The 225298-nt window shown below is 66.1% G+C and carries 205 protein-coding genes and 2 tRNA genes (1 of these 207 running past the window's edge); 89 read left to right on the forward strand and 118 right to left on the reverse strand.

Features of this window, described 5'->3' with window-relative positions:
• From mnmG to ACQR0Z_RS00545, 4 genes are all read left to right on the forward strand, one after another.
• A protein-coding gene (gene mnmG, locus ACQR0Z_RS00530; RefSeq protein ID WP_434917992.1) for a tRNA uridine-5-carboxymethylaminomethyl(34) synthesis enzyme MnmG crosses the window boundary here: on the forward strand, positions 1–930 show its end. Its footprint begins 945 nt before the window's first position; only the last 930 of its 1875 coding nucleotides appear in the window; the start codon falls outside the window, past its left edge; it ends in the stop codon at positions 928–930.
• Between the two features lie 10 nt (positions 931–940).
• A complete protein-coding gene (gene rsmG, locus ACQR0Z_RS00535; RefSeq protein ID WP_434857952.1) occupies positions 941–1609 on the forward strand; it encodes a 16S rRNA (guanine(527)-N(7))-methyltransferase RsmG in 669 nt (222 codons plus the stop codon).
• A 30-nt stretch (positions 1610–1639) separates the two neighbouring features.
• Entirely contained in the window at positions 1640–2491 is an 852-nt protein-coding gene (locus ACQR0Z_RS00540) for a ParA family protein (protein WP_434877771.1), read from the forward strand.
• Between the two features lie 161 nt (positions 2492–2652).
• Positions 2653–3549, forward strand: coding sequence for a ParB/RepB/Spo0J family partition protein (locus ACQR0Z_RS00545; protein WP_434857953.1), 897 nt, complete (start codon positions 2653–2655; stop codon positions 3547–3549).
• A 490-nt stretch (positions 3550–4039) separates the two neighbouring features.
• On the opposite strand, the gene holA is transcribed toward ACQR0Z_RS00545, so the two are convergent.
• From holA to leuS, 3 genes are read right to left on the reverse strand one after another with little or no spacing between them, the layout of a single operon-like run.
• Positions 4040–5068, reverse strand: coding sequence for a DNA polymerase III subunit delta (gene holA, locus ACQR0Z_RS00550; protein ID WP_434857954.1), 1029 nt, complete (start codon positions 5066–5068; stop codon positions 4040–4042).
• Positions 5069–5086: 18 nt separating this feature from the next.
• Positions 5087–5638 (reverse strand): LPS assembly lipoprotein LptE, encoded by a 552-nt coding sequence (lptE, locus tag ACQR0Z_RS00555; protein ID WP_434857955.1) that lies wholly within the window; start codon positions 5636–5638, stop codon positions 5087–5089.
• On the reverse strand, positions 5625–8249 hold the full coding sequence (gene leuS / locus ACQR0Z_RS00560; protein ID WP_434917351.1) for a leucine--tRNA ligase: 2625 nt from the start codon (positions 8247–8249) through the stop codon (positions 5625–5627). The genes lptE and leuS overlap by 14 nt, the downstream gene beginning before the upstream one ends.
• 324 nt (positions 8250–8573) lie before the next feature.
• On the opposite strand from leuS, the gene ACQR0Z_RS00565 reads away from it, so the two are divergent.
• Positions 8574–9560: a GGDEF domain-containing protein gene (locus tag ACQR0Z_RS00565; RefSeq protein WP_434858291.1), complete on the forward strand. Its 987-nt coding sequence runs from the start codon at positions 8574–8576 to the stop codon at positions 9558–9560.
• Between the two features lie 32 nt (positions 9561–9592).
• Here ACQR0Z_RS00565 and ACQR0Z_RS00570 read toward each other — a convergent pair whose 3' ends face one another.
• Entirely contained in the window at positions 9593–11290 is a 1698-nt protein-coding gene (locus ACQR0Z_RS00570; protein WP_434857957.1) for a sensor domain-containing diguanylate cyclase, read from the reverse strand.
• Between the two features lie 116 nt (positions 11291–11406).
• Here ACQR0Z_RS00570 and ACQR0Z_RS00575 point away from each other — a divergent pair, with 116 nt between their 5' ends.
• Positions 11407–12093 carry a YggS family pyridoxal phosphate-dependent enzyme gene (locus tag ACQR0Z_RS00575; protein WP_434917352.1) on the forward strand — a complete coding sequence of 229 codons (687 nt, stop codon included), beginning with the start codon at positions 11407–11409 and terminating at the stop codon, positions 12091–12093.
• A 23-nt stretch (positions 12094–12116) separates the two neighbouring features.
• Here ACQR0Z_RS00575 and ACQR0Z_RS00580 read toward each other — a convergent pair whose 3' ends face one another.
• Positions 12117–12902, reverse strand: coding sequence for a 2-keto-4-pentenoate hydratase (locus ACQR0Z_RS00580; protein WP_434917353.1), 786 nt, complete (start codon positions 12900–12902; stop codon positions 12117–12119).
• Positions 12903–12930: 28 nt separating this feature from the next.
• The gene (locus ACQR0Z_RS00585) at positions 12931–13452 is read right to left on the reverse strand and encodes a L,D-transpeptidase family protein (protein WP_434917354.1); all 522 of its coding nucleotides are present in this window, start codon (positions 13450–13452) and stop codon (positions 12931–12933) included.
• Between the two features lie 274 nt (positions 13453–13726).
• Here ACQR0Z_RS00585 and ACQR0Z_RS00590 point away from each other — a divergent pair, with 274 nt between their 5' ends.
• Both ACQR0Z_RS00590 and ACQR0Z_RS00595 read left to right on the forward strand, forming a co-directional pair.
• Complete coding sequence (locus tag ACQR0Z_RS00590) at positions 13727–14413, forward strand: response regulator transcription factor (RefSeq protein WP_006612692.1); 687 nt, start codon at positions 13727–13729, stop codon at positions 14411–14413.
• Positions 14414–14479: 66 nt separating this feature from the next.
• The gene (locus ACQR0Z_RS00595) at positions 14480–14923 is read left to right on the forward strand and encodes a cyclic nucleotide-binding domain-containing protein (RefSeq protein ID WP_434857961.1); all 444 of its coding nucleotides are present in this window, start codon (positions 14480–14482) and stop codon (positions 14921–14923) included.
• A gap of 221 nt (positions 14924–15144) precedes the next feature.
• Here the strand turns inward: ACQR0Z_RS00595 and ACQR0Z_RS00600 are convergent, their stop codons facing one another.
• The 4 genes from ACQR0Z_RS00600 to rsmI form a co-directional block, all read right to left on the reverse strand.
• Positions 15145–15960, reverse strand: coding sequence for an exodeoxyribonuclease III (locus ACQR0Z_RS00600; RefSeq protein WP_434917355.1), 816 nt, complete (start codon positions 15958–15960; stop codon positions 15145–15147).
• Positions 15961–16070: 110 nt separating this feature from the next.
• Positions 16071–17012 (reverse strand): glutathione synthase, encoded by a 942-nt coding sequence (gshB, locus tag ACQR0Z_RS00605; RefSeq protein WP_434857963.1) that lies wholly within the window; start codon positions 17010–17012, stop codon positions 16071–16073.
• Between the two features lie 48 nt (positions 17013–17060).
• Positions 17061–17480, reverse strand: coding sequence for a YraN family protein (locus tag ACQR0Z_RS00610; RefSeq protein ID WP_434857964.1), 420 nt, complete (start codon positions 17478–17480; stop codon positions 17061–17063).
• Positions 17467–18414 (reverse strand): 16S rRNA (cytidine(1402)-2'-O)-methyltransferase, encoded by a 948-nt coding sequence (gene rsmI / locus ACQR0Z_RS00615; RefSeq protein WP_434917356.1) that lies wholly within the window; start codon positions 18412–18414, stop codon positions 17467–17469. The genes ACQR0Z_RS00610 and rsmI overlap by 14 nt, the downstream gene beginning before the upstream one ends.
• Before the next feature lie 296 nt (positions 18415–18710).
• On the opposite strand from rsmI, the gene ACQR0Z_RS00620 reads away from it, so the two are divergent.
• On the forward strand, positions 18711–19910 hold the full coding sequence (locus tag ACQR0Z_RS00620) for a penicillin-binding protein activator (protein WP_434857966.1): 1200 nt from the start codon (positions 18711–18713) through the stop codon (positions 19908–19910).
• Between the two features lie 12 nt (positions 19911–19922).
• Here the strand turns inward: ACQR0Z_RS00620 and hemW are convergent, their stop codons facing one another.
• Genes hemW through rph form a run of 3 tightly spaced genes read right to left on the reverse strand, consistent with a single transcriptional unit; the run spans position 19923 to position 22421 of the window.
• Positions 19923–21080, reverse strand: a complete 1158-nt coding sequence (hemW, locus tag ACQR0Z_RS00625) for a radical SAM family heme chaperone HemW (RefSeq protein WP_434917357.1) — start codon at positions 21078–21080, stop codon at positions 19923–19925.
• Complete coding sequence (gene rdgB / locus ACQR0Z_RS00630) at positions 21067–21711, reverse strand: RdgB/HAM1 family non-canonical purine NTP pyrophosphatase (RefSeq protein WP_434877783.1); 645 nt, start codon at positions 21709–21711, stop codon at positions 21067–21069. Before rdgB ends, hemW begins: the two co-directional genes overlap by 14 nt.
• Positions 21708–22421: a ribonuclease PH gene (gene rph, locus ACQR0Z_RS00635; RefSeq protein WP_434857969.1), complete on the reverse strand. Its 714-nt coding sequence runs from the start codon at positions 22419–22421 to the stop codon at positions 21708–21710. The genes rdgB and rph overlap by 4 nt, the downstream gene beginning before the upstream one ends.
• 164 nt (positions 22422–22585) lie before the next feature.
• Here rph and hrcA point away from each other — a divergent pair, with 164 nt between their 5' ends.
• Positions 22586–23674: a heat-inducible transcriptional repressor HrcA gene (hrcA, locus tag ACQR0Z_RS00640; RefSeq protein WP_434857970.1), complete on the forward strand. Its 1089-nt coding sequence runs from the start codon at positions 22586–22588 to the stop codon at positions 23672–23674.
• 131 nt (positions 23675–23805) lie between these two features.
• Entirely contained in the window at positions 23806–24426 is a 621-nt protein-coding gene (gene grpE, locus ACQR0Z_RS00645; protein WP_434877784.1) for a nucleotide exchange factor GrpE, read from the forward strand.
• A 110-nt stretch (positions 24427–24536) separates the two neighbouring features.
• On the opposite strand, the gene ACQR0Z_RS00650 is transcribed toward grpE, so the two are convergent.
• Entirely contained in the window at positions 24537–25472 is a 936-nt protein-coding gene (locus tag ACQR0Z_RS00650) for a hypothetical protein (RefSeq protein ID WP_434857972.1), read from the reverse strand.
• Between the two features lie 516 nt (positions 25473–25988).
• Between ACQR0Z_RS00650 and dnaK the strand changes: the two genes are divergently transcribed.
• The 8 genes from dnaK to ACQR0Z_RS00690 all read left to right on the forward strand — a co-directional run bounded on the left by dnaK (position 25989) and on the right by ACQR0Z_RS00690 (position 33231).
• The gene (dnaK, locus tag ACQR0Z_RS00655; protein ID WP_012040546.1) at positions 25989–27884 is read left to right on the forward strand and encodes a molecular chaperone DnaK; all 1896 of its coding nucleotides are present in this window, start codon (positions 25989–25991) and stop codon (positions 27882–27884) included.
• Between the two features lie 143 nt (positions 27885–28027).
• Positions 28028–29158 carry a molecular chaperone DnaJ gene (gene dnaJ, locus ACQR0Z_RS00660; protein ID WP_434857973.1) on the forward strand — a complete coding sequence of 377 codons (1131 nt, stop codon included), beginning with the start codon at positions 28028–28030 and terminating at the stop codon, positions 29156–29158.
• A 223-nt stretch (positions 29159–29381) separates the two neighbouring features.
• Positions 29382–29984, forward strand: coding sequence for a class I SAM-dependent methyltransferase (locus ACQR0Z_RS00665; protein WP_434857974.1), 603 nt, complete (start codon positions 29382–29384; stop codon positions 29982–29984).
• Between the two features lie 45 nt (positions 29985–30029).
• Positions 30030–30608: an NADPH-dependent FMN reductase gene (locus tag ACQR0Z_RS00670; RefSeq protein WP_434917358.1), complete on the forward strand. Its 579-nt coding sequence runs from the start codon at positions 30030–30032 to the stop codon at positions 30606–30608.
• Positions 30609–30614: 6 nt separating this feature from the next.
• Positions 30615–31346: an orotidine-5'-phosphate decarboxylase gene (gene pyrF / locus ACQR0Z_RS00675; protein ID WP_434917359.1), complete on the forward strand. Its 732-nt coding sequence runs from the start codon at positions 30615–30617 to the stop codon at positions 31344–31346.
• 33 nt (positions 31347–31379) lie between these two features.
• Complete coding sequence (locus ACQR0Z_RS00680; protein ID WP_434917360.1) at positions 31380–31682, forward strand: DUF1330 domain-containing protein; 303 nt, start codon at positions 31380–31382, stop codon at positions 31680–31682.
• Between the two features lie 82 nt (positions 31683–31764).
• Positions 31765–32583: a 4-hydroxy-tetrahydrodipicolinate reductase gene (gene dapB, locus ACQR0Z_RS00685; protein WP_434877787.1), complete on the forward strand. Its 819-nt coding sequence runs from the start codon at positions 31765–31767 to the stop codon at positions 32581–32583.
• A 24-nt stretch (positions 32584–32607) separates the two neighbouring features.
• Entirely contained in the window at positions 32608–33231 is a 624-nt protein-coding gene (locus ACQR0Z_RS00690; protein ID WP_009031322.1) for a 2,3-bisphosphoglycerate-dependent phosphoglycerate mutase, read from the forward strand.
• Positions 33232–34667: 1436 nt separating this feature from the next.
• Here the strand turns inward: ACQR0Z_RS00690 and ACQR0Z_RS00695 are convergent.
• The 3 genes from ACQR0Z_RS00695 to ACQR0Z_RS00705 form a co-directional block, all read right to left on the reverse strand.
• Positions 34668–35456 carry a hypothetical protein gene (locus ACQR0Z_RS00695; RefSeq protein ID WP_434917361.1) on the reverse strand — a complete coding sequence of 263 codons (789 nt, stop codon included), beginning with the start codon at positions 35454–35456 and terminating at the stop codon, positions 34668–34670.
• A 280-nt stretch (positions 35457–35736) separates the two neighbouring features.
• Entirely contained in the window at positions 35737–36636 is a 900-nt protein-coding gene (locus ACQR0Z_RS00700; protein ID WP_434917362.1) for a methylated-DNA--[protein]-cysteine S-methyltransferase, read from the reverse strand.
• Positions 36637–37279: 643 nt separating this feature from the next.
• Positions 37280–37813: a DUF2244 domain-containing protein gene (locus ACQR0Z_RS00705; protein ID WP_434917363.1), complete on the reverse strand. Its 534-nt coding sequence runs from the start codon at positions 37811–37813 to the stop codon at positions 37280–37282.
• A gap of 22 nt (positions 37814–37835) precedes the next feature.
• On the opposite strand from ACQR0Z_RS00705, the gene nth reads away from it, so the two are divergent.
• From nth to ACQR0Z_RS00725, 4 genes are all read left to right on the forward strand, one after another.
• Positions 37836–38669 carry an endonuclease III gene (gene nth, locus ACQR0Z_RS00710; protein ID WP_434877790.1) on the forward strand — a complete coding sequence of 278 codons (834 nt, stop codon included), beginning with the start codon at positions 37836–37838 and terminating at the stop codon, positions 38667–38669.
• 568 nt (positions 38670–39237) lie between these two features.
• A complete protein-coding gene (locus ACQR0Z_RS00715) occupies positions 39238–40290 on the forward strand; it encodes a type III polyketide synthase (RefSeq protein ID WP_434917364.1) in 1053 nt (350 codons plus the stop codon).
• A complete protein-coding gene (locus ACQR0Z_RS00720) occupies positions 40287–40808 on the forward strand; it encodes an isoprenylcysteine carboxyl methyltransferase family protein (protein ID WP_434857986.1) in 522 nt (173 codons plus the stop codon). Before ACQR0Z_RS00715 ends, ACQR0Z_RS00720 begins: the two co-directional genes overlap by 4 nt.
• Entirely contained in the window at positions 40805–42427 is a 1623-nt protein-coding gene (locus ACQR0Z_RS00725) for an MDR family MFS transporter (protein ID WP_434917365.1), read from the forward strand. Before ACQR0Z_RS00720 ends, ACQR0Z_RS00725 begins: the two co-directional genes overlap by 4 nt.
• Here ACQR0Z_RS00725 and ACQR0Z_RS00730 read toward each other — a convergent pair.
• Both ACQR0Z_RS00730 and ACQR0Z_RS00735 read right to left on the reverse strand, forming a co-directional pair.
• Positions 42365–43117 carry a sulfate transporter family protein gene (locus tag ACQR0Z_RS00730; RefSeq protein ID WP_434917366.1) on the reverse strand — a complete coding sequence of 251 codons (753 nt, stop codon included), beginning with the start codon at positions 43115–43117 and terminating at the stop codon, positions 42365–42367. The genes ACQR0Z_RS00725 and ACQR0Z_RS00730 overlap by 63 nt on opposite strands.
• A gap of 205 nt (positions 43118–43322) precedes the next feature.
• Positions 43323–45788, reverse strand: coding sequence for a heavy metal translocating P-type ATPase (locus tag ACQR0Z_RS00735; RefSeq protein WP_434917993.1), 2466 nt, complete (start codon positions 45786–45788; stop codon positions 43323–43325).
• Between the two features lie 271 nt (positions 45789–46059).
• On the opposite strand from ACQR0Z_RS00735, the gene ACQR0Z_RS00740 reads away from it, so the two are divergent.
• Complete coding sequence (locus ACQR0Z_RS00740) at positions 46060–46335, forward strand: metal-sensitive transcriptional regulator (RefSeq protein WP_006613634.1); 276 nt, start codon at positions 46060–46062, stop codon at positions 46333–46335.
• Between the two features lie 279 nt (positions 46336–46614).
• On the opposite strand, the gene ACQR0Z_RS00745 is transcribed toward ACQR0Z_RS00740, so the two are convergent.
• Positions 46615–47595, reverse strand: a complete 981-nt coding sequence (locus ACQR0Z_RS00745) for a YiiX/YebB-like N1pC/P60 family cysteine hydrolase (RefSeq protein ID WP_434917367.1) — start codon at positions 47593–47595, stop codon at positions 46615–46617.
• Between the two features lie 190 nt (positions 47596–47785).
• On the opposite strand from ACQR0Z_RS00745, the gene ACQR0Z_RS00750 reads away from it, so the two are divergent.
• A complete protein-coding gene (locus ACQR0Z_RS00750) occupies positions 47786–49195 on the forward strand; it encodes a flavin monoamine oxidase family protein (RefSeq protein ID WP_434917368.1) in 1410 nt (469 codons plus the stop codon).
• Between the two features lie 210 nt (positions 49196–49405).
• On the opposite strand, the gene ACQR0Z_RS00755 is transcribed toward ACQR0Z_RS00750, so the two are convergent.
• The 7 genes from ACQR0Z_RS00755 to rpmI form a co-directional block, all read right to left on the reverse strand.
• On the reverse strand, positions 49406–50350 hold the full coding sequence (locus tag ACQR0Z_RS00755; RefSeq protein ID WP_434917369.1) for an MBL fold metallo-hydrolase: 945 nt from the start codon (positions 50348–50350) through the stop codon (positions 49406–49408).
• A gap of 32 nt (positions 50351–50382) precedes the next feature.
• On the reverse strand, positions 50383–51159 hold the full coding sequence (locus ACQR0Z_RS00760; RefSeq protein ID WP_434917370.1) for a sulfite exporter TauE/SafE family protein: 777 nt from the start codon (positions 51157–51159) through the stop codon (positions 50383–50385).
• Positions 51156–53564, reverse strand: a complete 2409-nt coding sequence (gene pheT / locus ACQR0Z_RS00765; RefSeq protein ID WP_434917371.1) for a phenylalanine--tRNA ligase subunit beta — start codon at positions 53562–53564, stop codon at positions 51156–51158. Before pheT ends, ACQR0Z_RS00760 begins: the two co-directional genes overlap by 4 nt.
• Before the next feature lie 18 nt (positions 53565–53582).
• Positions 53583–54002 carry an endonuclease domain-containing protein gene (locus tag ACQR0Z_RS00770; RefSeq protein WP_434917372.1) on the reverse strand — a complete coding sequence of 140 codons (420 nt, stop codon included), beginning with the start codon at positions 54000–54002 and terminating at the stop codon, positions 53583–53585.
• Positions 54003–54094: 92 nt separating this feature from the next.
• Positions 54095–55177, reverse strand: a complete 1083-nt coding sequence (gene pheS, locus ACQR0Z_RS00775) for a phenylalanine--tRNA ligase subunit alpha (RefSeq protein WP_434917373.1) — start codon at positions 55175–55177, stop codon at positions 54095–54097.
• Positions 55178–55321: 144 nt separating this feature from the next.
• The gene (rplT, locus tag ACQR0Z_RS00780) at positions 55322–55681 is read right to left on the reverse strand and encodes a 50S ribosomal protein L20 (protein ID WP_006612326.1); all 360 of its coding nucleotides are present in this window, start codon (positions 55679–55681) and stop codon (positions 55322–55324) included.
• Between the two features lie 71 nt (positions 55682–55752).
• Entirely contained in the window at positions 55753–55953 is a 201-nt protein-coding gene (gene rpmI, locus ACQR0Z_RS00785; protein WP_006612327.1) for a 50S ribosomal protein L35, read from the reverse strand.
• A gap of 262 nt (positions 55954–56215) precedes the next feature.
• Between rpmI and ACQR0Z_RS00790 the strand changes: the two genes are divergently transcribed.
• Positions 56216–56584, forward strand: a complete 369-nt coding sequence (locus ACQR0Z_RS00790) for a hypothetical protein (protein WP_434857997.1) — start codon at positions 56216–56218, stop codon at positions 56582–56584.
• Between the two features lie 92 nt (positions 56585–56676).
• Here ACQR0Z_RS00790 and infC read toward each other — a convergent pair whose 3' ends face one another.
• Positions 56677–57216 (reverse strand): translation initiation factor IF-3, encoded by a 540-nt coding sequence (gene infC, locus ACQR0Z_RS00795; protein WP_085963464.1) that lies wholly within the window; start codon positions 57214–57216, stop codon positions 56677–56679.
• A gap of 323 nt (positions 57217–57539) precedes the next feature.
• Here infC and ACQR0Z_RS00800 point away from each other — a divergent pair, with 323 nt between their 5' ends.
• Positions 57540–58325: an alpha/beta hydrolase gene (locus ACQR0Z_RS00800; RefSeq protein ID WP_434917374.1), complete on the forward strand. Its 786-nt coding sequence runs from the start codon at positions 57540–57542 to the stop codon at positions 58323–58325.
• Between the two features lie 11 nt (positions 58326–58336).
• Here the strand turns inward: ACQR0Z_RS00800 and queG are convergent, their stop codons facing one another.
• Positions 58337–59515: a tRNA epoxyqueuosine(34) reductase QueG gene (gene queG / locus ACQR0Z_RS00805; protein WP_434917994.1), complete on the reverse strand. Its 1179-nt coding sequence runs from the start codon at positions 59513–59515 to the stop codon at positions 58337–58339.
• Positions 59464–60156: a glutathione S-transferase family protein gene (locus tag ACQR0Z_RS00810; RefSeq protein WP_434857999.1), complete on the reverse strand. Its 693-nt coding sequence runs from the start codon at positions 60154–60156 to the stop codon at positions 59464–59466. The genes queG and ACQR0Z_RS00810 overlap by 52 nt, the downstream gene beginning before the upstream one ends.
• Before the next feature lie 350 nt (positions 60157–60506).
• On the opposite strand from ACQR0Z_RS00810, the gene ACQR0Z_RS00815 reads away from it, so the two are divergent.
• On the forward strand, positions 60507–61313 hold the full coding sequence (locus tag ACQR0Z_RS00815) for an undecaprenyl-diphosphate phosphatase (RefSeq protein WP_434858000.1): 807 nt from the start codon (positions 60507–60509) through the stop codon (positions 61311–61313).
• Between the two features lie 154 nt (positions 61314–61467).
• Here ACQR0Z_RS00815 and ACQR0Z_RS00820 read toward each other — a convergent pair whose 3' ends face one another.
• Positions 61468–62436 (reverse strand): complex I NDUFA9 subunit family protein, encoded by a 969-nt coding sequence (locus ACQR0Z_RS00820; protein ID WP_434917375.1) that lies wholly within the window; start codon positions 62434–62436, stop codon positions 61468–61470.
• Between the two features lie 225 nt (positions 62437–62661).
• On the opposite strand from ACQR0Z_RS00820, the gene ACQR0Z_RS00825 reads away from it, so the two are divergent.
• Positions 62662–62748 (forward strand) — tRNA-Leu (locus tag ACQR0Z_RS00825).
• Between the two features lie 1338 nt (positions 62749–64086).
• Here the strand turns inward: ACQR0Z_RS00825 and ACQR0Z_RS00830 are convergent.
• Together ACQR0Z_RS00830 and ACQR0Z_RS00835 are read right to left on the reverse strand one after the other, a co-directional pair.
• Complete coding sequence (locus ACQR0Z_RS00830) at positions 64087–65181, reverse strand: NAD(P)-dependent oxidoreductase (RefSeq protein WP_434917376.1); 1095 nt, start codon at positions 65179–65181, stop codon at positions 64087–64089.
• 29 nt (positions 65182–65210) lie between these two features.
• Positions 65211–65597: a hypothetical protein gene (locus ACQR0Z_RS00835; protein WP_434917377.1), complete on the reverse strand. Its 387-nt coding sequence runs from the start codon at positions 65595–65597 to the stop codon at positions 65211–65213.
• Positions 65598–65801: 204 nt separating this feature from the next.
• Here ACQR0Z_RS00835 and ACQR0Z_RS00840 point away from each other — a divergent pair, with 204 nt between their 5' ends.
• Positions 65802–66176 carry a hypothetical protein gene (locus ACQR0Z_RS00840; RefSeq protein WP_434917378.1) on the forward strand — a complete coding sequence of 125 codons (375 nt, stop codon included), beginning with the start codon at positions 65802–65804 and terminating at the stop codon, positions 66174–66176.
• A 435-nt stretch (positions 66177–66611) separates the two neighbouring features.
• On the opposite strand, the gene ACQR0Z_RS00845 is transcribed toward ACQR0Z_RS00840, so the two are convergent.
• The 3 genes from ACQR0Z_RS00845 to ACQR0Z_RS00855 form a co-directional block, all read right to left on the reverse strand.
• Positions 66612–67904 carry a TRAP transporter large permease gene (locus ACQR0Z_RS00845; protein ID WP_434917379.1) on the reverse strand — a complete coding sequence of 431 codons (1293 nt, stop codon included), beginning with the start codon at positions 67902–67904 and terminating at the stop codon, positions 66612–66614.
• Entirely contained in the window at positions 67895–68440 is a 546-nt protein-coding gene (locus tag ACQR0Z_RS00850; RefSeq protein WP_009026326.1) for a TRAP transporter small permease, read from the reverse strand. The genes ACQR0Z_RS00845 and ACQR0Z_RS00850 overlap by 10 nt, the downstream gene beginning before the upstream one ends.
• A 118-nt stretch (positions 68441–68558) precedes the next feature.
• Positions 68559–69530 (reverse strand): TRAP transporter substrate-binding protein, encoded by a 972-nt coding sequence (locus ACQR0Z_RS00855; protein ID WP_434917380.1) that lies wholly within the window; start codon positions 69528–69530, stop codon positions 68559–68561.
• Between the two features lie 465 nt (positions 69531–69995).
• On the opposite strand from ACQR0Z_RS00855, the gene ACQR0Z_RS00860 reads away from it, so the two are divergent.
• The 7 genes from ACQR0Z_RS00860 to ptsN all read left to right on the forward strand — a co-directional run bounded on the left by ACQR0Z_RS00860 (position 69996) and on the right by ptsN (position 76892).
• Entirely contained in the window at positions 69996–70610 is a 615-nt protein-coding gene (locus tag ACQR0Z_RS00860) for a ribonuclease D (RefSeq protein WP_434917381.1), read from the forward strand.
• A 151-nt stretch (positions 70611–70761) separates the two neighbouring features.
• The gene (lptC, locus tag ACQR0Z_RS00865) at positions 70762–71463 is read left to right on the forward strand and encodes an LPS export ABC transporter periplasmic protein LptC (protein ID WP_434858011.1); all 702 of its coding nucleotides are present in this window, start codon (positions 70762–70764) and stop codon (positions 71461–71463) included.
• 4 nt (positions 71464–71467) lie between these two features.
• On the forward strand, positions 71468–72160 hold the full coding sequence (locus ACQR0Z_RS00870) for an LptA/OstA family protein (protein WP_434917382.1): 693 nt from the start codon (positions 71468–71470) through the stop codon (positions 72158–72160).
• A gap of 389 nt (positions 72161–72549) precedes the next feature.
• Positions 72550–73584 carry an LPS export ABC transporter ATP-binding protein gene (gene lptB / locus ACQR0Z_RS00875; protein WP_434917383.1) on the forward strand — a complete coding sequence of 345 codons (1035 nt, stop codon included), beginning with the start codon at positions 72550–72552 and terminating at the stop codon, positions 73582–73584.
• A 224-nt stretch (positions 73585–73808) separates the two neighbouring features.
• The gene (rpoN, locus tag ACQR0Z_RS00880; protein ID WP_434917384.1) at positions 73809–75446 is read left to right on the forward strand and encodes an RNA polymerase factor sigma-54; all 1638 of its coding nucleotides are present in this window, start codon (positions 73809–73811) and stop codon (positions 75444–75446) included.
• A 72-nt stretch (positions 75447–75518) separates the two neighbouring features.
• Entirely contained in the window at positions 75519–76121 is a 603-nt protein-coding gene (hpf, locus tag ACQR0Z_RS00885) for a ribosome hibernation-promoting factor, HPF/YfiA family (RefSeq protein WP_434876324.1), read from the forward strand.
• Between the two features lie 309 nt (positions 76122–76430).
• Entirely contained in the window at positions 76431–76892 is a 462-nt protein-coding gene (ptsN, locus tag ACQR0Z_RS00890; protein ID WP_011923380.1) for a PTS IIA-like nitrogen regulatory protein PtsN, read from the forward strand.
• Positions 76893–76894: 2 nt separating this feature from the next.
• Here the strand turns inward: ptsN and ACQR0Z_RS00895 are convergent, their stop codons facing one another.
• The 10 genes from ACQR0Z_RS00895 to ACQR0Z_RS00940 form a co-directional block, all read right to left on the reverse strand.
• On the reverse strand, positions 76895–77857 hold the full coding sequence (locus ACQR0Z_RS00895) for a sulfotransferase domain-containing protein (RefSeq protein ID WP_434917385.1): 963 nt from the start codon (positions 77855–77857) through the stop codon (positions 76895–76897).
• A 164-nt stretch (positions 77858–78021) separates the two neighbouring features.
• On the reverse strand, positions 78022–78555 hold the full coding sequence (locus ACQR0Z_RS00900; RefSeq protein ID WP_434876322.1) for a GNAT family N-acetyltransferase: 534 nt from the start codon (positions 78553–78555) through the stop codon (positions 78022–78024).
• Positions 78556–78692: 137 nt separating this feature from the next.
• Complete coding sequence (locus tag ACQR0Z_RS00905) at positions 78693–78953, reverse strand: DUF1150 family protein (RefSeq protein WP_434858018.1); 261 nt, start codon at positions 78951–78953, stop codon at positions 78693–78695.
• 58 nt (positions 78954–79011) lie between these two features.
• Entirely contained in the window at positions 79012–79437 is a 426-nt protein-coding gene (locus ACQR0Z_RS00910; RefSeq protein WP_006613108.1) for an Hsp20 family protein, read from the reverse strand.
• A gap of 134 nt (positions 79438–79571) precedes the next feature.
• Positions 79572–80651, reverse strand: coding sequence for a sn-glycerol-3-phosphate import ATP-binding protein UgpC (locus tag ACQR0Z_RS00915; RefSeq protein ID WP_434876321.1), 1080 nt, complete (start codon positions 80649–80651; stop codon positions 79572–79574).
• Between the two features lie 113 nt (positions 80652–80764).
• On the reverse strand, positions 80765–81613 hold the full coding sequence (gene ugpE, locus ACQR0Z_RS00920) for a sn-glycerol-3-phosphate ABC transporter permease UgpE (RefSeq protein ID WP_434876320.1): 849 nt from the start codon (positions 81611–81613) through the stop codon (positions 80765–80767).
• Positions 81613–82494, reverse strand: coding sequence for a sn-glycerol-3-phosphate ABC transporter permease UgpA (gene ugpA, locus ACQR0Z_RS00925; RefSeq protein ID WP_434858021.1), 882 nt, complete (start codon positions 82492–82494; stop codon positions 81613–81615). The genes ugpE and ugpA overlap by 1 nt, the downstream gene beginning before the upstream one ends.
• 85 nt (positions 82495–82579) lie before the next feature.
• Positions 82580–83896 (reverse strand): sn-glycerol-3-phosphate ABC transporter substrate-binding protein UgpB, encoded by a 1317-nt coding sequence (gene ugpB, locus ACQR0Z_RS00930; RefSeq protein ID WP_434858022.1) that lies wholly within the window; start codon positions 83894–83896, stop codon positions 82580–82582.
• Between the two features lie 191 nt (positions 83897–84087).
• On the reverse strand, positions 84088–85290 hold the full coding sequence (locus tag ACQR0Z_RS00935; protein WP_434917386.1) for a CaiB/BaiF CoA transferase family protein: 1203 nt from the start codon (positions 85288–85290) through the stop codon (positions 84088–84090).
• 142 nt (positions 85291–85432) lie between these two features.
• Positions 85433–85858, reverse strand: a complete 426-nt coding sequence (locus ACQR0Z_RS00940; protein ID WP_006613114.1) for an organic hydroperoxide resistance protein — start codon at positions 85856–85858, stop codon at positions 85433–85435.
• 174 nt (positions 85859–86032) lie between these two features.
• Between ACQR0Z_RS00940 and ACQR0Z_RS00945 the strand changes: the two genes are divergently transcribed.
• On the forward strand, positions 86033–86491 hold the full coding sequence (locus ACQR0Z_RS00945) for a MarR family winged helix-turn-helix transcriptional regulator (protein ID WP_434917387.1): 459 nt from the start codon (positions 86033–86035) through the stop codon (positions 86489–86491).
• Between the two features lie 4 nt (positions 86492–86495).
• Here ACQR0Z_RS00945 and ACQR0Z_RS00950 read toward each other — a convergent pair whose 3' ends face one another.
• The 3 genes from ACQR0Z_RS00950 to ACQR0Z_RS00960 all read right to left on the reverse strand — a co-directional run bounded on the left by ACQR0Z_RS00950 (position 86496) and on the right by ACQR0Z_RS00960 (position 87532).
• Positions 86496–86747 (reverse strand): GIY-YIG nuclease family protein, encoded by a 252-nt coding sequence (locus ACQR0Z_RS00950; protein ID WP_434858026.1) that lies wholly within the window; start codon positions 86745–86747, stop codon positions 86496–86498.
• A gap of 220 nt (positions 86748–86967) precedes the next feature.
• A tRNA-Ala gene (locus ACQR0Z_RS00955) sits at positions 86968–87043 on the reverse strand.
• Between the two features lie 81 nt (positions 87044–87124).
• A complete protein-coding gene (locus ACQR0Z_RS00960) occupies positions 87125–87532 on the reverse strand; it encodes a TIGR02300 family protein (protein WP_434858027.1) in 408 nt (135 codons plus the stop codon).
• A gap of 149 nt (positions 87533–87681) precedes the next feature.
• On the opposite strand from ACQR0Z_RS00960, the gene aroA reads away from it, so the two are divergent.
• From aroA to ACQR0Z_RS01030, 14 genes are all read left to right on the forward strand, one after another.
• Positions 87682–89019: a 3-phosphoshikimate 1-carboxyvinyltransferase gene (gene aroA, locus ACQR0Z_RS00965; protein ID WP_434917388.1), complete on the forward strand. Its 1338-nt coding sequence runs from the start codon at positions 87682–87684 to the stop codon at positions 89017–89019.
• A 9-nt stretch (positions 89020–89028) separates the two neighbouring features.
• Positions 89029–89634 carry a hypothetical protein gene (locus ACQR0Z_RS00970; RefSeq protein WP_434917389.1) on the forward strand — a complete coding sequence of 202 codons (606 nt, stop codon included), beginning with the start codon at positions 89029–89031 and terminating at the stop codon, positions 89632–89634.
• The gene (locus tag ACQR0Z_RS00975; protein ID WP_434858030.1) at positions 89612–90022 is read left to right on the forward strand and encodes a hypothetical protein; all 411 of its coding nucleotides are present in this window, start codon (positions 89612–89614) and stop codon (positions 90020–90022) included. The genes ACQR0Z_RS00970 and ACQR0Z_RS00975 overlap by 23 nt, the downstream gene beginning before the upstream one ends.
• Positions 90019–90657, forward strand: a complete 639-nt coding sequence (gene cmk, locus ACQR0Z_RS00980) for a (d)CMP kinase (RefSeq protein WP_434858031.1) — start codon at positions 90019–90021, stop codon at positions 90655–90657. Before ACQR0Z_RS00975 ends, cmk begins: the two co-directional genes overlap by 4 nt.
• Positions 90658–90907: 250 nt before the next feature.
• Positions 90908–92617, forward strand: a complete 1710-nt coding sequence (rpsA, locus tag ACQR0Z_RS00985) for a 30S ribosomal protein S1 (RefSeq protein WP_434858032.1) — start codon at positions 90908–90910, stop codon at positions 92615–92617.
• A 423-nt stretch (positions 92618–93040) separates the two neighbouring features.
• Complete coding sequence (gene sppA / locus ACQR0Z_RS00990) at positions 93041–94021, forward strand: signal peptide peptidase SppA (RefSeq protein WP_434876315.1); 981 nt, start codon at positions 93041–93043, stop codon at positions 94019–94021.
• Between the two features lie 169 nt (positions 94022–94190).
• Positions 94191–94514, forward strand: coding sequence for an integration host factor subunit beta (locus tag ACQR0Z_RS00995; protein WP_434858034.1), 324 nt, complete (start codon positions 94191–94193; stop codon positions 94512–94514).
• A 79-nt stretch (positions 94515–94593) separates the two neighbouring features.
• On the forward strand, positions 94594–94986 hold the full coding sequence (locus tag ACQR0Z_RS01000; protein WP_434917390.1) for a lipopolysaccharide assembly protein LapA domain-containing protein: 393 nt from the start codon (positions 94594–94596) through the stop codon (positions 94984–94986).
• Between the two features lie 75 nt (positions 94987–95061).
• Entirely contained in the window at positions 95062–95721 is a 660-nt protein-coding gene (locus ACQR0Z_RS01005; RefSeq protein ID WP_434917391.1) for a phosphoribosylanthranilate isomerase, read from the forward strand.
• Positions 95718–96941: a tryptophan synthase subunit beta gene (gene trpB, locus ACQR0Z_RS01010; protein WP_434917392.1), complete on the forward strand. Its 1224-nt coding sequence runs from the start codon at positions 95718–95720 to the stop codon at positions 96939–96941. The genes ACQR0Z_RS01005 and trpB overlap by 4 nt, the downstream gene beginning before the upstream one ends.
• Positions 96938–97774 (forward strand): tryptophan synthase subunit alpha, encoded by an 837-nt coding sequence (gene trpA / locus ACQR0Z_RS01015; protein ID WP_434917393.1) that lies wholly within the window; start codon positions 96938–96940, stop codon positions 97772–97774. The genes trpB and trpA overlap by 4 nt, the downstream gene beginning before the upstream one ends.
• A 94-nt stretch (positions 97775–97868) precedes the next feature.
• Entirely contained in the window at positions 97869–98807 is a 939-nt protein-coding gene (accD, locus tag ACQR0Z_RS01020) for an acetyl-CoA carboxylase, carboxyltransferase subunit beta (protein WP_434917394.1), read from the forward strand.
• A complete protein-coding gene (locus tag ACQR0Z_RS01025; protein ID WP_434917395.1) occupies positions 98804–100141 on the forward strand; it encodes a bifunctional folylpolyglutamate synthase/dihydrofolate synthase in 1338 nt (445 codons plus the stop codon). The genes accD and ACQR0Z_RS01025 overlap by 4 nt, the downstream gene beginning before the upstream one ends.
• A gap of 12 nt (positions 100142–100153) precedes the next feature.
• The gene (locus ACQR0Z_RS01030) at positions 100154–100894 is read left to right on the forward strand and encodes a metallophosphoesterase family protein (protein WP_434917396.1); all 741 of its coding nucleotides are present in this window, start codon (positions 100154–100156) and stop codon (positions 100892–100894) included.
• On the opposite strand, the gene ACQR0Z_RS01035 is transcribed toward ACQR0Z_RS01030, so the two are convergent.
• From ACQR0Z_RS01035 to ubiE, 12 genes are all read right to left on the reverse strand, one after another.
• Entirely contained in the window at positions 100895–101908 is a 1014-nt protein-coding gene (locus ACQR0Z_RS01035) for an ATP-dependent DNA ligase (protein WP_434917995.1), read from the reverse strand. It lies immediately after the preceding gene.
• Positions 101909–102049: 141 nt separating this feature from the next.
• Positions 102050–102373: a thioredoxin gene (gene trxA / locus ACQR0Z_RS01040; RefSeq protein WP_006611141.1), complete on the reverse strand. Its 324-nt coding sequence runs from the start codon at positions 102371–102373 to the stop codon at positions 102050–102052.
• A 99-nt stretch (positions 102374–102472) separates the two neighbouring features.
• Complete coding sequence (gene addA / locus ACQR0Z_RS01045) at positions 102473–105946, reverse strand: double-strand break repair helicase AddA (RefSeq protein WP_434917397.1); 3474 nt, start codon at positions 105944–105946, stop codon at positions 102473–102475.
• Positions 105940–109086, reverse strand: a complete 3147-nt coding sequence (addB, locus tag ACQR0Z_RS01050; protein WP_434917398.1) for a double-strand break repair protein AddB — start codon at positions 109084–109086, stop codon at positions 105940–105942. The genes addA and addB overlap by 7 nt, the downstream gene beginning before the upstream one ends.
• A gap of 417 nt (positions 109087–109503) precedes the next feature.
• Entirely contained in the window at positions 109504–110226 is a 723-nt protein-coding gene (locus ACQR0Z_RS01055; protein WP_434876306.1) for a nucleotidyltransferase family protein, read from the reverse strand.
• Positions 110227–110383: 157 nt separating this feature from the next.
• Entirely contained in the window at positions 110384–110689 is a 306-nt protein-coding gene (locus tag ACQR0Z_RS01060) for a PilZ domain-containing protein (protein ID WP_315716899.1), read from the reverse strand.
• A 344-nt stretch (positions 110690–111033) separates the two neighbouring features.
• Positions 111034–112563 carry a tRNA (adenosine(37)-N6)-threonylcarbamoyltransferase complex ATPase subunit type 1 TsaE gene (tsaE, locus tag ACQR0Z_RS01065; protein ID WP_434917399.1) on the reverse strand — a complete coding sequence of 510 codons (1530 nt, stop codon included), beginning with the start codon at positions 112561–112563 and terminating at the stop codon, positions 111034–111036.
• Positions 112560–115067, reverse strand: coding sequence for a PAS-domain containing protein (locus ACQR0Z_RS01070; protein ID WP_434917400.1), 2508 nt, complete (start codon positions 115065–115067; stop codon positions 112560–112562). The genes tsaE and ACQR0Z_RS01070 overlap by 4 nt, the downstream gene beginning before the upstream one ends.
• Positions 115068–115260: 193 nt before the next feature.
• The gene (gene dut / locus ACQR0Z_RS01075; RefSeq protein WP_434917401.1) at positions 115261–115719 is read right to left on the reverse strand and encodes a dUTP diphosphatase; all 459 of its coding nucleotides are present in this window, start codon (positions 115717–115719) and stop codon (positions 115261–115263) included.
• Positions 115716–117137 (reverse strand): bifunctional phosphopantothenoylcysteine decarboxylase/phosphopantothenate--cysteine ligase CoaBC, encoded by a 1422-nt coding sequence (coaBC, locus tag ACQR0Z_RS01080; RefSeq protein ID WP_434917402.1) that lies wholly within the window; start codon positions 117135–117137, stop codon positions 115716–115718. The genes dut and coaBC overlap by 4 nt, the downstream gene beginning before the upstream one ends.
• A gap of 302 nt (positions 117138–117439) precedes the next feature.
• Positions 117440–119014, reverse strand: coding sequence for a 2-polyprenylphenol 6-hydroxylase (ubiB, locus tag ACQR0Z_RS01085; RefSeq protein WP_434917403.1), 1575 nt, complete (start codon positions 119012–119014; stop codon positions 117440–117442).
• Positions 119011–119772: a bifunctional demethylmenaquinone methyltransferase/2-methoxy-6-polyprenyl-1,4-benzoquinol methylase UbiE gene (gene ubiE, locus ACQR0Z_RS01090; RefSeq protein ID WP_434917404.1), complete on the reverse strand. Its 762-nt coding sequence runs from the start codon at positions 119770–119772 to the stop codon at positions 119011–119013. Before ubiE ends, ubiB begins: the two co-directional genes overlap by 4 nt.
• Before the next feature lie 106 nt (positions 119773–119878).
• On the opposite strand from ubiE, the gene mutM reads away from it, so the two are divergent.
• Together mutM and ACQR0Z_RS01100 are read left to right on the forward strand one after the other, a co-directional pair.
• Entirely contained in the window at positions 119879–120760 is an 882-nt protein-coding gene (gene mutM / locus ACQR0Z_RS01095) for a bifunctional DNA-formamidopyrimidine glycosylase/DNA-(apurinic or apyrimidinic site) lyase (RefSeq protein WP_434917405.1), read from the forward strand.
• A gap of 62 nt (positions 120761–120822) precedes the next feature.
• Entirely contained in the window at positions 120823–121305 is a 483-nt protein-coding gene (locus tag ACQR0Z_RS01100; RefSeq protein WP_434917406.1) for a cyclic nucleotide-binding domain-containing protein, read from the forward strand.
• 22 nt (positions 121306–121327) lie between these two features.
• Here the strand turns inward: ACQR0Z_RS01100 and ACQR0Z_RS01105 are convergent, their stop codons facing one another.
• The 4 genes from ACQR0Z_RS01105 to ACQR0Z_RS01120 form a co-directional block, all read right to left on the reverse strand.
• Positions 121328–122068: an AAA family ATPase gene (locus ACQR0Z_RS01105; protein ID WP_434917996.1), complete on the reverse strand. Its 741-nt coding sequence runs from the start codon at positions 122066–122068 to the stop codon at positions 121328–121330.
• Positions 122069–122417: 349 nt separating this feature from the next.
• Positions 122418–123221, reverse strand: a complete 804-nt coding sequence (locus ACQR0Z_RS01110) for an AAA family ATPase (protein WP_434917407.1) — start codon at positions 123219–123221, stop codon at positions 122418–122420.
• A gap of 424 nt (positions 123222–123645) precedes the next feature.
• On the reverse strand, positions 123646–124434 hold the full coding sequence (locus ACQR0Z_RS01115) for a pentapeptide repeat-containing protein (RefSeq protein WP_434917408.1): 789 nt from the start codon (positions 124432–124434) through the stop codon (positions 123646–123648).
• A 32-nt stretch (positions 124435–124466) separates the two neighbouring features.
• Entirely contained in the window at positions 124467–125822 is a 1356-nt protein-coding gene (locus ACQR0Z_RS01120; RefSeq protein ID WP_434917409.1) for a serine protease, read from the reverse strand.
• A 142-nt stretch (positions 125823–125964) separates the two neighbouring features.
• Here ACQR0Z_RS01120 and ACQR0Z_RS01125 point away from each other — a divergent pair, with 142 nt between their 5' ends.
• Positions 125965–126768 (forward strand): HesA/MoeB/ThiF family protein, encoded by an 804-nt coding sequence (locus tag ACQR0Z_RS01125; RefSeq protein WP_434858056.1) that lies wholly within the window; start codon positions 125965–125967, stop codon positions 126766–126768.
• Positions 126769–126971: 203 nt separating this feature from the next.
• On the opposite strand, the gene ACQR0Z_RS01130 is transcribed toward ACQR0Z_RS01125, so the two are convergent.
• Positions 126972–127973, reverse strand: coding sequence for a 2-hydroxyacid dehydrogenase (locus ACQR0Z_RS01130; RefSeq protein ID WP_434858057.1), 1002 nt, complete (start codon positions 127971–127973; stop codon positions 126972–126974).
• A 344-nt stretch (positions 127974–128317) separates the two neighbouring features.
• On the opposite strand from ACQR0Z_RS01130, the gene ACQR0Z_RS01135 reads away from it, so the two are divergent.
• Entirely contained in the window at positions 128318–128866 is a 549-nt protein-coding gene (locus ACQR0Z_RS01135; RefSeq protein WP_434858058.1) for an SH3 domain-containing protein, read from the forward strand.
• 99 nt (positions 128867–128965) lie between these two features.
• On the opposite strand, the gene irrA is transcribed toward ACQR0Z_RS01135, so the two are convergent.
• Positions 128966–129439 (reverse strand): iron response transcriptional regulator IrrA, encoded by a 474-nt coding sequence (gene irrA, locus ACQR0Z_RS01140; protein WP_434858294.1) that lies wholly within the window; start codon positions 129437–129439, stop codon positions 128966–128968.
• A 449-nt stretch (positions 129440–129888) separates the two neighbouring features.
• Here irrA and fabA point away from each other — a divergent pair, with 449 nt between their 5' ends.
• The 4 genes from fabA to ACQR0Z_RS01160 all read left to right on the forward strand — a co-directional run bounded on the left by fabA (position 129889) and on the right by ACQR0Z_RS01160 (position 134876).
• Positions 129889–130410 carry a 3-hydroxyacyl-[acyl-carrier-protein] dehydratase FabA gene (gene fabA, locus ACQR0Z_RS01145; RefSeq protein ID WP_434858059.1) on the forward strand — a complete coding sequence of 174 codons (522 nt, stop codon included), beginning with the start codon at positions 129889–129891 and terminating at the stop codon, positions 130408–130410.
• Between the two features lie 76 nt (positions 130411–130486).
• A complete protein-coding gene (fabB, locus tag ACQR0Z_RS01150) occupies positions 130487–131710 on the forward strand; it encodes a beta-ketoacyl-ACP synthase I (RefSeq protein WP_434858060.1) in 1224 nt (407 codons plus the stop codon).
• Between the two features lie 150 nt (positions 131711–131860).
• Positions 131861–132661: an enoyl-ACP reductase FabI gene (gene fabI, locus ACQR0Z_RS01155; RefSeq protein WP_434858061.1), complete on the forward strand. Its 801-nt coding sequence runs from the start codon at positions 131861–131863 to the stop codon at positions 132659–132661.
• Between the two features lie 232 nt (positions 132662–132893).
• The gene (locus tag ACQR0Z_RS01160; protein ID WP_434917410.1) at positions 132894–134876 is read left to right on the forward strand and encodes an autotransporter outer membrane beta-barrel domain-containing protein; all 1983 of its coding nucleotides are present in this window, start codon (positions 132894–132896) and stop codon (positions 134874–134876) included.
• A gap of 39 nt (positions 134877–134915) precedes the next feature.
• Here ACQR0Z_RS01160 and ACQR0Z_RS01165 read toward each other — a convergent pair whose 3' ends face one another.
• The 10 genes from ACQR0Z_RS01165 to rimP form a co-directional block, all read right to left on the reverse strand.
• Complete coding sequence (locus ACQR0Z_RS01165) at positions 134916–135749, reverse strand: hypothetical protein (RefSeq protein WP_434917411.1); 834 nt, start codon at positions 135747–135749, stop codon at positions 134916–134918.
• A 135-nt stretch (positions 135750–135884) separates the two neighbouring features.
• Entirely contained in the window at positions 135885–136334 is a 450-nt protein-coding gene (locus ACQR0Z_RS01170) for a GNAT family N-acetyltransferase (protein WP_434917412.1), read from the reverse strand.
• A 207-nt stretch (positions 136335–136541) separates the two neighbouring features.
• Positions 136542–138698, reverse strand: a complete 2157-nt coding sequence (gene pnp, locus ACQR0Z_RS01175) for a polyribonucleotide nucleotidyltransferase (RefSeq protein ID WP_434858065.1) — start codon at positions 138696–138698, stop codon at positions 136542–136544.
• 364 nt (positions 138699–139062) lie between these two features.
• Positions 139063–139332 (reverse strand): 30S ribosomal protein S15, encoded by a 270-nt coding sequence (gene rpsO / locus ACQR0Z_RS01180; RefSeq protein ID WP_006608909.1) that lies wholly within the window; start codon positions 139330–139332, stop codon positions 139063–139065.
• 2 nt (positions 139333–139334) lie between these two features.
• Positions 139335–140435 carry a tRNA pseudouridine(55) synthase TruB gene (gene truB, locus ACQR0Z_RS01185; protein ID WP_434917413.1) on the reverse strand — a complete coding sequence of 367 codons (1101 nt, stop codon included), beginning with the start codon at positions 140433–140435 and terminating at the stop codon, positions 139335–139337.
• Positions 140435–140854 (reverse strand): 30S ribosome-binding factor RbfA, encoded by a 420-nt coding sequence (rbfA, locus tag ACQR0Z_RS01190; RefSeq protein ID WP_434917414.1) that lies wholly within the window; start codon positions 140852–140854, stop codon positions 140435–140437. The genes truB and rbfA overlap by 1 nt, the downstream gene beginning before the upstream one ends.
• A gap of 164 nt (positions 140855–141018) precedes the next feature.
• Complete coding sequence (gene infB / locus ACQR0Z_RS01195) at positions 141019–143796, reverse strand: translation initiation factor IF-2 (RefSeq protein ID WP_434917415.1); 2778 nt, start codon at positions 143794–143796, stop codon at positions 141019–141021.
• 69 nt (positions 143797–143865) lie between these two features.
• On the reverse strand, positions 143866–144579 hold the full coding sequence (locus ACQR0Z_RS01200) for an RNA-binding protein (protein WP_434876288.1): 714 nt from the start codon (positions 144577–144579) through the stop codon (positions 143866–143868).
• Between the two features lie 69 nt (positions 144580–144648).
• Complete coding sequence (gene nusA / locus ACQR0Z_RS01205; protein ID WP_434917416.1) at positions 144649–146262, reverse strand: transcription termination factor NusA; 1614 nt, start codon at positions 146260–146262, stop codon at positions 144649–144651.
• 14 nt (positions 146263–146276) lie between these two features.
• Positions 146277–147050, reverse strand: coding sequence for a ribosome maturation factor RimP (rimP, locus tag ACQR0Z_RS01210; RefSeq protein ID WP_434917997.1), 774 nt, complete (start codon positions 147048–147050; stop codon positions 146277–146279).
• Between the two features lie 336 nt (positions 147051–147386).
• Here rimP and ACQR0Z_RS01215 point away from each other — a divergent pair, with 336 nt between their 5' ends.
• Complete coding sequence (locus tag ACQR0Z_RS01215) at positions 147387–147773, forward strand: DUF2336 domain-containing protein (RefSeq protein WP_434858071.1); 387 nt, start codon at positions 147387–147389, stop codon at positions 147771–147773.
• Between the two features lie 6 nt (positions 147774–147779).
• Here the strand turns inward: ACQR0Z_RS01215 and trmB are convergent, their stop codons facing one another.
• From trmB to tsaB, 12 genes are all read right to left on the reverse strand, one after another.
• Positions 147780–148514, reverse strand: coding sequence for a tRNA (guanosine(46)-N7)-methyltransferase TrmB (gene trmB / locus ACQR0Z_RS01220; protein WP_434876287.1), 735 nt, complete (start codon positions 148512–148514; stop codon positions 147780–147782).
• Positions 148511–149641 (reverse strand): M20 family metallopeptidase, encoded by a 1131-nt coding sequence (locus tag ACQR0Z_RS01225; RefSeq protein ID WP_434917417.1) that lies wholly within the window; start codon positions 149639–149641, stop codon positions 148511–148513. Before ACQR0Z_RS01225 ends, trmB begins: the two co-directional genes overlap by 4 nt.
• A 311-nt stretch (positions 149642–149952) precedes the next feature.
• Positions 149953–150369 (reverse strand): helix-turn-helix domain-containing protein, encoded by a 417-nt coding sequence (locus ACQR0Z_RS01230; protein WP_006615449.1) that lies wholly within the window; start codon positions 150367–150369, stop codon positions 149953–149955.
• 234 nt (positions 150370–150603) lie between these two features.
• On the reverse strand, positions 150604–152214 hold the full coding sequence (gene lnt / locus ACQR0Z_RS01235) for an apolipoprotein N-acyltransferase (protein ID WP_434917418.1): 1611 nt from the start codon (positions 152212–152214) through the stop codon (positions 150604–150606).
• A complete protein-coding gene (locus ACQR0Z_RS01240) occupies positions 152211–153371 on the reverse strand; it encodes a hemolysin family protein (protein WP_434917419.1) in 1161 nt (386 codons plus the stop codon). Before ACQR0Z_RS01240 ends, lnt begins: the two co-directional genes overlap by 4 nt.
• 2 nt (positions 153372–153373) lie before the next feature.
• On the reverse strand, positions 153374–153883 hold the full coding sequence (gene ybeY, locus ACQR0Z_RS01245) for an rRNA maturation RNase YbeY (RefSeq protein WP_434858076.1): 510 nt from the start codon (positions 153881–153883) through the stop codon (positions 153374–153376).
• Positions 153884–153944: 61 nt separating this feature from the next.
• On the reverse strand, positions 153945–154922 hold the full coding sequence (locus tag ACQR0Z_RS01250; protein WP_434858077.1) for a PhoH family protein: 978 nt from the start codon (positions 154920–154922) through the stop codon (positions 153945–153947).
• Between the two features lie 64 nt (positions 154923–154986).
• Positions 154987–156387, reverse strand: coding sequence for a tRNA (N6-isopentenyl adenosine(37)-C2)-methylthiotransferase MiaB (gene miaB, locus ACQR0Z_RS01255; RefSeq protein WP_434917420.1), 1401 nt, complete (start codon positions 156385–156387; stop codon positions 154987–154989).
• Between the two features lie 56 nt (positions 156388–156443).
• Positions 156444–157163: an HAD family hydrolase gene (locus ACQR0Z_RS01260; protein ID WP_434917421.1), complete on the reverse strand. Its 720-nt coding sequence runs from the start codon at positions 157161–157163 to the stop codon at positions 156444–156446.
• Positions 157156–157608: a Fur family transcriptional regulator gene (locus ACQR0Z_RS01265; protein ID WP_434858080.1), complete on the reverse strand. Its 453-nt coding sequence runs from the start codon at positions 157606–157608 to the stop codon at positions 157156–157158. Before ACQR0Z_RS01265 ends, ACQR0Z_RS01260 begins: the two co-directional genes overlap by 8 nt.
• A 43-nt stretch (positions 157609–157651) precedes the next feature.
• Positions 157652–158134 carry a ribosomal protein S18-alanine N-acetyltransferase gene (gene rimI, locus ACQR0Z_RS01270; RefSeq protein ID WP_434858081.1) on the reverse strand — a complete coding sequence of 161 codons (483 nt, stop codon included), beginning with the start codon at positions 158132–158134 and terminating at the stop codon, positions 157652–157654.
• Entirely contained in the window at positions 158131–158832 is a 702-nt protein-coding gene (tsaB, locus tag ACQR0Z_RS01275; RefSeq protein ID WP_434917422.1) for a tRNA (adenosine(37)-N6)-threonylcarbamoyltransferase complex dimerization subunit type 1 TsaB, read from the reverse strand. Before tsaB ends, rimI begins: the two co-directional genes overlap by 4 nt.
• 251 nt (positions 158833–159083) lie before the next feature.
• Here tsaB and ACQR0Z_RS01280 point away from each other — a divergent pair, with 251 nt between their 5' ends.
• Positions 159084–160766, forward strand: coding sequence for a methyl-accepting chemotaxis protein (locus ACQR0Z_RS01280; RefSeq protein WP_434917423.1), 1683 nt, complete (start codon positions 159084–159086; stop codon positions 160764–160766).
• Between the two features lie 85 nt (positions 160767–160851).
• Here the strand turns inward: ACQR0Z_RS01280 and ACQR0Z_RS01285 are convergent, their stop codons facing one another.
• The 4 genes from ACQR0Z_RS01285 to murJ all read right to left on the reverse strand — a co-directional run bounded on the left by ACQR0Z_RS01285 (position 160852) and on the right by murJ (position 164897).
• Positions 160852–161421 (reverse strand): NifU family protein, encoded by a 570-nt coding sequence (locus ACQR0Z_RS01285; protein ID WP_434917424.1) that lies wholly within the window; start codon positions 161419–161421, stop codon positions 160852–160854.
• 108 nt (positions 161422–161529) lie between these two features.
• Positions 161530–162024, reverse strand: a complete 495-nt coding sequence (locus tag ACQR0Z_RS01290; RefSeq protein ID WP_434858085.1) for a universal stress protein — start codon at positions 162022–162024, stop codon at positions 161530–161532.
• A 212-nt stretch (positions 162025–162236) separates the two neighbouring features.
• A complete protein-coding gene (trpS, locus tag ACQR0Z_RS01295; protein WP_434858086.1) occupies positions 162237–163289 on the reverse strand; it encodes a tryptophan--tRNA ligase in 1053 nt (350 codons plus the stop codon).
• 48 nt (positions 163290–163337) lie between these two features.
• Positions 163338–164897, reverse strand: coding sequence for a murein biosynthesis integral membrane protein MurJ (murJ, locus tag ACQR0Z_RS01300; RefSeq protein WP_434917998.1), 1560 nt, complete (start codon positions 164895–164897; stop codon positions 163338–163340).
• A 69-nt stretch (positions 164898–164966) separates the two neighbouring features.
• On the opposite strand from murJ, the gene ACQR0Z_RS01305 reads away from it, so the two are divergent.
• Positions 164967–165968, forward strand: a complete 1002-nt coding sequence (locus ACQR0Z_RS01305) for an adenosine kinase (protein WP_434917425.1) — start codon at positions 164967–164969, stop codon at positions 165966–165968.
• 302 nt (positions 165969–166270) lie between these two features.
• Here ACQR0Z_RS01305 and ACQR0Z_RS01310 read toward each other — a convergent pair whose 3' ends face one another.
• A complete protein-coding gene (locus ACQR0Z_RS01310; protein WP_434917426.1) occupies positions 166271–167464 on the reverse strand; it encodes a serine hydrolase domain-containing protein in 1194 nt (397 codons plus the stop codon).
• A 343-nt stretch (positions 167465–167807) separates the two neighbouring features.
• On the opposite strand from ACQR0Z_RS01310, the gene ACQR0Z_RS01315 reads away from it, so the two are divergent.
• Together ACQR0Z_RS01315 and ACQR0Z_RS01320 are read left to right on the forward strand one after the other, a co-directional pair.
• Positions 167808–168128 carry a hypothetical protein gene (locus tag ACQR0Z_RS01315; RefSeq protein WP_434858090.1) on the forward strand — a complete coding sequence of 107 codons (321 nt, stop codon included), beginning with the start codon at positions 167808–167810 and terminating at the stop codon, positions 168126–168128.
• 166 nt (positions 168129–168294) lie between these two features.
• A complete protein-coding gene (locus ACQR0Z_RS01320; protein WP_434858091.1) occupies positions 168295–169785 on the forward strand; it encodes an NAD-dependent succinate-semialdehyde dehydrogenase in 1491 nt (496 codons plus the stop codon).
• A gap of 22 nt (positions 169786–169807) precedes the next feature.
• Here the strand turns inward: ACQR0Z_RS01320 and ACQR0Z_RS01325 are convergent, their stop codons facing one another.
• Both ACQR0Z_RS01325 and ACQR0Z_RS01330 read right to left on the reverse strand, forming a co-directional pair.
• Positions 169808–170410 carry a hypothetical protein gene (locus tag ACQR0Z_RS01325; RefSeq protein ID WP_434858092.1) on the reverse strand — a complete coding sequence of 201 codons (603 nt, stop codon included), beginning with the start codon at positions 170408–170410 and terminating at the stop codon, positions 169808–169810.
• A 135-nt stretch (positions 170411–170545) separates the two neighbouring features.
• On the reverse strand, positions 170546–172747 hold the full coding sequence (locus tag ACQR0Z_RS01330) for an SLC26A/SulP transporter family protein (protein ID WP_434917427.1): 2202 nt from the start codon (positions 172745–172747) through the stop codon (positions 170546–170548).
• A gap of 159 nt (positions 172748–172906) precedes the next feature.
• Between ACQR0Z_RS01330 and ACQR0Z_RS01335 the strand changes: the two genes are divergently transcribed.
• Entirely contained in the window at positions 172907–173599 is a 693-nt protein-coding gene (locus ACQR0Z_RS01335; protein WP_434917428.1) for a phytanoyl-CoA dioxygenase family protein, read from the forward strand.
• A 199-nt stretch (positions 173600–173798) separates the two neighbouring features.
• On the opposite strand, the gene ACQR0Z_RS01340 is transcribed toward ACQR0Z_RS01335, so the two are convergent.
• Together ACQR0Z_RS01340 and ACQR0Z_RS01345 are read right to left on the reverse strand one after the other, a co-directional pair.
• Positions 173799–175445 (reverse strand): peptidoglycan-binding protein, encoded by a 1647-nt coding sequence (locus tag ACQR0Z_RS01340; RefSeq protein WP_434917429.1) that lies wholly within the window; start codon positions 175443–175445, stop codon positions 173799–173801.
• 170 nt (positions 175446–175615) lie between these two features.
• Positions 175616–176704, reverse strand: coding sequence for a mandelate racemase/muconate lactonizing enzyme family protein (locus ACQR0Z_RS01345; RefSeq protein WP_434917430.1), 1089 nt, complete (start codon positions 176702–176704; stop codon positions 175616–175618).
• Positions 176705–176835: 131 nt separating this feature from the next.
• Between ACQR0Z_RS01345 and ACQR0Z_RS01350 the strand changes: the two genes are divergently transcribed.
• From ACQR0Z_RS01350 to ACQR0Z_RS01360, 3 genes are all read left to right on the forward strand, one after another.
• Positions 176836–177699 carry an ornithine carbamoyltransferase gene (locus tag ACQR0Z_RS01350; protein ID WP_434917431.1) on the forward strand — a complete coding sequence of 288 codons (864 nt, stop codon included), beginning with the start codon at positions 176836–176838 and terminating at the stop codon, positions 177697–177699.
• A gap of 80 nt (positions 177700–177779) precedes the next feature.
• Positions 177780–178442: an HAD hydrolase-like protein gene (locus tag ACQR0Z_RS01355; protein ID WP_434917432.1), complete on the forward strand. Its 663-nt coding sequence runs from the start codon at positions 177780–177782 to the stop codon at positions 178440–178442.
• Between the two features lie 101 nt (positions 178443–178543).
• Entirely contained in the window at positions 178544–179221 is a 678-nt protein-coding gene (locus ACQR0Z_RS01360; RefSeq protein WP_434917433.1) for a nitroreductase, read from the forward strand.
• A 156-nt stretch (positions 179222–179377) separates the two neighbouring features.
• Here the strand turns inward: ACQR0Z_RS01360 and ACQR0Z_RS01365 are convergent, their stop codons facing one another.
• Entirely contained in the window at positions 179378–180082 is a 705-nt protein-coding gene (locus ACQR0Z_RS01365) for an alpha/beta fold hydrolase (RefSeq protein ID WP_434917434.1), read from the reverse strand.
• Between the two features lie 72 nt (positions 180083–180154).
• Complete coding sequence (locus tag ACQR0Z_RS01370) at positions 180155–180634, reverse strand: Lrp/AsnC family transcriptional regulator (RefSeq protein ID WP_434858101.1); 480 nt, start codon at positions 180632–180634, stop codon at positions 180155–180157.
• Here ACQR0Z_RS01370 and ACQR0Z_RS01375 point away from each other — a divergent pair.
• Complete coding sequence (locus tag ACQR0Z_RS01375) at positions 180602–181159, forward strand: nuclear transport factor 2 family protein (protein WP_434858102.1); 558 nt, start codon at positions 180602–180604, stop codon at positions 181157–181159. The genes ACQR0Z_RS01370 and ACQR0Z_RS01375 overlap by 33 nt on opposite strands.
• Positions 181160–181958: 799 nt before the next feature.
• On the opposite strand, the gene ACQR0Z_RS01380 is transcribed toward ACQR0Z_RS01375, so the two are convergent.
• Complete coding sequence (locus ACQR0Z_RS01380; protein ID WP_434917435.1) at positions 181959–182873, reverse strand: phosphoribosylaminoimidazolesuccinocarboxamide synthase; 915 nt, start codon at positions 182871–182873, stop codon at positions 181959–181961.
• A gap of 39 nt (positions 182874–182912) precedes the next feature.
• Complete coding sequence (locus ACQR0Z_RS01385; RefSeq protein WP_434917436.1) at positions 182913–183830, reverse strand: pirin family protein; 918 nt, start codon at positions 183828–183830, stop codon at positions 182913–182915.
• 140 nt (positions 183831–183970) lie between these two features.
• Between ACQR0Z_RS01385 and ACQR0Z_RS01390 the strand changes: the two genes are divergently transcribed.
• Positions 183971–185035 (forward strand): helix-turn-helix domain-containing protein, encoded by a 1065-nt coding sequence (locus ACQR0Z_RS01390; RefSeq protein WP_434917999.1) that lies wholly within the window; start codon positions 183971–183973, stop codon positions 185033–185035.
• 141 nt (positions 185036–185176) lie between these two features.
• Positions 185177–186583 (forward strand): serine hydrolase domain-containing protein, encoded by a 1407-nt coding sequence (locus ACQR0Z_RS01395; protein WP_434917437.1) that lies wholly within the window; start codon positions 185177–185179, stop codon positions 186581–186583.
• A gap of 8 nt (positions 186584–186591) precedes the next feature.
• On the opposite strand, the gene ACQR0Z_RS01400 is transcribed toward ACQR0Z_RS01395, so the two are convergent.
• A complete protein-coding gene (locus ACQR0Z_RS01400; protein ID WP_434917438.1) occupies positions 186592–187959 on the reverse strand; it encodes an MmgE/PrpD family protein in 1368 nt (455 codons plus the stop codon).
• 120 nt (positions 187960–188079) lie between these two features.
• Between ACQR0Z_RS01400 and ACQR0Z_RS01405 the strand changes: the two genes are divergently transcribed.
• The gene (locus ACQR0Z_RS01405) at positions 188080–189222 is read left to right on the forward strand and encodes an FUSC family protein (RefSeq protein WP_434917439.1); all 1143 of its coding nucleotides are present in this window, start codon (positions 188080–188082) and stop codon (positions 189220–189222) included.
• Positions 189223–189224: 2 nt separating this feature from the next.
• Here ACQR0Z_RS01405 and ACQR0Z_RS01410 read toward each other — a convergent pair whose 3' ends face one another.
• From ACQR0Z_RS01410 to dnaA, 9 genes are all read right to left on the reverse strand, one after another.
• Positions 189225–190610, reverse strand: a complete 1386-nt coding sequence (locus tag ACQR0Z_RS01410) for an MATE family efflux transporter (protein ID WP_434917440.1) — start codon at positions 190608–190610, stop codon at positions 189225–189227.
• Positions 190611–191335: 725 nt separating this feature from the next.
• A complete protein-coding gene (locus ACQR0Z_RS01415) occupies positions 191336–191815 on the reverse strand; it encodes a DUF2867 domain-containing protein (RefSeq protein WP_434917441.1) in 480 nt (159 codons plus the stop codon).
• A gap of 410 nt (positions 191816–192225) precedes the next feature.
• On the reverse strand, positions 192226–193521 hold the full coding sequence (murA, locus tag ACQR0Z_RS01420) for a UDP-N-acetylglucosamine 1-carboxyvinyltransferase (RefSeq protein WP_172110530.1): 1296 nt from the start codon (positions 193519–193521) through the stop codon (positions 192226–192228).
• A 102-nt stretch (positions 193522–193623) separates the two neighbouring features.
• A complete protein-coding gene (locus tag ACQR0Z_RS01425) occupies positions 193624–193899 on the reverse strand; it encodes a FitA-like ribbon-helix-helix domain-containing protein (RefSeq protein ID WP_434858116.1) in 276 nt (91 codons plus the stop codon).
• Positions 193900–193988: 89 nt separating this feature from the next.
• Positions 193989–196427: a DNA topoisomerase (ATP-hydrolyzing) subunit B gene (gene gyrB, locus ACQR0Z_RS01430; protein ID WP_434917442.1), complete on the reverse strand. Its 2439-nt coding sequence runs from the start codon at positions 196425–196427 to the stop codon at positions 193989–193991.
• Positions 196428–196756: 329 nt separating this feature from the next.
• On the reverse strand, positions 196757–198922 hold the full coding sequence (locus ACQR0Z_RS01435; RefSeq protein ID WP_434917443.1) for a hypothetical protein: 2166 nt from the start codon (positions 198920–198922) through the stop codon (positions 196757–196759).
• Between the two features lie 119 nt (positions 198923–199041).
• Positions 199042–200178 (reverse strand): DNA replication/repair protein RecF, encoded by a 1137-nt coding sequence (gene recF, locus ACQR0Z_RS01440; RefSeq protein WP_434917444.1) that lies wholly within the window; start codon positions 200176–200178, stop codon positions 199042–199044.
• A gap of 225 nt (positions 200179–200403) precedes the next feature.
• Positions 200404–201522 carry a DNA polymerase III subunit beta gene (gene dnaN / locus ACQR0Z_RS01445; RefSeq protein ID WP_434858121.1) on the reverse strand — a complete coding sequence of 373 codons (1119 nt, stop codon included), beginning with the start codon at positions 201520–201522 and terminating at the stop codon, positions 200404–200406.
• A 322-nt stretch (positions 201523–201844) separates the two neighbouring features.
• Entirely contained in the window at positions 201845–203281 is a 1437-nt protein-coding gene (gene dnaA / locus ACQR0Z_RS01450) for a chromosomal replication initiator protein DnaA (RefSeq protein WP_434858122.1), read from the reverse strand.
• A 157-nt stretch (positions 203282–203438) separates the two neighbouring features.
• Here dnaA and ACQR0Z_RS01455 point away from each other — a divergent pair, with 157 nt between their 5' ends.
• Complete coding sequence (locus ACQR0Z_RS01455; RefSeq protein ID WP_434876256.1) at positions 203439–203579, forward strand: hypothetical protein; 141 nt, start codon at positions 203439–203441, stop codon at positions 203577–203579.
• Positions 203580–204633: 1054 nt separating this feature from the next.
• On the opposite strand, the gene rpsT is transcribed toward ACQR0Z_RS01455, so the two are convergent.
• Positions 204634–204903, reverse strand: coding sequence for a 30S ribosomal protein S20 (rpsT, locus tag ACQR0Z_RS01460; protein ID WP_434858297.1), 270 nt, complete (start codon positions 204901–204903; stop codon positions 204634–204636).
• Positions 204904–205266: 363 nt separating this feature from the next.
• On the opposite strand from rpsT, the gene ACQR0Z_RS01465 reads away from it, so the two are divergent.
• The 3 genes from ACQR0Z_RS01465 to ACQR0Z_RS01475 all read left to right on the forward strand — a co-directional run bounded on the left by ACQR0Z_RS01465 (position 205267) and on the right by ACQR0Z_RS01475 (position 207260).
• Positions 205267–205584, forward strand: a complete 318-nt coding sequence (locus ACQR0Z_RS01465) for a hypothetical protein (protein WP_434858123.1) — start codon at positions 205267–205269, stop codon at positions 205582–205584.
• Between the two features lie 123 nt (positions 205585–205707).
• A complete protein-coding gene (msrA, locus tag ACQR0Z_RS01470) occupies positions 205708–206364 on the forward strand; it encodes a peptide-methionine (S)-S-oxide reductase MsrA (RefSeq protein ID WP_434917445.1) in 657 nt (218 codons plus the stop codon).
• A 179-nt stretch (positions 206365–206543) separates the two neighbouring features.
• Positions 206544–207260, forward strand: coding sequence for a polysaccharide biosynthesis/export family protein (locus ACQR0Z_RS01475; RefSeq protein ID WP_434858125.1), 717 nt, complete (start codon positions 206544–206546; stop codon positions 207258–207260).
• Positions 207261–207414: 154 nt separating this feature from the next.
• Here the strand turns inward: ACQR0Z_RS01475 and ACQR0Z_RS01480 are convergent, their stop codons facing one another.
• Positions 207415–208086 carry a dienelactone hydrolase family protein gene (locus ACQR0Z_RS01480; protein ID WP_434876255.1) on the reverse strand — a complete coding sequence of 224 codons (672 nt, stop codon included), beginning with the start codon at positions 208084–208086 and terminating at the stop codon, positions 207415–207417.
• Between the two features lie 54 nt (positions 208087–208140).
• Positions 208141–208446: a hypothetical protein gene (locus tag ACQR0Z_RS01485; RefSeq protein ID WP_434876340.1), complete on the reverse strand. Its 306-nt coding sequence runs from the start codon at positions 208444–208446 to the stop codon at positions 208141–208143.
• A 321-nt stretch (positions 208447–208767) separates the two neighbouring features.
• Here ACQR0Z_RS01485 and ACQR0Z_RS01490 point away from each other — a divergent pair, with 321 nt between their 5' ends.
• From ACQR0Z_RS01490 to ACQR0Z_RS01505, 4 genes are all read left to right on the forward strand, one after another.
• Positions 208768–209256 (forward strand): (2Fe-2S)-binding protein, encoded by a 489-nt coding sequence (locus ACQR0Z_RS01490; protein WP_006610320.1) that lies wholly within the window; start codon positions 208768–208770, stop codon positions 209254–209256.
• The gene (locus ACQR0Z_RS01495) at positions 209253–211547 is read left to right on the forward strand and encodes a molybdopterin cofactor-binding domain-containing protein (protein ID WP_434917446.1); all 2295 of its coding nucleotides are present in this window, start codon (positions 209253–209255) and stop codon (positions 211545–211547) included. The genes ACQR0Z_RS01490 and ACQR0Z_RS01495 overlap by 4 nt, the downstream gene beginning before the upstream one ends.
• Before the next feature lie 210 nt (positions 211548–211757).
• Positions 211758–212867 (forward strand): HD-GYP domain-containing protein, encoded by a 1110-nt coding sequence (locus ACQR0Z_RS01500; RefSeq protein ID WP_434858129.1) that lies wholly within the window; start codon positions 211758–211760, stop codon positions 212865–212867.
• An 83-nt stretch (positions 212868–212950) separates the two neighbouring features.
• On the forward strand, positions 212951–214252 hold the full coding sequence (locus ACQR0Z_RS01505; RefSeq protein WP_434876253.1) for a cytochrome P450: 1302 nt from the start codon (positions 212951–212953) through the stop codon (positions 214250–214252).
• Positions 214253–214279: 27 nt separating this feature from the next.
• On the opposite strand, the gene ACQR0Z_RS01510 is transcribed toward ACQR0Z_RS01505, so the two are convergent.
• The gene (locus tag ACQR0Z_RS01510; RefSeq protein ID WP_434876252.1) at positions 214280–215854 is read right to left on the reverse strand and encodes an AMP-binding protein; all 1575 of its coding nucleotides are present in this window, start codon (positions 215852–215854) and stop codon (positions 214280–214282) included.
• Positions 215855–216008: 154 nt separating this feature from the next.
• Between ACQR0Z_RS01510 and ACQR0Z_RS01515 the strand changes: the two genes are divergently transcribed.
• Positions 216009–216833 carry an RnfABCDGE type electron transport complex subunit D gene (locus ACQR0Z_RS01515; RefSeq protein ID WP_434917447.1) on the forward strand — a complete coding sequence of 275 codons (825 nt, stop codon included), beginning with the start codon at positions 216009–216011 and terminating at the stop codon, positions 216831–216833.
• Complete coding sequence (locus ACQR0Z_RS01520) at positions 216830–218161, forward strand: DUF2330 domain-containing protein (RefSeq protein WP_434917448.1); 1332 nt, start codon at positions 216830–216832, stop codon at positions 218159–218161. The genes ACQR0Z_RS01515 and ACQR0Z_RS01520 overlap by 4 nt, the downstream gene beginning before the upstream one ends.
• Before the next feature lie 7 nt (positions 218162–218168).
• Here the strand turns inward: ACQR0Z_RS01520 and ACQR0Z_RS01525 are convergent, their stop codons facing one another.
• Complete coding sequence (locus ACQR0Z_RS01525) at positions 218169–218579, reverse strand: VOC family protein (RefSeq protein WP_434858134.1); 411 nt, start codon at positions 218577–218579, stop codon at positions 218169–218171.
• Between the two features lie 108 nt (positions 218580–218687).
• Between ACQR0Z_RS01525 and ACQR0Z_RS01530 the strand changes: the two genes are divergently transcribed.
• From ACQR0Z_RS01530 to ACQR0Z_RS01555, 6 genes are all read left to right on the forward strand, one after another.
• Positions 218688–219662 (forward strand): Bug family tripartite tricarboxylate transporter substrate binding protein, encoded by a 975-nt coding sequence (locus tag ACQR0Z_RS01530; RefSeq protein ID WP_434858135.1) that lies wholly within the window; start codon positions 218688–218690, stop codon positions 219660–219662.
• A 137-nt stretch (positions 219663–219799) separates the two neighbouring features.
• Positions 219800–220099 (forward strand): DUF3551 domain-containing protein, encoded by a 300-nt coding sequence (locus ACQR0Z_RS01535; RefSeq protein WP_434858136.1) that lies wholly within the window; start codon positions 219800–219802, stop codon positions 220097–220099.
• A 136-nt stretch (positions 220100–220235) separates the two neighbouring features.
• Positions 220236–220853 carry a hypothetical protein gene (locus ACQR0Z_RS01540; RefSeq protein ID WP_434858137.1) on the forward strand — a complete coding sequence of 206 codons (618 nt, stop codon included), beginning with the start codon at positions 220236–220238 and terminating at the stop codon, positions 220851–220853.
• Complete coding sequence (locus ACQR0Z_RS01545) at positions 220840–221220, forward strand: winged helix-turn-helix domain-containing protein (protein WP_434858138.1); 381 nt, start codon at positions 220840–220842, stop codon at positions 221218–221220. The genes ACQR0Z_RS01540 and ACQR0Z_RS01545 overlap by 14 nt, the downstream gene beginning before the upstream one ends.
• A 36-nt stretch (positions 221221–221256) precedes the next feature.
• Complete coding sequence (locus tag ACQR0Z_RS01550; RefSeq protein WP_434876250.1) at positions 221257–222000, forward strand: di-trans,poly-cis-decaprenylcistransferase; 744 nt, start codon at positions 221257–221259, stop codon at positions 221998–222000.
• A 93-nt stretch (positions 222001–222093) separates the two neighbouring features.
• Entirely contained in the window at positions 222094–224040 is a 1947-nt protein-coding gene (locus tag ACQR0Z_RS01555) for a tetratricopeptide repeat protein (RefSeq protein ID WP_434917449.1), read from the forward strand.
• A gap of 6 nt (positions 224041–224046) precedes the next feature.
• On the opposite strand, the gene ACQR0Z_RS01560 is transcribed toward ACQR0Z_RS01555, so the two are convergent.
• Positions 224047–225222: a helix-turn-helix transcriptional regulator gene (locus ACQR0Z_RS01560; protein ID WP_434917450.1), complete on the reverse strand. Its 1176-nt coding sequence runs from the start codon at positions 225220–225222 to the stop codon at positions 224047–224049.
• Positions 225223–225298: the final 76 nt, after the last annotated feature.

Raw genomic sequence — 225298 nt, forward strand, 5'->3', positions numbered from 1 at the left:
CTGCCCGAGGAGGTTCAGCTCGCGCTGCTGCCGACCATTCCGGGCCTCGAACGAGTCCGGATGATCCGGCCGGGCTATGCGATCGAGTACGACCACGTTGATCCCCGCGAGCTCGAGCCGACGCTGCAGACTAAGCGGATGCGAGGGTTGTTTCTGGCAGGCCAGATCAACGGTACGACGGGATATGAAGAGGCAGCCGCGCAGGGGCTGGTGGCCGGGCTGAATGCCGCGTTGGCGGCGGGAGGCGGGGAGCCGATCGTGTTCGACCGGGCAGACGGTTATCTCGGCGTGATGATCGATGATCTCGTGACCCGCGGGATTACAGAACCGTACCGGATGTTCACCTCCCGCGCCGAGTATCGGCTGACCTTGCGTGCGGACAATGCCGACCAGCGGCTGACTGACAAGGGTATCGCCCTGGGCTGTGTCGGGACCCATCGCGCACGTTTCCATCGTGCCAAGATGGATGCGCTTGAAGCGGCGCGTGGGCTGGCCCGGTCGCTGTCGATCACGCCGAATGAAGCAGCCAAGCATGGGCTGACGCTGAACCGGGACGGCCAGCGCCGTTCGGCGTTCGAGCTGATGGCCTATCCGGAGATCAGCTTCGCCGAAGTGCGGGCGATCTGGCCGGAGCTGGGTACGATCGACGCGACCATCGCTACGCATCTCGAGATCGATGCCAAATACGATGTCTACGTCCGCCGCCAGAGCGATGACGTCGATGCCTTCCGGCGCGATGAGGGTCTCGTGCTAGGAGACATCGACTACGCCGTGGTCCCCGGTCTGTCGAATGAGGCGAGGGCGAAGCTGACCGCGACGAAGCCGTGGACGATCGGGCAGGCGGGCCGGATCGACGGCATGACACCTGCGGCGCTCGGTATCCTCGCAGCCTACCTCCGCCGTGAGGCGCGACGTCACAAGGCGGGCTGAGGCGTTTCACGTGAAACGGACATCGATGACGGTCGCTCCAAACATCGTCGAGGCCGACAAGGCAGCGGCGCTCGCGCTCACGCCCGTTTCACGTGAAACAGAGCAGCGCCTGGACCGCTATGTCGCGCTGCTGTTGGAGTGGCAGGCCAAGACCAACCTGGTCGCGCCGTCGACGCTGGCGCATCTCTGGACGCGACACATTTCGGATTCACTGCAGCTCCTCGATCTCGCGCCCGACGCCAAGATCTGGGTCGATCTCGGCAGCGGAGGCGGCTTCCCCGGCGTCGTTCTCGCTTGCGCCCTGGCTGAGCGGCCGGGCGCGCAGGTGCATCTGGTCGAGCGCATCGCCAAGAAGGCGGCGTTCTTGCGCGAAGCAATTCGCGTCACCGGCGCACCTGGGATCGTGCATTTGTCAGAGATCGGGGATATCGTGGAGAAGTGGAGCGGGCGAGTCGATTGCGTGACCGCACGCGCGCTGGCTCCGCTACACCAACTCATCGGCTTTGCGGAGCCCCTGGTGAAAAAAGGCGCGAAAGCGCTGTTTCTCAAGGGTCAAGATGTAGATGCGGAATTGACCGAATCTACCAAGTATTGGAAAATTGAGCCGAAACTTCATTCCAGCCGGACGGGCGGGCAGGGCTGGATCGTCGCAATCGATTGCATCGAGCGACAAGGCTGAACTCCCGCACAACAACCATGGCGATCGCGCATGTCCGTAATTGATCAAATTTATCAAGAAGATAGAGCCCCTCACCCGGACGGGCATCCGCGCATCCTGGCGCTCGCCAACCAGAAGGGCGGGGTCGGCAAGACCACGACCGCGATCAACCTCGGCACCGCGCTGGCTGCGATCGGCGAGCGCGTGCTGATCGTCGATCTCGATCCGCAGGGCAACGCCTCGACCGGCCTCGGCATCGATCGCGGCAGCCGCAACTGCTCGACCTATGACGTCCTGATCGGCGAGGCCTCGCTGCGCGACGCCGTGGTCGCGACCGCCGTGCCGCGGCTGCACATTGCCTCCTCGACGATGGACTTGTCCGGCCTTGAGCTCGAGCTCGGCAACAGCGCCAACCGCGCCTTCCGCCTGCGTGACGCGATCGCCGGGCTCAACAACAACGTCTCGCCGGAGAGCGACTACACCTACGTGCTGGTCGATTGCCCGCCGTCGCTGAACCTGCTCACCGTCAACGCGATGGCCGCGTCGGACGCGATCCTGGTGCCGCTGCAGTGCGAGTTCTTCGCGCTCGAAGGTCTGTCGCAACTCTTGCAGACCGTGGAACAGGTGCGTTCGACCCTGAATCCGAACCTGTCGATCCACGGCATCGTGCTGACCATGTTCGACTCGCGCAACAATCTGTCCAACCAGGTCGTCGCCGACGTGCGCCAGTTCATGGGGTCCAAGGTCTACAACACGATGATCCCGCGCAACGTGCGCATCTCGGAAGCGCCGTCCTACGGCAAGCCGGTGCTGGTCTATGACCTCAAGTGCGTCGGCAGCGAAGCCTATCTGAAGCTCGCGACCGAGGTCATCCAGCGCGAGCGCGATCTGCGCGCCAACTGATCAGTTGCCATGTCTCCGGCTGACCTCGCGTCAGCCGGTCTTCATTCAAGGATCACGGCGACTTCCGGCGGCGGAATTCGCGATCCCTTTATATTGCGCCGAAGCTGCGGATCGGCAGCAGGCCGCGAGCGGAGCTTGATGTGAATCCAAAGGAGAAGGCGATGGCGGACGAGTCGCGATCGCGGTTGGGCCGGGGTCTTGCAAGTCTGATCGGTGACGTCGGCCGCGAGGCGGGCGCGCCGCCGGAGCGTCCGCGCAATCAGCGCAAGGTGCCGATCGAGTTTCTCAAGCCGAACCCGCGCAACCCGCGCAAGACGTTCTCCGACGGTGAGCTCGCCGAACTCTCGGCTTCGATCAAGCAGCACGGCGTGATCCAGCCGATCGTGGTGCGGCCGATCAAGGGCCAGCAGGACCGCTACGAGATCATCGCCGGCGAGCGGCGCTGGCGAGCCTCGCAGGCGGCCGGCCTGCACGAGGTTCCGATCGTCCCGGTCGATGTCAGCGACAGCGATGCGCTGGAACTCGCGATCATCGAGAACGTGCAGCGCGAGGACTTGAACCCGATGGAGGAGGCGCAGGGCTATCACGCGCTCGCCAACGAGTTCAAACGCAACCAGGAAGAGATCGCCAAGATCGTCGGCAAGAGCCGCAGCCACGTCGCCAACATGATGCGGCTGACCAAGCTGCCGGCCGAGGTGCAGGGCTTCATCGCGACCGGCGAGATCTCCGCCGGCCATGCGCGCGCGCTGATCAACCTGCCCGATCCGCTGAGCGCGGCGAAGAAGATCATCGCGGAAGGGCTGAACGTCCGGCAGACCGAGGCGCTGGCCCATGAGGAGGGCGTGCCGGAACGCAAGCCGCAGAAGCCGCGCAGCAGCGGCGGTGGTGAAGCGCCGGAGAAGAAGGACGCCGACACGCTGGCCCTGGAGAAGCGCGTCGGCGACGCGCTCGGCCTCACCCTCTCGATCAGCCACCGCGATCCCGGCGGCACTGTGCAGATCACCTACCGCAGCCTCGAGCAGCTTGACGAGGTGATGCGCAGGTTGGAGCAGGGTTAGGTGTGAGGTCAGTGGCGCTGCGCGCGCTGCCGTAGCCGCGCCTAGCACCTGCGTCATCCCCTGTTAGTTTGTTGCTCCACTCTCACCTCTCGTCATGGCCGGGCTTGACCCGGCCATCCATTTTTGAGGCGACCTCGACGAAGAGGATGGATGCCCGGGTCAAGCCCGGGCATGACGAGCAAATAGCGGGGAAGAGCTACTCAACTAACGACAACGTGTGCGAACGTCTGTCCTGGTCGCGACTGTTGAAGGTGAGCCTCGCTCTCTCCTCCGTCATTCCGGGGCGTGCGCAGCACGAGCCCGGAATCCATTTTTCGGCGGATGCTGTGGCCCGATGGATTCCGGGCTCGTCGCGCTGGCGCGCGTCGCCCCGGAATGACGCCGGAGAATGCGGTGCGGTCTCGGGCTCACAGGGACTGAGTCGTCCACGTCGCGCGTCAACGAGCCGATGTCTTCGACACCGCTGCCGCCTGAGCCCCGTTCTGAATCATTACCCCTTGCGCCGCGCCGCCACCGCGATCGACAGCAGCGTCCGCTGCGCGATCGCCGCCGCCAATCCCGGCTGCTTGCGCATGTCGAGCGCGGCCGTCGCGAGCTGGTCGATGATCGGCAGCAGACGGGCAGGGGAGAAGTTGCGCAGCGCGGTTTCCGCACTCGGCTTGCGCGAGAAGTGCAGCCGCGGGAAGCCGCCTTCCAGAATGCTGGAGATCGATGCGCCCGAGGCCACGGCCAGGGCTGATTTGTGCAGCCATGCAGCATGCCGCTGCGCCGCGGAGATGATGACCCCGGGATAGGTGCCGGCGATCATCGCCTTGCCGAACTCGGTCTCGACCACATCGGGCTTGCCGCCGAAGGCGCCGTCGACGATCGGGTCGAGCTTCATCTCCGAGGCGTCGGCGACCACGGCCATGACGTGGTCGAGCGTCACCTCGCCTTCGCCATGCGCGAACAAGGTCAGCTTGCGCACTTCGTTGCGGGACGCCTGGCGGTCGCCGCCGAGCAGCGCCATCAGATAGGCGCGCGCGTCCTGCGAAATGCGCAAGCTCGCGATGCGCAACTCGTCATCGATCAGCTTGGCGAGATCACGCTCGGTGTCCGGATAGCAGCCGATCGCCACCGCACTCGCGGCCTTTTCGCAAATCTTGCGCAAGGGCGAATCCGGCCGGATGTCGCCGGCCTCGATGACGATACGGCAGTCGCGCACGCTCATCTGCGTGAGCGTCTCGACCCCGCTGGCAAAGGTCCGCGAGCCGGCCCGCACCCGAATGGCGCGGCGGCCGCCGAACAGCGGCACGGTCATGGCCTCGTCGACCAGCCGCGACGGCTCGGCGGCGAGCTCATCGCCGTCGAGCCGGACCACGGAAAACGGATCGTCGGGATTGTCGACGGCGGAGGCGATCAGCGCCTCGGCCCGCTCGCGGACCAGGCCGGCATCCGGGCCATACAGCAGGATCAGCGGACGGGCCGCGTCCGGTCTGGCGAGGAAGGCGTCGATGTCTCGTCCGCGCAGCGCGACCACGGCGGTGTCAGCCGTGCGTCAGGTGCCCGCGGTGAAGAAGGCCGCGAGCCGGGTCTTGATGTTCTCGGCAATCTGCTCGGCCGCCCGGTCCTCGGCGTCGTTGAACGCGCGCTGGCGGGCGAAGCGCTGGTAAGAGCCGGGGATGTCGTAGGACGTCCGGGCGAAGGTCGTTCCGGTCATCACCGACTTGTTGGTGGCGAGATCGACCAGATTGTACTGCGCGTCGATGCCGACATTTTCCGTGGTTGGCAGGCCGGTCGTCTGCGACACGATCAGCGACGACCGGCTGGTCTGGAACTTCAGCACCAGCTTGTGCGTCGGCGCCGTCCCCGTGGCAGTGCCATAGAGCTTGAAGGCAAGCGCGTTGCGGATGCCCACGCCGATGCGCGCCTCGGGCGAGGCGTTCGGCTTGTCGACCGGCGGCAGCTCGATGCCCATCAGCTTGTCGCGCAAGGCAGGGGTGCCGTCGGCATGCTCGGCATACATCGGCTGGAAGCAGCCAGCCGTCAGCCCAGCCAACGCGGCCACGGCGAGAAGGCGTGCAGCGATCCGAAACCTAGCCGACGACATTCACGATCCTCTTGGGAACAATGATCACCTTGCGGACGGGCTTGCCATCCAGCGCGAGTTTTACTGCATCAAGGGCCAAAACGGCAGACTCAATTTCCGGATTCTGCGCGTTGCTGGCGACTGTGACTTCTCCGCGCTTCTTGCCGTTGACCTGCACGACCAGGGTCATGCTGTCCTCAACCAGCAAATCTCGTTCGATTTGCGGCCAGGAGGCCTCCGAGATCAGCCCTTTCTGGCCCAGCACCTGCCAGCATTCCTCGGCCAGATGCGGCATCATCGGCGAGAACAGCTGCACCAGGATGCCCGCCGCCTCGCGAATCGCGAACGCCAGGTCCGGCGCCGGCTTGGCCGGCTTCGCCAGCACGTCGGCCAGCGCATTGGCGAATTCGCGGATATGCGCCAGGCAGACATTGAAGTGCAGCCGCTCGATGCCGCCGGTCACCTTGTCCAGCGCGCCATGCGCGGCCTTGCGCAGCGCCAGCGCGTCGGGGCCAAAGGTCGCCGGACGGGAGGAGAGGGCCTCCGCCGCGGCCGCAACCGATTCGTTGACCAGCCGCCACAGGCGCTGGACGAAACGCGCCGCGCCCTGAACGCGCTCGTCGCTCCAGATCACGTCGCGATCCGGCGGCGAGTCCGACAGCATGAACCAGCGGGCGACGTCGGCGCCGTAGCTCTCGATGATGTCGTCGGGGTCGACGGTGTTCTTCTTCGACTTCGACATCTTCTCGATCGGGCCGATCGTGATGTCTTCGCCGGTCGCAGTCAGCACCGCGCGGCGGCCATTGCCGCCGATCTCGATCTTGACGTCGGCCGGGTTGACGAAGGTACCGTCGGCCTTCTGGTAGGTCTCGTGCACCACCATGCCCTGGGTGAACATGCCGGCGAACGGCTCGTCCATCGCGACATGGCCGGTCGCCTTCATCGCGCGGGTGAAGAAGCGGCTGTACAGCAGATGCAGGATCGCGTGCTCGACGCCGCCGATATACTGGTCGACCGGCATCATCCGGTTGGCGACCTCAGGCGTCGTCGGCGCGCTCTCGTTCCACGGATCGGTGAAGCGCGCGAAGTACCAGGACGAATCCACGAAGGTGTCCATGGTGTCGGTTTCGCGCGTGGCCTTGCCGCCGCATGTCGGACAGGTGACGTGTTTCCAGGTCGGATGATGATCCAGCGCGTTGCCCGGCTTGTCGAAGGTGACGTCATCCGGCAGCACCACGGGCAGGTCCTTGGCCGGCACAGGCACGACATCGCATTTGGCGCAGTGGATCACCGGGATCGGACAGCCCCAATAGCGCTGCCGCGAGATGCCCCAGTCGCGCAGGCGGAAATTGACCTGGCGCTCGCCGACGGCGGCACCGCCGCGCTGTTCGGTCTCCAGCCGCTTGGCGACCTCATCCTTGGCCTGCGCGATCGTCATGCCGTCGAGGAAGCGCGAATTGATCAGGCGGCCGTCACCGTCGAAAGCGGTGTCGGTGATGACGAAGCTCGCGGGGTCCTGTCCTTCCGGGCAGACCACCGGCGTGTTGCCGAGGCCGTATTTGTTGACGAAGTCGAGGTCGCGCTGGTCATGCGCCGGGCAGCCGAAGATGGCGCCGGTGCCGTACTCCATCAGCACGAAATTCGCGACATAGACCGGCAAGGTCCAGCTCGGGTCGAACGGATGCACCGCGCGGATGCCGGTGTCGAAGCCCTGCTTCTCGGCGGTGTCGATCGCCTCCTGCGCGGTACCGATGCGCTTGATCTCGGCGATGAACGCGGCGAGCTCGGGGTTCTTGGCGGCGGCCGCTTGCGCCAGCGGATGGTCCGCCGAGATCGCCATGAACTTGGCGCCGAACAGTGTGTCCGGCCGCGTCGTGAAGATCTTCAGCTCGGTCTCGCCGGCGGGCGTGGTCGCGGCATCCAGCGCGAAGCGGATCAGCAGACCCTCGGAGCGGCCGATCCAGTTCCGCTGCATCAGCCGCACCTTGTCCGGCCAGCGGTCCAGCCCGTCGAGCGCGTCCAGCAGCTCCTGCGAGTACTTGGTGATCTTGAACACCCACTGGTTCATCTCACGCTGTTCGACCACCGCACCGGAACGCCAGCCGCGGCCGTCGATCACCTGCTCGTTGGCGAGCACGGTCATGTCGACCGGATCCCAGTTCACCTTGCGCTTCTCGCGCTCGACCAGCCCCGCCTGCATGAAGTCGAGGAACATCTTCTGCTGGTGCTTGTAGTAGGACGGATCGCAGGTCGCGAACTCGCGGGCCCAGTCGAGCGACAGGCCGATCGAGCGCAGCTGCTTCTTCATCGCCGCGATGTTGTCGTAGGTCCACGCCTTCGGCGCGACCTTGCGCTCGATCGCGGCGTTCTCCGCCGGCAGGCCGAACGCGTCCCAGCCCATCGGATGCAGCACGTTGAAGCCCTTGGCGCGCATGAAGCGCGCCAGCACGTCGCCTAGCGTATAATTACGGACATGGCCGATATGGATGCGTCCCGACGGGTAGGGAAACATCTCGAGTACGTAGTATTTCGGACGCGGATCTTCGTTCTTGGTGGCGAAAATCGCCTTCTCGTCCCACTGGCGCTGCCAGCGCGGCTCGGCTTCACGGGCGTTGTAGCGTTCGGTTGTCATGAAAATCGCTTGTAATTTTCGAGGATTCGCGTCGTTTTCGACGGCGGACTAGGCCACAAAAGCAGCACGCGGGTCAATGGGGCGGCAGATGATGATACCATTCCGTGCAGCTGCTAACTGGCGCTAATCGCAAGTTATTTTGCAGGCTCCGGCCGCACTGTCGGAGGTGGGATTGAGGCACGGTTAAGACTTGAATGGGAGACTGAGTGCATATTCAAGTCCTCAGCCCGCATCCTTGGATCACTCCGCATCGTGTCCGGCGCTACGTTCGACGAGCTCGACTTCGAGTATGCGACGACAGTCGCAGAGAAGGCCATGCGTTCCATGGCCCAGCAGCGCGTACCCCCCACGCCGAACAACTTCCATCTGTGGTTCAAGTACTCGCTGGGGTCGGCGTCGGACCTGAAGCGAGCCGTCGACATTCTCGTCAGCAACAAGCGCAAGTTCGACAAGACGACCAATCAGGCGCTGTTCGATACCTATATCGGTCAGCAGGGAACGGAAGCGGCCGTCGTCCACAAAGTCTCGCAGCAGTTGCATGGCGTCATGGATTCCGCCAAGCAGTATCTGACCGCCGCCATCGCCGACAACCGCACGCACATGGCGGCGATCGATGGCGTCGCCGAGCAGAACGAGCAGGGCGTCGATCCGAAGATCCTGATCGAGAGTCTGGTGAGCGAGCTGGCGCAGGCCACCGCGCGCGCGGCGAAGCTGGAAGCGAACTTCGCCGAAAAGTCGCGTGAGCTCGACACCATCAGGGACTCGCTCAACAAATCGGAGCAGCGCGCGCGCACGGACACCCTCACGGGTCTGCCGAACCGCCGCGCGCTCGAAGAGTTCTTCCGCCATGCGCAGATCGAGGCGATGGAGCGCGACGAGCCGCTCGCCATTCTCCTGATCGATGTCGATCACTTCAAGCGGTTCAACGACAGTTACGGTCACGGCGTCGGCGACCAGGTGCTGCGGCTCGTGGCCAAGGCGTTGCGCGAGCGCGTCCGCGACAACGATCTGCCGGCGCGCTACGGCGGCGAGGAACTGATCGCGGTGCTGCCGCAGACCGATCTCGAGGGTTGCACGGCCATCGCCGAACGCATCCGCCGCACGATCGCCGATTGCCAGTTCACACGGCGCTCGACCGGCGAAGTGCTGCCGCAGATCACGGTGTCGATCGGCGTCGGTCAATTCCAGTTCGGCGAGTCGATGGCTGATCTGATCGATCGCTGCGATCGTGCGCTGTATCTCGCCAAGAAGCTCGGCCGCAATCGCGTCGTCACCGAGCTCGAGCTCGACCGCAAACTGGCCGTCGGCTGATCAGCTCGAGCTGATCGGTTCAAGGCTGCGGCTCAGCCGGTGCGCGCCACGTCCCTGCTCGCATTTGCGACGTCGCCAAAGCCGTGTCCGACGACCGTGTTGCGTCCGCGATGCTTGGCGGCATACAGCGCGGCATCAGCCGCCTCGATCAGATCCGCAGGAGTCAGCGAATCATTGGGCAGTGTGCACGCCACGCCCACGCTGACCGTGACACAACGATGCGCCGACGTTGCGTGCGGCAGTTCGAGCTCCAGCACGGCGGCGCGCACCCGCTCGCCGATTTCGAGCGCCTGCCTCGCGTTCATTCCCGGCAGCAGCAGGCAGAATTCCTCGCCGCCATAGCGGCCGGCAAAGGCCATGGTCGAGCCCGCGATCTCCGCCAGCGTCTCGCCCAGCCGTGACAGGCAGGCGTCGCCTTCGGGATGACCGTAGGTATCGTTGTAGAGCTTGAAATGATCGACATCGATCATCAGCAACGACAGCTCTCTGCCGGTCTGCTGCGCCCGCGCCCATTCGATATCGATGCGGTTCTGGAAGCCGCGCCGGTTGGCGAGCCCTGACAGCATGTCGATCGACGCCATCACCGTCAGCCGGTCGTTGGCGGCGACCAGCTCACGCTCGCGCTGGCCCAGCTTCGCCGCCATCGCATTGAACGATCTTGCCAGCGGCACGAATTCCGAAGGGAGATTCTTGGTGGCGACGCGCGCCGACCAGTGACCCAGGCCGAAGCGCTTGGCCGTCGCGGCGAGCATGTTGACCGGCTTGACGATCAGCTTTTCGGCGGCGATCAGCGCGCCGAGCAGCACGATCAGGCACACCAGGCCGGCCTGCACATAGGCATTGTGGATCTCGCGGTCGATCGCCGCGGTGACGCGGGTCTCGTCGATGCTGACGATCAGGCGCGAGCCGGTATCGGCGATGCGGGTGAAGGTGATGGCGCGCTTCGATCCATCCGCTGCCGTGAAGCTCAACGTCTCGGTCGGCTTGCTGGAGCTCAGGGCGGTCTCCGTCACCGCCGACAACAGCGGCACGCTGTCGAGCGGCCGGCCGATCAGTTCCGCATACCCGGCCGGCGCGGCCAGCACGGTTCCCTCGCTGTCGATCAGCACCGCGGTGATGCCGGGACGGTTGCCAAGATTGCTCATGATCTTGGACATCCATTCCAGGTTCACGCTCGCGAGCATGACGGCGTCGGGCTCGCCGGTGAACGCGGCGACCGGATAGGCGGCCATCACGATCGGCACATGCGTCGGCTTCGACAGCAAATAGTCGGAGAAGACGAAGTCGCGCGCTTCCTGGGCGCCGCGGAAATAGGGCCGGTCGCTGAAATCCAGCCCCACATACTGATTGTTGGTCGAGCACTGGATGCGGCCGTCGCGGCCGGCGATCATCAGCGTGCGGATCCAGGGCAAGGTCGCCGGCAGGCTGGCCCGCATCATGTCGCAGCTGCGGCTGATGCCGGCCGCGGACGCGCGGACATAGGCGGTCGACTTCAGCACCGTCTCGACCGACATGATGACCTCGCGCTGCATGTCGGCGCTTTGCCGGGCGAGCGCAAAGAATTCCTCGGATGCGAGCGCGATCTGGCGGGTCCGGGCGCCTTCCAGGGATCGGGCGCGTTCCAGCATCAGCGGCGCGACCAGAATCAGGGCGAGCAGCGCCAGCCGGGCGCGAATCCCCATCAGCCGGTTCAGCTTCACTCTATTGCGATTGAAGCGGATGCTTGGCATTTCTTCCCCCTACCCCCGGCTGTGCAGGGTAAGGAGAAGGGCTCAAGAACCCTTTCTCGAACTCCGTAAAATTGCAGCTAAACCCGTAAATCTACCGGACCCGCGGACCCCCGATCGTGACCGACGCCCCCAACGCCTTGCCTTCGTCATCACAGACCGCGCTCGCCGCCGTCGAGCAGCAGATCCAGCGCGCCTGCGGCGACGCCCAGCGCGCGCGTGCCTCGGTGACCCTGATCGCGGTGTCGAAGACGTTCGCGGCCGAGGCGATCGAGCCGGTGATCACGGCCGGGCAGCGCGTGTTCGGAGAGAACCGGGTTCAGGAGGCCAAGGGCAAGTGGCCGGCGCTGATGACTGCGCATCCCGGCCTGTCGCTGCACCTGATCGGGCCGTTGCAGTCCAACAAGGCAAAGGAGGCGGTGGCGCTGTTCGACGCCATTCACTCCGTGGATCGGCCGAGTCTCTGCACGGCGCTGGCCAAGGAAATCGCGGCTCAGGGCCGGCATCCCCAGCTCTTCGTCCAGATCAACACCGGCGAGGAGCCGCAGAAGGCCGGCATCGCGCCCGGCGACGCCGACGCCTTCCTCGCGGCCTGTCGCAAGGATTACGGGCTGGAGATTTCCGGCCTGATGTGCATTCCGCCGGTCGACCAGGCGCCGGGACCGCATTTCGCGCTAACCGCCAAGATTGCCGCCCGCAACGGCCTGTCGAATCTTTCGATGGGCATGAGCGCCGATTTCGCCACCGCGATCCAGTTCGGCGCCACCCATGTGCGCGTCGGCTCGGCGATCTTCGGGCACCGCTGACGGTGCATCAATGTCAGGCTCGGTTATTCGAAACTGACGGACACCCGCCCGAGGTCGCCGAAATCCGCTTCCATCACGTCCCCCGACCCGATCGGCAGCGGCGGATGGCAGGTGCCGGTGGTGACCACCTGCCCTGCCCGCGCGGTGATGCCGAGCTGGCGCAGCTCGTTGACCAGCCAGGCCAGCGCGATCCGGGGATCGCCGAGCACGTTGCGGCCATGGCCGGTGAAGGTGTCGCCGCGCAGCGTGATGCGCGGCCGCTCGTCCACGAGGTCGCGGCCGCGCCAGTCGGCTGATGTCGGCGCTCCCAGCACGAACAGATGGGCGCAGGCGTTGTCGGCGATCAGCTGCGCCTCCCCTGCGCTGACGAAATCAGCGAATCGCGAATCCGGAATCTCGATCGCGGGGTGCAGCGTGTCGACGGCCGCGAGCACCTCGGCGACATCATAAGGTGTCGGTCGTGGCGGCAGATCCCGTCCCAGGCGAAACGCGAATTCCGGCTCCGCGACCCGCATCTCGTTGCCTGCCATGGAGGCGGTGCCGCCGACCGGCAGAACCGTCTCGGCCAGGATGCGGCCGGCCATCGGACCGGCGACATTGATATGGCGCTGTCCCGCTTCGCTGGTGGCCGCGATCTTCCAGCCGAACAGCGGCTGGCGCGATTGGCGCTCGATCTCGGCCTGGATGGCGTAGCCCTCGGCACGGTCGTGGGGACGAAGATCCGGCGGCAATGCCGCCAGCTTGCGGCCTGATGTCCAGTGGTCGTTCAGAATGCCGGAAGCGCCGGCAAGCCTGTCCGCTGCGCGCATGATGTCCTCCCCGTCGCTGTCTCTTCTTTTATTGAATGACGATCCTGGTGCGCGGACCGATCCTTTGCAACAGCTGCAGCATCGCCGGACGGGTCATCGCCACGCAGCCGGCTGTGGGCCCGAAATTCGGCCGTGCGAGGTGCAGGAACACCGCGCTGCCCCGCCCCGCAATCCGCGGACGGGTGTTGTGGTCGATCTCGATGATGAAATCGTACAAATGGTCCTGCCGCGCGAGGCGGTCTCCGGGCTGGTCTCCGCACAGCTTCACCGGCTGGTTATAGTGCCGGTCGGCGGGGTCCTCGCACCAGGCGTCCTCGGGTCCGATCAGCCGGACCGGCAGAAAGGTCCGCGGGCGGGCATGCCGGTCCGCCCGCCACCAGAGACGGCGGGGGTAGAATGTGCCGCGCGGGGTGCCGCCATCGCCCTCGCGCTTGTTGGCGAGGACGCCGCCGCGGCCGAGCGCCACCGGAATGATATGGCCCCAGATTGTCAGCCAGCCGCGCTGGCGGGAGCCCGCGCCAGTCCGAATCGACACATGGGCTGCTGGCATGCCACGCGGCGAATCTGCTAATGTCATGAAACAACGTGCCTTTTCATTGCCATGCATTGCCCGTGAATTGCCTTATTGTCGGCAAATGGTCCGCTCCGCGAGTCGAACAGGACATTCATCTCATTCCCTGCCCAATTCTGGAGTACAGTGCTGGGCGCTTGTGAATCGATAACAGCCCCCTACTTCAAGACGGAACAGGGCTGATGAGCCTGTTTGCCCACCGTTGAAGGCGCCACCCACCTGATCCCGCCGGCGCCACCTAGAGGATTGTACAATGGCCAATGCCCGCAAGATCCTGATCGTGGATGACGACACCGATCTGCGCGACACCCTGATGGAGCAGCTCTCGCTGCATGATGAATTCGAGGCTCAGGCCGTCGATACCGGCGCCAAGGGTGCCAGCGCCGCAAAGGCCAATTCTCCCGATCTGGTGCTGATGGATGTCGGCCTGCCCGACACCGACGGCCGCGAGGTGGTGCGCAGCTTGCGAAAAGGCGGCTTCAAGGCCCCGATCATCATGCTGACCGGCCATGACACCGATTCGGATACGATCCTCGGGCTCGAGTCCGGCGCCAATGACTACGTCGCCAAGCCGTTCCGCTTCGCCGTGCTGCTCGCCCGCATCCGCGCCCAGCTTCGCCAGCACGAGGCCAGCGAGGACGCGGTGTTCTCGGTCGGCCCCTACAGCTTCCGCCCGGGCTCGAAGATGCTGACCGGCGCCAACGCCCGGAAGGTCCGCCTGACGGAAAAGGAAACCGCGATCCTGCGCTTCCTGTACCGCGCCGGCCAGCAGCCGGTGTCGCGCGAGACCCTGCTGCAGGAGGTCTGGGGCTACAATTCCGGCGTCACCACCCACACGCTGGAAACGCATATTTACCGTCTGCGGCAGAAGATCGAGAAAGATGCCGCGAATCCCGAGATTCTCGTCACCGAGGCCGGTGGATACAAGTTGGTACCGTGATAGGTTCGGGGATGGCGGTTTCGCCATTTATGTTATTGGTTCCATTCCGCCTTCCCCGGGCCCTCGATGTCGATCGAAGACGATATTGCGCTATTGGAGCGCGTCCCAACCTTGCGCCTTTTGGGAAGCGACTCACTGCGCATGATCGCGATCGGCTCCGAGCAGCGTAACGTCCAGAGCGGCGAAACGCTGTTCCGCGAGGGCGACACCGCCGATTGCGGCTATGTTGTCCAGCGCGGCGCGCTGCGCATCAATGACGAAGCCGGTGCCGAGATCGTCGCCACGCCGACGATGCTGATCGGCGAACTCGCGTTGCTGGTCGAGATGCGGCGCCCGGCCACCGCGACCGCCTTGGAATATTCGACCGTGGTGCGCATCTCGCGCAGCCTGTTCCAGCGCGTGCTCGAAAGCGATGCGATGGCGGCCCGGCGGCTGCGCGACGAGTTCGCCCACCGCGCCAGCCGGATCGCCAACGACATCATGATGGCCGGCGCGAAGCTGATGTCGTGAGCGCACGGCCGAGAGAGCGGTTGCACATCTGATCCCCCGTCATTCCGGGGCAAGGCCGCAGGCCTTGAACCCGGAATCCCGAGCTTGTCTTGCGCCCGTTTCAACAAGCTCGAGATTCCGGGTTCAATCGCCAAAGCGCCGTCGCTTTGCGACTGCGCCTTGTCGATTGCCCCGTAATGACGGCGAAGGCGCCACGAGTCAGCTCACACCGAAGCGGCTAACTACACGTCCATCGTCACCGTCACCGGCACATGGTCCGATGGCCGCTCCCAGCTCCGCGCATCGCGCAGGATCTTGAAGTCGCTGACGCGGTCCTTCAGCGCCCGCGATACCCAGATGTGGTCGAGCCGTCGGCCGCGGTCGCCGACGGTCCAGTCGGCGGCGCGGTAGCTCCACCACGTGTAGACCTTCTCCGACATCGGGATGCGCTCGCGCGCGACGTCGATCCATTCGCCATGGCTCTGCGCCGCCAGCAGCTTCTCGGTCTCGATCGGCGTATGTGAGACCACCTTCAGGAGTTGCTTGTGCGACCACACGTCGTGCTCATGCGGCGCGACGTTGAGATCGCCGACCAGGATGTGGCGGTCGTCGCCGCGCGGATGCAGCGGCTCGCACGCCTTCATCTCGTCGAGGAATTGCAGCTTGTGCTCGAATTTAGGATTGAGCGCGGGATCGGGAATGTCGCCGCCGGCCGGCACGTAGAAATTATGCAGCACCAGCCGCTGCGCGAGCTGCGCCTTCTCGCCGAACGCCACGCTGATGTGACGCGAATCCACCTTGTCGCAGAACGTCCGGACGTTCGTCGTCTCGAAAGGCCATTTCGAGATCACGGCGACGCCGTGATAGCCCTTCTGCCCGTTCAGCGCGATGTGCTCATAGCCGAGCCGCTTGAAGCGCTTCAGCGGGAAGGCATCATCGATGCACTTGGTCTCCTGCAGGCACAGCACATCGGGCCGGACCTGCTTGATGAGCTTGGCGACGAGATCGATGCGCAGGCGCACCGAATTGATGTTCCAGGTGGTCAGGACGAGACGCATGATATCTGCGATAGCATGGATTGCACTGCCGTCAGCGCCCGAGCCTGGGCCGCGGCGCGGCCGATTGACTGCACCACCAGGGCTTTTCCCCAACTAACTGGATTGCGTGTTCAACGCCGCTTGGCCTCGATCACGTCCCACACCCGCGCCGCGATGTCGGGGCCGCCGAGCCGCGAGATCGCGCGGATGCCGGTCGGCGAGGTCACGTTGATCTCGGTGAGATTGCCGTCGATGACGTCGATGCCAACCAGCAGCAGGCCGCGGGCGCGCAGCTCCGGTCCAAGCGTGTCGCAGATCTCGCGCTCGCGCGGGCTGAGCTCGGTCGCCTGCGCGGCGCCGCCGCGCACCATGTTGGAGCGGAGGTCATCGGCGGCCGGCACGCGGTTGACGGCGCCGGCGAACTCGCCGTCGACCAGGATGATGCGCTTGTCACCGTGCTTCACCTCGGGAAGGAAGCGCTGGATCACCCAGGGCTCCTTGAACGTCACCGAGAACATGTCGAACAGCGAGCCGAAATTCATGTCCTGCGGCATCACCCGGAAGACCGCCGCGCCGCCATGGCCGTGCAGCGGCTTCATCACCACGGCGCCGTGCTGGTCGCGGAAGGCGTTGATCTCGTCGATGTCCCGCGAGATCAAGGTCGGCGGCATCAGCTGCGGAAAATTCATCACGAACAGCTTTTCCGGCGCATTGCGCACGCTGGCGGGATCGTTGACCACCAGCGTCTTCGGATGGATGCGCTCGAGGAAATGCGTCGAGGTGATGTAGGCGAGATCGAACGGCGGATCCTGCCGCAGCAGCACGACGTCGAACGAGGTGAGCGCGGTCGGCTTCGGCTCGCCGAGCGTGAAGTGATCGCCGACCTCGTCGCGCACCGTCAGCGCCTGCACCGGCGCGTACAGCTCGTCGCCGCGCAGCGACAGCTTGTCCGGCGTGTAGTAGCACAGCCCGTGGCCGCGCCGCTGCGCTTCGAGCAGCATCGCAAACGTCGAGTCGCCGCGGATGTTGATGCGCGCGATCGGGTCCATCTGGACGGCGACATTCAGTTTCATGGGCAGGTCCCGGTCTCTGTCGTGTGAGTTCTGGTCGTATGGCTCATGTCAGGTGCTGGCGTCGAAGGCTGCGATCAGATGGCGCGGCAGGCTGCGCGGCGCAACCAGAATCGCGTCGAACCGCAGCTCCAATTCGGCATGGTCGGGATGCGCCGCCAGCCAGGCCTGCGCGGCAGCGATGATGCGCTGCTGCTGGCGCGGCGTCACCGCGTAGGCGGCATCGTCGAGCGAGGCGCGGGCCTTGACCTCGACGAAGGCAACCAGGCCGCGCTTGCGCGCGATGATGTCGATCTCGCCATGCGGCGTGCGGAAGCGTTTGGCGAGGATGCGATAGCCCTTGGCGATCAGCAGCGCCGCCGCGCGCGCCTCCGCCGACAGGCCGGTGCGGAAGGCGGCGACGCGCTCGGGGGCGGCCGTCTTGGCGGGCTTGTTGGCGGGCTTGCCGGCCGCAGGCTCAGTCTTCGCCATCGGCCGTGTCCTTGGCGAGCTCCAGCGCGCGTGCGTAGACTTCGCGCCGTGGGCGGCCCGAGAGTTCGACGGCATGCATCACGGCGTCCTTGACGCTTGACCGCTGCAGCAGGTCCCTCAGGACCGCATCCAGCGCATCCTGCGTCAGCACCTCGGCATCGCGCGGCGGCGGGCCGATGACCAGCACGAACTCGCCGCGCGTCTCGAGCTCAGCGGCCCCGGCCGCGAGCTCGCCGACGGGTCCGCGCAGAACTTCCTCGTGCAGCTTGGTCAGCTCGCGGCAGATCGCGGCGGGGCGTCCCTTCATCGCGTCGGCGAGATCAGCCAGCGTGTCCTGAACACGGCTGCCCGCTTCGAACACCACCACCGTCGCTTCGATGCGCGCGAGCTCCGACAGCCGCGTCCGCCGCGCCTGCTGCTTGGCCGGCAGGAAGCCCTCGAAGAAGAAGCGGTCGGTCGGCAACGCGGCCACGGTCAGCGCGGCGAGCACGGCGGAGGGTCCGGGCAGTGCCGTGACCGCGTGGCCCGCGTCACAGGCCGCGCGCACCAGCTTGTAGCCGGGATCGGAGATCAGCGGGGTTCCGGCGTCGGACACCAGCGCGATCGCCGCGCCCTCGGCCAGCCGCTGCAAGATCTTCGGCCTGACGGCCTCGGCATTGTGCTCGTGATAGGCGGCGAGCTCCGCGGACAGGCCGTAGCGCTCGGCGAGACGCCGGGTGATTCGCGTGTCCTCGCAGAAGATCATGTCGGCGCCGGCGAGCGTATCCAGCGCGCGCAGGGTGATATCGCCGAGATTGCCGATCGGGGTTGCCACGAGATGCAGCCCCGGACGTGCCCTGGACGCCGCAACGGCCTGCCCCGCCACCAGATAGGTCGGCGTGCTGGAAGATTTGCCGTCACCCGGCGGCGTGTTCGGGATTGCGTTGGCGCCCATCGCGGTAATTTAAAGGGCGCGTCGCGGGAATGCCATAAGGGAACGATCGGGCGGGCGAGTCGAAGTTCCCGGCCGCGCATGCCGTTCATCGCAGCTTCAAGTTCGAACCCGCACAAATCCGGTGTTGCGTGAGAGCAGGGGATAGCGCGTGCAAAACGCTGAATTGATCCGCCGTGTGGCGCTGACAGCCTTTTGTTTTGCTTAACTATTCGTCGACAATATGAGTGAATCAGCACGGCCTGGGGGGCGTGCGTTTGGGGAACTTCTGGCCGTAACAGGCCGAACGAAGAGATGCCATGGTGGGCCCGCGTGATCCCAACTCTCTCCGTCCGGGACCCCATGGGGTTGCCCGGCGAACGGCGCTGGGTCTGATCCTGGGCGCGCCGATCCTGTCGGCGTGCTCGAGCGTGCAGAACCCCTTTGAGCAGGCGACGGCGCCCGCCGGCCCGCCGCAGCAGCCGGCGGTGGCCGGCAACGGCCAGGTCAAGGTCGGTCTGATCCTGCCGCTGTCGGCGTCCGGCAATGCCGGCGTCGCGGCGCAGTCGATGAAGAACGCCGCCGAGATGGCGCTCGCCGAGTTTCAGAACCCCAATATCCAGCTTCTGATCAAGGACGATGCCGGCAGCCAGCCGGGTGCGCAGCAGGGCGCCCAGCAGGCCTCCGACGAGGGCGCCGAAATCATCCTGGGTCCGCTGTTCGCCGGATCAGTCCCCGCGGTGGCCCAGGTGGCGCGAACCCGCAACATCTCGGTGATCGCCTTCTCGACCGATTCGAGCGTCGCCGGGCGGGGCGTCTATCTGCTCAGCTTCCTGCCGGAATCCGATGCGACGCGGATCGTCGACTACTCCGCCGGCGTGGGCAAGCGCTCCTTCGCGGCGCTGCTGCCCGACAATGCCTATGGCACCGTGGTCGAAGGCGCGTTCAAGACCGCCGTCAGCCGGCGCGGCGGACGCATCGTGGCGTTCGAGAAATACTCCGGCGACCGCGCCGGGCCGGCGCGCACCGTCGCGCAGGCGCTCGGCGGCGCCGATGCGTTGCTGCTCGCCGATGACGGCGAATCGGTTGCGGCCACCGCCGATGCGCTGACCGCGGCCGGCGCGAACCTGCGCAACATTCAGCTGCTCGGCACCGGGCTGTGGGACAATCCGCGCGTCTATGCCAGCGCCAGCCTGCAAGGCGGCCTCTATGCCGCGCCGGACCCGTCCGGATTCCGCGCCTTCGCCGGGCGCTACCGCACGCGCTTTGGCGGCGACCCCGTGCGCACGGCGACACTGGCCTATGATGCGGTGGCGCTGGTCGCCGCGCTGGCGCGCACCCAAGGCGCGCAGCGTTTCGCACCGGATGTGCTGACCAATGCCTCCGGCTTCGCCGGCATCGACGGGCTGTTTCGCTTCCGCAGCGACGGCACCAATGAGCGCGGACTCGCCGTGATGCGCGTCGCCTCGGGTGGTGGTCAGGCCATCGCCGGCGCACCCAAGAGCTTCAGCGCCACTTGAGAGAGTGCGCCGTCAGGCCGCGAGATCGGCGACGACGGCGTCGAGCACCGGGAAGCCGTCCTGGGTGACGCGCAGCCGTCCGTCCGGCTCGACCGCGATGGCGCCCTCCTCGCGCAGCAGCGCAATGCGGCGCGGATCGAGTGTGCGGCCTGAGATCGCGGCATAGCGCTGGGGATCGATACCTTCGCGCAGGCGCAGCCCCATCAGCAGGAATTCGTCGGCGCGCTCCTCGCTGTTGAGGAGGTCGTCGGTCATCACGCCGTGCCCGTTGGATTCGACCCGCATCAGCCAGGCCTCCGGCCGCTTGTCGGTCGCGGTCGCGTGCCTCAGACCGTCGATGTCGAGCCGCCCATGCGCGCCCGGGCCGATGCCGGCATATTCCTGGCCGCGCCAGTAGACCAAATTGTGCCGGCACTCCGCGCCAGGCCGCGCGTGATTAGAGATCTCGTAGGCCGGCAGCCCATGGCGGGCGCAGACCTCCTGCGTGACGTCATACAGCGTCCGCGCGAGCCCTTCGTCCGGCGTCTTCAGCTTCCCGGCGGCGTGCAGCCCGAAGAACGGCGTACCCTCTTCGATCGTGAGCTGATAGAGCGACAGATGCTCGGCCGCCTCGCCGATCGCGCGGTTCAGCTCCTCGGTCCACATCGCTGGCGTCTGGTCAGGCCGCGCGTAGATGAGATCGAACGAATAGCGGTCGAACGCTCCGCGTGCGATGGCGACGGCCTTCATCGCCTCTTCGGCCGTGTGCAGGCGTCCCAGCATCTTCAGCGACGCATCGTCCATCGCCTGGACGCCGAGCGAGACGCGGTTGACGCCGGCCGCGCGGTAGCCCGCAAAGCGCGTCGCCTCGACGCTGGTCGGGTTGGCCTCCAGCGACACCTCGACGTCAGCGGCGACGCGCCAGTGCTTGCCGATCGCATCGAGAATGGCGCCGACCGTCTGCGGCTGCATCAGCGACGGCGTGCCGCCGCCGAGAAAGATCGAGGTGACGGTGCGTGGTCCGGTCCGCACCGCCGTGGTCGCGATCTCCCGGGCGAAGGCGCGCGCGAAGCGGTCCTGGTCGATGGCGGCATGCCGGACGTGGCTGTTGAAGTCGCAATACGGACATTTCGACAGGCAGAACGGCCAGTGCACATAGACGCCGAACGCTTCGCTGTCAGCGCTGCTCAAGACAGATCTCCGCGAGTTTCACGAAGGCGCGGGCACGGTGCGACAGGCCAAGGCCCAGCGGCGGCAGGCCGTGCTTCTCGATGCTCGTCATCTCGCCGAAGGTCCGGTCATGTCCTTCGGGCAGGAACATCGGGTCATAGCCGAAACCGGCAGTGCCGCGGGGCGGCCAGACCAGGGTGCCGTCCACCCGCGCCTCGACCTCCTCGACGTGTCCGTCCGGCCAGGCGACGCACAGCGCCGAGACGAAATGCGCGGTGCGCTTGTCGGCGGTGACAGCGCCGCGCTCCTGCAGCAGGCGCTCGATCTGCGCCATCGCCGCGGCGAAATCCTTGGTCGGTCCGGCCCAGCGCGCGGAATAGATGCCCGGCGCGCCGTCGAGCCCATGGACGACGATCCCGGAATCGTCGGCGAAGGCCGGCAGCTGGGCGGCCTCGGCCGCGGCCACCGCCTTGATGCGGGCGTTCGCCTGGAAGGTGTCGCCAGTCTCCTCGGGCTCGCCGAGCCCGAGTTCGCCCGCCGAGACGGCCTCCACGCCATAGGGCGCCAGCAACTCGCGCATCTCGACGAGCTTGCCGGAATTATGGGTCGCAATGACGATGCGGCCAGTGATCGGGCGGTGTGGGCTGCTCACGCGACCGCCATCTTCTGCAGGTCGACCAGGCGGGCGACGCCCTTGCGGGCCAGCGCCATCAGCGCCAGGAACTCGGCTTCCGTGAACGGGGTCTTCTCGGCCGTGCCCTGCACCTCGATGATGCGGCCGTCGCCGGTCATGACGAAATTGGCGTCGGTCTCGGCCTCGGAATCCTCGGCATAGTCGAGGTCGAGCACCGGCGTGCCGTTGTAGATGCCACAGGAGATCGCGGCGACGTTGGCGCGCAGCACCTCGGCCTTGAGCATGTTCCGCGTCTTCATCCATTTGATGCAGTCGGCCAGCGCCACCCAGGCGCCGGTGATCGAGGCGGTGCGGGTGCCGCCGTCGGCCTGCAGCACGTCGCAATCGACCGTGATCTGGCGTTCGCCGAGGGCCTCCAGGTCGATCGCGGTGCGCAGCGAGCGGCCGATCAGGCGCTGGATCTCCACGGTGCGGCCGGTCTGCTTGCCGGCCGAGGCCTCGCGGCGGGTCCGTTCGGAGGTGGCGCGCGGCAGCATGCCGTATTCGGCCGTGATCCAGCCCCGGCCCTGCCCCTTGAGCCACGGCGGCAGCCGGTCCTCCAGGGTGGCGGTGACCAGCACATGGGTGTCGCCGAATTTCACCAGGCAGGAGCCTTCGGCGTATTTGACGACGCCGCGTTCCAGGCTCACGGGCCGCAATTCATCCGGTGCACGGCGGCTCGGCCGCATGGGTTCTCTCCGTGAATGGAAGGCGCAAGGGGTGTTGATCGGCCTTGTAGGAGCCGGGGCGGGACGCGGCAAGGGCTTATCGGGCCGCGGGGCGCGACCCATGACCCGCTTGCCACCGAGCCGCCGCATCGACACATTAGAGCGAGCTGGGAGGAGAGCTTCTGGTGGCCCACCACGATCCGATCAACCTGATGACACCGCCCGCCGGCCTGGCGCAGCTCAACGAGCGCTCGCGCGAGATCTTCAAGCAGATCGTCGAGAGCTATCTGGCGACCGGCGAGCCGGTCGGCTCGCGCAACATCTCGCGGCTGATCGCCGTTCCCCTGTCGCCGGCCTCCGTGCGCAACGTGATGGCCGATCTCGAACAGCTCGGCCTGATCTATGCCCCGCATACCTCGGCCGGGCGGCTGCCGACGGAAGCGGGGCTGCGCTTCTTCGTCGACGCCCTGATGCAGGTCGGCGACATGACCGAGGCCGAGCGGCAGTCGATCCAGAGTCAGCTCGCCGCCGTCGGCCGGGCGCAATCGGTCGAGGCGGCGCTGGACGAGGCGCTGACGCGGCTGTCGGGCCTCACGCGTGCTGCCGCCGTGGTGCTCACCGCAAAATCCAACACCCGGCTCAAGCACATCGAGTTCGTGCGCCTGGAGCCCGAGCGCGCGCTGGTCGTGCTGGTCGGCGAGGATGGGCAGGTCGAGAACCGCGTGCTGGCGCTGCCCCCCGGCGTGCCGTCGTCGGCGCTGACCGAGGCGTCGAACTTCCTCAATGCGCGGATCCGCGGGCGCACGCTGGCCGAGGCCCGTCTCGAACTCGAGACGGCACTGGCGGCCGATCGCGCCGAACTCGATCAGCTGACGCAGAAGGTGATCGCGGCCGGTGTCGCGAGCTGGTCCGGCGGCGACAGCGACGAACGCCAGCTCATCGTGCGCGGTCATGCCAATTTGCTCGAGGATCTGCATGCGCTCGATGATCTCGAGCGTGTGCGCAGGCTGTTCGACGATCTCGAGACCAAGCGCGGTGTCGTCGATCTGCTCGGGCGCGCAGAAAGCGCCGACGGCGTCCGCATCTTCATCGGTTCGGAGAACAAGCTGTTCTCGCTGTCGGGCTCGTCCACGATCGTCTCGCCCTATTCGGATGCAACGGGCCGTATCGTCGGCGTACTCGGCGTCATCGGTCCGACCCGGCTGAACTACGCCCGCGTGATTCCGACCGTCGATTATGCGGCGCGGCTCGTCAGTCGCCTGTTCGGTGGTTGAAACGTAACATGGTTAACCCGTCCGGCGCGGCGCAAGACCCCGCCGCTCGACCCCGCGCTTGATTTTCGCGGCTCAAAGCACGATATCCCGCCCGACATCCCCAAACCGCCGAACTTGCGAGAAGTCTGTCCATGACCGATCCCGACCTGCACAAGAATGATCCGGAAAACCCGGCGCAGGCCAGCGAACCCGTCGTCTCGAAACCCTATATCATGCCCGACGATCCCGAGACCGGCTCGGCCGAGGCCCTCGCCAAGGAAGCCGCCGACGCGCGGGACAAGATGCTGCGCACGCTGGCAGAGATGGAAAATCTGCGCAAGCGCACCGCACGTGAGGTCGCCGACGCGCGCATGTACGGCATCACCGGCTTCGCGCGCGACGTGCTCGATATCGCCGACAATCTGCAGCGTGCGCTCGATGCCGTGCCGGCCGAGACCCGCGAAAATGCCGATGCGGGCCTGAAGGCACTGATCGAGGGCGTCGAGCTCACCGAGCGCTCGCTGCTCAACACGCTGGAGAAGAACGGCGTCAAGAAGTTCGACCCGACGGGCCAGAAGTTCGACCCGAACTTCCAGCAGGCGATGTACGAGGTGCCGGATCCATCCGTGCCGTCGGGCACCGTGGTGCAGGTCGTGCAGGCCGGCTTCATGATCGGCGAGCGCGTGCTGCGCCCGGCCCTGGTCGGCGTGTCCAAGGGCGGCGCGAAGGCCGCGCCCGCGGCGAGCAACGATCAGTCGAATAGCGCAGCCTGAGTTTGAACGAGCGGTCCACGCGCGGACTGCTCCATGCAAAAACGCAAAAAAGCCACCGGCGGTACCGGTGGCTTTTTCGTTTACTGGAGCTCCGATGAGCTTGGACCCGCTCAGCCCCTCGGCTGGATGCCGTCGCGCACGGCGCGGAAGCGCGGGAAGGCGGCCGACCACTGGTCGCGCGGCGCGCTGCCGATGATCCGCAAGGTGCTCGGGCCGCTGAAGCGCAGCCACTGCACCACGGTCACCGGCGTATTGTCCTTGCCGCTGACCGCATCGATACGGGTCTCATAGGCCGGCAGGCCGTCGATGCGGATCGGCTCGGACATCGTGATTCGCGCCTCACGGACGCCGGGAATCGTGGTGGCCGCCTGCTGCGCGACGCGGGCGCGGTCGCCCGCTTCGGGCGCGACGCCGGCGACCAGCCCGATCACCACGAAGGGCGCGGCCTCGAAACCCTTCTCCTCGTCGCTGTCGCCGAGGATCAGCGCGCCCGGTCCGAGCGTGCGAACGGTCTTGAAGCCGGAGAGCTCGGTGACCTTGAACGGCATGATCCCAAGCTGCTCGTCGACCGGCACGTCCTTGCGGACCACGGCCGAGGCAAACATCTGGCGCACGGCGTCGTCGGTGTAGATCTTGCTCGCCGTTTCCGGCACCTGCACCGCGACATAGCCGGAGAAGCCGCTGCCGGGCAGGATCATCGAATAGCGCCGCACCGGCGTCGCGCCGTCGCGCCCGTTCTCGACCGTGTAGTAGGCGGTGCCCGCCGATGTCTCGATGCTCTCCGGCTTGATGTTGCCAGTGCCGCCGGGATTGGCGGTAAAGGCGTTCTTCACCTCGCCATAGGCGGCCGCCGGCAACTCGGTCAGCAGCACCTTCACGCTCTGGTCCTCGGTTTCGAAGCCGGAAAAATTCTTGGCCTTGCCGAGGCCGACCAGCGGCGCAAGCCCGATGCGCACACCGGGCGGGAAGATGGCATCCGCAGCCAGCGCCGGTCGCAGCAGCGAGATCGAGACCAGCGCCACGGCGAGAAGTCGGAAGAGCGTCATGAGGAAACTGCCTCGTTCAATGGACCAGTTCGACGGCCGCCATCCCCCGGTCACGACCATCCTCGAAAGAGACGCCTTTTAGCGGGTTTGCCGCGCCGGGGACAGGTCGGCAGGGTGCGACGTGAAGTTCCGGCCTAGCATCGTGATCGATCCGCGCTCGATTATGGCTTTGCTAAGGATGTTTGACGGTGCCGGAGGCCGGCGGCTTGGCGGCCGCGATTGGTGTCTGGCGCATCATTTCGCGGCACGTCCGGGCCATCCGCCAGCCTGCCTGGAAGTCTTGCATGGAAGTCTTGGGCCCGTCGTCTGACCTCCGCCGGTGGCGACGATCCGGACGCGGGAGAATCCGCGGTTTTTTCCGCGCGCCCGAGCCTCCTCCGGTCCTTGCGGGTGCCTCCCCCCCTCCTATATGACGCTCATCGTCGCAATATCGCGAGCATTTGATCTGAGGGGGTTTTGGATGGGGGCGCCGTCAGGGCCCCACCCAACCTGCCGCAAAAAGAAGGATATGAGACCATGGGAAAGGTCATCGGGATCGATCTCGGCACCACGAATTCGTGCGTGGCCGTCATGGACGGCAAATCGTCGAAAGTCATCGAGAACGCCGAGGGCATGCGCACGACGCCGTCGATCGTCGCCTTCAGTGACGATGGCGAGCGCCTCGTCGGCCAGCCGGCCAAGCGCCAGGCCGTCACCAACCCCGAGCGCACCTTCTTCGCAGTCAAGCGCCTGATCGGCCGCCGCTACGACGACCCGATGGTCGAGAAGGACAAGAAGCTCGTCCCCTACAAGATCGTCAAGGCCGGCAACGGCGACGCCTGGGTCGAGGCCGACGGTAAGACCTATTCGCCCTCGCAGGTCTCCGCCTTCATCCTGCAGAAGATGAAGGAGACCGCTGAGGCCCATCTCGGCCAGAAGGTCGACCAGGCCGTCATCACCGTCCCCGCCTACTTCAACGACGCCCAGCGCCAGGCCACCAAGGACGCCGGCAAGATCGCTGGCCTCGAAGTGCTGCGCATCATCAACGAGCCGACCGCAGCGGCGCTCGCCTATGGCCTCGACAAGACCAAGGCCGGCACGATCGCCGTGTACGACCTTGGCGGCGGCACCTTCGACGTCTCGATCCTGGAGATCGGCGACGGCGTGTTCGAGGTGAAGTCGACCAATGGCGACACCTTCCTCGGCGGTGAAGACTTCGACATGCGTCTGGTCAGCTACCTCGCCGACGAATTCCAGAAGGAGCAGGGCATCAACCTGCGCAACGACAAGCTCGCTCTGCAGCGCCTCAAGGAAGCTGCCGAGAAGGCCAAGATCGAGCTGTCGTCGACCACGCAGACCGAGATCAACCTGCCCTTCATCACCGCGGACCAGTCCGGTCCGAAGCATCTGACGATGAAGCTGACCCGCGCCAAGTTCGAGGCGCTGGTGGCCGACCTCGTCGAGAAGACCATCGAGCCGTGCCGCAAGGCGCTGAAGGATGCCGGCCTCACCGCCGGCGAGATCGGCGAAGTGGTGCTGGTCGGCGGCATGACCCGCATGCCGAAGATCCAGGAGATGGTGAAGCAGTTCTTCGGCAAGGAGCCGCACAAGGGCGTCAACCCCGACGAGGTGGTGGCGATCGGTGCCGCCATTCAGGCCGGCGTGCTGCAGGGCGACGTCAAGGACGTGCTGCTGCTCGACGTGACCCCGCTGTCGCTCGGCATCGAGACCTTGGGCGGCGTGTTCACCCGCATCATCGACCGCAACACCACGATCCCGACCAAGAAGAGCCAGGTGTTCTCGACCGCCGAGGACAATCAGAACGCGGTCACCATCCGGGTCTTCCAGGGTGAGCGCGAGATGGCGGCCGACAACAAGATGCTCGGCCAGTTCGACCTGATGGGCATTCCGCCGGCGCCGCGCGGCATGCCGCAGATCGAGGTGACGTTCGACATCGACGCCAACGGCATCGTCAACGTCTCGGCCAAGGACAAGGCCACCGGCAAGGAGCAGCAGATCCGCATCCAGGCCTCGGGTGGCCTGTCGGAAGCCGACATCGACAAGATGGTCAAGGACGCCGAGGCCAATGCCGCGGCCGACAAGAAGCGCCGCGAGGCGGTCGACGCCAAGAACCATGCCGACGCGCTGGTGCATTCCACCGAGAAGGCGCTGGCCGAGCATGGCTCGAAGGTCGCCGACACCGAGCGCCGCGCCATCGAAGACGCCGTCAGCGATCTGAAGGAAGCGCTGAAGGGCGACGATGCCGAGGCGATCAAGGCCAAGACCAACACCCTGGCCCAGGCCTCGATGAAGCTCGGCGAGGCCATGTACAAGCAGCAGGCCGAGAGCGATGCGGCCCGCGACGCCGCCAAGGATGATGTGGTCGACGCGGAGTTCACCGAGGTCGACGACGACAAGAAGAAATCTGCTTAATCGACGGTAGAGGCTGATAGCCATGACCCCCATGCCAAAGAGCGCAGCCAGCGTCTCGTTGGATGGGGGTCATTTTCTTTGAACCGGCGCGCGGCGTGCGCGCGAGCCGTTGAGGTCTGACGATGTTCGGGCGGGTTTGATTGATGTCCACCAAGCGCTGCTACTACGAGACCCTGGAAGTCGAGCGCGACGCCGACGAGACCAAGCTGAAGTCGGCCTTCCGCAAGCTCGCGATGAAATGGCATCCGGACAAGAATCCGGGCGATGCCTCCAGCGAGGTCAAGTTCAAGGAGATCAACGAGGCCTATGAGGTGCTGCGCGACGCCGACAAGCGCGCCGCCTACGACCGCTACGGCCATGCCGCGTTCGAGCAGGGCGGCGGCGGTGGCCCGCACGGCTTCGGCGCCGGTTTCGCCTCGTCCTTCTCCGACATTTTCGAAGACCTGTTCGGCATGGCCGGACAGCGCCGCGGCGGGACGGGGCGCGAGCGCGGCGCCGACCTGCGCTACAATATGGAGATCACGCTCGAGGAGGCGTTCCTCGGCAAGACCGCGCAGATCGAGATCCCGGTTTCGGTCACCTGCGAGCCTTGCTCCGGCACCGGCGCCAAGGCCGGCACCAAGCCGAAGACCTGCGCGATGTGCGGCGGCGCCGGCCGGGTCCGCCAGGCGCAGGGCTTCTTCACCTTGGAGCGCACCTGCCCTGGCTGCCATGGCCGCGGCCAGATGATCGAGGATCCCTGTCCGTCCTGCTCCGGCACCGGCCGGGTGACGCGCGACCGCACGCTGTCGGTCAACATTCCCCAGGGCGTCGAGGACGGCACCCGCATTCGTCTCGCCGGCGAAGGCGAGGCCGGCCTGCGCGGCGGCCCGCCGGGCGACCTCTACATCTTCCTGTCGCTGACCGGCCACGAGTTCTTCCAACGCGACGGCGCCGACCTGCACTGCCGGGTGCCGATCTCGATGGTGACCGCGGCGCTCGGCGGCGAGTTCGAGGTGCCGACGATCGACAGCGGCAAGACCAAGGTGAAGATTCCCGCCGGCACCCAGTCCGGCCGCCGCTTCCGGATCGCCGCCAAGGGCATGCCGGTGCTGCGCTCGCGCCAGACCGGCGACATGTATGTCCAGGTCGTGGTCGAGACGCCGCAGAACCTCACCAAGAAGCAGCAGGAGCTGCTGGCCGAGTTCGAGAAGCTGTCGTCCGGCGCCACCCAGCCGGAGGCCGCGGGCTTCTTCACCAAGGTCAAGGATTTCTTCGGCAAGGCCGCGAGTTGAGCGTGGCGCACTCGGCCATTTTGGCCGGGCGGCCAGCGTTGTGCGGATGCCGCGATTTTGCTGCTCCGCACATGCAAAAAATTATCACATTCAACTGTAAGTCCACGGACCCGGCAGCCTTAATCGTGAGTTACGGTTCGGCTTGACCGCCCCGCCTGCGACCTATACGTCTTTGTGACTCTTTTCTGACATCGCCGTGAAAACGGTCCCGTCCGGTACTGAGATGCCCTTGCAAACGTCCGTGCGTGCGTCGAAAAAACCTCTTCGTCTCGACGATGAGGTGCGATTCCTCCGCTCATGGATCGAGAAACCGCTGCATATGGGCGCCGTCATGCCGTCGGGACGGCTGCTCGCGCGCACGATGGCACAGTATGTCGATCCTCATGGCACCGGCCCGGTGATCGAGCTCGGGCCCGGCACCGGCGCCATCACCAATGCGCTGGTCGAGCATGGCGTCGATCAGAAGCGGCTCGTCCTGGTCGAATACAATCCGAGCTTCTGCGCGCTGCTGCGCGACCGCTACCCGCAGGCCAAGGTCGTCCAGGGCGATGCCTACCGCCTGCGCGACACGCTGTGGAACGTGCTGGGCGGGCCGGCCTCAGCCGTCGTCTCGGGCCTGCCGCTCGTGACCAAGCCGATGCTCACCCGCATGAAGCTGGTGCGCGATGCCTTCGCGGCGATGGCGCCCAACGCGCCGTTCGTGCAGTTCACCTATTCCGTTGTTCCGCCGATTCCGAAGTCGCTGCCCGGCGTCACCACCGAGGCGTCCGAGCGGATCTGGATGAACCTTCCGCCGGCCCGCGTCTGGGTGTATCGCAAGCCCTGACCGGCAGCCGCGGTTTGCGCGGCGGGTCGCACACCCGTCCGCCCGATGTCCGCGCTGAAGATCCTCATCATCCCCGGCTCGACCCGGGCCGGCTCGCACAATGCGCGGCTTGCCGCGGCCGCCGCCTATCAGTTCGTGCAGGCCGACGCCGACATTACCCGCATCTCGCTCGCCGATTTTCCGCTGCCGATCTACGATGCCGATCTCGAAGCCCAATCCGGCGTGCCGCGCGCGGCCGTCAATCTGGCGCGCATGATCGGCGGGCATGACGCGGTGCTGCTGGTGACGCCGGAATACAACGCCGCCGTGCCGCCGTTGCTGAGCAACGCCATCGCCTGGCTGTCGCGGCTCGACCTGCCGCTGGAGGGCCGCGGCGCGGTGTTTCGCAACAGGCCGTTCGCGATCGCCGCCGCCTCCGAAAACCGCTTCGGCGGCGAGCGCGCGCTCGCGGCGCTGCGCCTGATGCTGACGGCCTGCAACGCCACGGTCATCCCGAGCCAGCTCGCGCTCGGCTTTGCCGACAAGGCGTTCAACGACATGGACCGGCTGAGGCTGCCGGCCGATGTGGCCGCGCTCGATGCGCTGGTCGAGCAGTTGATCGAAACCGCCCAACAGACCACGTGAGGTGACATGCCGACCGAGATTGCTGCCCGCGACCGCCTGATCGTCGCCCTCGACCTTCCCAGCGTGGCGGACGCCGAGGCGATGATCGCAACGCTCGGCGACAGCGTGACGTTCTACAAGATCGGCATGGAGCTGACCTATGCCGGCGGCCTCGGCCTCGCCGAGCGCCTCGCGGCAGACGGCAAGCACGTCTTCATGGACCTCAAGCTGCACGACATCCCCAACACGGTCGAGCGCGCCACGCGCCAGATCGCCAGGCTCGGCGCCCGCTTCCTCACCGTGCACGGCTTCTCGCAGAGCATGAAAGCGGCCCTCGCCGGCGCTGCCGGCTCCTCGCTCGAGCTGCTCGCCGTCACGGTGATGACCTCCTACGACGATGCCGACCTCGCCGCCGCCGGCTACGCCATGAGCGTGAAGGAGCTCGTCGCCCACCGCGCCGCGCAGGCCAGGGACATCGGCATCCACGGCCTGATCCTGTCGCCCGAGGAGACGGCGCTGGTCCGCCCGCTGGTCGGCCCGGACATGCAGCTCGTCACCCCCGGGATCCGCCCGGCGGGCTCGGACGTTGGCGACCAGAAGCGCATCATGACCCCTGCGCTCGCCATCGCCGGCGGTGCCGACCGCCTCGTCGTCGGCCGCCCCGTCACCGGCGCCGCCGATCCCGCGGCCGCTGCGGAGGCCATCGTCGCCGACATCGCTACCGCGGTCGCGCTGGTCGGCAAGACCAATCGCGCTTAAGCAACAGCTGATCACAACCAGGAGACCCTAGGGATGCCCAAGGCCTATTGGATCGCCCGCATCGACGTGCACAACATGGACGGCTACAAGGAATACGTCGCGCAGAACGGTGCGGTGTTCCATCAGTACGGCGCCAGGTTCCTGGTCCGCGGCGGCCAGTACGAGACCCGCGAAGGCACCTCGCGCTCGCGCAACGTCGTGATCGAGTTCAAGGACTACGCCACCGCGCTCGCGTGCTACAATTCCCCGGAATACCAGCGCCTGGTCGCGATGCGTTCGCCGCACTCGGAAGGCGACCTGGTCATCATCGAGGGCTATGACGGCCCGCAGCCGTGACGCGCAGGCCGGCCCCGCTGCAGCCTCGGTTGCCGCCACCAGCGCCCCCGGCTATAGCCCCTGACGGGGCGGAGGAAGTGACATGTCGAAGATGCGCTTGATCGTTGCAGGAGCCGGCGGCCGCATGGGCCGGGCGCTGGTGCGCGCCATCGCCGACAGCGACGGCGCTGTGCTTGCCGGCGCGCTGGAAGCCCCGGGCTCCGAGCTGATCGGCAAGGATTCCGGCCTGCTCGCAGGTCTCCCCGCCAACAACATCAAGCTGTCGGGCGACCTCTGGACGATGTCGGCCGAGGCCGACGGCATCCTCGATTTCACCGTGCCGGCCGCGACCATCGCCAATGTCGCCATCGCCGCCGAGCGCGGCATCGTCCATGTCGTCGGCACCACCGGCCTGTCGGCGTCGGACGACGCCGTGATCAAGAGCGTCACCAAGCGCGCCATCGTCGTGCAGTCCGGCAATATGAGCCTCGGCGTCAACCTGCTGGCGGCCCTGGTCAGGCAGGTCGCGAAGTCGCTCGACGCGAATTTCGACATCGAGATCCTCGAGATGCACCACAAGCACAAGGTTGACGCGCCCTCCGGCACCGCCTTGATGCTCGGACGCGCCGCCGCCGACGGTCGCGGCATCTCGCTGGAGGATCACTCCGCCCGCGGCCGCGACGGCATCACCGGCGCGCGCCGCAGCGGCGACATCGGCTTCGCCTCGCTGCGCGGCGGCACCGCGGCCGGCGATCACAGCGTCATCTTCGCGGGTCCGTCCGAGCGCCTCGTGCTGTCGCACCAGGCCGAGGACCGCATGATCTTCGCCCATGGCGCGCTGAAGGCGGCGCTGTGGGCGCATGGCAAGCCGCCGGGCTACTACACGATGGACGACGTGCTCGGCCTCAAGGACCTGTTCTAATCAAACCAAGTGGATCTCATAGCAATGAGCGAACGTCTCCTGGTGCTGGTGCGCCACGGCCAGAGCGAGTGGAACCTGAAGAACCTGTTCACCGGCTGGAAGGATCCTGACCTCACCGAGCAGGGCGTCAGCGAAGCCAAGGACGCCGGCCGCAAGCTGAAGGCACATGGCCTGTCGTTCGACGTCGCCTTCACCTCCGAGCTGACCCGCGCCCAGCACACCTTGAAGCTGATCCTCGACGAGCTCGGCCAGCCCGGCCTGCCGACGTCGAAGAACCTCGCGCTCAACGAGCGCGACTATGGCGACCTCTCCGGCCTCAACAAGGACGACGCCCGCGCCAAATGGGGCGAGGAGCAGGTCCACGTCTGGCGCCGCTCCTACGACGTCCCACCGCCCGGCGGCGAAAGCCTCAAGGACACCCTCGCCCGCGCGCTGCCCTACTACGTGCAGGAGATCCTCCCCGGCGTCCTCAACGGCCAGCGCACCCTGGTGGCGGCCCACGGCAATTCGCTCCGCGCTTTGATCATGGTGCTGGAGAAGCTGACGCCGGAAGGCATCCTGAAGCGCGAGCTGGCAACGGGCGTGCCGATCATCTACCGGCTGAAGGCCGATTCGACGGTGGAGTCGAAGCTGGATCTGGCGGGCTAGCCGTCGCACGCGCGACCAGTCCCGGCAGTTGACCGCGCCTTTTGTGAGTCATGGCGCCCTTCGTGAGTTGAAGCCCACTCCCGGCCCCGCCGCCGGTGCGCCCCCTCGCCCCGTTCTTACGGGGAGAGGGTTGGGGTGAGGGGCCGCCCCACGGGCAGTGCGTCTTAAAAGCACCCCCCAACGACACAACTCATGAGTTGCTCGTCATGCCGGGCCGGTCCCGTCTGCGCGACCAAGGCAGAGGCCTCGCCCTTCGAGACGCCCACCTCCGGTGGGCTCCTCAGGGTGAGGGGCGAAAGTCGTTCCGGAGCTCTCCTCTTCATGGAGCATGCTGCTCCTTATTGGCAGCGCCATACTCTGTTGCCGACCCTCATGGTGAGGAGGCGCGCGCCCTTCTGCTCATGAGAGCGATGGACGAACATCCGCGCGCCGTCTCGAACCATGAGGCCCGCGACAGCGCCGCCCCGAATCGGCCCGCACGGATCCCCAGCGCTGCCGATCATCTCCCCGATTCACATCTCAAACAGCCCCGCCCACGGCTCCACGACCTCGCGGCGCATCCGCCCGAGTCGTGCTCCAACCATGTCCCTCCGACAATCGAGAGGGCGCAGGGAATGCCGGATGCTGGCCGCACCCATGGCCCGCCTGCAGAAGTAAAAGCAGGCGGCAGTCACCACAGGTTCAGCCGAGAACAACCGGCATTCCCTGCGCGATGGTCTTCACGCTTATACGCAGTCTCCCTGGTGCGCCGGGCTTGTTGGCCACCATGCGCGACAATGCTTGCGCATTGCGCGGGACACCAGCATCGGGGTGTCAGGACGCTGCGACTTCACGTCCACGGTCCCACCGTTCGTCGGCGCGCCCATCAGGACACGCTGCGGCAGACCGCGGCCATCGCCTCCCCACCTCGCGTGTCGTGACGATCGCGCGCAACGCCCCTCTCGTTGAGGCGGGATGGGGGATTGAAACATGATTTCCGGAAAAATGCAATAGAATTTTGTTTATCGGAAAATCAACTGCCTGACACGACTAGAGAGTTGTTTGCCTTTCGAAGCACCTGCGAGAGTTTGAGCGCCGCTTTCTTGACTTCTATCTGGTTCATAAGCGCCGCCATGTCTGCGCGCCACAATGAACGTCAATCGGTGACGTCAATGACGGTCCCGAACACAGGTTGGATGCCAATGTGAGACAGTTTAAAAAATTTGCTTGCGTAGCCATATAGTTAGTACGGTCTGGCGTGGAGCGGCGGTCAACCGCCCCACGCCGGAAGCCGGGCTAGCTTATTGTCGAGGTCATGAACCACATGGCCTTCCTCCTAACAGGGGCGACGTAACCCCCAGTTTCCAGTTCCACTGCCTGACCAAGGCAGTGCTCCGACACGGGGCCAACTGGTGGGTGATCGACAATTGCCTCGCCCAGTTGGTCCCGATCTCGTTTCAGGTGTCCCTATTTTTCGCCGCGATCACCTGCGCAATTCCGCTGAAGAACGCCGCGATTCTTTCCGGCGTCCAATCTCTCATCTCCGCAAGATCTACATCAACGGCAATCTGGAAATTGATCGCGCCGTGCCTTGCTTCCGTCGAGGTTTGACGAGGGGCGACGCGCGGCGGCGGTGCTGGCGATTCAATTGGTTCCGGTTCGGTAGGAATCGGAGCGTAAGATTGCTTGGCCGTCTCTTCGAGCGGCACTTGAGGGACATTAGAAAGCTTGCCATCCGTTCGGATAACGACGCCAGCCGCTTCGCAATAATCAATCAGAAGGCGCAATTGCGGCTTTGCCTCAGGATTCGCCTGACAACGAGCGGCAAGCAGAGACAGCGCGTCTTCTTCAGGGAGCGATCGGAAATGGAGGCGCTGAGTAAGTGCTATTCCGAACCAGCTATTGACGATGATAGGTGCCAACGCTTGCGCTGCCGTCGACGCGTCCCAACCCTGCCGGCGAAAGTATTCGAGCACGGGGGCCGTCGGCACATATGCAGTGCCACTCTTCTCAATGAAGCCGTTCTCCAAAAAAAACGGGTTCATAGATGAAACGTTGGCTTCGTGAATCTTGATTACTTCGGCGATGGCCTTGTAGCTGACCGGCTTTTTACCGCCCTCGCTCAGCAGCGAGTAAGCGCGCAGCGCTTCCAACTGTTTAGTAAAACCAGCCCGAAACGTCGGGAGCTTCTTCGTTAGCTGCGTTTTCAATTCCGCAGATGGCGGAACAGCTGAAGCGTCAGACATAATGCGGCCTCTGGCAGCGGTGATCGACAACGCCAGAGTACCAAAAATCTGTCCTACGTCAATGCAGCTGTGTCTAGATCGGCCAAAACAACAATAGGCCGACTGTGCGCGCTTAACTGATTGATAAGTCGGAGTTATTTTGAGACAATTATTTGCAGGACTTTTTCTTCGCTGTGGAAAATCTCTCTCGACCTTGAAATGCGCGCTGTTTTAGAGCCGCCGCCGTCGGCCGTTGACGCAATCGATTCGTGTTCAGCGTGGCTCGTGGATTTTAGCTATCCTACCCCATCCCCACCTGCCCAGCCTCCCACCCGATCATCGCCTGCTTCCGGGTCAGCCCCCAGTGATATCCCGTCAGCGCGCCGGTCTTCCCGAGCGCGCGATGGCACGGCACTACGAACGAGATCGGGTTCTTCCCCACCGCCGCGCCCACCGCGCGCGACGCCTTCGGTGACTCCAGCCTTGTCGCGATGTCCGAGTAGCAGACGGCGCGGCCCATGGGGATCTTGAGCAGGGCTTCCCAGACGCGGACCTCGAAATCGGTGCCGATCAGGACGACGCGCAGCGGCTGCTCGGGGCGCCACAGGGCCTTGTCGAAGATGCGTTGGGCGAGGCCGGCGGTGCCGGGGACATCCTCGACATAATCCGCGCGGGGCCAGCGGCTCTTCATGTCGGCGAGCGCGCCAGCCTCCTCGCCGGGGTCGGCGAAGGCGAGGCCGGCGAGGCCGCGCGGGGTGGCCATGACGAGCGCCATGCCGAACGGGCAGGGGTGGAAGCCGTAGCGCAAGGTGGTGCCGGCGCCGCCGGTCTTCCATTCGCCGGGGGACATTGCCTCGTGAGTGACGAACAGATCGTGCAGGCGGCCGGGGCCCGACAGGCCGGAGTCGAGCGCGGCGTCGAGCACGCTGGCCGAGCCCTTCAGCAGGCCCTTGGCGTGGTCGAGCGTCAGCGCCTGCATGAACGCCTTCGGCGTCAGCCCGGCCCAGCGCCGGAACAGATGGTGCAACTCGTCCGGAGTCAGGCTGGCGGCGTCGGCCATGTCCTCGATGGTCGGCTGCCGGCGCCAGTGCTCGGAGATGAACGCGATCGCGCGGCGCACGGCGTCGTAGTCGCGCAGCGCGGCGGATTGTTGCGGGCCCGGCTTGGCCAGGGCGGAATCGTGAATGGCGAGGGTCATCATGAGTCCGGATGTAGGGCGGCCGGGGAGGGCACTCCACCCGATTTCTGATTGGGGGGCTAGGGGGTGGATGTGAGCGGCCTCGACCCGCGCTCATGGTTGGTTTGCTCCGTCATTCCGGGGCATTCGCGTGCAAGCGCGAATGAGCCCGGAATCCATACCCACAGGATGATGTGTGAGGCGAGATGCCCACCACCCGCGTGCCCTACACGACGTCCTGTGGGTATGGGTTCCGGGCTCGCGCTGCGCGCGCCCCGGAACGACGGCGGAGATGATGGCGCTGCTTCCGCCTGGGCGGCGGCGATGTACCTCTCCCCGCGCGCGGGGAGAGGTCGGATTGCATCGAAGATGCAATCCGGGTGAGGGGGGCTCTCGGCACGGTCGGTGGGTGGGGCGGCCCCTCACCCCAACCCTCTCCCCGTGAAGGACGGGGAGAGGGAGCGCACCGGTGTTGGGGCGAGCACTGCGGTCGACATCCCCGGCGTCATTCCGGGTTCAATCGGCAATGCGCGGCAGCGCATTGCCGATTGAACCCGGAATCCCGAGGTTGTCGGAAAAGAACGCAAGGCAGGCTCGGGATTCCGGGTTCAAGGCCTGCGGCCTTGCCCCGGAATGACGGTGGGTGTGGCGGGTCGACCCCAGTTAGTTACAGCGGATTCAGCACCGGGCCGCGCTTCGCGGCCTGCAACCCGGCCGTCAGCGCCTTTGCAAAGCTCGCCTTCTCCTCCGGCCCCAGGAAGCTCGCGATCGCCACGCGCTGGCCGCGGGCGACGAGATACAGGCGCTCGATACCGAACTCCTCGTGGGTTTCCTGGTCGATGCGGACCCAGAGCGGGTTGAAGCGCCATTCCATCACGTGGCCCTTGTGGCTGACGCGGCGCAGGCGCAGCTCGGTCAGGGTGATGGTCACGTCCTCATAGGCGTTGGCGCGGCGGAAGTTGACGCGGAAGGCCCAGTAGATCGCGAGCGCGTCGAGGCCGAAGAAGCCGAGCACCGGCCAGGCGCCCATCATGACCGAGGCGATCCCGCCGATGAAGCTGATGGCGCAGACCACGGCCATCAGCACGATGAAGCCGGTGCGGCCGAGCGAGCGATGCGGCGTCAGCCGGGCCGAGAACAGCTCGGGATCAGCGGCGGCGTTGCCGGTCTCCTGATACGCAAAAGCATTGCCTGGCGTCATGGGGCCTCAGTATACCCGGATCATGGCCAAAATCACCCGCCCCCAACGCGCCAAGCCGGTCCCGGTTCGCAGTCCCGCCAAAAAGGCGGCCAAGGCCGCGCCAGGAGCAGCGTCCAAATCCGCATCCAAAACGGCGAAAAAGGCTGCCAAGATCAGCCCGGCGGCCAAGCTGAAGGCAGGCTCGGTCAAGCCGGTCAAGAAAGCGTTGAAGGCGACAAAACCTTGGACACCCGCCGAAATCCGCGAGGCCTTCAGCCGGTTCGCGCAGGCCAATCCGGAGCCGAAGGGCGAGCTCGAACACGTCAACCCCTACACCTTGCTGGTCGCCGTGGTGCTGTCGGCGCAGGCGACCGACGCCGGGGTCAACAAGGCGACGCGGCCGCTGTTCGCGGTCGCCGACACGCCGCAGAAGATGCTCGCGCTCGGCGAGGACGCGGTGCGCGATTACATCAAGACCGTCGGCCTGTTCCGCACCAAGGCCAAGAACGTGATCGCGCTGTCGCAGAAGCTGATCACGGACTTCGGCGGCGAGGTGCCGCGCACGCGGCCCGAACTGGAGTCGCTGCCGGGCGCGGGGCGCAAGACCGCGAATGTCGTGCTCAACATGGCGTTTGGCGAGCACACGATGGCCGTCGACACCCACGTGTTCCGCGTCGGCAACCGCACCGGGCTGGCGCCCGGCAAGACGCCGCTGGAGGTCGAGCTCGGGCTGGAGAAGGTGATCCCGGCGGAGTTCATGCTGCACGCCCATCACTGGCTGATCCTGCACGGCCGCTACACCTGCCTCGCCCGCAAGCCGCGCTGCGAGCTGTGCCTGATCAAGGACCTCTGCCGCTGGCCGGAGAAGACGGCCTGACGTGGCGCGCAGCTGTTAGGCCGGCCCCGCTGCCACCCTCCCTTGGACGGGGAGGGCGATTGCATGTGGAAATTCCGGGCTGTCGCGACGAACGATCCTGCAAGTTAGTTGCTCCGTCATGCCCGGGCTTGTCCCGGGCATCCACGTCGTTCTCAGCATGCCGACCGACGTGGATGGCCGGGACTAGCCCGGCCATGACGACGTGGAGAGAGACGAGCACAAAACGGCGATCGCACATGTACGCCGCGGCGGACGAGATTGAACCGTGATGTCACGGCGTACTGGATCGTCCGCCGGAGCCTCTCATCCGGCCGGCCGAAGGCCGGACCGGGTGGCGGACGATGACAGCGGGGCCTACGTGAATCTCCCTTTCAGGTTGCAGCTCCAAATCGCATTTGACAGTCACTTTAGCGTCACGCGCCGACGCGCTCTCACCATGGCCGGGCCACATCGCCGCCCGCATTGGTCATAAGATGAAACGCGTCATCCGGGCGAAGTGAGTGGCGCGTGACTGAACCCCGCGTTCTCGGACGTCTGCTGCGCCGGGACGTGGGGAAGGATCAGTTGCATGGACAAGACTGCCGCGCTCGTGTCGCTCGCGACCGCTGTGCCGCCGCATCAGTTTCGCCAGAACGAGGTGATGGAGGCCGCGCGCGTCGTGCTGTCGCCGCGCTTTCCGCAGTTCGACACGATGGCTAGCCTGTTCGCGAACACCGGCATCCGCGCCCGCTACGGCGTCAAGCCGATCGAATGGTACATGGAGCGGCGCGGCTGGCCGGAGCGCACCGAGGCGTACCTCGACGGCGCCGAGGCGCTGTTTGTCGAAGCGACCAACAAGGCGCTGGCGCAGGCCGATCTCCGAGCTGATGAGATCGACACCATCGTCAGCGTGAGCTCGACCGGCATCGCGACGCCGACCCTGGAAGCGCGCGTCGCCGGCCGCATGGGCTTTCGCTCCGACGTCTCGCGCGTCCCGGTGTTCGGGCTCGGCTGCGCCGGCGGCGTCTCCGGCCTGTCGATCGCCGCGCGTCTCGCACAGGCGCGGCCCGGCACCAATGTGCTGTTCGTGACGTTCGAATTGTGCACCCTCGCCGTGCGCCATGACGAGCTGAGCAAAGCGAACATCGTTGCGCTGAGTTTGTTCGGCGATGGCGCTGCCGCGGCGATCCTGCGCGCCGGCGATGGCGGCCAAACGCGCGTCGAAGCGACCGGCGAGAAGCTGTGGCCGGATACGCTCGACATCATGGGCTGGAGCGTCGATCCCGAAGGCTTTGGCGTGATCTTCCAGCGCACCATTCCGGACTTCGTCACCGAGAACATGGGCCCGGCGGTCAACGAGATCCTCGGCAACATGAAGCTCGCGCCCGCTGACGTCGATCGCTTCGTCTGCCATCCCGGCGGCGCCAAGGTGATCACGGCGCTGGAGCGCGCGCTGTCGATCGGGCAGGGCACGCTCGATCATGAGCGCGAGATCATCGCCGACTACGGCAACATGTCCGCGCCGACCGTTCTGTTCGTGCTGGAGCGCGCGCGCGCGAAGGGTTTGCCGCCGCGCTCGGTGCTGACGGCGCTCGGACCCGGGTTCACCGCAAGCTGCGTTTCACTGAGGCACGCCGCATGACCTTCGCCGCTTTCGTCCTCGCCCTCGTCACCATGCAACGGCTCGGCGAGCTCGTCCTCGCCCGCCACAACACCCGCCGCCTGCGCGCCATGGGCGCGGTCGAGGTCGGCGCCGATCATTATCCGCTGATGATCTCGATGCATGCGGCCTGGCTGGTATCGTTGTGGCTGCTCGGCATCGACCAGGAGGTCGATCCCTGGCTGCTCGCGGGCTTCGTGGCGCTGCAGGGCCTGCGCTGGTGGGTGCTGGCGACGTTGGGGCCGCGCTGGACCACGCGCATCATCATCCTGCCTGGCGCGCCGCTGGTGACCGACGGACCCTATCGCTACATCTCGCATCCGAACTACCTGGTCGTGACCGCCGAGATCGCGCTGCTGCCGCTGGCTCTGCATCTGCCGCTGATCGCGCTGATCTTCTCCGGCCTCAATGCGGCCGTGCTGTTCATCCGCATCCGCGCCGAATCCGAGGCGCTGTCCGGCGTCTCCGGCGGCGGCATCGGTGGCGGCCAGACCGCATGAGCGCAGCCGCCGCGCCGGAGGAGACGCCGAGCCTCGCCACCTGGCTCGGCTTCGTCCTGATGTGCGTCGGCATGTTCATGGCGATCCTGGACATCCAGGTGGTGGCGACGTCACTGCCGACCATCCAGGAGGCGCTCGGCATCACGCCGGACGCGATGAGCTGGATCCAGACGGCGTATCTGATCGCCGAGATCATCGCGATTCCGCTGACCGGCCTGCTGACGCGCGTGTTGACCCTGCGCTGGCTGTTCGTCGGCGCCGTCAGCGTGTTCACACTGGCGTCGCTCGGCTGCGCGTTCAGTGTCAGCTTCCACATGCTGCTGGCGTTCCGCGTGCTGCAGGGCTTCTTCGGCGGGCTCCTGATCCCCGTGGTGTTCTCCGCGGTGTTCCTGCTGTTTCCGTCGCGGCTGCATGCGGTGGCGACGACGATCGGCGGCGTCGTCGCGGTGCTCGCGCCGACCATCGGTCCCGTGGTCGGCGGCTTCATCACCAACACCTGGTCGTGGCCCTGGCTGTTCCTGATCAACATCGTGCCCGGCATCATCGCCGCGCTGATGACGCCGAGCCTGCTGCCGGCGCAGGACATGGAGCTCGAGGAGCTCGACAAGCTCGACCTGCTGGCGCTGCTGCTGCTCGCGGTGTCACTCGCAAGCCTCGAGCTCGGGCTCAAGGAGGCGCCGAAGGGCGGCTGGCTGTCGTCGAACTGCATCGCGCTGCTGGTGCTCAGCGCGTCCTGCCTCACCCTGCTGATCCAGCGCCTGCTGGCGTCATCCGATCCGATCCTGCGCATCGGCAGCTTCCGGCGCCGCTCGTTCACGCTCGGCTGCCTGTCGAGCTTCTGCCTTGGCATCGGCCTGTTCGGCTCGGTCTATCTGATGCCGGTGTTCCTCGCCTTCGTGCGCGGCCACGACGCGTTCGAGATCGGCAAGATCATGCTGGTGACGGGCGTCGCGCAACTGGTCGCCGCGCCGGTCGTGACCGCGCTCGACGGCAAGGTGGATGCGCGCGCGCTGACCGCGTTCGGCTTCGCGCTGTTCAGCGTGGGTCTCGCCGCCAGCGCCTTCCAGCCGCCGACCGCGGATTTTCAGGAGATGTTCTGGCCGCAGGTGGTGCGCGGCGTCGGCATCATGTTCTGCCTGCTGCCGCCGACGCGGATCGCGCTCGGCGACCTGCCGCAGGCCGAGGTCGCCGATGCCAGCGGGCTGTTCAACCTGATGCGCAATCTCGGCGGCGCGATCGGCATCGCGCTGATCGACACCATTATCTATGGCCGCGTCACCCTGCATGCACAGGCGTTCCGCGACCGGCTGATGGCCGGCGACAGCGCCGCCGCCAAGGCGATCGGGCTGGCGCCGGAACTGCTGCGCAACCGGCCCCGCAACATCTCCGAGGAGCAGGCGATCGCCTATGTCCGCCCGCTGGTCGAGAAGGCGTCGCTGGCGCTGTGCGTCAACGAGGCCTGGGCGCTGCTCGCCGCCGTTGCGCTGCTCGGCTTCGTGCTGATCCCGTTCGCGCGCAGCAAGCCGGCGGCGAGCGTGTCGCCGCAGCTGATGGCGCTAGAGGCTGCGCAGCCGGCGCTCCGGCGACGGCTCGATCAGCTCGGGCCGCGGCCCCGATAGCCGCTTGTGCAGGTGGACCATGAACGCCATGCCGAACAGCGGCGTCGCCAGGTTCACGATCGGAATGGTGACGAAGGCGGCGATGATCAGCCCCGCGGTGAACACCGTGACCGCATTGTCGCGCCGCATCGCCTTGGCTTCCGCGGGCGGCCTGAAGCGCATCGCGGCGAGCTCGAAATATTCGCGGCCGAGCAGCCACGCCGTGGCGATGAAGAAGATCACGAGGCCGGCGCCGGCCAGGAACACGAAGGGCAGGGCGACCAGGTAGATCAGGATTGTGAGCCCGGCGGCCTTGAGGCCCTCGACGATGGCGATGCCGAACGGCAGCGCGACGCCCGGGCGCTCGGCCGGATAGTGCTCGCGCTCGACGAGGTCGGCGACGTCATCGACAAAGAGGCTCGCGATCAGCGAGGTGATCGCCGGCATCAGCATGATGCCGCCGAACACGACGCCGAAGCCGGCCGCGATCGAGATGATCCAGGTCAGCACTTCGAGCGTGCCGTGCGAGCCCGGCCCGAGCATCGCCTCGGCCCAGCCCTCGCCCGCGGTCGCGAGCCAGCTCAACAGCCGCTGCAGCCCGATCGCCAGCACCGTGACCAGCACCAGCGCCAGCCCGATCGAGCGCCACAGGATCGAGCGCATCGGCGGCGACAGAATCTGCGAAAGCGCCTTGATGGCGGCGTCGATCATGGTGGTGGACCCTCTCTGCGAACCCCGCGTCAGGAGGTAGAGATGCCGGCGGGCTTCGGCAAGCCCATCCTCCCCACCGCACGTGAATGCGCCAAGACTGCTTCCTTCGTCATTGCGAGCGAAGCGAAGCAATCCAGGGTGGCGCGCGGGACTCTGGATTGCTTCGCTCCGCTCGCAATGACGCGGGGAGAGACCGTGCGTCACCTTACAGCCTCGCCGCCCGCAGCCGCAGTGCGTTGCCGACCACGCTCACCGACGACAGCGACATCGCGGCGGCGGCGATGATCGGCGACAGCAGGATGCCGAACACCGGATAGAGAATGCCGGCCGCGATCGGGATGCCCGCGGCGTTGTAGATGAACGCGAAGAACAGGTTCTGGCGGATGTTGCTCATGACAGCCGCCGACAGTTTTCGCGCCCGCGCGATGCCGCCGAGATCGCCTTGCAACAGCGTCACGCCGGCGCTCTCCATCGCCACATCCGTGCCGGTGCCCATGGCGATGCCGACATCGGCGGCGGCGAGCGCGGGGGCGTCGTTGACGCCGTCGCCGGCCATCGCCACCACCTTGCCGCTGGCGCGGAGACGCGCCACCACCGCGCTCTTCTGCTCCGGCAGCACCTCAGCCTCGACCTCGGTGATGCCGATTTTCCGCGCCACCGCCGTGGCCGTGGTGCGGTTGTCGCCGGTCAGCATGATCACCTTGATGCCATCGGCCGCCAGCGCCTTCAGCGCATCCGGCGTCGATGCCTTCACCGGATCAGCGATCGCGAACAGCGCTGCCGGCCTGCCGTCGACGGCCATCGTGATGACAGTCGCACCATCCTCGCGCAGCCGCTTGCTCGCGACGCCCAAGGTGTCGGTAATGATGCCGAGCGAGGCGAGATAGGTCGGGTTGCCGAGCACGACCGCCTTGCCCTCGACCTCGCCGCGCGCACCCTTGCCGGTCGGCGCGTCGAAGCCCTTGACGTCGGCAAGCTTGATCTTGCGCTCGCTCGCGTGACGGACGATCGCCTCGGCGAGCGGATGCTCGCTGGCGCGTTCGACGCTGGCGGCGAGCCTGAGCGCCTCGGCCTCGTCGAGGCCATCAGCGGTGACGATGCCGGTCACCTTCGGCTTGCCCTCGGTCAAGGTGCCGGTCTTGTCGACGACGAGCGTATCGACCTTCTCCATCCGCTCCAGCGCCTCGGCGCTCTTGATCAGCACGCCGGCCTGCGCGCCACGCCCGACGCCGACCATGATCGACATCGGCGTCGCCAGGCCCAGCGCGCACGGGCAGGCGATGATCAGCACACTCACGGCGGCGACGAGGCCGAACGCGAAGCGCGGCTCGGGGCCGAATGCGTACCACGCGACGAATGCGGTGATCGCGGCGGCGATCACCGTCGGCACGAACCAGCCCGCGACCTGGTCGGCGAGCCGTTGGATCGGCGCGCGCGAGCGCTGCGCATCGGCGACCATCTGCACGATCTGCGACAGCAGCGTCTCGCGTCCCACCTTGTCGGCGCGCATCACGAAGCTGCCGGTCTGGTTCAAGGTGCCCGCGATGACGCGCTCGCCCTCGTCCTTGGTGACCGGCATCGACTCGCCCGTGACCAGCGACTCGTCGAGCGTCGAACGGCCTTCGAGGATGATGCCGTCGACCGGCACCTTCTCGCCGGGCCTCACGCGCAACCGGTCGCCGGCCGCGAGCTCGGCGATCTCGACCTCATGATCGTTGCCGTCGGCATCGAGCCGCCGCGCCGTCTTCGGCGCGAGCTGCAGCAGCGCCTTGATCGCGCCCGAGGTCGCCTCGCGCGCGCGCAGCTCCAGCACCTGGCCGAGCAACACGAGAATGGTGATGACCGACGCCGCCTCGAAATACACCGCAACGGTACCGCCATGGCCGCGGAATGCGGGCGGAAACGCCTGCGGCATCAAGGTCGCGATCACGCTGTAGACATAGGCAACGCCGGTGCCCATCGCGATCAAAGTGAACATGTTGAGATTGCGGGTCTGGACCGACTGCCAGCCGCGCACGAAGAACGGCCAGCCGGCCCACAGCACCACCGGCGTCGCCAGCGCAAACTGGATCCAGTTCGACAGCACCGGATCGATCAGCCCGTGGCCGCCGACGAGATGCCCGCCCATCTCCAGCACCACCACAGGGACGGCGAGCACCGCCCCGATCCAGAACCGCCTGGTCATGTCGGCGAGTTCGGGATTGGGTGCGTCGTCGAGACTGATGACATCAGGCTCCAGCGCCATGCCGCAGATCGGGCAGGTGCCCGGCCCTTCCTGCCGGATCTCAGGATGCATCGGGCAGGTGTAGATCGTGCCCGCCGGCATCTCCGCCGGCGGCGCGCGCTCGCCGAGATATTTGTCGGGCTCAGCGGCGAATTTGGTGCGGCAGCCGGCGGAGCAGAAGTGGAAGGTGTTGCCCTGATGATCGAAGCGGTGCTTCGACGTCGCGGGATCGACGCTCATCCCGCAGACGGGATCGATGACCTTGGCATGGTCGTGCTGATGGGAGTGGTGATCGTGTCCACCACAGCACGAGTCCGCAGCCGCCACGGGCGCGAGGTATTTAGCGGGATCGGCCGCGAATTCGGACCGGCAGCCCGCGGAGCAGAAGTGGAAGGTCTCGCCGCCATGCTCGAAATGATGCTTCGACGTCGCCGGATCGACCGACATGCCGCAGACGGGGTCCGTCACCTTTATCGTCTTGGCCGCGACGTGATCCTGGCCGCCGCAGCAGGCATGGGCGCTCTCAGGCTCGGGACCGGCACGATCGCTGCAACACGCCTCTACGGGCGCCTCGCTTTGTCTGGTTTCCACCGCGCTCGCGCGTGATCCGCAGCCGCATCCACCCGATTGCACCGCTGCGGCACCATGCCCGTGTTCGGTTTCCGACATGCCAGCCTCGCCTCTTGAAACCTATACCCTGTAGGGGTATATAAAGCCCATGCGCGACGACATCAAGACTTCCTGCCAGAAACGTTTGAGCCGGATCGAAGGGCAGGTCCGGGGCCTGTCCAAGATGGTCGAGGACAACCGCTACTGCATCGACATTGTGACTCAGATCTCCGCGGTGCGCGCGGCGCTCCGCCGCGTCGAGGAGGAGATCCTGCGCGATCACGTCTCGCATTGCGTCGAACACGCGATCGCGTCCGGCGACAAAGCCGATCAGCGGCAGAAGATCGCGGAGCTGATGGATGTGATCAGCCGGTCGGATCGGTAATCTTGGTCGTTAAAGCGCGAGCCCTGAGCCACGAACGCCGTGTACCTCGCCCCGCCAGGGCGAAGCGAAGCTTCGCTAGGGCGGGGAGAGGTCGGATGGCATCTTCAGATGCCATCCGGGTGACGGGGGCTCTCGGTACGCCCGGTGTTCGTGGCTGCCCCTCACCCCAACCCTCTCAGCGCTAGCGAAGCTCGTCGCGACCCCGTAAGAACGGGGAGAGGGAGCACACTGCCCAATGAGCGCGTGCTCGAATCCAACTTAGATGCAGTTAGCAAGAGTTCAGACCGCAACCTTGTTGCGGCGGCGCGCGGCCGGACGGGCAGCCAACGTCCGCACAGGCTCGGCGACGAGGAAATGCTCATTGACGACGAGCCGCTCGATCACCCTCTCGGCCATCACTTCCTCAGCCGCAACCGGCTGCGCCGTTTCTTCGTCAGCCGTCTCAGGAACGAGCGGCGGCGCAACGACAGATCCTGGAAACACGGCGAACTCGCCCGCTACCTCCGCGAGCGGCTTCTGCTTGTCGGCCCAGTGGAGCGTCGTGTAGTCGAACCCGTTGACGATGGTCGGCTTGACGATCTCGAAATAGGGCGAGATGTCGAAGTCGCGCGGCATGTACAGCGACGAATCCCGGATATGCAGGATCTCGCGCTTGGCGCGCCGCGACGGCGCCCGCGTGATCTTCGGCAGGATCGGATAGCGCACCGCGTCGAACGCCTGCGCGATCAAGGCCGAGCAGATCATCTTGGTGGGGTCGCCCGAGCCCAGCGCGATCATGCGCCGACGCCAGCGTTGCGGGATCGGCATCGGGATCAAATAGCGCATCAGGTCGATGATGTTCTTGGTGTCGTAGCCGAAGCCGATCCGGTTGATGGCATAGCGGCACACCGTATGGCGATCCTCGAAGGTCAGCCCTACGGGGCGGCACACCCGCGTGTGATAGGAGAAGTATTTCGACAGCGGCGCCGAGATCACGCCGTCGCCGACATAGGCCTCCACCAGCACATGCGGCTCGCCGTCGGGCTCGACGGCGCCATCGATCGGGCCGACATAGAGCGCCGCATGCGACCAGGTCGACTGCGTGAGATATTTGATGATGCCGGAGATGCGGCTGTTTCCTTCGACCAGCAGCACGTCGCCCGGCTGCATGTCCTTGCGCAGGTAATCCGGATCGCTTGGGGTGAACGGCTCATAGCCCGGTATCTCCTTCTGGAGATAGGCGGCAATCAGCTTGCCGATCTGGTCGAGCACGATACCCATGACGCTCCCCGGTCGGCCTTGTCCGGCCGCCTGCTTTTCCCTTCTTTCATCATGGTCGATCGCGGTTGCAATTTGGTTCATAGTCGAACTGACTTAGACGGTATGGGATTCACCACCCGGTTGCCGCAGCGCGGCAGATGCGGCAAATTCCGACCGAACGCGTTCTTTCAAAGCTTTCGGAAACCATGTCATGAGCTTTACGCGCCGCGGCTTCCTGACCGCTTCCGCGGCGCTGGCCGCGCTGCCCGTCTTCAGCCGCTCGGGCCGAGCCGCGGTTCCGCGCGATGCTGACATCGTCGTGATCGGGGCGGGCGCCGCAGGGATTGCCGCGGCGCGCCGCATCGCGGCCGCCAATCGCAGGGTCGTGCTGCTCGAAGCGGCGTTGCAGATCGGCGGCCGCTGCAGCACGGATGCTGCAACCTTCGGCGTCCCTTTCGACCGTGGCGCGCGCTGGCTGCTCAACGCCGAGACGAATGCGATCGGCAAGCTGGCCCGCGGCCTCGGTCTCGACGTGATCGCCGCGCCGGTCGGCCAGAAGATCCGCGTCGGCCGGCGCAATGCGCGGCCGGGTGAAACCGAGCAGTTCCTCGCCGGCCTCGTTCGCGCCAATCGCGCCATCGACGAGGCCTCGCGCGGCAAGCTCGACACGTCGTGCGCCGCAGCGCTGCCCAAGGATCTCGGCGACTGGACCGGGACGACCGCCTTCGTGCTCGGCGCCAGCGCCACCGGCAAGGACCTCGCCGATCTCTCCGCAATCGACAAGGCCCGAGGCCAGGATCGCAGCGCGCCGCTCGCCTGTCGCCAGGGGCTGGGCACGCTCGTCAGCAAGCTTGGCGAGTCCCTGCCGGTGGCGCTGGCGACGCCGGCCACGCGGATTGTGTGGGGCAACCGTGACGTCGCCGTGGAAACGCCGGCGGGCCGCATTGCGACGCGTGCCGTCATTCTCACGGTGTCGACCAACGTGCTCGCATCGGGCGCCATCAAGTTTGCTCCGGAACTGCCGAAGCGGCAGCTCGACGCCGCCGCGAAGCTGAGCCTGGGCAGCCTCGATCACATCGCACTGATGCTGTCCGGCAATCCGCTCGGCCTGTTACGCGACGAGGTCATCGTCGAGCAGAGCAATTCGAACCGCACCGGTCTGTTGCTCGCCAATATCGGCGGCTCCTCACTGTGCACCGTCGACGTTGCCGGCAGCTTCGGCCGGGATCTCTCCGCGCAGGGCGAGGCGGCGATGACCGCTTTCGGCAAGGAGTGGATCGGCAAGCTGTTCGGCAGCGAAGCGGCCGCCGCAGTGAAGTCGTCGTCGGCCACCCGCTGGAATCAGGTGCCGGGCGTGCTCGGCGCGATGTCTGCGGCCGCACCCGGCGGCCAGGGCGCGCGCAAGATCCTCGGCGAGCCGCTGGGACCGTTGTTTCTCGCCGGTGAAGCGACGCATGAGACGCTGTGGGGCACGGTCGACGGCGCCTGGGAGTCCGGCGAGCGCGCCGCGGAAGCCGCGCTTCGCCGCATCGGTGCGTTGAAGGATCCCGAGCCGGAGCCGACGAGCGAGCGCCAGCGTGGTCGTCGTCGCAAGGTGCGGTCGGCCTCGCCGGAGGATTGATCTCGAACGCATCGCTAAGATCGCAACAAGATGCGGTGGGATTGACCGTGCCCTCTCCCCTTGTGGGAGATGGCATGTAGGAAAGTTCAGCAGGCTCGGTTGGATAGGCCGTCGATGCCCTCTCCCACGAGGGGAGAGGGCGCATTCATGACCATCGTACCGGCATCTTGAGCCGTGCTTCGACTGAGAAATTTGTAGTTCCAAAGCCAACTACACCGGCAGCTTCAGCTCCATCAGGTCCTTCGCGACGACGATGCGGCCCGTGTAGTTCTTCTTGACGTCGCGGGTCCAATCCTCGTCGGTCACCTCGGTATCGTCGCCCGGCACGAAGTGACTGAGCACAAGTACCTTCACTCCGGCCGCAGCCGCGACGCGGCCCACGTCCTCCGTCGTGGTGTGGCTTTCCAGCAGATGCTTCTTCAACGTCGATCCGTTCTTGGTCTTGAGGACGAGACGGTCGACCGCCGGCACGTAGAGACATTCGTGCACCAGCACGTCAGCGCCCATGGCGAACTCCGCAAGCTTCGGGTTGTAGGCGGTGTCGCTGGAGAACACGATGGTGCCGTCCGGCGTATCGAACTTGTAGGCGAAATTATCGGTGATCGGCGGATGCGGCGTGCGGAACGCGGTCACCGTCACGTCGGCCGTCTTCACGACGACGCCGTCAGAATCGATATCCTTGGCAATCAGCAGCGGCCTCGGATCTGGCCGGCCCTCGTCATCGATGCGGGTGTCGACGTCGAACTTGTTGGTCTCCCAGAAGCTCCGCGTCATCGCCTCCAAGCCTTTCGGCCCGAACGACTGGATCGGCGTTGACAGCCCTGCGGCCCAGGCGTTGTAGAACAGGTTGCCGTATTCCAGATTGTGATCGGAATGATGGTGGCTGATCAGGATGTATTTGATCGACGGGATCGGCACGCCGGCGCTGACCAGCTGTCGGCTGACGCCCATGCCGCAATCGATGACGAACGGCGTGCCGTTGACGACGACGAGATTGGCGGGGTTCGAGGCGCCGACACCGACGCGCGGCCCACCCTTGGTGCCGAGGAATACGATGCGTGTTCCGGCCTTGGCGCCTTGCGCGAACGCCGATGGCGCCGCGATGGCCCCGGCTGAGCCCAACGCAAGCGACAGCATCGTTCGACGATTGATCATGGCGTCCTCCCGCGGGTCTCGTTGCGCGGAAGCTAGCCCCGGCCGAGCACGCCGTCGAGGGCCGGAAGCCCGAAGATCACGGCGATCGCGATCAGCGCATAGCAGATGATGCGGAACACGCGCTCGCTGGCGCGGCCGAACAGTGAGGCGCCGAAAGCGACGCCGATCGCGTAGACCGGCCCGATGAGCAAGGAGAGCTTGAGCGAGTCCCAGGTGATCAGGCTGCTGGCGGCGTAGCTGACCATCGCGAAGCCGTCAGAGGCACCAAAGAACAGCACGATGTTCGCGCGCGCGACCTTCGGCTCGATCGGACGTCCCAGCCAGTAGCCGACGATCGGCGGCCCACCGGTCTGCGCCACGCCGCTACAGAAGCCGGACACGGCGCCGACCGCGACCGACAGCGCCGTGTAGTCCTTGCCGCGATAGCGCCAGCCCGAGATCAGCAGCGCAAGCAGCGCGACCACGAAGCCGGTAATGATCCAGCGGACCGTGACCGGATCGAGCCGGGAGAGGAAGTAGGTGCCGAGAGGCACCCCGACCAGCGCGCCGGCAACGATCACCGCCGTCGCCTTGCGGTCGGCATCGCGCCAGGCGTTGGGCACCGTCGGCGCCATCGCCACGAAGTCGATCACCAGCAGCAGCGGCGCGACGAGCCGTGGCGCGGCAAAGCTGCTGGCCAGCGGCATGAAGATGAGCGCCGCGCCGAAGCCGGAGAAGCCGCGCGCGGTCGCTGCGATGAAGGCAACGACCGCCAGAGCGATCGTCGCGAACAGGCTGAGTTCGGCAGGGATGAGCCCGGACAGGCTCATCCGCGCAACGTGCCGCCGGTCTTCTTGGCCACGTCGGCGGTGATCTTGGCCGCGACGGCGTCGATCTCTTCATCCGTCATGGTCTTGTCGCGCGGCTGCAGGGTGACGGCGATCGCGACCGACTTCTTACCGTCCTCGATGCCCTTGCCCTCGTAGATGTCGAAGACGGTGACGTCGGTGATCAGCTTCTTGTCGACGCCCTGCGCTGCCTTCACGATGTCGCCGGCCTTGACCTTGCGGTCGACGATGAAGGCGAAGTCACGCGACACCGGCTGGAACGCGGAGAGCTCCAGCACCGGCTTGGCGCGAGTAGGCTTCGCCTTGGCTGCCGGGACGCGATCGAGGATGACCTCGAACGCGACCAGTGGACCGTCGGCCTTCAGCACTTCCAGCGTGCGCGGATGCAGCTCGCCGAAATGACCGAGCACGTTCTGCGGTCCCATCTGGATCGTGCCGGAGCGTCCCGGATGCATCCAGGCAGGACCGCCGGCGACGATCTGCAGCGAGGCCATCGGCGCGCCGGCGGCCGCGAGCACGGCGAGGGCATCAGCCTTGGCATCATAGGCGTTGGCCGGCTGCGACCCCGTCCAGTGCCGGCCGAGACCCTTCGATGCGGCGATGCCGCGGCGGATGCCGCTGGCGGCGACGAACTGATCCTCCGGACGGTCGCCCTTGAAGATCTGTCCGACTTCGAAGATCGCGGCATCACCGAAGCCGCGATCGGCGTTGGCCTGCACGGTGGCGATCAGGCCGGGCAGCAGGCTCGGGCGCATGTCGGACAGGTCGGACGCGATCGGATTGGCGAGCGCGAGCTCGGGCTTGCCGCCGCCGAACAGCTCGGCGGCCGGCTTGGAGATGAACGACCAGGTGACGGCCTCGACCATGCCGCGCGCCGCCAGCGCGCGCTTGGCGCGGCGGGTGCGCAGTTGCAGCGGCGTCAGCACCGGCTTGCGCGGCGCATCGCCGCGCTCGAACGGCGTCATCGGCACCTTGTCGACTCCGACGATGCGGACGATTTCCTCGACGATGTCGGCCTTGCCATGGACGTCGCTGCGCCACGAGGGCACCGCGACCTTCACGACCGGGCCGGTGCCGGCCAGCGTGAAGCCGAGATGGGTGAGAATGCGGCGCATCTCCGGGAAAGGCACCTCGATGCCGGAGAGACGCTTTACCTCGCTGACGGGAAAGTCGATGATGCGGTCGTCGCCATAGGCGTTGCCGACGACGACGTTGTCGGACGGCGTGCCGCCGCAGAGCTCGAGCACCAGCTTGGTCGCCATCTCCAGGCCCGGCACCATGAAGGCCGGATCGACGCCGCGCTCGAAGCGGTAGCGCGCGTCGGAATTGATGCCGAGCTTGCGGCCGGTCTGGGCGATGTTGATCTCGTTCCACAGCGCCGATTCGATCAGCACGTCAGTGGTGCCTTCGTCGCAGCCCGACGCCTCGCCGCCCATGATGCCGGCGAGCGACTCGACGCCGGCGTCGTCGGCGATCACGCACATCGAATTCTCGAGCGTGTAGGTGCGGCCGTCGAGCGCCAGCAGTGTCTCGCCATCGCGGGCGCGGCGGACGACCAGATTGCCCTTGACCTTCTTGGTGTCGAACACGTGCAGCGGCCGCGCGCGGTCGAATGTCATGTAGTTGGTGATGTCGACCAGCGCGTTGATCGGGCGCAGCCCGATCGAGGTCAGCCGCTGCTGCAGCCATTTCGGCGACGGACCGTTCTTGACGCCACGCACCAGCCGCAGCGCGAAGCCCGGACACAGCTTCTCGTCCTCCACCGCGACCTTCACGGGGCAGGGGAATTCGCCCTTGATCGGCTTGATGGCGGGATCTTTCAGCTTGCCCATGTCGGCGGCGGCGAGATCGCGCGCGATGCCGTGAACCCCGGTGCAGTCCTGGCGATTCGGCGTCAGGTTGATCTCGATCATGGGATCGCCGAGGCCCGCCCATTCCGCGTAGGGCTTGCCGATCGGCGCATCCGCCGGCAGCTCCATGATGCCGTCGTGATCGTCGGAGATCTGCAGTTCGGCCGCCGAGCACAGCATGCCGCGGCTCTCGACGCCTCTGATGGTCCCGACCGACAGCGTGATGTTCTTGCCGGGAATGTAGGTGCCCGGCGGCGAGAACACCGACACCAGCCCCGCGCGCGCATTCGGCGCGCCGCAGACGACCTGCACCGGCGCGCCACCGTCGCCGGTGTCGACCATGCAGACCCGCAGCCGGTCCGCATTCGGATGCTGCTCGGCGGAGACGACGCGCGCGATTTTATACGGCGCGAGCAGCTTCGCCTTGTCCTCGAGATGCTCGACCTCGAGGCCGATCATCGTGAGCTTGTCGGCGAGCTTCTCCACCGGCTCATCGGTGTCGAGATGGTCCTTCAGCCAGGACAGCGTGAATTTCATGGCTCTGTTTCCGCGGACTCAGTCCTGTTCCCTCCCCCGCTTGCGGGGGAGGGGTAGGGTGGGGGCTCTCGCCGCAACGGCAGCGGCAATGGTGTCAAGAACGCCGGCCCGATTGGCCAGCACGTCGTTGTTGGCGAAGCGCAGGATCTGAAAGCCTTTCGCCTCGATCACAGCCGAGCGCGCGGCATCGCGCTGCTCGGCTTCATTTGAGAAATGCTGGCCGCCGTCGAGTTCGATGACGAGATGAGCGGCGTGGCAGACGAAGTCGGCGATGTAGCGGTCGATCGGGACCTGGCGGCGGAAGCCGACGCCGAGGAGACGGTGACCGCGTAGCTCCGACCAGAGGATGCGCTCGGCGTCGGTCGAGTTTTGGCGGAGTGCTCGTGCATTGGATCGAAGCCGTGAGGGGACTTTCCAGGCCGGCTTCTCGTCGTCCATCGAGACCTCCTGCGCGGAGACACCCCCACCCCAGCCCTCCCCCGCAAGCGGGAGAGGGAGCTCGACCGTCTGCTGGGAGAGGGCGAGACTCATCACGTGCTCAATCCTCCCGCCAGGGTCGGCACCTCCAGCGGCTTGAAGCCGTAGTGGGACAGCCAGCGGACGTCGCCTTCGAACAGCTGGCGCAAATCGCTCATGCCGTATTTCAGCATCGCGATGCGGTCGATGCCCATGCCCCAGGCAAAACCCTGGTACTCGTCGGGATCGATGCCGCAGGCGCGCAGCACGTTCGGATGCACCATGCCGCAACCGAGAATCTCCAGCCAGTCCTCGCCCTCGCCGAAGCGGATCTCGCCCTTGTCGCGGCGGCACTGGATATCGACCTCGAGCGACGGTTCGGTGAACGGGAAGAACGACGGCCGGAACTTCATGTTGATGTGGTCGACCTCGAAGAACGCCTTGCAGAACTCGTGCAGGATCCATTTGAGGTGGCCGAGATGCGAGCCCTTGTCGATGACGAGGCCCTCGACCTGGTGGAATTGCGGCGTATGGGTCGCATCCGAATCGATGCGGTAGGTGCGGCCCGGGCAGATCACGCGGATCGGGGGCTTCTGGGTCAGCATCGTCCGAACCTGCACCGGCGAGGTATGGGTCCGCAGCAGCATGCGCGAGCCGTCCTCCTTCGGGTTGAAGAAGAAGGTGTCGTGCATCTCGCGCGCCGGATGGCCTTCGGGGAAGTTCAGCTTGGTGAAGTTGTAGTCGTCGGTCTCGACATCGGGGCCTTCCGCGATCGAGAAGCCCATATCGGCGAAGATCGTGGTCAGCTCGTCCATCACCTGGCTGAGCGGATGAATGCGGCCGCTGTCGGCCGGCGCATCCTGCAGCGGCAGGGTGACGTCGATGGTCTCGGCGGCGAGGCGCGCATCGAGGGCTGCGGCCTTGAGCACGTCGCGGCGCGCGGTCAGCGCCTGCGTGACCTTGTCCTTGGCGAGGTTGATCGCAGCACCTTGAGTCTTGCGCTCATCCGGCGACATCTTGCCGAGCGTGGCCAGCAGCGCCGAGATCGAGCCCTTCTTGCCGAGGGCTGCGACGCGCACCGCCTCCAGCGCGGCTTCATCGCCGGCGGCGGCGATCTGGTCGAGGATCGAGGTTTCGAGCGAGGCGAGGTCGGACACGGGCAAGATCTCCGCGGGGCAAAGGCGGCTGGGTTGTCGCCGCGCCGGCGACAGGGGTCAAGCGAAAGCAGCGATATGACTGGACAGCAAAAAGCGGCCGAGGGCGTCGGCCGCTTTGCGTAGTCCTTCGCGAGGTGGAGGCGATCAGGCGGCGAGCGCCGCCTTGGCCTTCACAACGATCGCCTCGAACGCGGCGGGCTCGTTGATCGCGAGATCCGACAGCACCTTGCGGTCGACGGTGATGCCGGACTTGGACAGGCCGTCGATAAATCGGCTGTAGGTGAGCTCGAACGGACGCACGGCGGCGTTCAGGCGCTGGATCCAGAGCGCGCGGAAGGTGCGCTTCTTGCGCTTGCGGTCGCGGAACGCATACTGGCCGGCCTTCTCGACGGCGGCCTTGGCGGCGCGGATGGTGTTCTTGCGGCGGCCGTAGAAACCCTTGGCGGCCTTGTAGACCTTCTTGTGCTTGGCGTGGGCGGTCACACCGCGTTTGACGCGAGACATGACGGAAATCCTTGTTCAGAGGTGATGACGAGCCGCGTCGCGCGCGGCCGGGTTCGGAAGCGAGAGGCCGGTCAGGCGTTCGGCAAGAAGTACTTCTTGACGTTGTCGCCGTCGGTCTTGAACAGCACGCGGGTGCCGCGCAGCTGCCGGATCTGCTTCTTGGTCCGCTTGATCATGCCGTGGCGCTTACCGCGCTGAGCGTGCATGACCTTGCCGGTCCCCGTCACCTTGAAGCGCTTTTTAGCGCCGGATTTGGTCTTCAGCTTGGGCATTTGGCTCTCCTTGATGCCAACGGCAAGCCGCCCGCGAAAGCGGCGCCATCCGGCGAAAATGCTCGTTAGAGCGTTGGTTGTGCTCAGGTTTCGGGTCCAAACGAGGACCCACCCGCACAGGGACATCGCCACGGCAGCCCTTGATCAGCCGGGCGACGAAGGCCGCGCTTATGCCAGAGACGATCGAACTTGGCAACGTCGAACCATGGAATCAGCTATTCCGACCCATGATCAGCTTTCGTTAACCAAGCCGAGGTCCGCCATGGTCCGCATCGTTCGTCCCGCTGCCGTCGCCGCTGTCCTGGCCGCGGCTGCATTCTCGTCTTCCGCCCCGGCGCAAGCCGCCGGGTTCGATGGTCCCTGGACCGTCCTGATCATCACCGAGGCCGGCAGTTGCGATCAGGGCTACAGCTTCCCGGTGCAGATCAGCGGCGGGCGGGTGACCTCGGCCGGCTCCGCCAACATCACCGGCACGGTCGGCCGCGGCGGTGCCGTCACGGTGCGGGTCTCGCAGGGCGGCTCGTCGGCCAGCGGTAACGGGCGGTTGGGCGCGACCTCAGGGTTCGGCCGGTGGAGCGGGAAAGGCTCGGCCGGGACCTGCAGCGGGCGGTGGCAGGCGACGCGGTCCTGATACCGTCCAAAAGAACGGCCGTGATCGGTCCCCTCAAGAGAAAAGCCCGCCAACGCGTGGCGGGCCCGGTTTGAAGCGTCGTCCCTCGCCTCTCAGCGCGGGGCCAGAACCATGACGACCTGACGGCCCTCGAACTTGGCGTCCTGTTCGACCTTGGCGAACGCCGCCACGTCGGACTTCACCTTGTCGAGCAGCTTGGTGCCGATCTCCTGGTGCGCCATTTCGCGGCCGCGATAGCGCAGGGTGATCTTGACCTTGTCGCCCTCTTCGAAGAAGCGCTGCATCGCCCGCATCTTCACGTCGTAGTCGTGGTCATCGATCATCGGGCGGAGCTTGATCTCCTTGATCTCGACGACCTTCTGCTTCTTGCGGGCCTCGGCGGCCTTCTTCTGCGCCGAATATTTGTACTTCCCGTAGTCCATGATCTTACAGACGGGAGGCGAATTGTTCGGCGAAATCTCGACCAGGTCCATGCCGGCCTCGGCCGCCATCTTGATCGCGACAACGGTCTCGACGACACCACGGTTGGTGCCTTCGGCGTCGATCAGCTGGATCTGCGCATTGCGAATCTCATCATTGGTGCGCGGCCCGTCTTTGACGGCAGCGGGCGGGGCTCGATTAGGGCGGCGAATGGGTAGTTCTCCAAGGTTGTGGAAGAAGGCGGCTAGTTTGAAGGAAGATGCCTTTGCGGGCAAGGTCGCGCAGGCCCGGTGCGTCGAAATTCCGCCCGGCAATTGCGGCACTTGCGTCGCACGCGCAGGATGTCGGCGTGGCGGCGTATTCCCCCAAAGGAGACCAACTGGCCAGGCGGGCGCGAACGCGCGGGTCCAGCCTTGTGGTTCCGCCCGCGGACATAGAGTGCGCGACACGCTTTCGCAAGCGGCAGCGTCGCTCCAAGCCGATTGACGGACACGGCCGGCTCCCCCACACAACGTCCGCCATTGGGTAACGATCCATGAACCAACCTATCGAATCGACCGACCTCCCAGCCTTCATCTCTGTCGGCGCCGGCGATGCCGCACGCCAGATCGCTGTACGGGCCCGCCCGGGGACTGCGCCGGGGCTGTTCTGGCTCGGCGGCTTCAATTCCGACATGAAGGGCACCAAGGCGGTGGCGCTCGAGGCCTGGGCGGCCGAACGCGACCGCGCCTGCGTTCGGTTCGATTACTCCGGCCACGGCGAATCCGGCGGGCGCTTCGTCGACGGCACCATCGGCCGCTGGCTGGAGGAGAGCGTGGCCGTGTTCCGGCAGTTCTGCCGCGGGCCGCAGGTGGTCATCGGCTCGTCGATGGGCGGCTGGATGGCGCTGCTGCTGGCGCGCGAACTGCTGAAGCAGCCCGGCGAGGCTTCGCTGGCCGGGATGGTGCTGATCGCGCCGGCGCCCGATTTCACCGAGGAGCTGATGTGGAAGGGTTTTTCGGCTGATATCCGCCGGGAGATCGAGACCAACGGCGTCTGGATGCGTCCGTCGGAATATGGCGAGCCCTATCCGATCACGCGCGCGCTGATCGAGGACGGCCGCAACCATCTCCTGCTGGGCTCCGCGGTCAATGTCGGCTGCCCCGTCCGCATCCTGCAGGGCGCGCAGGATCCCGACGTGCCCTGGCAGCACGCTTTCGCGTTGGCGCACCGGCTGCCGGCGGAGGACGTCGTGCTGACCATGATCCAGGACGGTGACCACCGGCTGTCGCGGCCGCAGGACATCGCGCGGATGCTGGCCGCCGTCGGCGAGATGGGTTGAGGCTGGCCGCGTCAGCATCGGGTTTGCCACTCCGCGCGGACGCTGTCGTCGGTTTCGGACGCGAGCGCGGCCTCGGCCGTTTTCGTGAAGGTCTGCGGGTCGAGCAGTTCTCCGAGCGCCCAGGCCGCCGCGCCCCGCACCAGTGGATTCGGATCACGGGCGAGCCGTTCGGCCCCCGGGATCAGCGCGGCATCACCGGAGTTGCCGATCGCGATCAGCACGTTGCGCAGGAAGCGGTCGCGGCCGATGCGCTTGATCGGTGACTTCGTGAAAAGTGCGCGGAAGGCGGCGTCGTCGAGGCCAGCCAACTCGGCCAGCGATGGCGCGCGCAACGCGTCGCGGGCGGCCAGCTTGGCCTCGCGCCCCTCCTGCGCGAACTTGTTCCAGGGACAGGCGGCGAGGCAGTCGTCGCAGCCATAGACGCGGTTGCCCATGGCCTTGCGGAATTCGCGCGGGATCGGACCCTTGTTCTCGATGGTCAGATACGAGATGCAGCGCCGGGCATCGAGGCTGTAGGGCGCCGGGAACGCCGCGGTGGGACAGCTGTCGAGGCAGGCCCGGCACGAGCCGCAATGATCGCGCTCCGGCGTGTCCATCGGCAGCGCGAGCGTGGTGTAGATCGCGCCGAGGAACAACCAGGAGCCGAAGCCTGATGACACCAGGTTGGTGTGCTTGCCCTGCCATCCCAGGCCCGCCGCTTCCGCCAGCGGCTTCTCCATCACGGCGGCGGTATCGACGAACACCTTCACGTCGCCACCTGCGTTGGCGACCAGCCAGCGGGCGAGCGTCTGCAGGTTCTTCTTGATGACGTCGTGATAGTCGTCGCCGCGCGCATAGACCGAGATCGCGGCACGGCTGCGTTGGGCGAGAATGGCGCGCGGGTCCTCGTCGGGCCCGTAATTGACGCCAAGCATGATGACGCTGCGGACCTCGCTCCACAGCACCAGTGGATCGGTGCGTCGCGACGGCTCGCGGGCGAGCCAGTCCATGTCGCCGTGCCGGCCCTCGGCGAGGAAGCGCTCGAAGGCGGCGATTCGCTCAGCGCTCACCACCGGCACGGTGATGCCGATGCAATCGAAGCCGAGCTTCAGCGCCTCGGCTGCCAGCGCCGCCTTGAGGGCGTCTGGCGCGTTGGCGCTCAGAAGTCGAGATCCACGTAGGTCCGCGACGCCGGCACGCCGGCCAGCCAGTCGGACAGCAGCGGCCGGAACGACGGCCGCGACTTCACCCGCGCGTACCACGCCTTCGCGGCGTCGTCCTCGATCCACGGCACGTCGCCGAGATAGTCGATCGCCGAGAGATGCGCGGCGGCGGCAAGGTCGGCATAGGTCAGGCGGTCGCCGGCGAGGAAATTGCGCCGCTGCGCCAGCCAGCCGATATAGGCGAGGTGATAGCGCACATTGGTCTTGGCGGCGCGAATCACGTCGGTCGACGGCGGACCGCCGCCATCCTCCTCGCTCATGAAGCGCTTGTAGATGCGCTCCGTGACCAGCAGGTTCGAGGCCTCCTCGAAGAACTTGGTGTTGAACCAGTCCATGAGACGGCGCACCTCGACGCGCTCGGCCGGCGATGATGGCATCAGCCGGCGGTCGCCCGCCTCCGGCCCGCAGGTCTCGTCGAGGAATTCGGCGATCACGCCGACGCCGGGCACCGGCGGCATATCGTCGACCGACAGCACCGGCGTCGTGGCCGCCGGATTGAGCACCAGGAACGCCTCGCGACGTTCCCAGGCGCGTTCCTCCACCAGGCGCAGATCGAGCCCGTATTCGCCGAGCACCAGGCGGACGAAACGCGAATGCGGGCAGAAGGGATGGTGGTAGAGCGTGTACATGAAGCCTTTCGACGATTCCGCAGCCACTGCGCTTAACGAACGATCAACCACCGGCTTGCGCCGATGCATCGTCCCGATACCGCCGGGCGGTGGCCCTCGCGAATCGGACCATTAGCGCATGGTCGGCGAAAGTGTAAGCAGTAGGGCTGCGGGCCGGCATGCTGGAAACGACGCTCCGGGGAACAACGCGCCCGGTCCGCCGTCCGGCCGTGCGTCCTCTTGATTCGTATGGCCGATCACGCACCGGTTCATTCATCCGATGTGGCCGCTCGCAGCGCTTTTTGCAATTGCGGGCGTGGGCCGAATAGGCGAGAAGGGCGGCGTTTTGCCGGCAAGGTTGGATCGGATCAATGATGTCAGACACGCTGCGGGCGGTGATTCTCGGGATCATCGAAGGCGTCACCGAATTCCTCCCGGTCTCCTCGACCGGCCATCTGCTGCTCGCGGAGCGCTTCTTCGGCCTCGGCGACGAGGGCTTCTGGAAGAGCTTTGCGATCCTCATCCAGCTCGGCGCCATCCTCGCGATCGTCGCGCTGTACTTCTTCAAGCTGTCGCGCGTCGCCGTGGGCGCCCTCACCAACCCCGACGACCGCCGCTTCATCATCGGCGTGCTGATCGCCTTTCTGCCCGCCGTCATCATCGGGCTCATCGCCGGCAAATACATCAAGGCGCTCCTGTTCGACCCCTGGGTCGTCTGCTTCTCGCTGATCGTCGGCGGCGCCATCCTGCTGTGGGTCGACCAGATCGATCTGAAGCCGCGGGAGCATGACGCCACGCGCTATCCGCTGCTGATGTACCTCTGGATCGGCGTCGCGCAGTGCATGGCGATGATCCCCGGCGTGTCGCGCTCCGGCGCCACCATCGTGGCGGCGATGCTGCTCGGCGGCGACAAGCGCTCGGCGGCGGAGTTCTCCTTCTTCCTGGCGATCCCGACCATGGTCGGCGCCTTCGTCTACGACTTCTACAAGAGCCGCGCCGAGATGACGTCCGATCATCTCGGCCTCATCGCGATCGGCTTCGTCGTCTCCTTCATCACCGCGATGATCGTGGTGAAGGCCTTCCTCGGCTACGTCACCCGCCACGGCTTCGTGCTGTTCGCCTGGTGGCGCGTCATCGTCGGCACCCTCGGTCTGATCGCGCTGGCGCTCGGGAAGTAGTCAGGCCCCAGCTCTATCCACTCGTCATTGCAAGCGAAGCGAAGCAATCCAGAGTCGCGCGTGACGCCCTGGATTGCTTCGCGGAGCCTGTCATCCGGCCGCGCTGCGCGCGGACCGGGTGGCTCGCAATGACGGCGGTTAACAGATGCGCCCCTCACGCATTCTTGCGCTGAAACTGCCCCGCCGGGCGGAAGCGCCAGAGATATTGCGGGCCGACGGCCTCCAGCGAATCCGGCGTGATGCCCAGACCCTGCAACGTGAGCCCCGCCGCCTTCGCGGCCTCCGACACGACGTTGTCATGGCGCAGCAGCTCGACCTGGTCCGGCGTCAGCTTCAGCGGGCCCGGCGCGAACTGCAGGAACGCGGCCTGCAGCTTTGCCAGACCGAACGGCAGCGGCAGCAGCATGCGATCGCGGTCGGTGATGTCGAGGATGATCTTGAGGATCTCGCGGAAGCTCAGCACCTCCGGTCCGCCAAGCTCATAGGTTGCGCCGGCCTGCGCCTTGCCGTCGACAGCGTCGGCCACGGCATTCGCGACGTCGCCGACATAGACCGGCTGCATCTTGGTCTCGCCGCCGCCGACCAGCGGCAGGAACGGCGCGATGCGGGCGAGGCCCGCGAAGCGGTTGGTGAACTGGTCCTCGGGGCCGAACACCACCGACGGCCGCATGATCACGGCCTCCGGCACCGCAGCCAGCGCGGCGGCTTCGCCGGCAGCCTTGGCGCGCGCGTAAGCCGAGGCCGACTCGGCATCGGCGCCGATCGCCGACACGTGCACCAGCCGGGCGCCCGCGGCGGCCGCGGCCTTGGCGACGGTGGCGGCGCCTTCCGCCTGCACGGCGTCGAAGGTCTGCGCGCCGCTCTCGGTCAGGATGCCGACGAGGTTGATCGCGACATGGCTGTCGCGCAACGCGGCAGCCACCGAGTCGGGATAGCGCAGATTGGCCTGCACGGTGTGGATCTGGCCGACGCGGCCGAGCGGCTGCAGGTGGCCGGCGAGCTCCGGCCGGCGCACCGCGACGCGGATGCGATAGTCGCGCTTGGCCAGCGCCCGGACCACGTTGCGGCCGACGAAGCCGGAGCCGCCGAACACGGTGACGAGGGTGTCCAGATTCGATGCCATTGGGATCATTCCTGGGATAGCCGGGCGGTCGATCCGCCCCGGACGAGAAGCCTGTCAGCGGCGATTCGCACCCCGCGGCCCGCCATCTTGGACCGCTGTATAGCCCATCGCCCGCATCGCGGAAAAGGGAGCCGTGTTTTTGCGCCTGGGGTGAGAAAAATTGTCATCTTGGGCTCGGAGTGGTTTGACAAGCCGCCGTTCGATCCGTACACACCGCCTCCACATGCCCAGGTGGCGGAATTGGTAGACGCGCTGGCTTCAGGTGCCAGTGGCTTAACGGCCGTGAAGGTTCGAGTCCTTTCCTGGGCACCACGCCTCGCTCTTCGAGCTCCGCGTGGCGCCGCCGAGCTGAAGCTCGGGTTGTGAATTTCCCCGATATCGCTGTCGCTTCCGAAGTCGCCGGTCCACGCATTGCGTGGGTCGCAGACGCTTCGTCGCGCACTGGCGGCTTTCGCCGTAAGCCCCTCCGAGCCATGACATCATCTCGTTGCACCACCTCGTTGCAGTTCTCGATCTCGCCGCGCCAACGGTCTGCTCCCCTCCCCCTTGCGGGGAGGGGTCGGGGGTGGGGGTCCACGAGTCCCGCTGCACATGATGCGCACCTCGCTTCCGTTCTTTGAAAGTGACGGCGCTCACCATTGGCGTCAGCGCCTGGAGACCCCCACCCCCGACCCCTCCCCGCAAGGGGGAGGGGAGCGCACTGTCGTCGCGGCGAGAGCCTGGCTCAATCGCGCAACGACCATGCGCCCCGCGTCTGCGATCCCGATCGGCGTCTTGCATGCGGATCATTCTCATCATCGCGAACGGCGCCCTGTGCTTGGAGAATCTCGGACAAACATCCTCAGCCTCGCGACGCATCTCGCGCCCGAGTTCGGTCGATGGTCTCGCCCCCAAAACACCGAGGGCGCAGGGAGAGCCGGGTGCCGACTGCACCCATGGCCCGCCAGCGAGAAAAACTGCTGGCGGCAGGAACCACAGGTACGCGCCGGATCATCCGGCCCTCCCTGCGCAACGGTTTTAACGGCTGCTTCGCGTTCTCCCTGGTGCGCCGGGCTTGTTGGCCACCATCCCCATGCGAGACGAAGCCTCGGCATAAGTTGATATCAGCATCGGGATATCAGGACCGCGCGACTTGACCGTGCGTGCATCCTTGTTCGTCCGCGCGATTAGCTCACGCTGCAACGACACACGCCCATCGCATCCCACTGCCAACGTCTCGTGACGGTCGCGACACGCCCCTCATGCGGCAGCAGGGACGCGCGGAAATGTGCAGCTGATTTGCCCGACGACACAAGGCCTAATGCTGCGACAGACTGGCACGACGGGCAGTTTGTGCAAGAGAGGCATGCTAATAGCTCCGCCGTCATTGCGAGCGCAGCGAAGCAATCCAGGACTCCGGGTGTGCCCCTGGATTGCTTCGTCGCTTCGCTCCTCGCAATGACCGTGGCGAGCATCAATGCCTTGGGCAGGCTGCTGAGGACCGGATCTATTAGATGGCGTGAGTATGTACATCGCGGATGGGGTCGGGATGGGCTCTCACCGTTTGCACCGAATGCGCCAGCGGCGCATCGATAACAGAAGATGCCGTTACCGTTGCCGTCACAGGCGTAGTCGCCAATCCAAGGCAGCCGGGAGAGTCCGATGGACAGGTCACGTCGTGCGTGACGCCGCGATCACGCGCGCCAGCACCGGCCAGTACAGATCGCCATACCCCGCCTCGATCGCCTCTCCGAGCCGTCGGTCCGCAAGCTCCGCGCCGGGCAGGTCGATCTGCACGGACCGGGCGAGATCGAGGGCATAGCCGATGTCCTTGCGCGCATATTCGGTCGAGAACGCGCGCTCGGGAAATGTGTCGGGCAGCATCGCCTTCATGCCGTGGTTGCGTAGCGCGAAGCTGTCGGCCGAGCCTTTGGCCAGCGTCTCGAACAGCAGCGTGGGATCGAGGCCGGCGCGCTTGGCGGTCTCCAGCGCTTCGCCGAGCGCCACGACGGTCTGCATCAGCACCATGTTGTTGAGGATCTTCACCACCTGGCCGGCGCCGACGCCGCCGCAATGGGTGATGTCGGTGGCGAACATCGCAATCAGCGGCCGCAACCTCTCGAACGTGGCCGCGTCGGCCCCCACCATCACGCTCAAGGTGCCGTCCTCGGCCGCCTGCCGGGTGCGGGCGATCGGCGCATCGGCGTAGGCGGCGCCCTTGGCGGCGAAACGCGCCGCCAGCTCGCGGGTGGCCTGCACCGGCGAGGTGCCGAGGTCCACGATGGTGTGACGCGCCTCGGCGTGACGGAGCAGGCCGTCGTCGCCGTCGCATACGGCCTGGACGTGCTTGCCGCTCGGCAACGCCATGAAGATCAATTCGGCCTCGCGCGCCAGCTCCGCGAGCGACGTGGTCCTGACGACGCCGACGTGGGCTAATCGCTGCAGCGGCGCATCCGCGCGATCGAAGCCGAGCACCGTGGCGCCGGACTTGAGAGCGAGATTGCGGCACATCGGCTCGCCCATAACGCCCAAACCGATGAATCCGATTGCGCCCATTGCAAGTTCCTCTTCATTGGGCCCTGCCATCTCGACGATGGCGCGCCAGCGCTGCCGGTTGGCGGAGGCACGCTCGGAATAGTCGTCTGAATATTCGCTGGTGTCGATCGAGCAAACGACCTGCTGGTGATGTCGGCGATGCGGATGTGGATCGAGAGCAGGGCGCCGCGCGCCGGACCGTGACCCGGCCGACGCGGATCGCAAACCCATGAATCTGCCGCGATCAGGGCAACGGCCGACTACTCGGTCTCCGCCTCGCCGCTGACGCCCAGCCGGCGCAGCATCACCGTCAGCGCGAACGCCGGCAGCATGATCCACAGCGTGACATCATCCGGCCGGCGCAGCGCGCCCAGCGTGGCGTGACGGACGAGGACGCGTCCGAGGGCGGTGCGGCGCGAGGTCACGCTGCGCAGCAGCAGCGGGACGCCAAAGACGAAGGCCAGGATGACGACCGTCATCGCCAGCGGCCATCCGCCGGGAAACCGCTCGACGCCGCGGGCCGCGAAGCCCACCAGCAGCAGTACGCCGACCAGCGTCACCATGCCGCCGCACAGGCCGGAGGCGACACGGATGAGCAGGTCGTCCTGCATCAGCTCGTGCTCGACCTGGCTGATCAGCTGCTTCATGGCCCTCGCTCCAAGCGCGCGGTTACAGTGAACCGCGATCGTCACTCGAATTCGTGTCGGGAGCACGGTGCAGGTTCGACGCGGGCGTCGCTGTCGGGTGAGCGGCCGCGATGCCGAGCCCTTCGATCTCAGATTGCCGAAGGTAGCATTCTCCCGCTCGGGCTCTGGATCGCCGTTCGCCAGCCGATCTCATTGTCTCGTTCGTTGTCACGGACACATCCGTTCGGCGCCGGCGGCGCCTATGTCGAGATCGTGAGCCGGACGACCGTCGCGAGCTTCCGCCATCGCCTGTATTGCAAGGGCGACGCTGCGCATGTCTATCTGGCGATGATCCCGAACTCGAAATACGACAGCAATTTCGAGACGACGATGCGCGGCATCATGGCGGAGCGCGCGGTCGAGCTGATCAGCGACGCCGGCAAGCGCCGTTTTCCGCTCAAGCTGGCGGCGCTGGAGGCCACGCCGCAGGGGCCCCAGACCTCCGTCCAGATCGTCGGCGCCACCATGGCGGATCTGCAGGCGGCCAAGCGCATCGAGCTTTCCTATGACGGGCTCGGCAAGGTCGATCCGAGCTGCTGATGGGGCTGCAGTTCGACCTCGCCGGCGACCGCCGCAAGATCGGCATCGTCGCGCGCTCCTGCGTGAAGTGAGAGGCGGCGGCGACTTCGTCACTCAGCCGGTCGTCCCGGCCCAGAGCATGTTGTGCGACCCTCCCCTGGAGGGCAGGGCCAGCGCATATGACGATCGAGGTTATGCGCTCGTCTCTCTCCACGTCGTCATGGCCGGGCTTGTCCCGGCCATCCACGTCGTCCGGCATGCTGAGAACGACGTGGATGCCCGGGACAAGCCCGGGCATGACGGAGTAACTCACGTGCAGGATCGTTTGCTGCGACGGTCTAGAATATCCATATGCGATAGCCCTGCTCTCCGGGGGAGGGTGAGAGTGAGGATGTCGCTGTCAGCAAACCATCGCATGCGCGCTTCGCCGGCTGACGCCGGCGAAGCTTGAGAACGCTATCCCTTGTACCCCATCAGCAGCCGCGGCAGCCACAGCGAGAACGCCGGGACGTAGGTCACGAACATCAGGGCGGCGATCAGCGCGGCGTAGAACGGCAGGATGGTGCGCATGACGGCGCCGACCGAGATGCCGCCGATGGCGCAGCCGACGAACTGGGTGGTGCCGACCGGCGGGGTGTTGAGGCCGAGCGCGCAGTTGATCAGCATCAGCATGCCGAACTGCACGGGGTCCATGCCGGCCTTCATCGCGATCGGCAGGAAGATGGGGGTGCAGATCAGGATGGTCGCCGCCATGTCCATGAAGGTGCCGAGCAGGAACAGGATGATGTTGATCAAGAGGAAGATCATCCAGGGCTGTGACGACACCTTGTTCATCAGGTCGCCGGCGAAATCGGCGACCTCGTAGAGTCCCATCAAATACTGGAACATCGTGGAGACGCCGATCAGCAGCAGCACCACGCCGGTGGTCTTGACCGCCTTCGCCGCGGCCCGCAGGAAATTCTGCAAGGTCATGGTGCGGTAGATGAAGAACGTCAGCAGGATCGTGTAGGTGACCGCAACGGCGGCGGACTCCGTGGCGGTGAAGACGCCGGACAGGATGCCCGCGAGGATGATGCCGACGATCAGCAGGCCGGGCAGCGCCGCGGCGAACGAGCGGAACACTTCCGACCAGCCGGGAAACTTGCCAGCGGGATAGCCGCGCTTCACGGCGACCGCGTAGGCCGCGACCAGCATGCAGACCATCAGCACCAAAGCGGGGAGAAGTCCGGCGGCGATCAGCGCGCCGATCGACACCTTGCCGCCGGCGGCGAGCGCGTAGATGATCATGTTGTGGCTGGTCGGCATCAGCGCGCCGACGAGAGAGGCGTGGGTGGTGACGTTGACGGCGTAGTCGGTGTCGAACCCTTCCTTCTTCATCATCGGGATCATCACCGCGCCCATCGCCGAGACGTCGGCGACCGGCGAGCCGGAGACGCCGCCGAACAAGGTGCAGGCGACGACGTTGGACATGCCGAGCCCGCCGCGGATGTGCCCGACGAGGTTCTTGGCGAGCTGCACGATCTTGTCGGCGACGCCGCCATGCAGCATCAGCTCGCCGCTGAACACGAAGAACGGGATGGCGAGGAACGAGAAGATGTTCATCCCCGACATCATCTGCTGGAAGATGACGGCGACCGGCAGGCCTTCGTAGAGAATGGTGCAGATGGCGGAGAGGCCGATCGCAAACGCCACGGGGACGCCGAGGACCAGGAAGCCGAAGAAGGTGGCGCCGAGAATGATCAGTTCCATGACGGGACGACCTCTTCACCGCGCAGCAGGGCGATGATGTGCTCGATGGAGAAGGAGACGATCAGCAGTCCGGACACGACCAGCGGGATGTAGCGGACGAGCTCGGGCAGGCCGAGATTGGCGATCTTCACGGTGCCGACGGAGGCGCCGAGGATCCAGCCGTTATAGGCCATGGCGATGCCGAACAGTGCGACCAGCACGTGGATCACGAGCTCGATCTTCTCGCGCGTCGAGTCCGGCAGCATCACGAGAAGGCTGTCCATCCCGATGTGTCCGGCGTCGCGCACGCCGACGGCTGCGCCGATCAGGGTGACATAGAGGATCAGGACCAGCGCCAGATTCTCGGTCCAGGTCGGGCTGGAGTTGAGCACGTAGCGGCCGAACACCTGGTAGAAGACGATGGTGACGATGACGAGCAGGCCGGCGACGGACAGATACATGCCGAGCCGCGCGATGACCGCGTTGATCCGCGACAGCGGACCGCGTGACGGCCGTCCTTCCCCGTGCTCGTGGTCTCCGACATGTGGGTCCGTCATTCCCGTCCCTCCCCTGGCTTTGCTCCGGCGCCGCCTGATGGCGACGCCGGATCTCTGTTTGTTGTTCTTGGCCGATGTCGTTGACGTCGCGACTTTGACGTCGAGACGTCGAAGTCGCTTACTTCGTGTCCTGGATGCGCTTGACGAGGCTCGAGAGCTTCTCGTCGCCGGCGAACTTCTGGTAGACCGGCTTCATCGCGTCGACGAATTCCTGCTTGTTGGCGACCGTCACGACCTGGACGCCGGCGGCTTCGACGATCTTGCGGGAAGCCTGCTCGCGCTCGTCCCACAGCTTGCGCATGACCGGCACGGACTCCTTGGCGGCCTTGCGGACCATCGCCTGGTCTTCCTTGCTGAGCGTGTCCCAGACCTTCTTCGACATCACGAGGACTTCCGGCGCGAGCGAGTGCTCGGTGATGTTGTAGTACTTGGCGGCCTCGAAATGGCGCGAGGATTCGTAGGACGGCCAGTTGTTCTCGGCGGCGTCGACCAGGCCGGTCTTGAGCGCGGTGTAGACCTCGCCATAGGGCATCGGGGTCGGGTTGGCGCCGAGGCTCTGGATCATGCCGACCCAGAGATCGGACTGCTGGACGCGGATCTTGAGGCCCTTGAGGTCGGCGAGCGACTTGACCGGCGCCTTGACCGTGTAGATCGAGCGCGCGCCGCTGTCGTAATAAGCCAGGCCGATCAGGCCGGCCGGCTCCATGGCGGCGAGGATCTCGTCGCCGATCGGGCCATCGAGCACGTTGCGCATGTGCTGGGTGTCGCGGAACACGAAGGGCAGGCACAGCGCCACCGTCTCGGGCACGAAATTGTTGAGCGGCGAGGAGTTGATGCGCATCATGTCGAGCGCGCCGATCTTGAGCTGCTCGATCGTGTCCTTCTCGGAGCCGAGCGCGCCGTTCGGGAACACCTTGACGCCGAGCTTGCCGCCGCTGACGGCCGCGAGCTGCTTGCCCATGAACTTGACGGCTTCGACGGTCGGATAGTCGGCGGGGTGGACGTCGGCGGAGCGGAAGTCGCGGGCGATCGCCAGGGGGGACGTCACCGCCAGCACGGCGGCCGCAATGATCCCGGTCAGTGTCTTCATCTCGGTTTCCTCCTGTGATTGTGTCGTTGGTGGGCAGATACTGCAGGCCGCCTTGGGTCGCTCCACTCCAGATGCGAAGTCAAGCGCCATCGTCGTGCCTAGGGGGACCGGCATTGTCTGTCCAAGCCAAAGGCGGCATCGATCAATGCAGGACTTGCATCGATCGACGAACGACGATTTTGCTGCGATGCAAACGGGGGACGCGCCTGTTCTCGCCGGAGGTGGTCGTCGCGCCCTACAACCGCGGCGATGCGGCCGGCGGGTGTCTGATGCGGGCAGTGCGCGTCCGGTCCGGCCCTTGCGCCGAGGCGGCCGGGCTGGCATTCCCTCGGCAGATTTCGCGGTCCGGCGCCCGCGTTTGCCGGTTGGTTACCGGCGCCGGGCTACAGCCGGCGTCTGAGCGCTTCCTGCGGCGTCGCTTCGGCCCGTCGCGTCCGACACGATTCGACCGAGGTTTTGACATCCATGACCGTCCGCCTGCACCGTGGCGACCTGCCCGATCTGTCCCGCTACACGACCTCGGTCGCGATCGACACCGAGACGATGGGGCTCAATCCGCACCGCGACCGTCTCTGCGTCGTGCAGCTGTCGCCCGGCGACGGCTCGGCCGACGTGGTGCAGATCCCCAAGGGGCACACCGACGCGCCGAACCTCAAGGCGCTGCTCGGCAATCCCGACATCACCAAGATCTTCCACTTCGCGCGCTTCGACGTCGCGACACTGTTTCATACGTTCGGCGTGATGCCGCAGCCTGTGTATTGCACCAAGATCGCCTCGCGACTGGCGCGCACCTACACCGATCGCCATGGGCTGAAGGATCTCGTCCGCGAACTGCTCAATGTCGATCTGTCGAAGCAGCAGCAGTCGAGCGATTGGGGCGCCGATGCCCTGAGCGAGCCGCAGCTTGCCTACGCCGCCTCCGATGTGCTGCATCTGCATGCGCTGCGCGAGAAGCTCGACGTGATGCTGGCGCGGGAAGGGCGGCTGGCGCTGGCCCAGGCCTGTTTCGCGTTCCTGCCGCACCGGGCCACCCTCGATCTGGGCGGATTCGAGGCGGAGGACATCTTCGCGCATTCCTGAGGTCGGCAGGGCGTTCAGGATCATTAATGTCTCTTAATGATCCAAGGCGTCCTGCGTCGTGATTTCGCGGCAGTTCCAGGCTGCAATGGCCGGCATGCCCATGGTAGGATGAGCGCCGTTGCGCGCGCATCCCGTGCCCGTCGGAGTCCTGGTGAACTCGGTCCACAACCCCGTCTACGATCCCACCCTGCAGGCGCGTTTCGCGGTGGCGGCGCGCCACAGCCGGCTCGTGCGCCTGCTGCGGGTGGCCGTGCCGGCGGCGGTTGGCGTGGCCATGGCTGTGGTGATCGGCATCGCACTGTTCAATCCGTTCAAGATGAAGGTCGACACCGGCAACCTGACCGGCAATCTCGTCATCTCCGGGCGGAAGATCACGATGGAGACGCCGCATCTCACCGGCTTTACGCCGGACCAGCGGCCCTATGACCTCGTCGCCCACAGCGCGGTGCAGGACCTCACCGACCCCGATCACGTCGAGCTCAACATCCTCCGCGCCAAGGTGCTGATGGAGGATCAGTCGACGGTGACGCTCAAGGCCAATACCGGCGTGTTCGACACCAAGCAGCAGCAGCTCGAATTGAAGAAGGACATCCTGCTGACGACCTCGACCGGCTATGAGGCGCGCCTCAGCCGCGCCTCGGTCGACATGGCCAAGGGCACCGTCAGCTCGGACGAGCGCGTCGACGTCAAGCTCACCAACGGCACCCTGTCGGCGGACAAGCTGCGCATCACCGAGAATGGCGATGTCATCCGCTTCGAGGGCAATGTCGTGATGAACCTCGACACCGTGAATGCCGCCCCGGCTACGACCGCGAGCGCCGATGCCGGCCGTGCGGCCCGCAACACGAAGTGATCCAATGACCCCGTGCCGTTTCAACTCCGCCCTCATCCGCGCCGCCGGCTTCGCCGTGCTGGCGCTGCTCGCGCTGCCCGTTCCGTCGCAGGCCCAGAGCTCGATCACCGGCCAGCAGAATGCTCTCCAGGGCTTCTCGCAGAACCGCGACCAGCCGATCCAGATCGAGGCGGCGTCGCTGGAGATGCGCGACAAGAAGAAGGAGGCGACCTTCTCCGGCAATGTGAAGGTCGTGCAGGGCGACACCACGATGACGTCGAAGTCCCTGGTGGTGTTCTATGACGGCGGCGCCCAGCAGGGCGGCGCCAAGCCGGCCAAGGCTGCGCCGGCGGCAGCGCCCGGACCGGAGGGCAGTTCGGCGATCCGCCGCATGGAGGCGCGCGGTGACGTCAAGGTGACCCAGAAGGACCAGGTGGTCACCGGCGAGACCGCGGTCTACGACACCAAGACCAACATGATCACGATGCAGGGCGGCGTGGTCATGACCCAGTGCAAGAACGTCATGCGCGGCGACCGCCTGACCGTGGACATGACGACTGGCGTGTCGCGGGTCGAATCCGACGGCGGCCGCGGCGTGCAGGTGCTGCTGCCGAATGCGGGCTCGGGCTCGGGCACCGGCGGCGGATGCGGTCCGTCGACAGCCTCGGGCGCCGGGTCTGCCCCGCCGCTCCAGCTCGGTCCGGGCAAACCCAAGTGATCCTAAAGCCGAGTGATCACAAACTGAGTGATCTCAATTATTTACCGGAACGCTCGCGGCTGCAGTTGAACCCTGCCGCAAGCGCCTCTATCTAGCGGTCGGCGGATTCTGTTGCAGGACGGTACAGTTGGCGTATCTCGACGCCGCTGCCTGGACCGCGGCGGGTGATGCCGGACACGATTGCGATCTTGCGATCGGTCGCCTGCTCTCGCGACCGCGACTTCGCCGTCAAACGATGAACTCCGGAGCGCGGGCGTTGCTCGCGCTTTGGCCGGCCTCGCGGCTCCTGTGATCCGCGGGTGAGGTGACATGCGTTCGCTCGCGGTGAGCGGGCGAGCCAGCGCTGCGGCCGGTGACGGGCAGCTTCGAAGGGCGTAAGCGAAGCGGGGATGGTGGATCTACTCGGCATGTTTCGTGGGCGTCCCGCCAAGCGCGGCCAGCGTGGCTCGGCGCGGCGGCGCGACGACATCACGGCCATGGACGATCCGTTCAATCCCTCGCAGGTCGACGATCCCCTGGCCGCGCTCGCCGACTCCGTCCGCAATGAGTCCGCTCGTAGCGAGCAGCAGCCGGCGATGCGCATCAATCCGCGCTCGCCGCAGAACACCGAGCAGATCCAGCGCAAGCGGCCGGCCTCGCAGCCGGTGCCTGCCAAGCCGCGCAGCAACGGCGCGGGCGGCGGTGTGCAGCTGTTGCGCCGTCCCGGATTCCTGGCGGTGCATTCGATCGAGAAGAGCTTTGGCAGCCGCCAGGTCGTGCGCGGCGTGTCGATCTATGTCCGCCGCGGCGAGGCGGTCGGATTGCTCGGGCCGAACGGCGCCGGCAAGACCACCGTGTTCTACATGATCACCGGGCTGATCAAGGCCGATCGCGGCGCCATCGAGCTCGACGGCCACGACGTTACGCGGCTGCCGATGTATCAGCGCGCGCGACTAGGAATCGGCTATCTGCCGCAGGAGGCCTCGATCTTCCGCGGCCTCACGGTCGAGCAGAACATCCGCGCCGTGCTCGAAGTGGTCGAGCCCTCGCGCAAGAAGCGCGAGCGCGAGCTCGATGCGCTGCTCGAGGAATTCACCATCACGCGGCTGCGCAAGTCGCCGTCGATCGCGCTGTCCGGCGGTGAGCGCCGCCGCGTCGAGATCGCGCGCGCGCTCGCCACGCGCCCGAACTACATGCTGCTCGACGAGCCGTTCGCCGGCATCGATCCGATCGCGGTCGGCGACATTCAGCAACTGGTGCGCCATCTCACCAATCGCGGCATCGGCGTGCTCATCACCGACCATAACGTCCGCGAGACGCTGGGCCTCACCGACCGCGCCTACATCGTCTATGCCGGGCAGATTCTCACCGAAGGCAGCCCCGAGGAGATCGTCGCCGATCCCGACGTGCGAAGGCTCTATCTCGGCGAGGAGTTCAGGCTGTAGGATACCGGACGCGGTCTTTGTCGGCTTTGTCGTCGGTATTGTCGCGGGTGTGACAGGCGGCGGAAATGCTGCAATTCACGCTGTTTCCGTTCGGCTCCCGAGGGCCGGTAACGTCGTCTTGTCAGGCGCGCCATACTCCGTTTTTCTTATTCGTCAAGCCGTGTACATCGCGCGCAGATTAGGATAAGCAAGAATTGGACCAGTAAGGGAATGTTCTTGCTCCCATGGCGTTGACGCAGAGATTAGAATTCCGCCAGTCACAGTCGCTGGTGATGACGCCGCAGCTGATGCAGGCGATCAAGCTGCTGCAGCTGTCCAATCTCGACCTCTCCACATTCGTTGAAGAGGAGCTGGAGCGCAATCCGCTGCTGGAGCGCGCGAGCGACGGCCCGGAAGCGCCGGTCGCCGGCGAGCCGCAGATGACCGAGCGCAGTGAATTCTCCGAGGGCGGGGAAGGCGGCGGCGAGGATTTCGGCGACGGCGGCAGCTCTGCCGGCGAGAGCTATGAGAGCGCCCCCGAAGACTGGATGAGCCGCGATCTCGGCACGCGTACGGAGATCGAACAGACGCTCGATTCCGGCCTCGAAAACGTCTTTTCTGAAGAGCCTGCGGAAGCAGCGGCGCGCAATGCGCAGGATGCTGCGCCGACGACCTACACCGAATGGGGCGGCGGCGCCTCCGGTGACGAGGACTACAATCTCGAAGCCTTCGTCGCCGCCGAGACCACGCTGTCGGATCATCTCGCCGAGCAGGCCGCGGTGGCCTTCGTCTCGCCGGCCGATCGCATGATCGGCCAATATCTGATCGATCTCGTCGACGAGGCCGGCTATCTGCCGGCCGATCTCGGCCAGGCGGCCGACCGGCTCGGCGCCGAGCAGGCCGATGTCGATGCTGTCTTGGGCGTGCTGCAGACTTTCGATCCGCCCGGCATCTGCGCGCGCAATTTGAGCGAATGTCTCGCGATCCAGCTGCGCGAGCTCGACCGCTACGATCCGGCGATGCAGGCGCTGATCGAGCATCTCGATCTCCTTGCGAAGCGCGACTTCGCCGCCCTGCGCAAGCTGTGCGGCGTCGACGACGAGGACCTCGTCGACATGATCGGCGAGATCCGACGGCTCGATCCGAAGCCCGGCCTCAAATTCGGCACCACGCGCACGCAGACTATGGTTCCCGACGTCTATGTGCGTCCGGGTCCGGACGGTGGCTGGCTGGTCGAGCTCAACAGCGACACGCTGCCGCGCGTCCTGGTGAACCAGGTCTATTACTCCGAGCTGTCGAAGACGATCCGCAAGGATGGCGACAAGTCCTACTTCACCGATTGCCTGCAGAACGCGACGTGGCTGGTACGCGCGCTCGACCAGCGCGCGCGCACGATCCTGAAAGTGGCGACCGAGATCGTGCGCCAGCAGGATGGTTTCTTCACGCATGGCGTCGCGCATCTCAGGCCCTTGAATCTCAAGGCCGTCGCGGACGCGATCCAGATGCACGAATCGACGGTGTCGCGCGTCACCGCCAACAAATACATGGCGACCAATCGCGGCACGTTCGAGCTGAAATACTTCTTCACCGCCTCGATCGCCTCGGCCGATGGCGGCGAGGCGCATTCCGCGGAAGCGGTGCGGCATCACATCAAGCAGCTGATCGATGCGGAAGATCCCTCCGCAATTCTCTCCGACGATACCATCGTCGAGAAGCTGCGCGCCGCCGGGATCGACATCGCGCGCCGCACGGTCGCGAAATACCGGGAGGCGATGCGGATCCCGTCCTCGGTTCAGCGCCGACGGGACAAGCAGAGCATGCTGGCGCATGCGATGTCGTCGCCGGCCCTTGCCGACCGGACCCGGGATACCGCGTCAGTTTGACCGTGCCGCGCGATTGCGCCTTAACCAAATAGGCTTAGTGTCGTCATCGGTTCACATGAATCGAGGCGACACATGACCCTGCGGATTTCCGGAAAAAGCATCAGCGTCAGCGAAGCGCTGCGCGGCCGCGTCAGCGAGCGCACCGACGAGGTCTTACGCAAATACTTCGACGGCAATTATTCCGGCCACGTCACGCTCTCCAAGGACGGCTTCGGGTTCAAGACCGATTGCGCCCTGCATCTCGATTCCGGAATCACGCTCGAGGCCGAATCGAACGCTGCGGACGCCTATGCCAGCGCCGATCAGGCGCTGCTGATGATCGAAAAGCGGCTGCGCCGCTACAAGAGCAGGTTGAAGGACCGCTCCGCGCGCAAGACGCATGCGGCCAACGCCGCGCTGGCCGGGCTCGACGGCGAGGTGCTGGATGCGCCGAGCTATGTGATCGAGGCGCCCGCCGAGGGCGACGAGGAGATCACCGGCTACAATCCCGTCATCATCGCCGAGAACACCACGGCGCTGAAGCGCCTGTCGGTGTCGGAAGCCGTCCTGGAGCTCGACCTCTCCGGCGCGCCCTGCATGGTGTTTCAGCACGGTTCGAGCGGCCGGGTGAACATCATCTACCGTCGCGCCGACGGGAATATCGGCTGGGTCGATCCGCCCGCCGTGAAGCCGTAATCGTACGGGTGACCCGGCCCGTCAGCGGAGCGAAAACGGGTTCCCGGTCAGGTGCTTGACCGGGGCTTGCGACGCCACGCCACGGCGGCGAAACGGGCGGCCGGGCGTTGGCGCCTTCAGACCGCCACGCTCGGCGATCTTAAGGATAGGCCGGGGGAACATGCTTGCGGGAGTTGGCACCGCCGTTGCGTTGGGGTAGAAGCCCCCGCATCGGACACGGGTTAAGCCCGCCTGCCGCCTCAGCTTCTTGACGCCGGTCTGTCCCGACCTATTTCGCACACTGACGGTTCAATCACCTCGGAACGCCCTATGCCGATTACCGATCTGGTCGCACCCGAGGCGATCCTGCCGGCTTTGAAGGTCATCAGCAAGAAGCAGGCGCTCCAGGAACTGGCGGCGCGTGCGGCTGCGCTGACCGGGCAGAACGAGCGCAGCGTGTTCGAGGTGCTGCTGCAGCGGGAGAAGCTCGGAACCACGGCCGTCGGCTACGGCGTCGCGATTCCCCACGGCAAGCTGCCGAAGCTGGAGAAGCTGTTCGGCCTGTTCGCCAGGCTGGAGCGGCCGATCGATTTCGAGGCCATGGACGGCCAGCCGGTCGATCTCGTCTTCCTGCTGCTCGCCCCCGAGGGCGCCGGCGCCGATCATTTGAAGGCCCTGGCGCGGATCGCCCGCCTGCTGCGCGATCAGGACGTCGCCAAGAAGCTGCGGGCGTCGCGCGATGCCCAGGCGATCTATTCGGTGCTGGCCCTGCCGCCGGCCTCGGCGGCCTGACGTCATCTCAGGGCGCGCCGCAGCGACCGCGACAGCCGGCCAGCAAGCCTTCGTGCGGTACCGAGGCCGATCGCTCGCACGGGCTTGGGCGGTGGTGTCGGCTCATAGCCGAACTCGACGACAAGCTCCTGGAAGTCCTCGCTGCGGAGCAGGTCGAGATGCTGCGGCATCATGCGCTCCGTGTAGATGCCGACCTTCCGATCGCGCCCTGACGACGTGAGACCACGGCCGAGCACATCGAGCTCCGCGGCCCTCTTGCGCGGAAGACCCAGATAGTCGCAAATCCGGTGCAGGACCGGAGACGGCGACGTCGCCATCTCGCCGCCCGCGAGCTCCGCATAAAGCTCTTCGAACCTCACGGTCAGGCAGGCGGGCGAGTCCAGCCAGCTGATGAAATTCCTGATACCCGATCCGGGCCACGAGAGGAGGGTCGATGTGATTCGCGAGGCATCATCGGGATAGGCCGCCGCTCCGGCCATGCGTCGGTAGGCGTTCAACTTCCGCATCTTCGGGTAGGCAGCCGAGTGGTAGACGAAGTCCACCCAGCTCACGACGATATCGCGGGGATCGCGGACGATGAACAGCATCTTGTGTTCCGGCCGGCCCAGCAGATATTGCTCGAGATACGGACAGTACTCGGTATGCGAGGCGCAGAAGTAACCGGGCCTGAGGGCCGACGTCCAGAGCGGCGCCGGAAGCGCGCGTCCCTGATCAAGCGAGCCATCCGGATTCAGCTTGCTGATCGATGACGTGTAGGTGTGGTAGCCGACGTCGACATGACCGCCCAGCGCTTTGACGAGTTCGACCAGCAGGTACGTCCCCGCCTTGGGCACGCTGTTGCAGATCACGTAGTATGGGCTCGGCCCTGGCTGAGGACTGTCCAGGAAAACGTGCTGATTGGGTACGGTCCCGCGCGCGAGTTCCCGATAAACGCCCGTGTCGAGCGCTGATCCATCCATCGTCATCCCCCGGCTTGCTCGTCGCGTATCGACTAGCGCCTCCCGCGGGAGGGACAACTTAAGGATTGGACAGCTTCGGTCTAACTCGCTTCAGATGGTGTCGGCTTGTAAATGCGGCTGCTCGGGACATCGATAGAGACAAATTTCTCGAATCCGCTTTGAGGGGCCGCTCAGTCGTTCCCCGACCGGTCCAATGATCTCGCCACTGATCTCACCATGTAGCGGACCGTCTTGGCGCCGCTATGTATGCTGGCTGTCGCCACCGGCTCGAAACCCAGCGCGGCGTGAAACGAATCAGACTGCGGGTTGGGCGGGTCGACATTGACCTCGCAGACGATACGCCGATGCCCCGCGGACCCAGCGTCACGAATCAACTGCGCGTAGAGCATCCGTGCGAGCCCCTGGCCGCGTGCCGTCTGCGCCACCACGATCCGGTCGACATAGACGAATCGGTCGTAGCGCGCCCGGAACCAGCGATAGTTGGGGCTGTCGTAGTCGGCAGTCTCGTCCAGCGCGATCAGCAGCGCATCCGCCGTCCCGATTCGCTGCGCACGCCAGGCCTGATCGATCAGCCGGGCGAACGCCTGCGGGGTCAGCCATGAGAGCTCGGCAGCATGGGTGTTGTTGAGCGCGAGCAGCGTGGCCGCGAGCGCAGGCTGTGCCGCCAATTCGGCTGACGTGAGCGGCGTCATCACTGGGGTCATCGAGGGATGTCCAGCAGAGGCTCTCCATGGTCGGAAAAAAGGCCGCCCTCTTCGCAGAGGGCAGCCCTTGAATCAGTGCATGAGCTGCATGGGTCTCACAAGACGCCGTCGTTGCGACCGCGCGCGGCCGGCTTTTCCTAGTGCACGCTCACGGCCTGGAGCTCGTGGCTCCATGCATTCGCAATCGCGGCTTCGCGGCTGTCGGTGAGCATGATCGGCGTGCCGTCGGCGGCATGCAAGGCGAACAGCTTCAGGCCCGGCGCGATGCGCGGTGCTTGCGGAAACAGGCCCGGCACGTCTTCGGAGCGGATCTGCTTCACATAGGCGATGTGACCCTCGCCCAAGGTCGCCAGCGACTCCGGGGAGACGCTCGATTCAGACGCAACATTACCAGTCATGGTCTCGACTCCTTCTGAGACTCAAGCGGTCGAGTCCGCTACTCGTTCCATCAAACCATTATTCGTGTTCATTGATAGCGATTGTCTTAACGATACGCTCAGGCTCGGGCCTGGCGAGATCGACCGACAACAGCCCGTTCTTCAGGTCCGCACCAAGCACATGCATTCCCTCCGCCAGCACGAAGGTGCGCTGGAAGTGGCGCGCGGCGATGCCGCGATGAATGTATTGCCGGGTCTTGTCGTCCTGCTGACGGCCGCGGATGACGAGCTGGTTTTCCTCAATGGTGACATCGAGTTGGTCGCGGGTGAAACCCGCCACCGCCAGCGTGATCCGAAGGCGCTCGGGCTGGCCATTGGTGCGTTCGAACCGCTCGATATTGTACGGCGGATACCCGTCGGCACCTTTGACGACGCGGTCGAGCACGCGCTCGATCTCGTCGAAGCCCAGCAGAAACGGACTGGAGAGCGAAGGAACACGAGACATGGTTTACAAAGTCCTCTCGAAGCGACTTTGACGTTTCGGGACCCTGATGGCATCCCTTGAGCAGCAATATGGGCACGATCCCGGGCGCGTTCAAGCGCCGGGATGTCAGGGAATCGGCCTGTCTGTGGAAGGGCTTAAACCGGCAGCCTCTGCCGCCCATCGGCCGAGAACAGATGCAGCTTGGCCCTAGGCGCCACGGCGCGGATCCTGGCGCCGATCTCCGGCGCCGTGACGCCGGGCAGCCGCACGATGACGTCGTTGGCGGTCGCGGTCAGCCGGTCATCGCCGTCCGTGTCCTGCCGCGACCCGTAGACATAGGTCTCGGCGCCGACATGCTCGATCGCGTCGACGCGCAGGTCGAGCCCGACACCACCGGCGGGCACGGTCTCGCCGAGCTCGAAATCCTCGGGACGGATGCCGAGCTGGCCGGCCTCGGCCGGGACGGCGTCGGCGCCGTGCAACTGGCGGCGAAGGCCATCCAGCGGCATCAGGTTCATCGGCGGCGCGCCGATGAAGGAAGCGACGAAGGTCGTCGCGGGCCTCTGATAGATGTCGAGCGGATTTCCGATCTGCTCGACCTTGCCGCCGTTCATCACCACCAGGATGTCGGCGAGCGTCATCGCCTCGAGCTGGTCGTGGGTGACATAAATGGCCGTGGTGTTGAGCCGGCGCTGCAGCTTGCGGATCTCGACCCGCATCGCGATGCGCAGCTTGGCGTCGAGATTCGACAGCGGCTCGTCGAACAGGAACACTTTCGGCTGGCGTACGATCGCGCGGCCCATCGCGACGCGCTGGCGCTGGCCGCCGGAGAGCTGGCGCGGCTTCCGCTGCAGCATGGTGCCGAGTTCGAGAATTCGTGCGGCGTCCTCGACCCGCGTCTTGATCTCGGTCTCCGGCATGCGGCGATTGCGCAAGCCATAGGCCATGTTGTTGTAGACGGTCATGTGCGGGTAGAGCGCGTAGTTCTGGAACACCATCGCGATGTCGCGCTCGGCCGGCTCGATCGCGTTGACGACGCGGCCGCCGATGTCGATCTCGCCGGAAGAAATCGTCTCCAGGCCGGCGACCATGCGCAACAGCGTCGACTTGCCGCAGCCGGAGGGACCGACGAGCACGCAGAATTGGCCGTCGCCGACCTCGATGTCGACGCCTTTGATGGCCTCGAATCCGCCGGGATAGATCTTGCGGATGTTGCGGAGCGTGACGTTGGCCATGGGTTACCTGGAAGCGAATGGCGAATAGGGGGTAGCGAATAGGGAAGGGGCTGAAGCGAACCGTCGGGCGAATATCCCTATTCGCCACTCGCACTTCGCCATTCGCCTCCTCTTCACTTTTCCGTCTCCACGAGGCCCTTCACGAACAGGCGCTGCATGAAGACGACGACGGCGACCGGCGGCAGCATGGCCAGCACGGCGGTCGCCATCGCGAGCTGCCATTCGGCGAGCTCGTCGGTGGTGGTCAGCATCTTCTTGATGCCGATCACGATGGTCTGCATCGAATCCTTGGTGGTGATCAGCAGCGGCCAGAGATACTGGTTCCAGCCATAGATGAACTGGATCACGAACAGCGCCGCCACCGTCGTCATCGACAGCGGCAGCAGCGTGTCCCAGAAGAATCGCAGAGGACCCGCGCCGTCGATGCGCGAGGCTTCGAGCAGCTCGTCGGGGACGGTCATGAAAAACTGGCGGAACAGCAGGGTGCCTGTGGCCGAGGCGATCAGCGGCAGGATCAGGCCCGCATAGGTGTCGAGCATGCGCAGGTCGGCGACGACCTTGTAGGTCGGATAGATGCGCACCTCGACCGGCAGCATCAGGGTGATGAAGATGATCCAGAACGCGGTCTTGCGGAACGGAAAACGGAAATAGACGATCGCGAACGCCGACAGGATCGAGATGATGATCTTGCCGACGGCGATGCCGATCGCGGTGACGAAGGAGTTCGCGAGCAGCACGCCGACGGGCTGGTTCATGAAGCGCGAGCCGCCGACGAACACGGCGCGATAGTAGTTCTCCAGCATGCGGCCGCCCGGCGTGAGCGGCAGGTTGCCGCTGACGACGGTCGCAGCGTCATAGGTCGAGGCGATGAAGGCGACGTAGACCGGGAAGGCGAAGATCAGTACGCCCAGCGAGAGCACGATGTAGGCGACGAGGTCCCGGAGCGGGCGATGCTCGACCATCAGTACTGCACCTTGCGCTCGACGTAGCGGAACTGGATCGCGGTCAGCGCGATCACGATCACCATCAGCACGACCGATTGCGCGGCGGAGCCGCCGAGATCGCCGCCGAGCCGGCCGTCGGCGAACACCTTGTAGACCATCGTGGTGGTCGAGCCGGCCGGGCCGCCGGCGGTGACCGCGTCGATAATGCCGAAGGTCTCGAAGAATACGTAGACGATGTTGACGACGAGCAGGAAGAAGGTGGTCGGCGACAGCAGCGGGAAGATGATGGTCCAGAACCGGCGCAGCGGACCCGCACCGTCGATCGCGCCGGCCTCGATCACGCTCTTGGGGATCGCCTGCAGGCCCGCGAGGAAGAACAGGAAGTTGTAGGCGACCTGCTTCCAGACCGCGGCCATCACGACGAGGATCATGGCGTGGGTGCCGTCGAGCATCGGGTTCCAATTGAAGCCCATCACGCGCAGCGGTCGCGCCAGGGTGCCGAGCGTCGGGTGGAAGATGAAGAACCACAGCACGCCGGCGATCGCCGGCGCGACCGCGTAGGGCCAGATCATCAGCGTCTTGTAGGCGGAGGCGCCCTTGAGGTTCTTGTCGGCCTGCGTCGCGAACAGCAGCGCGACGCCGAGCGACAGCACGGTGACCAGCGAGGAGAACACCACGGTCGTGCCGATGGCGGTGTAATATTCCGGCTGGGCGAACAGCGCCTGGTAGTTCTCGAACCCGACGAATTCGGAATTGAGGCCGAAGGCGTCCTCGCGCAGGAACGACTGCCAGATTGCCTGGCTGGCCGGCCAGTAGAAGAAGATCAGCGTGATCGCGAGCTGCGGCGCCAGCAGCAGGTAGGGCAGGAGCTTGCCGTTGAAGACGACCGACTTTTCCATGGAGCGCGCCGCGTGAGGGATAGAAGTGAGGCTTCCCCTCCGGTGGGAGAGGAAGCCTCTGGGACGGCCTGACTTTGCCGTTTCCTTACTTGGCCGTTTTCTCGAAGGTGCGCAACATCGCATTGCCGCGGGCAACGGCGGAATCGAGCGCCTCCTTGGCGGTCTTCTTGCCGGCGAGCGCGGCCTCGATCTCCTCGGCCCAGACGTCACGCATCTGCACCATATTGCCGAAGCGCAGGCCACGCGAATTCTCGGTCGGCGGCTTGTTGGTGAGCTCCTTCAGCGGCGTCTGCGGCACCGGGTTCTTGTCGTAGAAGCCGTCCGCCTTGGTCTTCTCATAGGCCGCGGTGGTGATCGGCAGATAGCCGGACTCCTGATGCAGCCTGGCCTGGCGGTTGGTGTCCGACAGGAAGGTGAAGAACTTGGCGACGCCCTTGTACTCGTTCGCCGTCTTGCCGCCCATCACCCACAGCGAGGCGCCGCCGATGATCGAGTTCTGCGGCGCGCCCTGCACGTCCGGATAATACGGCATCGGCGCCGAGGTGAAGTCGAACTTCGCGGTGCTCTTGGCGGTGGCGTAGTAGCCCGACGAGGTCATGAAGATCGCGCATTCGCCTGAGCCGAAGCGGCTCTCGGAGGCCGAGCCGCGGCCGGAATAGTCGTAGGTCTTGTCCTTTTGCAGCTCGACGAGGTTCTGCAAATGCTTGATGTGAAGCGGGGTGTTGAATTCCAGCACCGTGTCGAAGCCGTCGAGACCGTTGGCCTTGGTGCCGATCGGCACGTTGTGCCAGGCCGAGAACTGCTCGATGTGCGCCCACGACGCCCAGGCATTGGAGAAGCCGCAGGTGTCGTGACCGGCTGCCTTCAGCTTCTTGGCGGCCTCGAACACCTCCGGCCAAGTCTTCGGAATCTCGGCGACGCCGGCCTTCTTCAGCTCGTCCTTGTTGATCCACATCACCATGGACGACGAGTTGAACGGGAACGACAGCATGTCGCCCTTCGACGTCGAGTAGTAGCCGGTGATCGCCGGCAGATAGGCCTTCGGATCGAACGGCTCGCCCGCTTCCTTCATCAGCTCATAAACCGGCTTGATGGCGCCCTTGGCGCTCATCATCGTCGCGGTGCCGACCTCGAACACCTGCATGATATGAGGCGCGTTGCCGGCGCGGAACGCGGCGATGCCGGCGTTCATCGTGTCGGGATAGGCGCCCTTGAAGGTTGGCACGACCTTGTAGTCGCTCTGCGAGGCGTTGAACTCTTCGGCGAGCTTGTTGACGATGTCGTTGTTGCCGCCGGTCATGGCGTGCCACCACTGGATTTCAGTCACCGCGAGTGCGGGCGAAGCAGCAAAACCAAAGGTGGCTGCAACGGCAGTCGCGGCAGCAATTTGTCGAAATGACATCAAAAAGATCCTCCCATGAACGTCATCGGTCGTGGCGGCCGTTAACAGCGCCAGATGACAGTTATGTGAATGTATAGACGTATGACCTGACGCGGGAAAGCCACGCGCAGTGCGTCCGCGAAAAGCGGTAAATCGCATCTCTCCGTCACCGCGTCGTGGTGCGACGCGGCGACGCAGCGCGTGCGATGCGATCAGCGTTTGCGTTCCGTGCAGACGGTTCCAGCTTTCCGCAACGCTTCGATCTCGCTCGGCGTGTAGCCGAACTCGCTCAGCACCTCCTCGGCGTGCTGGCTGTATTTCGGCGGTGTCGAGCGCAGGCTCGGCTTGGTGCGTTCGAGCCGGATCGGCGACGCCACGCCCTTGTACCAATCCTTCTCGATGACATCGCCGCGATACAGCGTGTGCGGATTGGTCAGCGCCTGATCGATCTTCTGCACCGGGCCGGCGGGCAGGCCGGCGGCGAGCAGGCGGTCGCACAGCGGCTCGGCCTCGAACTGCCGGAACACGGCGGCGAGCTCGGCGCGCAGCGCCTCGCGATTGGCGACGCGGTCGCGGTTGCGGGCGAAGCGCGGATCGGTGCCGAGCTCGGGGCGGCCGATCTCCTTGGCGAGCTTGCGGAAGGTGCCGTCATTGCCGACGCCGATGAAGATGTCGTCGGTCTTGGTCGGGAAGATCGCGTAGGGCACGAGGTTCGGATGCTCGTTGCCGGTCAGCGACGGCGGCTTGCCATGCATGAAGTAGTTGGCGGTGTGCGGATGCATGATCGCGAGGCCCGTTTCGTAGAGCGTGACCTCGAGGAACTGGCCCTGTCCCGAACGCTGCCGTTCCGACAGCGCCATCAGGATGCCGATCGCGGCGTAGAGGCCCGTGGTGATGTCGACCAAGGGCACGCCGATCCGCATCGGGCCGCTCTCGGGCGAGCCGGTCGCCGCGATCATGCCGGTCATCGCCTGGATGATCGCGTCATAGCCGGGATTGCCGCCGCGCGGGCCGTCGGCGCCGAAGCCGCAGATGCGGCAGTGCACGAGCTTGGGGAATTTCTCGCGCAGCACGTCGCTGCCGATGCCCCACTTTTCCAGGGTGCCCGGCTTGAAGTTCTCGATCAGCACGTCGGCATTCTCGAGCATCTTCAGCAGCACGACGCGGCCGCCCTCGGAGGCGAGGTCGAGGCCGATCGAGCGCTTGTTGCGGTTGATGCCGACGAAGTAGGCCGCGTCCTCGTCGTGGAACGGAGGGCCCCAGTCGCGGACCTCGTCGCCGGCGGGCGGCTCGACCTTGATCACGTCGGCGCCGTGGTCGGCCAGGATCTGCGTGCAATAGGGGCCGCCGAGCACGCGCGTGAGGTCGATCACGCGCAGGCCGGCCATGGCGCCGGGAGCAAATGGGAGTGTCATGGACATCGCGAGGTTGGTTGCAACTCGCGGCCATTAAGCATTGCTGCGCCACTGGCGCAAACGGGCTTACGCGAATGCAGCCCTCGCGAAAAGGCGAGGGCTGCATGGTGCGTGGCGATCTGCCGCGCAGCAGAATTCAGGCTCAGACGACAGTCAGCTTGACGTCGACATTGCCGCGGGTGGCGTTGGAGTAGGGGCACACCTGGTGGGCCTTGGCCACGAGCGCCTCGGCATCCGCCTTGGCAAGGCCGGGCAGCGAGACCGCGAGCTCGGCAGTGATGCCGAAACCGCCTTCCGAGCGCGGACCGATGCCGACCGTGGAGGTCACCGACGCATCGGCCGGAACCTTCGGGCCGCCCTGCGAGGCCACGAACTTCATCGCGCCGATGAAGCAGGCGGCGTAGCCGGCCGCGAACAGCTGCTCCGGATTGTTGCCGGCGCCGCCGCCACCACCGAGCTCCTTCGGGGTGGCGAGCTTGACGCTCAGCGAGCCGTCGAGGGTGGCCGCCTCGCCGTCGCGGCCGCCGGTGGCCTTGGCGCTGGTCTTGTAGAGCACGTTCACGGACATGGGGTGTCTCCCGATTGGGGTGGAGTGGAATTCAGTGAGACGTATTTTGCACACAAATCGATTGCGCACAATATAATTGTTCGGTAGAAAATTCGTGATCGGTGTTTTCCGGTCGTTGCCGCCGCCCTCGCGCAACGCCCAAGATGTGCCCGACGATCCATCCCTGGTGTGACCATGCCCAAGAAGACGACAGCCGACGTGCCCCTCCAGCTCGGCAGCCAGCTCTGCTTCGCGGTCTATTCGACGGCCCACGCGTTCAACCGCGTCTACAAGCCGCTGCTCGACCGCCTTGGCCTGACCTATCCGCAATATCTGGTGATGCTGGTGCTGTGGGAGGGCGATGGTCTTACCGTGAAGGAGATCGGCGCAAGGCTGTTCCTGGACTCGGGCACTCTGACCCCGCTGCTCAAGCGCATGGAGGCGCTGCATCTGCTGACACGGACGCGATCAACGGAGGACGAGCGCCAGGTGCTGGTGACGCTGACAGGGCAGGGGGCGGCGTTGCGGGAGAAGGCCAAGGCGATCGTCCCGCCGGCGATCCTGGACGCAACAGGCTGCTCGATCGCCGAGCTGGCGGATTTGCACGGCAAGCTGGTGAAGCTAAGGGAGCGGCTGGAGGCGGCGGTGGAGTGAGGGCTCAAGCCGGCCCGAGCAGGCGCTTCTTCGAGAACGCGCGTCCCGAGTGCGATTTCAGATAAGCCTCGAAGGCTAACGCGCGGTGCTTGTCCGGAAAGGCGCAGTACCAGACCAACGTCCAAGGCAAGAACTTGGAGGTGTGGGCTGAGCGGCCGGCGTTGTGATCCTTGAGACGCTGCCGGATGTCCGCGGTCGCGCCGATGTATTCCTGATCGGGAAAGCTGACGCTACGGATGATGTAGACGTACCACATGACGATGGGCTCGCCGCGAGGGATCGCAGGCGCGCATTTTGTGGCCGGGAAAAGAACTTGTCAGCTTGGCTTTCACGCCGTCGCGTCAGCCGAACTCAAACGAGAAGGAAGGACTTCGTTGCTGAGCAGCCCGGCTTCGCCAAGGGGCTTCGCCGGGCACCACGCTTCGCCCTCAGGGCTCCGTCGTGGCTGCGCCACGCGTAGCCCGGAGGGCGAAGCGTGGTGGAGCCAGGCGGGATCGAACCGCCGACCTCTTGCATGCCATGCAAGCGCTCTCCCAGCTGAGCTATGGCCCCTGAACCGAACCGGCGGTCTGGGCGACCGCCGGGGAGCACCGTGAACCACAGTTCGCGGCTGATCTCAAGTGGCTTCGACGATTATTCTTCGTCGCCGCCGACATCGCCGATGATGTCTGTGACATCTTCGTCGCCTTCTTCCTCGTCGGCGATGAAGGTCGAGTCGTCATCCTCGTCGTCGTCGAGGGTCTCGTCGATCTCGATATCGTCCTCGGACTCGGGCACGACGGCCTTGACCTTGCCGGAGTTCTCCTCGGCGTCGGCCTCCTCGAGCGACACCAACTCTTCGGCCTCGGCCGGCTCGTGCGCGGTGTCCTGCGCCGCCGCGGCACGCGCCGCCTCGCCGCGCATGGCGCGGGTCGGCGCCACCGGAGCGATCGGCACGACCTCGCCGGTGTAGGGCGAAATCACCGGGTTCTTGTTGAGGTCGTAGAACTTTTTGCCCGTGGTCGGGCAAATGCGTTTGGTTCCGAGCTCGGATTTGGCCACGTGCAGGCGTCCTGGCAATGTCTGAAAAGCGGTGTCTCACTTGGCTAGTTGCCGCGCCGCTGTCAATAGCGCTTTCAACCGGATATCACGGCCGTGACGGCCGCCGGGCGCTGTGATACCTGCCGGCCCGAAAACCCGAGGATCCCGCCGTGAGCACGTCAGCCGCCCCCACTCCGCTCGAATCCCGCGCCTCCGGGCCGCTTTCGGGCACGATTCGCGTGCCCGGCGACAAGTCGATCTCGCACCGGGCGCTGATCCTGGGCGCGCTGTCGGTGGGCGAGACGCGGATTTCCGGCCTGCTCGAGGGCGAGGACGTCCTCAACACCGCCAAATCGATGCGCGCGCTCGGCGCCAAGGTCGAACGCACCGGCGAGTTTGCCTGGACCGTGAACGGCGTCGGCGTCGGTGGCTTTGCCCAGCCCATTGCGACGCTCGATTTCGGCAACTCCGGCACCGGCTGCCGGCTGGTGATGGGAGCCGTTGCGGGCTGTCCGATCTCGGCGGTGTTCGACGGCGACGCCTCGCTGCGCAGCCGGCCGATGCGGCGCATCCTCGATCCGCTGGCGCTGATGGGCGCCAAGGTGACCGCGAGCGCCGAGGGCGGCAAGCTTCCGTTAACCCTTCAGGGTGCCAGCAACCCGGTGCCGATCGAATACCGCACGCCGGTCGCCTCGGCGCAGATCAAATCGGCCGTGCTGCTGGCCGGCCTCGCCGCGCCCGGCGTCACCACCGTGATCGAGCAGGAGGCGAGCCGCGACCATACCGAGCTGATGCTGAAGCATTTCGGCGCCGAGATCGTCACCACGCCGGAAGGATCGCATGGCCGGCGGATCGCGCTGACCGGCCAGCCTGAGCTGCGCGGCGCGCCGGTCATCGTGCCGGCCGACCCATCCTCGGCCGCGTTCCCGCTGGTCGCCGCCCTGATCGTCGACGGCTCGGATCTCGTGCTGTCGGACGTCATGACCAACCCGCTGCGCACCGGCCTGTTCACGACCTTGCGCGAGATGGGGGCCTCGATCGAGGAGGACGACGTCCGCGGCGATGCCGGCGAGCCGATGGCCCGCCTACGGGTCCGCGCTTCCAAGCTGAAGGGCGTCGAGGTGCCGCCGGAGCGCGCGCCGTCGATGATCGACGAGTATCTCGTGCTCGCGGTCGCCGCCGCCTACGCCGAGGGCACGACGATCATGCGCGGCCTGCACGAGCTGCGCGTCAAGGAATCCGACCGGCTGGAAGCGACCGCGGCGATGTTGCGCGTCAACGGCGTCAAGGTCGAGATCACCGGCGACGATCTCATCGTCGAGGGCCGCGGCCACGTCCCTGGCGGTGGCCTCGTCGCCACCCACATGGACCACCGCATCGCGATGTCCGCCCTGGTCATGGGCCTCGCCTCCGATAAACCTGTCACCGTCGACGACACCGCCTTCATCGCCACCAGCTTCCCCGACTTCATTCCGCTGATGCGCAAGGCAGGCGCGGATTTCGCTTAAGGGAACGTTATGGCCTCCGCCTTCGACCGCGACGCGCTGCTGGCGGCCTTCGACGCGATCGGGCGGGCGGCGGCCCGGGCTGGGGCCAAACTGCAAATCGCGGTTTACGGCGGGTCAGCCTTGATGCTTGCGAGTAACTTTCGCTTCGCAACGGAAGACGTCGACGTCTCGGAGCTGCCGAGCCCGCTTCCTGCGTGGCTGGCGGCCACGCTTCATGACATCGCCCAGCAGAATGGCTGGTCGGACGATTGGTTCAACGACGGTGTTGCTTTCCACCTCAGCCCGCTGGCAGATCAGGCGGCCGACCATCTGGAGTTCGGCACTTTTCCGCGAGACGGTTCGCCGCCAGGACTGGTGGTCTCCGTGCCCTCGGCCGAGTATATGCTGGCGTTGAAGCTCAAGGCGGTCAGGATCCTCGACCCCGCGCGCGGCGAGGCCGAGCGGCTCGACATTCTCAACCTGATGAAGGTCGTTGGAATCACCGACGCGGATGCAGCGATCGCGCTGCTAGCGAGATACTTTCCGGCGAGCGCGGCCTCGGCGGAGAAGCAGCGCTTTCTGCTGAAGCACATGAAGCCAGAGGGAGCCGTCGATGCGCCCAAATACCCTCGCTGAAGCGGTCGCCCGGATCGGGCGTGGTGAGTCGCGGGATCTCATGCTCGCCGAGTTCGTCGATACGTTCGATCTCGCTCCCTCGGATGAGGCACGTTATGCGGCCATCGCGGCCGAACCCGTCCTGACCGGCGATATTCGGACCGATGCCCTCGCTGGCGCCATCGCCGAATATCTTGCCAAGCAGCGCCGGCTGGGTCGGGTGCCGCCCTGGACGGGCGGTCCGGCGCGGCGTTTGAAGGACCCCTGGTTCACGACCAGTTCGACGTCCCCGGCGCTACGGGAGTACTTGACCTTTGCCAGCCCGGGAGAGTTCGCCTCCCGCAACATCTTTACCGACGAGCGGCCGCTGCGGCGGGCGCGCGAGACTTCAGGACAACACTCAGCATGATCATCGCTATCGACGGCCCGGCGGCTTCTGGCAAGGGCACCATGGCCAAGCGCCTCGCCGCGCATTACGGCCTCAGGCACCTGGATACGGGCGTGATCTACCGGGCCGTGGCCCATGCGCTGCTGACGGCTGGTCTCGATCTCAAGGACGAGGCGCGGGCGGCTGAGGTGGCCATGACGCTGGATCCCTCGACCTTCGACAACCCGGCGTTCAGGTCGCATGAGGTCGGCTCGGCGGCCTCGGTGGTCTCGGCCTTGCCCAAAGTGCGCGAGGCGCTGCTGGCATTCCAGCGGCAGTTCGCCAGCCAGCCGCCGGGGGCCGTGCTCGACGGCCGCGACATCGGAACCGTGATCTGCCCGGACGCCGAAGTGAAGATCTACGTGGTCGCCGACCCCAAGATCCGGGCGCATCGCCGCACCCTCGAGGCGCGTTCCCGGGGCGAGCCGGCCGATGAGGCGGCCATTCTGGCCGACATCCTGGCGCGCGACGAACGCGACCAGAACCGCCCCGTTGCCCCTTTGAAACAAGCAGCGGATGCTTACTTGCTTGATAACTCCCATTTGGATATAGAGGGCGGCGTCCGGGCCGCCATCGACATCGTCGAGGCCGTTCGAGCGGGCCGTCAGCGGGTTTGATTTCCGCTGATGTCATTGGAGGAACCGCCCGCTCCCGCCCTTGACCGTCGATAGCTCGATTGCAATTCAATCGGGTCCGATCAGCCGGACGAACTTCATACGTATCGCATGTGCAGGCATTGCCGGCCCGCGTCGTTCGCGCTTTTTGCGTGACCCGCGGACGCCTGGGGATTTGTGGACCTCCAGGCACTGTTCATTCGATGCGCCGATCAACCCCACGCTGGCGAGAATGTCCGCATCTGGAGAACCAATGGCTTCGAGTACGTCTGCTAACTCCTACAATCCCAGCCGCGATGATTTTGCCGCGATGCTGGACGAGTCCTTCACGAAGGGCAATCTTCAGGAAAGCTCCGTCGTCAAGGGCAAGGTCGTCGCGATCGAGAAGGACATGGCCGTCATCGACGTCGGCCTGAAGACCGAAGGCCGCGTGGCGCTGCGTGAATTTTCCGGTCCCGGCCGCGACAGCGAGCTGAAGGTCGGTGACGAGGTCGAAGTGTTCCTCGACCGCATCGAGAACGCGCTGGGCGAAGCCGTGCTGTCGCGCGACAAGGCGCGTCGCGAGGAGAGCTGGGGCAAGCTCGAGAAGGCGTTCCAGAACAACGAAAAGGTCAACGGCGTCATCTTCAACCAGGTCAAGGGCGGCTTCACCGTCGACCTGGATGGCGCAGTCGCCTTCCTGCCGCGCTCGCAGGTCGACATCCGTCCGATCCGCGACGTCGCGCCGCTGATGAACAACTCGCAGCCGTTCCAGATCCTCAAGATGGACCGTCGCCGCGGCAACATCGTCGTGTCGCGCCGCACCGTGCTGGAAGAGACCCGCGCCGAGCAGCGCCAGGAGCTGGTGCAGAACCTCGAAGAGGGTCAGGTGATCGACGGCGTCGTCAAGAACATCACCGACTACGGTGCGTTCGTCGACCTCGGCGGCATCGACGGCCTGCTGCACGTCACCGACATCGCGTGGCGCCGCGTCAACCATCCGACCGAGGTGCTCTCCATCGGTCAGACGGTCAAGGTCAAGATCATCAAGATCAACCACGAGACGCACCGCATCTCGCTTGGCATGAAGCAGCTGCTGGACGATCCGTGGCAGGGCATCGAGGCCAAGTACCCGCTGCAGGCCCGCTTCCACGGCCGCGTCACCAACATCACCGACTACGGCGCGTTCGTCGAGCTCGAGCCGGGCATCGAAGGCCTGATCCACGTCTCCGAGATGTCGTGGACCAAGAAGAACATGCACCCCGGCAAGATCGTTTCGACCTCGCAGGAAGTCGAAGTTCAGGTGCTCGAGGTCGACAGCGTCAAGCGCCGCATCTCGCTCGGTCTCAAGCAGACCATGCGCAATCCGTGGGAGGTCTTCGTCGAGAAGCATCCGACGGGTTCGGTGGTCGAGGGCGAGGTCAAGAACAAGACCGAGTTCGGCCTGTTCCTGGGTCTCGAAGGCGACGTCGACGGCATGGTCCATCTGTCGGACCTCGACTGGAAGCTGCCGGGCGAGCAGGTCATCGACAACTACAAGAAGGGCGACATGGTCAAGGCCGTGGTGCTCGACGTCGACGTGGAGAAGGAGCGCATCTCGCTCGGCATCAAGCAGCTCGAAGGCGACCCCTTCGCCGAGCCGGGCGATGTCAAGAAGGGTGCGGTCGTCACTTGCGAAGTGCTCGACGTCAAGGATGGCGGCATCGACGTCAAGATCGTCGGCACCGAGTTCTCGACCTTCATCAAGCGCTCCGAGCTGGCGCGCGACCGCAACGACCAGCGCTCCGAGCGGTTCGCCGTCGGTGAGAAGGTCGATGCCCGCGTGATCCAGTTCGACAAGAAGGCCCGCAAGGTCCAGGTGTCGATCAAGGCGCTGGAAGTCGCGGAAGAGAAGGAAGCCATCGCGCAGTACGGCTCGTCCGATTCGGGCGCGACGCTGGGCGACATTCTCGGCACCGCCCTCAAGAACCGCGACTCGAAGTAAGCCTTCGGTTCGTGTGACGAGATCAAAGCCCCGGCTCGCGCCGGGGCTTTTTTTGTGCAATCGCAGCTCTGGCAGTCTTCCAGCTCCCTCACTGCTGCAGGGCGGTCGCATATGAGCAAGGCTCGCCGCTGGCAGCGTGCCTACCACCGTCCTTCGAGACGCCCGCCTCCGGCGGGCTCCTCAGGACGAGGCCTGTTTTCGCGGCGGGGTTCTTGACCCTCATGGTGAGGAGCGCCGGCTTCGGCGCGTCTCGAACCATGAGGCCCTGAGGCGTATCGAGCCACATGCAAGCGCACGGCTCACGGCTGCGGCGACCGCGTGACGGGCCTTCCTTTCTTCAAATTGCGCCGTGATTGATGTAATCGGATAACGAGATATTCAGGCTGCGGATGCACAACGCGGCGAGACTTCCAGGAGCTGTCCATGTCGCTAGATTCGGATGTGATCGTCGACCGACGCAGGCTGCGCCGCAAGCTGACGTTCTGGCGTGTCGTGGCGGTGCTGATCGCGATCGGCGCGCTGTCCGCCATCGGGCTCGCATTGTCGCCGCGCGGCCGTACCGCGCTCTCGACCTCCGGCTCGATCGCGCGCGTCAACATCGAGGGCCTGATCCGCAGCGACCAAGAGCGCGTCGAGGCGCTGGAGCGGCTGGAAAAGTCGTCGGCTGAGGCCGTTATCGTTCATATCAACTCGCCCGGCGGCACCACGGCTGGTTCCGAGCAGTTGTACGATTCACTGGTGCGGCTGAAGGCGAAGAAGCCGCTGGTCGTCGTTGTGGAAGGGCTCGCAGCGTCCGGCGGCTATATCGGCGCGATCGCGGCCGATCACATCGTCGCGCAGCAGAGCTCGCTGGTCGGTTCGATCGGCGTGCTGTTCCAATATCCCAATGTCAGCGAGCTCCTGAAGACCATCGGCGTCAAGGTGGAGGAGGTGAAATCCTCGCCGCTCAAGGCCGCGCCGAACGGCTATGAGCCGACCAGTCCCGAAGCGCGCGCGGCGCTCGATGATCTCGTCAAGGATTCTTATGCGTGGTTCCGCGGCCTGGTGAAGACCCGTCGCGGCATGGACGACGCTCAGCTGGAGAAGGTTGCCGATGGCCGTGTCTTCACCGGCCGGCAGGCGATCGAGCTGAAGCTGATCGACGAACTCGGCGACGAGAAGACGGCGGTCGCCTGGCTCGTTGCCAACAAGGGCGTCAAGAAGGATCTGCCGGTGCGCGACTACAAGCTGGTGCCGCGCTTCAGCGATCTCACCTTCCTGCGCACGGCCGCGTCGATCACGCTCGACGCCGTCGGGCTGTCCGGGATCGCGCGCCAGATCGAGCACGCCGGCGTCATCCAGGCGGTCGATCGGGTCGGCATGGATGGCATGCTGGCGCTCTGGACGCCTGCAACGGGAAATTGAAACCCGCCAAGACAATCGTGACGTCAATCTTCTCGCACAGCGTGTGTGTCCGGGTGGCCCGAGATCGGGCCCCGCAATGCGGCCCGCAGGCTCGATGAATGATTTAGCGTCTTGACAGTCCTGCATATTTTCACGGAAATGGGACTGTCTCCCCGGGTACATTTTCTCGATGATCAAATCCGAGCTTGTTCAGCGTATCGCCGAGCACAACCCGCACCTCTACCAGCGGGATGTCGAGAATATCGTCAATGCGATCCTCGATGAGATCGTCGCCGCGCTGGCGCGTGGCGATCGCGTCGAGCTGCGCGGCTTTGGCGCCTTCTCGGTCAAGCATCGGCCGGCCCGCGCCGGGCGCAACCCGCGGACCGGCGCACATGTCCCGGTGGACCAGAAGAGTGTCCCGTTCTTCAAGACGGGCAAGGAAATGCGTGAGCGGCTGAACCGGGACAACCCCGAGGGCGCTGGCGCAGATGCCGACGATTCGGACGAGTGACGCGTAGGTCGCGCCAGCCGCGAGAGTCGTCCGCGGCTGATTTCAAGGCCAACCTGGCCTGACTGATACGAGCGAGCGCATGCGAAAATTCCTCACGGTCGTGATCGTTCTTCCGCTGCTGGTGCTGTTCGTCATCTTCGCGGTCGCCAATCGGCATTTCGTTACCGTATCTTTTGATCCGTTCAATGCGGTGAATCCTGCGCTGGCGGTTTCGGTGCCGCTGTTCGCCCTGATCATTGCCGTTGCGATCGCGGGCGTGATCGCCGGCGGTTTTGCGACCTGGATCGGCCAGCACCGGTGGCGTCGCGCCGCGCGCCGCCACCAGGCGGATGCCGAGGCCGCCCGGGCGCAAGTAGCCCAGCTCAGCGCCGCTGCGCGTGCAAACCAGGGGTCGGGTCAATCGCTGGTTCCAGCGGCCCCGGCCCGGCTTTTCGCCCCTTATGGGCGAGACAAGCAGGGCGCCGCGTTGTAGAAGGCGCCAAGCCAGCGCGGCCTCGACATCGCTTGCGGCTGGTGATCCCCTCCGTTCGGACGTGCGTTCTTATCGATGTCCCTGCTCGTCAAAATCTGCGGCCTGACCACGCCCGACACCCTCGGTGCGGCGCTGGATGCCGGCGCCGAGATGGTGGGTTTCGTGTTCTTTCCGCCGTCGCCGCGCCATATCGGGCTGACGGCCGCGCGTGACCTCGGCCAGCAGGCGAAGGGGCGCGCGCTGAAGGTGGCGCTGACCGTCGATGCCGACGACGCGACCTTCGAGAACATCATCGAGACGCTGCGGCCGGATCTCTTTCAATTGCACGGTCGCGAAAGCGTCGCGCGTATTCGCGATCTCAAGCAGCGGTTCGGTCTGCCCGTCATGAAGGCGATGCCGGTCGAGACGGCTGCCGACCTCGCGCCACTGGCGGGCTATGCCGACGTCTGCGATCGCATCCTGTTCGATGCTCGCGCGCCCAAGGACGCGACGCGTCCCGGCGGGCTGGGCGCGACCTTCGACTGGCATGTGCTGCGGGGATTGAAGCTCGACCGCCCGTTCATGGTGTCCGGTGGACTGAGTCCGGACAATGTCGCCGAGGCGGTGCGGGTGACGCGCGCAGGCGGCGTCGACGTGTCATCTGGCGTCGAACGGACGCCTGGTGTGAAAGATTGCGATCTGATCCGGGATTTTATTCGTGCGGCGCGGGCCGCTGACAAGTTGAGCGTCCAATGACCACGACCATTCCCAATTCCTACCGCAGCGGTCCTGACGATCGCGGCCATTTCGGCATCTTCGGCGGCCGCTACGTCGCCGAAACCCTGATGCCGCTGATCCTGGATCTCGAAAAGGCCTATGCCGAGGCCAAGGCCGATCCGGCCTTCCAGGCGGAGATGAACAGCTATCGGACGCATTATGTCGGCCGTCCGTCGCCGCTGTACTACGCCGAGCGCCTGACCCAGCATCTCGGCGGCGCCAAGATCTACTTCAAGCGCGACGAGCTCAATCATACCGGCTCGCACAAGGTCAACAATGTGCTCGGCCAGATCATGCTGGCGCGGCGCATGGGCAAGCAGCGCATCATCGCCGAGACCGGTGCCGGCCAGCATGGCGTCGCCACCGCGACCTTGTGCGCGCGCTTCGGCCTGGACTGCGTGGTCTACATGGGCGCCGTCGACGTCGAGCGGCAGCAGCCGAACGTGCTGCGCATGGAGATGCTCGGCGCCAAGGTCATTCCGGTGCAGTCCGGCGCCAGGACGCTCAAGGACGCGATGAACGAGGCGCTGCGTGACTGGGTCACCAACGTGCACGACACCTTCTATTGCATCGGCACCGTCGCGGGCCCGCACCCCTATCCGATGATGGTGCGCGACTTCCAGTCGATCATCGGCCAGGAGACGCGGACCCAGATGCAGGAGGCCGAAGGCCGGCTGCCGGATTCGCTCGTGGCCTGTATCGGCGGCGGCTCCAATGCGATGGGCCTGTTTCATCCCTTCCTCGATGATCCCTCGGTCGAGATCTTCGGCGTCGAAGCGGCGGGCCACGGCCTGACTCAGCTGCATGCGGCGTCGATCGCGGGCGGCCGTCCCGGCGTGCTGCACGGCAACCGCACCTATCTGCTGATGGACGAGGACGGCCAGATTGCCGAGGCGCATTCGATCTCGGCCGGCCTCGACTACCCTGGCATCGGCCCCGAGCATTCCTGGCTGCACGAGGCCAAGCGCGTGACCTATCTGTCGGCGACCGATGACGAGGCGCTTGACGCGTTCCTGCTGCTGTCCCGGCTGGAGGGCATCATCCCGGCGCTCGAGCCGTCGCATGCGGTGGCCAAGGTGATGCAGCTCGCGCCGACCAAGCCGAAGGACCATTTGATGGTCGTCAATCTGTGCGGCCGCGGCGACAAGGACGTGCCGCAGGTCGGCGAGATCCTGCGTAAGAGGGCGAAACAGTCGTGACCAGCCGGATGGATGCGCGCTTCGCGCAGTTGAAGAGCGAAGGCCGTTCGGCATTCGTGACGTTCGTGATGGGCGGCGACCCCGATCCCGAGACCTCGCTCGCGATCGTCAAGGCGCTGCCGCAGGCGGGCGCCGACATCATCGAGATCGGCATGCCGTTCACTGATCCGATGGCCGACGGTCCGTCGATCCAGGCCGCGGGCCTGCGGGCGCTCAAGGCCGGCATGACCTTGAAGAAGACATTGCAGCTGGTGCGCAGCTTCCGCGAGAGCGATGCGGCGACGCCGATCGTGCTGATGGGTTACTACAACCCGATCTACATCTACGGCGTCGACAAGTTCCTCGTCGATGCAAAGGGCGCCGGCGTCGACGGCCTGATCATCGTCGACCTGCCGCCGGAGGAAGACGACGAGCTGTGCATTCCCGCGCTCAAGGCCGGACTCAACTTCATCCGCCTGGCGACCCCGACCACCGATGACAAGCGGCTGCCCGCGGTGCTCGCGAACACTTCCGGCTTCGTCTACTACGTCTCGATTACCGGCATTACCGGTGCGGCCGCCGCGGACTCCTCCGCCGTCGGCGCTGCCGTGGCCCGGATCAAGCGCCACACCGCGCTGCCGGTCTGCGTCGGTTTCGGCATCCGGACACCGGAAACCGCCCGCGCCATCGCCGCGAATGCGGACGGCGCCGTGGTCGGCACGGCCCTGGTGGATGCGCTGAAGGCGAGCCTCGATTCGGAGGGCCGCGCCACGGCCAAGACCGTCAGCGCGGTCGCGGACCTCGCCGCAGCCCTAGCCCAGGGCGTACGCGGCGCCCAGCAGGCCGCGGAATAGCCATCAACCACCCGTGTAAGGAGCGCCGCGGCACGGCTTGCCGTGGCGCTGCCGTCCCGCCATATATCCGGGCGACCGCCAAACGGAGCTTTTCATGAACTGGCTTACCAACGTGGTCCGGCCGAAGATCCGCAACATCCTGCGCCGCGAGACGCCGGAGAACCTCTGGATCAAGTGCCCGGATTCCGGACAGCTTGTGTTCTACAAGGACGTCGAGGCCAACCAGTTCGTCATCCCCGGCTCCAACTATCACATGCGCATGGGCGCCTCGGCCCGGCTGAAGTCGATGTTCGACAACGAGACCTGGTTCGACGTCGCGCTGCCCGAGGTCACGCCCGATCCGCTGAAATTCCGTGACGAGCGTCGCTATGCCGACCGCATCAAGGATGCGCGGGCACGGACCGGCATGAACGACGCCGTCAAGGTCGGTTTCGGCAAGCTCGAAGGCATGGGCGTCGTCATCGCTGTGCAGGATTTCGACTTCATGGGCGGCTCGCTCGGCATGGCCGCCGGCGAAGCCATCGTGCGCGGGCTCGAGCTCGCGGTCGAGAAGAAGTCGCCCTTCATCGTGTTCGCGGCCTCCGGCGGCGCGCGCATGCAGGAGGGCATCCTGTCACTGATGCAGATGCCGCGCACAACAGTGGCCGTGCAGATGCTGCGCGAGGCCAAGCTGCCCTACATCGTCGTGCAGACCAATCCGACCACCGGTGGCGTCACCGCGTCCTACGCGATGCTGGGCGACGTCCACATCGCCGAGCCCGGCGCGCTGATCGGGTTTGCCGGTGCGCGCGTCATCGAGCAAACCATCCGCGAGAAGCTTCCCGAGGGTTTCCAGCGCGCTGAATACCTGCTCGACCACGGCATGGTCGACATGGTCGTACATCGTCATGATCTGCGCCCGACCCTGGCGCGGCTGTGCCGCCTGCTGACCAAGGCGCCGGCCGTCGAACACGCAAAGCCCGCGCCGCAGCTACCGCCGCCGGCCAAGCCCGCCGAGGCGGCGGAAGCGCCGGTGGTCGCAACGAGCGCGTGAACGCTTCTGCCGCCAAGCCTTCGCTCGACGAGCTGATCACGCGGCTCTCCGCGCTGCATCCGAGCAAGATCTCGCTCGGGCTGGAGCGCATGCATCGGCTGCTCGCGCAGCTCGATCATCCCGAGCGCAAGCTGCCGCCGGTGATCCACGTCGCCGGCACCAACGGCAAGGGCTCGACGGTTGCTTATTTGCGCGCGATGCTCGAAGCGGCGGGGCTGCGCGTCCACGTGTTCACCTCGCCCTGGCTGGTGCGCATCAACGAGAGCTATCGTCTCGGTCACGTCGGCGGCGGCGTCCTCGTCGATGATGACGAGCTGATATCAGCGCTACTCGAATGCGAACGGGTCAATGCCGGCGCGCCCATCACGTTCTTTGAAGTGAAGACCGTTGCGGCCTTCGTGCTGTTCGCGAAATATCCGGCCGATATCGTGCTGCTCGAAGTCGGTCTCGGCGGCCGGCTCGATTCGACCAACGTCGTCGAGCAGGTCGCGGCCTCCGTGCTGACGCCGATCAGCATGGACCACATGGAATTCCTCGGCGATACCCGCGCGCTGATCGCGGCCGAGAAGGCCGCCATCATCAAGCGTGGCTGCCCGGTGATCTCGGCCGCGCAGGAGCCCGACGCGATGGCGGTGATCGAGCGCGAGGCCAGGCGCCAGCGCGCGCCGCTGTTCGCCGCGGGCGAGAGCTGGCACGTCAGCGTCGAGCGCAATCGTCTCGTCTATCAGGACGATCGTGGTCTCCTGGACCTGCCGGCACCAAAACTGTTCGGCCGGCATCAGTTCGACAATGCGGGGCTTGCGATCGCGACCCTGCGCGCGCTCGATCAGTTCAAGCTCACAACGAAGGCATTCGAAGACGGCATCGTCAATGCCGAGTGGCCGGCGCGCATGCAGCGGCTGTCGAACGGCGCGCTCACCGCGATCGCGCCACAGGGCGCGGAGATCTGGCTCGACGGCGGCCACAATGCCGAAGGCGGCCGCGTCGTCGCCGCGGCCATCGGCGATCTCGAAGAGCGCGTCTCGCGGCAGCTCGTCGTCATCGTCGGCATGATGGGCAACAAGGATGCCGCCGGCTTCCTCGCCAATTTCGCCGGGCTGACGCGGCACATCATCGTCGTTCCCATTCCGAACGAGAGCAAGGCCATGGCCCCGGCCGATCTCGCTGCTGCCGCGCGCACGCTCGGCATGCGCGTCGAGATCGCCGACGGTGTTGCTTCCGCGCTCGCCGGCATTGCGCGGCTTGCCTATGAGGTGCCGCCGCGTATTCTGATCACGGGGTCACTTTATCTCGCAGGCCACGTGCTCGACCTCAACGGCACGCCGCCGACCTGAGGACAACACCATATGCGTTTTGCCGCGATCGCCGACGTCCACGGCAATCATCTCGCACTCGAAGCCGTGCTCGCCGATATCCGTTCGCAAGGCGTGACCGAGATCGTCGATCTCGGCGACATGGCGAGCGGCCCGCTCGATGCGCGAAAGTCGCTGGACAGGCTGATGGCGCTCGATGCGGTGCATGTGCGCGGCAATCATGATCGCTGGCTGATCGATCGGCCATTCGAGAAGATGGGCGTCTGGGAGCGCCCGGCCTATCCGCAGCTCGACGCTGGGCATCTGGATTGGCTGCGCACGATCCCGGCCACGGCTGTGTATCGCGACAAGGTTTTCCTCTGTCATGCGACGCCTGAGGACGACAACGTCTACTGGCTCGAGAGCGTGGCTACGGATGGCGCGATCACCTGCGCGCCGCTTGACGAGATTGAGCGACTGGCTGCTGGCATTTCGCAGTCGCTGATCCTGTGCGGGCACACGCACACCGCGCGTGCCGTGCGGCTGCGTGATGGTCGGCTGATCGTGAACCCCGGCAGCGTCGGCAGCCCCGGCTATTCCTACAACGTGCCGCATCCGCATGTCGTGCAGGCCGGCAGCCCCGACGCGCGCTACGCGATCCTGGAGCTGACGCCGGCCGGTTGGAGCGTGAGCTTCCGCCACGTGCCCTATGATAACAGCGCAATGGCCGAGCTGGCGCGCGCCAATGGCGACAACGAATTTGCCTCGGCGCTCGCGACCGGCTGGATCCGCTGATCAGGCGAGCAGCTTCATGGGGTCCGCGACCTTCTGCGCGAGCTGATCGAAGGTGCATTGCTTCGGCGATTTGTCCGGGCGCCAGCGCAGGATCGAGGTGCCGTGGCGGAAACGCTCGCCGGAGAAGTGGTCGTAGCACACCTCGATCACCAGCTTCGGCTTCAGTGGACACCATTCCGCCGAGCGCTCCGTCGACCAGCGGCTCGGCCCGCCCGGCGCATTGCCGGTGAAGCCGGGCGGCGCAATCAGCGGTTCGAGCTTGTCGGTCAGCGCAGGCTTCTCCGCTGCCTTCAGCGCCGAGGTGAAGCCGACGTGATGCAGCAGGCCGTTATCATCGTAGAGGCCAAGTAACAACGAGCCGACCAGCTTGCGGCCATTCGCGCCCTTGTTGGTCGCGTAGCGGAAGCCGCCGATGACGCAGTCCGCGGAGCGATAGAGCTTGATCTTCTGCATGCCGTCGCGGTTGCCGGCTTGGTAGGGGAGGTCGATCCGCTTGGCGATCACGCCGTCAGAGCCGCCGCCGGACTGCGCCAGCCAATCCTGCGCCGTCGCGAAGCGTGTGGTCGCGGGCGAGAGCCGGAAGGTCGGATGCCCGGCAAAATTCGCCTTCGCGAACGCCTCCAGCGCGGGGCGCCGTTCGTGCAGCGTCTGCGCGATCAGCTCTTTCTCCTTTGCCGTCGCCAGCAGGTCGAAGGCGAGGAAGAGCGCCGGCGTCTCGGCCGACAGCTTCTTCACCCGGCTTGCGGCCGGATGGATCCGCTGCAGCAGCGCGTCGAACGAGAACGACTCGGATTGCGGCACGACCAGTTCGCCATCGAGCGTGAAACGGGGCGCCTTCAGCTCGCGCGCGGCGGCAACGATCTCCGGGAAGTAGCGCGCGAGATCCTCGCCGGCCTTGGACTGCATCGTCACGTGAGCGCCGTCGCGCGACAGCAGGCAGCGGAAGCCATCCCATTTCGGCTCGTACTGCCACTCCTCGCCGCGCGGGATCGCATCCACCGAGCGGGCCTCCATGGCCAGAAGGCCTGATTTGCGGGAGGGCGAGCGATGAGCACGGGCGGGCATGGCGGCATCCGAAAACGCGAAAACATACCCCTCAACGCAAACGGCCGGCGAATCCGCCGGCCGTTCGAGAAAAATCCTGGTTCCGAATCGTCACATCGACGACGAGATCCACTGCTGCAGCTTGGCCTTCGGCGCGGCGCCGACCTGGCGGGAGGCCATCTCGCCGCCCTTGAACACCATCAGGGTCGGGATCGACATCACGCCGTACTTCGAGGCCGTCTTCGGGCTCTCGTCGACGTTCAGCTTCACGATCTTGACCTTGTCGCCCATCGCGCTCGCGATCTCGTCGAGGGCCGGAGCGATCATGCGGCACGGACCGCACCACTCGGCCCAGAAATCGACCACGACCGGACCGTCGGCCTTGAGCACTTCGCTTTCGAAATCGGCGTCGGAAACCTTGGCTACGGCGGCCATGGAATTTACCTCGTTCGGTTGGAGGGAGCAGCGCGGATGCGCCGCCTCAGCGTGGGTGTCAAAGTATGAATGGCCTGTTGCCGGGTCAAGCACGCTCACTCAGTCGTGCGGGGATGGCAGCATGGCGTCCAGCGCGGAGGGGGGAAGCTCCATGAATTCAGGGGCTTCGGTCCAGAGCAGGGCCGCCCGGACGGCCCGTCCGGGGTACAACTGGCCGAGCACGGCCCGGTACAGCGCGAGCTGGCGGAGATAGGCCTCGGGCACCTCAGCCAGCTCCGAGGGCGGCTGCTGGTTGGTTTTGAAGTCGACGATCAGCACTTCGGTCTCGGTGACCACCAGACGGTCGATCTGGCCGGAGACCAGCGCCGCGGGATGCCCCGCCTGCGCAAGCCGGCCGACGATCGACACCTCGGCGCGGCTGCCGGGCGCGAACACGGCGGCAAAACGCGGGTCCTCGATCACCGTCAGCACGCGCGCGGTGAGTGCGGCACGGTCGTCCTCTAGCCAGTCCGGGGCATTGCGAAGCAGATAGCGCAACGCGGCGTCGCGCCGCCGCTCCGGCGTCACGTCGGGCAGCGATTGCAGCAGCCGGTGCACCAGCGTGCCGCGCTGCATCGCGAGACTGCGCGCGGCCAGCGATTCGCCTGATCGCACCGGCCGCTCGTCGGCGGACGGGTCGGATGGCCGGAGCACGGCAACCTCGCCAGGTGCCTCGATCGCCGCCGTGCGCAGCCAGGACGGCAGTTCGACGGCAGCCTCCACGATCTGCCGCGCTTCATCCTTGGCGGTCTCAGCGATGTCCTCGGCCCGCGCGTAGCGCTTGACCGGTCCGTCCTCGGTCTCGATCACCTCGACCTGCAAGCCCGCGGCATCGAGGCCTCGCGCCATCAGGTCGTACCAGCTGCCACCGCGGACGTTGTTCATGTTACCCGGCATGCAGCCGCCGATGACGAGGCGGTCCGCGGCGCGGGTCATCGCGACATAGAGCAGCCGGCGATACTCGTCCTCGGTCTCCTTGAGCATCGCCGCGCGGGCCGCCACCACAGCTTGCGGATCGTCCGCCTTGCGCCCGGCCCAGACCACGATCTCCCGCTCGCCATGCGGGACGTGAATCAGCCGCAGCCGCTGCGAATCCGCCGGCGACGACGTCGTGTCGACCAGGAACACCACGGAGGCTTCGAGGCCCTTGGCGCCGTGCACGGTCATCACGCGCACTTCGTCGCGCGAGATCTCCATGTCGCGCTTCACCTCGGTGTCGGCGGCGCGCAGCCACGCGACGAAGCCCTGGAGAGACGCTGGCGCCTTGCGCTCATAGGATAGCGCCAGTTCGAGGAATTCGTCGAGCGCATCGTTGGCCTCGTGGCCGAGCCGCGCCAGGATGCGCCGCCGGCCGCCATCGCCGCCGAGCAGCCAGGCGTAGAAGGCGAACGGTGTGTCCTCGGAGGCGCGGCGCTCGCATTGCTGCAAGCGTCGGACGACGGCCTGCAGCCGCGGATCGTCAGTCGCATGCGCGCTCAGCGCCTCGCGCAAGCTGCCGCGACGCTTCCAGGCCAGCTTGAACAGATCGTCATCATCGAGGCCGAACAGCGGGCTCTTCAGCGCCGTTGCCAATGCGAGGTCATCCTGCGGCAGCAGCAGCGCGTCGGCGAGGTTCATCAAATCGATGATCGCGATGTGCTCGGTCAGCTTCAGACGGTCGGCGCCGGCGACGGGAATGCCGGCGTGCTTGAGCGCCTGGATCACGGCATCGAACGCGGTACCGCGCCGGCGCACCAGGATCAGCATGTCGCCATAGCTCAGCCGCCGCCGCGCGCCGTCATGGCCGGTCATCGTGCCTGCGCGGATCAGCCGCTTGATCTCGGCCTGGATGCGCCGCGACAGCTTCACCTCGGGACTGGTCACCGAGACGCCGTCGAATGGCGCGCGCCAGCCCTCGATCTCCTTGCGGTCGTCGCGCTCGCACAACGACCACAGCTCGACCAGGCTCGGCCCGGCATCGGTGAGCGCATTGTGGATGGGGTAGCCGATATCGGGCGAATGGATGCTGCTGTAGACCTCGCGCTCCCGGAACACGTGGTCGACCGCGTGCAGCACGGTCGGCCCGGAGCGGAACGAATAGGTGAAGGACACCGGATCGAACAGCAGCCCTGCGTCGGTGAATCGCTTCTGCAACTGCCGCCGTCGCGCATCGAATTCATGCGGGTCGGCGCCCTGGAACGAGAAGATCGACTGCTTCTCGTCGCCGACGGCGAAGATCGTGCGCGTCAGCCCATCGCGCGCGCCGGCGCCTGAGGTGAACTCCTCGATGATGTGGGCGACGATATCCCACTGTCGCGGGCTGGTGTCCTGCGCCTCGTCGATCAGCACGTGATCGACGCCGCGGTCGAGCTTGTAGTGCACCCAGCCGGCGGAGACGCGATTCAGCATGACCAGCGTCTTGTCGATCAGGTCGTCATAGTCGAGCAGACCGCGCTCTTCCTTCTCGCGGCGATAGTTCGCCGCGGCGGCGGTCGCGATCTGCAGCAGCGCCTCGGTGCGGTCACGCACGACGGCGGCGCGGCGCTTCTCGATCAGGCGATCGAGCCGGCGCGCTTCCGACTCTAACAGCCCGGCAAGGCCGGGATTGCTCTCGGCGAACTTCTTGGTCAGCACCGATTTGCGCGGTTCCTTGTCGTCGGTGAGGAACACGCGAAGATATTCGTCGACCTGATCGCTGCCCGAGAACGCCAGCGCCGCACGCAGTTGATCGGCCTGCTTCTGATCGGTCTTGGCCCCGCCGTCGAGACGCGCGGCAATCTCGGTCCAATCCGCGCGCGGCAGATTGGGGCCTTCGAGAATGTCGTGCTCGATCGCCTCCAGCGTCTCATCAGCGCCGATGCCGAGGACCTCGCCGAGATGCTGCGCGGCGACCTCGACACGGCCGGCACCGTCAGTCCAGGCCATGAAATGATCGCGGCTGAGGCAGGCCTCGCGTACGACCTCCTTGAACGTGGAGTCGGCGGCATTGGCCATCGCCACCTGCAATGCACGCCCGACCGCGCTGTCCGGCGCCCTGGAGGCATCCAGCAGCACCTTGAGATTGGCGCGCTCCATCATCTCGGTCTGGTCGCGGTCGTCGAGCACCGAGAACCGCGCCGGCACGTTGGCCTCGAACGGAAACTGCTGCAGCAGCCGCGTGCACAGCGCGTGGATGGTCTGAACTTTCAGCCCGCCCGGCGTCTCCAGCGCGCTAGCAAACAGCTTTCGCGCTGCTGCACGGAGCTTCTTGTCGGATGCAACAATGCCGGTGGACTTGATCGCGCTGTCGAGCGCGTCGTCGTCGAGCGTCACCCAATGGCCGAGGGTCGAGAACACGCGCTCGGCCATGTTGGCGGCGGCGGCCTTGGTAAAGGTGATGCAGAGGATCTTTTCCGGCGGCACGCCGTCGAGCAGCAGCCGGATCACGCGCTGCACCAGCACATGCGTTTTGCCCGAGCCGGCATTGGCCGACACGAAGGCCGAGGCGGCCGGGTTCGATGCGCGCGTCTGCGCGTCACGTACGGCCTGCGGAATGGGGCGGGGCGCCTTTACCATTCCTCCACTCCCAGGCCGCCGGCCGCCGACCATTCCTTGATGCGCGCGAGGTCGTCATAGCTGCCGTAGCGGTTCGCCCACATCGACAGGTTCAGCGAGGTGTAGCCCTGATTGGGATCCTCGAAGCTGCGGATCAGCTCCTCCAGCTTGGTGCGGGCCTCCTGCGCGGCCTGGTCCGGATGCTGCGGCGTGTCGCTCTTGTTGATCTTGAGTTCAAGGATACGCTCCTCGCCGGGCGGATTGTTGCCGGACAATCTCACATAGACCAACTGACTGATCAGGCTGCCGGCGGGAATGCCGTCGAAGCCGCCCTCGCGCAGGATCGCGGCCTCCAGCGTCAGCTGCGGCGACAGGCCCATGCGCACCTGCTTCGCCGTCGGCGGCTGTCCCGTCTTGTAGTCGAGGATGGCGTAGGTGCCCTCGGCGCGCTGCTCGATGCGGTCGGCGCGCGCCGACAGCATGAAGATGCGATCTTTGCCGAGGGGAATGCCGATCTCGCCGCGGATCTCCGCGGTGATCGCGCCGATCTGCTCGCGGCGCGCGGTCTCCCAGGCCGCGAACCAGCCGGCGATGCGCTGGAAGCGCGGCCACCACAGCGCGCGCGCTTCGGGCCGCTCCATCAATGGCGCAAAATGCTTCTCGCCGATCACGCGCAAAGCGTGCGCGGGATGCAGCGGCAGCGCCTCCGAATATGTTTGCGTGAATTCGCCGATGGCTTCGTGGATCGCAGAGCCGCGATCGGCCGCCGACAGCGGCATGTCGACGGGATCGAGCGGATCGAGTCGCAGGATGTAGCGCGCGAAGATCGTGTAGGGATCGCGCAGCCAGTCCTCGATCGCGGTCACCGACATCCGCAGCGGGCGGGCCTCCAGCGGCGGCTTCGGGGCCGGCTGCTCGACCGGCTTCACCTCGCGCGGCTGGTCCAGCACCTCGGCATAGCGGACATAGGTCTCGCCGCGCGCCTCCGCCGCTTTCCAGCGCTCGGCGCCGGCGACGGCTTCGAGGCGATGCAGGAAGCGCGAGGCCACCGCCGGCGCGCCGCCGGATTTTGCCGCATGCGTCAGGATCACTTCGGGCGCGCCGAGCAGCTGCGCGAAATCGTGCGCGGAGAGACCGATGCGGCGCTCGGGCAGATCGAGGCCGAGCTGATGCCGCATCGGGCGGCTGAGCCAGGGATCGATGCGCGGCGCCGGCGGCCAGATGCCCTCGACGAGGCCGCCGATGATCATCCGGTCGGCCTGCATCAGCCGGGCCTCGAGCGGACCGTAGATCTGCAGCTGCGCGCCGTGGCGCTCGGGACGGCGTACCGCGCGGTCGGAGAAGGCGGTGTGGAAGAGGTCCGGATAGTCCGACAACGGCGCCATCAGGCCGCAGCGTTCGCCGGAGGCGAGCAGATCGTCGAAGCAGCGTGCCAGCGCCGCGCCGTCGCGATCAGTGAAGGCGGTGGTGAGGCCGACGTCGTCGGTCGACAGCGCGATCAGCACCTCGCGATGTCGCGCGGCGAGTTCGGCGAAATCCTGCGGGCGCGGCGAGGCGAGATTTTCCAACGGTGCGAGTGCCGTTTGCAGCTGCGCGATCAGTGCGCCGGCCTGGTCGAGCTGATCCGGCTTGAGCCGTGCGCGCGGCTCGGCACGGTGCAGCGACGACGCTTCGCCCTGATGCAGTTTTGTATGCTCGTCACGGAAGCGGGCGAAATCGCGCGCGAGTCCGCTGGTACCGGCTTGCGGCCGCGTCCCGCGGAGCAGCGCGAGCTCCAGCGTCTCGATCGCCTGCTTCCAGCCATTTGCCGCGCGGCCGAGCCGGCACAGCGGATGCTTGAGCAGCGCCAGCAAGGTCGGTGGCTCCAGGCCGCGCGCGGCGGCTTCCGCGGCGAGCCGCGCGAAGATGCCGGCGGGCGTTTCCAGCAGTGCGTCACCGCCGGAGTCATCGAAGGTCAGGTGCCAGCGTGTCAGCGCCGCCATGACGCGGCGCGCCAGCGCGCGGTCCGGCGTCACCAGCGCGGCGGACTTGCCGAGATGGCGTGCCTCGCGCATCGCGATCGCAATCGCCAGCGCTTCCATCTCCGGATTGGGCGCGGCGACCACGGACAGATTGTCCATCGCCTCGGCGATGTTGGCGGCGATGTCGAACTGGCGCAGCCGTTCGTGCCACACGGCGGTGGCCTCCGACGGCCGCATCGTCTCGGAGATCAGCACCTCGCGGCCGCCGCGGCCCGGAGGCGCGAGGCGGACGACATCGCGCCGCTCCAGGCCGAAGCGCTTGAGCAGCAAGTGCATCGCGTATTGCGGATGATTCACCGCGGGTGGGGTGATCACGCGCCCGGCACGGTCCTTGGCGCCGCCGATCGAAGCCCATGCCGCTTCGTCGAGATCAGTGTCGAGCCCGGGCAGTACCACGGCGCCGTGCGGCAGCTTGGCAACCGCGAGCAGGAATTTTGCGGTCGCCGGCATCGAGCCGGTGGAGCCCGCCGCGATCACGGGTCCATCGGGATGCGCCGACAGCCGTGCCGCTTCAGCCGCGATTAGCAGATCGCGCCGAGCCGCCGGCTCGATGCGCTCGATCTCCTGCAGATAGGCCGGCCACGCCGTGCGCGCGATGCGCAGGAACTCCAGCGAATACTGCCAGTATTTGTCGAGCTGATCCGGCACCAATTCGTCGAGCGCATCCCAGGACACGCCGCGCGTCACCATGTCGTCGATCAGACGCGCGAGGTCGCCGGCGAGTGCAAGCGTCGAGGCGGGGCCGCCGATCACCAGTGGCGCCGAGACTGGCGTCTTGGCCCAAGCCGCCACCAGCCGCGCCAGCGTCAGTCGACGCTGCAGATCGTCGAGCCGCTCCGGGATCTCCAGCGGCGCGGGGCCGAGGAATGCGTCGCGATCCTCAGCAAACGCCAGCTCGTCCTCGTCGATATCGCCGAGTGCGACCAGCCGCGGCAGCACCGCGGCATCGGTCTTCAGCTCGTCGAGGAACATTTCGCGGGCAACACGGAGCGAGCGCCGCGTCGGCAGATACAGCGTGGCCGTCGCCAGCCGCGCCGGATCGCTGCGCGCCTCAAACCCGTCGACCAGCCGGCCGTCCACCAGCGCGGCGATCACGCTGCGCAGGAACGGCGCCGAAATGGGAACAGTGAAGACGCGCATGGCCTGCGATTCGCGGGTGGACTCTCGGCGTCTATATAGGGAGCGGGGGACGGAAGGTCATACCCAGGGTGTGGATGGGTGTTGATAGGTGCGTGACCTTCCCGCGGGTGAGGCACCCGTGCGGGGAAAGTCCCAACTACAGCTCCGTTTTCCACTGTCATCGCCCGGTTCAACCGGGCGATCCAGTACTCCGTGACGGTCGGGTTTCGATCGATAGGCCGCGGCGTACTGGATCGCCCGCTTTCGCGGGCGATGACGGTGGATTTGTGGAACGAGCTACTCACCCACCGTCATTGCGAGCGCAGCGAAGCAATCCAGAGCCACGCCTGGAGCCCTGGATTGCTTCGCTGCGCTCGCAATGACGGAGACAAACGTAAGCGTTGCCGCATCGGGTCGCGCTGTGCGTCGGGACGGAGATTACGCCGCGCTCTCCAGCAGCGCCTCTTCGGCTTCCTTCACCGCGGCTGGCGTGCCCACATGCATCCACACGCCTTCGAGGCGCAGGCCGAACAGGCGGTCCTGCTCGTTGGCCTTGTCGAACATCTTTGTCAGCGAGAACTCGCCCTTCGGCGCGCCGTCGAAGATCGCCGGCGAGATGATCGCGGCGCCCGCATAGACGAAGGGGACGACCTGATGTTCCCGGCGCTTCCGCAGCGTGCCGTCGGCGAGCATCGCGTAGTCGCCCTGGCCGGAATAGCCGATCGAGGTCGCCGTCGGCGCCATCAGCAGCATGATGTCCATGCGCTCCGGATCGAAGGCGTCGGCGAGACGCGAGAGGTTCTGGCGCACGCCCTCGATCCACATCGTGTCGGAATTGACGTGGAAGAACGGCGCGTGGCCGAGCAGCGGCAGTGCCTTGACGACGCCGCCGCCGGTGCCGAGCACCTGGTCCCGCTCGTCGGAGATGATCACGCGCGGCGAGCTGCGCGTCGCGGTGTGTTCGATGATCTGGTCGGCGAGGTAATGGACGTTGACGACGGCTTCGGTGACGCCGGCTTCAGCCAGGCGGTCCAGGACATGGTCGAGCAGCGGCCGTCCGGCGACGCGCACCAGCGGCTTGGGCATCGTCTCCGTCAGCGGGCGCATGCGCAATCCGAGACCGGCGGCGAGGACCATGGCTTTGTGCGGCTTGACGGGCATCTCAGGCAATCTCGATCAAAGGTGGTATGCGCGAATCATACCACGCCAAAACATCTATCGTCTCGGCCGGTTGCGATAGCCTGACGCCATGACGAATATGCGACGGCGTCCCGCTGCCGTCGTGATGCAAGATGCCGCAGAGGTGTTTTGCCCGCCGTCAGGCCTCGGCGGCGGCGCGCTTGTTGGTCTTCTTCTTGCCCTGCTTCAGGAAGGTGACGCCGATCTGGTCGCCATTGACCCAGGCGAGCTCGCAGCGCCGGTAGGCGAGGCCGGTCGACGACAGCAGCAGGAAGAATTCCTTGAGGTGCAGGCCCTCGACGGAGCCCTCGACCGTCAGCTTGGCGCCGGTCTCGGAGACGTCCTCGATGGTGCAGTTGCGCCGCCAGGTGCCGTCGATGCCCATCATGAAAGCCGGGATGCCGCGCTCGAAGACGACGCGCTCGCCCTTCATCCGCTCTGCCATCGCACCCTCCATTCCCGCGCGGCGCAACCGGCGCCGCCGAGGCAAGGTAAAGGGGGATGGCTAAGAACCGGTAAAGCTACGGAGTGTGTCTTCCGGCCCGGCTATTGCCGCAGCGCCGGTCCGCTCCCCTCCCCCTTGCGGGGAGGGGTCGGGGGTGGGGGTCCGCGAATCCGGAACGTTGTTGGGTTACGAGGCGGGTCAGCGGACGGCTATCAGCCGGCTCTCACTGCTATTGATAGCAGAGATTCTGCGTTCTCACTCAGAGCATCGCCCGGAGACCCCCACCCCCGACCCCTCCCCGCAAGGGGGAGGGGAGCGCACCGCCGGCGCCGTGAGAGGGTGCCTCAAGCGACGCCGGCCGGGGGCGGCACGTTGGCCGCGTACCAGTCGCGCAGCGGCTCCAGCGCGGTGTGCGCCAGTGACCGGTGCAGATAGTCCCAGATGCGGGGCTGGTGCTTGAGGTAGTGCGGCTTGCCGTCGCGGCGATTGAGGCGGGCGAAGGTGCCGAGCAAGCGGGTGTTGCGCTGGGCGGACAGGATGGCGTAGTCGGCGCCGAAGGCGTCGGCGTCGAAGTCGGCCGACGCGGCTTGCCGCCCGGCGATGTAGCGGGCGAGCAGCGCCTGCTCGATGTCGACGGGCACATCAATGCGGGCGTCCTGCGCCAGCGACACCACGTCGTAGGCGGGCGGGCCCATCACCGCGTCCTGGAAGTCGATCACGCCGACCCTCGCGATGCCTTCGCGCGCGGGCAGCCAGAGCAGGTTCGGCGAGTGATAGTCGCGGATCACCCAGGTCTTGTTGCCGGCAAGCGGCGCTTCGAGCAGGTCGCGCCACATCTCCAGGAATTCGGCGCGCAGCACCTGCGACGGCTCCACCCCGCGATCCGGCAGGTACCATTCGAGCATCAGGCTGATCTCGATCAGCATGGCGTCGACGTCGAAGGCCGGGACCTTGTAGGTGACCTGCGGCGCCAGCGGCAGCACCGAGGGCACGTCCTGCGCATGCAGCGCCGCAAGCAGATCGGTCGCAGCCTCATAGCGCTCGGCGATCGGGCGCGGCGGGTCGCCCTCGATCACGCCCTCGCGTCCGAGATCCTCGGTGATGAGGAAGCCGTGGTCGAGATCGGCGTCGTTGATCTTCGGCGCGGAGATGCCACGGCCGCGCAGCGCGCCGGCGATCGCGACGAAGGGGCGGACATCCTCGGCCAGATGCACGGCGCCGCTATACGGCTTGCCGTTGTAGATCGCCGGGCCATCGGGGCGCTTCGGGGAGTTCATCAGGATGAAGACGCGCTCGCCCTTGTAGAGCCTTGCATAGGAGCGGGTCGAGGCATCGCCGGCCATGCGCTCGCGGCGCGACTTGGCGTGCCCCGCTTCGGCGAGGAAGCCGCGCAAGGCTTTCAGCCGCGCGACGATCGGCGCCACCTTGCCGGTGCCGGTGATTTCGACGCTGCGCGCGCTGTCACCCAGGGACGGGTCGTGGCGCAGCGCGATGTCGATCCGGTCCCGCGGCAGCGCATCGCCGGCGCGCTCGGGCCATTCGATCAGGACGACCGTCGCTTCGGGCAATGGCGAGAGCCCGATCTCCTCCAGCTCGGAAGGATCACTGATGCGATAGAGGTCGGCATGCACCAGAGGGAAGCTCGGCAGGTCGTAGCTCTGCGCCAAGGTGAAGGTCGGGCTCGGCACCTCGAGGTCGGCATCGTCGGCGAGATAGCGGATCATCGCCCGCGCGGCGGCCGTCTTGCCGGCGCCGAGATCGCCGGTGAGCGTGATCAGCACGCCCGGGCCGATCAACAAAGCGAAGTCGGCCATCAGTGCGGCGGTTGCCGTCTCGTCCGCCAACGGCGTGGTGAATGTCTGTTGGTCCGTCATTCCGCGGCGTTGCGTTGCGCGATGTGGTCGGTCGGGAAGTCACAGGTGACCGTGGTGCCCTTGCCGACCACCGAATCCATTCGCACCTTGCCGCCATGCAGCTCGACAAAGGAGCGCACCAGCGACAGGCCGAGCCCGGCGCCGCGGTGGCGCGAGCCCTGCGAGCGGCTGACGAACCAGTCGAACATCTGGTCCTTGATATCAGCCGGGATCCCCGGGCCGGAATCGGTGACCGAGAAGGCGACGCTGTGATCGGTGCGGCGGGCCGACACGATCACGGTGGAATCCTGCGGCGAGAAGCCGACGGCGTTGGCGAGCAGATTGTACAGCACCTGGACGACGCGGCGCTCGTCGCCGACGAAGCTGCCGACGTCGGCGGCGACCTTGACCTCGAGCCGGATGCGATCGGTGGCGAGCCGGTCCTGCACGCCCTCGGCGGCGGCCTCGATCGCCTTGGCGGCGTCGACCGGGCCGAGCTCCAGCTTCATCGCGCCAGCGTCGATGGTGGCGAGGTCGAGAATGTTGTTGGTCAGCGCCAGCAGCGCGTTGGTCGATTTGGTGACGTAGTCGAGATATTCGGCCTGCTTAGGCGTCAGCGGTCCGGTCGACGGGTCGGACAGGAAATGCGCGAAGCCGATGATCGTCGTGAGCGGGGCGCGCAGCTCGTAGGACACGTGGTGGACGAAGTCGATCTTCATCTGGCCTGCGGCTTCGAGCGCCTCGTTGCTCTCGCGCAGGGCCCGCTCGACATTCTCGGTGTCGGTGATGTCCTGGAAGGTCAGCATGGTCGCGCCGTCCGGGAGCGGACGGCTCATGCAGTCGAGCACGCTGCCGTCCTTGCGTTCGAGCTTCAGCGCGACGTCGAGCCGGTTCTCGATCGAGGTGATGGCCTCGCGGATCGTGCGCCAGGCAACGGCGTCATCGTAGAGCTGCAGGCACCAGGATTCGACGGTGTCGATATGCGGATGCTCGCGCAGGCGATCCGGCGACAGCCGCCACATCTTGGCGAAGGCCGGATTGAACAGCTCGACCCGGCCGTTCGAGCCGAACACCGCGACGCCCTCGGCGAGGCTGTCGAGGGTCTCGCGCTGGACGCGGATCAGGCCGTCGAAGCGGCGGGCGAGCGCAAAGCTTTCGGTGACGTCGTCGAACAGATAGGTCACGCCGCCCTCGGGGTTGGGCGTGGTGATGACCGACATGGCGCGGCCGTCCGGCAGGAACCAGGTGTCCTTGGCGGCCTCGACCGCGCGATAGGCCTCGTGCAGCTTGGCCTTCCAGGCGCGGAAGTCGGCCTGCTCGGGCAGCTTGCGCGCGGCGCGCAGGCGGTCGAGCACCGAGGAATCGTCCGGCTGGCTGTCGAGGAAGCTCGTCTCGAGATCCCAGAGCCGGCGATAGGAGTCGTTGTAGAAGGTCAGGCGGCGCTGGCCGTCGAACACGGCGACGCCCGACGACAGCTGGTCGAGCGTGCGGCGGTGCGCCTCGTGCATCCGCACCAGCGCCTCGGTGAGCGCCGCGGCCTCGCTGGCATCGATGGCGACGCCGGCGCTGCCGGCGCCGAGCGTGAAGGCGCGCACGTCGTGCATGCGGCGCTCGCCGCCCATGACGATCGGCAGCCGGCCTTCGAAATGGCCGCCGGCGCCAAGCGCGCGCTGCAGATCGGTGCGATCGGCGGAATCGAGGAGCTCCAGATTGCGGCTGATCGCGTCGGGCACGTCGCGCGCATCCGCCGCACGCGCGTAGGCCGCATTGACATAACTGAGCGTGCCGTTGGCCTGCCGCGCCCAGATCGGCCAGGGCAGTGCGGAAGCGAGCGCGCGCAGCGATTCCGTCTCCTCGCCGAGCGCCTTCAGCCGAAGCTGCGTCTCGGCGAGCTCGCGGCGCAGGCCGGACAATTCGCGGATGCGCACGATGGCCTGGCCGCCGATGGCGCGGCCCATCGCCTCGATCGCTTGGCCATGTGACGTCGTCAGATGCAGCAGGAAACCTTCGCCGGCCTCGCGCAACGCATCCACCGCGCGATCGATCTGCAGGGCCGGTTCGGGCGGAAGCCAGGTTCCGAAGGCGAGAATGCGGTGCGGCTGATCGGCCGGCACCAGCATTGCGGTGTCGCCGGAGATCTGCGGGCGATGGCCGCCCGCGGGCCAGGCGATCAGGATCTGCGGCTCGGCGAACAAGAGCGCGCGGTAGCGGTCGGCCTGCAATTGCAGCTCGGCGACATCGGCGCGCAGCCGGGCTTCCTTCCGCGCGGCGGCAAGACGCGTGCGCACCAGCGCGATCGCTGCGACGACCGAGAAGCCGAGCAGCGCCAGCATCGCCGTGATCTCGGCGACGTCAGCACGGCTCAGCTCGAACAGAGTAGAGATCGCATCTCCCGGCACGCCATCGCCCGCGAGGACCGGTGTGGCCGGCGCAAGCGCAGTCGCAGCGAGACCCATCAGGCCTTTGCGCGCGAGTGACGTGCACGACAGCAGCGTCTGACGCATCAACACGATCACGCCCGACATATTTGCCCCAAACCGCACGAAAGTTCCGCGCGGCGCCGATCGCATCGACCGCGCCGTTTCACGAATCAATCAACCATAACCGCTTCGGGACTCCAGCGGTAAGAGTCCAGACCGTGAACGGTGGTTGCACGGGATGAAAATGCGTTCATCGATGGGCATAGCCGAGTCGGAACTGTGGCGAAGCGCCCGTAGTTCAACGGCCCGTCGAGCCGAAACCACCGCTGCCGCGCACGGTCTCCGACAGCGTCGTGGCGACGCTGAGTTCGGCGCGCACGACGGCGGCGATCACCATCTGCGCGATGCGCTCGCCACGCTTGATCGTGAACGGCTCCCGGCCGTGGTTGATCAGCAGCACGCAGATCTCGCCGCGGTAGTCGGCGTCGATCGTGCCGGGTGAGTTCAGCACGGTGACGCCATGCCGCGCCGCAAGCCCGGAGCGCGGCCGCACCTGCGCCTCGTAGCCGTCGGGAAGCGCGATCGACAGACCCGTCGGCACCATCGCGTGGCGGCCAGGGTCGAGTGTCAGCGGCGCATCGGCCGGCACCGCGGCGAGCAGGTCCATGCCGGCGGCGTGCACGGTCTGATAGGCGGGCAGCGGCAGGCCCTCGCCATGCGGCAGGGTCTGAACGTCGATGCGGATGCTGTTCGTCACGCGGATGGTCCTATCGTTCGGGCGATCTCGGCGACGAGGGCGGTCGCGACCTCGTCCTTGGTCATGATCGGCCAGGACGCGACATGGACGCCGTCGGCATCCTTCGTCAAGAGATGCACGGTGTTGCGGTCGCCACCCATCACGCCGGTCGCGGGCGAGACGTCGTTGGCGACGATCCAGTCGCAGCCCTTGCGCGCGAATTTGGCCTTGGCGTTGTCGATCAGGTGTTCTGTCTCGGCGGCGAAGCCGATGACCAGGCCCGGTCGCTTCTCCGTGAGCTTGGAGATGGTGGCAAGGATGTCGGGGTTCTCGACCAGCTGCAGCGGCGGGATCGCCTTGTCGGTTTTCTTCAGCTTCTGCCCGCCTTCATTGGCCACCCGCCAATCGGCCACCGCCGCGGCAAAGATCGCGACGTCGGCCGGCAATTCGGCCTCGACGGCGTCGAGCATCTGCCGCGCCGATTCGACATGGGTCACCCTGACGCCCTTGGGATCGGCGAGATCGACCGGCCCGGCGATCAGCCGCACGTCGGCGCCTGCGGCCTGCGCGGCGGCGGCAATGGCAAAACCCTGTTTGCCGGAAGAGCGGTTGGCGATGTAGCGCACCGGGTCGATCGGCTCATGCGTGGGCCCGGCGGTGATCAGCACGCGGCGGCCGGCGAGCGGGCGCGGCACGGGTGGCTTGAGCATCGCGACGATGGCGTCGGCGATTTCGGTCGGCTCGGCCATGCGGCCGACACCGGCCTCGCCCTTCTCGGCCATCTCGCCGGCGTTCGGCCCGATCATGTGGATGCCGTCGCGCTGCAACGTCGCGGCGTTGCGGCGCGTGGCGGGATTGCTCCACATCATCGGGTTCATCGCCGGCGCCAGCAGGATCGGCCGGCTCGCGGCGAGCAGGATGGCGCTGGCGAGATCATCGGCAGCGCCTTGCGCCATCTTGGACATCAGATCGGCGGTCGCCGGTGCGACGACGATAAGGTCGCAGTCGCGCGCCAGCCGGATATGGCCGACGTCGAATTCGCTGCGGGCATCGAACAGGTCGGTGAAGACACGGTCGCCGGACAGCGCGGACGCTGCGAGCTCGGTGACGAACTGGGTCGCGGCCTTGGTCATGACGCAGCGGACATGGATGTGGCGCTCCCGCAGCCGCCGGATCAGGTCGAGCGATTTGTAGGCGGCAATGCCGCCGCCGATGATCAGGGTGACGCGGGCCTCACGGGCGGTGCCGGGCTGCGGCACCAGCGGTTCGGGCGGGGGCGTGGGTGGCGTCGACGGCGGCTCGGATGGATCGACCGGCTCGATCAGCGCCCGCAGAATGACCCGGACCTCCTCCTCGACGGAGCGGCCGTTCTGCGCCGAGCGCAGCCGGAGATAGGTTTTCAGCGAGTCGTCGAGCTTGCGGATGGTCAGGCTGGCCACGACCGTCTCCCCAGCATTGTCGTTGTGAGCGCAATGCTAGCAGAAAGCGATTGCAGTGCAATCATTCGCTGGCGTCGACGACCGACCCGGCGGCGGCCTCGGTGCAACCTCGCCCCGCTCGCGGGGAGAGGTCGGATCGCATCGCGAGATGCGATCCGGGTGAGGGGGGCTTTCCGCACGGTCGGCGGGTGTGGCGGCCCTCACCCCAACCCTCACAGCGCGAGCGAAGCTCGTCGCGCCCCCGTGAAGAACGGGGAGAGGGAGCTCACCGTTGGCGGGGAGATGGCTCGACTCTCACCCGATCACAGCCTGAGCACCGCGAACAGGATGCCGATGAAGGTCAGCGCGATGACCCACAGGGCGATGGCGCGCCAGCGGCTCTTTTTCCCTTCGGTGCGGCCCATGGCGGCGATGGTTTCGGGCGACAGGCGCAGGCCGTCGCGGGTCATCGTTTCCATGTGCTCGAGCACGGCGGCGGCGCGGGCGGCGAGAATTGGCAATGTGGCGGTGATGCGGGCGAGGTCGCCGATGCCGGTCACGGCGCCCTCGATGCGGCCGAGGGGCCCAAGATTGCGCTCGATCCATTCGCGGACCACGGGGTCGGCGACCTTCCAGATGTCCAGCTTGGGATCGAAACCGCGCGCCACGCCTTCGACCACGACCATGGTCTTCTGCAGCAGGATCAGCTCGGGGCGGGTGCGCATGTCGAACAGGCCGGTGACCTCGAGCAGCAGGGTCAGCAGCTTGGCCATCGAGATTTCTTCGGCCGTGCGGTTGTGGATCGGCTCGCCGATGGCGCGGATGGCCTGCGCGAAATTCTCGACCGAATGATGCGGCGGGACGTAGCCGGCCTCGAAATGCACCTCGGCGACGCGGCGATAGTCGCGGGTGATGAAGCCGAGCAGGATCTCGGCCAGGAAGCGCCGCTCCTTCATGCCGAGCCGGCCCATGATGCCGAAATCGACCGCGACGAGGCGGCCTTGCTTGTCCAGGAACAGGTTGCCCGGATGCATGTCGGCGTGGAAGAAGCCGTCGCGCAGTGCGTGGCGCAGAAAGCTCTGGATCACCTTGCGGCCGACATCGGGCAGATCGACATTGGCCTGGGCGAGGCGGACGTGGTCGTTCAGCGCGATGCCGTCGATCCACTCCATGGTCAGCACGGTGTTGGCGGTGCGGTCCCAGTCGACCGCGGGCACGCGGAAGTCCGGATCGTCCTTGATGTTCTCCGCCATCTCCGACAGCGCGGCGGCTTCCAGGCGAAGGTCCATCTCCATCGCGACCGAGCGCGACATCGTGTTGATGACTTCGACCAGGCGCAGCCGGCGCGCCTCGGAAGAATGCGCCTCGGCCTTCTCGGCGACGAAGAAGAAGTCGGCGAGATCGCGCCGGAAGCGCGCCGAGACATTGGGCCGGAGCACCTTCACCGCGACAGCATGACGGACGCCGTCGCGCTCGACCTCGCCGCGATGCACCTGGGCGATCGAGGCGGCCGCGACCGGCGGCCCGAGCGACGTGTAGAGCTGGTTGATCGGACGTTCCAGCGCGGTGGCGATGACGGCCTCCGCCTCGGCCTGCGGGAACGGCGGCAGCCGGTCCTGCAGGGATTCGAGATCGCGCGCCATCACGACGCCGACAACGTCAGGCCGCGTCGCCAGGAACTGGCCGAGCTTGAGATAGGCCGGCCCCATCCGCTCCAGCGCGCGCGACAGCCGCGGCCCGGACTTGGCGCCGGGGCGTTCGACCAGACGCGCGAGCTTCAGCGCGAGCTGGCCGGGCGGCGGCGCGAGGCTCGGGTCGACGGCGCCGAACACGCCCTCGCGCGCGAACACGAAGGCGGCTCGGGCGAGCCGGGAGATATGAGTCAGTGCTGAGATCACAAACGCCAGCCGGAATGAAGCGCGACGATGCCGCCGGAGAGGGTCTGCCAGGACACGCGCGAGAAGCCGGCCGCCGAGATCATCTCGCCGAAGGCATTGGGTCGCGGAAACTGGCGGATCGATTCGACGAGGTAGCGATAGGACTCGGCATCACCGGTGACGGCGCGGCCAAGCTGCGGAATCACGTTGAACGAGAACAGGTCGTAGAGCTTGTCGAGCCCGGGTACCTCGACGGTCGAGAACTCCAGGCACAGGAAGCGGCCGCCATGCTTGAGCACGCGATAGGCCTCGGCCAGCGCCAGCTCGATCTGCGGCACGTTGCGGATGCCGAAGGCGATCGTATAGGCGTCGAAGGAGCGGTCGGGGAAGGCGAGCTTCTCCGCATTGCCCTCGACGAACGAGACCTGGTCGTCGAGATATTGCTTCAGCGCGCGCTGCCGGCCGACCTCGAGCATGTCGCCATTGATGTCGCAGACGGTCGCGTGGAAGCCGGCGCCGGCCTTCCTGGCGGCACGGAAGGAGATGTCGCCGGTGCCGCCGGCGACGTCGAGCAGCGCGAACGGCGCATCGCTCTTCGGCGGGTTCAGCGTGTTGATCATGATGTCCTTCCAGACGCGGTGCAGCCCGCCGGACATCAGGTCGTTCATCAGGTCATAGCGGGACGCGACGCTGTGAAACACGTCGTTCACCAGCGTCTGCTTCTCGCCCAGAGGCACGTCCCTGAAGCCGAAATGAGTGGTCTGGTCCGTCTGATCCATCACCCTTACTCCGATACGGCACCATAGCGCCGGTGCGGCCAAGGCGCTATCACGTCAGCCGGACAAGGTGAATGGTCGCACGACGCAAAAGGTGAAATGAACTGGGATGCCTGAGCTGCCCGAAGTCGAAACCGTCCGGCGCGGGTTGCAGCCGGTCATGGAAGGCGCCGTCATCGTCAACGCCGAGGCGCGGCGCGGCGACCTCCGGTTTCCATTCCAGCCCGATTTTGTGAAGCGCCTGCAGGGCCAGACCGTCCGGGGTCTCGGTCGCCGCGCCAAGTATCTGCTGGCCGATCTCGGCTCCGGTGACGTTCTGCTGATGCATCTGGGCATGTCCGGCTCATTCCGGGTGATCAAGCCCGAGCACGAGGAGACGCCGGGCGAGTTTCACTATCCGCGCGGCAAGGACAGCGTGCACGACCACGTCGTGTTTCACATGTCTTCCGGCGCCGATATCGTCTTCAACGATCCGCGCCGCTTCGGCTTCATGAAGATCATCGGCCGCGGCGAGATCGACAACGAGCCGCATCTGAAGGGACTCGGGCCGGAGCCGCTCGGCAATGCATTCGACGCGGCGATGCTGGCGAAGGCCTGCGCAAACAAGAAGACCAGCCTGAAGGCCGCGCTGCTCGACCAGCGCGTCGTCGCCGGGCTCGGCAATATCTATGTCTGCGAGGCGCTGTTCCGCGCGCATCTGTCGCCGCGGCGTCTGGCCGCGACGCTCGCGACCAAGAAGGGTGACCCGACCGATCACGCCAAGCGCCTGGTCGAAGCGATCCACACCGTGCTGAACGAGGCAATCCGCGCCGGCGGCTCGTCGCTGCGCGACCATCGCCAGACCACCGGCGAGCTCGGCTATTTCCAGCACTCGTTCCAGGTCTATGATCGCGAGGGCGAGCCGTGCCGGACGGATGGCTGCGAGGGCGTGGTGAAGCGCTTCGTGCAGAACGGCCGTTCGACCTTCTGGTGCCCGAAGTGTCAGCGTTGAGGTGACGGCTGGAACGCCCGCGGTGCGCTTGTAGGGTTTGGGTGCGGGCGTATACTCGCGCCATGGCTGTCAGCTCGCCCGACCTGAAGGCATTCCTGCTCGCCACGCCGTTCTTCGGCGGCCTGTCGGACGCGAGCCTGGATCGGCTCGTGTCCATGCTGGTCGAACGCCGCTTCGAGGCGGGCGCCACCGTCGTCGCCGAGGGCGAGCCGGGACGCTCGATGTTCGTCGTTCACAGCGGCACGCTGGAGGTCAGCGAGCGTCTGCCGACAGGCGGCGTGATCCACATGTCGAACCTGGAGCCCGGCGATTTCTTCGGCGAGATGACCTTGCTGGAGATGCAGAACAGGTCGGCCACGGTCGTGGCGGAGACGCCGACGGTGCTGTACGAGCTGACGGCACGCGAGCTCTATGCGTTCTACAAGGCCGACATCCAGGCCTATGTCATCGTGATGCAGAACATCAATCGCGAGCTGTGCCGTCGCCTGCGTCGTGCGGATGCGCGCATCAAGATGCTGGAGATGCGGGAGAGTGGAGCGGGATAAGCGTGCAGGTCATGGCGCTGGCCTACAGGCAGGCGTCCCAAGACAGCGTCGCCTCGGTCGGCATGGCGGCGGCAGTGTTCGCCAGCAAAGCGTGGGATTCGACATCGGCGGGATCCGACGCATAGCTTGCATCGGCTCGCGGCAGGCGCTGTTCGACCCATTGCCACAGCAGGCAGATTTCGTCGGCCGATTTTCCGCTCGCATGAAACTCGGTCACGCCGAGTCCGGCGGCGAGCGCGTCCTGGTGATCGTTGCGTAGCGTGATCAGCGGCGTGGCGATGATGTCGGCGATATCGTCTTGGATCAGCGCACGGGCGGCCTCGCTCGCGCGCGGGCCGCGATGCGGCGCCTGGTTGAGGACGAAGGCGAAGCGCCGGCGGCTGTTGCGAATGATCTTCACGGTCGGGGCCGAGGCTACGATGTCAGCAATGCATGGCCGCGCCGGCACCAGACACAGATCGGCATAGTCGATCGCCGCGCGCGTCAGTGCATTGATTCCGCTCGACGTGTCGATCACGACAAGCGTGACGCCGCCGCGTGCAAGCGCATCGAGCCGGCGGCCGATGTCGGCAGGCGCGTGGATCGGTTCGACGAAGGGCTCCGCCAAACCGCGCCGGCTCTGCCAATACGACAGCGTCCCCTGCGGATCTGTTTCGATCAGGCGCACGATCTCTCCAGCCTGCTGAGCCGCTACGGCAAGACCCATCGCCAGCGTGCTCTTGCCGCTGCCGCCCTTCTGTGTCGCTACCACGATCGTGCGCATCATGCGATCCCTTGCTGGTCCGCAAAAGCCGATTGCAGACCACCGCAACGGAAGCACCGTTCGAGCGGTCGGCAGGGTCGCTGCAGATCGCTCCGCATTGAGCGGATTGATTCGCGTGACAACGCTGCGAATCGCAGGCCTTTACGTCCGAGATCGACTATGACACTTGTGTGACAATTGTAAATGTCCGCTATGCGTCACATGCGACGCAAAGTTGATAGTTGTGAGTCTTGGGGTGAGTTCGCCGAGCAAATTCACTGACGACGATCGCAACAAAAAGCGGCCGCTCAAGTGTGAGCGGCCGCCTTAGATTTCATAGGTTGGTCGCGATGGCGCTTCTGCGCTCGGCCTACAGTCCCGCCTTCCAGTTGATGCCGTTGTCGGCCCAGGTCGGGTAGGCGCGTGCCACCGGCAGCTTGGGCTCTTCCGGCTGCGGCGTCAGCATGATCGGGAATTCGACGTCCGCGTGCTCGCTGGCGTCCTTCAGTTCGCCGGCCTCGTGCATGACGTGGTCGCCGGCGAGCTTGCCCGCTGTCCAGCGCCACAGGCTCTTGATCTCCTGCGCCGACTTGCCGCCCGCATCGAACTCGCTGACGCCGAGACCGGCCGCCAGCGCGTCCTGGTGGTCGTTGCGCATCATGATGAAGGGCTGCGCCAGCACCTCGGCGATGTCGCGCGGCGCGTCGGCGTCGAGCGCCGTGGTCGCGTCGCTGATGCGATGGCCGCCGCGGATCGGCGCCTGGTTGAGCACGAAGGCGAACGGCTTGCGCCAGGCTCTGACGACGCTGAGCGTCGGCGCCGTGGCCTCGATGTCGGCGACGCTCGGCCGCGCCGGGATCAGGCAGAGATCGCAATAGCGGATTGCGGCCGTGCTCGATGCGGTGATGCCCGCGCCGGTGTCGATCACGCAGACGGTGACGCCGTCGCGCGCCAGTGCCTCGAGGCGCGGCTCGATCATCTTGGCGTCGTAGACGGCTTCGACGATCGGCTCGGCGGCGCTGCGTCGCGCCTGCCACTTCGTCAGCGTGCCCTGGCGGTCGGTTTCGATCACGCGCACCTTGTGGCCGGCCTGCTGGGCCGCCACGGCGAGACCGATGGCGAGCGTGCTCTTGCCGCTGCCGCCCTTCTGCGTGGCCAAAACGATCGTGTACATCGGGAGACAGTCCTTCGGATGTTGACGGAACTTATGAGAACGCCAAAGCTGAGTGCATCGCGACCCGCGCAACGCAGAGCTATTCTCGCTCAGGACAGTCCCGGCCCGATCCGACTGTGAGAAGAGGGATCGCGGTGGTCCGAATCAGCACGCCGACAAAACTGTTCGAACTATCTCATGCGCGGCCTGTGATTGGACAGACCGTTTGACTACGGCGGGAGCCGTTCCGAGTTGATAGCAAGGTGCTAGGAAGAGAGCGGCACGGAGCCGCGGGCGATCGTTCGGCATCGCCGGGCATCGTCCCGCGCAGTCGCGATGCTGCACATGAGATCCCCGTCGGCCGCCGTTGGGCCCTTAATTTTTTCTAAAAGGACATGCTTAATTTAGCGTAAACGCCGGCCGCAGCGCACAGCGCCGGGGGCGGTCAGTCTTCCTCCGCGAAGACGTCGATGCCGAGGCTGCGCAGCAGATGATGCTGCTGGCTTGCGGAGACCTGCAGCCCCGAAAAGCTCTGAAGCGCCTGCAGGTCGAACCCGGACAGGTCGGCGCCGCGGAGGTCTGCGCCGGTCAGATCGGCCAGCTGCAGGGCCGCGTTGCCGAGATTGCTCCCGCGCAGCGAGGCGTTGACCAGCGAGGTGCCCTGCAGTTCGGCGCCCGACAGGTCGCAGTCGAGAATGCGGAGCGAGGACAAGTCGGCCTCGCGCAGTACCGCATTATCCAGCCTGCAGCGCTCGAACATGCCGGCCAGCCGGACCGCCTTCTTCCCCTTCGTCCCGCCCGGCAAGCGGAAAGCGAAGGCCGGTTTCTCGAAGGTGGCGCCGGACATCCGGCAATCGGAAAATGTGACGTCCCAGAGATCGCAGGCGTTGAAGGTCGCGAGCATCAGGTCACAGTTGCGGAACACCGCGCCACGCAGGTCGCAGAACCGGAACGTACATCCGGCGGTGCCTGCGGTGTCGAAGAAGCGGCAGTCCTCGAATTGCGCGCCGGACAGGTTCACATTGGCGAATTCGCAGGCGCTGAAGCGGCTGCGCGTCCATCGCGATGTCGCGAGATCGCCGCCGACGAAGCGCGTGACGGTCGCGCTGCAATCCTCGAACTGGGCCGACTCCGTCAGATCGTCGTCGAAGCTGAACTCCGACAGATCGACGCCAACGAGTCGTTCGTTCCGCTGCAGCGCGCGACGGATGGCGTCGTGATCATGCTCGGGCACTCAGATGAGACTCCGCATCGCAAAGGAATGGCCTACTTGCGGACGCAGATCACGCGCACCGTTGCCGCCCTGGCGTCGAGCGAACTGCCGTCGGGCTTGACGCCGTGGGCGGCGAGAAAGGCGCGCGTCGCATCGGCGTTCACCAGCACGGCCTGGGCCGCGGGCACGCTTGCCGCGCCCGCCACCACCGCCGGCTTCAGCAGCGCGATGCCGGCGAACTTGCCGTCGCCATCGAGCGCGGCGGCGCCGGAGAAGCCGAGACCCGGTGCGGGCGCGAGCGCGGCCTCGCCGACGAGCTGCGTCTTCACGATGCTGATCGCGGCGCTGCCGCCCTGACTCTGCGGATCGGCGATGCCGACGATTTCGATCGCTGATTTCGCCGCTCCGCCCGACAGCGCCAGCGGTTTCAGGCCGCGCGGGCCATAGACGCGCAGCAGCGCCAGTCCGCGCTCCTTGTCCTCGGCGATGCGCTCAGCGGGACCGAAGCCGGGAATGGTGATCGCGACGCAGGCGTCGGTCACCTCGCGATCGGCGATGATGGCACCGTCCTGGCTGACGATGACGCCGGTGCCGTAGTCGACGCTCCGGCGCGGCGCCGGTTGGGCCGCGAGCGCGGCCGCGGGGAAGGCGGTGAAGGCGGAGGACATCGCGATCACCACCGGCTCGACGGTGTTCTCTGTCGCCTGGTCGTAGAGGATGGTCAGGATGCGCACCTCGTCGCCCTTGAAGGTGCCGCGAATGTAGAACTTCTTCAGGTTCTGAAGGCCCGACAGCACGAAGAAGTCCGGCTTCACGACGCTGTAGTCGACCGTGCGGCCCGGCTCCTTCTTCTCACGGTCGGCAAGCGCCGCCGTGGTCGGATTGGCCTCCTTGCGGCGTGACAGCACGACCTGCACGGTGCCGGTCGGCGAGGTCCATTTCGAGCCGTTGGCGTCGCTGGTCTGCTGCGGCACCAGCTTGGTCGGAATGCCCAAGCGCGCGCCGCTGGTCGGCTCGGTCACGAGTTTCCAGCCGACGCCCTCCTGCTTGCGTCGTGCGGTATCGGCGAGCACGGCCCGCTCCTGCGGGTTCAGCACGCCGGTCGGCTTGCCGCCCTTGAGCTTCTGATACTCCTTGATCGCATTGACCATGCGCTCGCTGACGTCGCCGGTGATGGCGCCGTTGTACTGGCCGACCCAGGCGAGATCGGATTGCAGCGCCAGCCGCTCGGCCTGAGACATCGCATTGGCGGTGTCGGCCGGCGCCTGGACACCAGGACGGATCGGCTGGGTCGCGACCGGTTTGGGCTGGGCGCCCGGCAGCGCGCCCTGCGTCGGCGGCGTCTGGGCCCCTGCCGACGAGCCTGCGGCGATCGCGCAGATGAAGGTTGCCGTGGCCAGCCGTCTCATGACAAATCCCGCTGCTCTTGCCGCTGACATAAATAAGCACATCTGCTTGGTCGGTCACAATCCGGCGAGGGTTCAGTGGGGAGATGTCCAGTCTCCATGGGTCGGCTGACCGCGATCCGGCAGCGGGAGGACGTGCGTAACGATGCTGAGCGATGAGGAAGTGGAGCGCTATGCCCGCCATATCGTGCTGCGCGATGTCGGCGGTCCCGGTCAGGCGGCGCTGAAGCGCGCCGCGGTGCTGGTGATCGGCGCGGGCGGGCTGGGCGCGCCGGCGCTGATGTATCTCGCCGCCGCCGGCGTCGGCACGATTGGCGTGGTCGATGACGACGTGGTGTCGCTGTCGAACCTGCAGCGCCAGGTCATCCATGCGACGCCGGATATCGGCCGTCCCAAGGTCGACAGTGCGGCCGAGCGGATCAACGCACTCAATCCGCATGTGAGCGTCGTCGCGCACCGGACCTGGCTCAACGCCGACAACGCGCTCGACCTGATCGGTGGCTACGATCTCGTGCTCGACGGCTCCGACAATTTCGATACCCGCTATCTGGCCTCCGATGCCTGCTTTCTCGCGCAGAAGCCCCTGATCACCGGTGCGCTCGGCACCTTCGATGCGTCGCTGACCACGATCCGCGCGCATGAGCGCAATGACCAGGGCGCGTTCAATCCGACCTATCGCTGCCTGTTCCCGGAGCCGCCGCCGCCCGGCACGGTCCCCGCTTGCGCCGAGGCCGGCGTCATGGGCGCGCTCGCCGGCATGCTCGGCTCGATGATGGCGCTGGAGGCGATCCGCGAGATCGTCGGCTTCGGCGAGGGATTGGTGGGGCGGCTGTTGATGCTGGATGCGCGCACCATGCGCTTCGAGACGCTGCGCTATGGCCGCGATCCCGCGAACCCGCTGAATGGGGATGGGCCCGTGATCGCGGATTTGAGTGCACATCGGAAGTGAAGTGCCGCGCGCGCCAAGAGGCGCGCCACACACTCCGCCGTCGTCCCGGACAAGCCCGCCGACGCAACGCGTCGGTGGGCGCCGATCCGGGACCTATCCTCCGCGGCGGTCGTGATGAGTAGAAGGCCAATGACCAGCGTGCCTCAAACTGCACCCTGGGGGTATGGGTCCCGGCGTTCGCCGGGACGACATTGCCACCGGGCCTACAGCATGCTCGGCAGCACGCGGTCCGGCGGGCGGTGGTTGTCGAGGAAGGTCTTGATGTTGATGATGACCTTCTCGCCCATCTCGACGCGGCCCTCGATCGTGGCCGAGCCCATATGCGGCAGCAAGGTCACCTTGCCGGCCTTGGCGAGCCGCACGAGACGCGGGTTGACGGCGGGCTCATGCTCGAACACGTCGAGCCCGGCGCCGGCGATCTCGCCGGCTTCGACCAGCCGCGTCAGCGTCTCCTCGTCGATCACCTCGCCGCGCGCGGTGTTGACGATATAGGCGTCCTTGCGGATCAGCTTGAGACGGCGCGCCGACAACAGATGGAACGTCGCCGGCGTGTGCGGACAATTCACCGAGATGATGTCCATCCGCGCCAGCATCTGGTCGAGGCTCTCCCAATAGGTGGCGCCGAGCTCGTCGGCGATGACGGGGGCGACCGGGCGGCGGTTGTGATAATGGATCTGCAGGCCGAAGGCGCGGGCGCGTCGCGCCACCGCCTGACCGATGCGGCCCATGCCGATGATGCCCAGGCGCTTGCCGCCGATGCGGTGGCCGAGCATCCAGGTCGGCGACCAGCCCGCCCAGTTCTTGCCCTCGGTGAGGATCGAGGCGCCTTCGATCAGCCGCCGCGGCACGGCGAGGATCAGCGCCATGGTCATGTCGGCGGTATCCTCGGTGAGAACCTTCGGCGTGTTGGTGACGGTGATGCCGCGCGCGACCGCCGCGGCGACGTCGATGTTGTCGACGCCATTGCCGAAATTGGCGATCAGCCGCAGCTTGCAGTCGGGCTGATTGAGAATGTCGGCGGTGATGTGATCGGTCACGGTCGGAACCAGCACCTCCGCGGTGCGCACGGCGTCGGCGAGCTGCTCCTGGCTCATCGGCTCGTCGTCGAGATTGAGGCGCGCGTCGAACAGCTCGCGCATCCGCGTCTCGACCGAGTCCGGCAGCTTGCGTGTCACCACGACGAGGGGCTTTTTCCTACCTGACATGTGCTGCTCTCATGAGATCCTTCAGACCTCATTAACCGGGTTCGCCGAAACTACCGTCGTCGTCTGAGAAGGCGTGTCCCTGGACTGGTCGTGTCGGATCTCGCAGGTGGGCCGATCCGTCCCTGACAGGGGTTCGCGAGCGATTCTCAGGCGCTTCCTGGCCGCTTGTGTTCGGTCCTGTCTAGCAGAAGGCCGGGCCAAGACAAGAAGCCAACGGCGGGTCAGGAACCTGCGCCGCGGCAAGCCCTCTCTGTGCACGAAGGGGGGCAGCCCGGCGGTTCGATGGGGATCGGGCGAAGGATCATGGACGCGACCACGCGTCGATCCTTGCGAGGGAGAGTGAGTTGAGTTCAGTCGCGTTGGGACGTCTCGGTGCAGCCGCAATTGTCGTCGGCATTTTCTGCGTCAGTCTGCTCCACGGTTCGGTGAGCACCGGCGCCGTGGCCAAGGACTCGGTTCTCACCACGAGCGGCCTGCCTGTGCCGCGCTACGTCAGCTTGAAATCCGACCATGTGAACGTGCGCGCCGGTCCGACCAAGGACAATGACGTGGCCTGGGTCTACACGCGCTCGGGCCTGCCGGTCGAAATCACCGCGGAGTATGAGAACTGGCGGCGCGTGCGCGATTCCGAGGGATCCGAGGGCTGGGTCTATCACTCGCTGCTGTCCGGACGCCGCACCGCGGTCGTGACGATGAAGAACAAGGATGATCTGGCGGCGGTCTATGAGAGCGCGTCAGCGAGCAGCGCCGTGACGGCGCGGCTGCAGGCCGGGGTCATCGCGCAGGTCAAGAAGTGCACCAATGGCTGGTGCCGGGTGCTCGGCAACGGATTCGACGGCTGGATCGAGCAGCAGAGGCTGTGGGGCGTCTACGCGGACGAGCAGGTGAACTGAGGGGTGCAGCACCGGCCGCCGCATTTCGGTCGGCGTCCAGACACGAAAAGGCCCGCCGGCGAGGGCGGGCCTTTCAAATGACCAATCTATCGTCGCGGCTCAGCGCTTCTTGCGCAGCCGCACCACCATGTCGATGCGCGCGATCTCGTAACCCTCCGGCGCTTCCGGCAGCTTCGACAGCGCCAGATGCTGGTCCGGAATGTCCACCAGCTCGTGATTGTTCTCGAGATAGAAATGGTGGTGCGCGGTGACGTTGGTGTCGAAATAGGTCTTGGTGCCGTCGACACTGACCTGACGCAGCAGGCCGGCGTCGGTCAGCTGGTTCAGCGTGTTGTAGACGGTGGCGAGCGAGACCGGGACCTTGGCCAGGGTCGCTTCTTCGTACAGCATTTCGGCCGTCAGGTGCCGCGCACCCTTGCCGAACAGCAGCCAGCCCAGGGCCATGCGCTGGCGGGTCGGGCGCAGGCCCGCCGACTGCAGCATCTCGTTGACGTCATGCCACGGGCAGCCGTTCAGCGCCGGCTGGCGGCCGCTGCCGAGACCCTCCGGGGTCCCCCGGTCATGGCCACTCATCGAGGCGTTGTTGCTCACATCCACTTCGCGCACCACGAAATTCGCACTCATCCACAACCGATATAGGAAGAAACCCCGTCAGATGCAAGCTTATCGCAACTAACGTATCTAGAACGCCCCTAAACTGCATTTGTGGGGCGGTTCGTTGACCGGCCGCCGTGCCGCGTCGATTTACCCGGATACGCGCATTGACGCCGCAATCCCCTATGTTAGAGAGCGCCCGGACCCCGATTTGCCCTGCCATGGCGCGGTTGGCCGCGAGGGCCATGTCCGTGGATCCGAGCTGCGATGCGCTCGCGATTGGCTGGTCATCCCCTCGGGTGCGATGGTCCAGCCATCGTACCGAGCGGCTGGCTGTCCGGCCAGGGCGCGCGAGGGTCGACGCGCGGAAGCGGTCCACGTCGCGCGGCACCATTTCCACCGGGGATCGTTGAGAAAGGCCATCGAGCATGCTGGATCGACGCAGCGCTTATGAATACGAGGACCTGCTGGCCTGTGGCCGCGGGGAGCTGTTCGGTCCCGGCAACGCGCAGCTGCCGCTGCCGCCGATGCTGATGTTCGATCGCATCGTCGAGATCACCGAGACCGGCGGCGAGTACGGCAAGGGCGTCGTGCGCGCCGAGCTCGACGTCAAGCCGGACCTCTGGTTCTTCGGCTGCCATTTCAAGAACGATCCGGTCATGCCGGGCTGTCTCGGCCTCGACGCGATGTGGCAGATGGTCGGCTTCTTCCTCGGCTGGAGCGGCGGCGAAGGCCGCGGCCGCGCGCTCGGTCTTGGCGACTTGAAATTCTCGGGCCAGGTTCTGCCGACCGCCCGCAAGGTTGTGTACAACGTCGACATCAAGCGCGTGATGCGCTCAAAGCTGGTTCTCGGTATCGCCGACGGGTGGCTTTCGATGGATGGCGAGATTATCTATCGCGCCAAGGACCTGAAGGTCGGTCTGTTCAAGCAGGGCAACGCGCCGTCGTGAACCGTCGGGCGCATGCCGCAGACAGTGAAGCAGGCACGATCACCACAGAACATATGAGCAAGGCGAGGCGGACATCATGAGGCGGGTCGTCATCACGGGCATGGGCATCGTCTCATCGATCGGCAACAACACCCAGGAGGTGTTGGCCAGCCTGTATGAGGCGAAGTCCGGCATCTCCCGCGCCGAGAAATATGCCGAGCTTGGTTTTCGTTCGCAGGTGCAAGGTGCGCCGACGCTGAACCCGGCGGAAGTGGTCGATCGCCGCGCGATGCGTTTCCTCGGCGAGGGCGCGGCGTGGAATCACGTCGCGATGGAGCAGGCGATCCTCGATTCCGGCCTGGAGCCGACCGACGTCTCCAATGTCCGGACCGGCATCATCATGGGTTCGGGCGGGCCGTCGACGCGCACGCTGGTCGAGGCGGCCGACATCACCCGCACCAAGGGCCCGAAGCGGGTCGGTCCTTTCGCAGTGCCGAAGGCGATGTCGTCGACCGCGTCGGCGACGCTCGCGACCTGGTTCAAGATCAAGGGCGTCAACTACTCGATCTCCTCGGCCTGCGCGACCTCCAACCATTGCATCGGCAATGCCTATGAGATGATCCAGTACGGCAAGCAGGACGTGATGTTCGCCGGCGGCTGCGAGGAGCTCGACTGGTCGCTGTCGGTGCTGTTCGACGCGATGGGCGCGATGTCGTCCAAGCACAACGATACGCCCGCCACGGCCTCGCGCCCCTACGATGTGAGCCGCGACGGCTTCGTCATCGCCGGCGGCGCCGGCGTCCTGGTGCTGGAAGAGCTCGAGCGCGCCAAGGCGCGCGGCGCCAAGATCTATGGCGAGATCGTCGGTTATGGCGCGACCTCGGACGGCTACGACATGGTCGCGCCGTCGGGCGAGGGCGCCGAGCGCTGCATGCAGATGGCGCTGTCGACGGTGAAGACGAAGATCGACTACATCAATCCGCACGCAACCTCGACGCCTGCCGGTGATCCGCCGGAGATCGAGGCGATCCGCAAGGTGTTCGGCTCGGGCGAGAAGTGCCCGCCGATCGCGGCGACCAAGGCGCTGACGGGCCACTCGCTCGGCGCCACCGGCGTCCAGGAGGCGATCTATTCGCTGCTGATGATGAAGAACGGCTTCATCTGCGAGAGCGCCAACATCACCGAGCTCGATCCGGTGTTCGCCGACATGCCGATCGTGCGCAAGCGCATCGACAACGCCAAGCTCGGCACGGTGCTGTCGAACTCGTTCGGCTTCGGCGGCACCAACGCGACGCTGGTCTTCAAGCACCTCGACGCCTAGGATTTTCGAACAGGATCGTTCCAACGGCATGATGGCCGGGCAACAGCGCGAGGCAACGTCTTCGCACCGATGTCCGGCCATCGGCTTATTTGGCGGGCGGTCGTTTCAAGCTGCCAGGGCAGGCGCCCGGCATGACGAAGGAGAAACATCATGCAGGGTCTGATGGCAGGCAAGCGCGGTCTGGTGATGGGCATCGCCAACGACCATTCGATCGCGTGGGGCATCGCCAAAACGCTCGCCGCGCACGGCGCCGAGATGGCGTTCACCTATCAGGGCGACGCGCTCGGCAAGCGCGTGCGTCCGCTCGCCGATGAGCTCGGCGTCAAGCATGTGCTGCCCTGCGACGTCGAGGACATCGCCAGCGTCGACAGCGTGTTCGCTGCATTGCGCGAGGCCTGGGGTGGACTGGACTTCATCGTCCACGCCGTCGCCTTTTCCGACAAGAACGAGCTCAAGGGTCGCTACGCCGACACCTCGCGCGAGAACTTCTCGCGTACCATGCTGATCTCCTGCTTCTCTTTCACCGAGATCGCCAAGCGCGCCGCCGAGCTGATGCCGGAGAGCGGCGGCAGCATGATCACCTTGACCTTCGACGGCTCCAACCGCGTGATGCCGAACTACAACGTGATGGGCGTGGCCAAGGCCGCGCTCGAAGCCTCCGTGCGCTATCTCGCCGCCGACTACGGCCGCCGCGCGATCCGCGTCAATGCGATCTCGGCGGGTCCCGTGCGCACGCTCGCCGGCTCCGGCATCGGCGATGCCCGGTTCATGTTCGCGTTCCAGCAGAAGCACTCGCCGCTCGGCCGCGGCGTGACCCTGGAGGAACTCGGGGGCTCGGCGCTCTACCTGCTGTCGGAACTCTCCGGCGGCGTCACCGGCGAGATCCACTACGTCGATTCCGGCTACAACGTCATCTCGATGCCGCGGCCCGAGGATCTCAAGGGCGAGTAAGCGCCGCCGGTCATCGACCGGACCGCTCCGCCGTCGGATAGCGCCGACGGCCGGCAGCGATGCGCCCAATTTTTCCCAGTTGAACGTGCCCGAAGGCTGCGGATAATCGCAGACCATTTGGCGCGCCCACGCATTGCTGCCGTGCTGGCAGCCCGGCTCGCCGCGGGCGTGCTTCGGCTCCGACACCGGCGCGCGGTGGTCGTGCCGTCAGCCAAGCAAAGTCGTGGGGGCGATGATGCTGTATGCGAGATCCTGCGTCGTCGCTCTGTGCGCGATGACTGCGATGACGTTCGGTGCGGGGTGCCCGGCACGGGCGCAGTCGAATGTCTGGGATTCCACGATCTCCAATACGAACTGGTATGTGCCGACAGCCCAGCTGCTGGCCTACATGTCGCCGAAGACGGGTTTCAGCAACCCGATCCCGATCGGCGACCAGACATTGTGGACCTTGGGCACCGCGACCAACGGCGCCTTCACCGGTACCAGCGTCGCGCAGCTCAGGATTGGCCCGGCGCTGTTGACCGACACCTCGACTATCCAGGGCTTCGTGACGACCGCCGGACAGATCACCATGCTGTTCACGCCGACGGGTGGCGGCGCCGCGACAGTCGGGTTGGGCTACATGCGCTCGGTGAACGGCGTCACCAGCATGGAAATGCAGATGATCACCGGCGACACGCTGCTGGTGACGCATTGGGCCTATATGCTGCCCTACGATCCCGCCACCTTCACACCACCACCGTCGGCGCCCGTGCCGGCCAATTCGGTGCCGCAATGGGCGTGGACGGCCGGCACCCCCTGGCGCATCGCGAGCCCGGCGCTGTTCGGCACGCAGGCGCCCGGCCGGTTCGTCATCACCAACTATCAGAACGGCTATTTCTGGGGTGCGGGCGTGGCCCCGGTCGGCAGCGGCGCCGGCGCCTTTACGTTGCTCGGTTCGGTCACGCCTGAAGGCAGCGTGCTGTTCAACACGCTGTCGCGCGGCAATCTGACGAGCCTCTATGGCGCGGCCAGCGGCAACGCCTCCGGCGCGCAGATGGTCGCGTCGACCTATGATCTCACGGGTAACCTCACCGGAAATTGGGCGACGATGTCGCTGATCCAGCCCTACGGCGAGACGCTGCGGGCCGCCGGCGGTCGCGTCGGCCTCGAAGCGGCTGACGCGCTGTACCGGCTGTCCATGACGCCCGCGGGCTGGAGCGGTTCGATGGTGCCGGGATTCGCCGCGCTCGACGGCCTCAGCGGAGCGTCGCTTGGCAATGCGGTGATGCAGACGTTGCCGGTGCTGACCGGCGCCGCCTCCCAGGCGACCTATGTGACGCAGCGCGAGGTCTGGAAGACGGTGGCCAACCGGCTCGACGGGATCGGCAGCCTGAGCGACGCGGCCGGTCGAAACGTCTGGATGCAGCCGCTCGGCGGCACCGCGCAACAGTCTGCGCGCGATGGCGTCCCGGGCTATCATGGCTCCGGTGGCGGCCTCGCGTTCGGCGCCGACGCCGTGATCTCGCCTCGCGCCATGATCGGCGGTGTTGCCGCCTATTCGCGCCAGACGATCACCGGAAGCGAGGACGCCGTCCCAAGCCGCCTGTCGGTCTCATCCTATCAGCTCGGCCTCTACGGCGCCTACGCCGTCAGCCGCGACGTCGCGTTCGACTATCAGCTCGACGGCGGATACAGCGACAATGGCGAAAGCCGGTCGCTGAGCTTCATGAACGCGACCGCTGCGGGCAGCTATCGGTCCTATACGGGCCATGCCGGTATCGGCGCGAAGACGCGCATTCCGGTCCAGGACAAGGTCTGGCTCATCCCCACGCTCCGCATCGACTATGGCATCGTCAGCAGCGACGGTTACCGCGAGAACGGCGCCGGCGGATTCAGCCTCAATGTCGATGCACAACGCTATCAGAACCTCACGACCACCGCCGGGCTGAAGGCGGTCTATCAGATTACCGAGAAGGTCCGTGTCACCGGAGATCTGGGCGTCGGCTACGATGCGTTGAATCAACGGCTGCAGATCGGCGCGGCGTTCTCGGGCGGTGGAGACAGTTTCACGACCAGCGGCCTTGCCCTTTCGCCCTGGATCTACTCGGCCGGTTTGGGTCTGGTCGCCGTCGGCAACGACCGGCTGGACGTCAGCGTTCGCTATGGCCTCAGTGCGACACCCTCCGGGCTGGTCCAGCAGTCGGGCTTTGCGACTCTCAAGATCAGGATATGACCGAGACCCGTTCGACGGTCGCCGGCCGATGAGACAGACTCACTCACGCCCGAAATAGGCCGGCAATCGCTGATCGAGGCGGAACTTGAGCATCGAACGCGCCATGTCGCGCAGCACGGTGTTGGTGGCGGCATCCGGCGGCGCAGCGGGAAAGTTGGCGTTGTCAACGTCGCCTGCGTGAGAGGGCGGGCCGACGCCCGACGTTAGTCGCGAGAGGAACGATTTCGAGCTCGTCGCGGGCTCGCGGGCTTCGAACGTCGTCCCGTCATACAGCTGGATGTCCATCATGACGAAGACGTGCGTGTAGCGCCCGAAGCCTTCGCCGCGATTGATGACACCGATTCCTGTCACCTCGTCATTGGTGGAGGGTTCGCTGTCGGTTCGACGGGTGACGACAAGATAGCGGGTGCAGCGCGCCGACTCCGCGAGCTTCCTGACAAGAGGAGCAAGCGTTCCATTCTCGGCTTTGATCGGCGGGGATTGATAGTAGGTGTCGAATGTTCCTTTGGGAACGACGAGACGGCGAACGCCGGCATCACCGGCAACGGCTCTCACCCGCGCAAAGACGAGATCGTCAAATCCCCAGGCTGCCGGGACCTCCGCATAGTCATTGGTCATCCGGGTGAGGCCGTTCTTCTGCACCGTAAAGCTGTCGCCCAGCGCAGCGATCACGCCTGTGTCGCAAGGGCCGCTGTCGACAGCCGCCGCCGGCGGTTTCGGCGTCGCCGTCTTACCGGCCGGCTTCTTCGCGGCAGCCGTCGGCTTGGTCGCGGGAGCAGGTGCGGGTGGGACCTGAGCCAACGAGGGCGGAATGAGAGTGAAGGCGAGGAGGGCGACGGCGAGGCGACGAATCAGCATGAGCAACGCGGACAATGGTACGGTTCGAGAACGGCGGAGGCCGTCGGGAACCCAAGCCTAGTTCTCCCGGAACCGCCCGCGCAATGCCTTTCAGGCCACACGCGCAAGCGCGCGGTGGTGCGCGCAACGCGATCAGGCGCGGGTCCGACTTCAGCTCTTCCAGCGATAATACTTCATCATCCGGCCGTGCACGGGATCGACTTCCGTTTTCTCCAGCACGAAGCCCTCGCGCTCGTACCAGCGCCATGCCTTGTCGTTGCCCTCGGCGCAGCGCAGCCAGATCTCGTCGGGCAGGATCTCCCGTGTGAACGCGAGCAGGCGACGACCGAGCGAGCGGCCCTGATAGGACGGCGAAATCATCAGCTGGTCGAGATAGAGCCGCTCGACCTGGATCGCGAGCATCGCTGCGAGCGTGCCGCCGTCGTCGGCGACGTAGAGGCTCCAGCCGCCGGCCACCTCGCGCGGCACGCGCTGCTTCAGCAGGCCGAGCAACGTCTCGCTCGGATGATCCAGCCCGGTCGAGCACCAGCTCTCCATCCAGAGGCTCGCGATCGCGTCATACTCGTCAGGGCGGGCCGCACGGATTATGAGCTCGGACATGGACTGTGACCTCCGGCAAGGCGATAGAGGCAACCTACGCGCTCTCATCCCTCATTGCGAGGAGCGAAGCGACGAAGCAATCCAGAGCGCTGGGAAGCGGCCATGGATTGCTTCGCTGACACCCGCAATGACGCGGCTCGACCGCGTTTCACAACAAAAAGGGCGGCCCGAGAGCCGCCCTTCGTCACTCATCGATGACTTGCCAGCTCACTCGCCGGCGGCTTCGCGCGCCTCGGCCGGAGCGTCCTTCTGCTTGGCCTCGAGGTCCTCGCCGGTGGTCTGGTCGACGACCTTCATCGACAGCCGGGTCTTGCCGCGGTCGTCGAAGCCGAGCAGCTTGACCTTGACCTTGTCGCCTTCCTTGACGACGTCGGTGGTCTTCTGCACGCGCTTGTCGGCGAGCTGCGAGATGTGCACGAGGCCGTCGCGGGTGCCGAAGAAGTTCACGAAGGCGCCGAACTCCATCACCTTGACGACGGTGCCGTCATAGATCTGGCCGACCTCCGGATCGGAGGCGATCGACTTGATCCACTTGATGGCGGCCTTCATGGCCTCGCCGTCGCTGGAGGCGACCTTCACGGTGCCGTCGTCCTCGATGTTGACCTTGGCGCCGGTCTTCTCGACGATCTCGCGGATCACCTTGCCGCCGGTGCCGATCACTTCGCGGATCTTGTCGGTCGGGATCTTGAAGGTCTCGATGCGCGGCGCGTATTCGCCGAGCTCGGCGCGCGCGTTGGTCAGCGCCTTGGACATCTCACCCAGGATGTGGATGCGGCCCTCGCGCGCCTGGCCGAGCGCCACGCGCATGATCTCCTCGGTGATGCCCTCGATCTTGATGTCCATCTGCAGCGAGGTGATGCCGCTCTCGGTGCCCGCGACCTTGAAGTCCATGTCGCCGAGATGGTCCTCGTCGCCGAGGATGTCGGACAGCACGGCGAAGCGGGAGCCTTCCAGGATCAGGCCCATCGCGATGCCCGCGGTCGGCCGCTTCAGCGGCACGCCGGCATCCATCAGCGCCAGCGACGAGCCGCAGACGGTGGCCATCGACGACGAGCCGTTCGACTCGGTCACCTCCGACACGACGCGCGTCGTGTAGGGGAACTCGTGGTGCGGCGGCAGCACCGGGTGGATCGCGCGCCAGGCGAGCTTGCCGTGGCCGATCTCGCGGCGCTTGGTGCCGCCGAGGCGGCCGGTCTCACCGACCGAGTAGGGAGGGAAGTTGTAGTGCAGCAGGAACGTCTCTTTGTACGTTCCCGACAGCGCGTCGATGTACTGCTCGTCCTCGCCGGTGCCGAGCGTGGTCACGACCAGCGCCTGGGTCTCGCCGCGGGTGAACAGCGCCGAGCCGTGGGCGCGGGGCAGAACGCCGACCTCGCAGACGATGTTACGCACGGTCTTGGCGTCGCGGCCGTCGATGCGCTTGCCGGTGTCCAGGATGTTCCAGCGAACGATCTTGGCCTCGAGCTCCTTGAAGACGGCGGCGACACGGAGCTTGTCGTATTTCGGCTCCTGGCCTTCCGGGAAGAAGTAGGCCATCACCTTTTCCTTGACGGCGCCGACCGCAGCATAGCGCTGCTGCTTGATCGGAATCGCGTAGGCGGTGCGCAGGTCCTGCTCGGCGATGCCGAGCATCTCCTTCTCGATCGCGCTGTTGTCGATGATCGCGACGTCGCGCGGATCCTTGGCGGCCTTCTCGGCGAGCTCGATGATCGCATTGATGACCGGCTGGAAGTGGCGGTGACCGAACATCACCGCGCCGAGCATGATGTCCTCGTTGAGCTCCTTGGCCTCCGATTCCACCATCAGCACGGCGTCCGAGGTGCCGGCGACGACCAGGTCGAGCTGGGTGTCGGCCATCTCGTCGAGGGTCGGATTGAGGATGTATTCGTCATTGGCGAAGCCGACGCGGGCGGCGCCGATCGGGCCCTTGAACGGAACGCCCGACAAGGTCAGCGCAGCGGACGCGGCGACCAGCGCCACGATGTCCGGATCGTTCTCCATGTCGTGCGACAGCACGGTCACGATGACCTGGGTCTCGTTGCGCCAGGCGTCGACGAACAGCGGGCGGATCGGGCGGTCGATCAGGCGGGAGACCAGCGTCTCCTTTTCGGTCGGACGGCCCTCGCGCTTGAAATAGCCGCCGGGGATGCGGCCCGCGGCGTAGGCCTTCTCCTGATAGTCGACGGTCAGCGGCAGGAAGTCGACGCCGTCGCGCGGCGCCTTGGCGGCGACCACGGTGGCGAGCACGACGGTCTCGCCGTAGCTGGCGACGACGGCGCCGTCGGCTTGGCGGGCGATCTTGCCGGTTTCAAGCTTGAGCGGACGTCCACCCCAGTCGATCTCGACGGAATGCTTGGTAAACATGGGTATCTTCTTTCATGAGATGATCGAAGGCAGACCCCCCAGAAACAAAAAAACCATGCGCAAGATGGCAGGGCGCTGGATTGCGATCAGCGCCCTGCGATCCTGCCATGGTTTTTTCATCTCGGATGGCGTCCATCCTTCTCGTGAGTAACGGGCACCTTGCCCGTCACGCCCAGCGGCCGGATTGCTGCTGAGCGTACTACATGGTCCGGGCAGGGACGGGCTTGGAAGCGTATCCGCTTCTTTCCGATGTCTGGCCAGACCGCATGATCCCGGACTCGTGAGCGCCGCAACGGGACGGCGCTCTCGGGATCATGCCGACAACGCGCGCAAATCTTCGCGCGCGCTCAGTCCAAGTCGAAGCTCAACGACGGATGTTGTGCTTCTCGAGCAGCGCCTTGTAGCGCGCCTCGTCGTTCTTCTTCAGGTAGTCCAGCAGCGAACGGCGGGTCGACACCAGCTTCAGGAGGCCGCGGCGGGAGTGGTTATCCTTGCCGTGGGTCTTGAAATGGTTGGTCAGGTTGTTGATGCGTTCCGACAGGATCGCAACCTGCACTTCCGGAGAACCGGTATCACCGGCCTTGGTGGCGTTCGCCTTGATGATTTCCGCCTTGCGCTCTGCGGTCACCGACATCGTCAGTCTCTTTCGTTGCGACCGGAGCTGGCAGTCAGTCCGGTCAGGTTGAACACGCGCTTGGGGATGAGTTCGCCATTGCCAATTTCGGCAAGCGCCAGAAGGCGGCCTGCGACCGTGACATAGACTGTGCCGCTACTATGGGGCGCATCCCGTCCGCGCAACAAAACGGCCTGGCCCCGATGGAGCCTTGCCGCATCAGCCCGAGTGACGGCCAGTGCCGGGATGTCGTCCAGCGCGGTCTCAACGGGCAAGAGTGCGTCGGCGAGGCTTCCCTCACCGGACGCGGCTCTATTGCACAAAGCCTCCAACTGTTCCAGCGGAATCATGTCGTTCTCGGTAAACGGACCCACCAGGGTCCGCCGGAGCGCGCTGATATGGCCGTAACAGCCGAGGATTCGGCCCATGTCGCGGGCCAGCGCCCGGACATAGGTTCCCTTGCCGCACTCGGCCTCGAACACCGAATGATCGGCGTCGGGCTGGTCGACCAGGGTCAATTCGTGGATCTCGACGGGGCGCGGCTGCAATTCGACCACCTCGCCGTCCCGGGCAAGGTCGTAGGCGCGCTCGCCCTGGATCTTGATCGCGGAATAGCGTGGCGGGGTCTGCTCGATGCGGCCGGTAAATTGCGGCAGCAGGGCGCGGATCGCCGCGACATCCAGGCGGTTGGGGCTGGTCTCGACGACGCGGCCCTCGGTGTCATCGGTATCTCGCTCCTCGCCCCAGGTGACGGTGAAGCGATAGCGCTTGCGGCCGTCCATCACGAACGGGACGGTCTTGGTGGCTTCGCCGAGCGCGATCGGCAGCCCGCCCGAGGCGAGCGGATCGAGCGTGCCGGCATGGCCGGCGCGCTTGGCCTGGAACAGCCTCTTGGCGACCGCGACGGCCTGCGTCGAGGTCATGCCGATCGGCTTGTCGAGCACCACCCAGCCATGCACGTCGCGCCGGTCGCGGCGCGGCTGGTTGCCGCCCTGACGCTGTTTGTTTCGCGGATCATTGTTGTCGCGCGGACGCCCGTCGGTGGCGTGATTTTTTTTGACGTTGACGGCGCTCGTGTCGGCGTGAGGCGTATCGACAGTGCCGGTTTCGGGGGGGATGGTCATCAGCTCTCTTCCGAATCCGAATGGAGGTCTCGTTGCACCGCAGGTGTTCGCAGTAATTTCTCGATCCGTTCCGCTTCGTCGAATCGTTCGTCCGCGCGGAAGCGGATGTCAGGTGCAAATTTCAGGTTAACGCGCCGCGCGACCTCGCCGCGCAGGAACTTCTTGTTGCGCTCGAGCGCTGCGAGCACGACTTCGGTGTCACGTCCGCCGAGCGGCATGATGTAGATCGTTGCAAGCTTGAGGTCGGGCGACATGCGGACTTCGGGCACCGTAATGATGTGTCCCTCGAGGTCCGGATCATGCGCGTGACCCTGGCTGAGAATGTCGGCGACAGCGTGACGCACGGTTTCGGCCACGCGCAGCTGACGCTGCGAGCCGCCGGAAGAAGCCGTGCTTCCCCTCTGATGATGACGAGGCATTTTGCAAAAAATCCAATGGATCGTCGCCCGGCGTGCGCGCGGGCGAACGGATCATTCTGATTGAGTTCAACGACGCTTGGTAAAGTTCAAGACGGGCGGCGATTCCGCTGACACACGGAATCGCCGCTCACTTGAAGATGCAGCGCGCTCTGTAGGATTCGGACTTACAGCGAGCGCTGAATGGTCTCCACGCGATAACACTCGATGACGTCGCCGACACGCATGTCGCCGTAGTTCTCGAAGGCCATGCCGCATTCCTGGCCGGCCTGCACTTCCTTCACTTCGTCCTTGAAGCGCTTCAAGGTCGACAGCTTGCCCTCGTGAACCACGACGTTGTCGCGGATCAGGCGGACATTGGCGCCGCGCTCGACGGTGCCGTCGGTGACGCGGCAGCCGGCGACCTTGCCGACCTTGGAGATGTTGAACACCTCCAGGATCTGCGCATTGCCGAGCATGGTCTCGCGCAGCGTCGGCGCAAGCAGGCCGCTCATCGCCTTCTTCACGTCATCCACGAGGTCGTAGATGATGTTGTAGTAACGGATCTCGATGCCGTTGCGCTTGGCGAGCGCAGCCGCTTCCTTGTTGGCTCGGACCGAGAAGCCGATGATCGCGGCGTTGAAGCCTTCGGCCAGTGTTACGTCGGACTCGCTGATGCCGCCGACGCCGGCATGCAGGATGCGGGCGGCAACTTCCTCGGTGCCGAGCTTCTCGAGCGAGCCGAGAATGGCTTCCAGCGAGCCTTGAACGTCGGCCTTGATGACCAGCGGGAATTCCTTGCGGCCCGCGGTCTTCAATTGCGACATCATCTGCTCGAGCGAGCCGCGCATGCCGGAGATCGAGGCAGCGGCGTTCTCGCGCTTCTGGTGCGCGCGGTAGCTGGTGACCTGGCGGGCGCGGGCTTCGTTCTCGACCACGGCGAGACGATCGCCGGCTTCCGGCGGACCGTTGAAGCCGAGCACCTCGACCGGGACCGACGGGCCGGCCTCCTGCAGGGTCTCGCCCTGGTCGGAGATCAGCGCGCGGACGCGGCCCATCTCGGCGCCGGCGACGATGATGTCACCGACGCGAAGCGTGCCGCGCTGGACCAGCACGGTGGCGACCGGACCACGGCCGCGATCGAGCTTGGCCTCGATCACGGTGCCCTCGGCCGGACGATCCGAATTGGTCTTCAGGTCGAGGATGTCGGCCTGCAGCGCGATCATCTCGAGCAGGCGGTCGAGGTTGGTCTTGTTCTTGGCGGACACCTCGACGTCGACGACCTCACCGCCGAGCGATTCCACCTGCACCTCGTGCTGCAGCAGCTCGGTGCGGACGCGCTCGGGCCGGGCGTCGGGCTTGTCGATCTTGTTGATCGCCACGATCATCGGCACCTTCGCCGCCTTGGCGTGGTTGATGGCCTCGATCGTCTGCGGCATCACGCCGTCATCGGCCGCGACCACCAGCACGACGATGTCGGTGACCTTGGCGCCGCGGGCGCGCATCGCGGTGAACGCGGCGTGGCCGGGCGTGTCGATGAAGGTGATCTTCTTGCCGGAATCCGGCGCCGTCACCTGATAGGCGCCGATGTGCTGGGTGATGCCGCCGGCTTCGCCGGAGACCACGTTGGCGTGGCGCAGCGCGTCGAGCAGCGAGGTCTTGCCGTGGTCGACGTGGCCCATCACGGTCACGACCGGCGAACGCGGCTCGGTGTCGGACGAATCGTCGACGATATCGAACAGGCCCTCTTCCACGTCCGAGGCGGCCACGCGCTTGACGGTGTGGCCGAGCTCTTCGGCGATGAGCTGCGCGGTATCGGCGTCGATCACGTCGGTGATCTTGTGCATCGCGCCCTGGCGCATCAGCAGGCGGATGACGTCGACCGCGCGCTCCGACATGCGGTTCGCGAGCTCCTGGATGGTGATCGCTTCCGGGATCGTCACCTCGCGGACGAGCTTCTCCTTCTGCTCATTGGCCGCGTGGCCCTTGAGGCGCTGGGTACGGCGGCGGAACGAGGCGATCGAGCGCTCGCGCACGTCGTCGGCAGTGAGCGCAGTGACGACCGTCAGGCGGCCGCGCTGCTTCTGCGGGCCTGGCTTGTGCGTGGTCTTCGGCGGCGGCGCAGGACGCGCGGCGCCACCGGGGCCGCGGCGGATCTGGCGCGGACCTTCATCCTCGTCGGGACCGGCTGCGACGCCAGGCGCGCGGCCGAGCGGGCCGCCGCCGGCCGGACGGGCTCCGGCAGGGCGGGCGCCTGCCGGCTGAGTGCCGGGCGGCCGCGACGGACCACCGATCTGCGGCGGGCGGCTGCCGGGTGCACCAACCGGGCGGCCGGGCGCCTGGGCCTGGCGGGCCGGAGCGGTCGCGGTCGGCTGCGGCGCGGCGGCCGCAGTCGCGGCGGCCGGTGCCGAGCGCGGCGCCTCGCCTTCGCCGAAGCGCTTCTTGGCTTCGAGCTCGGCCTTGCGCTTGGCTTCCTCTTCGTGGCGGTGACGCTCTTCCTCGGCCTTGCGGCGCGCCTCGGCAGCCTCGCGCTCCGCGCGTTCAGCAGCCTCGCGCTCGGCGCGGCGGCGAGCCTCTTCCTCGGCCTGGCGGCGCTCTTCCATGTCGCGCACCCGCGCGTCGGCCAGCGCGCTGGCGCGCGCCGAACGCTCGTCTTCGGTCAGGGTGCGGAGAACGACGCCGGAGCCGCTGCGCTGAGAGCCGGACGGACGCGGTCCCGATGGCCGGTTGCTCGGCGGCGGCGGCGGTGGCGGCGCCTTGGCGACGGTCGGCTCCGGCGCATGCGGCGCATCAGGCGCCCCATCGCCGACGCGGCGCTTGGTGCCCCGCTTCTCGACCACCACCTGCTTGCTCCGGCCGTGTGGGAAGCTCTGACGTACCGTGCCAGTCTCGACGCGCGGCTTGAGCGTCAAGGTCTTGCTCGGGACACCGAGTTTCTTGTCGCCCGGAGTGTTTTGATCGGCCATTCAGTCGTCCTAATCTCGTTTACCTGCGTGCGGGGCTGCCGCACCGTCCCATTCGTGCAATCGTCGTCGCTATGTCTTCGAAGTCGAAGCAGATTTCGTGGCCGCGGTTCCGGCGTTCTTGTCAGCGTCGGCCGACCGGTATCGGACCAGTGTCTGGCTGCGCGACAGGAATGTCCTGCTCGCCGGGCCTGCGAGCACGGCAGCATGTATCACATTTGAGCGCCCAAGTGCCAAATCCAATTCTGCCGAAGTGAGACAGCAGATGATCGGAAATGGCAGGGCTTGGTCGGCGTCCCCATCGGTCGGCCGCACCAGGGCATCGAGCTTGCGAATTCCGTCTGCGGCACCGTCCGACGCGTGGAGAAGGGCGGCCAGGCCGGCCCTGGACTGCCGCTGCGACAGCGCCGCTTCCACCTTGGAAAAACCCGATACGACCTGACCGGCCTTGGCGGCGATTCCCAGCGCCTCGATCGCGCTGCGAACCAGCAAGGCCTCCAGATCATCGGCAAGTGTCGGATGGACGCGAACGTTCGCCTTGAAGCCTCGGCTGAAATGGTGACGCCGCACCGCTTCCGCAACCGCCGGCTTCGAGGCCGCGATCCACAAGCCCCGCCCCGGAAGCTTGCGCTTGATGTCGGGCACGACCTCGCCCGTTGGACCCACGACGAAGCGGATCAGCTCCTCGATCGGCCGCACCTCGCGGCTGACCGCGCACATGCGCATGGTCGCGGACTTTTCGGTCCGCGGTCCATTGTCGAGCTCGGGGTCGGCCAAAGCGAGCATGCGGTGGTGCGGCTCCTCATCTCAAGCCAGCAGCGTCATGGCGGGGATCGTCGCGACTGTCGTCATGGGTCAGGCAGGCTGTCCTTCGGAGGCGTCCTCGTCTTCGGCCTCGGGCTTGGTCAGGTCGGCTTCGCTGATCCAGCCGGCCTTGACGCGGGCCTGCATCACCATGGCCTCGGCATCGTCACGCGACACGTCGAGGCCGTCGAGGAAGCCGGCAAATTTGGTGGACTCGCCGCCTTCCTTGCGCTCGACCCAGCCGACCAGATCGTCGGTGGCGCAGCCGGCGAGGTCGTCGACGGTCTTGATGTCGTTCTCGCCGAACTTGACCAGCATCTTGGAGGTGACGCCGGGCACGTCCTTCAACGCGTCCTCGACGCCCAGCTCCTTGCGCTTGGCCTCGAGCTCGGCCTCCTGCTGCTCCAGGAATTCGCGGGCGCGGGTCTGCAGCTCGGTCGCGGTCTCCTCGTCGAAGCCCTCGATGCCGGCGAGATCCTTCAGATCGACCAGCGCCAATTCCTCCACCGAGGTGAAGCCTTCGGACGCCAGGAGCTGACCGACGACCTCGTCGACGTTGAGCGATTCCATGAACACGCGGGTCGAGTTCTCGAAGTCGGCCTGGCGGCGCTCCGATTCCTCCTGCTCGGTGAGGATGTCGATATCCCAGCCGGTCAGCTGCGAAGCGAGGCGGACATTCTGGCCGCGGCGGCCGATCGCCAGTGACAGCTGGTTGTTGGTGTCGGGGACGACGACCTCGATGCGCTCGCGGTCCTCGTCGATGACGACCTTGGCGACTTCGGCCGGCGCCAGCGCGTTGACCACGAAGGTCGCGATATCAGGGGACCACGGGATGATGTCGATCTTCTCGCCCTGCAGCTCGTTCACCACGGCCTGCACGCGCGAGCCGCGCATGCCGACGCAGGCGCCGACGGGATCGACCGAGGAGTCGCGCGACACGACGCCGATCTTGGCGCGCGAGCCGGGATCGCGGGCGACCGCCTTGATCTCGACGATGCCGTCATAGATTTCCGGCACTTCCTGCGCGAACAGCTTGGCCATGAACTGCGGATGGGTGCGCGACAGGAAGATCTGCGGGCCGCGGGTCTCGCGGCGTACGTCGAACACATAGGCGCGGACGCGGTCGCCGTTGCGGAACACCTCGCGCGGCAGCATTTCGTCGCGGCGGATGATCGCCTCGCCACGGCCGAGGTCGAGGATCACGCTGCCATATTCGACGCGCTTGACGACGCCGTTGACGATGTCGCCGATGCGGTCCTTGAATTCCTGGTACTGCCGGTCGCGCTCGGCCTCGCGCACCTTCTGCACGATGACCTGCTTGGCCGACTGCGCGGCGATGCGGCCATACTCGAGCGGCGGCAAGGTGTCGGCAATGGTGTCGCCGATCTGCGCGCCCGGATTGGCGCGACGGGCATCATCGAGCGAGATCTGGTTGGAGGGGTTTTCGACCTTCTCGACCACCAGCATGTGGCGCGACAGCCGGAGCTCGCCCTTGCGCGGGTCGATCTCGGCATGGACGTCGGTCTCGCTGCCATAGCGGGCGCGGGCGGCCTTGGCGATCGCGTCTTCCATGGCCGCGATCACGATGCCGCGGTCGATCGACTTCTCGCGCGCGACGGCGTCGGCGATCTGCAGCAGTTCCAACCGGTTGGCGCTGACGGCCATGGGTCTAGTCTCCTCTAATCAGGATCGATCTCGCCTCTGCGCGCGCGGTCGGCGGCGAGGCGATGTTTCTTGGTGTTGGTCGGCAGCGGCTTCTTGGCCGGCTTGCTGTCCTTGGTGCCGTCCTTGGCTTTCGGCCTCGGCTTGGCCTGCGCGGCCGGCTTGGCGTGCGGCGCCAGCGGCGGAGCGATGCCCAGCTCGCGCTTTCTTTCGCGCTCGGCGGCCTTGCCTCGGCGCATGGACTCGGCGATCAGCTCGTCGGTCAGCACCATCTTGGCATCGCCGATGTCGGTCATCGGTAGCACGACATCGGGGTCGACGTCCTTGGCGACGTCGTCGCGGGTGATGCGCACGCCGTCACCTTCGACGCCCTTGATGATGCCACGGAAGCGCTTCCGGTTCTGATGCGCCACCGCCATCTCGATCTTGACGAGATGGCCGATGTGACGCTCGAAATCGGAGCGGCGCACCAGCGGCCGGTCGATACCCGGCGACGAAATCTCGAGACGATAGGCGCGGTCGATCGGGTCGGCGATGTCGAGCACGGGCGACAGGGCCCGCGACACCGCTTCGCAATCCTCGATCTGCATCGTACCGTCGGGACGTTCGGCCATCACCTGCACGGTGCAGCCGGCCTCGCCGGAAATCCGGATCCGCACCAGCCGGTAACCCATTCCCTGCAGCACCGGATCCGCCACCGCGGCCACGCGCGCCCCAACGCCCGGCTCGACGACGAGGCGGGGCTCGGTCAGGAGGTCGGTGTCAGCGGTTGCGAACGTAGGTTCCGTCATCGAGGCGTCGATCGCGTGTCTTGCTTGTCTGGGCCGTTTGGCCGCTCCGACCGCGCTCACCGGATCAATCGCGCCCTCGGCGGAGCGATCCAGGTAACAAAAAAGAGCGGGTCCGGAGGGGCCCACTCTCACTACGCGATCGTATATGAGATGATGTTTGATGGCGCTGATATAGCCGCTTTGCCGGCCCGCGGCAAGGGTCGTGTCGGCTGAAAGCGGCCCGCGGAACTGCCAAATCGACGCCCGATCTCGCCATTTTGCCCGGCAATCGCATCCGGAGCGACAGAGCCGGCGGTCGCGGGCCGATAACCGGTCGTTCACCAAGATCGTCTAAATTTGAATCATGTCGCCGTGCCCGTCGTGCCGGACCTGTCTGACGATCATCTGAAGCAACTGATGGCCGGCACGCTCGATGTCGTTAAGCGGCGGCTGTTCGACGTGGTGAAGCCGGACAGGCAGGCGATCTCCGCGCTCGCCGCGATGACGGGGCTGAAGATCGCGACGTTGGACCGGCTGGTCTCCGGTGATCGCCACGATCTGCTGCTGATCCTCGGGCGAACAATCGGACTCGAATGGCACACGGTGCATGCGCTGATCCAGCTTCGGCTCGGGCCGAAGCGCGTTCCTGCGCAGCGCGACATCGAGGCCATCAAGCTGGCCTATGCGCGGCTGGCATCGTCGACCGCCGAGCGCGTCGTCGCATTCTGGCAGACGCGGCACTGAGCCCGTTCAGCGGCGCCGGAAGATCAGGTAGCTGGCGACGCGACCCTCGCGCGTTGCTTTCCGCCCGTAACGCGTCATCGTGTAGTTGGGCCAAGGGAGGCGCCAGTCGTCGGCGCGTTCCGCGGTCCAGACGAAATCGGGCGCGCGGAGCATGTGCCATAGCGTCCAGTCGCAATAGTCGGCGATGTCGCTGACGAAGCGGAATTCGCCACCCGGCTTGAGCGCGCGCGCCATTGCGGCAATCGTCGCATCCTGCACGAAGCGCCGCTTCCAATGCCGCCGCTTCGGCCAGGGATCGGGATGAATCAGGTCGATCCGCTGCAGCGATTGTGCAGGCAGCCAGGCCAGCAGTTCGGCCGCATCGCCCGCGAGCAGCCGGATGTTGCCGATGTTGTCGGCTTCGATCGCGGCGAGGATCTTGGCCATGCCGTTGACGTAGGGCTCGCAGCCGATGAAGCCGGTGGCCGGATGCGCCTTGGCCTCGGCGGCGAGGTGTTCACCGCCGCCGAATCCGATCTCCAGCCGCAGCGCCTCGACCAGCGGATCGTACAGCGTCGGCAGCACGTCATCGGCCGGAGCGGCAAGGTCGAGGGCAAGGTGCGGCAGCAGGTTCTCGACGAGATCCGCCTGGTGCGCGCGCAGCTTGTGGCCTTTGCGCCGGCCGAAGAACGAGCCATGACGATGCATGGCATCGGCGTCGGTGTGATCGTCGTCAACGGGCATGATGTCGGCAGTGCTCATCGCAGGGTCTGATAGAGGCGGTGAAGCAGGCGAGCCCTTGGCTCGATCGACGAGATGTACATCTGCTCGTAATGCGTATGCGCGCCCTTGCCGTCGACGCCGAGGCCATCGAGCGTCGCCGTGAACGGCGCGGTGAAATTGCCGTCGGAGCCGCCGCCCGTGTAGGTGTCGGCGAGTTCGAAGCCGATCTCCTCCGCAAGCGACCTCGCGTGTTCGAACAGCGCCGCGCCGGCATTGCCCTTGACGTAAGGCGGCCGGTTCACCTCGCCTCGGACCTCGACCGTCACGCCCTCGCTACGCGACTTCAGCCCAAGGATCTTGGGCACGATCTCCTCGGCATCCGCCGGGCTCGGCAGCCGCGCGTCGACTTCCGCGAAGGCTTCTTCCGCAATCACGTTCGGACGGGTCCCGCCGCGGACGACGCCGACGTTCACGGTGATGCCGCGCTCGGGATCGTTGAGCGCCTCGAGTGCATGAATGACGTTGGCGAGTTCGCGGATCGCACTGCGTCCATCCTGCGGACGCGCGCCGGCATGGGCCGGCACGCCTTTGATCGCGACGTCGAAGCGCGCCACACCTTTGCGCCCGGTGACGATCTTGCCGCCGTCGCGCGCCGGTTCGGTGACGAGCACATACTTGGCCCTGCGGCCCTCCTCCTCGATCAGCGCGCGCGAGGTCGGGCTTCCGATTTCTTCGTCGGAGACGAACAAATGAGTAATGCCGAGCGGCGATCTCTCGCCGTTGGCGCACAGCTCACGGAAGGCGTGAAAAGCAAGATAGGCGCCGCCTTTCATGTCGTAGATGCCGGGCCCGTAGGCCACGTCGCCGTCGATCGAGAACGGCAGGCGCTGGATGAATCCGATCGGATGCACCGTGTCGAGATGGCTGAGCACGAGGATGCCCGGCGCGTCCTGGCCCCAGCCCGATCGCGCAACCAGGTGGTCGCCGCAGCCATCGCGCCCTGCAATCCGTTCGATGGTCGCATCGAGCCCGCGATAGCCGCTGGCGACCAGATCGGCGAGCCGATTCACCTGGTCTGGCGCCTCGGTCGGTGTCTCGATCTCTACCCACTGGCGGATGCCCTCGAGGATTGTGCAACTATCGAACGGATTGTTGGCGGTGGTCATGTTCTTTGCGAATAGTTTTGCAGGGTTACGAAATGGTAGCGGGTGAGGGCGACCGGCGGGTCCGGCGCAGCCGCCGTTGGCGCGTTCAGAGCGCCACATGTGCACAAAATGACGAAGAGCGCGACAGCATTTCCCGAAGGAGGCCGTCGCGCTCTGTGTCGTGATCCGGACTGTCTATTGGCTCATTCGTCAAGCGAAACGTCGCGTGCCCAAGGCGTCGTTCGCTAGACGTGGTTCAGCTCATGGCCCCCCGAGGCGCTGACATTCATATGAGAGTAACCACGATAGGAATGTCAGCGCCGGCGCATCAGCTAGCCTTCTTCCGGTGCCTCGCGATCTGCAATCTGCTCGACCAGGTCGACGATGCTGCGCCGAAGCTTGGAATCGTGGATCCGCGTGAATGCGCGGGTCAACGCCAGTCCTTCGGAGGTTGCCAGAAAATCAGATACATAGGCGGGGGAAGCGCCCTCGCCGAAAGCCTCACCATTGGTCCCACCACTCGGGACGCCTTCGAACAGGAACGAGACCGGGACCTGCAGAACCTCTGAGATCTGCTGAATCCGGCTGGCGCCGACTCGATTGGTGCCTTTTTCGTACTTCTGTATCTGCTGGAACGTGAGACCGAGAGCCTCACCAAGTTTTTCCTGGCTCATGCCCAACATGATACGGCGCATCCGCACCCGGCTGCCGACATGCTTGTCAACAGGGTTGGGCGCTTTCGTCGACATCTCTCAACTCCTTAGATCAGGGCCTCGGAACGAGGCGGTCGCAGTATGCCTCAGGCGCTCACACCGTCAATTTCAGCTCCCATGTCGTACTAACGAACGAGAGCTGAGTAACGAACTCGACGGTTCATGCTGCCGCGCGAGAATGCGAATTGCAGCAGCTATCTGTCAACACTTGGGGTTTTGCTTGTCAAAAAAAATCTTACGCACCCGGAAAGAATCGAGATCTTGCGATCGTCAGGGAAGCTTTTGAGCAACACGTCTGCGAACGACGGTGCTCAGGGCGAGCACTAACAGGATTGCAGCCGGGATGTCGCTGAGTCGCGCGTAGATCGTCGGCTGCAGCGCAACCGGCAGCATGGAATCGAGCACGCCCTCTGCACCCAGCGGCAATTGCGCGATGATACGGCCAACAGGATCGATCACAGCGGAGACGCCGGTGTTCGCAGATCGAACTAATGGAAGCCCCTGTTCGATCGCGCGCCACTGCGCTTGCTGCAGATGCTGATGAGGACCGGTCGAGATGCCGAACCATCCGTCATTGGTCAGATTGACGATCCAGCCCGGCCGTTCCTCACTCGGGACACTATCACGCGGGAAGATGGCTTCGTAGCAGATCAAAGGAAGAACACGTGGAGCGTGTGGCACGTCCAGGTTGCGTCGTGTTGTCCCAGCAATGAAGCCGCCCTGCACCCGGGTCAGCTGCTCCAGCCCGATCCGTTCGAGCCAGTCCTGGAACGGAAGGAATTCGCCGAAGGGAACCAGATGAAGCTTATCGTAGACTGACAGCACCGTGCCGTCATGATCGATGACATAGATCGAGTTGTAGGCGCGGGTGATGGGACCGTTGCGCGGGCCGTCCGGGGCGCGGACCGAACCGGTGATGAGCACCGTGCCCGGTGACAGCAGGTCGGAAATCTGCGCCATCGCGTCGGCTTCCCGCGTGAGGAAGAACGGGAATGCCGACTCCGGCCAGATCAGCACATTGGTGTCACGCACGCCGGTGGCCTTCGGGCCGGAGGCGCGGTCGGACAGCGTCAGATAGCGCCGCATCACGTCGGCCTTGGCGCCGTAGTTGAATTTGACGTCCTGCTGCAGGTTCGGCTGCATGATCCGCAGCTTGAGGTCGGCGACGAAGGCAGTCGGATGCAATCCCAGCCGGATCGCGCCGAACACGCCCATCAGAACGAGGAGCGCAAATGCTGCGGTTGGCACCCGCCAGCACTCGCGCCAGTCCTTGCCGTCGATCAGGACCGCAGGGCTGGCAAAGATCGCGACCGTGAGGAACGTCATGCCCCAGATCCCGATCAGCGACGCCGATTGCGCCAGCGCCAGCGGCTGAGACAGCGCATAGCCGAATGTGTTCCAGGGAAAGCCGGTCAGGGCGTGACCGCGCAGCCATTCGCTGGCCGTGAGGCACACCGCGAGCGCAGGGATGCGGCTGGAGTCGCGTGTCCAGATCAGGCGCGCCAGGGCAAAGCCTAGGGCGGGAAACAGCGCCAGATAGGCCGGCAGCCCGAGCACGGCGAACGGCATCAGCCAGGCGAAGGTCTGCGCGTCGACCAGGAACGCGTTGCCGATCCAATACAGGCCGGGCACGAAATAGCCCATGCCGAAGCAGAAGCCGGTCAGCGCCGCGGCCGGAATGCCGCGCCGCCGTCCCGCGGCCGCGCCGTCGATCAGCCAGACGAGGACCGGAAAGGTGATCGCGAGCACGGGCCACGCATTGAACGGAGCCATGGCCAGCGACGAGAGGGCGCCGGCTGCGAGCGCAATCGCTGCGCGCTTCCAGCCCCAGGCGAGCACGACACCGAGGGCGAGGCCGCGGAACATGGAAAGGCGGATCACTGGGAGCTCGCTCCGTCATTCTGTGCGGGCGGGCTGGTGTCGTCCTGGCGCGGCGGCGCAGTGCTGTCCGCGGGCTGCGGCGGCTCCGCCGGGGTGCTTGTGTCGGGCAGCGCCTCGCGGCGCCGGCTCTCGCGCGGCGGGCGTGGAGTCGGCCGCTCCCTGCGCGGCGCGATTCTGAGCCGCTTGACGCGGCGCGGATCGGCGTCGAGCACCTCGACCTCGAAATTGCCTGGGCCGGAGATCAGCTCGCCGCGCACCGGCAGCCGGCCGACGTGATTGACGAGATAGCCGCCCAAGGTCTCGACGCCTTCGCCGGCCTCGCCGGTCACGAACTCCTCGCCGATCACCCGGCGCACGTCGTCGAGGCTGGCGCGGGCGTCGGCGATGAAGGCGTTGTCGGCCTGGCGCATGATCGCCGGCGGCTCGTCGCTGTCGTGCTCGTCGTCGATCTCGCCGACGATCTGCTCGACGATGTCCTCGATCGACACCAGTCCGTCGGTGCCGCCATATTCGTCGACCACGAGCGCGAGATGGATGCGCGAGGCCTGCATCTGCGCCAGCAGGTCGATGGCGCGCATCGACGGCGGCACGTAGAGCAGCTTGCGGATGATGTTGGCTTCGAACAGCGGCATCGACAGCTCGACGCTCTTCAGGTCGAGCCCGGCGGGCAGGGGCTTCTTGCGCCGGGCTTTTGCATCGTCGGAGATGCGGGCCTGCGCGGTCATGTAGGCGAGCAGGTCCCGGATGTGCACCATGCCCTCGGGATCGTCGAGCGTGTCGTTGTAGACGACGAGGCGGGAATGCGATGCGCTCTCGAACAGGCTCATCAGCTCGCCGAGCGTGATGTCGCGCCGGACGGCGACGATGTCGGCACGATGCACCATGACGTCGGCGATGCGCCGCTCATGCAGATCGAGGATGTTGCGCAGGAGCGTGCGCTCGACCGCGGAAAAGCCGATGTCGTCGGGCGTCGACGCGTCGAGCACGACCTGCAGATCGTCGCGAACGGAGCCGCCGCCCTTCCAGCCGAACAGGTTGCGCAACGCGCGAAACAGCCAGTTATCGCTGGCCGAGCGGCCGAGCTCGGACGGCGGCACCACGGCCGGCAGATTGCGCGTCTGGCGCGGATTGTCGTGGATGGGCTCGGAATCGGCCATGATCAATTGATCCGTTCCCGGTCGGCATAGGGATCGGGGATGCCGAGATGGGCCAGGATCTCGGTCTCCAGCGCCTCCATCTCCTCGGCTTCGTCGTCCGTTTCGTGATCGTAGCCGATCAGATGCAGGAAGCCGTGCACGGTGAGGTGGCTGAGATGATGCTCGAACGGCTTCTGCTCGTCGGCGGCCTCGCGCCGCATCGTCTCATAGGCGATGGCGATGTCACCGAGCATGCGCGGGGCGTCGTCGTCGCTGCGCGGGCCGGTCGGCTGCAGCGCCGGAAACGACAGCACATTGGTGGGCTTGTCGACCCCGCGCCAATTGCTGTTCAGCGTGCGGATGCCGGCATCGTCCGTCAGCATGACCGCGATCTCGGCGTCGCCGACATCGGCCTCGACCATCTCGGCGGCAGCGAGGATGGCGCGTTGTATGACGTCTTCGGCGTCGGGCTGGTCCTGCCAGCAATCGGCGGCGACAATGACCTCGGTAATGGGAATGGGACTTTGTGGCATCCTGGTCGATATCTGTGCGGATGGCGCTGGAACGACGCGACCATCGGCGTGCTTGCTCTCGTCAGCGGGCTTTCGGGCCCTCATAGGCGGCGACGATGCGTGCCACCAATTCGTGGCGAATGACGTCCTCGCCGGTGAACCTGACCTGCGCGATCCCCTCGACACCGTCGAGCAGGCGCGCGGCCTCGGCCAGTCCCGAGGTCTGGCCGTTCGGCAAATCGACCTGCGAGGGATCGCCGGTGATGATCATACGGCTGTTCTCGCCGAGGCGCGTCAGGAACATCTTCATCTGCATCGATGTCGTGTTCTGCGCTTCGTCGAGAATGATCGCAGCATTGGTCAAAGTGCGGCCGCGCATGAAGGCGAGCGGCGCGATCTCGATCTCGCCGGCCTGCAGCGCGCGCTCGACGACGCGCGCGTCCATCAGGTCGTACAGCGCGTCGTAGATCGGGCGCAGGTAGGGATCGACCTTCTCGCGGAGATCGCCCGGCAGGAAGCCGAGCCGCTCGCCGGCTTCGACGGCGGGGCGCGACAGGATGATGCGATCGACTTCCTTGCGCTCGAACAGCTGTGCGGCATGCGCGACCGCGAGCCAGGTCTTGCCGGTGCCGGCCGGGCCGATGCCGAACACCAGCTCGTGGCGCTTCAGCGCGCGGATGTAGGAATCCTGCGCAGCGGTGCGGGCACGCACCGGGCGCTTGCGCAAATTGATGCTCTCGAACGCGTTCTTCGCATTCTTCGGGTCGAACTCGAACAGCGAGCCCTGCGCGACCACGGCGCGGATTGCGCCATCGACGTCGCCCTGCGACAGATCCTGTCCCTTCACGGCCTGCGCATACAGCGATTCCAGCACGCGGCGCGCGGCGTCGCAGCTGTCGCGAGAGCCGCCGATGGTGATGTGGTTGCCGCGGGAATCGACGACGACGCCGAGCCTTCGCTCGAGCAGCGCGAGGTTCTGGCCGTAGGGGCCGACCAGGGCGGAAGCGGCGCGGTTGTCGTCGAAATCGATGACGACCTGGGTCTCGGGAGGCATGGACATGTCGCGGTCGAACTTGCGGCTGGGAGCGAGGGAAGATGAATCCGATGCGCTCTTGGGCAAGTGCTCAGCCTCCGATGGACATGAGGGATGCGGCGTCGGGTCGGGGTGCGGCGCCGGGCGTGACGAGCTCGCCGAGCAGGCTGTAGCGCTCGAGACTGTCGATGCGCACCGGCAGCACCTGGCCGATGATGTCGTGGGACGCCATCACATGGGCTGGTTGCAGATAGGCCGTGCGTCCGACCAGCTGACCCGGCTTACGCGCGGCGCGTTCGAACAGCACGTCGACGACCGAGCCAATCGCGGCCTTGTTGAAGGCGGCTTGCTGGCTGTCGATCAAGCTCTGGAGGCGCTCCAATCGCTCGTCCATCTCGGTCGCTGACACCATCTCCTGCATGTCCGCCGCCGGGGTGCCCGGACGCGGCGAATATTTGAAAGAATAGGCCGCAGCGTAGCCGATTTGATCGATCAGCGCGAGGGTGGCGCGAAAATCTTCCTCGGTCTCGCCGGGGAACCCGACGATGAAGTCCGAAGAGAATGCAATATCGCTGCGCGCGGAGCGGAAACGGTCGACCACTTTCCTGTAATCAGCCGCGGTGTGCTTGCGATTCATCGCGTCGAGGATGCGATCCGATCCCGACTGCACGGGAAGATGCACGAACGGCATCACCGACCGGAGGTCGCGATGCGCCGCGATCAGGCTGTCGTCGACGTCGTTGGGATGGCTGGTCGAGTAGCGGATGCGCGCCACGCCGGGAATCTCGGCGATCCGGTACAGCAGGTGGCCGAGCGTCCAGGCCCGTCCATCCGGACCGTCGCCGTGGTAGGCATTCACGTTCTGGCCGATCAGCGTGATCTCGCGGACTCCGCTCTCGGTGAGCTGCACGACATCGTCGACGATCCGCGCCACCGGCCGCGACATCTCGCTGCCGCGCGTGTAGGGCACGACGCAGAAGGTGCAGAACTTGTCGCAGCCCTCCTGCACCGTGACGAACGCCGAGACGCCGCGCGCACGAATGGCGTCTCGGCTGGGCTTCGGCAGGAAGCCGAACTTGTCCTCGGCTGGGAATTCCGTGTCGATCGCGCGCTCGCCGCGGCGGGCCTGGGCCAGCAGTTGCGGCAGATGGTGATAGCTCTGCGGGCCGACGACGACGTCGACGGTGGGCGCGCGGGCGATGATCTCGCCGCCTTCCGCCTGCGCCACGCAGCCTGCGACCGCGATCTGCATGGTCCGGCCGGCCTTCGCCGCTTCCTCCTTCGCCACCCTGAGCCGCCCGAGCTCGGAATAGACCTTCTCGGAGGCCTTCTCGCGGATATGGCAGGTGTTCAGGATCACGAGATCGGCGTCGCCGGCCTCGGCGGTCTCGACGAAGCCCTCAGCGCCCAGCGTGTCCACCATGCGCTGGGCATCGTAGACGTTCATCTGGCAGCCATAGGACTTGATGTGCAGCTTGCGCGGCGACGACATGAACCCTTGCATACGGTCGGAGGCGCGCCAATCGCGGCGCCGCGCTCAGATATAGGCTAGGGGGCCGAAAATCCAGCGAGCGAGGCGGCTTTCTCGCCAAGTTGGCTGAGAATCATTGGCAATTGCCGCATATCGTCGAAAACCAGCGTCGCGCCGGCGGCCCTGAGGTCGTCGGCATGGCCTGTCCGGCAGTGGCTGCCGCCATGAAACCCGAGCACCGTCATGCCGGCGGCGACGCCGCCCCGGATACCGGCAATGCTGTCCTCGACGACGACGCAGGCCGCCGGCCGGGCGTTCATCTGCGCGGCCGCGAACAGGAACAGGTCGGGCGCCGGCTTGCCGTTCTCGACCTGGGACGACGAGAAGATGTGCGGCGCGAGCCGGTCATAGAGACGGGTGGCGCCGAGGCTGACGCGCATCCGCTGATGCGAGCCGGAGGAGGCGACGCAGACGGGAATGTCGAGGGCGTCGAGCGCGTCGGTGATCCCCGCCACCGGATGCAGGTCCTGCTCGAAGGCCTGGAACAGCCGCTGCTGCAGCTGGGCGTTGAAATCCTCGGGCAGGCTGCGGCCGAGCTCGGCTTCGACCTCCATCGTCGCCTGCTTCGACGAGCGGCCGAGAAAGCGCGCGAACACCTGCTCCGCCGTGATCGGATAGCCGCACAGGCTGAGCACGTCGGCGTGGGTCTGACAGGAGATCACCTCGCTGTCGACCAGCACACCGTCGCAATCGAAAATGACGAGATCGACGTTCGAAGCCGAAGCGTTGCTAGCCATTCGACTCATCATCGAGCGGCACGCAATACAGCTCGAGCCGGTGGTCGACGAGCTTGTAGCCGAGACGGCGGGCGATCTCCGCCTGCAGCTTCTCGATCTCCTCGGAGGTGAATTCAATCACCTTGCCGTCGCGCAGATTGATCAGGTGGTCGTGATGGCTGTCGCGCATCTGCTCATAGCGCGCGCGGCCTTCGCGGAAATCGTGACGCTCGATGATCCCTGCGTCCTCGAACAGCTTCACCGTGCGATAGACCGTCGAGATCGAGATCTTGTCGTCGACGGCGACGCAGCGGCGGTACAGCTCTTCGACGTCGGGATGATCGGAGGCTTCCGCGAGCACGCGGGCGATCACCCGCCGCTGCTCGGTCATCCGCATGCCGGTTGCGGCACAGCGGGCCTCGATCCCGGTGGAACTGGGCGCTGGCGTGGTTTTCAAGGAGGTCATCGTCTCTCGCCTCAAGGATGCGCTTTCTGCCACCAAGCGCAGGTTACGACAAGTCCCGGCGCATCAGAAGCGCGTTCAACTGTTCTCCGCCAGGTTGAAGGTAATAGCGTTCCCTTCGGCCCACGGTCGAAAATCCGGCGCGTTCATAAAGGCGGCGGGCTGGCTGATTGTTTTCCTCGACTTCGAGGAAAACCGTCCGGACGCCACGACCTGCCAAATGTCCGAGATGCGTCAACAACAGATCACGAGAAAGGCCGCGACCGCGCTGATTTGGGTCAAGGGCCACCGACAAAATCTCGGCCTCGTCGGCGCCGATGCGCGAGACGATGAACCCGATGAGTTTGCGACCGAGTTGCAACCGATGGATCAGCGTGTTGCGCTCCATCAGCATGGTTTCGAACTCACCTTCGCCCCAGCCGCGGTGAAAGGACGCCGCGTGAATCTGCGCGAGCCTGGCGGCGTCGCGCGGCGAGGCCGCCTCGATCGAAGGCTTGGCGCGGCCGAGCCAGCGGAAGAACATGTTCATGACGACAAAGCGGTCTGCGCCGGTTGCTGGACCGCTGTCGCCGGCGGCTTGACGTCAGGCGCGCGCAAGTAGAACGGCCGCGCCGGCGCCTGCGCGGGGTCTGCCGCCGCACCCAGCCACGCGACCCAGACGATGTCGGGTCCGCTTTGGGTGTCGACCGCGACAGGCGCGCCGATCTCCGCGGGCCAGCGGCCGGCAAGGATCGCGGCCGCATTGCCGACGAGATGCGGCGCGCCGTGGCGTGCCGCCGCGAGCACGTCGTCGATCGCGGCGACCTGCGGCGGCACCAGCTCCTCGCCGCTGCCGCTGACGACCTGGTAGTAGACATGTTCATGCCGGGCATCGATCGCCGAGATCACCGGGCTCGCGCCGTCCTCGCTCACCACCGGCGCGGCATAGGCCGACAGTGTCGTGACGCCGACCACCGGCTTGTGAGCCGCGAGCCCGATGCCGCGCGCGGCCGAGAGCCCGACGCGCAGGCCCGTGAAACTGCCGGGGCCGGTCGTGACCGCGATGCGGTCGAGATCGGCAAAGCCGATGCCGGACTGCTGCATCACGCGCGCGAGCAGCGGCATCAGCGCTTCGGCATGGCCGCGCTTCATCGGCAGCGTCTCCTGCGCGATCATCTCGGCCGAATCAGTGTTGAGGACGCCGGCGGCGCAATGGTCGAGGGCAGTATCGATGGCGAGGATCAACATCCGGTCAGGTTCGCAGTCAGAGAGCGCCGAATACCTTTTTCGGTATTTTGATAAAGTCAGTTGCCGTCTTCTTACATCCTGATCAGGAAAAACGCATCACGCGGCAACCACCGAGCAGGTAAACTACTGAATTGGCAATCATTTAAGCAAATCTTTCCGGGCATGTGGGAGTTGTCCCCTGCAGAGATTGCGACGGCTGGCGCGCGACCCTTCGGGCGGCGCTGCCCCGCATCCCGAAAAGAGGATCTTCCATGTCATTCTGGTCAGGCAGCTCGGCGTCGCGCGATGCGATGGCTCAGGTCGAGGCGATCAACCGCTCGCAGGCCGTGATCGAATTCGGCACCGACGGCACGATCATCACCGCCAACAAGAACTTCCTCGACGCGATGGGCTATACGCTGGACGAGATCAAGGGCAAGCACCACCGGATGTTCGTTGCGCCGCAGCTGCGCGACAGCGCTGAGTATCAGGCGTTCTGGGCCGACCTGAAAGGCGGCAAGTTCCGCTCCGGCGAGTACAAGCGTTTCGGCAAGGGCCAGCGGCCGGTCTGGATCCACGCGAGCTACAATCCGGTGCTCGATGGCGGCAAGCCGGTCAAGATCATCAAGTTCGCCGCCGACATCACGGCGCAGAAGATGCGCAGCATCGAGGATGCCGGGAAGATCGCGGCGATCGGGCGGGTGCAGGCGGTCATCGAGTTCAATCTCGACGGCACGATCATCGATGCCAACGACCAGTTCCTCGGCGCGATGGGCTATACGCTCGCCGAGATCAAGGGCCGCCACCACAGCATGTTCGTGCTGCCGGGTGACCGCGACAGCGCCGCCTACAAGGAGTTCTGGGCCAGCCTCAATCGCGGCGAGTTTCGTTCCGGCGAGTACAAGCGTTGCGGCAAGGACGGGCGCGAGGTCTGGATTCTCGCCTCCTACAATCCGATCCTCGATGACGATGGACGGCCGTTCAAGGTGGTGAAATATGCCTCCGACGTCACGCAGCAGAAGCTGGTGGCCGCCGATTTCGCCGGCCAAATCGCCGCCATCCGAAAATCCCAGGCGGTGATCGAATTCGATCTCAACGGTCTCGTGCTCGACGCCAACGACAATTTCCTCAGGACGCTCGGCTACTCGCTGGCCGAGATCAAGGGGCAGCACCACCGCATGTTCATGCCGCCGGGCATGAGCGACAGCGCCGACTATCGCGAGTTCTGGGCCGCGCTGGGCCGCGGCGAGTTCCAGATGGGCGAATACGAACGCGCCGCAAAGGGCGGACGGCAGGTCTGGATCCAGGCCACCTACAACCCGATCAAGGACCTCAACGGCAAGCCGTTCAAGATCGTGAAATTCGCCACCGACGTCACCTCCCAGGTGATCACTCGCATGAAGGGCGACAAGGTACGCAGCATGATGGAGCATGTCGCCGCCGGCGCCGAGCAGCTCAATTCCTCGGTGCAGCAGATCGCCGATGCGATGGCCAAGTCCAAGGAGACCGCGACGGCCGCGGTGACGCGCGTCGAGGACGCCGACCAGCAGGCCAAGCGGCTATCCTCGGCGGCGGGGTCGATGAGCAGCATCGTCGAGCTGATCGGCAACATCACCGGCCAGATCAACCTTTTGGCGCTCAATGCGACGATCGAGTCGGCGCGCGCGGGCGAAGCCGGTCGCGGCTTCGCCGTCGTCGCCGGCGAGGTGAAGAACCTCGCCAACCAGGCCAAGCAGGCCACCGACCGCATCGGTAGCGAGATCGGCAATCTCAACGGCATTTCGTCCGATGTCGTCGGGGCGCTGGACGCGATCAAGGCCGCGATCCAGAGCGTTGATCACTACGTGTCGTCGACGGCGCAGGCGGTGGGCGAGCAGAGCACCGTCACCGGCGAGATGTCATCGAGCATGCGACAGGCGGCGGCCGAGGCCGCCACCATCGGCAAGGCGGCGTGAGACGGGCACGAATAGCGAATGGCAGTAGCGAATAGAAGCGAGACGAATCCCTATTCGCTACTCGCTATTCGCCACTCGCCTCTTCTCACATCGGACGGACTTCGACCACTTCCGGCACGAAGTGCTTCAGCAGGTTCTGGATGCCGTGCTGCAGGGTCGCGGTCGATGACGGGCAGCCGGCGCAGGAGCCCTTCATGTTGAGATAGACGATGCCGTCCTTGAAGCCGCGGAAGGTGATGTCGCCGCCATCATTGGCGACCGCCGGGCGGACGCGGCTCTCGATCAGGTCCTTGATCATGCCGACGGTCTCGGTGTCGGCCTCGTCGAAGAACTCGTCATCCTCGTCGGCGGAGGCATCATTCTCGGCGCTGCCGTCGGCGATCAGCGGCGCGCCCGACATGTAGTGCTCCATGATCGCGCCGAGGATGGCCGGCTTGAGATGCTGCCACTCGCCGTCGCTCTTGGTCACGGTGATGAAGTCGGCGCCGTAGAACACGCCGGTCACGCCGTCGACGGCGAACAGGCGCTCGGCCAGCGGCGACCGCGTGGCGGCGTCGCGGCTCGCAAACTCCATCGTGCCCGTGGGCAGCACGACGCGGCCCGGGATGAACTTCAAGGTGGCGGGATTGGGGGTGGCTTCGGTCTGGATGAACATGATTTTCTCCGGCAGCGCCGGTTCAAGGCCGGCCTGTGGTGTCGTCATAGCAGATGGCAAGGCGGCGCGCACGATCAAGAGGGCGATGTCCGCGTTCCCGCGCCAACCCTATGAAAGAGCGTCGATATCGGCGTCGTCGAGGTCGCCGGGGACGATCACCAGCGGGATCGGGAAGGCGCCGCTGGTCTTGGTGACGTGGGTCACCAGCGGCCCCGGGCCTTCCGGGCCGGAATGGGCCGCGAGCACCAGCAGCGCGATGTCGCTGTCATGCTCGATCGTGGCCAGGATCTGTTCGGTCGGTTCGCCCTCGCGGATGACCCGCTCCGGCGCGGCCACGCCGAGCGTTGCAAGCAGCGCCGCCGCCTGATCCAGCTCGGCATTGGCCTCATCCTGGGCCTCGGCCCGCATGAGGTCGGCGACCCCCAGCCATTGCTGGTTCTGGTCCTCGGTCTCGATCACGTGCAGCATCACGATGCGGCCGCCGGACCGGACGGCCCAGCGTCCGGCATAGCGGATGGCGCGATTCCATTCCTCGCTGTCGTCGACGACGACGAGGCATTTCGGCGCGTGGCCGGTCTGGTAGCTCTGCCGCTGCACCGCCATGCTCGGTCCCGCCTGCTGTGCGAGTCGAAGGGGACGTTATGCTGCCACAGCCCGCCTCGGTTGGGGAGAGGGGCCGCAGGTTCCATCTGACGTTGGGGACATGTTGTGCGCGCTGACCTTGCGGGTTCAGCGCAGTGCGTTGCCGCAAAACAATCGGTGGTGCGACTCTGTAGCCCGGATGTCGCTTGCTCATCCGGGCTGCGGCTGCCCGATCAGCGCTTGCGAATGAAGCCGACGATGTCCTTGGCCGTCTTCATGGTCTCCGCGGCGATGGACTGGGCACGCTCACCGCCGTCGACCAGCACCGAGTCCACATAGCCCGGGTCGGCCGTCAGCCGCTTCATCTCGGCGGCGATCGGCCCGAGCTTGGTGACGCACAGCTCGACCAGCGCATTCTTGAAGCTGGAGAACTGGCCGCCGCCGAAGTCGCGCAGCACGTCCGCCTTGCTGCGGTCCGACAGCGCAGCATAGATGCCGACGAGGTTGTCGGCTTCGGGCCGCGTCTCCAGGCCTTTCTCCTCGGTCGGCAGCGGCTCGGGATCAGTCTTCGCCTTGCGTACCTTCTGCGCGATCGTGTCGGCATCGTCGGTCAGGTTGATGCGCGAGTAATCCGAGGCATCGGACTTCGACATCTTTTTGGTGCCGTCGCGCAGCGACATCACCCGCGTCGCCGGGCCGGTGATGAACGGCTCGGGCAGCGGGAAGAACAGGCCGTCGCCGAAACCTTGCGCCCGGATCGCGTCGCCGAAATCATTGTTGAACTTCTGCGCGATGTCGCGCGAGAGCTCGAGATGCTGCTTCTGGTCCTCGCCGACCGGAACATGGGTCGCGCGGTAGAGCAGGATGTCGGCGGCCATCAGCACCGGATAGTCGTACAAACCCACCGATGCATTCTCGCGATCCTTGCCGGCCTTCTCCTTGAACTGCGTCATGCGGTTCAGCCAGCCGATGCGCGCGACGCAGTTGAAGATCCAGGCGAGCTCGGCATGGCCGGAGACCTGGCTCTGGTTGAACACGATGTGCTTCTTCGGATCGATGCCGGCCGCAATGAACGCGGCGGTCACCTCGCGGGTGTTGCGCGCCAGCTCCGCCGGGCCGCCCCAGACGTCGACCGGCATCGTGATCGCGTGCATGTCGACGACGCAATAGATGCAGTTGTGCGTCTCCTGCATCTTCACGAAGTTGACGATCGCGCCGAGATAGTTGCCGAGATGCAGGTTGCCGGTCGGCTGGACGCCCGAGAAAACCCGTTCCACGAAGGCCATGGTCACTGTTCCGGATGATGGATTTGGGCGTCGTTTGGCACGAGCGCCTCAAACGTGCAAGTCGCGCGCGGGCTTTTGCCGGAGCGCCCGGACGGTTTCGCGCCAGTCGACGAGGCCAAAGGCGAGGAGCAGCGCCGCATAGAGGACCACGGCGCCCGCAATCAGGGCCAGCAGCACGACCGCCGCGCCGAGATGATGTCCGCCGGTGGCGCCGAGCACAGGTGACGAAACTCCCCAGAGCGCGCCTGCCATGATTGCCGCCGCGAGCGCGATCCGCGGCAGGCGGCGCCAGCTTTCCGGGCGGACGGAAAACCCGAACTGCGCGGCGCCGCGCCGAAGCAGCACGGCGGCATTGGCCCAGGCGCCGAGCGCAAGGCCCGCGGCAATGCCGGGGACGCCGAAGGATTGGCTGAGCAGGAAGGCCAGTGCGATCGCCACGCCGCATCCGATCAAGGTCGCGCGCAGCGGCGTCTGGGTGTTCTCGCGCGCGAAAAAGGCGGGCTGCAGCGCCTTGGTCAGCACTTGCGCGGGAAGAGCGGCCGCGAGCCACGTCAGCACCTGCGCCGTCGCCTTAGCATCATCGGCGGTGAACGCGCCGTGTTCGAACAGCAAACGGACGACCGGCTCGTTCAGGATCATCAGCCCGAGGCTCGCCGGCAGTGCGAGCCCGATCGTCAACTCGAGACCGCGCGACTGCACCTCCGACAGCGCCTGCCGATTGCCGGACTGCAAGGCGCGCGTCAGCTCCGGCACCAGCACGACGCCCATGGCGACGCCGACGAGGCCGAGCGGCAGTTCGACGAGGCGGTTGGCGAAATACAGCCATGACACCGCCGACGGCGAGGTCGAGGCGACGATCGCGCCGCCCACCGCCAGCAATTGCGGCCCGGCGCTCGCGACCATGCCGGGCAGCGCCTTGGCGAAGAAGCCGCGCATTTCGGCATCGAGCGTCACGCGCATCGGCGAGGCGATGCGGCTGCCGCGCTTGCGTTGCGCCAGCATCGCGAGCTGCAGCAGGCCGGCGGCGCCGATCGTCGCGGCGAGCAGCAGCGCGCCCTGCGACGGATCCGGATGTTGCATCAGCAGCACGATCGTCATCGCGATCAGCGCGACGTTGAACAACAGCGGTGCGAAGGCAGCGAGCGCGAAATGCCCCTGCGCGCTCGACAGCGCCAGCAACACCGTCGAAGGCCCTGCGAAGGCGAGATAGGGCAGCATCAGTCTTGCGTCGTTGACGGCGAGAGTGAGTGTCTCGTCACCGGCGAAGCCAGGCACGAGCACTGTCATTGCGAACGGCATCAGCACAGCCAGCGCGATGGTTGCGATCAGCAGGCCGGTGCTGACGGTGCCGAGCACGCGGCCGGCAAAAGCTGCCGCCTGGGTCGCGCCTGATTGCTGGTATATCCGCAACCACATCGGCACCAGCGCTGCGTTGAGCGCGCCCTCCGTGAGCAATCGCCGGATGACGTTGACGAGCTGAAACGCCGCGAGAAATGCGTCCGCGACCGGGCCTGCGCCGAGCAGCGCGGCCATCAACGCGTCCCTGACGAAGCCGAGGAGACGCGAGGCGAGTGTTCCTGACAACACAGTCACGAATGAGCGGATCATCAGGCTTCTATAGCAGCGCCGCTTGTGATAGGCCGCAGCGTTTGCAAACGCCGTAAACGGGGCCAGTGGATGACTGACGCGAAATACGATGTTCTCGGGATCGGCAACGCGATTTTCGACGTGCTGGTACAGACCGATGAGGCCTTTCTCGCCAAGCATGGCATGACGAAAGGCAGCATGGCGCTGATCGACGAGGGCCGCGCGGCCGCCATCTATGCCGATATGGGTCCGGCGACCGAGATGTCCGGCGGGTCGGGCGCCAATACCATCGTGGGCCTGGCGAGCCTCGGCGCCCGTGCCGCTTATGTGGGCAAGGTCAAGAGCGACCAGATCGGGCGCATGTACACCCACGATATCCGTGCCGCCGGCGTCACCTTCGATACCGCGCCGGCAGCCGACGGCCCGGCCACCGGCTGCTCCTACATCCTGGTGACGGCAGATGGCGAGCGCACCATGAATACCTATCTCGGCGCGGCCCAGAACCTCACCGTCGCGGACATCGATCCCGCTCAGATTGCGGCGGCGCGTATCGTCTATCTCGAAGGTTATCTGTGGGACCCCAAGGACGCCAAGGATGCGTTCGTCAAGGCGGCGACGATCGCGCATGACGCCGGACGCGAGGTCGCGCTGACCTTGTCGGATGCGTTCTGCGTCGATCGCTATCGCGAAGAGTTCCTCGACCTGATGCGCGGCGGCACCGTGGATCTCGTCTTCGCCAATGAGGCCGAGCTGCATTCGCTGTACCAGACATCCGATTTCGACAGCGCGCTGAAGCAGCTGCGCGAGGATGCCACGCTCGGCATCGTCACCCGCAGCGACAAGGGCTGCGTCGTGGTGTCGAACGACGGCGTGATCGCGGTGCCGGCGCATCCGATCGAGACGCTGGTGGATACGACCGGCGCCGGCGACCTGTTCGCCGCGGGCTTCCTGTTCGGGCTGGTGCGCAAGACCGGCTACGAGATCGCCGGCAAGCTCGGCGGCCTCGCCGCCGCGGAGGTGATCCAGCACATCGGCGCCCGGCCGCAGGTGTCGCTGAAGGATCTGGCGGCGCAGAACGGGTTGAAGGTTTAAATCTCATCTAATCGAACGTCGGCGTCCTTCACCTTACGCGGTGCCTCTTAACCTCTCCCCGCGTGCGGGGAGAGGTCGGATCGCATCGCCAGATGCGATCCGGGTGAGGGGGGCTTTCCGCACGGTCGGTGGGTGTGGCTGCCCCTCACCCCAACCCTCTCCCCGTGAAGGACGGGGAGAGGGGGCGCGCCGGTCGTGCGGCGGACCGTGTCGTTCTCGGAACGTCAACTTAGTTTATATCGCCTCGTGTGTGGAGGCGCAGTGATCCCGCGATCACTCGCCTCCGCACGCCCCTCAGCTCACTACGCCGCCTTCTGCCCGCCCGCGGCGTCCAGCTCTGCATACACCCCGCGCTCGAAGCCGGCGAATGTCTCCAGGCACAGCCGGTCCGCGAATGGCAGCAGCTGCATCAGGATCACGCCGGTGACGTCGCGCGCCGGATCGATCCAGTAGTAGGTGTTGGCGAGGCCGGCCCAGGCGAGGCTGCCGGCGCTGCGGCCTTCCGGCGTCTGCGCCGTCGTGATCATGAAGCTCAGGCCCCACTTCTTCACGATGTCCGGGTAGAGGTCGACGTCGTTGGTCACGCCGGGCACGGCGGCGGCCATCTTGGTCATCTCCAGCTCGCCGATGTGATTGTCGCGCATCGCCGCGACGGTCTCGGGCTTCAGCACCTGGTTGCCATTACCGCGGCCATTGTTGAGGATCATCCGGGTGAAACGGATGTAGTCGCCGGCCGTGCCATACAGCCCGCCGCCGCCCATGTGGAATTCCGGCTCCTGCTCGATCTCGAACGGGATCGGCGCAAGCGCGCCGTCCTCGCCGCGCGCATGCATGCCGACCAGCCGCGACCGCTGCGACGGGCCGAGCTTGAAGCCGGTATCGTTCATGCCGAGCGGCGCGAACAGATGGTCGCGCAGGTAGGCATCGAGCGTCTGGCCGCTCGCGGCCTCCACCGCCTTGCCGACGAAGTCGATGTTGATGCCATATTCCCAGCGCGTGCCCGGATCAGAGGCGAGCGGCAGCTTCAGTGCGTCGTTCTTGCAGGTAATGATCCCGGGCGTGCCAGCCTTCTGCACATAGGCCGCCATGTCGCCGTTCCACATATCATAGCAGAAGCCGGCGGTGTGGGTCATGAGATGGCGCAAGGTGATCGCGGTCTTGGCCGGCCGCAGGATCGGCTCGCCATTCGCATCGAAGCCGTCGAGCACCTTGGGCGCGGCGAGGTCGGGCAGCACCGCGCCGATCGGCGCGTCCAGCGACAGCTTGCCCTGCTCGACCAGCTGCATGCCGGCGGCGCAGGTGATCGCCTTGGTCATCGAGGCGATCCAGAACACGCTGTCGGTGGTCATCGGTTCGTCGCGGCCGAGATCGCGCTTGCCGAACGCGCCTTCGTAGATCACGCCGCTGCTGTCGGCCGCCATGGCGACGACCCCTGGTATCTCGCCCGCGTCCGCCCTCTGGCGCAGCACGCCATCGATATTCGTCTTGCTCAGCATGGTGTCCTCCGTTCCGCTCTTATTGGCGGTACCGAATTGTTCCCCGGTCGGCGTTGAGCAGCAAGAACCCGCAGGGACGCAGCTGATCGCGATCTCGTGATGATGCGGCGCGATCACAGGCCTTGGGGGACTTGTTCGTTCAATCGGCCACAGCGCTTCAAATTGTTCAGAGAATCATGATTAGTTCCATGAGGTCGCTGGTCCGACACATAGGCGCCATGTTCCCGCCGCGGGCTTGGGACTGTTGTGAGTTGCAACCATTTCTGCATTAAAGGGTTCAAGAACCGGCCTTTTCCGGCCGGACACACGTGTTTTGGCGGCAACGTCCGCCGTTGGGGGCGATATGATTTCGACTTGGAGCGAGTGGAAGCGGTATCCGCGGCCGGGCCGCGGTGACAATATCGAGGCACCGATCACGCCTGGGATCTACGAGGTCCGCATTGCCGCCACTGGCGCGCTGTATTCATTCGGCGCGGTGGACAATGTGGCGCAGGCGCTGGCGCTGCTGCCCGTGGGGCAGAAATCCTGGTTCGGCCGCCGTGATCCCGCGGCTTTGCCCGATCTCGAATACCGGACCTGCGCGACCTCGACCAAGGCCGACGCCAAGGCCGCGGCGGAGCGGATGATCGGCCGTCGTGAGACCTACATGAGCGGCGCGGCCTAAGGCCCGCTCTGCGCGGTGCCACTTCGTTGAGCACCGCCTTTGGTGCCGTCAAGGCACGGTTGGCCCGGTCGAATGTACCGGTCCCGAGGCGCACGCGCGGTGCGCCTATGGCCGGCGGTGGCTATATTCGAATGCGACAGAACGATCGCTTCGAGGGAGCCGCCAGATGACATCGACCGCCACCGCCCGCGTATCCGCCACCGCCAGCCTGCGCGACCGCCTGAAGGATCCGTCGCTGCTGCGTGAGCAGTGCTACATCGACGGCGCCTGGGTTGGTACGCCGGTGTTCCCGGTCGTCAATCCCGCCACCGGTGTCGAGCTCGCCAAGGTCGCCCAGCTCGGCGCCGCCGAGACGACGCAGGCCGTCGAGGCCGCCGCGCGCGCCTTCCCGCTATGGGCCAGGCAGACCGCCAAGCAGCGCTCCAACATCCTGCGCAAATGGTTCGAGCTGATCGCGGCCAACCGCGAGGATCTCGCGCTGATCCTGACCTCGGAGCAGGGCAAGCCGCTGGCGGAAGCGCTCGGCGAGGTCGATATCGGCGCCGCCTACATCGAGTTCTTCGCCGAGGAGGCGCGCCGCGTCTATGGCGAGACCATCCCGACGCAGAAGCCGGACGCGCGCCTGCTGGCGCTGAAGCAGCCGATCGGCGTCTGCGGCGCGATCACGCCGTGGAATTTCCCGAACTCGATGATCACCCGCAAGGTGTCGCCGGCGCTCGCCGCCGGCTGTACCGTGGTGCTCAAGCCCGCGAATGAGACGCCGCTGTCGGCGCTGGCCTTGGCTGTTCTGGCCGAGCGCGCCGGGATTCCGAAGGGTGCACTCAACATCATCACCGGCGACGCGCCGCCGATCGGCAAGGTGCTGTGCGAGCATCCGGCGGTGCGTTTCGTCGGCTTCACCGGCTCGACCGAGGTCGGCAAGATCCTGTATCGGCAGTCCGCCGGTACGGTGAAGAAGCTCGGCCTCGAGCTCGGCGGCAACGCGCCGTTCGTGGTGTTCGACGATGCCGATGTCGATGCGGCGGTCGAAGGCGCTGTTGTCTCGAAGTACCGCAACATGGGCCAGACCTGCGTCTGCGCCAACAGGCTCTATGCGCAGGATGGCATCTACGACGCCTTCGTCGAGAAGCTCGCTGCCAAGGTCGCGGCGATGAAGATCGGCGAGGGCACCGAGGCCGGCGTTGTGCAGGGGCCGCTGATCAACGCCGAGGCGGTCGAGAAGGTCGAGCGCCACATCGCCGATGCGGTGAAGGGCGGCGCCAAGGTCGTCACCGGCGGCAAGCGCCATGCGCTCGGCCGCACCTTCTTCGAGCCGACCGTGCTGCGCGACGTCAAGGCGGACGCGCTGGTGGCGCATGAGGAGACCTTCGGCCCGCTCGCGCCCGTCATCCGCTTCAAGGACGAGGCCGACGTGATCGCGATGTGCAACGCCTCGCCGTTCGGTCTCGCGTCCTACTTCTACGCCCGCGACCTCGGCCGCGTCTGGCGCGTCGCGGAGGCGCTGGAATCGGGCATGGTCGGCGTCAACACCGGTCTCATCACCACCGAGGTGGCGCCGTTCGGCGGCGTCAAGGAGAGCGGCCTCGGGCGCGAAGGCTCGCACCACGGCATCGAGGAATATCTCGAGATCAAATATGTGATGATGGCCGGGGTGTAAGCCCCGGCCCGCCGGCCGGCCGCTAAACGGCCGAGGGCAGCTTGTTGACCGGGACGGAGTAGGACTTGTTGCCGAGCTGGTAGATGACCGTCCCGCTCTTGCCGTCCTTGGTCGAGAGTTGCGTCTGCTCGAACATGATGACGTCGTTGTAGACGAGGCCGGTGCCCGTGCGGGTGATGCCGTTATTGGTCACGCTGACCTGCGCCTGCTTGCCGTTGACCGACAGCACGCGGAAGCTCGCGCTCATGCCGTTGTCGCCGGAATAGCCTGCCCAGCTGCCGGCGAGATTGCTTTCGCTGGCGGGCGGCGCCTGCTTCTCCAGCACGGCGCTGGCCTTGCCGCCGCCGGCCGAGAACAGCAGCACCGCGTTCTTGCCGTTCTTGGTGCCGAGCGTGACCGCGCCGAAATCGATCGTGGAGCCGTTGACCTGGCCGATGCCGCGTTCGGTGCGGCCATTGTGGGTGTATTCCACCGTGGCCGCCGCGCCTCTGATGTTCACGACCTTGAAGCTCACGGCCTGGCCGTTGGCGGTCCAACTGCCCTTCCACTCGCCGAGCAGGTTGCTCTGCCGATAGACCCGCTCCATCGCGGGCGAGATGTAGCTCGTGCTGGAGACGACGGCCATGGGCTCGACTGAAGCGCGCGAACGCTTCCTTTCCTCATGTTTCAGAACGTGACAATCGATGTCCTCCGAGCCGTACGCCCGCCCGGTTACCAGGGCGTTAATTCCGGGGGGTGACGGGGATCGCGGCGCGATGACCTATCGTCGCAGCACGGCGATGGTGCGGTTGGCGAAGCTCAGCCGCTCCGCCATGATCGTCACGAAATAGGTGAGAAGCTTCTGCGCCAGCGCCGGATGCTCGCGCGTGATCGCCTCGAAGCGCGGGATGGTCAGCTCATACAGCACGCTGTCGGTCTCGGCCTGAATCGTGGCGCTGCGCGGCGTGTGCGCCACCAGGCCCATCTCGCCGATCGTGGTGTAGCGGCCGAGGCTGCGCACCCGCGTGGTGCCGCCGTGCTCGGCCGGCACCATGATCCCGACGCGGCCGTCGAGGATGAAATGCATCGAGGCGGCGGCGTCGCCGGCGCGGACGATCGTCGTGCCCGCCGCCACATCGAGCCGTTCGCAGCGGCTCATCAGCTCCTCGGCATCATCGTCGCTGCCGAGCATGCGGGCGAACCAGTCGCGCAGCGAGGCCTCGTCCTGGGCGTGCTCCTGGTGGCGCGCGATGATCGCGTTCTCGCACCATTCGAGCGCATGATCGAGCTCCGGCGCCACCGAGACCTCCTTGCTGATGAACTCGCTGGCGCGCAGCGCGCGTGCCACCGCCGGCGACAGATGCACCAGCACCAGGCGGATGTCGCGCTCCTCGGCGAGGCGCTTGATCTGCGCGAAGCTGTAGGCGGCCGACGAGTCCATGCCGGTGACGAGCTTGAAGTCGAACACCAGGAAGCGGCACTCCGGTCGCCGCGACAGCAAGGCCTTGACCTGCTGGTAGAGCCGGTTGGCCGAGCCGAAGAACAGGTAGCTCTGCAGGTTCAATCCCTGGATCTCGCGGCCATGCGCCGACAGCACCGCCTGGTCGTCGCGCGAGCGATCGAGCGAGGAACGATATTCGCTGCCGTCGAAGGCGAATTTCACGGCATTGATCCGCGCCGCGCTCAGCGCAAAGGCGGCGCAGCCGATCACGACGCCAATCAGGATGCCGGCGATGAAGCCCCAGGCCAGGATGATCGCGATGATCAGCAGCAGCGAGGCATAGTCGGTCCTCGACAGCCGCCGCCGCGACTGCACCGCCCATTTGTGCAGCGTATCCGCGCCGAGATACAGCAGCAGCCCGCCGAGCACGAATTTCGGCATGTAGCCGAGCAGCGGCTGCGCCAGGGCCAGCATCAGCAGCGAGATGAAGGCGACGGTGAGGCCGGAGATCCGGCCAGAGCCGCCGGCCTTCACGTTGAGCACGGTGCGGCTGATCGAGATGCAGCCGGTATAGCCGCCGAGCGCGCCGGCCAGCGCGTTGGCGACGCCGGTCACCGCGAGCTCGCGCTCGATATTGGTCTCGTGATGGGTCGCGACCTCGATGCCCGCGGTGTTGAATAGCGTGCTCGCCGCGGTGACGAACACGACGGCGACGAGATTGCCGGCGACGTCGGGCAGCGCCGCCCAGGGGTAGCTGCCGAGCTCCGCCGCCGTCCACGGCCACACCAGCGCGACATGCGGCGGCGGCTGGAACGTCCAGCCCATCGTCTGCGCATCGGCCGGGCTGATACCGGAGAGCCAGAAGCCGAGATGCGCGGCGACCGTGCCGCTGACCAGGATCACCGGCAGGCCGAACGGATTGCGAGAGCGGTGCCACGTCAGATAGAGCAGCAGCGCCATCGCCGCCGCGGCGGCGAGCTCGTAGGCGGCCTGCGCGTGCGCCAACGTCGACAAGGTCGAGAGCTGCGGCCGCTGTCCGGTGATCACGCCGACCGCGCCGATCACGATCAGCGCGCCGGTGGCGCCGAGAAAGCCGCCGACCACGGGGTAGGGCACGTAGCGGATGGCGCGGCCGAGCCGGCTCATGCCGCAGGCCCACAGCACCAGCCCGGTGACGAGGCTGGTCAGCCCGAGCGTGATGACGACCGGCATCAGCAGTGGCGCCGCCGGATCGGTCGCGACCAGCCGCTCCACCAGCGAGCCGGCGAGAATGGCGGTCACGGCGGCGGTCGAACTGTCCGGCGCGCCGATCGCAAATGGCAGCGAGCTCGCGAGCGCCAGCACCAGGGCTATGACGGCCGAGACCGCGAAGGTGATGCCGATGCCCTGGCCAAGATGCGGTGCGAGCGGGCCTGCGAAGATCAGCAGCGCATAGGACAGGCCGTAGGTGACGCTCAGGACGCTGGCAGCCGATCCGCCGAGAACGTCATCGAAGCCGCGCCGCGCGAGCGGGCCGCTGCGGGCTGAAAGAGAATTGTCCACGTTCGAATATGCCTCAAACCAATCGACGGCTTTGGTACGGCGGCGCGAGCGCGGCGCAAGCGAAATCTTCGTCCATGTCGCCGGCGCGCAGGCGGCGCTTGCGCGGCGCAGATGCTTCGTTGAGGATGCGGCCTGGCCGACACGACACCTTGGGGCTGCATGACCGTCGCGCTGACCACGACCGCCACGACCCGCGTCGGAACGCTCGACGCCGCCGATGCGCGGCGTCTGGATATGGACGGCTATCTGCTGTTGCGCGGCGCGATCCCAACTGCGTGGATCGCCGCGCTGCGTGAGGCGTTCGAGCAGGGGTCGTTGCCATCGGACCAATGGCCGGTCCCGCGCGGCCGCGACTGGCGCCATGCGATGGTCGATGCCGACGCGACCGTCCAGCAACTCTGCCGCCTGCCCGCGATGCTGACCGCCGTGCATCACATCCTGCAGGCGCCGTTCTTCCTCGGCCAGGTCGAGGGACGCGAGCCGCTGCCTGGTGGCGGCCAGCAGCCGCTGCATCGCGACAGCGTCACGCGCGGGCGCAAGGAGGCGGTGTCCGCGCTGGTCTTTCTCGACGACTACGGACCGGACAACGGCGCCACGCAGATCGCGCCCGGCACACATCATCTCGACGCCGATGATGCGCAGGCGGCGCCGTTCGTCACGGCGGGCCAGGCCGGCGACATCCTGCTGTTCGATGTCGATCTGCTGCATGGCGCCACGCGCAACCGCAGCGGCGCGCGCCGCCGCTCGCTGCTGATCACCTACGCGGTGGCGACGCAATTGGAGGAGTGGCGGCGAACGCGTGACTTGCGCGCCGCGCGGATGGCGTATGACGAGGTGTTCGCCGCGTTGTAGAGACGTCTGTCGTATTTCGTAAAGCCAGCGAGCTCTCCGGCCAGTAGGCAGAGCAAGGCGAAGGCCCTATACCATCATCTCCACCTCCATGGACGCCGAGAAGAGCATCCTGGACTCTGCAAACTATTGTTCGAGACGACGACTGCCCTCCGAGCAACCGGATGCGATGGGAAATCGATCTGCGGGCCGCTTCGAGAATCTAGCTCTTGCGGCGTCCGAGAAGATCCGCAATTTGATCCGGTGTAAGGGTGCCATTGCTCAACGTGCTTCTCGCGGACTGGTACTTTCGAATTGCTGTTCGCGTGGCGGGTCCAGCCCGGCCATCAAGTCGGCCGTTGTAGAAGCCTTTCGTTTTGAGTGCCGCTTGAATGCTTCTCCACTGCTCGCGACTGATATCTTCTTCTCCAGTCGATGTGTTCGGACGCTCGGAACGGCTCGCCAGCCGGTCGACCTCGCTTTTCAGCTGGTCGAGGCGATCAGACATTGCTTTCATCGTCCGGTCGATGCGTTCGGCGGTTTCCAAGATCGTCGAGGTTCGCGTGGTATCGATGCCGATTTCGAGGATTCTGTCGTTCAGTCGCTTCAAATTCTGCTCGGCGCCTCCGAGTTTGCGTTCATTCTCCAGGATCATGTCCAGCTGCGGTTTCAGCCTTGCCTCGATATCCTTTGCAAGCTGTTGAACGCCCGAAGCAGCGCTTTGAGTGGCGATTTTGTGCTCGCTGATCGAGCGTAGCGTCTCCTCGGCAGTCGCCGCGGACGCCCGCATCGAACCTGCCTGAGCTTTCAAGTTGGTGACGTCGGTCGCGACGTCAGCGAGCGCGCTGATCTTGGGCGCCGAACTTGCAACAATGGCCTGTTTGTCGTCAACGTCTTTTGTTAGCAGAGCGATGTTGTTTCGAAGATCGTGAAGGTCACCGTCTCTTATTTTGCTCAGCGAGCTCTCAACATCTTCCTTGAGCTTCTTCTCGACCGTGGAGACGTTCGCTCGAATTTCATTAGCGACACGCTCCACGGCTTCATCTCGGATCTTCGTCGAGCGAGCCTCGAAATCGCGAAATCTTTGATTGATTTCGTTCTGTTGTCGGTCGAGCTCCGAAAGCATTAGCTTGCTTTGCGCATTGACCGTCTCGCGCGTTGCCTTGGCAAGCTCCTTGAGACTCGTTGTCTCTTTTTCACTCGTTTCTTCTAGAGTTTTTCGGAGCTCCAGTGTCTTGCCTCCCAGGAAGAGCGTTCCTCCTCCGGCGAGAAGCACTGCCGAAATCAGCAAAGCGCCGAGAAGCTTGATGGGCCACGACTCATAGAGTTTTTCCGTCGTCTTCCAGAGAAGCACGGCTTCGTCGGGCAGATCGATCTTCTTGGATTCCACGCTGTCCGTGGCCGAAGTCGCCGATGTGTGGGTGGTGTCGCCCGGAGTGGCCGCGGTTGAGGCCGTTGCTTTGGGCGGGATCGACCTGACGGTGCCGGTAAGAACGGCGCGGCGAATTTCGAGCAGAGTGGCAATGTTGTCCAGCCGCGCAATGATGGCACGGGCATCCTTCCGCGTCAGCAGATCGGCCGCAAGCACTCCCAACCTATCGATGCCATTAGGGTCGGGCCGAAGCAGACCTTTTTCCTGGACGTATTGGCGCAGCGCTTCGATTTGCCGATACAGGAGGAGTTCGTCCACCTCCGGAAGATTGGTTGCTCCGGACGGAGCAGTGCCCGTGCTCGATTGCTCGAGAATGGCCGCGACATTGTTGCGTGTCTGGCCCAGCAGATCGAGGGCAATGTCATAGTGCCGCACCCGGGGTGTCGGGATGCCGAAATAGGCGAGGACCGACGTCAACAGTTCAAGGATCTTGTTCACAGAACGACCTCCGCAAAGGAAGCGTTGGGCTTGCTCGATCTGATCGCGCCTTGATGGGCGCCGGTAAAATAGTCGCGTCGCAATCTAAGAGAGCATCGCACATAAGGTACGACCTTGATAGTCCGATGAGTGTGAAGATCCGACGACGCTGCCGCGCCGTTCGGCACGGGCTACGCCGCGAGTGCCGTCAATCCGACCCAGTCGAAACGGATGCCGTGACCCGGCCGCGACGCGGCCTGCGCCATGCCGTTCTCCAGCACCAGCGGGTGCTCGATGTAGCGGTCCAGGCCGAAGCCGTGCGCCTCGAGATAGGAGCGGTTCGGGCAGGCGGCGAGCAGGTGCACGGTGATGTCGTGCGCACCATGGCTGGTGACCGGCAGGTTGAAGGCTTCCGCCAGCCGCGCGATCTTCATGAAGGCGCTGACGCCGCCGCAATTGGTGACGTCGGGCTCGGGATAGGACACGGCGCCGGCGGCGATGTAGTTCTTGAAGTCCCACAGCGAGCGCAGGTTCTCGCCGGCCGCGATCGGCACGCCGCCGGCGGCGAGAATCCGCGCGTGGCCCGCGATATCGTCGGGAATGGTCGGCTCCTCCAGCCAGGTGAGGTCGAACGGTTGCAAGGCGCGCGCCGCGCGGATCGCCTCCTCCACCGTCCACTTCATGTTGGCGTCCGCCATCAGCGCAAAGCCGTCGCCGAGATGCTCACGCATCGCCTTCACGCGCGCGACGTCGGCGCCGCGATCGGGCCGCCCGACCTTCATCTTGATTGCGCGAAAGCCGCGCGCGAGATTGTCGTCGGTCTGCTTCAGCAGCGCATCGATCGAGAGGTCGAGATCGATGCCGTCGGCATAGCACGGCACGCGCGCATCGAAGCCGCCGAGCAGGCGGAACAGCGGCAGCGATGCCCGCCGGGCCTTCAGATCCCACAGCGCGATGTCGAGCGCCGACAGCGCCAGCACGACAGGGCCGCCGCGCCCGCCATAGTGCAGGCCCCACCACACCCGGTGCCAGATGGCCTCGGTGTTGTCGGCCTCGTAGCCTGCAACCAGCTCGGTGATCTCGCGCTTGAGAATGTCGGCCACGGCATAGCCGTTGCGGCCGACGGTGTAGGTGTAGCCTGTGCCCTCGGCACCGTCGGCGTCACGCACGCGGCAGGTGATCAGCTCGAACGCCGTCATCTCGCCATGCGTGCTGTCGGACAGCGTCACGCTGAGCGGAATGCGATACAGCCCGGTCTCGATCGTTGCGATCTGTGCCATCGACGCGGTTCCTTCCCTGGATTTTTCAGGAAGGTTATGCTCGTGGTGGGGGCAGGGCAATCGCGAACGGCGCATGACCGACACCGGCCTTCAGACCGATCGGCCCGCCCTTGAGGATGTGATGAGAGTGCATGGTGGGTGAGCGCGACATCCTGGCCCTGGGTGACCTCGACAGCTCCGATATCCTCGGCATGCTGACGCGCGCGCAGGAACTCGCCGCCTGCTGGCGGGCGCGCGCGATGCCGCAAGCGCTCGCAGGCCGCCGCATCGCGCTCGTGGTCGATGATGGCGGCTGGCGGAACACCACGGCCTTCGATCTCGGCGTGCAGGCGATGGGCGGTCTCTGCGTGCACGCGCCGATCCGTCTCAACGCGACGGAGGCGGTCGAGGATCTCGCCGCCTATCTCGACAACTGGTTCGATGCCGTGGTCTGCCGCACGCCGGAGCTCGAGATGCTCTATGCATTGTCGCACTGGGCGCAGGCACCGGTGATCAACGCCCGCACGCGGCAGAATCACCCTTGCGAGACGCTCGGCGACCTCGCCTTCCTGTGGCATCGGCGCGGCGCGATCGACGGATTGAAGATCGCCGTCGTGGCGCCGGCCGCGAACATCCTGGGCTCGTGGATCGAGGTCGCGCAGGTGCTTCCGATCGATGTCGTCCAGGTCTATCCGGCGCGGTGGCATGCGCAGGGCGAGTCACCGCGCTTCCACGTGACGACGGATCTCGCCGCCTTGCAGGACGCCGACGTGATCATCACCGATTGCTGGCCTGGGGATGATGAGGCCGGCGCCTTGCAGGACTATCAGATCACGGCGGCGCTGCTGGATGGCTTGCGGCCCGACGCGGACTTCCTGCCCTGTCCGCCGGTGACGCGCGGGCAGGAGGTCTCCGGCGACGCCATGCTGCATTCCGCGTATCGCTCGGTGCAGGCCAAGGCCTTCCTGCTGCACGCGCAGAATGCAGCGCTCGAATGGGTGTTCGGCACGCCCTGAAAAGGTTGAAGCGCGCGCGTTGATGCAATGATCGGACGCATCCGCGTTTACGCCGCGACCGGTCGCGCCTATGGTCGGGCATGTCCCAGGTTCACTCGGTCCTGCTCGACCTCGACGGCACCCTGATCGATTCGCGCCCCGGCATCGCCGCGAGCACGCTGGCCGCCTTGCGCTCGCTCGGACATGCGCCCGACGACACGCTCGACATCACCACCTTCATCGGCCCGCCATTGCAGGACATGCTGCGCGCGCTGCTGCAGGCTCATGGCGACCACCGGGTCGACGACGCCGTCGTGGCCTATCGCCAGCATTATGGTGATATCGGATTGTTCGACTGCGCGCTCTATCCGAACATCCGTGAGGCGCTGCAGGAGATGCACGGCGCCGGACTGCGGCTCCATCTCGCCACCTCGAAGCGCGAGCTTTTCGCGCGGCGCATCCTGGAGCATCTCGGCCTGGACTCCTTGTTCGCAGCCATTCATGGCTCGGTGCCCTCTGGGGCGTTGGATCACAAGCCCGAGCTGCTCGCGCATATTCTCTCGATGCGGAATATCGCCGCGTGCGACAGCGTCATGGTCGGCGATCGCCGCCACGACATCGCCGGCGCGCACGCCGTCAAGATGCGCAGCCTCGGCGTGCTCTGGGGCTATGGCAGCCGCGATGAGCTGGAGGCGGCCGGCGCTGACCGTCTGGTGGAAAGTCCGGCGGATCTATCGCGCATCGTGCTGTCGATGTTGAATTGAGCGCGCGCTGGGGTACCGTCCGGTGTGCCGTCAATCTTGCGCCGGGACGGGAAAGCCGCGAATATCCCGGCAAACAAACCCAGGGCAGGAATACCGCGCACATGCAGTTCGACGACGTCATCCTCGGCCGCCGCAGCATCCGCGGCTACAAGCCTGATCCGGTGCCGCGCGCGCTGATCGAGGAGATCATCACGCTTGCGATGCGCGCGCCGTCGTCAATGAACACCCAGCCCTGGAATTTCTACGTCATCACCGGCGAGCCGCTGAACCGCATTCGCGCCGGCAACACCGAGCGCATGGTCGCCGGCGTGCCGCAGTCGCGTGAGTTCCGCACGGGCCAGCCGTTCGCAGGCCATCACCGCGACCGCCAGGTACAGGTCGCCAAGCAATTGTTCTCCGCGATGGGCATCGCGCGCGACGACAAGGACAAACGCCAGGACTGGGTGCTGCGCGGCTTCCGCCAGTTCGACGCCCCGGTCTGCATCATCGTCACCTATGACCGCGTGCTCGACGGCAGCGACGACACGCCGTTCGATTGCGGCGCGGTGACGACGGCGCTGGTCAACGCCGCCTGGTCGCGCGGCCTCGGCGCCGTCATCAACAGCCAGGGCATCATGCAGTCGCCCGTCGTCCGCGAGCACGCCGGCATCGCCGACGACCAGATCATCATGAAGAGCATCGCGCTTGGCTGGCCGGATCATGATTTCCCGGCGAATGCCGTGGTGTCGGAGCGCAAGTCGGTGAAGGACGCGACGGTGTTCGTCGGGTTCGACGATTAGCTCAGGCACGCGAACTATAGGCTGGGCAAAGCAGCTGCGCAGGCGGCCGCGTGCCCACCGTCTATCCGCGCATGCTCCAGCAAGACGGTGGGCACGGCGTCACCGCGAACTCGCCCGGAGATGCACCGCGCTCTCGCCTTTGCCCACCCTGCCGATTCAATCGTGAACGGGTGCAACGCGCTCGCAGAACGCATCGATGACCATGGCCGCAGCTGTGGCATGAGTCGCCAGCAACATGTGGGGCGCATCAAGCTCGCACAGCTCGCAATCGGGCCGAGCCGCAAGGATGTCCGAGATTTCTCTCTGACCAATGAGCAGGTCCGCACTGCCGTGCATGCACAGCATCGGGCAGGTGGTCGCACGCAATCGGTCGCGCCGGTCGATCCGGAGCGCGTCTTTGGCCCGCGCGCGCAGGACCGCCGGCGGCAGCGAGCACAGGACGTCTTGCAGCCGTTGCCTGAGCTCCGGCGTTGTCGCCGATCCCATGATGGCCGCGGCCATGAGCGCCGACGGCATCCATCGCGCATCGAGCAGCCAAGTGAGCGGCGACATCCACCGCGGCAGCGGATGCCGCGCAAAGCTTGACGCAAGGATGAGCCCGGCGACTCGCGGGTTCGTGGCTGCGATCTCGATTGCAATCGGTCCAGAAAATGACTCCCCCAGAATGACGAAGCGATGCCGAGGCAAGCGCTCGCCGACGAACCGTGCGAGCTGGTCGTAGTCGAGGTACGGATCGAAGGGATAGGCGATGATGTGCGTAGGGCGGTTCGCCGACAGACGTTCGGCGAGGGGCTTCAGCAACTGTCCAGTCCCGTCCATGCCGGGCAGCAGGATGATCGGGGCGTTGGTGCTCAGGCCCATGACCAGGCTGCCGCGACCTCTTGCGCACGACTCCTCGAAATCATTGCTCTCACTCTCCGACTGTCCACACCCTCAGAGCGGTTCTGAAAGCGGCAACGGGGCCGTTGCCTTGCGGGTCTGAATGGCGATATTGCTTTTGACCTCCCGGACGATCGGCAGGTTCAGCAATCGTTCGACCAGGAAGCGCCGGTAGTGCTCCAGATCGGCCGTCACGACTTCGAGCAAGTAGTCTGAGTCGCCGGACACCAGATGACAGGCGAGGACTTCGGGCATCGCGCAAACGGTGTCCTCGAAGTCGAGCGCGTGCACGTTGGCATGTCCCTCGATCTTGACGGCGAGGAACGCCGAAAAGCCCAGCCCCACGCTGTCGCGGTTGAGCACCGCGCGGTAACCTTGAATGATGCCATCGCGCTCCAGCCGCTTCACGCGCCGAAGGCATGGAGAAGGTGACAGTCCGACGCGATCGGCAAGCTCGACATTGCTCAGCCGTGCATCAGCTTGCAGCTCGCGGATAATGCGATGGTCGATGGCATCGAGCGTGATTTTTGGCATGTCTCGCCCAATCCGGCTGCTGAAGGGACAATTCATTGCGCCGAGGATCGGGAGGTTAGCACAGTTCGCAAGGACATGCTGCGGCGTTCCGCGCCAAGATCAAGGGCAGTCAACACCACCCGTGAGCTGAACATGACCGATCCTGCACCGCCCCACACACTGCTTTCTACCGTCGATCGTTACTTCGACATGATGTTCGACTTCGACGTCAGCCGTTTCGATCGTGTGTTCGCACCCACAGCGCAGTTGCACGGCTTCCGCGATCAGGCGCTGCGCGTTCTGACCGCGGCCGAATATCGCCATGTGCTGGAAACAACTCCCTCGCCGGAAGCGAAAGCGGCGCCGCGTCAGCAAGAGGTGCTGCTGGTCGATCTGGCATCGGCAACGCAGGCGCTCGTGAAGGTGAGGGTCAGGATCGATCGGATCCTCTATCTCGACTATCTCTGTTTTCATCTGATCGACGGCGCATGGCGGGTGACCGCCAAGTCATTCCATGTCGAGCATCAGTTTGCGGAAGGCGATTGATGGCTGAGTGGTGTCGATCGCTGGCTGGGGTCGTGGCGCTTGCGCGAACGGTGACCCATCCGGGCGGGCAAAAAGACGCTTGCTAAAAATCAGAAATCATGCTTTGATACGCCCATCCCGTCCTCATGCAGAGGGGCGTACGCGTCGTCACGATACGTAGAGGCGGGGAGCGGTGGCCGCTTGTCTGTCAGGTGCTGATGCGCTGGACGATGGACAGCTCGCGGACGTTCAAGCCGTGTGGTCCTGGCGCCCCGATGCTGGCGCCAAGTCGGTGTGACGTGATCCTTGACAGGACGTGTCGCGCTGGCGACGGGGGCAAGAAAGCCCGGTCCCCGGGGAGAGCTCGGAGCAGACGTTAAACCCATCGCGCAGGGAGGGCCGGGATGTCTCGGCTGAACCTGTGGTGACCGCCGCGTGCATTCTTTTTCGCACGCGGGCCATGGGAGCAGCCAGCTCCCGGCCTTCCCTGCGCCCTCGGCATTTTCGGAGGGCTCTGTTTTGATCAACTCGGGCGCGACGGCGCTGCGGGCGTATTGGTGCGCATCATGATGATCTCGCCGAGCGGACCCCCACCCCCGACCCCTCCCCGTAAGGGGGAGGGGAGACGACAGAGCGTGCCTCTTGCCACAAGATTTCGAGCAGAAAGGCTGAGGAGTTCGAATTGACCAAGAAAGCGGCCGCAGATTGGCCCCTCCCCCTTGCGGGGAGGGGTCGGGGGTGGGGGTCCCCGATGCACACTGTCGATGATGCGCTAAGACAAAAAGCCCAACCCAACCGTCAACGCATGAGCCTACGATCCTCAGATCTTCAGCTCACTCCCCGTCACCCGACGGAACGCTTCGAGATAGCGCTGGCTCGTCGCGTCCACCACGCTTCGAGGCAGCGGTGGTGGCGGGGCTTCGCCGTTCCAGCGGCCCGCCTTGCGTTCGGAATCCAGATAGTCGCGCAACGGCTGCTTGTCGAAGCTCGGCTGCGGCTGGCCCGGCTGATAGGCATCGACGGCCCAGAACCGCGAACTGTCGGGCGTCATCACCTCGTCGATCAGGATGATGTTGCCGTCCTTGTCGCGGCCGAACTCGAACTTGGTGTCGGCGATGATGATGCCCTGCTCGCGGGCGAGCGTTTCACCCAGCGTATAGACCGCGCGCGTCATGCTCTCCAGCGTATAGGCCGTGTCGTCGCCGACCACCTCGCGCATCCGCGCAACCGTGATGTTCTCGTCGTGGCCGGTCTCGGCCTTGGTCGCCGGGCTGAAGATCGCGGGCTCCAGCTTCTGGCTCTCGACGAGGCCTGCGGCCAACTGCTCGCCGGCGAGCGTGCCGCTCGCGGCATATTCCTTCCAGGCCGAGCCGGAGAGATAGCCGCGGATCACGCATTCGATCGGAAACACGGTGGTGCGCTTGCACAGCATCGCGCGGCCCAGAATCTCCTTGCGATGCGGCTTCAGCTCGGGCACCGCGGCGATGATCTCATCCGTATCGGCCGAGATCATGTGGTGATGCACGACGCCTTCGAGCGCGCTGAACCAGTAGGACGAGATCTGCGTCAGCACCGCGCCCTTCATCGGGATGGTCTCGTTCATCACGACGTCGAAGGCCGAGATGCGGTCGGTGGTCAAGAGCAGCACGCGGTCGTCGCCGACGGCATAGATGTCGCGGACCTTGCCGCGGCCGATCTTCGGGAGCGGCAGATTGCTGGCGAGAAGCGTGGTCATCGGTTCGTGCCTTCGAAAGGGAGCATCGGCTCCCATAGCCTATTCCGGCAGCGGAATGAACTCGTGCTCCTGCGGAACGGCGGCGAAGCGGCCGGTTTTCCAGTCCTGCTTGGCCTGCTCGATCCGCTCCTTGCTGGAGGAGACGAAATTCCACCAGACGTGGCGCGGTCCCTCCAGCGCATCGCCGCCGAGGAACATCATCCGGGTCGGCTTGACCGTGCGGACGCTGATCGCGTCGCCCGGGCGGAAGATCAGCAGCCGCGGGCCCTCATGGCGCTCGCGCGCGATCTCGATCTCGCCGTCGACGATATAGATCGCGCGCTCCTCGTGGTCAGGATCAAGCGGCACGACGGTGCCGGCCTGCGCTGTGACCTCGACATAGAACCACGGCGAGACCATCGTCACCGGCGAGGCTTTTCCGAACGCCTTGCCGGCGATGATGCGCGCCGAAAAGCCGGTGTCGCTGACGGTCGGCAGCGCGCCCGCCGCATAATGCTGAAAGCTCGGCGCGATCTCCTCGGATTCCACAGGGAGCGCGATCCAGCTCTGCAGGCCGAGCATCTGCTGCCCGTTCTGCCGCTGCAGGTCGGGCGTGCGCTCGGAATGCGCGATGCCGCGGCCGGCGGTCATCAGGTTCATCGCGCCGGGCTGGATCTCCTGCACATTGCCCTCGCTGTCGCGATGCATGATAGCGCCGTCGAACAGATAGGTGACGGTGGCCAAGCCGATATGCGGATGCGGCCGCACGTCCATGCCCTTGCCGGAGACGAACTGCACCGGGCCGAAATGATCGAAGAAGATGAACGGTCCGACCATCTGCCGGCGGCCATGCGGCAGCGCGCGGCGCACGGCAAAGCCGTCGCCGAGATCGCGGGTGCGTGGCACGATGACATGCTCCAGCGCATCACAGGAGGTGGGGTCGCCGAATTCGGGATCGATCGATGGCTGCCAGCTCATGGGACGCTCCTGAAAAGTGGTTGCGCGAGCTTAGCAGTTTCGTGAAGGCGAGGGCAGGGCATGACGTCGCGACATCCGTGCGATTTGAAAGCCGCAAAGGCCCGGCCTAGAGTTCCGGCGCTGATATTGGACGTGTGATGATGCCGCTCGACCACCTCGATCTCGCCCTCCGCGCCGCAGCCATCGCGCTGCTCGCCATGCTGGCCGTGTCGTTGTGGCGTGATCTCGGCAGGCAGTCCGTCGGCCGGCTCGCCGTCGCGCTGGCGCTCGGCTCGGCCGCGCATGCGGCGACGTTCAACATCGGCGGCACCGCGGTGCCCTCGCTCGCCGCTGCGCCGCTGATCGCGCTGGCGACCGCTGACATCGTCGTGCTCTGGCTGTTCTGCCGCGCGCTGTTCGATGACGGCTTTGCGCCGCGATGGCAGCACGGCCTGATCTGGCTCGCGGTGTTCGGCTTCAGCCTGATCAGCTGTCTCGTACTCGGGCTGGCGGGGCATGCGCGGATCGTCATCGTCGCGAACAATTTGCTGGCGCTTGGTTTCGTCGGACTGACTCTGGCGCAGACGATCCGGTCGTGGTCGGCGGATCTCGTCGAGGGCCGCCGTCGCGTCCGTGCCTTTGTCGTCATCGCGGCGCTTGGTTACGGCGGCGTCAACGCGCTGCTGCAGATGGTCGCGGCTGGCAGTGGTCCGTCGGAGCTCGCCAATGTCGTCAATGCCGCGATGTTCTTGGCCGTCATCGGCGCCGTCGCTCTGATGCTGCTGAAGGTCGGTGCGTCCGACGTGTTCGCTCCCGAGGCGCCGCATGACGCGATAAGCGTGCCGGAGCCGGTTGTCGCGGCCCAGCCTGCCGCCAACCGCAAGCTGGTCGACGCGCTGATGCGGCTGATGGCCGACGAGCGTATCTACCGGCAGGAGAACGTCACCATCGGTATGCTGGCGACCCGGCTCGCCATTCCTGAATACCGGCTGCGTCGTCTCATCAATGGCGAGCTCGGCTACCGCAACTTCAACACCTTCCTGAACAACCACCGCATCGAGGAGGCCAAGGCCGCGCTCGCCGATCCCACCCAGGCCGAGGTGCCCGTGATTACCATCGCGATGGACGCCGGTTTCCAGTCGCTCGGCCCTTTCAACCGCGCCTTCAAGGCGGCGACGGGCGTGACGCCGACCGAGTTCCGACGCATGAGGCTGGCCGCGGCGTGATGGTTCGAGCGCTGACATCAAAGGAGAATTTCGAAATCGGCGAGCTCGCCGCGCGTTTCGGCGGTTGCATGTTTCAAAATCGGCGAGCCGTGCGACGGCCGCTGCGGTGTGGTCCGGCAGGTTCATCTGCCGGAGCTTCCCATGACCCGCCGCCGCCTGCTTCTCGTCTTCGTGTCGACTGTCGCTGTGACCGCCCTTGCGCTCGGCGTCGCCCGGGCCCGCGATGTGCCGCAAGTGGCGACGGGCTTCATCGCCAGCGTCGTGTGCTCGGAGACCTTCGTCTCCGGCCTCGATCCGGAGCGTGTGCTGGCCGAGACACGCGACGCGATGCCTGGTGCTGGCCTGCTGACCTGGGCCATGAATGTCCAAGTGGACCGGGCCACCAAGGACGTCACCGTGACGCTGCTGGGGCTCGGCCGCAGTCATGCGGTCTACCGCGACGGCCTCGGCTGCCATCTCGATCATGGCGAGGCGGCGGGATGGCCGGCCATCCGGCTGCCCACGCCCTCGCCGGCCTTGCCAGCCGAGATCGGCCCTCCGCGCCCCGTGGAGCCGGCCACGCCGGCCTTGGCCGCCGCCCTCGACCGGGCCTTCGCCGAGCCGCAAGCGTCGCCGTTTCGGCGCACCCATGCGGTGGTGGTGCTCAAGGACGGCAAACTGATCGCCGAACGCTATGCTCCCGGCTTCGCGCTCGACACGCCGCTGCTCGGCTTCTCCGCAACCAAGTCGATGACCGCGACCCTGATCGGCATCCTCGTTCGCCAGAACAAGCTCGCTTTGCATGCGCCCGCACCGGTCGCGGCCTGGCAGGGCGAGGCCGATCCGCGCCACGCCATCACCGTCGATCACCTTCTCCGCCACACCGCCGGGCTCGCGCTCGGCAGCTCGCTGCAGGCCTCGTTGCTGTCGGCGCTGGAGCCGGTCAACCGGATGAAGTTCGTCGAGCCAGACCGCGCCGCCTTCGCCGAATCCATACCGCTCGAAACCGCGCCGGGCGCGGTCAGCAACTATCACGACGGCAACACCGTCATTCTCTCGCATCTCATCCGCGCCGCTGCCGGCGGCAGTGCCGCGGATGTCCTGCGGTTTGCGCATCGCGCGTTGTTCGATCCGCTCGGCATGCGCAACGTCACCATCGAATTCGATGCCGCCGGCACGCCGGAAGGATCGAGCCAGATGCTGGCCACCGCGCGCGACTGGGCGCGGCTTGGCCAATTGTATCTCGACGATGGCGTGATCGCCGGCCGCCGCATCCTGCCCGCCGGCTGGGTCGATTGCGTCAGCACCCCGACTCCCGGAGCCTTCGTCGGCCTCGGCGCCGGCTTCTGGACCAACCGCGGCGACAGCTTTGGCGCTACCTATCGCGTCTCCCACGGCTGGCCGCGCGATGCCTTCTTCGCCAAAGGCACGCTCGGCCAGTATGTCGTCGTCATCCCTTCGGAGCGCCTGGTCATCGCGCGCTTCGGCCGCACCGTGAATTGGCCGCCGGAGGCGGACGGCGTCGGCCAGCTCGTGAGCGAGGTGATCGCCGCGACGCGTGGGGAGTGATGCTTGGATCAGGCTCTCCCCAAAGCGGTGGCTTGCTCGACGCGATCGAACCGCTCCAAGGAGAGAATCGCATCGGCAAAAGTTTGCGCGCGGCTGCTCAGCACCGGCCGCGCCAAGGTGATGAACTTGTCGCTCATCGCCTGCGCCGTCGGAAACGACGTCGGCTCGCCCGAGGGATCATCATGCATCCGCTCGTGCACGCCGTCCTCGGTGGTGATGGTGACGCGCGCGCCGAAGGGATGGCTGCGGCCTTCCAATTTGTCGTCCTGCACGACGTCGAACTTGTCGGCGAGGCTGTTGATCGCGCTGTCACCCAGACGCGTGTAGTCGTCCCAGCCGAAGCGGCCCTGGTCGAGCGCGAGCGCGCCGGTGAAGAACATCGAGAACTGGCCGCCGACGATCGAGGTCGGATGCCGCTTGGTGCTCGCGTCGCCGGTCAAGGTGATGCCGTTGCGATGCAGGCCGACCTCGACGCGCTTGACCTGGTCCGGCGTCAGATTGTGCTCGCGGCGCAGCGCGATGATGGCGTCGATCGCCGCATGGGTATAGCGGCAGCTCGGATACGGCTTCACGCCGATCTTCATCGTCTCGTAGGTCGTGCCGAGACCCGCGACCGCCTTCTCATGATGCGGCGTGTCGGTGTAGCCGACCAGGAGCCCATGCTTGCCCTCGACGGATTCGATCGCGCCGACGAAATCATTCTTGGCGAGCGTCGCCGCGATCACGCCGTTCATCGCCGACGCCCCGACCTGATAGCGCTTGTTCCAGGCGCCGTTGACGAGAAACTGCAGCGAGCCCGCCGCCTGGCTGCCGGAGACGCCGAAGGCGTAGACGAGCTGCTGCTCGGACAATCCGAACAGCTTGCCCGCGGCCGCCGCTGCGCCGTAGGTGCCGGCGGTCGCGGTCGGGTGGAAGCCGCGCGCATAATGCGAGGTCGGATCGAGCGCGTTGCCGAGCCGGCAGCACACCTCATAGCCGGCGACGATCGCGGTCAGCACCTCGCGGCCGGACGCGCCGACCATCTCGCCGACGGCGAAGGCGGCGGGTACCACCGGCGCGCTCGGATGCAGCGAGGAGTCCGCGTGGGTATCGTCGAAGTCGAGCGAATGCCCCATCGTCCCGTTGAGCAGCGCCGCCACGGCCGGTGTCCACGTCCGGGAGTCACCGAACACGGTGGCCTCGCCCGCGGCATCCAGCTTCAACGCCGCCAGCATGTTGACGACCGACGGCGTCGATTCCGCCTCGCGCCGGGCGCGGATGGCGCTGCCGAGAAAATCGAGCGTCAGCACCTTGGCGCGGTCGAGCACCTCGGGCGGGATATCGTCATATTTCAGGTCGGCGACATAGGCGGCGAGCGTTGCGGTTTCCTGGGCCATCGTGTTTCCTCACATCGTTGCGGCGACCGTAGGCAGACTGATTCCGGCTTTCAAGCCGGTTCCGCGTTGCGAAGGGCTGCCATGCCGGGACCGCGCTGGTCCGTTCGAGGTGAGTGACTGATGCCGTCGATCAAGGAGCTGTTCGGCCGGGTGTATGCCCGCAGGGCGCAGATGTCGCTCGCCGTGCGCGGCACGGTGGCGGCGACGCTCGCCTTCGCGATCGCAACCGCTCTCCAGCTCAAGCTGCCGCTGTGGGCGGTGCTGACCTCGCTGATCGTGACGCAAGGCAGCGTCGGACGCTCGCTGAAGGCGACGCGCGACTACATGTTCGGCACCATCGGCGGCGCGATCTATGGCGGCGCCATCACCGTGTTCATCCCGCATTCCGGCGAGTTGCAACTGCTGGGCATGCTGATCCTGGCGGTGACGCCGCTCGCCTTCATCGCCGCGCTCAATCCGAGCCTCAACGCGGCCACGGTGACGGCCGTCATCGTGCTGCTTGTCCCGACCATGGGCCATCTCGATCCGCTGGGCTCGGCGGTCGACCGCGTGTTCGAGGTCGCTGTCGGCGCGCTCACCGGGCTTGCCGTATCGTTCGTGGTGCTGCCGTCGCGCGCTCACGTGCAGATGCGCAGCGCTGCCGGACGCCTGCTCGAACTGATCGCGGCCGCCTTTACCGAGTTGCTGGCCGGCCTGTCGCGCGGCCGCGACAACGACGCGCTGCATCGAATCCAGGACGGCATCGGCACCGCTCTGAGCGAGCTGAACGCCACCGGCGCCGAGGCCGAGCGCGAGCGTTCGGCGCGGTTGTCCACCGGCGCCGATACCGGCCCGCTGTTGCGAACAATCCTGCGGCTGCGCCATGACGTCGTAATGATCGGCCGCGCCAGCGTGGTGCCACTGCCGTCGGAGCTGCAGACGCGCCTGTCGGGCCCGGTCACGCGCGTCAGCGACGCCATCGCCGGCTATCTGCGCGGCTGCGCCGCCGCCATCCGTAACGGCTCCGGACCGCCGGCGATCTGGCCGGTGCATGTCGCGGTCAAGTCCTATGCCGAGGCGGTCGCGGCGTTGCGCAGCGACGGGCTGACGCGGGGCCTGCCGGGCGACGCCGCCGAACGCTTCTTTGCGCTCGGCTTCTCGCTCGATCAGATGCGGCAGAACCTGATCGATCTCGAACGGGTCATCGCCGAATGGGCCGAGACGTCGCCCGGCAAGCCGCATCGGCCCGAGCCCGAGGAGACGTCCGATACCGCCGGCGCCTGACATCATCGCGACAGCCTGAGGAAGCGCAGCACGAGCAGTGCCGCATAGATGCTGGTGCCGAGCGACAGCCCGATCCAGATGCCGATGGCGCCGAGCGAGGTGTGCAGCCCGAGCCCGTAGGACGCGGGAAAGCCGATCAGCCAATAGCCGAGCACGGCGAGCAGCAAGGGCACGCGCGTGTCCTTGATGCCGCGCAGCGCGCCGACGGCGATGGTCTGCAGCGCATCGGTGATGAAGAAGGTGGTTCCGACCAGCAGCAGGGTGGCGGCGAGCGCGACGGTCGCTCCGACATCGGCGACGCCGCTGCCGAGAAACAGCTGCACGAGCTCGAACCGCGCGAGGATGATGCCGAGTGTGAAAAGCAGCGCCAGCGCGAGGCCGAGCAGCAACGCCATCAGCCCGGCGCGGCGCACGCCATGCGCATCGTTGCGCCCGGCGGCATGGCCGACGCGCACCGTCGCCGCCATGCTGATGCCGAACGGAACCATGAACAGGATCGCGGTGATCTGCAGCGCGATCTGATGCGCGGCCAGCGCCGGCGTGCTGATCAGTCCCATCAGGATCGCGGCCGCCGAGAACAGGCCGTATTCCAGCAGGAACGACAACGAGATCGGCGCACCGATGATGAGCAGCTGCCGCAGCAGCCGCCAGTCGATCTGTCCCAGTCGCGCGAGCACGCGATAGTCGCGGAAGGGCGGACGAAACACGGCGAACCAGAGCCCCGCGAGAAACGTCGCCAGGTTCACGGTGGAGGTCGCAAGCCCGACGCCGGTCAGGCCGAGCTGCGGAAATCCCCACGCGCCGTACAGCAGCGGATAGACCAGCAACGCATTGAGCGGGATCGCGGCGAGCGTGATCCCGAGCACCGGCTCCGGGCGATTGACCGCGCCCATGAAGCTGCGCAGCGCCAGGAACCACAGCATCGGCGCGACGCCCCAGGCGAGACCGGCCAGATAGTCCTGTGCGAGATGCGCGACGCCGAGCGTCTGCCCGAGCGCGAGCAGGATGGCTTCGCCGTTCAGCGCGATCAGCATGATCGGCAGCGCAATGAAGAGACCGGTCCACAGGCCGACTCGCAGCGCGCGCCGGACCAGCCCGGCGTCTCCGGCGCCGAACGCCTGCGCGGCCAGCGGCGCCACCGCCGACATCAGGCCCATGCCGAAGGTCGAGCCGACGAAGTAGACGGTGCCGGACAGCGCGGCCGCCGCGACCGCGTCGCCGCCGAGGCGGCCGATGAAAGCGAGGTCGGTCGACATCATCGCGATCTGCGACAGCTGCGTCAGCGCCATCGGCGCAGCGAGCCGGATCGTCTCCCAGAGTTCGACGGTGAAAGAGGCAGGCGGCGCCGCCGGAAGCGGCGCATGATCGGTTGCAACGATAGGGGTCATGGACGCGGCTATAGCAGCCTCCGCCGGTTCCTGCACATCACGGTCGTTGTTCCCTCTCGAACTCATGCGGCGTATGAACGCAGCCTGCGGCAACGGTGAGAGCCGTCGGATCGCACGGCCGCCGCATGCGCGTGCGTTGTCATTCTCGCGGCATGCTTCGCGCCCGAGCTTTGCAAAGTGTGCGGCCCTTGGAAGTGAGAGGGCGCAGGGAAGGCCGGGTGCTTGACCACACCCATGGCCCGCCTGCAAAAGAAGTAGCAGGCGGCAGTCACCACAGGTGGGCCGCACAACCGGCCTTCCCTGCGCAATGGTTGGAACGGCTTATACGTACTCTCCCCGGTGCGCCGGGCTTGTTGGCCACCGTCACCGACAGATCGTTCGCCGGCTTGACCTCAGCATCGGGAGGCCAGGACCATACGATTTCGCCGTATGCGACCGCTCCTTCGTCCACGCGCCGACCTCGGATTGCCCCGAGCGCGCGCTGAAAGCCGCCGCATCCATCGCATCCCACCCTCAACGGTCCGTGACGATCGCGAAGCGTCCCTCTCATGAGGACGGGATGGCGGCATTGTTTCTGATTTGCGGAACAAACGCAAGCGTAAAATTCGGAAAATAAAAAGCGCGAAGGGCTGACTCGGTCGGAGCTGCCGGCGGCTCCGATGTGATCTGCGTGTCGGGTAAACCGTTCGAGATCGTGACGCGTGACGGAGACGCGTTGAACGCGTTCAGGCGGTTCCTGAGACCTGCCGTAGCGTGGCCTTGACCACGAGGCGATGGAACGGCGTGATCACGGTGAGATAGATGCGGCCGAGTGCGTTGTGGGTCCGGACCAGGGTGGTCGCGGTCACCTGAGAGCTTGCGCCGATTGTCGCGACGTCGACCAGAACGCGGAAGTCCAGATGCTGGTCGTCGAAGCCGAGCACGAGTTGGCTTGGCGTCTGTGCGATGACCGGGAAAATCCCGATCATGGGGCCAGGACGGCGTGCGTCCGCGCCCGAGGTCTTCAAGCCGAACGGCCTGACGAGCGCATTGCGGAGTTTCAGGAGAGCGGCCATCCACCAGGGCGCATGACCGAGCATGCGCTCGGCCGCGGTGCGGGCATCGAGGGCCGCGCCGTCGATCGTGATGCGGAAGGCATCGGCGAAGTCGGCTCCGGCGAGCCATCGGTCACGGTCGACATCGGGCGTGATCTCGCTGATCGTCATGCGTGCGCCTCGAACGGGTCGGCCGGTACGGACGTATCGCGAAACAAGGCCAGCGCCGCGGCCTCATGGCGTATCAGGAGGGCGAGGATCGATTGGTGCGTGAGCGACATCGTTTGAACAGGCATCTCGAAGTAGGATCCAGGCTCTTCGCGGCACGGGCGGTGGTCCCCCCGCCGCTTGCGGGGAGAGGGCTGGGAGGTGAGGGGGCTCTCCACGAGCACCGCACTCGCTGAGAGCAAGGAGTAGGGTGGGCAAAGGCGCGCCACTCTGTCACGGTTCGTCCGCGATGTTGCTCGCGCCGTGCCCACCATCAGTGTCATCCGTCGCTCGACGGTGGGCACGAGCCGCCTGCGGCTGCTCTTTGCCCACCCTACGGTCCTTCGGTGACGCGGAGAGAGCAGAGCGAACGTCTACCGTCCCCGCTCCGGCACCCGCGTGATCTTCGCGCCGAGCGCGTTCAGGCGTTCGTCGATGCGTTCGTAGCCGCGTTCGATCTGGTCGGCGTTGTCGATATAGGACGTGCCCTCGGCGCAGAGCGCGGCGAGCAGCATGGCCATGCCGGCGCGGATGTCGGGGGAGACGACGCGGGCGCCGCGCAGCTGGCTGGGGCCGGCGACGATGGCGCGATGCGGGTCGCACAGCACGATGCGGGCGCCCATCGAGATCAGCTTGTCGACGAAGAACATCCGCGACTCGAACATCTTCTCGAACATCAGGATCACGCCCTCGCATTGCGTGGCGGTGACGATCGCGATCGACATCAGATCAGCGGGGAAGGCCGGCCAGGGCTGGTCCTCCAGCTTCGGCACGTGGCCGCCGAAATCGTCCTTGATCTTCATGGTCTGGTCGGAGGGCACGATGAGATCGTCGCCGGCGACCTCGCAGACGATGCCGAGCCGCTCGAAGCCCATGCGGATCGAGCGCAGATGCTCGGTGCCGGCGCGCACGATGCGCAAGGGCGAGCGCGTCACGGCGGCGAGGCCGATCAGCGAGCCGACCTCGATGTGATCGGGCTGGATCGCGTAGGACGCCTGGCCGAGCGTGCTGGCGCCATGGATTACCATCGTGTTGGTGCCGATGCCCTCGATATTGGCGCCGAGCGCAACGAGGAAGTGCGCGAGGTCCTGCACGTGGGGCTCGGAGGCGGCGTTGCGCAGGTAGGTCGTGCCGTGCGCGGCAACGGCCGCGACCAGCGCATTCTCGGTCGCGGTGACGCTGGGCTCGTCGAGGAAGACGTCGGCACCCTTGAGGCCGGAGGCGCGCAGCTCGATCTTGTCGGTCGCGGTGACGGTGGCGCCGAGCTGCTCGAAGGCGAGGAAATGCGTGTCGAGGCGGCGGCGGCCGATCACGTCGCCGCCGGGCGGCGGCAGCGCCACTTCGCCGCAGCGGGCGAGCAGGGGGCCGGCGAGCAGGATCGAGGCGCGGATGCGCGCGCACAGGTCCGGATCGAGGTCGGCGGCGCGGATCTCCTTGGCATGGATCGCGAGCCGGTTGCGGCCGCGCCATTCAGCCGACGCGCCGACCGAACGGACCAGCTCGACCAGAGTCTCGGTGTCGCGGATGCGCGGCACATTATCGAGCGTCACCGGATGGTCGGTCAGAAGCGCGGCTGCGATGATCGGCAGCGCCGCGTTCTTGTTGCCCGACGGCTCGATCGCGCCTTTGAGCCGGTGACCACCCTCGACGATGTATTGAATGGGCGCCATGTGTCGGTCCGTTTTTGATGCTGAGGTCAAAGGCGGCGCCGGCGACAGCGGAACCTCGCTCCGGCGTGCAATTATCACGGAAGCCGCACGCAGACCACTGTCCTAAAGAGTCTCCGGGCCGAGCAGGTTTATTCGGTGTGGGGCCTTGCGGCAGGCTAGCAGCTGCCGCTCCAGCAACTCGATGTCGGCAGTCGTGAGGCCGATTGTGCGGCTCATCTCCGAGAGTTTGCTGCCGATGCGCAGCCTGTCGCTCGGACTTGTCGCTTCGTCGAGAATGGCGCGGATTTCGGCCTCAATGCTGCGGGCATTTTGCGTGGCGCGCAGCTTGAGAGCCCGATGGATTTCGTCGGAAAGGTCACGAACAGTGATAGTGGTCATGACGATGTCCTCCGTAAGAACAGCGAGAACGCCAATATCACATGCCGAGTTGCACAGCAGCCTATCGAGAACCGCTGCGGCGCCCGTACCTACACGTCCACATTCGCCGACAGCGAATTGTCCTGGATGAATTCGCGGCGGGGCTCGACGACGTCGCCCATCAGCTTGGTGAAGATGTCGTCGGCCTCGTCGACCTCCTTGACCTTCACCTGGAGCAGGGTGCGCGCCTCGGTGTCGAGGGTGGTTTCCCAGAGCTGCTGCGGGTTCATCTCGCCCAGCCCTTTGTAGCGCTGCATGGCGATGCCCTTGCGGCCCGCATCGGTGACGGCCTCGAACAGGTCGACCGGGCCATGGATCACGGTCTGGGTATCGCCCCGGCGCAGGAAACCGGGCTTGGCGTAGGCGTCCTGCAGGCGCGCGGCGTAGTCGTCGAGCTTGCGCGCGTCGGCCGAGGCCAGCAGAGCGTCGTCGATCACAGCCACGTCCTTCACGCCGCGCACGGTGCGCTCGAACGTAAAGCCCTGGCCTTCCACGAAATGGCCGATCCAGCCGCGTTCGACTTCGTCCGCCAGCACGTCGAGCCGCTTGGCGATGTAATCGGCCGCGGCGTCGGCGGTGGCGATGTCTCGCGTGATGTCCGCGCGCAGCACGCCGGCAATCGCGGCCTGCTCGACGACGCTGCGGTCGTAGCGGCTGTGCAGATTGCGCAGGATGTTGCGGACCAGCCGCGCCTCCTCGACCAGCGCCAGCAGGTCGCGGCCCTTGCGTTCCTCGCCCTCGGCGGTCCTGAACACGCAATCGTCGAGTCCGGTGCCGATCAGGTAGTCCTCGAGCGCGCGCTCGTCCTTCAGATACTGCTCGGACTTGCCGCGCGTCACCTTGTAGAGCGGCGGCTGCGCGATGTAGAGATGGCCGCGATCGATGATCTGGCGCATCTGCCGGTAGAAGAACGTCAGCAGCAAGGTGCGGATGTGGGCGCCGTCGACGTCGGCGTCGGTCATCACGATGATCTTGTGGTAGCGCAGCTTGTCGATCGAGAAGTCGTCGCTGATCCCCGTGCCGAGCGCGGTGATCAGCGTGCCGATCTGCTCGCTCGACAGCATCTTGTCGGGACGCACGCGCTCGACATTGAGGATCTTGCCGCGCAGCGGCAGCACCGCCTGGAACTCGCGGTTGCGGCCCTGCTTGGCGCTGCCGCCGGCCGAGTCACCCTCGACGATGAACAGCTCGGATTTGGCCGGATCCTTCTCCTGGCAGTCGGCGAGCTTGCCGGGCAGCGAGGCAATGTTGTTGAGCGGATTCTTGCGCGTCAGCTCGCGCGCCTTGCGCGCAGCCTCGCGCGCCGCGGCGGCCTGGATCACCTTGCCGACGACGGTCTTCGCCTCCGACGGGTGCTCCTCGAACCACGCCGACAGCGCCTCGTTGATGACGTTCTCGACCACGGGGCGCACCTCCGAGGATACCAGCTTGTCCTTGGTCTGCGACGAGAACTTCGGATCCGGCACCTTCACCGAGAGCACCGCGGTGAGGCCTTCGCGGCAGTCGTCGCCGGTCAGCGCGATCTTTTCCTTCTTCGCATTGGCCTCGGCATAGCCGTTGACCTGGCGCGTCAGGGCGCCACGGAAGCCGGCGAGATGGGTGCCGCCGTCACGCTGCGGAATGTTGTTCGTGAAGCACAGCACGTTCTCGTGGTAGCTGTCGTTCCACCACAGCGCCGCCTCGACGGTGATGCCGTTCGACTCCGAGCGCACCATGATCGGATTGGGAACGATCGCCTTCTTGTTGCGGTCGAGATATTTGACGAACTCCTCGACGCCGCCGGAATAGAACATCTCCTCGCGCTTCTCGACCGCGTGGCGCATGTCGGAGAGGATGATGTGGACGCCGGAATTGAGGAAGGCGAGCTCGCGCAGGCGATGTTCGAGCGTCGCGTAGTCGTATTCGACCATCTTGAAGGTCTCGGTCGACGCCAGGAACGTCACCTCGGTGCCGCGCTTGCCTTGGCCCTCGCCGACCACCCGGAGCGGCGCCACGGCGTCGCCATGGGCGAACTCGATCAGGTGCTCCTTGTCGTCGCGCCAGATGCGCAGCTCGAGTTTGCTCGACAGCGCGTTGACGACCGAGACGCCGACGCCGTGCAATCCGCCGGACACCTTGTAGGAGTTCTGGTCGAACTTTCCGCCGGCGTGCAGCTGGGTCATGATGACCTCGGCCGCCGAGACCCCTTCGCCCTTGTGGATGTCGACCGGAATGCCGCGGCCGTCGTCGCGCACGGTGACGGAGTTGTCGGCGTTGAGCACGACCTCGACGCGGCTCGCATAACCGGCGAGCGCCTCGTCGATGGCGTTGTCGACGACCTCATAGACCATGTGGTGCAGGCCGGAGCCGTCATCGGTGTCGCCGATATACATGCCCGGGCGCTTGCGCACGGCATCCAGGCCCTTCAACACCCGGATCGATTCTGCGCCGTATTCGTTCGCGGTGGCAGGCTCGTTGTCGGCGATGGTTTGCCGGGCGGGTTCGGTCATGTGAGGCCTTTGAAGGGGTCCCGATGGGCGATGTCGCGCAAGGGTGCTGAGAGCACTCTTTGTGCCACGAAAGCGGGGGCGCGCCTAGCGCAAAAAGACGTGCCTTAAGATATTGAAGAGATGGGTTTTTTTAACGGTTTTTCAAGCCGTCCGGGAGCCCTCTTCGGGGCCTGCGCAAGGCCGATTCGGACGGCCATTCGCAGGCGTTCGGACAGCGCCTGGGACGGCCGCTTCAGGCGGGCGCTCCAACGGCGTCAGGCCGCCCGTTGGAGCGGCCTGACGATCCACGCAATCGCTGGCGGAGGGCGCGCTGTCGGGCGCCCGCAGGCTCAGTACAGCGGCAAGGGCAGGGCCTGGCCGGTGGGGCCGATCATCAGGCCCCAGGCGTCGCCGGCGCCGAGCTCGATGGTGTCGCTCACGGGCGCACGGCTGGCGATCTTGATCTCGTAGCGGTATTTGCCGGGCGGCAGATCGAGCAGCGGGCCCTTGGGCGTCTTCGGGCTGCCGGTGCCGGCTGCGATCTTCACCGCCTGCCTGTTGATCGTGAGCACCGCATCGGTGTCGCCGGCATTGCCGAGCATCAGCTTGGCCTGGCCGGGCTTGGGCAGGATCTCGGCCTTCGCGGCGGCGTCTGCGTTCTTCTGCACCAGGTTGATCGAGGTCTCGCCACGCGCGCGGCCGAGCGTGAGCACGGCGGGCCCTTGCGGCGAGGTGAAGGCGAGCCTGGCCTTGTCGGCGCTGGTCTGCGCGCCCTCAGGCTTCTCCTGCCAACCGCGTTTGGTCAGCTCGGCACGGTAGAACGCCAGCACGGCGTTGAGATCGGCGGGCACGCTGGCTTCGAGCTCCAGGCGGACGGGCGTGTCGAAGCCGGGCGCCTTGGAGGTCGCCATCGAGGTGGCGCTGCGCTCCTTCGGCACCGGCAGCGCCGACGACGGATCGGCTTCGAGCGGGGGCGCGTCCTGCATCGGCTGCCTGGCCGGCTGCGCCGCCGCCTGAGCGCCCGCGGCCGGCCTGGCTGCGGCGATCAGGCCGGTGCCGTCGGCGGTCACGTTCACCTTGGGGCCCATCTGCATGATCGTGAACGCGACCGACTTGCCCTTCGCGGAAAACTCCAGCCGCGCCATGGTCGGATTGTCGATCACGGTCGGCGCTTCCCTGTAGCCGGCCGCCTTCAAGGTCGAGCGGAAGAAGCCGGCGAGGGCCTTCACCGACGAGGTCGACTTGAACTCCAGCCGGCCCTGATTGCCGTCGAAGGTCACCGCCTCGGCGGTCTCGGGCAGGGCGATCGGGGCGGTATTGCCGGCCAGCGCCTTGACCGGCGCATCCGACATCGCTCCGGCCTGCGCAGCCCGCCGGACCTCGTCCGCCGCGATCACCTGCTTGGCCATCGCGGCGGCGTCGGCCATGAACTTGTCGTCGGCGTCCTTCTTGGCCTTGGCACGCGCGGCCAGCGCCGCTTCGGTGGCGCGCATCGACAGCTCGACCATGGTGAAATCATATCGGCGCGACAGTTTCAGCGTGCCGGTCTCCTCTGCCGAGGCGACCTTGAGCGTCACGTCATCCGGCGTGCCTGGTGCGGCCGCCTCGATCCGGAAGCCGCGCGCCGGCAGCTCGCTTGTGTAGAACGCAAGCACGGCCGGCAGCTCGGCGATGATGGCACCCTTGGCCTGGCGGCTCGGCGAGGTCGCGCTGCCCAGGCTCTGCGACGATTTGGCCGGCTTCGGCATCGGCAGTCCGGCGCGGTCCTCGCCGGCCTCGAGCTGCGCCGGGAGTGCGAAGGGCGCGATGCGGATCTCGACAAGGGTCTTGCCATCGTCGCGGCGGGTCAGCGTCAGCATCACCGGATTCTGGCGGCGGTAGCCGTCGCTGTCGTCATCGCCGAAGAAGGCGCGCACGCCGTTCGGCGCGGTCTCGCCGAGATCGGCGTTGGGCCAGCGCGCGGCAGTCTCCGCCGTCAGCTTCTGCCAGCCGAGCGCGGTCATCTCCTTGGCGAAGAAGGCCATGGTCGCATCGAGCGGCGTCGCAACGATGCAGGACAGATAGGGCCGCGTCTCGTCGAACACGATCTCGGTCGCGCCGTCGGGGAACGGCACATTGGCGTAGATCCGCTGCGGCGAGTAGCTGACCTCCGACTGGTCCATGCGGCCGCCGCTGCCGGTGACGTAGGCCGACAGTCCCTGCTTGCCCTTCTTGTAGTTGAGCGTGGGATTGCGTTCCTCCAGCGGCCTGACGTAGCGCACCCAGCCGTCGGCGCTCAGCACCTGCTGGGTGGCGGCATTGGTTGCGGCAGGCGGCATCGGCAGTCGGTAGACGACACGATAGCGATCGGGGCGCGACGTATCCTCCACGGCGCCCTCGGCGCGCGGCAGCGCGTGGACGTCGACGATGGCGTCATCGGCGCGCGCGGGGACGATACAGCTCGCGACAAGCAGAACGCTGCAGGCAAACAGACGTAGCCGCGGCGCGGCGATGGCCTGCGGCCAAAGCTTGGACATCACAGATCTCCAGGATTTCGATTGCGGCGCGTAGGCCTGCGGGATGTCGGAGGACCTCGTCGTCGATCCAACGACAGCTAGTCGAAGCTGGGAACTGATAGGTTCAACGGCGGAAAACGTTACCGCCGTGCGCTGATCCGGCCGCCCTCGACGTCGAAGATCTCGCCGAGCTCGCGCAGTTCGGCGAAGGCCGCGGGATCGGCGCCGGTCAGCCACACCTGGGCACCGAGCGTGCCGAGCTCGGCGAACAGCGCGGTGCGGCGGCCGGGATCGAGATGGGCGACGATCTCGTCGAGCAGCAGCATCGGCACGATGCCGGTGGTCTCGGCGACCAAGGTCGCGTGTGCGAGGATCAGGCCGATCAGCAGCGCTTTCTGCTCGCCGGTCGAGGCGTCGCGCGCCGGCATGTTCTTCGGCGCGTAGATCACGTGCAGGTCGGTGAGATGCGGACCATCCAGCGTGCGGCCCGCGGCGGCATCGCGCGCGCGATTGTCGCGCAGCAGCGCGCGATAGCGGTCCTCGACGGCGAGCGCGGGCTCGGTCAGCAGCGCGTTCTCCATCCAGCCGTCGAGCGCGATCTCGGCCGAGGGAAACGCCGACGCCGCCCCGCGCTGGCGCAGCATCGCGGCGAGCTTCACCGCGGTCTGGCCGCGACTTGCCGCGACGGCCACCGCAAGCTCGGCGGTCTCGCGCTCGATCGCGTCACACCAATGGTCGTCGAAATTGCGCACCTCGAGCAGCCGGTTGCGCGAGCGCAACGAGCGTTCCAGCGCCGAGACGCGGCTCGAATGCTCGCTGTCGATCGCCAGCACCAGGCGGTCGAAGAAGCGGCGGCGGTCGGAGGCGGAGCCCATGAACAGGCCGTCCATCGCGGGCGTGAGCCAGACCATGCGGATGTGATCGCCGAACGCCGCCGCGGAGCCGACCGGCTCGCGGTCGATGCGGCAGCGGCGCGTCGTGTTGGCGTCGCTGCGCGGCGGCTCGATGCCGGTGCCGAAGGTGGTCAGCCCCAGCGCGCCCTCGACCTCGGCCGACACGGCCCAGGAGCCGTCGCCCTGGTTGTCGGCGACATCCTCGAGCGTCGCGCGGCGCAGGCCGCGGCCGGGCGCGAAGAACGAGATCGCCTCCAGGCAATTGGTCTTGCCGGCGCCGTTCGCTCCCACCAGCGCGACCATGTCCGCCTGCACGCTGACGCTCGCCGCGCGATAGCTGCGGAAATGCGTCAGCGACAGGCGATTGATGCGGGAGGGGGTCATTGGACGAGAGATTGATCCGTCATTGCGAGCGAAGCGAAGCAATCCAGGACTGCTTCGCAACGGAAGGCCTCAAGGCCTGGATTGCTTCGTCGCTTCGCTCCTCGCAATGACGGAGGAAGCCCGTAGGGTGGGCAAAAGCGCGAAGCATCGTGCCCACCTCTTGTTAGTTGGAGAGGGTGGGCACGCTTCGCTTTGCCCACCCTACACGCCGTCGCGCGAACTGACTCACACCCGCATCGGCATCAGCACGTACAGCGCGTTGCGGTTGTCACGGTCCTGGATGAGCGTCGGCGAGCCCGGATCGGCCAGCCGGAGCACGGCGACCTGGCCCTCGATCTGCGCCGCGATATCGAGCAGATAGCGCGAGTTGAAGCCGATATCGAGTGCGTCGGAGGCGTATTCGACCTCGAGCTCTTCCGTCGCGCTGCCGGAGTCCGGATTGGTGACCGACAGCACCAGCTTGCCGGGCGACAGCGCGAGCTTCACGGCGCGGCCGCGCTCGCTCGAAATGGTGGAGACGCGGTCGACGGCTGCGGCGAAATCGGCCTTGTCGACGACGAGCTCCTTGTCGTTGTTCTGCGGAATGACGCGGCCGTAGTCCGGGAAGGTGCCGTCGATCAGCTTCGAGGTCAGCACCACCTGTCCGAGGGTGAAGCGGATCTTGCCCTGCGACAGCTCGATCTTGATCTCGCTGTCATTGTCCTCGATCAGCCGCTGCACCTCGCCGACGGTCTTGCGCGGCACGATGACGCCGGGCATCTCGGCGGCGCCGGCCGGCTGCGGCAGATCGACCTGCGCAAGGCGATGGCCGTCGGTGGCCACCGCGCGCAAGGTCGGCTGCTTGGCATTGCCGCCGGCATGCAGATAGATGCCGTTCAGGTAATACCGCGTCTCCTCGGTCGAGATCGCGAACTGCGTGCGGTCGATCAGGCTCTTGATGTCCTTGGCGGGAACGCCGAAGGCGTGCGTCATCTCGCCCGCGGCGAGATCCGGGAAGTCGCTCTCGGGCAAGGTCTGCAGGGTGAACTTGGAGCGTCCCGCGCGGATCGCGAGCACGGCGCGCTCGCCGTCGCTCTCCAGCACGATCTGCGAGCCGTCCGGCAGCTTGCGCACGATGTCGTAGAACATATGCGCCGGCACGGTGGTGGAGCCGGCGGTGGCGGTCTCGGCGGCCAGGGTTTCCGTCACTTCGAGATCGAGATCGGTGGCCCGCAGCGACAGACGGGCGTTCTCCGCACGGACGAGAACGTTGCCCAGGATCGGGATCGTGTTCCGCCGCTCGACCACGCGATGGACGTGGCCCAGCGACTTCAGGAGCTGCGCGCGTTCGACGGTTACCTTCATTGCACTACCCGCCCGTTCCCAACTGAGCTTGTCCTGGAATGCCGGCGGGCTGGAACAGCGCCGCGGCCGATGGCACCTCGCGCCCGAACGGCGCTTTTTCAGCGTCCAGGAGCGTGAGGGGGAGGCGTAAAGTGGCGCGGATGAGGCCCAAGCGCAAGGGAAAGCCAAGGGAAAGCGGGCCGATTTCCCATGTTTCGGCAGACGTTTCCGCGCACCGGGGAACGGACCGGAGGGCGTCAGAATGACGGGCGCAATCGCGGCCGGGGCCGGACCTTCTGTCCGTCCCCCCCCCCTGGCCGCTCGGGCTGGCCGTGCGGGCGAACTAGTCCTGCAGTTGCCGCTTCAGCGACTCGACCTCGTCGTTCAGCGTCACATCCTTGCCGACCAAAGCCTCGATCTTGCGGACGGCATGCAGCACGGTGGTGTGGTCGCGACCGCCGAAGCGGCGGCCGATCTCGGGCAGGGAGCGCAGGGTCAGCGTCTTGGCCAGGTACATCGCGACCTGGCGCGGCCGCACGACATTGGCGGTGCGGCGCGACGACAACAGGTCGGAGCGGCTGACATTGTACTGCCGCGCCACCACGCGCTGAATGTCCTCGATCTTGATCCGCTTCGGCTCCTGCGGGCGAACGAGGTCGCGCACCTCGCGCTCGGCCATGTCGAGCGTCACGGGCTGGTTGTTCAGCTTGGAATGCGCGAGCAGGCGGTTGATCGCGCCTTCGAGATCGCGGCCGTTATGGGTGATGGAACGGGCGAGATAATCGAGCACCGGCTCCGGCACGTCGAAGCTCGCATGGTGCGCACGGGCCGCCGCGACGCGCGACTTGAGAATGCCGAGCCGCAGATCCTCGCCGAGCGTCGCCATCTCGACGACGAGGCCGCCGGCGAGGCGCGAGCGGACGCGGTCGTCGAGGCTCTCGAGGTCCGACGGCGGGCGGTCGGCGGCGATCACCACCTGGCGACCGGCATCGATCAGCGCGTTCAGCGTGTGGCAGAACTCGGCCTGGGTCGACTTGCCCTGCAGGAACTGCAGATCGTCGATCACCAGCACGTCGATGCCGCGCAGCGCTTCCTTGAACGCCAGCGCCGTCTGCGATTTCAGCGCCGCGACGAAGCCGTACATGAACTTCTCGGCGGTGAGATACAGCACCTTGCGCTCGCCGCCGGCATTGCCGGCCCAGGTCACGGCCTGCAGGAGGTGCGTCTTGCCGAGGCCGACGCCGGCATGGATGTAGAGCGGATTGAACATCACGGGATCGCCGCGGCGGCCGTCCGCGACCTGGCGGGCGGCGGCATGGGCGAGCGTGTTGGCGCGGCCGACGACGAAGCTTGCAAACGTCAGGCGCGGATCGAGCGGCGAGCCGCCGAGCGCATCATGGCTTGTCGCCAGCGATGCGGCGGCAGCAGAGCGCGGCTCCGTCGTGGTGGCCGGCTTGGCGTCGTTGCGCTCGGGCCGGCGGGCCTCGACGGCGACGGGAGCTTCCTTGGCCGGCGTCGCGCAGCGCATCGCGGTCCGAACCGACAGGTCGATCCGGTGGACCTCGGGCATCTCCGCCTGCCATGCCGACAGCACGCGCTCGGCATAATGCGCCTGGATCCAGCTCTTCAAGAAGCGCGTCGGCACCGACAGATGAACGCTTTCGTCCTGAACGGCTTCGAGGTCCATGCGGGCAAACCAGCTCGTATAGACGTCCTCGCCGACGGTCGAGCGCAGCCGACCCTTCACGCGAGACCAGCGTTCTTGTTCCGAATTTGTCATGGCAGTCGCAACTTTTCGAATTGAGTGGTGGTGTCGTGTGATCGCCGGAGAGACGTCTCGTTGAAGACACGTCTCCCGCAGCGAGACCTCGAGCGGAGGCTCAACTCCAGACATGGCTTGCCGTTCGGCGCTGGCGCCGTCTGGCCGATCAATGCTGGTGAAGATGAAGACTCCGCGAGGTCAGCGCATACTCGGACGAGCGGGAGGACCAATGGCCGTGCTGGCGATGGCCGTGCTGGTCGTATCGATCACGTCGGTGCTGACCGCCAAGGGTGCGCTGACCGCCAAGGGTGCGTGATCCGGAACCAGCCTCTGCTGTTTACCCGCAATGTGTCCGTCAAGCATGCAACCTCCCCGCCCTGCCGTGATTGCTCACGGCAAGTTGTCATCCCAATGCCGCCGCGTCTGAACCCCAAGATCCAGCCGCTACGCCGTACATCCCGTCCAAGTTGTCCACTCGGTGAGCGAGCCGCCACAAACGCTGGTCGGGTCGAGCAGTGTCGTATCTCTCTTGTTCAAAACGGCGCAACGATGATGCTGCACCCGAGAAATTTCGACAAAGCTCGGTCGTTCCCCATATTGCTATGGGTACAGATCCGGCCATCGCTTTGGAAAGCGTCGCCAACGCGCACACCGCCGCCGATTTGCACGTCCGCCCCGTTTCCTAAACCGCGCTGGTCTGAAGATCGTGGGCGCCGCGAGTGATTAAAGAAATACACGATGCATCGAGACTCGCAATCCATAAGATCGGAGCACGCGTGACGAGTCTCGGCGGCGGTTGCGACGTGGTGTTGCGCGTTAAGAAAGCAAGGTTTTGAATCATCGCGAGGAATCTCGCATGTGACAAACAACATCGTCTGCCCAAAATTTCTTCATAATTTTTTTACGTAGCGACCGCGTGCGGTGGCTTTTCCAATCACTTCACTGCGCTATGCGCTTAAGTCATTTTCGAGCCGATGTTTTTCGCGATTACTTGAAGCGGGTAACTCCCGCCACGTCGCGTCTGCGACGCGAACCGCGCATCGTGCGCTCTTGACATCAATGCGCAATCACCCGGCGCAGATTCGCGCCTGTTGCAGGTGAGACAAAATTATCACCGCGTAGAAATACGGAACAGTACGTATGACTACGGCACGCGTCATGTGCGCGCGACATCACACTTGTTCCACCGCGCGCGAAGATCGCATCCGCACTGCGATGTCGCCATCAAATAGAACGAGCGCGACCATGAGATGGACGCGCGCGTGGGGACGGCGGGCAATAGCAAGTGGGCAAAAGGAAGCGGGAAAAAGAAAAGCCCGGCATGCGCCGGGCTGTTCGCGTCTTGATAGTTCGTCAGCCGATGGAGCGCGTCACTTCGCGGCGAGCTTGGCGATCTGGTGCGCGAGGCGCGACACTTTGCGGCTGGCGTTGTTCTTGTGAATGATGTTGCGCTGCGCGGCGCGCATGAGCTGCGGCTCGGCATTGACCATCGCCTGCAGCGCCGCGTCGCGGTCGCCCTTCTTGATCGCGTCCTCGACGGAGCGCACGGCGTTGCGCATCTGGGTACGGCGCGACTTGTTGATGATGGTGCGGCGGGCAATCTTGCGCGTCGCTTTCTTCGCAGAGGTCGTGTTGGCCATGCTCTCAAATATCCTTCGGCGGCGAGCGGTCGCCGCAATCAGCGGGTACGCGCGCGGCCCGCTCGTTTGCGGCCCGATCGACGCGGTGGGTTGTTCGGACGCCTCTCTGAGAATGCCATGACCGGAGCGGGTGGGCTCGGCGGATCGGCGCTGCTCAAAGAACAGCGGCGGCGGGATTGCGCCCACCGCCAGTGGCGGACCTTATAGGCGCAGCCTTACCCACCGTCAACGGTCTCGGAAGTCGCATCTGGCGCCGGAATCCGCCAAAAGCCGGTTCTAAACCCCTGACGAGGTTGAATTTCTATGGAGCCCCCGCTATGGCCTTGCTGCCCGCAAGGGCATCGGAGAGAGGGCAGGTGAGGCATGATCCGCGGTTTTTTCCGTCTGGTGGGGCTGTTGCTGCTGGCCGGAAGCTTCATCTTCCTGGTCTATGACGGCGCGCGCTGGGTGGCCGACCAGACCCTGCAGTTCACCCGTTTCGGCCAGCTCTGGAACGACGTCCATCAGGCCAGCCAGGCCGCCTTCAAGGCCCAGGTCGAGGCCAAGGCGCCGTTCCTGTGGGACTGGATCGTGAAGGGGTTCCTGGACCAGCCGGTGTTCGCCGTGCTGGGCCTGCTCGGGATCCTCCTGATGCTGCTGTTCCGGCCGCGCAAGCCGCTGATCGGCTATGGCCGCGACTGACTGCCGGGAAGCGGCGTAACACCGCTGGGGTTGGCGGCGTAGAGACCTATATAATCCACCAGTGAAGGTCATCGCGCCGCGGGGCTCTCCCTCGCGGGCGAATGCCATGCCCGGAGACACCCCATGTTCTTCATGCGCAAACCCGCCGCCATGCCGAGCGCCGCCGAGGCGCTGCCCGGCCGCGCCCAGCCGATCCCGACCGCGAGCACCCATTTCGTCAACGGCCGCCGCCTGCTGCCGCCCTATCCCGCCGGCCTCGAGCAGGCGGTGTTCGGACTCGGCTGCTTCTGGGGCGCCGAGCGCAAGTTCTGGCAGCTCGGCGACGGCATCCATGTCACCGCGGTCGGCTATGCCGGCGGCCACACGCCGAACCCGACCTATGAAGAGGTGTGCTCGGGACTGACTGCGCATACCGAGGTCGTGCTGGTCGTGTTCGATCCCAAGGTCGTCTCCTATGAGCGTCTCCTGAAGGCGTTCTGGGAGAACCACGACCCGACCCAGGGCATGCGGCAGGGCAACGACGTCGGCACGCAATATCGCTCGGCGATCTACACCTTCAGCGACGCGCAGCGTGAGGCTGCCGAGGCCTCGAAGGACGCTTACGAGAAGGCGCTGCGGGCCAAGGGTCTCGGCGCGATCACCACCGAGATCGCACCGGCCGGCCCGTTCTACTTCGCCGAGGATTATCATCAGCAATACCTGGCCAAGAATCCGGCCGGCTATTGCGGCCTCGGCGGCACCGGCGTCGCGTGCCCGATCGGCGTCGGCGTGAGCGCCTGATCGCGCAGCGCTGCGGTCCAAGCATCGATCCCTCCGCCGCACCGCGGCGGAGGGATTTTCTTTTTTGCAGCCGATTTGCAACAGACCTCGCTTGCGCCCGGCGCCGGCCACACGTGCCAACGGTTTGTTAACCTTAACCGCGCATGACTAGGGCACATCCTCATTCAAGGATTGTTCGAGTGCGCGCGTTGTTTCTTCCGGTCATTGCCGTCTTGTCCACGATGCTGCTGTCGGGCTGCATGCACACGGCCTCCCCCGTTGCTGTCGGCCAGCCGCAGAGTGATCTCGACGCCATGGCCTATGGGACACCTTCGACCGGCCCGGTTGCCGCCACCGGGCAGGGCGGAGCGATCCCCGCGCTGCGCAACGCGTTCGCCGCCGCGCCCGGTCCGGGCGCTTACGTCATGCCCGCCGGCTATGCGCCGGGGCGGCGTGATGCCGCCTACCATCTCGACGCCGGCGACAAGCTGCGCGTCGTTGTCTACGGCCAGGAGGGCCTGACCAACACCTACGCCATCGATGCGTCCGGATCGATCACGATGCCGCTGATCGGCAGCGTGCCCGCGCGTGGCCGCACCACCGCCGGCCTCGCCGCCGAGATCACCGCCAAGCTGCGCAATGGCTATATCCGCGAGCCTTCGGTGGCCGTCGAGATCGAGGCCTATCGCCCGTTCTTCATTCTCGGCGAGGTGCAGGCGCCCGGCCAATATCCCTACGTGCCCAACATGACGGTGGAGAGCGCCATCGCGATCGCCGGCGGCTTCTCGCCGCGCGCCCGGCGCGACATCGTCACCTTGACGCATACGGACCCCTCGGGCGCCATGCGTTACGAGGTGCCGCTCGGCACGTCGCTGAAGCCCGGCGATACGATTCAGGTCGGCGAGCGCTGGTTCTGAGCTGAGCGGGCGCCGTCTGCGCCGGACGCTTTCGCGAGGAGTGGTGCAAGATTCCATCCACCGTCATTGCGAGCGAAGCGAAGCAATCCAGGGGCGTCATGCGCGGCCCTGGATTGCTTCGTCGCTTCGCTCCTCGCAATGACGGTGGTGTCGTTCAGCGCAAATGCGCCGCGAAGAACGCGAGGCTGCGCGTCCAGGCGAGATCCGAGCTCGCCTTGTCATAGCTGGAACGCTCGTCGCAGCCGAAGCCGTGCTGGGCGCCGGGATAGACGAAGATCTCGACATCCGGCCGCTTGGCCTTGATGGTCTCGACATCGGTCAGCGGAATCCCTGAGTCCTTCTCGCCGAAATGCAGCTGCGTCGGCACGGTCGGCTTGTCGTCGGCGAAGCGAACGACGGCGCCGCCGTAATAGCCGACAGCGGCTTTCAGTCCGGTGAGCTTGGTCGCGGCCGCATAGGCGATGCTGCCGCCGAGACAGAAGCCGATGATGCCGACCGGCCCTGCGCTCTTCACCGCATCGATCGCCGCCTGGGTGTCGCGCAGGAACGCCTGCCAATCCGGATTGGCGACGAACTTGCGCGCCACGGCGATCTCGTCCGGCGAATAGCCCGAGGTGAAGTTCGGCTCGACGCGATCGAAGATCGCGGGCGCAATCGCCACGTAACCTTCCGCGGCCAGACGGTCGCAGACGTTGCGGATGTGGTGATTGACGCCAAAGATCTCCTGGATCACCACCAGCGCGCCCTTGACCGCGCCGCTCGGGTCGGCGCGATAGGCGCCGAGCTGGAAGCCGTCCGATGCGGTGAGCTTGATGTCCTGTCCCACGTTCACTCCTTATAAGTATCGATACATCCCGGTCGGTGAGCGATCGCGAGACGCCTATCGCCACATCCAATTGGTGCCGTAGTCCTCTTTCCAGCCGGTGAGCCGTCCGTTGCGGAACTTGAGGAACAGGCGGTGATGGTGCGGGACCAATCCGCTGCCGCCGAGATTGCGCAAGGCGAGAAAGGTCTCGTTGCCCGGCGAGCCGTTGAGATAGATCAGCGGCTGCTCGAGCACGCGCGATGTCTCCCCGACATCCATGCCGAAGGCAAGCGGTGAGACGTTGGATAACGTCGCTGTGAAAGGCGCGCGGGCCGAGAGCGGCGAGGAATGCCCGGCTTCGGCTTGCGCCGGGATCAGCATTGCGGCGATCGGCAGGGCGGACGCGAGCATCGCGGCGGCAGCGTGCCGATTGGCGTAAGCCTGTAATCTCATGAGCTGACGTCTCCTCGCGTGCCGTCGACTGCCGCCTTCTTAGCCGATGCGGCGCTGCAATCCCACAGCTTCTGCGCCGCACAACGAGAATTGCCGGTTCTTTCGCAAGCGCTGTTCCAAATTTCGTTGCGTCGTTCCGGCAACGCGATCATTCTTTCGGCTGGCTGGCATCGATCCGGTGGGTGCTGGCGTCGCATAAACCGAACTTCGCCGTAAGCGAAGTCGCACGCCGGGCGGGGAAGAAACCAAATGCCTAATCTCACCATCAACGGGCGGACCATGTCCGTCGACGCGGCGAACGATACGCCGCTGCTATGGGTCATCCGCGAGCAGTTGCAGATGACCGGCACCAAGTTCGGCTGCGGCGCAGGGCTGTGCGGGGCCTGCACCGTGCATGTCAATGGCGAGGCCGTGCGCTCGTGCCAGACCATGGTCGGCGACGTCAAGGACAAGAAGATCACCACCATCGAGGGCCTGTCGCAGAAGGGCGATCATCCGCTGCAGAAGGCATGGATCGCCGAGCAGGTGCCGCAATGCGGCTACTGCCAGTCCGGCCAGATCATGCAGGCGGCCTCGCTGCTCGCGAAGACCACGAGCCCGACCAAGGAGGAGATCACGGCGCATATGGATGGCAATCTCTGCCGCTGCATGACCTATTCGCGAATCCAGAAGGCGATCCAGCGCGCGGCATCGGAGATGCGCACCGCGTCGAACACCAGCGACCGGAGGGCGACATGAACCAGCACGTGAAAGCAGCGCCCGCCATGACCCCGAATATGGCCACAGATCTCAGCCGCCGTTCCTTCCTGGTCGGCACCGCCGCCACCGGCCTCGTGCTCGGCTATGCCGGTCTCGCCGATTCCGCGCTCGCGGCGACGGCGCCCTCGGCCTTCGAGCCCAGCGTCTGGTACTCCATCGCGCCCGATGGCCTGGTCACCGTGACCTGCGGCAAGGCCGACATGGGCCAGCACATCGCCTCCACCATGGCGCAGATCGTCTGCGAGGAGCTCGGCGCCGCCTGGAAGGACATGCGCGTCCAGCTCGCCTCCAACGATCCGAAGTTCAACGATCCCGTGCTCGGCGCCCAGATCACCGGCGGCAGCTGGAGCACGATGATGAACTTCGACGCCATGAGCCGCGCCGGCGCCGCCGGGCGTATCGCGCTGACTGAGGCTGCCGCCACAGCGATGGGCGTGCCGGCCAAGGAGCTCACGGTGCGCGACGGCGTCGTGATGCATCCGAAGTCGAAGAAGCAGATGAGCTATGCCGAGATCGTCAAGAGCGGCAAGATCACCAAGAGCTTCACGCCGGACGAGCTGAAGGCGATCACGCTGAAGACGCCGGATCAGTACACCATGATCGGCGTCTCGGTGCCGCAGCTCGACATCCCCGCCAAGACCAACGGCACGGCGAAATACGGCATCGATACGATGCTGCCGGGCATGGTCTACGGCAAGGTGGTGACGCCGCCGGTGCGCTTCGGCGCCACGGTGAAGTCGGTCGACGATAGCGAGGCCAAGAAGGTCCCCGGCTTCATCAAGGCGGTGACGCTCGACGACAAGACCGGCTCGACGTCGGGCTGGGTGGTGGCCGTGGCCAACACCTATGCCAATGCGAGGAAGGCGGCGGACGCGCTCAAGATCAGCTACGACAAGGGCCCGTACGCGAATGTCAGCACTGACCAGATCATCACCGAGGCGATGCGGCTGCAGGCGCAGGAGGACTCCGGCCAGTTCTTCGTCAAGGACGGCGATGCCAATGCGGCGCTCGCCGGCGCGGTGAAGGTGCTGGAGGCGGAGTACACCACCAGCATCAACATCCACGCGCCGCTGGAGCCGATGAACGCGACCGCCGAGTTCAAGGGCGACATCCTGCACATCTATTCCGGCAATCAGTTCGCGACGCGTTCCGGCGCAATCGCGGCCGGAGCCGCCGGGATCGATCCGAAATATGTCGTGATGCACCAGGCCTGGCTCGGCGGCGGCTTCGGCCGCAGGCTCGACGCCGACATGATGGTGCCGGCGGTGCAGGCGGCGAAGGCCGTCGGCAAGCCGGTCAAGGTGATCTATTCCCGCGAGAACGACATGACGATGGACTACTCGCGGCCGCTCACCTACCAGAAGGTGAAGGCGGGGATCGACGCCAGCGGCAAGCTGATTGCGCTGAGCCATGACGTCGTCTCGGCGTGGCCGACGGCGCGCTGGGGCATCCCGGACTTCCTGACGCCCTCGGTCGACAAGAAGGGCCCGCTCGACTCGTTCACGGTCAACGGCGCCGACTTCTTCTACACCGTCCCCAACCACCATGTGCGCGCGATCAAGAACGAGCTCGCGCACAATGCGACGCCGTCCGGGCAGCTCCGCTCGGTGGCGCCGGGTTGGACGTTCTGGGCGGTCGAGAGCATGATCGACGAGATCGCCGCCGCCTCTGGCCAGGACCCGGCGCAGTTCCGAATCGCGCTGCTCGACGGCAAGGGCAAGAACGATGGCGGCGCGCAGCGGCTGCGCAACACGCTGCTCGCGGCGATGGGCCTGTCCGGCTACGGCGCGAAGAAGCTGCCGAAGGGTGAGGGCATGGGCGTGGCCTGCGTGTCGTCGCAGGAGCGCGCGACCGCGAGCTGGACGGCCTGCGTCGCCCATGTCGCGGTGGCTGAGAGCGGCGAGGTCACGGTGAAGAAGCTCACCGTGGCGACGGATGTCGGTACGCAGGTGCATCCCGACAACATCCGCGCCCAGGTCGAGGGTGCGGCGCTGTGGGGCCTGTCGCTGGCGATGTACGAGAAGGCGACCTTGAAGGATGGCGGCATCGAGCAGACCAACTTCGACAGCTACACGCCGCTGCGCATGAGCCAGGTGCCGGAGGTCGCAATCGTCGTCATCGCCAATGGCGAGAAGGCGACCGGCGTCGGCGAGCCCGCGGTGACCGTGGTCGCGCCGGCGCTCGGCAACGCCATCTACAACGCCTGCGGCGCTCGGCTGCGCGCGCTGCCGATGACCGCAGCGGCGGTGAAGGCGGCGATGAAGGCGTAGCCGTACCGCCGGGCCCACAACGACAGGAAACCGCCGGAGATGCTCTCCGGCGGTTTTCATTTGGTCGGGATCGTGCCCGGGGAACATCCAATTTGAATGATTGCCTCAACCCTTTGCTCACCCGAACGCAGACAGCTTGAGCGATCCGATTAAGCCGCGTCGAACCCGTATCCCGGTAACCTGCTTCGGCAGCAAACCGTAGGGGCACGTATGAGCGCGACAGCCAAGCAGACCGCGACCCAGACCGCGACCAGGCGCCATCTCCTGCTCGCGTCCGATCGCGGTGATCAGAGCAGCGAGCTCGCGCGCATCCTGCGCTCGGTCGGCGACGTCGACCTGATGCCGACCACCGAGATCCCGGAAAATCCAGGCAACCGCTTCTCGGGCGTCATCGTCGACATCAATCTGCGTTCGCCCGAAAGCGTGCAGCGTGTGCGCAAGAAGCTGTCGTCGCGGGCCTATAGCGAGGTTCCGCGGCTGTTCGTGCTGGCCGAGGCGCTGCACCACGCCACCATGCAGGCCTGGGCGCTCGGCGCCACCGACACCATCGCGCGCCCGTTCAGCCCCGCCGACGTGCTGCAGCGGGTCCGCTCGGCGCTGCCGGCGGATGACGGTTATGACGAGACCGATCGCGGCAAGCTGCTGAACCGCGGCGTCGAGGCGGCGCAGGCCGTGATGGCCAAGATCTTCGAAAAGCTGCCGGCCGGCGTGGCGCTGACCATGGCGGACATCGTCGCCGCCGAGAACAAGATCCTCAAGGCGATCAAACATTCGTCGTTGCGCGAATGGATGACCGTGGTCGGCTGCCACCACAACGATACATATCGGCATTGCCTGTTCGTCACCGGCTTTGCCGTCGGCTTCTCGATCCATCTCGGGATGCGCGAGGACGACCAGCGCCGGCTGGTTCGGGCGGCGCTGCTGCACGACGTCGGCAAGGCCTTCATTCCGGTCGCCATCCTCGACAAGCAGGGCAAGCTCACGGCCGAGGAGATCGGCATCCTGCGCCAGCATCCGCGCCTGGGCTATGAGGCGCTGTGGCGCCAGGGCGGCTTTCCGTCGGAGATGCTGGACGTGATCCTGCATCACCACGAATTCCTGGACGGCTCCGGCTACCCCGATGCGCTGCATAACGAGCAGATCAGCGACATCGTGCGTCTCATCACCATCGTCGACATCTATGCCGCGCTGATCGAGAACCGGGCCTATCGGCCGGCCTTCACCCATGCGCGCGCATTCCAGATCATGGAGAACATGGGGCCCAAGCTCGATCAGCAATTGCTGCAGGCGTTCCGCCCCGTGGCCATGGGCGCGCACTGACCGGGTAGCCGCTGGACGCAAGTGTGCCGCAATCGCGGTCAACTAGTCTTCCCGCCAATCAATGAGATCGCGGGAGGACTGGCATGGGCGCAGCGGCACTGGCCGACGAGGTCATTCCCGACCACATCGCGGCGACCCTGGTCGACCCGGCCTGCTATGCCGACCACCGCATCCATGAGTCCTACCGCTGGCTGCGCGCCAACAACCCGCTCGGCCGCGCCGAGCTCGATGCGTTCGATCCGTTCTGGGTGGTGACCCGGCACGCCGACATCCTCACCATCAGCCGCCAGAACGATCTGTTCCACAACGCCGACCGCGCCACCACCCTGACCAACAAGGGCGTGCTGGAGCGCGTGCACAAGATCACCGGCCAGCCCAATCTCGTTCGCTCGCTGGTGCAGATGGATGCGCCGGATCATCCGAAATATCGCGCATTGACGCAGGGCTGGTTCATGCCCGCCAACATTGCCAAATTCGAACCGCGGATTCGCGAGATCGCGCGCGCCACCGTCGGTCGCATGGCGGCCAGGGCCGCGGCCCATGGCGGCGTCTGCGATTTCGTCGCCGATGTCGCACTCGGCTATCCCCTGCACGTCATCATGGAGATCCTTGGCGTGCCGGAAGAGGACGAGCCGCGCATGCTCAAGCTGACACAGGAGCTGTTTGGTCCGCAGGACCCGGACACGGCGCGGGTGCGCGAGGCGCTCTCGGCCGAGGTGTTCGCCGCGATGCTGCAGGCGGTCGTGGCCGATTTCGCGGCCTATTTCGAGCGCATCACTGCGGATCGCCGTGCGCATCCGCGCGACGATCTCGCCACTGTCATCGCCAACGCCAGGATCAACGGCGAGGACATGCCACTGCATGACCGCACCAGCTACTACATGATCGTCGCCACCGCCGGTCACGACACGACGTCGTCATCGACGGCCGGCGCGATCTGGGCGTTGGCGGAAGACCCGGAGCAGTTCGCGCGCGTGAAGGCCGATCCTGCGCTGATCCCCGGTCTCGTCGACGAGGCGATCCGCTGGATGACGCCGGTCAAGCATTTCATGCGCAGCGCCACCGCCGACACCGAGCTCGGCGGCCGCAGGATCGCGAAGGGCGACTGGCTGATGCTGTGCTACGCCTCGGGCAACCGCGACGAGGCGGTGTTCGCGCAGCCCGACAGCTTCCGCTGCGATCGCAAGCCGAACCGGCATGTCGCGTTCGGCTATGGCGCGCATCTCTGCCTCGGACAGCATCTCGCCAAGCTCGAGATGCGCATCCTGTTCGAGGAGCTGCTGCCGCGGCTGACGTCGCTGTCGCTCGCCGGACCGGTGAAGATGACGCAGGCGACCTTCGTGAACGGACCGAAGACGCTGCCGATCCGGGTCACGATGGACTGAGCCGCAGCGGCGGTCCGCGGCGCGGCCTCAATCGAGCAGCTTGCGCAGCTCGGCCTTGGCGACCTTCTCCAGGGTCGAGCGCGGCATCTCGTCGACCAGCCTGACTTCGCGCGGCACCTTGAAGTCCGCGAGGCCCGCGCGGCAGGCGGCGAGCACCCTGTCGGCCAGATCGTCGCGCCTGGCGCTGTCGTGCGGGATCACGAACGCGACCGGCACCTCGTCGAGCATCGGATGCTTCTTGGCGACCACCGCCGTCTCTCGCACGCCCGGCACGGTGACGATCACCTGCTCGATCTCGGACGCCGCGACGTTCTCGCCGCCGACCTTGAGCATGTCCTTGGTGCGGTCGCCGAACTTGATGAAGCCGTTCGGCAGCCGCGTGACCCGGTCGCCGGTCAGGAAGAAGCCCTCGGCATCATAGCTCGTGCGCGTCGCCTCCTCGTTGTAGAGATATTCTGCAAACAGCGACAGGCCGCGCACGCCCTTGATGGCGAGATTGCCGGTGCCGCCGACCTCGGTTGGCCGGCCGTCATCATCGGTGATGCGGATAGCGTATTCGGTCGCGGCGCGGCCGATCGACATCGGCGTGTTCGGCTGATCGATCTCGCCGATGATGCCGTGGGTGATGGTCTCGGTCATGCCCCACCAGCCGATGATCTTGATGCCGAACTTGGAGAAGATGGTCGGATCGGACACGGACGTGCCCCAGAGGCGGAACTTGTGATCCTTCGGCACCTCCTGGTCGAGCAGCGCCTTCAGGCAGAACGGAATGGTCGAGGTCCAGGTGCAGCCGTGCTGCATCGCCACCGGCCAGAACCGGCTGGCCGAGAAACGCGGCTGGATCACGCAGCTGGCGCCAACCCACAGCGTCGCCAGCATCGAATAGGCCAGGGCATTGGTGTGGAACAGCGGCAGATAGGTCTGGTGCACGTCGTTCTGATGCAGGTCCTCGTGCACGGCATTGACCTTGGCGCCCCAGAGCGCATTGGCGTGTGTCCACAGCACCGCCTTCGGCCGTGATGTCGTCCCCGACGTGTACTGCACGCTGCACGGTGCGAGAGGATCGACCGGCCGACGCGGCCGGTCGGCGCTGTCGGCGAACAGCGCTTCGAAGCGCTCGCCTCGCTCGACGGCCGGGGCGGTGGGCTGACCCGGATCATGCGAGATCACCGCCATCCAGCGGATGTCGGGGCAGTGTGCCGCGATCATCTCCGCATAAGCGGGCTGTGTGATCGCCGCCACCGCGCGGCAATGTCCGGCGAAGTAGTTCATTTCGGCCGCTGCCGAGCGGGTGTTGGTGGTGACCGCCAGCGCGCCGAGTTCGACGCAGGCAAACCAGGCGAGCATGGCCTCGATGCAATTGTCGAGATGGATCAGCACGGCATCGCCGGGCCCGATGCCGCGCTTGACGAGCCCGGCGGCTAGCGCGCCGACGCGATCATGAAATTCGCCATAGGTCCATTTGCGCGCCGGCGCGTCGAAGGGCGCCCAGATCAGGAACGGATGATCGCGCCGGGTCTCGCTGCGCAGCCTCAACAGCCATGGCACGTCCATGCCGTCGAAGGGCGTCACGGTGCCGAGCGCAATCCTTGGTTCGTTCATCTTCGTTCCCATCGTCTCGTCGGCGGCCTGTCTGCTGCCGCTTCGTGCTTGTCCTGATCTTCTGCCACCTGCCGGCGGCGCAATCAAATCCGGATTGAACCCGCTATCCTTTCGAAGCGACCAATGGCGCGGCGAAACGCGCCCGGAGGTTTGCATGCTGGACCTGCCACGACCATGGCGGTTGCCCGACGCCCGCTATTTCCAGATCGCGGCATTGGCCACGCTGCTCGCGATCAATTTCGCGGTCATTGATTTCGGCGCCCGGCCTGCCGCGAGCGTGATCGCGGTCACGACCGCGCTGCTCACGCAGATCGTCTGCTGCCGCCTGTCCGCCACACCGATCGATCTCCGATCGCCGTTGATCACGGGCCTGTCACTCAGCCTGCTGCTGCGCGCGGATGCGCTGTGGCTGCATGCGGCGGCGGCGTTGATCGCGATCGGTTCGAAATTCGTGCTGCGGATCGACGGCAAGCACGTGTTCAATCCCGCGGGGCTGGCCATCGTGGTCCTGCTGTTCACCTCCAAGGGCGTGTGGATCTCGCCCGGCCAGTGGGGCACCGAGATCTGGTTCGCAAGCCTTGCCGGCTTCTTCGCGATCCTGGTGTTGAGCGCGTCCCGTCGGGCCGACATCGCCGTCTACTTTTTCGCCAGCCACGCCGCGCTGCTGCTGCTGCGCGCCGCCTGGCTCGGCGATCCCCTGGCGATCCCGCTTCATCAGCTCCAGAGCGGCTCGCTGCTGATCTTCACCTTCTTCATGATCTCCGACCCGCGCACGACGCCGGATTCGCGCGCCGGCCGGCTGCTGTTCGCGCTGACCGTGGCGGTCGCGGCGCATTACCTCGCGTTCTTCTGGCAGATGCGGCCGGCGCTCTACGTCGCGCTGATCGCGCTGTCGCCGCTCACGCTGCTGCTCGACCGTCTCATCCCGGCTGCACGTTTTTCCTGGCGCTGTCCCGTTCCCCATGGAGTTTCGACATGACCTTGCGCTTTCGCAAACTCGTCCGAACCAGCGTGGCTGCGACCGCGATCCTGGCAAACGCGGCGATCACGCCGGCCAACGCCTTCTGCGGCTTCTACGTCGCCCAGGCCGACGCCAAGCTGTTCAACCAGTCCTCGAAGGTCGTGCTGTCCCGCGACGGCGAGCAGACCGCGATCACCATGGCCAGTGACTTCGAGGGCGACGTGAAGGAGTTCGCCGTCGTCGTTCCCGTGCCGACCTTCATCGAGCGCAAGCAGATCGGCGTGGTCGAGCCGAAGACGATCGAGCATCTCGACAAATACACCGCGCCGCGGCTGGTGGAGTATCACGACGAAGATCCGTGTCGTCCGCGCATCGCGTTCTCCCGCAGCGGGATTCCGTATCCGGCGGCGGTCGGCGTGGTGCAGGAACGCGCTAGCCGCTCCTACGGCGTCACCATCGAAGCCAGCTACGATGTCGCCGAATATGACGTGCTGATCCTGTCGGCGCAGGAGAGCGACGGGCTGACGCGCTGGCTGACCGACAACCAGTATCGGATTCCGCAAGGCGCCGAGGCCGTGCTCGGCAGCTATATCAAGCAGGGCATGCGGTTCTTCGTCGCCAAGGTCAATGTCGATCGCATGAAGAACCTGGGTACCGGCAATCTGCGGCCACTGCAGGTGCGCTACCAGAGCCCCAAATTCATGGTGCCGCTGCGGCTCGGCACGGTGAACGCCAAGGGACCGCAGGACCTCATCATCTACGCGCTCACCAAGAACGGCCGCGTCGAGGCGGCGAACTACCGGACGGTGAAGATCCCGTCGGACATCGACGTCCCGCTGTATCTGAAGAACGAGTTCGGTCCGTTCTACAAGGCGCTGTTCGAGCGGGCTGTCGCGCGGGAAAACATGCAGGCGGTGTTCGTCGAATATGCCTGGGACATGGGTTGGTGCGATCCCTGCGCCGCCGATCCGATGAGCAACAAGGAGCTGGTCGAACTCGGCGCGCGCTGGATCGGCAGTGATGACGACGCGCCGTTCAGCGCTCGACGCAATGTCGCTCCCGGATCGAATGCTTATGTCACCCGGCTGCATGTCCGCTACGACGCGAAATCCTTCCCTGAGGACATCGTGTTCACGGAGACCAAGGACCGCAGCAACTTCCAGGGCCGCTATATCCAGCACCACCCCTGGCGTGGGGAGGCTACTTGCGCGGCGGCGAAAACATATAAAGAGGAACTTCCGGCGCGCTTCGCCAAGCAAGCGACAGATGTCGCGCAACTGACCGGCTGGTTGCAAAGCGACATCGTCGCCAAGATGGAGAAGAGCGGCGAGACGGCGATCAAGTAACCTCGTCTCAGTCCTGATATGACGAGATCTCGATGAGGTTGCCGTCGGGATCCCGGCAATACACCGAGCGCAGGGTGCCGCGGGCGCCCTGCTTGGCGACCGGCCCCTCTTCGATGGCGACGCCGAGCGCCTGCAGGTGCGCGACGACCTCGTCCGGCGTGCCGCCGGTCAGGAAGCACAGATCGTCGCTGCCGGCCATTACGTGATCGGCGGTGAACCAGTCGATCTTGTCCGCGTCCTTCGGTCGCACATTGATCTTCTGGTTCCCGAACTTCAGCGATGTGCGCCTCACCTTGCCCTGGCCGGGATCGAAGCTCTCGACCTTCATGCCAAGGACGGCCTGGTACCAGGCCGTCGTGCGGTCCACATCGGCGACATTGATCACGAGATGATCGAGTGCATCGACCTTGACCGGCATGAGACTTCTCCTGGCAGGACATCGACCTCGCCGACAACGCGGCGGTCTGTTACAATCTCGACTGGCGGCTCGTTAACCACCGCTCAATGATAATACCCGAGGAAACGCATGATTTCACGCCGTACCGCGCTAGGTCTGATCGCCTCCGCCGTTCCGTCCATCGCTGCCATTGGCAAGGCCTCCGCGGCCGACTATCCGGCCCGCCCAGTTCGCTTCGTGGTGGGATATCCGCCCGGCGGCGCCACCGACATCCTGGCCCGCTTGATCGGCCAGCGTCTGTCCGAGACGCTCGGTCAGCAGTTCATCGTCGAGAACAAGCCGGGCGCTGGCAACAATATCGGCACCGAGTCGGTGGTGAACGCGACGGCGGATGGATACACCCTGCTGCTGGTCAATCCGGCGAACTACATCAATGCGAGCCTCTATCCCAATCTGAAGTTCAACTTCGTGCGCGACATCGCCCCGGTGGCCTCGTTCAACCGCGTGCCGAACGTCATGACCGTGAACGGCGATATCAAGGCCAAGACCGTGGCCGAGTTCATCGCCTATCTGAAGGAGAACCCGGGCAAGGTGAACATGGCGTCCTCGGGCAACGGAACGTCGGTGCATCTGTCCGGCGAGATGTTCATGGCGATGACCGGCACCAAGATGCAGCATGTGCCCTATCGTGGCGCCGCGCCCGCGATCACCGACATGCTCGGCGGCCAGGTTCAGGTGATCTTCGACAACATGCCCTCGATCATTCAGCACATCCGCTCCGGCTCGCTGCGCGCGCTCGGCGTCACCACCCAGGAGCGCTCGCCGCAACTCCCCGACATCCAGGCGATCGCGGAGACCGTGCCGGGCTACGAGGCGAGCGCGCTGTTCGGCATGGGCGCACCGAAGAACACGCCGAAGGAGATCGTCGAGAAGCTCAACAAGCAGGTCAATGCGGTGCTCACGGAGCCGGACATCAAGAAGCGACTCGTCGATCTCGGTGGTGAACCGCTGGTCCAATCGCCGGAGCAGTTCGGTGCGCAGGTCGCGGCCGAGACGGAGAAGTGGAAGAAGGTGGTCGATTTCGCCGGGTTGAAGCTGGATTGAGGCGGCGCGGCCGCGGGATCGGTGACGTGCCCCGCCTGCGACACGTCATCGCCTTGCTCGGTGATCCAATCCGCCAATCCGTCGTTTTTTAACCATGCCAGTGTGATGCAATCTTCGCGGCAGAAGAGGAACAGATCATGCGCAAGGTTATGATGATGGCGGCCGGCCTCGTCGGCGTTGCACTCGTCAGCGGCGGCGCGGCCACGCCAGCCGCGGCCGGGGGGATCGACTATCCCTGGTGCGTGCAGGGCAGGGGCGTGGGTTACCCCGGCGATTGCTCCTACCAGACCTTCGAGCAGTGCCGGGCCAGTGCATCCGGGCGCAACGCCGGTTGCGGCATCAATCCGCGCGTGGCGTTCGAGAGCGCGCATCGCGGCCCCTCGGTCTACGTGGATATGCCCCCGCCGCGTCGCGTCCACCGCTACTCCTACTATTGATCTCGGCCAGCGCGCCCTGATGAAGGCTCCGGCCCCGTTGTCGGGGCCACCGGCCGGTGCGGGCTTGCGTCAACTTTGCGATCGTGTATGCTTTGCATCGCAAAGTGAAGCGGCCCTCCTGGGCTTCAGGTGAGACATGCGCGACCTCGACAAGGCGCTGGCGGACATCATCGCGATCCGCAGCCAGCTTGCGGCAGGCACGGCCTTTCGCGGCTATGGGCCGGCGACGATGGCCGTCACGTCGGCGGTTGCGCTCGTCACTGCGTCGCTGCAGCAGGTTTTCCTGCGCGATCCCACCGAGGATGCGCCGGCGTTCCTGCTCGGCTGGGCGGTGGCCGCGTTGGTGTCGCTGACGATGATCGGGATCGAGATGCGGGCGCGGTCGCGCCGGCACCACTCCGGCTTGGCGGACGCGATGATCCACCAGGCGGTCGAGCAGTTCCTGCCGGCCGGAATCGCGGGCGTGCTGCTCGCGGTTCTCATGTGGAAGTTCGCGCCGGAGGCGCTCTGGATGTTGCCGGGACTCTGGCAGATCCTGACCTCGCTCGGCGTGTTCGCGTCGGTTCGCTCGTTGCCGCGCACGGTCGCGCTGGCCGGTGCGTTCTATTTCCTGGCGGGGTTCGCGGTGCTGCTGGTGGGCAGCGCGAGCCATGCCTTGTCGCCCTGGACCATGGGCCTGCCATTCGCGATCGGCCAGGCCCTGATGGCGGGCATTCTGCATTTTGCGACCGGAGAGTCCGATGTCGAAGACTGACGGCAGCGCGCCGTTCTCCTATGACGGCCTGGACCGCGTCATTCACGAGAAGGCCAGGCTTGGCCTGCTGACCTCGCTGATGGCGCATCCCAAGGGCCTTGCCTTTGCCGACCTCAAGCAACTGTGCGGATTGACCGACGGCAACCTGTCGCGTCACCTGCAGGTGCTCCAGGAGGCGGGCCTCGTGGAGGTCACCAAGGGATATGAGGGCAATCGCCCGCATACCTCCTGCCGGCTGACCAAGGCGGGGCGTCGCCGCTTTCTCGACTATCTCGCAGTGCTCGAGCGCCTCGTCCGCGATGCCGCGGCGGCTGCGGGCAGGGAGAATCCGCCCGCGACGGTCGGCCTCGTCACCGGTCGCGCCTGAACCTTCCATCGCATTTTTTTGACCTGGAGCTTTGCAATGCAAAGTAGTCTGCAACCGAAATCGCCTGCTGTGATGGATGGCCTGCACGTCGGCATCATCATGGATGGCAATGGCCGCTGGGCCACACGCCAAGGCCTGTCGCGGCTGCGCGGCCACGAGGCGGGCGTCGAGGCGATCCGCCGCGTCGTCGAAGCCGCGCCGGATCAGGGCGTCGCGACGCTGACGCTCTATGCTTTTTCAAGCGATAATTGGCGCCGCCCGCGCGCCGAGGTTTCCGCCTTGATGGCGCTGCTGCGGGTGTATCTCGCCAGCGAGGTCGAGGCGCTGGTGCGCAACGGCGTCCGCCTCACCGTCATCGGCCGCCGCGACCGGCTGCCGGGCGGCATCGCCGATGCGATCGGCCGGGCCGAAGCGGCCACCCGCAACGGCCGGACCCTGCATCTGCGCATCGCGGTCGACTATTCGGCGCGCGATGCGATCCTCCAGGCCGCGGCCAAGGCCGGTGGCGTCGATGGCCTGACGCGCGAGGCCTTCTCCGATCTCGTCACCGGCGAAGCCGGCTTGCGCGATGTCGACCTGATCATCCGCACCTCCGGCGAACAGCGCCTGTCGGACTTCCTGCTTTGGGAAGGCGCCTATGCCGAGTTGCACTTCACCGAGCGCATGTGGCCCGATTTCGATGCGGCGGATCTGGCGGCGGCGCTCGCCTCGTTCCGCGGCCGCGAGCGCCGCTTCGGCGGCCTGGATGCCGTCCCGCTTGCGCCGGTGCCGGTCTCCTGAGCGTCTATCCCGCGCGGGTTGGGGAGTTAGCACAATCTTTCCGCGCACCCGGGAATCATCTACCGCTCGACCGACGAGCGCAGAGATCCCGTGATGAAGCACAAGCCGCGCCGGCACTCCGGCAAATCCCCGGTCAAACCCGGATCGTCGGGGCTCGGGGGGACGCCCGAAGCGCTGTGCCAGGCAGCGCTGAGGCTGTTGCGCACGGGCCAGCTCAACGAGGCTGAGGATGCCTGTCGTCGCGCGCTGACGCTGGATGCAGCGTCGATCGACGCGCTGCGCGCGATGGGCCAGGTCTGCCTCGCGTTGAAGCGCGCCGATGATGCGATCGAGTGGTTCGCGCGCGCGATCCGCCAGGACATCTCCGCGCCGGAGTCCTTCATCGGTCTTGCACAGGCATTGCGGCTGGCCGGCCGGCTCGACGAGGCCATCAAGGCCTATGATCGCACGCTGCAGCTGCAGCCGGAGTCCGTGGACAGCTGGGACGCGCTCGGTGAGCTGCTGCAGGCGAGGGAACGGCATGCCGAGGCGGCGCTGGCCTGCGACCGCCTGCTGCAGCTCGCGCCCGATCGCGTCGCGACTTGGCTTCGTCTCGGCGACGTGCTGGAGGCGCAAGGGCGGCGCGACGAGGCCGCGCTCGCCTTTGAACAGGCGCTGAAGCTGCAGCCTGATCATGTCGACGCCGCCAACCGAGCCGGCGCGATTCATTTCGACGCCGGTCGCTATCCCGAAGCGCTCGCGAATTTCGATCAGTCCTTGCAGCGCCAGCCCGACCAGGCTGGCGTGCTCTGCCTCAAAGGCATCTCGCTGCGGCGCCTCCGCCGCTACGAGGAGGCGCAGGTCTTTGGCCAGCGCGCGCAGGCGTTGTCGCCGCACGATCCCGACTTCGCCAACAGCTATGGCTGCATCCTGCAGAACCTCGGTCGCCACGACGAGGCGATCGCGATGTTCGATCGCGCCATCGCGATCCGGCCGCAGACCGCGGACTTCTACAATCATCGCGCGACGTCGCTGGCCGAGCTGCATCGCCTCGAGGAGGCGTTCGCGAGCTTCGATCGCGCCATCGCGCTGCGGCCCGACTTCGCCGACGCGCATTGGAATGCGGCGCTGTTCCGGCTGCTGACGGGCGACTTCGCCCGCGGCTGGGCCGGACGCGAATGGGGCCGCAAGTGCCGCGCCGTCGGCTTCGTCGAGCGCAATTTCGATGCGCCGATGTGGCTGGCTGATGTGCCGCTGGCCGGCAAGACGATCCTGCTGCACAGCGACGAGGGATTCGGCGACAGCATCCAGTTCGCTCGCTACGCCACGCTGGTCGCCGCTGAAGGCGCGCGCGTGGTGCTCGAGGTCGACGCCGCCCTGCAACCTCTCCTCGCGGGACTGGAGGGCGTGGCGCAATGTCTCGCCCGCGGCAAGGACGCACCGCCCGCGGTCGACTATCACTGTCCGCTGTCGAGCCTTCCGCTCGCCTTCGCCACCGGCCTCGACACCATTCCGGCCATGCCGAGTTATCTGCCGCGACCAGCTGACGCGCGCCGCGCGACCTGGGAGCAGCGGCTCGGCCCGCGTGACCGCTTGCGCGTCGGTCTGGTGTGGTCGGGCAATCCCGCCCATCTCAACGATCACAACCGATCGCTGCCGCTCGTCATGCTCGCGCCGCTGCGCGAGACCGGGGCGCAATTCGTCAGCCTGCAGAAGGAACCGCGAGCCGCCGACAAGATCGAGCTCGCCGCGCGCGACGACATCATCGATCTGACCTCCGACATCAGTGACTTCGTCGACACCGCGGCGCTGATCGATGCGCTGGATCTCGTCATCACCGTGGACACCAGCGTCGCACATCTGGCCGGCGCGATGGGGAAGCCGACCTGGATCATGCTGCCCTACACACCGGACTATCGCTGGCTGCTCGATCGCGACGACAGTCCCTGGTATCCGTCCGTCCGCCTGTTCCGCCAGGATGCCAGACGCGACTACGTGGATGTCGTCACCCGCGTCCGCAACGCGCTCACCCGGCTCATGGCCGGCGCCGCACGGCCGTAGGCCGCTTCAGTTCATCCGAAGCCCGATCGAGATCTCCTGCACGCGTCGGGTCAGCTCGGCGACGCCGCGCCATCCCGTCTTCTCGCGCGTGCGCTTCAGATGCGTATAGACCGTGGTGACCTTGACGCCGCGATGCGCCGCATATTCGACGGCCGTCATGCCGCCGCTCAGGGCGCAGGCGAGCTGGGCCTCCGCCCGCGTCAGTCCATGCAGCTCCTGCAGCAGCCGTGCCGCTGCGCGATCCGACATCGGATCGCGCACCAGCATGATCGCGGCCGCGTCGGGAAGGTCTGAGCGCAAGCGGATTTGCGGCAGCGCGCGTAGTGAAATCGTGCAGGGCGGCAGGCCGTCGGTGCGAGGCGCCAGGAAGTCGATCGCCGTCTCCTCGCCGGCAAGGTTTCCGGTCCCGGCGACCGCGCCAAGAGCGCGGACGAATTGGCGGCTGACATCGCCGGAGCGGAAGTGAATGCCGCGCTGATCGATCCGAAACAGGCCGCCTACGGTCGCCATCGCCTGCAGGCTCGGATTGAGATAGACGACCTGGCCCCTGGCGCCCAGTAGCGCGACGCCGTCGGTTAGAAGGTCGAGCGCTCGCGTGTCGAACTCGCCTGACGCGCCGCCAAAACGCTGTCGCCAGTCATAGGCGCGCTGCAGATGCGGTGTCAGGCGCCGCAGCTGCGCGATCTCGGCCGAGCCGACGTGACCTTGTCGTGCCGCGCGCTGCAAGGTGAGGGCGACGAAATGCCGAGGCGTGTGCTCGATCACCGCGGAGAGGAAGTAGCGGAGCCCGGCCCGCGGCAGGAACTCCGCGTAGAACGGGTCCCGGCTCATCGCGCGTTCGTCCATGACCTGATAGTCCCAGCACAGCTCGCCTCGGCGCTGACGCGCCGCGACCGCCAGGCGGGGATTGCGTGGCGCGAAATGAGCCAGATAGTCGTCGCCCTCGGCCGAGGCGACGCCGCTGCTATGAAAGACCAGCGGGCGCGACGTGGTCGTGTCGATCACTTCCAATGTGGCGCCCTCGGCGCCAATCAGTGTCCGGATCGAGCCGAGCGCGTCGGTGATGCCATCAGGGTCCGCAAAGCCCTGATAGATGGCGTCCAGCGCCTGCGCGTAGAGCTCGCTCGTCACGGTCACCTCGCTGCAATGGCCCGGGCCGGTCGCGCGGGTCTGCAATGTCAACCCTGACGCGTGGATGATAGTCCCTTGTGAGTCGCCATGCGCCGCGACAGGTTCACCGGTTCCGACCGGCCGAGGC

Source organism: Bradyrhizobium sp. HKCCYLS3077, from assembly GCF_051167555.1.
Lineage (GTDB): Bacteria > Pseudomonadota > Alphaproteobacteria > Rhizobiales > Xanthobacteraceae > Bradyrhizobium.

Coding starts and splice junctions, on each gene's coding strand:
- ACQR0Z_RS00975 (WP_434858030.1), top strand. CDS start 89,612: ATGCGCCCAAATACCCTCGCTGAAGCGGTCGCCCGGATCGGGCGTGGT.
- ACQR0Z_RS01530 (WP_434858135.1), top strand. CDS start 218,688: ATGATTTCACGCCGTACCGCGCTAGGTCTGATCGCCTCCGCCGTTCCG.
- ugpE (WP_434876320.1), bottom strand. CDS start 81,613: ATGGTCGAGCATCGCCCGCTCCGGGACCTCGTCGCCTACATCGTGCTC.
- trxA (WP_006611141.1), bottom strand. CDS start 102,373: ATGGCCGCCGTAGCCAAGGTTTCCGACGCCGATTTCGAAAGCGAAGTG.
- ACQR0Z_RS01260 (WP_434917421.1), bottom strand. CDS start 157,163: ATGGCTAGCAACGCTTCGGCTTCGAACGTCGATCTCGTCATTTTCGAT.
- pheT (WP_434917371.1), bottom strand. CDS start 53,564: ATGAAATTCACGCTGTCCTGGCTGAAGGACCATCTCGACACCGATGAG.
- ACQR0Z_RS00695 (WP_434917361.1), bottom strand. CDS start 35,456: ATGTCTGACGCTTCAGCTGTTCCGCCATCTGCGGAATTGAAAACGCAG.
- ACQR0Z_RS00590 (WP_006612692.1), top strand. CDS start 13,727: ATGGCCAATGCCCGCAAGATCCTGATCGTGGATGACGACACCGATCTG.
- ubiE (WP_434917404.1), bottom strand. CDS start 119,772: ATGGATCAGACGGACCAGACCACTCATTTCGGCTTCAGGGACGTGCCT.
- ACQR0Z_RS01400 (WP_434917438.1), bottom strand. CDS start 187,959: ATGGCCCAGGAAACCGCAACGCTCGCCGCCTATGTCGCCGACCTGAAA.
- ACQR0Z_RS00540 (WP_434877771.1), top strand. CDS start 1,640: ATGTCCGTAATTGATCAAATTTATCAAGAAGATAGAGCCCCTCACCCG.
- rpoN (WP_434917384.1), top strand. CDS start 73,809: ATGGCGTTGACGCAGAGATTAGAATTCCGCCAGTCACAGTCGCTGGTG.
- ACQR0Z_RS01120 (WP_434917409.1), bottom strand. CDS start 125,822: ATGAGACGGCTGGCCACGGCAACCTTCATCTGCGCGATCGCCGCAGGC.
- rsmI (WP_434917356.1), bottom strand. CDS start 18,414: ATGGGCGCCAACGCAATCCCGAACACGCCGCCGGGTGACGGCAAATCT.
- accD (WP_434917394.1), top strand. CDS start 97,869: ATGAACTGGCTTACCAACGTGGTCCGGCCGAAGATCCGCAACATCCTG.
- gshB (WP_434857963.1), bottom strand. CDS start 17,012: ATGAAACTGAATGTCGCCGTCCAGATGGACCCGATCGCGCGCATCAAC.
- ACQR0Z_RS01240 (WP_434917419.1), bottom strand. CDS start 153,371: ATGGCCGATTCCGAGCCCATCCACGACAATCCGCGCCAGACGCGCAAT.
- rpmI (WP_006612327.1), bottom strand. CDS start 55,953: ATGCCCAAGCTGAAGACCAAATCCGGCGCTAAAAAGCGCTTCAAGGTG.
- ACQR0Z_RS00850 (WP_009026326.1), bottom strand. CDS start 68,440: ATGACGGACCCACATGTCGGAGACCACGAGCACGGGGAAGGACGGCCG.
- leuS (WP_434917351.1), bottom strand. CDS start 8,249: ATGACAACCGAACGCTACAACGCCCGTGAAGCCGAGCCGCGCTGGCAG.
- ACQR0Z_RS01365 (WP_434917434.1), bottom strand. CDS start 180,082: ATGGGCCTGAGCACCAACGCCCCGATCATCCTGCTGCCCGGCATGGAC.
- ACQR0Z_RS00600 (WP_434917355.1), bottom strand. CDS start 15,960: ATGCGTCTCGTCCTGACCACCTGGAACATCAATTCGGTGCGCCTGCGC.
- fabA (WP_434858059.1), top strand. CDS start 129,889: ATGCTGGATCGACGCAGCGCTTATGAATACGAGGACCTGCTGGCCTGT.
- ACQR0Z_RS00950 (WP_434858026.1), bottom strand. CDS start 86,747: ATGTGGTACGTCTACATCATCCGTAGCGTCAGCTTTCCCGATCAGGAA.
- trmB (WP_434876287.1), bottom strand. CDS start 148,514: ATGAGCACTGCCGACATCATGCCCGTTGACGACGATCACACCGACGCC.
- ACQR0Z_RS01125 (WP_434858056.1), top strand. CDS start 125,965: ATGCTGAGCGATGAGGAAGTGGAGCGCTATGCCCGCCATATCGTGCTG.
- tsaB (WP_434917422.1), bottom strand. CDS start 158,832: ATGTTGATCCTCGCCATCGATACTGCCCTCGACCATTGCGCCGCCGGC.
- ACQR0Z_RS00720 (WP_434857986.1), top strand. CDS start 40,287: ATGACCTTCGCCGCTTTCGTCCTCGCCCTCGTCACCATGCAACGGCTC.
- ACQR0Z_RS01320 (WP_434858091.1), top strand. CDS start 168,295: ATGACATCGACCGCCACCGCCCGCGTATCCGCCACCGCCAGCCTGCGC.
- ACQR0Z_RS00800 (WP_434917374.1), top strand. CDS start 57,540: ATGAACCAACCTATCGAATCGACCGACCTCCCAGCCTTCATCTCTGTC.
- ACQR0Z_RS01230 (WP_006615449.1), bottom strand. CDS start 150,369: ATGTCGACGAAAGCGCCCAACCCTGTTGACAAGCATGTCGGCAGCCGG.
- ACQR0Z_RS00565 (WP_434858291.1), top strand. CDS start 8,574: ATGGCCCAGCAGCGCGTACCCCCCACGCCGAACAACTTCCATCTGTGG.
- ACQR0Z_RS01500 (WP_434858129.1), top strand. CDS start 211,758: ATGAGCGCGACAGCCAAGCAGACCGCGACCCAGACCGCGACCAGGCGC.
- ACQR0Z_RS01130 (WP_434858057.1), bottom strand. CDS start 127,973: ATGTCAGGTAGGAAAAAGCCCCTCGTCGTGGTGACACGCAAGCTGCCG.
- rpsT (WP_434858297.1), bottom strand. CDS start 204,903: ATGGCCAACACGACCTCTGCGAAGAAAGCGACGCGCAAGATTGCCCGC.
- ACQR0Z_RS01535 (WP_434858136.1), top strand. CDS start 219,800: ATGCGCAAGGTTATGATGATGGCGGCCGGCCTCGTCGGCGTTGCACTC.
- ACQR0Z_RS00665 (WP_434857974.1), top strand. CDS start 29,382: ATGCCCTTGCAAACGTCCGTGCGTGCGTCGAAAAAACCTCTTCGTCTC.
- ACQR0Z_RS01545 (WP_434858138.1), top strand. CDS start 220,840: ATGTCGAAGACTGACGGCAGCGCGCCGTTCTCCTATGACGGCCTGGAC.
- lptE (WP_434857955.1), bottom strand. CDS start 5,638: ATGTCGTCGGCTAGGTTTCGGATCGCTGCACGCCTTCTCGCCGTGGCC.
- ACQR0Z_RS01525 (WP_434858134.1), bottom strand. CDS start 218,579: ATGCCGGTCAAGGTCGATGCACTCGATCATCTCGTGATCAATGTCGCC.
- ACQR0Z_RS00845 (WP_434917379.1), bottom strand. CDS start 67,904: ATGGAACTGATCATTCTCGGCGCCACCTTCTTCGGCTTCCTGGTCCTC.
- ACQR0Z_RS00855 (WP_434917380.1), bottom strand. CDS start 69,530: ATGAAGACACTGACCGGGATCATTGCGGCCGCCGTGCTGGCGGTGACG.
- ACQR0Z_RS00570 (WP_434857957.1), bottom strand. CDS start 11,290: ATGCCAAGCATCCGCTTCAATCGCAATAGAGTGAAGCTGAACCGGCTG.
- ACQR0Z_RS01395 (WP_434917437.1), top strand. CDS start 185,177: ATGACCCGCCGCCGCCTGCTTCTCGTCTTCGTGTCGACTGTCGCTGTG.
- ACQR0Z_RS01060 (WP_315716899.1), bottom strand. CDS start 110,689: ATGGCAGAGCGGATGAAGGGCGAGCGCGTCGTCTTCGAGCGCGGCATC.
- nth (WP_434877790.1), top strand. CDS start 37,836: ATGGCCAAAATCACCCGCCCCCAACGCGCCAAGCCGGTCCCGGTTCGC.
- ACQR0Z_RS01505 (WP_434876253.1), top strand. CDS start 212,951: ATGGGCGCAGCGGCACTGGCCGACGAGGTCATTCCCGACCACATCGCG.
- ptsN (WP_011923380.1), top strand. CDS start 76,431: ATGCCGATTACCGATCTGGTCGCACCCGAGGCGATCCTGCCGGCTTTG.
- ACQR0Z_RS01345 (WP_434917430.1), bottom strand. CDS start 176,704: ATGGCACAGATCGCAACGATCGAGACCGGGCTGTATCGCATTCCGCTC.
- trpB (WP_434917392.1), top strand. CDS start 95,718: ATGACCACGACCATTCCCAATTCCTACCGCAGCGGTCCTGACGATCGC.
- mutM (WP_434917405.1), top strand. CDS start 119,879: ATGCCTGAGCTGCCCGAAGTCGAAACCGTCCGGCGCGGGTTGCAGCCG.
- grpE (WP_434877784.1), top strand. CDS start 23,806: ATGACCGATCCCGACCTGCACAAGAATGATCCGGAAAACCCGGCGCAG.
- dapB (WP_434877787.1), top strand. CDS start 31,765: ATGTCGAAGATGCGCTTGATCGTTGCAGGAGCCGGCGGCCGCATGGGC.
- cmk (WP_434858031.1), top strand. CDS start 90,019: ATGATCATCGCTATCGACGGCCCGGCGGCTTCTGGCAAGGGCACCATG.
- ACQR0Z_RS00790 (WP_434857997.1), top strand. CDS start 56,216: ATGGTCCGCATCGTTCGTCCCGCTGCCGTCGCCGCTGTCCTGGCCGCG.
- ACQR0Z_RS00745 (WP_434917367.1), bottom strand. CDS start 47,595: ATGGGTATCGTGCTCGACCAGATCGGCAAGCTGATTGCCGCCTATCTC.
- ACQR0Z_RS01415 (WP_434917441.1), bottom strand. CDS start 191,815: ATGACGATCAGCGAGATCACGCCCGATGTCGACCGTGACCGATGGCTC.
- ACQR0Z_RS01375 (WP_434858102.1), top strand. CDS start 180,602: ATGGTCGATGGCATCGAGCGTGATTTTTGGCATGTCTCGCCCAATCCG.
- ACQR0Z_RS00650 (WP_434857972.1), bottom strand. CDS start 25,472: ATGACGCTCTTCCGACTTCTCGCCGTGGCGCTGGTCTCGATCTCGCTG.
- truB (WP_434917413.1), bottom strand. CDS start 140,435: ATGACCATCCCCCCCGAAACCGGCACTGTCGATACGCCTCACGCCGAC.
- ACQR0Z_RS01385 (WP_434917436.1), bottom strand. CDS start 183,830: ATGAGCTGGCAGCCATCGATCGATCCCGAATTCGGCGACCCCACCTCC.
- ACQR0Z_RS00995 (WP_434858034.1), top strand. CDS start 94,191: ATGATCAAATCCGAGCTTGTTCAGCGTATCGCCGAGCACAACCCGCAC.
- ACQR0Z_RS01105 (WP_434917996.1), bottom strand. CDS start 122,068: ATGCGCACGATCGTGGTAGCGACACAGAAGGGCGGCAGCGGCAAGAGC.
- ACQR0Z_RS01520 (WP_434917448.1), top strand. CDS start 216,830: ATGACCTTGCGCTTTCGCAAACTCGTCCGAACCAGCGTGGCTGCGACC.
- ACQR0Z_RS00750 (WP_434917368.1), top strand. CDS start 47,786: ATGAGCTTTACGCGCCGCGGCTTCCTGACCGCTTCCGCGGCGCTGGCC.
- ACQR0Z_RS01030 (WP_434917396.1), top strand. CDS start 100,154: ATGCGTTTTGCCGCGATCGCCGACGTCCACGGCAATCATCTCGCACTC.
- trpS (WP_434858086.1), bottom strand. CDS start 163,289: ATGGCCTTCGTGGAACGGGTTTTCTCGGGCGTCCAGCCGACCGGCAAC.
- nusA (WP_434917416.1), bottom strand. CDS start 146,262: ATGGCCGTCAGCGCCAACCGGTTGGAACTGCTGCAGATCGCCGACGCC.
- recF (WP_434917444.1), bottom strand. CDS start 200,178: ATGACCCCCTCCCGCATCAATCGCCTGTCGCTGACGCATTTCCGCAGC.
- ACQR0Z_RS00945 (WP_434917387.1), top strand. CDS start 86,033: ATGCCCAAGAAGACGACAGCCGACGTGCCCCTCCAGCTCGGCAGCCAG.
- ACQR0Z_RS00900 (WP_434876322.1), bottom strand. CDS start 78,555: ATGACCCCAGTGATGACGCCGCTCACGTCAGCCGAATTGGCGGCACAG.
- ACQR0Z_RS01390 (WP_434917999.1), top strand. CDS start 183,971: ATGCCGCTCGACCACCTCGATCTCGCCCTCCGCGCCGCAGCCATCGCG.
- ACQR0Z_RS01315 (WP_434858090.1), top strand. CDS start 167,808: ATGATTTCGACTTGGAGCGAGTGGAAGCGGTATCCGCGGCCGGGCCGC.
- ybeY (WP_434858076.1), bottom strand. CDS start 153,883: ATGCCACAAAGTCCCATTCCCATTACCGAGGTCATTGTCGCCGCCGAT.
- ACQR0Z_RS01405 (WP_434917439.1), top strand. CDS start 188,080: ATGCCGTCGATCAAGGAGCTGTTCGGCCGGGTGTATGCCCGCAGGGCG.
- ACQR0Z_RS01335 (WP_434917428.1), top strand. CDS start 172,907: ATGACCGTCGCGCTGACCACGACCGCCACGACCCGCGTCGGAACGCTC.
- ACQR0Z_RS00915 (WP_434876321.1), bottom strand. CDS start 80,651: ATGGCCAACGTCACGCTCCGCAACATCCGCAAGATCTATCCCGGCGGA.
- ACQR0Z_RS01435 (WP_434917443.1), bottom strand. CDS start 198,922: ATGTCCAAGCTTTGGCCGCAGGCCATCGCCGCGCCGCGGCTACGTCTG.
- miaB (WP_434917420.1), bottom strand. CDS start 156,387: ATGTCGTCGCCGCGCAAGCTGCACATCAAGTCCTATGGCTGCCAGATG.
- ACQR0Z_RS00815 (WP_434858000.1), top strand. CDS start 60,507: ATGATGTCAGACACGCTGCGGGCGGTGATTCTCGGGATCATCGAAGGC.
- dnaJ (WP_434857973.1), top strand. CDS start 28,028: ATGTCCACCAAGCGCTGCTACTACGAGACCCTGGAAGTCGAGCGCGAC.
- fabI (WP_434858061.1), top strand. CDS start 131,861: ATGCAGGGTCTGATGGCAGGCAAGCGCGGTCTGGTGATGGGCATCGCC.
- ACQR0Z_RS01355 (WP_434917432.1), top strand. CDS start 177,780: ATGTCCCAGGTTCACTCGGTCCTGCTCGACCTCGACGGCACCCTGATC.
- ACQR0Z_RS00705 (WP_434917363.1), bottom strand. CDS start 37,813: ATGACGCCAGGCAATGCTTTTGCGTATCAGGAGACCGGCAACGCCGCC.
- rplT (WP_006612326.1), bottom strand. CDS start 55,681: ATGTCTCGCGTCAAACGCGGTGTGACCGCCCACGCCAAGCACAAGAAG.
- ACQR0Z_RS00690 (WP_009031322.1), top strand. CDS start 32,608: ATGAGCGAACGTCTCCTGGTGCTGGTGCGCCACGGCCAGAGCGAGTGG.
- ACQR0Z_RS00730 (WP_434917366.1), bottom strand. CDS start 43,117: ATGATCGACGCCGCCATCAAGGCGCTTTCGCAGATTCTGTCGCCGCCG.
- ACQR0Z_RS00970 (WP_434917389.1), top strand. CDS start 89,029: ATGGCCTCCGCCTTCGACCGCGACGCGCTGCTGGCGGCCTTCGACGCG.
- pyrF (WP_434917359.1), top strand. CDS start 30,615: ATGCCGACCGAGATTGCTGCCCGCGACCGCCTGATCGTCGCCCTCGAC.
- ACQR0Z_RS01325 (WP_434858092.1), bottom strand. CDS start 170,410: ATGGCCGTCGTCTCCAGCACGAGCTACATCTCGCCCGCGATGGAGCGG.
- ugpB (WP_434858022.1), bottom strand. CDS start 83,896: ATGTCATTTCGACAAATTGCTGCCGCGACTGCCGTTGCAGCCACCTTT.
- ACQR0Z_RS01490 (WP_006610320.1), top strand. CDS start 208,768: ATGCCTAATCTCACCATCAACGGGCGGACCATGTCCGTCGACGCGGCG.
- ACQR0Z_RS00580 (WP_434917353.1), bottom strand. CDS start 12,902: ATGCGCGCAGCGGACAGGCTTGCCGGCGCTTCCGGCATTCTGAACGAC.
- ACQR0Z_RS01285 (WP_434917424.1), bottom strand. CDS start 161,421: ATGTTCATCCAGACCGAAGCCACCCCCAATCCCGCCACCTTGAAGTTC.
- ACQR0Z_RS00830 (WP_434917376.1), bottom strand. CDS start 65,181: ATGGGTTTGCGATCCGCGTCGGCCGGGTCACGGTCCGGCGCGCGGCGC.
- ACQR0Z_RS01370 (WP_434858101.1), bottom strand. CDS start 180,634: ATGCCAAAAATCACGCTCGATGCCATCGACCATCGCATTATCCGCGAG.
- ACQR0Z_RS00810 (WP_434857999.1), bottom strand. CDS start 60,156: ATGTACACGCTCTACCACCATCCCTTCTGCCCGCATTCGCGTTTCGTC.
- hpf (WP_434876324.1), top strand. CDS start 75,519: ATGACCCTGCGGATTTCCGGAAAAAGCATCAGCGTCAGCGAAGCGCTG.
- rimI (WP_434858081.1), bottom strand. CDS start 158,134: ATGAACATGTTCTTCCGCTGGCTCGGCCGCGCCAAGCCTTCGATCGAG.
- ACQR0Z_RS01100 (WP_434917406.1), top strand. CDS start 120,823: ATGGCTGTCAGCTCGCCCGACCTGAAGGCATTCCTGCTCGCCACGCCG.
- ACQR0Z_RS00820 (WP_434917375.1), bottom strand. CDS start 62,436: ATGGCATCGAATCTGGACACCCTCGTCACCGTGTTCGGCGGCTCCGGC.
- sppA (WP_434876315.1), top strand. CDS start 93,041: ATGTCGCTAGATTCGGATGTGATCGTCGACCGACGCAGGCTGCGCCGC.
- ACQR0Z_RS00595 (WP_434857961.1), top strand. CDS start 14,480: ATGTCGATCGAAGACGATATTGCGCTATTGGAGCGCGTCCCAACCTTG.
- ACQR0Z_RS00755 (WP_434917369.1), bottom strand. CDS start 50,350: ATGATCAATCGTCGAACGATGCTGTCGCTTGCGTTGGGCTCAGCCGGG.
- ACQR0Z_RS00545 (WP_434857953.1), top strand. CDS start 2,653: ATGGCGGACGAGTCGCGATCGCGGTTGGGCCGGGGTCTTGCAAGTCTG.
- ACQR0Z_RS01380 (WP_434917435.1), bottom strand. CDS start 182,873: ATGACCACGCTTCTCGCCAGCAATCTGCCGCTCCCGAAGATCGGCCGC.
- ACQR0Z_RS00715 (WP_434917364.1), top strand. CDS start 39,238: ATGGACAAGACTGCCGCGCTCGTGTCGCTCGCGACCGCTGTGCCGCCG.
- ACQR0Z_RS00905 (WP_434858018.1), bottom strand. CDS start 78,953: ATGACTGGTAATGTTGCGTCTGAATCGAGCGTCTCCCCGGAGTCGCTG.
- ACQR0Z_RS01005 (WP_434917391.1), top strand. CDS start 95,062: ATGTCCCTGCTCGTCAAAATCTGCGGCCTGACCACGCCCGACACCCTC.
- rpsA (WP_434858032.1), top strand. CDS start 90,908: ATGGCTTCGAGTACGTCTGCTAACTCCTACAATCCCAGCCGCGATGAT.
- pnp (WP_434858065.1), bottom strand. CDS start 138,698: ATGTTTACCAAGCATTCCGTCGAGATCGACTGGGGTGGACGTCCGCTC.
- ACQR0Z_RS00760 (WP_434917370.1), bottom strand. CDS start 51,159: ATGAGCCTGTCCGGGCTCATCCCTGCCGAACTCAGCCTGTTCGCGACG.
- ACQR0Z_RS01305 (WP_434917425.1), top strand. CDS start 164,967: ATGACTGACGCGAAATACGATGTTCTCGGGATCGGCAACGCGATTTTC.
- ACQR0Z_RS00735 (WP_434917993.1), bottom strand. CDS start 45,788: ATGTCGGTCGATCCGGCGACGTCGAAGCATCATTTCGAGCATGGCGGC.
- ACQR0Z_RS01250 (WP_434858077.1), bottom strand. CDS start 154,922: ATGTCCATGCCTCCCGAGACCCAGGTCGTCATCGATTTCGACGACAAC.
- ACQR0Z_RS00860 (WP_434917381.1), top strand. CDS start 69,996: ATGACCGTCCGCCTGCACCGTGGCGACCTGCCCGATCTGTCCCGCTAC.
- ACQR0Z_RS01515 (WP_434917447.1), top strand. CDS start 216,009: ATGCTGGACCTGCCACGACCATGGCGGTTGCCCGACGCCCGCTATTTC.
- dnaK (WP_012040546.1), top strand. CDS start 25,989: ATGGGAAAGGTCATCGGGATCGATCTCGGCACCACGAATTCGTGCGTG.
- ACQR0Z_RS01110 (WP_434917407.1), bottom strand. CDS start 123,221: ATGTACACGATCGTTTTGGCCACGCAGAAGGGCGGCAGCGGCAAGAGC.
- ACQR0Z_RS01160 (WP_434917410.1), top strand. CDS start 132,894: ATGATGCTGTATGCGAGATCCTGCGTCGTCGCTCTGTGCGCGATGACT.
- ACQR0Z_RS00680 (WP_434917360.1), top strand. CDS start 31,380: ATGCCCAAGGCCTATTGGATCGCCCGCATCGACGTGCACAACATGGAC.
- ACQR0Z_RS01070 (WP_434917400.1), bottom strand. CDS start 115,067: ATGTCGGGCGTGATCGTGTTGATGCGTCAGACGCTGCTGTCGTGCACG.
- ACQR0Z_RS01055 (WP_434876306.1), bottom strand. CDS start 110,226: ATGCCCGTCAAGCCGCACAAAGCCATGGTCCTCGCCGCCGGTCTCGGA.
- ACQR0Z_RS01280 (WP_434917423.1), top strand. CDS start 159,084: ATGTCATTCTGGTCAGGCAGCTCGGCGTCGCGCGATGCGATGGCTCAG.
- ACQR0Z_RS01465 (WP_434858123.1), top strand. CDS start 205,267: ATGATCCGCGGTTTTTTCCGTCTGGTGGGGCTGTTGCTGCTGGCCGGA.
- murA (WP_172110530.1), bottom strand. CDS start 193,521: ATGGCGCCCATTCAATACATCGTCGAGGGTGGTCACCGGCTCAAAGGC.
- irrA (WP_434858294.1), bottom strand. CDS start 129,439: ATGAGTGGCCATGACCGGGGGACCCCGGAGGGTCTCGGCAGCGGCCGC.
- msrA (WP_434917445.1), top strand. CDS start 205,708: ATGTTCTTCATGCGCAAACCCGCCGCCATGCCGAGCGCCGCCGAGGCG.
- ugpA (WP_434858021.1), bottom strand. CDS start 82,494: ATGGAAAAGTCGGTCGTCTTCAACGGCAAGCTCCTGCCCTACCTGCTG.
- ACQR0Z_RS01000 (WP_434917390.1), top strand. CDS start 94,594: ATGCGAAAATTCCTCACGGTCGTGATCGTTCTTCCGCTGCTGGTGCTG.
- ACQR0Z_RS00870 (WP_434917382.1), top strand. CDS start 71,468: ATGACCCCGTGCCGTTTCAACTCCGCCCTCATCCGCGCCGCCGGCTTC.
- ACQR0Z_RS01265 (WP_434858080.1), bottom strand. CDS start 157,608: ATGACCTCCTTGAAAACCACGCCAGCGCCCAGTTCCACCGGGATCGAG.
- ACQR0Z_RS01310 (WP_434917426.1), bottom strand. CDS start 167,464: ATGCTGAGCAAGACGAATATCGATGGCGTGCTGCGCCAGAGGGCGGAC.
- rpsO (WP_006608909.1), bottom strand. CDS start 139,332: ATGTCGGTGACCGCAGAGCGCAAGGCGGAAATCATCAAGGCGAACGCC.
- rph (WP_434857969.1), bottom strand. CDS start 22,421: ATGCGGCCGAGCCGCCGTGCACCGGATGAATTGCGGCCCGTGAGCCTG.
- rbfA (WP_434917414.1), bottom strand. CDS start 140,854: ATGCCTCGTCATCATCAGAGGGGAAGCACGGCTTCTTCCGGCGGCTCG.
- ACQR0Z_RS01200 (WP_434876288.1), bottom strand. CDS start 144,579: ATGCTCGCTTTGGCCGACCCCGAGCTCGACAATGGACCGCGGACCGAA.
- ACQR0Z_RS01170 (WP_434917412.1), bottom strand. CDS start 136,334: ATGTCCGAGCTCATAATCCGTGCGGCCCGCCCTGACGAGTATGACGCG.
- ACQR0Z_RS00700 (WP_434917362.1), bottom strand. CDS start 36,636: ATGATGACCCTCGCCATTCACGATTCCGCCCTGGCCAAGCCGGGCCCG.
- ACQR0Z_RS01510 (WP_434876252.1), bottom strand. CDS start 215,854: ATGAACGAACCAAGGATTGCGCTCGGCACCGTGACGCCCTTCGACGGC.
- dnaN (WP_434858121.1), bottom strand. CDS start 201,522: ATGAAGGTAACCGTCGAACGCGCGCAGCTCCTGAAGTCGCTGGGCCAC.
- ACQR0Z_RS00725 (WP_434917365.1), top strand. CDS start 40,805: ATGAGCGCAGCCGCCGCGCCGGAGGAGACGCCGAGCCTCGCCACCTGG.
- ACQR0Z_RS00895 (WP_434917385.1), bottom strand. CDS start 77,857: ATGACGATGGATGGATCAGCGCTCGACACGGGCGTTTATCGGGAACTC.
- ACQR0Z_RS00835 (WP_434917377.1), bottom strand. CDS start 65,597: ATGAAGCAGCTGATCAGCCAGGTCGAGCACGAGCTGATGCAGGACGAC.
- ACQR0Z_RS01540 (WP_434858137.1), top strand. CDS start 220,236: ATGCGCGACCTCGACAAGGCGCTGGCGGACATCATCGCGATCCGCAGC.
- lptB (WP_434917383.1), top strand. CDS start 72,550: ATGGTGGATCTACTCGGCATGTTTCGTGGGCGTCCCGCCAAGCGCGGC.
- addB (WP_434917398.1), bottom strand. CDS start 109,086: ATGCGCGTCTTCACTGTTCCCATTTCGGCGCCGTTCCTGCGCAGCGTG.
- ACQR0Z_RS01290 (WP_434858085.1), bottom strand. CDS start 162,024: ATGGCGGTGCAGCGGCAGAGCTACCAGACCGGCCACGCGCCGAAATGC.
- ACQR0Z_RS01035 (WP_434917995.1), bottom strand. CDS start 101,908: ATGGAGGCCCGCTCGGTGGATGCGATCCCGCGCGGCGAGGAGTGGCAG.
- ACQR0Z_RS01360 (WP_434917433.1), top strand. CDS start 178,544: ATGCAGTTCGACGACGTCATCCTCGGCCGCCGCAGCATCCGCGGCTAC.
- ACQR0Z_RS00610 (WP_434857964.1), bottom strand. CDS start 17,480: ATGGCGAAGACTGAGCCTGCGGCCGGCAAGCCCGCCAACAAGCCCGCC.
- tsaE (WP_434917399.1), bottom strand. CDS start 112,563: ATGACGGACCAACAGACATTCACCACGCCGTTGGCGGACGAGACGGCA.
- ACQR0Z_RS01225 (WP_434917417.1), bottom strand. CDS start 149,641: ATGACCACCGCCAACAATCCGTTCGATAGTTGCACAATCCTCGAGGGC.
- ACQR0Z_RS00670 (WP_434917358.1), top strand. CDS start 30,030: ATGTCCGCGCTGAAGATCCTCATCATCCCCGGCTCGACCCGGGCCGGC.
- dnaA (WP_434858122.1), bottom strand. CDS start 203,281: ATGACAAATTCGGAACAAGAACGCTGGTCTCGCGTGAAGGGTCGGCTG.
- gyrB (WP_434917442.1), bottom strand. CDS start 196,427: ATGACCGAACCCGCCCGGCAAACCATCGCCGACAACGAGCCTGCCACC.
- ACQR0Z_RS01550 (WP_434876250.1), top strand. CDS start 221,257: ATGCAAAGTAGTCTGCAACCGAAATCGCCTGCTGTGATGGATGGCCTG.
- ACQR0Z_RS00935 (WP_434917386.1), bottom strand. CDS start 85,290: ATGACACTCCCATTTGCTCCCGGCGCCATGGCCGGCCTGCGCGTGATC.
- ACQR0Z_RS00620 (WP_434857966.1), top strand. CDS start 18,711: ATGGTGGGCCCGCGTGATCCCAACTCTCTCCGTCCGGGACCCCATGGG.
- ACQR0Z_RS00910 (WP_006613108.1), bottom strand. CDS start 79,437: ATGTCTCGTGTTCCTTCGCTCTCCAGTCCGTTTCTGCTGGGCTTCGAC.
- ACQR0Z_RS01485 (WP_434876340.1), bottom strand. CDS start 208,446: ATGCTGATCCCGGCGCAAGCCGAAGCCGGGCATTCCTCGCCGCTCTCG.
- addA (WP_434917397.1), bottom strand. CDS start 105,946: ATGGTAAAGGCGCCCCGCCCCATTCCGCAGGCCGTACGTGACGCGCAG.
- ACQR0Z_RS01425 (WP_434858116.1), bottom strand. CDS start 193,899: ATGACCACTATCACTGTTCGTGACCTTTCCGACGAAATCCATCGGGCT.
- ACQR0Z_RS00770 (WP_434917372.1), bottom strand. CDS start 54,002: ATGGACGACGAGAAGCCGGCCTGGAAAGTCCCCTCACGGCTTCGATCC.
- infB (WP_434917415.1), bottom strand. CDS start 143,796: ATGGCCGATCAAAACACTCCGGGCGACAAGAAACTCGGTGTCCCGAGC.
- ACQR0Z_RS01555 (WP_434917449.1), top strand. CDS start 222,094: ATGAAGCACAAGCCGCGCCGGCACTCCGGCAAATCCCCGGTCAAACCC.
- ACQR0Z_RS00740 (WP_006613634.1), top strand. CDS start 46,060: ATGCGCGACGACATCAAGACTTCCTGCCAGAAACGTTTGAGCCGGATC.
- fabB (WP_434858060.1), top strand. CDS start 130,487: ATGAGGCGGGTCGTCATCACGGGCATGGGCATCGTCTCATCGATCGGC.
- ACQR0Z_RS00940 (WP_006613114.1), bottom strand. CDS start 85,858: ATGTCCGTGAACGTGCTCTACAAGACCAGCGCCAAGGCCACCGGCGGC.
- ACQR0Z_RS01410 (WP_434917440.1), bottom strand. CDS start 190,610: ATGACCCCTATCGTTGCAACCGATCATGCGCCGCTTCCGGCGGCGCCG.
- ACQR0Z_RS00585 (WP_434917354.1), bottom strand. CDS start 13,452: ATGCCAGCAGCCCATGTGTCGATTCGGACTGGCGCGGGCTCCCGCCAG.
- rimP (WP_434917997.1), bottom strand. CDS start 147,050: ATGACGGAACCTACGTTCGCAACCGCTGACACCGACCTCCTGACCGAG.
- ACQR0Z_RS01495 (WP_434917446.1), top strand. CDS start 209,253: ATGAACCAGCACGTGAAAGCAGCGCCCGCCATGACCCCGAATATGGCC.
- ACQR0Z_RS01350 (WP_434917431.1), top strand. CDS start 176,836: ATGGTGGGTGAGCGCGACATCCTGGCCCTGGGTGACCTCGACAGCTCC.
- murJ (WP_434917998.1), bottom strand. CDS start 164,897: ATGATCCGCTCATTCGTGACTGTGTTGTCAGGAACACTCGCCTCGCGT.